The sequence below is a fragment of the Bradyrhizobium sp. USDA 326 genome (assembly GCF_049739485.1).
Lineage (GTDB): Bacteria > Pseudomonadota > Alphaproteobacteria > Rhizobiales > Xanthobacteraceae > Bradyrhizobium.
Window position 1 is genome coordinate 5,926,622 of the sequence record NZ_JBMGQA010000001.1, and the last position, 225,043, is coordinate 6,151,664.

Below are 225,043 nucleotides of genomic sequence, written 5' to 3' on the forward strand. Positions count from 1 at the left end.
GGTCTTGGTCAGCACCGCGTTCTGCTCCATCGCGCATTCGAGCGGCGCATCGCGGCTGGCGCTGGTGCAGCGGACGATCCAGCCGGACTGCCCGGGAGTGCCGTCCGCCTGTGATTGCGTCGGGGCAGGCGCAGGCTGTGTGGCCGGGGCAGGGGGCGCGGTGTTCCTCTTGGCGCCCTGCTGGGCATGCGCAGCGCCAATTGACAACAAGACAGCTGCGGCAAGGGCGACAAGTCTGGATTGCATGAGCATGACGAAACTGCGCTGGCGGGAAACGGGCGCCTCGCTGTAGCGTCGCGGAAGCCGCAGCGCAAGCTTACTCGGCGGCTTCCTTGACGCTGCCGGGCTCGGGGGCCTCGTCGCCTTCGCCGTCGCCCGAACGGCCCCAGGTGGCGAACCAGTTGTTGAGCTTGTCGAGATAGAGATAAACCACCGGCGTGGTGAACAGCGTCAGCGCCTGGCTGACGATCAGGCCGCCGACCATGGCGTAGCCGAGCGGCTGACGGATCTCGGCGCCAGTGCCGTGACCGAGCATCAAGGGCACGCCGCCCAGAAGCGCGGCCATCGTCGTCATCATGATCGGGCGGAAACGCAACAACGCGGCCTGGCGGATCGATTCCTCCGGCGTCTTGTGCTCGTCGCGCTCGGCGGCGATCGCGAAATCGACCATCATGATGCCGTTCTTCTTCACGATGCCGATCAGCAGGATGATGCCGATCAGCGCGATCAGGCTGAAGTCGAAACCCGCCGCCATCAGGATCGCGAGCGCGCCGACGCCGGCCGAGGGCAGCGTCGACAGGATCGTGATCGGGTGGATGTAGCTCTCGTAGAGAATGCCGAGGATCAGGTAGACCACGACGAGGGCGGCGAGGATCAAGAGCGGCACGGTGCCGAGCGACTGCTGGAAGGCCTGCGCGGTGCCCTGGAAGCTGGAGTTCAGCGTCGGCGGCGCCCCGAGCTCGGCCATTGCCCGCTGCACGGCTTCCGTAGCCTGGCCGAGCGCCACGCCTTGCGCCAGGTTGAAGCTGATCGTGATCGATGGGAACTGGCCTTGATGGCTGATCGAGAGCGGGCGGACCGGGTCGGTGGTCCAGGTTGCGAAGGTCGACAGCGGCACCTGGTCGCCGGTCAACGGCGACTTCAGATAGAGCTTGTTCAAGCTGTCGAGATTGCCCTGCATCTCCGGCAGGATTTCGAGAATGACCTTGTAGGTGTTGAGCTGGGTGAAATACTGCGTGACCTGCCGCTGTCCGAAGGCGTCATAGAGCGTGTCGTCGATCAACTGCGGCTGGATTCCGTAGCGGGCGGCGGTGTCGCGGTTGATCTTGAGCTGCACCGTTGTGCCCTGAGTCTGCTGGTCGGTCGCGACGTCGCGCAGCTCCGGCAGGGTCTGCATTTTGGCGAGGATCTTGGGCGCCCATTCGTTGAGCTCGTCAAGATTGGCGTCCTGCAGCGTGAATTCGAACTGCGTGCGCGTCGGCCGGCCGCCGAGCCGCACGTCCTGGGCCGCCTGCATGTAAAGCCGGGCGCCCTCGACCTTGTCGAACTGCGGACGCAGCCGCGCGATGATCTGCTGAGCTGAGGCCTCGCGCTGATCGCGAGGTTTCAGCGTGATGAACAGGTTGCCGTTGTTGCCGGCGCGGCCGCTGCCGCCGATCGACATGGCAACGCTGGCAACGTCGGGATCGGCCATGATGATCTTGCCGAGCTCCTCCTGGCGCCGGGTCATCTCCTTGAACGAAATGTCCTGCGAGGCTTCCGAGGTGGCGGTGATCAGACCGACGTCCTGCTGCGGGAAGAAGCCCTTCGGGATCAGGACGAACAGGTAGATCGACAGTCCGAGCGTGACGAAGAAAATCGTAAGCGTGGTGCGCCGCCAGGCGAGGGCGTGATCGAGCACATATTCGTAGCCGCGCAGCATCGCGTCGAAAGCGCGCTCGCTCCATTGATAGAAGCGGCCGTGCTGCACCTCGCCATGGGCGCGCAGGAAGCGCGAGGCCATCATCGGCGTCAGGGTGAGCGACACGAACATCGAAACGAAGATGGTCATCGCCAGCACCACGGCGAATTCGCGGAACAGGCGCCCGATGATGCCGCCCATCAGGAGCAGCGGGATCAGCACCGCGACCAAAGAGATGCTGATCGAGACGATGGTGAAGCCGATTTCCTTGGAGCCCTTGAAGGCGGCCTCCATCGGCGAGTCGCCTTCCTCGATGTAGCGGGTGATGTTCTCGAGCATCACGATGGCGTCGTCGACCACGAAACCGACCGCGATGGTGAGTGCCATCAGCGACAGATTGTCGAGCGAATAGCCGACCGGCCACATCAGGGCACACGCGCCCAGCAGCGCCAGCGGAACCGTGACGGTGGGAATGACCGTCGCCCAGAAGCTGCGCAGGAAAATGAAGATCACCATGACCACGAGGCCGATGGTCAGCAGCAGCGTGAACTGGACGTCCTCGACCGCGGCGCGGATGGTGGTGGTCCTGTCGCTGATGAGCTCGATCTTGATCGCGGGCGGGATCGCTGCCACGAGGCGCGGCAGGGTCGCCTTGATCCGGTCCACGGTCTCGATGACGTTGGCGCCGGGCTGCTTGAAGATCACCAGGAAGACGCCGCGTTTGCCATTGGCCCAGGCCGCCTGCTTGGCGTCTTCAGCGGCGCTGACCGCTCGGCCGATGTCCCGAATCCGCAACGGACCGCCGTTGCGATAGGCGATGACGACGTCGTTCCAGTCCTTCGACTGGGTGAGTTGGTCGTTGGCGTAGATCGTGTAGGCGCGTTTTTCGCCGTCGATATTGCCCTTGGGGCTGTCGACCGTGGTGATCGCGATCTGGCTGCGCACGTCCTCCAGCGACAGACCCTTGGCGACGAGCTTCGCCGGGTCCACCTGAATGCGGATCGAGGGCTTTTGCTGGCCGCCGATGAAGACCTGGGCGACACCCGACAGCTGGCTGATCTGCTGGGCGAGCTGGGCGTCGACCGCGTCGCTGACGCTGGTCAGCGGCAGCGTCTCTGATGTCGCCGACAATAGCAGGATCGGCGCGTCGGCCGGGTTGACCTTGCGGTAGGTCGGAGGCGAGGGCAGGTTTTTAGGCAACTGGCCGCTGGCAGCGTTGATGGCGCCCTGGACGTCATTCGCGGCGCCATCGATGTTGCGATTGAGGTCGAACTGGATGGTGATCGACGCCGTGCCCAGATAGCTCGTCGAGGTCATCTGCGCGATGCCGGGGATCTGGGCGAACTGCCGCTCCAGCGGCTGCGCCACCGAGGAGGCCATCGTCTCGGGGCTGCCGCCGGGCAGGTTGGCGGTGATCTGGATGGTCGGAAAGTCCACCTGCGGCAGCGGCGCAACTGCAAGCAGCGGATAGGCGACGAGACCGACGAAGAGGATCCCCGCCATCAGCAGCGAGGTGCCGATGGGATAACGGATGAAAGGTGCCGAAATCCCCCCTTCGGTCATTCCTGTCGCACCTTGCTCTGGGCCGGATCGGAGCTTGCCACTGCCGTCGACACGAGGCTTCCGGGCTGGACCTTGAACTGGCCGCCGACGATCACCTGCTGGCCCGGGCTCAAGCCTTCCTCGATGACCGAACGTCCATCGATGCCATAGCTGACCTTGACCTTGTGAACCTCGGCCTTGTTGTCCTGATTGACTGTATAGGCGTAGAGGCCGTTGGTGGAATGCTGGACCGCGTCATCAGGAACAACGGTCGCGTCCTTCAGTGTCCGCACCAGGAGCCGCGTCGAAACCGACTGGCCCGGCCACAGCGCGTGGTCCTTGTTGTCGAACACTGCCTTGAGACGGATCGTCCCGCTGGTCGTGTCGACCTGGTTGTTAATGACCGCGAGCTTGCCCTCGGCCAGCGTCTTCTTGCCGTCGGTCGTGAAGGCGATCACCTTCAGCGCGCCGGCCTTCTGGCCCTCGGTGATATAGGGGAGCTGGTCTTCCGGAGCGGTGAAGATCACGGCGATCGGTTCGACCTGCGAGATCATGACGATGCCCGTCTGGGTCGAGGCGTTGACGATGTTGCCGATGTCGACCTGGCGGAGTCCGGCGACACCGGTGATCGGTGCCTTGATCTGCGTGTAGTCGAGCTGGGTCTGGGCGTTGGCGATCGCAGCTTCGTCGGCGGCGATCTGGGCGGTGAGCTGCGCGACGGTGGAGCGCTGGGTATCCACCCGCTGTGTTGTTGCGAATTCGCCGAGCTTCACGGCGCGCTGGAGCTCTAAATTGGCGTTGGCGAGGTTTGCCTCGTCCTGCGCCTTCTTGGCCTTGGCCTGGTCAAGCGCGGCTTGATAGGGCCGGGGATCGATCGAGACCAGAAGGTCGCCCTGCTGGACGATCTGGCCCTCCTTGAACTCGAGCCTGATGATCTGGCCGTCGACCCGGCTGCGGACCTGGACGGTGTTGAAGCCCTGAACCGTGCCGAGACCGGTCAGGTAGACCGGGAAGTCGGTCTTCTGGACCGGCGCGACGCTGACAGGAACAGCGGACGGGCGCGGCGACGCTTTCTGGGCTGTCCGGGTCTGTCCGGCCGAGCCGAATCTCTGCCATCCATAGTAACCTGCGGAGGCCACGGCCGCGACGATCAAAATCCAGAGGATCGGCCGGGACTTTTTCATATCGTCTCGTATCGGCTTTTGTGCCCTACGCTTACGAATTATGGGGCAATCATACGGTTCCAGCGCGCTTGTATAATACACGCCAAGTTCCAGTGTAAACAGCACTATCGGTCCAGAAACCTAAACAATTGGAAAGCTTTGCACCCCTTGGGCAGTGCTCTGGCGCGGCGCTGTGCAGCGCTGCATTTTTTCGGCCGCGACCGATCGGGCGCGCCCCCTCTTGCGCAGCACCGATAGTGGTGTGTTCAGGCCGAATGGCGCCGCGGAGTCTTGGTTCGTTCAGTCACGAGAACGGTTCTAAATCTCGTGGAGGCCGTTTCGGTTGTCAGGGATTTCGGCATCGTTCATATCGGCGGCGCCATGAATGGAGCGCAGGATGGACGAGCTGAACGGCAAGCTGATCGCGTGTCAGATTCTGATCACGGGATTGATCGCGCGTGTCGCCAACGAGCAGCGCGATCCCTTGCGCTTCCTCACCGACTTTCGCGACGAGATCAAAGCCGTCGTGAAGGGCGTGAACATCGCCGGCATGGACAACACCGATCGCGTGCGCGCCGTCGCGCAGAAGACCGTCGACGAATTGTTCTCCCTGATGAAGCCGCCGAGCAGCGACTGAGAGCGAGCGGTCTATCTGCGTCGTGTTTAGAACGAGTCCAGTATCATCTTAGAACGATTTCAAGCTGCAGTTTAGAATCGTTTTGATCTGGATTGATTCAAGGGTTCTCGCGAGCGGCTCGCATTGACCCGCTATTTTGTGGCCGATACCAACAGCCATCGTTCGTCGAAGTGAATGAGCGAACAGGAAGATGGGGCGTTTGGTAATGGGGCAGGTGGTCGCACCGAAGTCGTTGCGTTCGGTCGCAGCATTCGATCCGTTGGATGAGAGGTCCACGGGCGTATCCGGCAAAAAGGTTTCGGCGGTCGCGAGCTTGATCGCGGTGGCGTCGGTGTCGGGCGGCGCCCAAGCGCAGCAGTCGAACCTGCCGCCGGTGACGGTCGATGCTCCGGTCGAGCGGCCGCGTCCGGCGGCCTCGAAGCCTTCGCCTGAGCAGGTGCGCGCCCGCAATGCGCTGCGCCGCGCCGCGCAACGCCAGCAGGCGCAGCAGACGGCTCCCACCACGCCGTCCGGCGCCCCCGACGGCAATCCCTATGCCGACCCGGCGGCGCCCTACAAGGTCGATCACGTGCAGGCCTCGGGCAAGTTTCCCGAGAAGATGCTGAACACGCCGAAGTCCATCACGGTGCTCAGCAAGGAAGTGCTCGAGGACAAGAACGCCACGACGCTGAAGGAAATCGGACGCTCGACGGCGGGCGTGACGCTCGGCTCGGGCGAGGGCGGCAACGCGTTCGGCGACCGCTTTTTCATCCGCGGCTTCGACGCGCGCAACGACGTCTTCATCGACGGCATCCGTGATCCCGCCGTTTCCATCCGCGAGAACTTCTTCACCGAGCAGATCGAAATTCTGCGCGGCCCGGCATCCTCCTATGCCGGTCGCGGCACCGCCGGCGGCGCCATCAACATCGTCACCAAGCAGGCCGGCGACGTCAATTTCAAGCGGATGGATAGCGAGTTCGGTACCGATATGACCAAGCGCGTCACGCTCGACGTGAACCAGGTCATCGATCCGACCTTCTCGGTGCGCACCGGTGGTCTGTTCCAGGACGCCAACGTCGCCGGACGCAACTACGTCACCGACAATCGCTGGGGCAGCTTCATTTCGACCAAGTATACCCCGACCAACGACATCAAGATCACGACCAACTACGTCCATACCGATCTCAGCGGCTATCCGGATTTCGGCGTGCCCTATTACAAGCAGGGCAACGTGCCGGTGACCTCGGCGGGCATTCCGCGTGGCAATTGGTACGGCTTCCTCAACCGCGATTTCCAGACCGCACGGCAGGATTTCGGCACCGGCATCATCGAGTACAAGGTCAACGAGGCCATTACCCTGACAAGCAAGGTGCGCGGCGAGCATTCGCTGCTCAACTACATCGGCACGCTGCCGCAGAACCCGAACACGACCAGTCCCAATCCGCTGCTCTGGACCACCACGGCGAGCGCGCAGAGCCGCTACCAGAACGTCGACGTATGGGCCAACCAGAACGAAGCCACGTTCAAGCTCGACACGGGCGGGGTCAAGCACACTGCGGTGTTCGGCGTCGAATATTCGAACGAGAACATCTCGATCGACCGCTATGCAGGTCTCGCGTCAGAACTGTCCGGCTCGGCTTTCACGAGCAACGGTGCCGTGACGGGGGTCAATCTCTACTCCCCGCAATACACCAACATTCCCTTCGGCACGCCGTCGCTGCTTGGAAACCCGACACGCTATGGCGTCAACACCAGCAGCGTGTATGTGATGGATACCGCGAACTGGCAGGACACCATCATCGTCAACGGCGGCGTGCGCTACGACGGCTACAGCCAGAGTGCGTCGAACAATAGTCCGAACTACGTGAAGCAGAACTCCGATCTCGTGAACTACAACGTCGGTGTGGTCTACAAACCGATGCCGATCGGCAGCGTCTATGCCGCCTATGCGACGTCGGTCAATCCGTTCGGGTCGGAGCTGGACGCGACCGGCACCGAATACGGCGGCGTTCCCCCGAACTCGACCATCCTGCTCGGGCCTGAGCGCAACAAGGCGATCGAGCTCGGCACCAAATGGGAGCTTGCGGATCGCCACCTGCTGGTGACCGGTGCGCTGTTCCAGACCACCAAGGACAACGCGCGGGAGACCGTCAACAACCTGCTCACATCGGGTGCTGCCTACAGGATCCAGGGCATCGACATCGAAGCGGAAGGCAAGATCACCGACCGCTGGAGCATCTTCGGCGGCCTGGTGCTGATGCAGTCGAAGGTCACGCAGAGCGGCGTCGCCTCGAATATCGGGCTGCAGCTTGCGAACATCGCTCACCAGTCGTTCAGCATGCTGACGAAGTACAAGTTCGATGACGGTTGGGAGCTCGGCGGCCAGGCGGTCTACCGCTCGAAGGTCTATGGCGGCACGTTCGCGGCCAACACCAACGAGCTGCCGAGCTATTGGCGTTTCGACGCGTTCGTCGAGAAGAAGATCGACCAGAACTGGACCATGAAGTTCTACGCGCAGAACCTGACCAACAAGCTCTATTACGACTCGTTCTATCGCAGCAACGTTCCGTTCGTGGCGGTCGCGCCGGGACGGGCATTCTATGTCGTGACAACGGCGAAGTTCTAACCATGTTGACGTGCCTGCCAGGCGTTCTCAGCAAGGATGATGTGGCGGATTTCCGCCGCATCATGGACGTGAGCGACTGGGAGGACGGTCGCTCCACCGCCGGCGCGCAGTCGGCGATGGTCAAGCGCAACGAGCAATTGCCGCCGGACAGCGAGGTCGCGCGCAAGCTCGGTAACCGCATCATCTCGGCGCTGACTTCGAACCCTCGATTTATCGCCGCGGCGATCCCGCTGCAGATCTTTCCGCCGCTGTTCAACCGCTATGCGGCGAGCAGCGGTCATCATTTCGGACTGCACGTCGACAATGCGATCCGCGGCGATCGCCTGACCGGCCTTCGCATCCGCACCGACCTGTCGGTCACGCTGTTCCTCGCCGAACCGGAGGAGTACGACGGTGGCGAACTCGTGATCGAGGACACCTACGGTTCGCACGAGGTCAAGTTGCCAGCCGGGGACTGCGTGCTCTATCCCTCTACCAGCCTCCATCTGGTCACCCCCGTGACCAGGGGAACGCGGGTTGCGTCTTTCTTCTGGCTTCAGAGCATGATACGGGACGATCAAGCTCGGAGCATGATCTTTGACCTCGACACCGCGATACAGGCGCTGGTGGAACGGCTCGGGCGTGACGATCCCGAAACGGTCAAATTGACGGGTATCTATCACAACCTCATTCGCTACTGGGCCGAAGTATGAAGACCATGACCTTCCAAGCAAGCTTTGCCGTTGTCGCCTTGCTGGCGGCCGCCTGGCTCGCGTCTCCTGTTTCCGCCCAGACGCAGAGCGCGCCTGCCCCGGCGCAAGCGGTTCAGCAGGCCCCGCCGGCCGGTCCTGCGCCGGCAGCCACCGTGCCCAGTGGCCCGGCGCCTTCGGCTTGGACGCCAGCCGCTCCCACGGCGTCCCCTGCGGCCACGGCCTCGACGACCGCAAAGCCCGATGCGGCCGCCGTCGCGCCTTCCATGAAGGAATTGTCGCCCTGGGTGATGTTCATGTCGGCGGATGTCATCGTGAAAGCGGTGATGATCGGGCTGGCCTTCGCATCGCTGATGACCTGGACCGTCTTCATCGCCAAGTCGATCGAACTGTCGATTGCTTCCAGCAAGCTTCGTTCGGCCTTGAAGAAGATTGCGGAGGCGCGCTCCCTCGCTGAGGCGCAGATGGCCCTCGGCACCAAGCAGGGCATCCTGCCGTCCTTCCTGGCGGCGGCGCTGCGTGAGGCGCGGATGTCGGCCGGCCTGTCCAGCGATGCCGGCATCAAGGAGCGCGCGGCCTCGAGCTTTTCCGAGATCGTGCGCGCGGAACAGCGGCGCATCCGGATCGGCATGGGCGTGCTCGCGACCATCGGCTCGACCTCGCCCTTCGTCGGCCTGTTCGGCACGGTCTGGGGCATCATGAACAGCTTCATCGGAATCTCGAAGTCGCAGACCACGAACCTCGCCGTGGTCGCGCCCGGCATCGCCGAAGCCCTGCTCGCCACCGCGATCGGCCTCGTCGCCGCCATACCTGCCGTCATCATCTACAACCATTTTTCGCGCGTGACGAAGGGCTATCTCGAGCTCGTCAGCCGCGCCTCGGGCGCGGCGGGGCGGCTGCTCTCACGTGATCTCGACCGCAGCCACGGCAGCGTGCATTCGCGCGCAGCGGAGTGAACCATGGGTGTTTCGCTCGCAGACAACGACGGCGAAGACGACGATTTCTCGGAAACGCATGACATCAACGTCACGCCGTTCATCGACGTCATCCTGGTTCTGCTGATCATCTTCATGGTTGCGGCCCCGCTTTCCACCGTCGATCTGCCGATCGATCTGCCGACGTCGAGCGCGACACCGCAGAAGAAGCCGGACAAGCCGACCTATCTGAGCATCAAGCCCGACCTGACGCTCGCGATCGGAGAGAACCCGGTTCACCGGGCAGAGTTGATCGGGACCCTCGACGGCCTGCCTGACATGAGCAAGGATAAGTATGTGTTCCTGCGCGCCGATCGCTCGGTGCCATATGGAGAGTTGATGGGCGTGATGGAGCTGCTGCGCTCAGGCGGCTATACGCGGGTGAAGCTGGTCGCGCTGGAAGGCGCGCCGGGGGCGCCTGCGCCAGGCGCCGCTCAGCCTTAGAGGCCCGTCATGTCGGACGAACTCAGACCATCCCGGAGGCTCTGGATCTTGGCGGCAGTGGCGGCGCTCGCGCTCCATCTGGGTGGTGCTGCGCTCGCACTGGCCCATTTGCGCACCGACGATGACGGCGACGGCCTGGGTGCCAACGGTGCGGAGTTCGCCGTGGAGATGGCATCACCCAAGGCGCCCGAAACCGATCTGCCGCCCGGGCCCGACAGCGAAGCGATGCAGGAACAGCAGGCGCTTCCGGAGCAGAAGGCCGAGACCAAGGAGACGGAGCTTCCAAAGGATCAGTCGCAGGAGGTCGAGGATCCCGACCGCGTCGTGACCGAGAACAACGCGAAGAAACCAACGGAAGACGATCCGAAGATTCAGGCGGTCGAGACTCCGGCCGCCGAAGCGTCGCCGAAATCGGTTGCGACGGCACGGCAGACGCTCGAGGAGGATGTGCGCGAGGCCGAGAAGGCGCTGGCTCCCGTGATCGGTATCGGCAAGGACATCCTGAAGCTGACGGCCGATTGGAACCGCAAGATCAGCGCGCATCTGGCGCTGCACAAGGTCAATCCGGACGGGAAGGTGCCCAACAACCAGAAGGTCAAAGTGAGCTTCACCATCAACCGGAAGGGCAACGTGCTGTCGGTGGATGTCGTGGAGTCGTCGGGGGATGCAGCCTACGATGCGGCGGCGGTGTCGATCGTCCGCAAGTCCGATCCCATCCCGCAGCCGCCTGCCGGACTGACCGAGGACCGGTTCGAACGTACGGTCGACATCATCTTCACTCCGCCGGACGCGAAGAAGAAAAAGACGGCTCAGCGCCAGTAGAGCCGGATCCCGACATAGACCACGACCAGGCACGCGAAAATCAGCGCCACCGGGAGCGGCCGTTTCTGGCTTCCGGCGAATGCCGCTGCTCCGAAGGAGGCGGCCCTCTTCGGCTTCGGCGCCGGGCGGCGAAAGGCGGTAACATTGTCCGCCGCCGTTTCAGGCGGACGGACGCGGACGTCGGGCGGCGTTCCAGCACCGCCCATCTCGGCATAATAGGACTTGTAGATCGCGCCGATGGTGGCTTCCGTGGCCTCGTTATCGCTCATCTGCGTCAGCAGGTTCCTGTAGCTGGCGAGGAACTCCTGGGCCTCCGGTGGCAGTGCGGACGAGCCATTGAGCTTGGCCATCATGTTCCAGGTGGCAAAATCGGCGCGAGCGCGGGTATCGGCTCGTCGCGCGATCAGCATATCGGCAGCTTTGACCAAGTCGGCCTCTGGCCCTTCGGCGTGGGAGTGCTGTGTTCAACTAAAAGTTGCCGGTCAGGAAGAGAACAGCCTGAATCACATAACCGGTCAACGTTCGCAGTATTGCTGAAATAACATCAAGATTTAGACCGAACTGCGAACCCGCAAGCGGCAGCAGGATCAACAGGCCGATCAGGATCAGCATACCGAACGGCTCGAGCCGGGCCAGCGGAACGGCGAGGGGGCGGGGCAACAGCCCGACGGCGACGCGCCCGCCATCGAGCGGCGGGATCGGCATCATGTTGAACACGGCGAGGATCGCGTTGATCACCAGCGCATTCTTGAGGTTGTCCGCAACCCATTTCGCGGAGCTCGCGGGCACCAGGGACAGGGCATGGAAGGCGAGGGCCGCGGCCAGCGCCAGCAGGATGTTGGTGACGGGCCCGGCCAGCGCCACCCAGACCATGTCGACCCTGGGGTTGTTCAGCTTCCGGAAGTTCACCGGCACCGGCTTGGCATAACCGAACAGGAACGGCGAATGCGCGAATAGCAGCATTGCAGGCAGTATCAGGGTGCCGAACGGGTCGATATGCCTGAGCGGGTTGAAGCTCACGCGGCCGAGCTGCGAGGCCGTGTTGTCCCCGAGCCGGTCCGCGACGAAGGCGTGCGCGGCCTCATGAAAGGTGATCGCCAGCACCAGCGGCAGCACCCAGACGGAAAGATCATAGAAGGAGATATTCACCAGCTGATCCGTTCCGGTTCGGCCCGCGCGCCTTGCAACGCAGGCCGTATAGGGCCACAACCCTTTACGATCTACCGTTATATCGCGCCCACTTCCGAAATTGCCCGGTGCAAATGATCCGCCAGCAGGGCCGCCGGACGCGACAGGTTGCGCGCGCGATGGAGGCGGATGTCCGCCGCCGGCAGCGGCGGCAGGCCGTCGCGCTCGCACAGCACGCGCAGGCGAGGGGGCAGGGTGCCCGCCTTCACAACCGTGATCGCGAGGCCTTGCGCCGCGATCGCTTCCACCGCTGCAAGCGTCCGGCTGACATAAGCGAGCCGCCAGGGACGGCCGGCGGCATCGAGCGCCTCAGTGGCCCACTGCCGGAACAGGCAGCCCGTTGGGTAGAGTGCGACGGGCAGCGTGGGGCGTTGCGGCCCGGCTGAATATGACACGGCCGCGGCCCAGACTGCCTGCTCGCGTCGCAGCAGCTCGCCATTGCCGCTGCCTTCCGGGTGCATGGCGATGACGAGATCATAGTCTTCGCCGAGCCGGGCCGGCATCGTCGCCGTCAGCCCCGTCTCGATCTCGACGCGGATCTCCGGACGGCTCTTGGCAAAGTGCGCCAGCAATGGCGGAATGACGATCGTGCCGTAATCGTCCATCACGCCGAGGCGGACCATGGCATCGTGCTTGCGCGGGCGGAGCGCGTCGACCGCCTCTGCATTGAGGTCGAGAAGCCGCCTCGCATAGACGAGCAGCTCGTCACCGGCCGCGCTGAGCGCCACGCCCGACCTCGTGCGGTGAAACAGGCTGACGTTCAGCCGTTCTTCCAGGCGCCTGATCTGGACGCTCACCGCCGATTGGGTGCGGTTGAGGATCGCGGCCGCGCGCGTGAACGACCGATGATCGGCAACGGCGAGGAAGGCCCTCAGAAGGTCGGGGTCGAGATCGGACGCGGTCATGACGAAAACTTATCCTGGCATGACGGAAATTCCATTCCCCGTTTCGGCGCGTCTCCTATGCTGCCCTAGAGCCGTTGGGAGGAATCGTGGGCGAGATTCTTGGCGTTTTTGCTGCCGTGCTGTCGAGCGCGCTGGGCGGGACATCCATTGGTGCCACGCGTTATCTCGTGGGGAGCATCGATCCGCTCGCGATCGGCTCGTTCCGGTTCGGTATCGGCTTTCTCCTGTTGCTTCCGCTGGCGCTGCTGCGCGGCGATCGCCGGCCGAAGCGAGGCGATTGGGCCGCCGCCGTCGCGCTCGGCGTCCTGTTCTTCGCGCTGTTTCCGATCCTGTTCAACGCGTCGCTGATCTTCACGACCGCCGCGCGCGGCGCGCTGGCTCTGTCGACGCTTCCTTTGCTGTCGCTCGTGATCGGGGCTGCGCTCGGGGCCGAAGCCCTGACCTGGCGCAAATCGGTCGGTGTCGTGATCGCGACGCTTGGCGTTGCTGTGGCGCTTCTGTCCGACCTGACATCAGCCCCGTCGGGCGCCTGGCGCGGCGATCTCCTGATGATGGCGGCTGCGCTGTGCATGGCGCTCTACGGCATCTGGTCGAAGCCGTTGATCCGGCGCTCCAGTCCGATCGCCTTTACGACCATGAGCATGGCGGCCGGCGCGGCCTGCCTCATCCTGCTCTCGTCTATCCGCGGCAGTTTTGCGCTCGTCGCGGGCTTCGGAATGCCACAGTGGCTGGGCGCCCTCTATTTGGGTGCCTTCGGCGCAGCGCTGACCTTCTATCTCTGGGCGTTCGCGCTGGAGCGGACGACGCCGACGCGCGTTGCGATCTCGGTGACGGTCAATCCGATCACGGCATCGCTGGTCGGGGCCTGGCTGCTGAACGAACCGCTGCGCTGGAATCTGGCGGCGGGCATTGTCGCGGTGTTTGCCGGGATCTGGATCGCGACGACGACGCGCCGTCATGCGCAAGAGGCGAGCGCGTCTGCGTCACGTCCGACCTGACGTCAGGTCGGGATCGTTCCCGGATACGGCGTCAGGCGGTCAGCGCGACGCAAGGCAGGCGATGAGCAAGCCTGAGGTCTTCATGAAGCTGATCGCTGAGGCTCCTCGATCGTCCGCAGCGTGACCGACTTGATGCCATAGTGCATGTGACTGTAGCGCTTGACGTACTCCCAAGCGCTCTGCCTCGCACCTATCAGACCCGTGAAGCGGAAATTGAGAGGACGGCCGCCGATCTTCACGAGCCAATACCAGTCCTCCTGCTCGACGGTGATAGGAGCCTGCTCCAGCGCCTCGACGGCGGGACGCAGCAACCACTTGCCGTCTTTGGTTTCCCAATAGAACTCCATCAAGCTCTCCTCATCGCAGTGGCAGATGCGGATGTTGAGCGACTCGTCCTCCGCCTTGAACCGCACGCGCTTCCCGGATCATGGCGCTCCTCAATAAGTCGCGCGTCCGCCGGAGATGTCGAACACCGCGCCGGTCGAGAATGCGCAGTCCTCGGACGCGAGCCAGGCCACCATCGCGGCGAGCTCCTCCACCAGCACGAAGCGTCCCTTCGGGATCTTCGACAGCATGAAGTCGATGTGCTGCTGCGTCATCTGGTCGAAGATCGCGGTCTTCGCCGCCGCCGGCGTCACCGCGTTGACGAGGATGTCATGGGCGGCGAGCTCCTTGCCGAGGGACTTCGTCAGCGCGATCAGGCCGGCCTTGGAGGCGGAATAGTGCGACGCGTTCGGATTGCCTTCCTTGCCGGCGATCGAGGCGATGTTCACGATCCGCCCGTATTTCTGCTTGAGCATTTGGGGCACGATCGCCTTGCAGACGATGAAAGGACCGTCGAGGTTGATGCGCAGCACCTTGCGCCATTCCTCCAGATCTGTCTCCCAGACCGGCTTGTTGACCCCGGCGATGCCGGCATTGTTGACCAGGATGTCGATCCTGCCGAAGGCGGCCAGCGTGGCATCGCGCGCCTGCTCGACGGCCGCGGTGTCGGTGACGTCGACCTTGAACGCCTCTGTTTCGCCGCCGATCTCTTTTGCGGTCTTTTCGGCGAGTGCGACGTCGAAGTCCCAGATGGCGACCTTGGCGCCGGAAGCGACAAAGCGCTCGCTGATGGCGCGGCCAAAGCCCTGTGCGCCGCCCGTGACGATGGCGAGGCGGCCGTTGAGATCGATCTTGTTCATCGAGAAACCCTCCCTATCCCTCATGGTGAGGAGCGCGCACCTGGCGCGCCCTCGAACCATGAAGCCCGTGGCCCATCCCTCGAGACGGCGCAGTCGCGCCCTCCTCGGGATGAGGAGTGATCAGAGCATGTAGCCGCCGTCGACAACCAGGTCGACGCCGGTGGTGAAAGCGCTCTCGTCGCTGCCGAGATAGACCGCCATGGACGCGATCTCCTCGGCGGTGCCGAGCCGGCCCATCTTCTGGCGGGAGATGAACATCTCCTTGCCCTGCGGTCCTTGCGCGGCGGCGCGGTCGAGCATCGAAGGGGTCTCGACGGTACCGGGGCAGATCGAGTTGCAGCGGATGCCCTTGGTGATGAAGTCGAGCGCGACTGCGCGCGTCAGCAGCGACACCGCCGCTTTCGACGCGCTGTAGACGTAGCGGTTGGCCGGCGGCCGTAGCGCCGCGCAGGAGGAGATGTTGACGATGCTGCCGCCGCCGCCCGCGAGCATGTCGGGCAGGAAGGCCTTGATGGTCCGGTGCATCGATTTGACGTTGAGGTCGAACGAAAAGTCGAAATCCTCTTCCGAGCACTCCAGGATGGTGCCGTGGTGCACGAAGCCCGCCGCGTTGAGCAGGATGTCGATCTTGCCGATGCGCTTGGCAAAGGCGTTGACGTCGGCGGTGTTGCGGACGTCGAGCTTGGCGACCTCGGCGATTCCTTCCTTGGTCAGGCTCGCGATGCCGGCTTCGTTGATGTCGGTGGCGATCACGGTCGCACCTTCACGCGCGAATGCGATGGCGCATGCGCGCCCGATGCCTGCCGCAGCAGCCGTGACGACGGCGCGCTTGCCCTTGAGGCGGTCTGCCATTTGCTTGTCTCCCTTATGCGTTCCGATCCGAACCCAGCGTCATTGCGAGGAGCTCTTGCGACGAAGCAGTCCAGACTGTCTCCACGGATATAGCTCTGGATTGCTTCGCTTCACTCGCAATGACGGTGCGGCTCTCAGTGATTATCCCGCGCCACGCCAAACGTGCCGGCGACGTTCTGATAGCGCGTGGCAAGCTCCATGCAGGCGCCCGTCGACTGCTGGCCGACGGTGTTGCGGTAGATCTCCTGCCACGGCGTCTGGTTCGGCGGATGCTTGAAGCCGCCATTGGCCTTGAGCTCGGCATGGCGCTTCTTCAGCTCCTCGTCCGAGATCATGATGTTGGCGCTGCCCTTGTTGAGGTCGATACGCACCTTGTCGCCGGTCTTCAGGATCGCAAGACCGCCATTGGCGGCGGCTTCCGGCGAAGCATTGAGGATCGAGGGCGAGCCCGAGGTGCCGGACTGGCGGCCGTCGCCGATGCAGGGCAGGGACAGGATGCCGCGTTTGATCAAGGCTGCCGGCGGTTGCATGTTCACGACCTCGGCGCCGCCGGGATAACCGATCGGACCGGTGCCGCGGATGAACAGCACGCAGCCCTCGTCGATGTCGAGCGAGGGATCGTCGATCCGCTCGTGATAGTCCTCGGGTCCTTCGAACACGATGGCGCGGCCCTCGAAAGCGTTGAGGTCCTTCGGGTTGCTGAGATAGCGGTCGCGGAATTCCTTGGAGATCACGCTGGTCTTCATGATCGCGGAGTCGAACAGGTTGCCCTTCAGCACCAGGAAGCCGGCGTCCTTCACCAGCGGCTTGTCGTAAGCCCAGATCACGTCGTTGTCGGGCGTCGGCGCATTCTTGCAGTTCTCGCCGATGCCGCGGCCGTTGACCGTGACCGCATCCTCGTGGATGCGCTTGTGCTTCATCAGCTCGCGCACCACGGCCGGGACGCCGCCGGCGCGGTGGAATTCCTCCCCGAGATAGAAGCCGGCCGGCTGCATGTTGACCAAGAGCGGCACGTCGTGGCCGACCTTCTGCCAGTCCTCGATCGAGAGCTCGACGCCGATGTGGCGGGCCAGCGCGTTGATGTGGATCGGCGCGTTGGTCGAGCCGCCGATCGCCGAATTGATCACGATGCAGTTCTCGAACGCCTTGCGGGTCAGGATGTCCGAGGGCTTGAGGTCCTCCCAGACCATCTCGACGATGCGCTTGCCAGTCTCGTAAGCGATCTGGCCGCGTTCGCGATAGGGCGCGGGGATCGCCGCGCAGCCCGGCAGCGAGAAGCCGAGCGCTTCGGCAAGCCCGTTCATGGTCGAGGCGGTGCCCATGGTGTTGCAATGACCGACCGAGGGCGCCGAGGAGGCCACGATCTCCATGAACTCTTCATAGTCGATCTCGCCGGCCGCGAGCCGCTCGCGCGATTTCCAGACAATGGTGCCGGAGCCGGTGCGCTCGCCATTGTGCCAGCCGTTCAGCATCGGGCCGCCCGACAGCACGATCGCAGGCAGGTTCACGGTGGCCGCCGCCATCATGCAGGCCGGTGTGGTCTTGTCGCAGCCGGTGGTCAGCACGACGCCGTCGAGCGGATAGCCGTAGAGTACCTCGACGAGGCCGAGATAGGCGAGGTTGCGATCGAGTGCGGCGGTCGGGCGCTTGCCGGTCTCCTGGATCGGGTGGGTCGGGAATTCCATCGCGATCCCGCCGGCTTCGCGGATGCCCTCGCGAACGCGATGGGCGAGCTCGATGTGATGGCGGTTGCAGGGAGAGAGATCGTTGCCGGTCTGGGCGATGCCGATGATCGGCTTGCCGGACTGCAGCTCGGCACGGGTGAGGCCGTAGTTCAGGTAGCGCTCCATATAGAGCGCGGTCATGCCCGGATTGTGCGGGTTGTTGAACCATTCCTGCGAGCGAAGATGGCGGCGAGAGCCGTTGCTGCCGGCGGCATGCCCATTGGTTGGTTTCTTTGTCATTGGTTTCTCCTGCAATGCAAACGCACCGGCGTGCGTCTCATGGTGTCGGCATGTGCGATGCCCAACGGCGCGAGCGATGATCTGCGTTCCCGCTGGCGGGTCGTTTCCTCACGAGTCCGAATACTAGTCGCGGCTACTTGGTAACGCTATCATTTTGTTCGCTGCGCCCGCGCCGGAAACGGCCGGCCTGCTGTCCGAACGTCGTGCCGACGAGCTTTGCCGTTCGATCACCTTGAAGCCGAGATCGAGCACTGGATGCTCTGGGCGTCGCCCTTCGATCGCGTTGATCAGCATGGTGGCGGCCGTCTTCCCCATCTCGTAGCGGTTAGTGCGGACGCTGGTGAGGGTGGGGACGGCGGAGGCCATGAATTCGAGGTCGTTGAAGCCGACGATCGCGATCTGCCCGGGGACGGCGATCTCCCGGCGCCGGCATTCGAACAGTACGCCGAGCGCGAGGTCGTCATTGGCGCAGAACACCGCATCGATATCGGGCTCCCGCGCCAGGAGATCGGTGAACAGGGCTCCGCCGAGTGTCACCGAGGTCGGTGTGGCCGTCGTGACGACGAGGCGCTGCTCGAACAGTCCAGCGTCCTTCATGGCCGAGACATATCCGTCCAGCCGTCGCTGCACCCGCGGGTCCATGCGCGCACCGACGAAGCCGATCTTGCGGTGACCTTGCTCGAACAGGTGCGCAACCACCGCGCGGGCTGCATCATAGTGCGAAAAGCCGATCATCATGTCGACCGGATCCGGCCCGATCTCCATGATCTGCACGATCGGGCAGTCCGCGGCGTCCAGCATCGCGCGCGATTCCGCGGTCTGGTCGATGCCGGTGACGATCAGCCCGGCCGGCTTCTGCGCCAGAAACAGGCGCAGCAACTTCTCTTCCTGGAGAATGCTGTAGCGCGTGTTGGACAACTGGATCGAGTAACGGCTGCTCTCTGACGCGTCGTAGATGCCGCGCAGCACGTCCGAGAACACGTTATTGGTGAGGGAGGGGATCAATACACCGATGACTTCGGTGCGCTGCGAGGCCAGTGCGCGTGCGGCAAGGTTCGGCACATAGCCGAGCTCCTTGGCGGCGCTCTCGACCCGCGTCCGCTTGGCGACCGACAGGGCCTCCGGATTGCGGAAGAAGCGGGACGCAGTAATCGGGCTGACGCCGGCGAGCTCGGCGACTTCGGCCAGCCGGATTTTGCCTGACTTGGTGCGTTTTCGACCCATTTGCTGCTCTTAACACAGTCGGTCCCGCAAACAAAGGAACGTTGACAGCGCTACCAGCAACGACTAACCAAAGACAAATTGCCAAAACCGCACAAACTGCCGACAATGTCGCCCGCCAAGATCGGGCTTCGTTCGGTGAAGTCTGAAAAAACAAGACGGTCGCGGCGCGAGAGGCGTCGTGGACTTTCGAGGAGGGAGCTAGATGTCGTCTGTGCAAATCCGCGACGTGCGGAAATCGTTCGGCAATTTTGAAGTCCTGCACGGCGTGACGATTCCGATCGAGGATGGCCAGTTCGTCGTCCTGGTCGGCCCTTCCGGCTGCGGCAAGTCGACCCTTCTGCGCATGCTCGCCGGTCTCGAGAACATCACCTCCGGCACGATCTCGATCGGCGACCGCGTCGTCAACAATGTCCAGCCCAAGGAGCGGGACATTGCGATGGTGTTCCAGAACTACGCGCTCTATCCGCACATGACGGTAGCCGAGAATATGGGCTTCTCGCTGAAGCTGCGGAACGCGAGCGCCGACGAGATCAACAAGCGCGTCAAGCGTGCCGCCGAGATCCTCGCGCTGTCGCCGCTGCTCGACCGCTATCCGCGCCAGCTCTCCGGAGGCCAGCGCCAGCGCGTCGCCATGGGCCGAGCCATCGTGCGCGATCCGCAGGTCTTTCTGTTCGACGAGCCCTTGTCGAACCTGGATGCCAAGCTGCGCGTCGCGATGCGTACCGAAATCAAGGAGCTGCACCAGCGGCTGAAGACGACGACCGTCTACGTCACCCACGACCAGATCGAGGCCATGACCATGGCCGACAAGATCGTCGTCATGCATGACGGCATCGTCGAACAGATGGGCACGCCGCTCGAGCTCTACGACAAGCCCGACAACCAGTTCGTCGCGGGCTTCATCGGCTCGCCCGCGATGAACTTCCTCAAGGGCCATGTCCGCGTCAACGGCGTTGCCACGTTCGAGGGGCCGAACGGCGTCAAGCTGCCGCTCAAGACTGCGCCGGCCGGCTCCGATGGCCGTCCTGCCGTGTATGGCGTGCGGCCGGAGCATTTCACCATCGCCGACGATGGCGCCGAGGCCGAGATCATCGTGGTCGAGCCGACCGGCTCGGAGACGCAGGTGTTCGCCAAGGTCGGCGGCGAGCAGGTCGTCGCGGTCTTCCGCGAGCGTCACCAGTTCAACCCGGGCGACAAGGTACGGCTGAAGCCCGACCCGTCACTCGTTCATCTGTTCGACGATGCGACAGGCAAGCGCATGAACGCGTAGCGCATTAGACCACGAAGCATAACACGACAAAAAAGCATCACAGGGAGGACAACATGCAAGACTTTACCCGCCGCACTCTGCTTCAAGGCGGAACGGCACTGGCTGCGACCGGCATGCTGACCGGGCCGGCACTGTTCGACTTCGCCAAGGCCTGGGCGCAGAGCGCGCCCTGGAAGGCCGAGCCCGGCGCCAAGCTCACCGTGATGCGGTGGAAGCGCTTCGTGCCGCAGGAGGACGATGCATTCAACGCGATGGTGGCGGCATTCAAGGCTGCGACCGGCACCGAGATGAACGTGTTCAGCGAATCCTTCGAGGACGTGCAGCCGAAGGCCTCGGTTGCGGCCAATACCGGTTCCGGGCTCGATCTTGCCTGGGGCTTGCACACGCTGCCGCAGTTGTTCCCCACCAAAGTGCTGAAGATGAATGACGTCGCCGATTATCTCGGCAACAAATACGGCGGCTGGACCGATGCGGCCGCCAAGACCTGCAAGCAGGGCAATGACTGGCTCGGCATTCCCGTCGCGACCAATGGCGGTTACATGACGTACCGCAAGTCGGCGCTCGAGAAGGCGGGCTTCAAGGAATTCCCGAAGGATTTCCCCGGCTTCCTCGAGATGTGCAAGCGCCCTGAAGGCCAACAACACGCCGGCCGGCTTCGCGCTCGGGCACGCATCGGGCGACGGCAATTCCTGGCTGCACTGGGTGCTGTGGGGCCACGGGGCCTACACGGTCGACCAGAACGACAAGATCATCATCAACTCGCCGGAGACGGCGAAGGCGCTGGAGTACTGCAAGGGGCTGTACGAGAGCTTCATCCCGGGCACGGCGTCCTGGAACGATTCCTCCAACAACAAGGCGTTCCTCGCGGGCGAGCTCTACTGCACGGCGAACGGCATCTCGATCTACGTCGCTGCCAAGACCGACGCGAGCAAGAAGGAGCTTGCCGCGGACACCTATCACGCGCTCTGGCCGGTCGGACCAGTCGGCAAGCCGACCGAGCTGCAGCTCGCGCTGCCGATCCTCGCCTTCAACTTCACCAAATATCCGAACGCGGCGAAGGCCTTCGTTGCCTTCATGCTGGAGAAGGAGAACTACGAGAAGTGGCTGGATGGCGCGCAGGGCTATCTGACGCAGACCTTGAACGCCTATGAGTCGGCGCCGATCTGGACGGCGGATCCCAAGAATGCCGTGTTCGCGCAGGCGTCCAAGCGCACGCTGCCGGCGTCCGGTATCGGCACGGTCGGCGAAAAGGCGGCGACCGCAATCGCCGACTTCATCGTCGTCGACATGTTCGCTAACTACTGCACCGGCGCCAAGGATGCGAAGAGCGCGATGGCGGAAGCCGAGCGCCAGCTGAAGCGCATCTATCGCTGACGGTCACGGGGCGGGCGGCCGTCCGGCCGCCCGCTCGCCAACACTTTCGATCAGGGATATCGGGCATGGCTGATGTCGCAATTCCCCGGGCCAAGCCTCAGATGAGCGAGGCGAGCGCCTGGACCCAGCTCAAACACAATCGCAACTGGCTCGGCTTCTGGTTCATGGTGCCGGCCATGGCGTTCCTGATCTTTTTCCTGGCCTATCCGCTCGGGCTCGGCATCTGGCTGTCCTTCACCGACACCCGCATCGGCAGGGTCGGGCACTTCGTCGCCACCGAGAACTATGAGTGGCTCTGGGACGACTCCATCTTCTGGTTGTCGGTGTTCAACACGCTGCTCTACACCTTCGTCGCCAGTGCCTTCAAATTCGCCATCGGACTCTATCTCGCGCTGCTGCTCAACGAGCACATGCCCTTCAAGGCGATGCTGCGCGCGATGGTGCTCATCCCCTTCATCGTTCCGACCGTGCTCTCGGCACTCGCCTTCTGGTGGATATTCGACTCGCAATTCTCGATCATCTCCTGGTCGCTGAAACACCTCGGACTGATCAGCCAGAACATCAATTTCCTCGGCGACACCACCTGGGCGCGGATCTGCGTGATCTTCGCCAATGTCTGGCGCGGCGTTCCGTTCGTGGCGATCACGCTGCTCGCCGGCCTGCAGACCGTCTCGCCCTCGCTCTATGAGGCCGCAACGCTCGACGGCGCCACGCGGTGGCAGAATTTCCGCTATATCACCTATCCGCTGTTGACGCCGATCATCGCCGTCGTGATGACGTTTTCAGTGCTCTTCACCTTCACCGACTTCCAGCTGATCTGGGCGATGACGCGTGGCGGCCCGGTCAACGCAACCCACCTGATGGCCACGCTGTCCTATCAGCGGGCGATCATCGCCGGGCAGCTCGGCGAGGGCGCGGCGATCTCCAGCGCCATGATCCCGTTCCTGCTCGCTGCGATCATGGTGTCCTGGTTCGGCCTGCAGCGGCGCAAGTGGCAGCAGGGAGAGAGCAATGACTGACCTGCCCACCAGATCCATCGATCTCAAGAATGTGCTTTCGGGCTCGGCGCCTACGGCCGACCACAGCGAGGGCATGAGCTACCTGCAGTCGGTGCCGCGCAGGCTCGTGACACTCTATCTGCCGCTCACGATCATCGTCGTGGTCCTGCTGTTTCCGTTCTACTGGATGGCGCTGACCTCGGTGAAGCCGGACGAGCAGTTGCTCGATCTCGACAAGTACAACCCGTTCTGGACCTGGAATCCGACTTTCAAGCATTTCCACAAGCTGCTGTTCGAGAGCTATTATCCGCACTGGCTCTGGAACACGATGTACGTGGCGATCTGCGCCACGGTGCTCTCGATCGTCGCATCGGTGTTCGCGGCCTACGCCATCGTGCGGTTGCGCTACAAGGGCGCCAATCTGGTCGGGGGACTGATCTTCCTCGCCTATCTCGTGCCGCCGTCGATCCTGTTCATTCCACTCGCAACCGTCGTGTATCAGTACGGTCTTTTCGACTCGCCGCTGGCGCTGATCCTGACCTATCCGACGATCCTGATTCCGTTCTCGACCTGGCTGTTGATGGGCTATTTCAAGACCATCCCGTTCGAGCTCGAGGAGTGCGCGCTGATCGACGGGGCGAGCCGCTGGCAGATCCTGGTCAAGATCGTGGTGCCGCTCGCGATTCCCGGTCTGATCTCGGCCTTCATCTTCTGCTTCACTCTGTGCTGGAACGAGTTCATCTATGCGTTGACCTTCCTGCAGTCGACCAGCAACAAGACGGTGCCGGTCGCGATCGTCAACGAGTTCGTGGACGGTGACATCTACCGCTGGGGCTCGCTGATGGCCGGAGCCCTGGCCGGCTCGCTGCCGCTCGTGATCCTTTACGCCTTCTTCGTGGAGCATTATGTGTCGGCGATGACCGGCGCCGTGAAGGAATGATCGCGGGGCTTGCCGAGGGCGCATCAGGAGCGGTGCGCTCCAGCCAATAAGAAGGAGTAGGCTCTTGCACATTCTGGTTCTGGGCGCTGCCGGCATGGTCGGCCGCAAGCTCTGCGAACGGCTGTTGCGCGACGGCCGGCTCGGCAAGAGCGACATCACGAGATTGACCATGCATGACGTGGTCGAGCCCAAGAAGCCGGAGAAGGCCGGTTTCCCCGTCGAGACCGTGTCGGGCGATTTCGCCGTGCCGGGCGCGGCCGAGAAGCTGATCGCCGGCCGCCCCGACGTGATCTTCCATCTCGCCGCGATCGTTTCGGGCGAGGCCGAGCTGGATTTCGACAAGGGCTACCGGATCAATCTCGACGGCACGCGGATGCTGCTCGACGCGATCAGGCTCGTTGGCGGCGGCTACAAGCCGCGCGTGGTCTTCACGTCCTCGATCGCGGTGTTCGGTGCCCCGTTTCCGGATGCGATCGGCGACGAGTTCTTCCACACCCCGCTGCTCAGCTACGGCACCCAGAAAGCGATCGGCGAACTCCTGCTCGCCGACTATTCGCGCCGCGGCTTTCTCGACGGCATCGGCATCCGCCTTCCGACCATCTGCATCCGCCCCGGCCTGCCCAACAAGGCCGCATCGGGCTTCTTCTCCAACATCCTGCGCGAGCCGCTCGCCGGCAAGGAGGCGATCCTGCCGGTGTCCGAGGACGTCCGCCACTGGCACGCCACGCCGCGCTCGGCCGTCGGCTTCCTGGTTCACGCCGGCACCATGGACCTCGCCACCGTCGGCCCGCGCCGCAATCTGACGATGCCGGGCCTGTCGGCGACGGTCGGCGAGCAGATCGCCGCCCTGAAGCGGGTTGCCGGCGAAAAGGTCGCCGCCCGCATCAAGCGCGAGCCGGATCCCTTCATCGTCGGCATCGTCGGCGGCTGGCCGCGCAATTTCGATCCAAAGCGTGCGCGCGAGCTCGGCTTCACCACCGCCGAGAAGACTTTCGACGACATCATCCGCATTCACATCGAAGACGAGCTCGGCGGCAATTTCGTCGCCTGACCTCTGACCGAACGAGTTGAGTGATGGCGAGCGTTGCTTGCATCGGCGAATGCATGGTTGAGCTCAGGCAGGCGCAAGGAGGCGCGTCTGCCGGGCAGGGGGGCGGCCTGTACTCACGAGGCTTCGGCGGTGATACCCTCAACACCGCCGTCTATTTGGCGCGGCTCGACGTCAAGGTCGACTATCTCACAGCGCTGGGCGATGACGGTCTCAGCGACGAGATGATCGCGGCTTGGAATGCGGAGAGCGTCGGCACGCGGCGTGTCGTGCGGCTGGCGGGCAAGCTGCCCGGCCTCTACATGATCCAGCTGGATGCGAAGGGCGAGCGCCAGTTCTTCCACTGGCGTGACAGCGCGGCGGCGCGGCAGCTGATGAGCCTGCCGGAGACGGACGAGATTCTCAACTCGCTGATGAGCTACGACATCGTCTATCTCTCCGCGATCACGCTCTCGATCTATGATGCGGTCGGGCGCGATCGCCTGTTCGCGGCGATCAAGCGTGCCCGCCTGCTCGGCACCCGCTTCGTGTTCGACACCAATTTTCGTGCGCGGGGCTGGCCGGATCGCGACGTCGCCCGCGAGGTCTTCGCTGCAGCCTTCGCGACCGCCGACATCGTGCTGACCTCGACCGAGGATCTGCTCGCGCTCTATCCCGGCGAGAGCCAGGACCAGCTGATGGCGCGTATCCCGAGCCCGGAGCTGGTGTTCCGGCTCGCCGAGCCCGTCAGCCTGCTGCGCTTTCCCGGCGGAACCAGCGAGGTTCGCGCCGAACCCATGACGAAGCCGGTCGTCGACACCACCGCTGCCGGCGACAGTTTTGCCGCGGCCTATATCGCGGCGCGGCTCGCCGGTTCCGATCCGGCCGAGGCCGCCCGGGCCGGACATCGCCTCGCCAGCATCGTGATCTGCTATCCCGGCGCCATCATTCCAGGCTATGCCATGCCGCCGAAGAAGCGGCACCGGCCGGCGGCCTCTCGTCAAGCGACCAAATGAATCGAGACCCATGACCACGACTGCCCAACAGAACCACCTCGTCTCGCTGTTCAAGGCGGCAACCGTCATTCCCGTCCTCACCATCGAGCGAATCCAGGATGCCGTGCCGCTGGCGCGCGCGCTGGTTGCCGGCGGCGTCCGCACGCTGGAGGTGACCCTGCGCACCCCCGTTGCGATCGAGGCCGCGAGGGCGATGATGGCCGAAGTACCCGAGGCGATCGTCGGCATCGGCACCATTCTCAATCCGGCCGACTTCACCCGTGTCGAGAAGCTCGGCGTCGCATTTGGGATCAGCCCGGGCCTGACCCCCGATCTCCTCAGGGCCGCAACCGACAGCTCTTTGCCGTTCGCGCCGGGCATCGCCACGGCCTCCGAGCTGATGATGGCGCTGTCCTACGGCTTCGACGTCGCAAAGTTCTTCCCGGCCGAGCAGGCCGGCGGCATCAAGGGCCTGCGCGCCCTTGGCGGGCCATTTCCGAGCGTGCGGTTCTGCCCGACCGGTGGGATCGGCGAGGCCAATGCGGCGACCTGGCTCGCCGAGCCCAACGTGGTTGCGGTCGGCGGCTCCTGGTTGTGCCCGACGGCGGAGATCCGGGCTGGGAACTGGGCCGGCATAACTGCCATCTGCCAGCGGACCCTCCAGGCCCTGAAAGCCGCGTGAAGTCTTGCCATCCCTGCGCTAAGACTTAGTTCAGGTGAGAGACCTCAGGGAGAGAAGACCATGACCGCCAGCATCGTCGGATGGGCACATACGCCGTTCGGCAAGTTCGACACCGAGACTGTGGAAAGCCTCGTCGTGCGGGTCGCCAACGAGGCGCTGGCGGATGCCGGCGTTTCGGCTGGCGACGTCGACGAGATCGTGCTTGGCCATTTCAACGCCGGCTTCTCGCCGCAGGACTTTACCGCCTCGCTGGTGCTCCAGGCCGACCCGCAGCTGCGCTTCAAGCCGGCGACGCGGGTCGAGAACGCCTGTGCCACCGGCTCTGCCGCCGTACACCAGGGCCTGCGCGCGATTGCCGCAGGGGCCGCCAAGATCGTACTGGTCGTCGGCGTCGAGCAGATGACGCGCACCCCTAGCGCCGAGATCGGCAAGAACCTGCTCAAGGCGTCCTACCTGCCCGAGGACGGCGACACCGTCGGTGGCTTCGCGGGCGTGTTCGGCAAGATCGCCAGTTCCTATTTCCAGAAATACGGCGACCAGTCCGATGCGCTGGCGCTGATCGCGGCCAAGAACCACAAGAACGGCGTCGCCAATCCCTTCGCCCAGATGCGCAAGGACTTCGGCTTCGACTTCTGCCGCGCCGAGAGCGAGAAGAACCCTTACGTCGCAGGCCCCTTGAAGCGCACCGATTGTTCGCTGGTCTCCGATGGCGCCGCGGCGCTGGTGCTGGCCGATGCCGAGACCGCCAAGGGCATGAGCAAGTCGATCGGCTTCCGCGCCACCGCGCACGCCCAGGACTTCCTGCCGATGAGCAAGCGCGACATCCTCCAGTTCGAGGGCTGCACGGTCGCCTGGCAGCGCGCCCTGGAGAAAGCGGGCGTGACGCTGTCCGATCTCTCCTTCGTCGAGACCCATGACTGCTTCACGGTCGCCGAGCTGATCGAGTATGAAGCGATGGGCCTGACGCCGAAGGGGCAGGGCGCCCGCGCCATCAAGGAAGGCTGGACCCTCAAGGACGGCAAACTGCCGGTCAATCCCTCCGGCGGCCTGAAAGCCAAGGGCCATCCGATCGGCGCCACCGGCGTCTCGATGCATGTGATGACCGCGATGCAGCTCGCGGGGCAGGCGCCCGAGGGCATGCAGCTCAAGAACGCCAAGCTCGGCGGCATCTTCAACATGGGCGGCGCGGCCGTCGCCAACTACGTTTCCGTATTGGAGCCGCTGAAATAGGTTCTGTAGGGTGGGTTAGCCGGCGGATGCGCGAAGCGCAGTCTGCAGCGTAACCCACCGCTACTGCCTTTGCGCTAGATCATAATGGGCTGATCTGGACCCTTTAATGCTCCTGATTGATTGGCAGGGAATGCATCATGAGCAATGACTACGAAGACTCGCTGTCGATGGACGCGCTGAACGACCGCATCGCGATCCTCGAGGACAATATCCGCCAGCTCATCGAGCAGGCAGCTGCCGCCTCGGGCGAGCAGAACGAGTCGCGCATCGCCGACCGGATCAGCCAGCAGAACGAAGAGCTCGACCGGCTCCTGAAGATCCGGGAATCCCGCCAGAAGAAATAGCGGCCGATATCGCCGCCGCGCTGCGCATGCCGCCATACGCCGCCCGCCCTTGCGCGAGCGGCGGCGCTGCCGTTAGCTGGACCGAATTCGCGGGCCGCGTCTTGAGCCTCGCGCAATCGGGAGCGAACGATGGGGCCTCTGAAGGGCATCAAGGTCATCGACATGACCACCGTGTTGATGGGTCCTTATGCGACCCAGATGCTCGGCGACTACGGAGCTGATGTCATCAAGGTGGAGTCGCTGGACGGCGACGTCACCCGCCTGATCGGCCCGATGCGACACGCCGGCATGGGCCCGGTGTTTCTCAACACCAACCGCAGCAAGCGCTCGATCTGCCTCGACCTGAAAAAGCCCGCCGGCCGCGAGGCCGTGCTGCGGCTGCTGAAGGACGCCGATGTCCTGGTCTACAACGTCCGCCCGCAGGCCATGGCGCGGCTTCAGCTCGGCTACGATGTCGTGTCCGCCATCAACCCGCGCCTGGTCTATGCCGGCGTGTTCGGCTTCGGCCAGGATGGGCCCTATGCCGCAAAGCCCGCCTATGACGATCTGATCCAGGGCGCGACGGCCCTTCCGGCTCTGATGGCGCAGACCGGCGACGGCGTGCCGCGCTACGTGCCGAATGCGCTGGTCGATCGCATCGTCGGCCTCACCGCCGTCGGGGCGATCTGCGCCAGCCTCGTGCACCGCGACCGTACCGGCCGCGGCCAGCGCGTCGACATCCCGATGTTCGAGACCATGGCCGGCTTCGTCATGGGCGATCACATGGGCGGGCTCACCTTCGACCCGCCGCTCGACAAGGGCGGCTATGCCCGCCACCTCTCGCGCGACCGCAGGCCCTACAAGACCTCGGACGGCCATCTTAGCGTCATCGTCTACAACGACAAGCAGTGGGAGAACTTCTTCAAGGCCACCGGGCGCGACGATCTGCGCGCCGATCCCAAATTCGCGACCTTCGCCGGCCGCGCCGCCAACATCGATGTGGTCTACGCCGAGCTTGCGCGCATCTTCGAGACGCGCACCACGGCCGAGTGGATCGACCTGCTCACCAAGGCCGACGTGCCGGTCATGCCGATGCACGACCTCGCCTCGATCCTGCACGATGAACACCTGGAGGCGACGAATTTCTTTCCGGTCGTGTCCCATCCGACCGAGGGCCCGATCCGGAGCATGAAGGTGACGGCGACCTGGTCGGAGTCGGAGGCCGAGCCCGTGCGGCTGGCGCCGCGGCTCAACGAGCACGGCGCCGAGATTTTGCGCGAGATCGGTTATTCCGCCGACGAGATCGCGGCCATGGTGCGCGACGGCGTCACGCGCGCGGCCCCGGAGTAGGGAGGAAGTGATGGCGCGCAATCTCTCATCCGTCATTCCGGGGCGATGCGTCAGCATCGAACCCGGAATCTCGAGATTCTCAGGTGCGCAATTGCGCACCGGAGTTCGGTCCTGCGGACCGCCCCGGAATGACCAGGGGGAGAGAGCATGAGCTTCATCACCGGCGTCGGCCTCACGCCCTTCGGCAAGCACGAAGGCTTGTCTTCGCTCGACCTCATGAGCAAAGCCGCCCAAGCAGCGCTCGACGATGCCGGGCTGAAACGCTCGGACATCGACGGCATCCTCTGCGGCTACTCCACCGTGTCGCCGCACATCATGCTGGCCACTGTCTTCGCCGAGCATTTCGGCATCCGCCCATCTTACGCCCACGCCGTGCAGGTCGGCGGCGCCACGGGTCTCGCGATGACGATGCTCGCGCATCAGCTCGTCGACGCCGGCGTCGCGCGCCACGTGCTCGTCGTCGCTGGCGAGAACCGTCTCACGGGGCAGAGCCGCGATGCCTCGCTCCAGGCACTGGCGCAGGTCGGCCATCCCGATTACGAGGTGCCGCTCGGCCCGACCATTCCCGCCTATTACGGCCTCGTCGCCAACCGCTACATGCACGAATATGGTGTGACCGAACAGGACCTCGCCGAGTTCGCGGTGCTGATGCGCAAGCACGCCTGCACCCATCCCGGCGCGCAATTCCACAATCCCATCACGGTCGCCGATGTCATGGCCTCCAAGCCGGTGGCGATGCCGCTCAAGCTGCTCGACTGCTGCCCGGTCTCCGACGGCGGCGCGGCGTTCGTCATCAGCCGCGAGCGGACAGGGGAAGCGGGCGTGCGCATCCGCGGCTGCGCCCAGGCGCATACCCATCAGCATGTCACGGCCGCGCCTGGTCTCAGTGAGCTCGGTGCCGAGATCTCCATCGCGCGCGCCAGGGAGGCGACGGGCATTGCGATCTCCGACGTGCGTTACGCCGCGATCTACGACAGCTTCACCATCACGCTCGCGATGCTGCTGGAAGATCTCGGGCTTGTCGGCCGCGGCGAGGCGGCCGCGCGCGTCCGCGCCGGCTATTTCGGCCGTGACGGCGCCATGCCCCTCAACACCCATGGCGGCCTGCTCAGCTACGGCCATTGCGGCGTCGGCGGCGCCATGGCGCATCTGGTCGAGGCGCATGTGCAGATGACGGGTCGGGCGGCGAATCGCCAGGTGCGGGATGCGTCCATTGCACTGCTGCACGGCGACGGCGGCGTGCTGTCGTCCCACGTGAGCATGTTCCTGGAGCGGGTGCGATGAGCGAGCGTCTAGCGGACTGGACCAAGGGCGAAGAGGCCATCACCTACCAGGTCTGCACCTCATGCAGTCACGTGCAGTATTTTCATCGTGCCTTCTGCGCGGCCTGCGGTGCATCTGGCCAGCGCGAGCAGCGCGCCAGCGGCAAGGGCAGGGTGTACGCGACCTCGCTGGTCTGCCGTGCCGCAACGCCGGAGACGCGCGCCCACGTGCCCTACAACATTCTGCTGGTCGATTGCGCCGAGGGATTTCGCATGATGGCGCATGGCGAGAATGACCTTGCCATCGGCGATTCGGTCGTCGCGAGCTTCAAGCCCTTTGCCGGCATGCTGGTGCCGTTCTTCACGAAGGGGACGTAGAGGGATTCGTCATTCGGGGGCGGTCATAGGACCGAGCCTGGAACGGGTATTCTGGGCCTGGCCTGTGCGAGGGCCACCCCGGAATGACGAAACTCTGCTCTAGCGCCCGTAGAACAAGATGCTGGCGATGACGAGCATCGCCGTCACCGCCAGCATATGCGCAAGCGCTCCCGAGGCCGCCCCCTTGGTGGCTTCCTTCATGCCGTTTTCTCCCTAGACTTGGGCGTGACTCATCGTTGCGCGGTGAGCGCACCCGACGGCCAATTGTTTTTACTCGGAACACCCCACTCTCGAGTATTCACCGCGATCTGTCCCCACGCGGCGAATATCGACTGTCTCAGGGTCGATCAGCAATGCGGCGGCAATTTGACTCGATGATGTTGCTCCTGCGTCCGCCCGCGAATAGAGTCTTTGGGAACTTATCCCCACAATGACAAAAAGCATCAAAAGCTCAGGGAAAACTTCAGGAAAATCATGGCCCGTATTCAGTACAGCGACCCGTCCAAGGCATCCGACCGCACCCGCGAAATCCTCGACAAGAACCGTCATGCCAACATCTTCCGCATGATGGCGCACTCGCCGAGCTATTTCGAGCAGTACTGCCGCCTAGGGGGCGCCATCAGGCACAAGGGCGAGCTCGATCCCATCGTGCGCGAGCTTGCAATCACCCGTACCGGCATCTTGTGCGAGGCGCCGTACGAGATCGTCGCGCACAAGCGCATCGGCAAGAATGTCGGCGTCACCGACGAGCAGAACGAGGCGCTCGAGAACTGGAAGGCGGCGTCCTGCTTCAATGAGGTGCAGCGCGCTGCGCTCGCCTTCACCGACGAGATCGTGAAGCTGAAGAAGCCGACGGATGCGACCTTCAAGGCGATCGCATCGAAGCTGACACCGGCCGCGCTGGTCGAATTGCAGCTCTCGGTCGGCTTCTACATCATGACCTCGAAATTCCTCGAGACGTTCGAGATCGACCTCCAGCCGGTCACTGAGGTGGTGGGCTGATCAGACAGAAGCGGCGAGGGAAGCTGATGACGATCGATGAATATGCGGCTTGGGCCGCTGGCGTTGCCAAAGTCGACGAGCATCCGTCCAACGAGCGGTTGTCCTACCTCGGTCTTGGCCTTGCCGGTGAATCCGGCGAGGTCGCCGATCACATCAAGAAGCTCCTGCGCGATGATTGGCTCGACAAGGCGGGCCTCGTCGATGAGCTCGGCGATGTCATCTACTACTGGGCCTGCCTGTGCGCCGCGACCGGCCAGAAGCCATCCGAATTGCTCGAGGCCAGCGCTGCCAAAGTCAAGCGGCGGCTGAGCGAAGCGGCGAGCCGCTGAGCCCGGTCTCTGGGTTGGAGTCCGGATCGATCTCTCCCATCGGCAGGGTGGAAGCGATCTCCCTTGTAGCCATCCTTCGAGAAGCCCGCCGTTGGCGGGCCCTCAGGATGAGGACCGTATGCGCGGCTGTTGGTTCAACGTGCGCCGATGCTGCTTAGCCTCATCCGGAGGAGACCGCTACGCGGTTGTCTCGAAGGACGAGGCGCTTGCTCAGCTCGCGAAGAATGCAAGAGCGTCGCCGCTCACGTGGCCGTCAAAATATCGACCTTGGCGTTGGCGACGATCAGGCGGTCGGCCAGAAGCCGGGCGAGGTTGCGCATGATGCATTCGCTGGCGCGTGGGTGCTGCTTGCGGAAGCGCTCGAAATCCTTCAGCGGCACCTCGAATGCGGTTGCCGCCATGTCGGCGAAGACGTCGGCGGAGCGGATCTGCTCCAGCAGTGCCATCTCGCCGAACGCCATGCCGGCGGTGAGCGTCGCCAGCCTGATGCCGTCGGGCAAGGTGACGTGCACAGCGCCGCTGCGCAGGAAGTACAAGGTATCGGCAGGATCGCCGGTCGTGAGAATCTTCGCGCCGGACTGATAGGTTCTGATGGCGCAGAGCGAGGCCAGATCGGTCAGCTCTTCCTCGCTCAGTCCCGCCAGCAATGGCTGCTCGGCGAGCTCGGTGGTCTCGTGAAAATCGATCGAGCCGCCGTAGCGATACACGATCTGGTCTTCGGCCCATTCGATCGCGGTGTCGAGCAGGTAGAAATCGCGGACGTTCTTCAGCTCGGCGGTCCATTCGCGCAACGTATTCCATTCCTTGGAGGCACGCCTGACGCCTGACAGCACGACGGTCACGTTCAGCGCCGCAAGCTCCTCGAACGCTTCGGCGACCAGCCGCGCGCCGGCGCGCGTGGTCGAGGTCACGCGGTGAAGGTCGAAGATCACGAATTGCGGCCGCGGTCGTCCCGCCAGCCGGCGCGAGACGTAGTCGACGGCCGACAGCGACAGCGTGCCGACCAGCTCGATGATCCGCACCTCCTGCTCGTGCGCCGCCAGGATCTCGCGCTCCTGCGGGCGGCGCACGCGGCGCGACGGGCTCTTGCCGATGTCGTAGTCCGCGATGACGGCGTTGCGCGCATCGTCGCTGCGGTTGAGCATGTGCAGGTCGTAGTGCGAGGACAGCGCCTCGCACACCTTGATGCCGCGCACGCTGTTGCCGTGCTTGTCGAGGCGCGGCGAATAGCTGCCGAGCCCGAGGCGGGCGGGGAGTGCCGCCAAAATGCCGCCGCCGACGCCGCTCTTGGCGGGAATGCCGATGCGGTAGATCCACTCGCCCGCATAGTCGTACATGCCCGACGACGTCATCACCGAGAGCGTGCGCGAGATCGCGTAAGCGCTGAGAACCTGCTCGCCCGTGACAGGATTGATGCCGCGATTGGCGAGCGTCGCCGCCATCACCGCGATGTCGCGCGCGGTGACCAGCACGGCGCATTGCCGGAAATAGACGTCGAGGACGCCGGCGACATTGTCCGAGATCACCGCATTGGTCTTGAGCAGATAGCCGATGGCGCGGTTACGGTCGCCGGTCTGGCTTTCGGAAGCATAGACGGCCTCGTCGTGCGCGAGGTCGCGTCCGGCAAAGCGGCTGAGCGCGCTGCGGATCTGCTCGAAAGCGTCCGCGCCCTTGCTGTCGTAGATCAGGCCGGTGCAGGCGATCGCGCCGGCATTGACCATCGGGTTGAACGGATGGTTCTCGGAATTGAGCCGGATCGAGTTGAAGGGATCGCCGGAGGGCTCCACGCCGATCGCGCTCTCGACGCGGCCGGCACCGAGCAGGTCCAGCGCCAGTGCGAACACGAATGGCTTGGACATCGACTGGATTGTGAAAGGCACCCGGCTGTCGCCGACTTCATAGACATGGCCGTCCAGGGTCGCCAGGCTGATGCCAAAATAAGCAGGATCGGCTTTGCCCAGTTCTGGAATGTAGTCGGCGACCTTGCCTGAGGTCTCGGCGGCGAATTCGCTCAGGCAATTGTTCAGAAACCGCAGCAAAGGCGGTTTCGAGCGGGTCCAGGCGGTTTCGAGAGGCGAATGTGGCGTCATCGCCTCTCTTGTGCAACGCAATCAGGGCACGCGCAACCCGTCCGGAACGATCGTCTGCCGCCGCAGCAGCAGGGCAAGCAGAAGCGTTGGCAGCAGAATCGCCAGCCCCAGCATCGTGACTTGCATCTGCGACAGCGGCATGATCCCGCCGCCTGGGGTCGCCACCACGAAGCCGCCGATCACGAGCAGCACGCGAATGGGCCATTCCAGCACGCCGGCCCCGCGCAGATCGCCGACGAAGGGCTGGTAGCCCTGGATGCCGCCACAGATGAACAGCGTGCCGAAGGCGGCGAGCCCCATCAGGCCGAGGCCGGCGAGATAGGGACTCGGCCCTTGCAGCACCAGCGCCGGATTGAGCACGAAGAAGAACGGCAGGAAATAGATGATGCTGCCGACCCACATCGATTCCCAGCCCGTCTTCATCGCCGGCGAACCTGCGATGCCTGCGGCCGCGAAGGAGGCGATCGCGACCGGCGGGGTGATCGACGACAACATGCCCCAGTAGAAGATGAACGTGTGCACGGCCATGCGGTTGAGCCCGAGCTTCTCCAGCGCGGGCGCCACCAGGATGGCGAGGAAGATGTAGCAGGCGGTCGTCGTCAGCCCGAGGCCGAGAATGAGGCTGGTGAGGGCGCACATCGCCAGCAACAGGAAGGGATTGTCGCCGGCGATATGCAAGAGGTCGTTGGCGAGGCTCGAGACCACGCCGGTCATCGAGAAGGCGCCGATCAGCAGGCCGCAGCCGGCGAGGATGCCGACGAGCTCGACGAAGGTACGTCCGTTCACCTCAAGGAATTTTCCGATCGTCGCCAACGTCCAGCGCGTGTCCCTGGAGAAGAGCTGGTTGAGAACCAGGAGCAGTGCGGTCGCATAGAACGGCGCGTGGCTCTCACGCTTGAAGTAGAGCAGCATCACGATCAGGAGCGCGATGACGAAGACGTAGTACCAGCCGTCCTTGATCGTATCGATGATCCGCGGCAGCTCGGCGCGCGGGATGCCCTTCAGCTTGTGGCGGGCTGCATAGGCGTCGACCTGCATGAACAGGCCGATGTAATAGAGCACCGCCGGAATGATCGCGGCGATTGCGACGTCGGCGTAACTGACATTGAGGAACTGTGCGATCACGAAGGCGGTGGCGCCCATCACCGGCGGCGCCAGCACCGCGCCGGTGGAGGCGCAGGCCTCGATCGCGGCAGCATAGGAGGCGCGAAAACCGCTCTTCTTCATGACGGGGATTGTCATGGTGCCGGCGGTCAGCACGTTGGAGATGATCGAGCCCGACATCATGCCGAGCAGGCCGCTGGCAAAGATGCAGACTTTTGCCGCACCGCCGCGGAACGTGCCGCACAGCGCGAAGGCGAGGTTGATGAAGAACTTGCCGGCCCCCGTCATCATCAGCGCGGTGCCGAACACGAGGAAGCCGATCACGGTGTCGGCAAAGGCCTGGATGGGAATGCCGAGCAGGCTTTCGCCCGACAGCACGTGATAGGCAGTCGCCTGCTCCAGCGTCGATTGCGTGCCGCGGAACGGCCCGAGCCAGCCGGCCTCGGCGAACAGCGGATAGACCGTGAAGGGCAACACGCTCAAGAGCAGGCTCCAGCCGCCGGTGCGGCGCAGCGCCTCCATCAGCATCGCCCACATCACGAGGCCGGCGGCGATCACGCTGGTCGGCGCGCCGCCGAATTCCCAGCCGGCCTCCGCCGCCTTGCGCACGTTCAGCATCAGCATGAGCGCTGCCGCGAAGGTCACGACGAACAGGACGAGGTCGTACCAGGGAATGCGATCGAGCGGTGCGCGCGGCGTGCCCGGAAAGATCAGGAAGGTGAACGGCAGCATCAACGCGATCAGGAGGTAGAAATACTCCGTGTTGAGCTGGGTGTAGCCGATGAAGAAGCGTAGCGAGAATTGCTGATTGATACAGAGCAGGATCGTCGCCGCGGTCGCGGCGACCAGCGCCCAGCGCCAGGCACCGCGAAGTGCGCGCACGCGCGTGACCTCCGCCTCCTGCATGTTGCCGGCAGCGCCATGCGGATCGTCGAACACGACCCGCTTGGTCTCGTCTTGCGGGACGGTGGAGGTAGGGGCAGAAGACATCACCGATCCCGCGTCTGGGCTGGTAGGATAATTAGGCGACGGCACGTTGGTTGACTCGATCGGGCCCGCTGGCTCGTTGACCTCTCCCGCTTGCGGGAGAGGTCGCGCCGAAGGCGCGGGTAAGGGCTTTCTCCTCTGGGGGATTGTCCCATTGCGGAGACACCCTCTCCCCAACCCTCTCCCGCAAGCGGGAGAGGGAGCGCACTTCTCGCGGCTCAGCCATCAAGCCCAACAACACCGCCCTCTAGTCCTCGAACCCGTTCGGCATGCCGGCCTTGGCAAGCGCGGCGGCGCGCGCCTTCATCCAGCCGTCGAGGAAAGCCTTGTCATCCGCGGGCGGACTGGACTTGCCGTAATCGGCCCACGCGCCCGCCAGCACCTCTTGTCGCTTGATCAGGTTGGCGTTGTGCGCCTCCTGCGCGTCGCTCCATTGTCCGGCCTCCTTCAGCGCCTTCACCGCGCCGGGATGCACCGGCACCACCCAGTTCTTGGTCTGGCGGTCGGCCGCAAGGCCGCCGGCGCCGGGCGCGGAGTCCTTATAGGCGTCGTAGTTCACGATCATCGCCTTGGTCATCGCATAGACCTGATCGGCCGGTTGCGAAGCATAGGCGACGAAGATCGGATAGGGATAGTTGCCGAGCTCGACCGGTTTCTCCGGCGAGATGCCGGCGCCGCAGGTCGCAAGCTGCGGGAAGAAGAACGAGCCGACCTTCTGCATCCGCGCCCAGCCTTCCTTGTCCTTGGCGGGCAGCGGGGGCCAGATGAGTCCGCGCGGCGAGGTCTCGGCCTCCTTGGCGGGACCGGTGATGGTGGTGCCGAAGGCGGCATCGACATCGTTGTTGATCAGGCCTTTCCACATCGCGCCATAGCTCGCGAACTCGACGGCCTTGACGTCGTTCTTGGTCAGCCCGGCGAAGGCGAGCACCGCGAGCGAGTTCTGGTTCAGCGCGGGAGAGCCGACCACGAAGCCGACGCGCTTGCCCTTGAGGTCCTTCAGCTCCTTCACGCCGGTGTCGGCGGCGACCCCGAGCGAGCCGCAATTGCAGTCGACGGTCGAGAGCAGGATCTGGAGCGCCTGTGGCCCCCATTCCTTCGAGCCGAACTCGAACACACCTTCCTGCGCGAAGTAGGTGCCCGATCCCATCGCCGATGAGGCCGCGCGCTTGGCGCGCAATGGCGCGAGGCGGGCGACGTCGTTGCCTGCAGGGAGCACGCGCACGTCGGTGCCGTACTTGTCCTTCATCATCTTGCCGACGCCGACCGCGATGTTGAAGCCGGCGGTGCCGGTGTCATAGGCCGTGAAGGTCAGTGTCGGCGGCAGCTTGATGTCTTCGGCGAACGAGTAGCGTGTAGACACAAAAGAAATGCCTGCCACCAAGGCAGGCGCGAGCACGAGCAGCCCACGAAGCATGTTTCCCTCCCATGATCCTCGCTTTGTCGCGAGGATTTTCTTTCTTTGTTTGAAACAACGTTTTGTTTGCAACAGATCATGTCACCGCGATCAGGCGATGGCAACGCTGTACCTTGCATGCGGGAATGAGCCTGACAGATTGTCGCGGAAACCGCGGGGAATACAGTCAGTTCGCGACGATCGCGATAGCCTGTCCCTCGGCAACGACGTCGTCGAGCTTCACCAGAAGCGATGTGATTATGCCGCTCGCTGGTGAGGGCACCGGGATCTCCATCTTCATCGCTTCGACAACTACAACGTCATCGCCATCCGCGACGGTTCCTCCAACTTGCACGGGAGTCGCGCAAACGCGTCCCGCGATCTCCGTGACGATCTTAATTTCTGGCATGCCATCGCCTTTTTGTTGTCGTCGCAAAATGCCTGAGGTAGCGTCGTCTGCAAGTGGAATTTAATTCCGCACAGCGGAACAAGTGGTAGGGAACATGGGACGACGATCGGAGCGGTTGAGTAGGCAAGGCGCGCTCGCTGGCGATGCCGGCGAAGGTGATGTCATCCAGGTGGTCTCGCGCGCATTCGACGTGTTGCGATGCTTCGAGGGCCACGATAGCAGGCTCGGCAATCTCGAGATTTCAAACCGCTGCGGTCTGCCGCGTTCGACGGTGTCGCGGCTCACGCACACGCTAACCCGCATGGGCCAGCTGGTCTATCTGCCGCGCGATCAGAAATATCGCATCGGCCCGAGCGCGGTGGCGATGAGCGCCTCGATGATGAAGGGCGCGCAGCTGCGCAGCATGATCCGCCAGCGGCTGCAGGAAGTGGCCGAGCAACTACCGGGCACCGTCGGCTTCGTCGTCCCCGATCGCTTCCATCTCGTCTATCTCCTGTTCGCGCGCTCGGCGAGCGCACTCGGCTTGCACGAGGGCACCGGCAGCCGCATCTCGATGGCGTCGACCGCCGCGGGCGCGGCCTACACCGCGGCCCTGGCGCGGGAAGTCGGCGACGCCTTCGTCGCGGATATGGAGCGGGAAGCCCCTGAAGCCGCGAAGATTCTCAAGCCTCGCATCGAGGCCAACCGGGAGTCGTTGCGCGAGCGCGGCTATGTTGTGGCCTGCGGCCTCTGGAGCCCGCATATCAACGGCCTCGCGGTGCCGATCTGGTCGCCGCAATACCAGACCTTCGTCGTCATCACGATCGGCCTCCTGGCTGCGATGTATGACGAGCAGCGTCTGCATGACGAAGTCGCCCCGTCGATGCTCGAGCTTGGCCGCTCGCTCGGCAGCCTGATGGAAGGCGCAGAAGGCGACGCCTTCAACAACCGAATCTCGCGCAAACCGGTCGCCATGGCCGTGCACAACAATAACAAGCCGATCAATTCGGAGGGAGTGAATGAACTGGAAGTCGGAACTCGACGAGCTCGCCCGGCGCGAAGCCTTCGCGCGGGAGATGGGCGGCGTTGACAAGGTCAAGCGACAGCATGACCAGGGCCGGCTGACTGTTCGGGAGCGTATCGACAAGCTGATCGACAGAGGCAGCTTTCACGAGATCGGTGCCGTCTCCGGCATCGGTGAGTACGATTCCAGCGGCGAGCTGCAGAAATTGACCCCGGCGAACTGCGTGTTCGGCCGCGCGCGCGTCGACGCGCCGCACCGTGGTCGTGGTCGGCGACGATTTCACCGTGCGCGGCGGCTCGGCCGATGCGTCGATCTCCGCAAAGCCGCTGATGGCGGAGGAGATGGCACACGATTTCCGCCTGCCCATCGTCCGCATCATCGAGGGCTCCGGCGGCGGCGGTTCGGTCAAGACTATCGAGACCAAGGGCGCAGCCAATTTGCCAGGCGGCATCGGCGGCACGCGCTGGTATCGCTTCACGACGGAGAACCTGTCGCGCGTGCCCGTGGTCGCGCTCGGCCTCGGCTCGGTGGCGGGCCTGGGTGCGGCGCGTCTTGCCGCCAGCCACTATTCCATCATGACCCGGAAATCCGCGATGTTCGTCGCTGGCCCGCCGGTTGTGAAGGCGCTGGGTCAGGATCTTACGAAGGAGGAGCTCGGCGGCGCCGACATCCAGACCCGCGCCGGCGCGGTCGATCACGCCGTCGACACCGAAGAGGAGGCGTTCGCCTGCGCGCGTCGTTTCCTCTCTTATCTGCCGTCGTCGGTCTACGAGCTGCCGCCGACATTGCCGTGCACCGACAATCCGGAGCGCGGCGACGAAGCGTTGATGAATGCGGTGCCGCGCAACCGCAAGCAGGTCTACAAGATGCGGCCGATCATCGAGTCCGTCGTCGACAAGGGCTCGTTCTTCGAGGTTGCCAAGAATTTCGGCAAGCCGGTCATTGTCGGCCTCGCCCGGCTTGAGGGCAGGGCGGTGCTGCTGCTGGCCAGCGACAGCTTTCACTATGGCGGCTCCTGGACGGCCGATGCCTGCCAGAAGGTGGTGCGCTGGGTCGACTTCGCCGAAACCTTCCATCTGCCGATCGTCTATCTCATGGACTGCCCCGGCTTCATGATCGGCCTCGATGCCGAGAAGGCGGCGACCATCCGCCACGGCGTCCGCGCCATGGCCGCGGTCAACCAGACCACGGTGCCCTGGTGCACCGTGATCCTGCGCAACGCCTTCGGCGTCGCAGGCGTCGTGCATCAGCCCGCCGACCGCTTTTCGATCCGCTATGCCTGGCCGTCGGCCTATTGGGGCTCACTGCCGCTCGAAGGCGGCATCGAAGCGGCCTACCGCGCCGAGATCGACGCCGCAGAGGACAAGACGGCGAAGCTGAAGGAGATCGAGGAGCGGCTCAACAAGCTGCGCTCCCCGTTCCGCTCGGCCGAAAAGTTCTGGGTCGAGGAGATCATCGATCCCAGGAAGACGCGGTCGCTGCTGTGCGAGTTCGCGCGGCTGGCGGAGCCGCTGCGAAAGCCGGGACCGCCGGAGAATTTTTCGATCCGGCCGTAAAGCGATGTTGTCGCAGGTGTCTGCCAAAGACGACCCTCTTGCCCCGGACGAAGCGCAGTGCTTCCCCGGCGATGCGAAGCATCGTCCGGCAGCGGTGCGCCGCAGAGCCGGGGCCCCCATGCAGCACCGTGCTCGCAGCCTGCTGGGTCCCGGCTCAGCGCCGCATCGCTTAGCGTTGCAGCGCGTCCGGGACACGAGGTGCGGCGTCGACAAATCCAAACCCCTTCCAGTCGAAAACAATAACGCGCTAAGCTCCCCCAACAAGAACAAGAGGAAACGTCAATCGTGTACGACTTCATCATCGTGGGCGGCGGCTCGGCGGGGTCCGTGCTTGCCCACCGGCTCTCCGCAAGGAGCGCCAACAAGGTTCTGCTGTGCGAAGCCGGGCAGGACACGCCGCCCGGCAATGAGCCGGCCGAGATCAGGGACAGCTATCCCGGAACCGCTTATTTCGATCCGCGCTTCCATTGGACTGAGCTGAAGGTCACCACGCAGGTCATCAGCCACAACAATCCGAACGAAGCGCGTCCTCCCTTGCGCAAATACGAGCAGGCGCGGGTGCTCGGCGGCGGCTCCTCAATCAACGGTCAGATGGCCAATCGCGGCGCGCCGACCGACTACGACGAATGGCAAGCGCGGGGCGCCGAAGGCTGGAGCTGGAATGACGTGCTGCCCTTCTTCAAGAAGGTCGAGCACGACCTCGATTTCGACGGACCGTACCATGGCAAGGACGGCAGAATCCCGGTGCGCCGCATTCCGCGGGAGCACTGGACGCAGCATTCGGAGGCGTTCGCGCAAGCCTTTCAGCAGGCCGGACACCGGTTTCTGCCGGACCAGAACGGCGAATTCGTCGACGGCTATTTCCCGGTGACGCATTCGAACCAGGCCGAGCAGCGCGTCTCGGCGGCGATGGGGTATCTGGATCGCGACACCCGCAAACGCGCCAACCTCACGATCTCCACCAACACGCAGGTGCGAGAGCTGCTGTTCGAAGGCACGCGCTGCGTCGGCGTGAAGGCGACAGTCGACGGACGCGAGCAGGAATTCCGCGGACGCGAGATCATTCTCTCCAGCGGCGCCATCCATTCGCCGGCGCATCTGCTTCGCGCCGGCATCGGCCCGGTCGGTCACCTCAAGGACATGGGCATTCCCGTGCTGATGGGCTTGCCGGGCGTCGGCCAGCGCCTGATGGATCATCCCTCGATCTCGCTGTCGTCCTTCGTTCGCCGCGGCGCCCGCATGAACGAGCACACCAGGCGCCACATGCAGCTCGGGCTGCGCTATTCCTCCGGTCTTGCCGGCGTGCCGAACGGCGACATGTTCGTTGTCCTGCTCTCGAAGTCGGCCTGGCACGCGGTCGGCGAGCAGATCGGCTCGCTCCTGACCTTCGTCAACAAGACCTATTCCGAGACCGGACAGGTCAAGCTAGCCTCGCGCGATCCTGCCGCGGAGCCGATCGTCGAGTTCAATCTGTTGTCCGACCGGCGCGATCTCGATCGCCTGATGAGCGGCTTCCGCAAGATGGCGGCCATTCAAATGAGCGACATCGTGAAGAAGGTGACGGACAAGCCGTTCCCGGCCGCCTACACCGACAAGGTCCGCAAGATCGGCGTGGTCAATACCAGGAACAGGATCTTGACCAAGATCGCCGCGGCCCTGATGGACGGGCCGGCGGCGCTGCGCCACTACATGATCGACAATTTCGTGGTGGAAGGTTTCACCTTCGATCAGGTGATGAACGACGACGAGGCGCTCGAAGCTTTCGTGCGCAAGGCAACCATCGGCGTATGGCACGCCTCCTGCTCATGCCGCATGGGCCGCGCCGACGATCCGATGGCGGTGGTCGATAATCAGGGCCGGGTCAAGGGCATCCAGGGCCTGCGCGTCGTCGACGCCTCGATCTTCCCGGTGGTGCCATGCGCCAACACCAATTTTCCGGTGCTGATGTCGGCGGAGAAGATCGCAGCCGCGATGATGCAGTGAGTAGCAGTTCTGCCTTGACTTGATTGCATGCCGCAAACTTGACCCGCTGAGCGGGCGTTCGTGCGCTGCGAGTTAATCATCTCAGCCGCTACGCGTAGTCTATGAGACGATTGCAGGTCGTGTCGCGCAATGCAGCCATTTTCAGCCGGCCTTTAGTCCCATTTCAGCCAAACTGTATTTGTTTGTCATCATCCGGGGCAGGGTCTCTCATTTGGAGTCCTGCAATGTTCAAGCGAGTATTTTCTGCGTGCCTCTTCGTTGTTCTGGGTTCTGTCGCTTCGGAAGCACGGCCTTATCGCATTCATCAAGCTCCTGAATGCAATATCACAATGCCCTGTGACTTCTCGTATTCGCAGACACGACGCGAGCGGACTTCGCGATCCTCACTGGCTTCCAGATATTCACCGGTTTCCAGGTCCCCACTGCAAGCCTACCGCTCGACGCAACTGACAGTGACTGATGCTGGGGGCACCGCCACGTCGGCGACCGTCTCCGGTGTCTCCGGCGCTCGCATTGTCGGTGGTCGCCCGGCCGGTTGTCCTTCGTCCTTCTGCGGCTGCGGCGCGGCCCTGCGCGTGTTTGGCCGTATTGTGCCGGAATTGAATCTTGCGTCCAACTGGCTGCGCTTTCCGCGGACATCACCCGCACCAGGAATGGTCGCTGCGCGACGAGGACACGTTTTCGTCCTGGAACAGCACCTCGGGGGCGACGTCTGGATGGCCTATGACGCCAACTCGGGCGGGCGCGCGACGCGAATCCACGCACGTTCATTGCGAGGCTATACGATCGTCAACCCCCGCGGCGGTTCGGTGGCTTGAGCACAGCGAACACTACCTCGACATGACCATGGATGGGTCGCAACATCTTTGCGACCCTGCCACGCTGGACCAATCGCCGGCGTTGGGCCGAGCTTGGGTCACAGCCGCAGCACCTTGCCGGGATTCATGATGTTCTGCGGATCGAGCGCGCGCTTGATGGTGCGCATGATGTCGAGCTCGGTCTTCGACCGGTAGTGGCTGAGCTCATCGAGCTTCTCGATGCCGATGCCGTGCTCCGCCGAGATCGAGCCGTCCATGGAGGTGATGAGATCGTTCACGGCCCGCGTGATGGCGCCCTTGTATTGGATCAGTGTCTGCTGATCCATGCCGACCGGTCCCATGAACGAGAAGTGCAGATTGCCGTCGCCGATGTGTCCGAGCGGGTAGGGCCTGATGCTCGGGAGAATGTCGAGCACCGCCTTGGTCCCCTTGTCGATGAACTCCGGGATACGAGAGATCGCCACCGAGACGTCGTAGCTCAGCCCCGGTCCCTCGGCGCGGGAGGCCTCGGCCACACCCTCCCGGATCCGCCACATGTTGCGCGACTGGCCGACGGTGTGAGCGATCGCGGCATCGAGCACGCGGCCGGCCTCGAGCTGATCGGCGAGAAACTGCTCCAGCTTCTCGGACATGCCCTCGGCCCCATCCCGGCGTGCCCGCGCGGACGACCACTCGAGCAGAAGATACCATGGGGTCTCCGCCTTGAGCGGATCTTGGGTGCCGGGAATATGGCGCAGCACCATGTCGATTGCGCTGCGGCTCATCAGCTCGCAGGAGCCGACATTGTCTTCGGAGGCGCTATGGGCTTCGGACAGGATCTCCAGGGCCGCGCGTGGATCCCGGATCGCCAGCCATGCGGTGCAGACGTCCTTCGGCGCCGGCCATAGCTTGAGCACAGCCTTGGTGATGATGCCCAACGTGCCTTCGGCCCCCATGAAGAGGTGCTTGAGGTCGTAGCCGGTATTATCCTTCTTGAGCGCGCGCAATCCGTCCCAGACCTCGCCGTTGGGCAACACGACTTCGAGCCCCAGCACGAGGTTGCGGGCATTGCCATAGCGCAGCACCTGAACGCCGCCGGCATTGGTCGAGAGATTGCCGCCGATCATGCACGAGCCCTGGGCGCCAAGACTGAGAGGCAGGAACCTGTCGTGCTCGGCGGCTGTCTCCTGAAGGGTCTGCAACACGCAGCCGGCCTCGACCGTCATCGCGTAACCGACGGGATCGACGTCCAGCACGCGGTTCATGCGGCCCAGCGACAGCACGATGCCGGTATGCGCAGGCCAGGGCGTCGCCCCGCCCATCAGACCGGTGTTGCCACCCTGCGGCACGATCGCGACGCCGTGCTGATGGCACAGCCCGACCACTTTCGAGACCTCCTCGGTGTTGCCGGGGCCGAATGACGGCGCCGGCGCCGCCGACCAGCAATCCCCGCCAATCCGTCACGAACGGCTGCTTGCCGTGTTCGTCCTCGATCAGGCCCTTCTCGCCCACGATCGCGCGCAACGCGCCGCGCATCCCGGAGGTCAAAGGAGCGGTCGGGATGATGGGATCGGAGGATAGGAAGGCAGCCGGCATTTTGTTTCCTCTGGCGCATCTTGGTGTGCACTGCGCACGTAACGTGCGGAGGCTATTGTCCACGTTTGGGCTGCGGAGTCTAACGGGAATGTAGCCCGACCTGTGGACGCACACGGGTGCGTCACCAACGTCCCGGGCCGGTCATCGAGGTCGGATCGCGGTGTTTCCTCTTTCGGCGGTGTATCGCCGCCATCGATCTTGCTTCAGTTGTTCCGCAAGATGCGGACGCCGGCCTGCGACCTATCCCGATCCCGGCAACGTTCAGGGAAGCTTTGCAACATTACTAAACATCCTCGCCAACATCCCGTGGCTATTCGAGCGTAGGACGCGCCCGGACTTTGCGGATCAGGATCGGAAGAATGCTATTGAAGTTTTCGGCGGCGCACATGGGCATTGGCGTGGCCTGCCTCGTGCTCGCCGGCATCAGCCCGTTGCGCGCAGAGCCGGTGTTCGACGGTTTGGCCGGCGCTTGGTCGGGTGTCGGCACGATGAAGCCGTCCGATGGACCACGCGAGAAGGTCCGGTGCAAAGTGGCGTACGACGTCACCAGACCGGGACGGTCGTTGACCCTCAATCTGCGCTGCGCAAGCGATGCGTACAAAATGGTCCTGTCCGCGAACATCGAGCAGAGCGGGACGGAGCTTTCCGGCAACTGGTTCGAGAGCGAATACCGACAAGGCGGCAAGGTCTACTGCACGAACAAGGACTCCCTGATCGAGGCACGAATCGAGGGAAACACGGTGGCCGCACTGGTGACGATCCAGACCAGGAGCAATCGTCAATCCTTCCTGATGGAGGCGCCGGGGTCCTGGATGTCGGAGGTCGCGATCGAATTGAACAAGGACTCGAAGTGACGCCAATCCTCGTGGCCGTCATAAACTTCCATATACGGCAATCGCTCTCCGCCCTCGGCGTGCCGGGTGCTCGAGGGGGTCGCCGGCTCGAGCGGATCGGTGACGCCGCCGTGTTCGGCGTCACCAGCACGATCGGAGACTACGCCATCGCGGGCTGCGGTTTGGGCTGCCGCGACAGCGCCAGCACGATCAGCGCGGCGAACACGCACAGCGCGCCTGCAATGAAGAACGCAGGCAGGTAGCTCTCATAGACCGTCCGCGAGAAGCCGGCACCGAACGCTGCAGCGCCCGCGCCGAGCTGATGGCCGGCGAAGATCCAGCCGAACACCAGATTGGCGCGCTCGGGTCCGAATTTTTGCGCGGTGAGGCGTACCGTCGGCGGCACCGTGGCGATCCAGTCGAGACCATAGAACATTGCGAAGACGGAGAGCCCGTAGAACGAGAAATCGCTGAACGGCAGGAAGATCAGGGAGAGCCCGCGCAGGCCGTAGTACCAGAACAGGAGCCAGCGATTGTCGTAGCGGTCCGATAGCCAGCCCGACATGATGGTGCCGAAGAAGTCGAAGATGCCCATCGCAGCCAGCAGGCTCGCCGCCTGCACCTGCGGGATGCCGAAATCGAGGCACATCGGAATCAGGTGCACCTGGACGAGGCCGTTGGTCGAAGCGCCGCAGACGAAGAAGGTCGCGAACAGGATCCAGAACGCCGTCGATTTCGAGGCATCGCGCAGCGTGCCGAGCGCAATGCCCGTGATCGAGCCGTGGCTCACCGGCGGTGCGGGCAGGGGCTCACTACCTTCATCGCCGAACGGGCGCAGGCCGACGTCGCTCGGCCGGTCGCGCATCACCAGCAGCACGGCGATCGCGGACACGCCGAGCGCGACGCAGACGAAGCCGAGTGCGAGCCGCCAGCCGTAATGGTCGGTGAGGCTTGCCAAAAGCGGCAGGAACACGAGCTGGCCGGTGGCGACGCTCGCGGTCATGATGCCGACGACGAGGCCGCGTCTTGCTGCGAACCAGCGCGTGGCAATGGTCGCGCCGAGCACCAGCGCGGTCATGCCGGTGCCGATCCCGATCACCACGCCCCACAGGGCGACGAGCTGCCAGACCTCGGTCATGCCAAGCGAGAGCACCAGTGCCGAGACCACGATCAGCTGGGCGGCGAGCGTGACGTTGCGCAGCCCGTAGCGGTTGAGCAGGGCGGCCGCGAACGGCGCCATGAGCCCGAACAGGATGAAGCGGATCGACAACGCGGAGGAGATTTCCGCCGTGCTCCAGCCGAACTCCTTCTGAAGCGGCACGATGAACACACCTGGCGCGCCGACCGTGCCGGCGCTGATCAGCGCGGCGAGAAAGGTCACACCGACCATCACCCAGCCGTAGTGAATGTTGCGGCGGGAAAGCGTTGCCGCGAGCCAGCTCGAAATCATTGGGCCTCAATCTTGGTTGGCGAGCCCCGGAGGACTCGCGTCATCGTTACACTCTGGCACAGGCGAGGGAAGTCTGAAATGACAGACTTCCCTTAATTTCGGCCATGACGGACGGTTAGTGCGCCGGCCGCTCCACCGCGATCGCAGTGGCTTCGCCGCCGCCGATGCAGAGCGCGGCAATACCGCGTCTGAGGTTCTGCGCCTCGAGCGCATGCAGCAGCGTGACGATCAGCCGCGCGCCCGTGGCACCGATCGGATGGCCGAGCGCGCAGGCGCCGCCGTTGATGTTCAGCTTCTCGCGGGGAATGCCGAGATCGCGCTGCGCCGCCATGGCCACCACGGCGAACGCCTCATTGATCTCGAACAGGTCGACATCGGAGGCAGCCCAGCCGACCTTGTCGAGCAGCTTGCGGATCGCTGGAATCGGCGCCGTGGTGAACCATTGCGGCTCCTGGCTGTGAGTGGCGTGGCCCTTGATCTCGGCGAGAACAGGCAGGCCGCCCCGATCGGCGAGCGAGCGCTTCGTCAGCACGAGCGCAGCGGCGCCGTCGGCGTTGGCGGAGGAGGCCGCCGGCGTGATGGTGCCGTTGGCGCGGAACGCGGGCTTCAACCCGGGAATCTTGGCGGGGTCAACCTTCAGCGGATGCTCGTCATTGGCGATGACGCGCGGGCCGGCCTTTTCGGTCAACGTGACCGGCGCGATCTCGGCCTTGAATGCGCCGTTCTCGACCGCCTTGCGCGCGCGGCTCAGCGTCTCCATGGCATAGGCGTCCTGGTCCTTGCGGGTGAACTGATAGGCTTCCGCGGTCGCCTCGCCGAAATCGCCCATGGAGCGGCCGGTCTCGTAGGCGTCCTCCAGCCCGTCCATCATCATGTGGTCGATGATGCGGTCATGACCGACGCGATAGCCGCCGCGCGCCTTGGCGAGCAGATACGGCGCGTTGCTCATGCTCTCCATGCCGCCGGAGACGACAATCTCCGCCGAGCCCGCGCGGATGATATCGTGCGCCAGCATGGTCGCCTTCATGCCGGAGCCGCAGACCTTGTTCACCGTGGTCGCGCCGGTGGCATCGGGCAGACCGGCGCTGCGAGCCGCCTGGCGCGCCGGCGCCTGGCCTTGTCCGGCCGGCAGCACGCAGCCCATGAAGACCTCGTCGATCTTTTCGGGGGCGAGCTTGGCGCGCTCCAACGCCGCGCCGATCACGTGCGATCCAAGCTTGTGGGCGGGGAGCGGCGACAATTCGCCCATGAAGCGGCCGAGCGGGGTGCGGGCGGCGGAGACGATGACGACGGGATCGGCGGCTTGAGCCATGACGGAACTCCCTGCAGTGACGGGTAAGATTATGGTCATCATATGATGCGACGCAAAAAATGCAACCGCGCCAGGGATGAGAAAATGTCGTGGTTCAGATGAGATTTGGTCGTGGGACGACTTCCTCGTCCGTGTCCCGGACGCGGCGCGACGTGCAACGTTGCGACGCAGAGCCGGGACCCAGATTCGCGCCGACCTCATCGGTGCATGGCCCCGGCTCAGCAGCGCGCCCGCCAAGGGGGCGCTGCGCTGCGTCTGCGGCGCGGAAACCTGCGCCTACCGCTTCCGGTTCACAAACGCGCCCATCAGCCGCGTCGGCTCGTCGGTCAGGAACGATTCGCCGAACACCTTGACGCTCAGATTCACCGACTCCGTCAGCGGAAGTTCCTCCCATTGCCGCAGCAGTGCCTTCTGCGATCGCAGCGCCTCGGGGCCACATTCGAGCAGCGCCTTCACGGTGTGCTCGATCACGGCATCGAGCTCGCCGTCCGGCGCGACCTTGTCGATCAGTCCCCAAGCCAGCGCGGTCGGAGCGTCGATGTTCTCCGCCGTCATCACCAGCCAGCGCGCGCGGGCCCAGCCGATCAGGCGCGGCAAGAGGGCGGCATGAATCACCGAGGGAATGCCGACGCGTACCTCCGGCATGCCGAAATGCGCATCATGCGCGGAAATGCGGAAGTCGCAGGCCGCGGCCACTTCGAGCCCGCCGCCGAGGCACCAGCCGGGCATCCGTGCGATCACCGGGGCAGGGAATTTGCGCACGGCCTCGCAGAGATCGCGCAGGCGGCTGATGAAGGCTTCGGCGGATCTCTGGTCGAGCTTGGCCATCTCCTTGATGTCTGCGCCGCCGATCATGCTCTTCTCGCTCTGGCCGCGCAGCACCACGACCCGAATGCTGCGGTCGGACGCGAGTTTCTGGAGGCCTTCGCGCACGGCATCGGTGACGGGCGAGCCGAGAATGTTGAGCGGGCCGGCGTTGCAGATGGCAACATGAACGATGCCGCGCGCATCGCGCGTCACGCCGCAGTGGTTGTTGAGCATTTCCATCGGGGAATCTCGAAGCTTTCGTGGACGCGTGCGAGGCGCACTGGTCGGGATCACTTCCGGGCCGAAACGCCCGGCTTGTCAAGCGGGCTCGCGCGACCGAGTTGCCAGCGCGAAGTCCGTGGCATAGTATGACACATGTCATTCAATGAGGTGGCCATGACCGACATCGATCAAATTGCCCTGTTTTCGCCGGCGCAGCGGCGGGAGCGCACGGTGGACTGGCAGGTGCCGGCGCCGGTCGCGAAAGCGGCGATGGGCCTGTCGGGCATGGACGCCATGCTGGGCATTCGCGACGGCCGGCTGCCGCCGCCGCCTTTTGCGAAACTGATCGGGTTCATCATGGCCGTTGTCGAGCCGGGCCGGATCGTCATGGAACTGGAGCCGCGCGAAGATCTCGAAAATACCATCGGCCTCCTGCACGGCGCGACCGCAGCGGCGTTGCTCGATACCGCCATGGGATGCGCGATCTCGACCCGGTTGGAAGCGGGGCAGAGTTCGGTGACGCTCGACCTGAAACTGACGTTCCTGCGCCCGCTGTCGGTTCGTTCCGGGCTGATCTCGGCCGAAGGCAAGGTCATCAAGCTGGGACGCCAGACCAGCTACACCGAAGGTTTCGTCCGCGACGGGAAGGGAGCCCTGGCGGTGCATGCAACTGCAACCTTCTCCATGATAGTCAACAACTTAACATGAATTAATGCACCGTAAGGCCGACTTCCGTGCTATGAGATGATCTCCGACATCCAATGAGATCAGCATGCGCTATTCCCCGGAACACAAGCAGGAAACCCACGACCGCATCGTGAAGAAGGCCTCCGTGCGGCTGCGCGAGAAGGGTGCCCACGGCATCGGCGTCGCCGATCTCATGAAGGAGGCGGGCCTGACCCATGGCGGTTTCTACGCGCATTTCGATTCCCGCGAGGCGCTGGTGATCGAGGCCTTTGGCTATGCCATGGACCGCTCGATGGAGCACTGGCGCAAGCTCACCGGCGAGGCCGCTCCTGAAAAGCGGCTGGCGCTGGTCGCGGAAAGCTATCTCTCCACGCTGCATCGCGACAATCCCGGCCATGGCTGCTCGATTCCCGCGCTGGGCGCCGAGATCGCCCGCGAGAGCCCGAAGACCCGCAAGGCCTTTGTCGGCAAGCTCGACCAGATGATCGAGATGATGACCGACTATGTCCCGAACATGCCGCGCAAGGCCGCGCGCAAGCAGGCGATCGCGACGCTGGCGACCATGGTCGGCACCATGCTGCTGGCGCGCATCGCGGGATCGAACGAATTGTCGGACGAGGTGCTGAAGGCAGGCCGCGACAGCGCGCTCGGGGGTGTGAAGCGCGAGCCGAAGTCGCCTGCTGCGAAGAAGGTGAAGCAGAGTTAGGCCGAGCTCGGCAGTGGCGTTCACCGTCCCGCAGCAAACAGCGTCCGCTCGCGCTCGACGATCTCGCTGATGTAGTCCGCCACTGCCCTGATCCGAGCGAGGTCCTTGCTGTCGGCGTGCATCAGCATCCAGAATGTCCGCATGATCGAGATGTCGTCCGGCAACACCGGAACGAGCTGCGGATGATCGCTCGCCATGAAATGCGGCAGTACCGCAATGCCGAAGCCCGAGAGCGTAGCATTGAGCTGCGCGATCAGATTGGCGCTGCGAAAGCGCGCGGAAATCCGCGGCGACACCTGCGGCAGATAGTCGAGCTCCGGCGTGAACAGCAGCTCCTCGATGTAGCCGACGAAGCGGTGCTGCAGCAGGTCTTGCCGTGAGGAGATCTTCGGAAAGCGGTCGAGATAGGCTGGCGCGGCGTAGAGGCCGAGGCGATAATCCAGCAGCTTGCGGCCGACGATGCGGCCTTCCTTCGGCATGGTCAGGCTGATTGCGATGTCGGCCTCGCGCTTGGAGAGACTGAACAGTCGCGCGGTAGCTACAAGTTGCAGATCGAGATCGGGATAGCGGTCGGCGAACGGCGCCAGCCGTGGCGCCAGGAAGGCGGTGCCGAAGCCATCAGGCGCGCCGATCCGCACCGTGCCGGTCAGCCGCGCCACGGAGCCGCCGACCTGCTCCTGGTTGGCGACGATGGTCGATTCCATCGCTTCCGCGCTGTCGGCGACGCGCTGGCCGGCCTCGGTGAGGAGGTAGCCGGTCTTGCGGCGGTCAAACAGCTTGGCCGAAAGGTGCTTTTCCAGCCGATCGACGCGGCGGATCACCGTGGCATGGTCGACGCCGAGCTGTTTTGCCGCAGCCGAGACCGAGCCGCCCCGCACGATGGCCAGCACGAAGCGAAAGTCGTCCCAGTCGATAGCGCCTTGATCCAGCATTTTCGCACATCTATGGTGCATTATCTCAGACTTGAATCCTATAAAATGCAGGTCGATAGGATTTGTCAAAGCGACCACGCTCGGCCTGAAGGAGACCATTCCATGCGTTCAATCGGACATTTCATCGGTGGCAAGGAGGTGAAGGGCACCTCGGGCCGCACTGCCGACGTCTTCGAGCCGATGACCGGTGACGTCCAGGCCAAGGTGGCACTGGCGTCCAAGGCCGAAGTCCGCGCCGCCGTCGAGAACGCGCGCGCGGCACAGCCCGAATGGGCCGCGACCAACCCGCAGCGCCGCGCTCGCGTCATGATGAAGTTCGTCGAGTTGGTGCAGCGCGACTACGACAAGCTCGCCGAGTTGCTCGCGCGCGAGCACGGCAAGACCGTCCCCGACGCCAAGGGCGACATCCAGCGCGGCCTCGAGGTCGCGGAATTCGCCTGCGGCATTCCGCATCTGATGAAGGGCGAGTACACCGAAGGCGCCGGCCCCGGCATCGACATCTATTCGATGCGCCAGCCGCTCGGCGTCGTCGCCGGCATCACGCCGTTCAATTTCCCGGCGATGATCCCGATGTGGAAGTTCGCGCCGGCGATCGCCTGCGGCAACGCCTTCATCCTCAAGCCGTCGGAGCGCGATCCTGGTGTGCCGATGCTGCTCGCTGAACTCATGATGAAAGCGGGCCTGCCGGCCGGCATCCTCAACGTCGTCAACGGCGACAAGGAGGCGGTCGACGCCATCCTCGACGATCCCGATATCAAGGCCATCGGCTTCGTCGGCTCGACCCCGATCGCGCAGTACATCTATGAGCGCGCCGCGCAGACCGGCAAGCGCTGCCAGTGCTTCGGCGGCGCCAAGAACCACGCAATCGTCATGCCCGACGCGGACATGGACCAGGCCGTCGACGCGCTGATCGGCGCCGGCTACGGCTCCGCCGGCGAGCGCTGCATGGCCGTTTCGGTCGCTGTTCCCGTCGGCAAGTCGACCGCCGACCGCCTGATGGAAAAGCTGATCCCGCGCGTCGAATCCTTGAAGATCGGCACCTCGATCGATCCGTCGGCCGACTACGGTCCGCTCGTGACCCGCGAGGCGGTCGAGAAGGTCAAGAGCTACATCGACATCGGCATCAAGGAAGGCGCGACACTCGCCGTCGACGGCCGCGGCTTCAAGATGCAGGGCTATGAGAACGGCTTCTATCTCGGCGGTTCGCTGTTCGACAACGTCACCAAGGACATGCGGATCTACAAGGAAGAGATCTTCGGCCCTGTGCTCTCGGTGGTGCGCGCGCACGACTACAAGGAAGCGCTGGCGCTGCCGTCGGACCATGACTACGGCAACGGCGTTGCCATCTTCACCCGCGATGGCGACGCAGCGCGCGACTTCGCGGCCAAGGTGAACGTCGGCATGGTCGGCATCAACGTGCCGATCCCGGTTCCGATCGCCTATTACACCTTCGGCGGCTGGAAGAAGTCGGGCTTCGGCGATCTCAACCAGCACGGCCCGGATTCGATCCGCTTCTACACCAAGACCAAGACGGTGACCTCGCGCTGGCCGTCCGGTGTCAAGGAGGGTGCGGAGTTCTCGATTCCGCTGATGAAGTAAGGCTGTAGCCCAGCCCGTCATTGCGAGCGCAGCGAAGCAATCCAGACTTTCTCCTCGGATACACTGGATTGCTTCGTCGCTGCGCTCCTCCCAATGACGAGAATAGTGAGCAGCCGGCATGCAGTTCGCTCTGAACGAGGATCAGATCGCGGTTCGCGACGTGGCGTTGGCGTTTGCGGCCGAAAAGATAGCGCCGCATGCGCTGCGCTGGGATGAGGAGAAGCACTTTCCCGTCGACGTCATGCGCGAAGCTGCCAAGCTCGGCATGGGCGGCATCTATATCCGCGACGATGTCGGTGGCTCCGCCATGACGCGGTTCGACGCGGCGCTGATCTTCGAGGCGCTGGCGACGGGTTGCCCGACCACCTCGGCCTTCATCTCCATCCACAACATGGCGAGCTGGATGATCGATGCCTTCGGCAGCGACACCCAGCGCCACATGTGGTTGCCAAAGCTCTGCACCATGGAGCTGATCGCGAGCTACTGCCTGACCGAGCCGGGCGCGGGCTCCGATGCGGCGGCCTTGCGCACCCGCGCGGTGCGCGACGGCGACTATTACGTCCTCAATGGCCAGAAGCAATTCATCTCCGGCGCCGGCGGCACCGATCTCCTGGTCGCGATGGTCAGGACCGGCGGCGACGGCCCCGGCGGCATCTCGACTCTCGTCATCGAGGGCAAGACGCCGGGCCTCGCCTTTGGCGCCAACGAGCGCAAGATGGGCTGGAATGCGCAGCCGACCCGCGCCGTCATGTTCGAAAACGCCCGCGTGCCCGTCGCCAATCGGCTCAACGAGGAGGGCACAGGCTTCAAGATCGCGATGGCCGGTCTCGACGGGGGCCGCCTCAACATCACGGCCTGTTCTCTCGGTGGTGCCCAAACTGCACTCGACAAAGCGCGTGCCTACATGAAGGAGCGCAAGGCGTTCGGAAAGCGGCTGGACGAGTTCCAGGCGCTGCAATTTCGCCTCGCCGACATGGCGATCGAACTCGAGGCCGCCCGCACCTTCCTGTGGCGCGCCGCTGCGGCGCTTGATCGGAAGGACCCCGATGCCACCATGCTCTGCGCGATGGCCAAGCGTTTCGGCACCGATGTCGGCTTCGAGGTCGCCAACCACGCGCTCCAGCTTCACGGCGGCTACGGCTACCTCAGCGAGTACGGCATCGAGAAGATCGTGCGCGATCTGCGCGTGCACCAGATCCTCGAAGGCACCAACGAAATCATGCGGCTCATCGTGGCGCGCAAGCTGATCGAGGGCGCGCGATGACGGCAGTGGAAGAGGGCGATCTGGTCGCCCGCGTCGAGGGGGCGGCCGGCATCATCCGGCTCAACCGTCCCAAGGCGATCAACGCCGTGACGCTGGAGATGTTTCGCGACATCGAGAAGGCGCTCGACCGCTTCGAGGCCGATCCGTCCGTCGCCGTGATCGTGCTGGAAGGCGCCGGCGAGCGCGGCCTGTGCGCCGGCGGGGACATTCGCACGCTCTGGGAAAGCTCGAAGGCTGGTGGCGACCTCGGCAAGATTCTGTGGCGCGAGGAGTACATCCTCAATGCCCGGATCAAGAAGTTTCCGAAGCCCTATGTCGCCTTCATGGACGGTATCGTGATGGGCGGCGGCGTCGGTTTGTCGGCTCATGCCAGCCACCGCGTCGTCACGGATCGCACCAAGCTGGCGATGCCCGAGGTCGGGCTTGGATTCTTCCCCGATGTCGGCGGCACTTATTTGCTGTCGCGCTCGCCGGGCGAGATCGGCACCTATTTCGGCCTGACCGGCCAGACCATGAACGGTCCGGACGCAATCCATGCGAAGTTCGCGGACTGGGTGGTGCCGGCCACGAAACTCCCGGAGCTGCGCGAGGCGCTGACGAGGGTTCGTTCCGGAGCGACCGCGGCCGAGGTCGCCAAGCTGATCGAGGCCTTTGCGACCGACGAGATCGCCGGGCCGGTGGCCGCGAAGCAGGCGATGATCGACGCGCTGTTCGGCTTCGACCGCATGGAGGACATTTTCGCGGCACTGAAACGTGACGGCTCCGAATTCGCACAGGCGACGCTGAAGACGCTCAACGAAAAGTCGCCGCGCGGCATGATGGTGACGCTGAAACTGCTGCGGCTCGCGCGGACCACGTCGACCCTGGAAGAGTGCCTGGTGCGGGAATACCGTGCCGCGCTGGAAGTCTTCCGCAGCGATGATTTCCGCGAGGGCGTGCGCGCCGCCGTGATCGACAAGGACCGCAATCCGACCTGGTCGCCTCCGCGGATCGAGGATGTGACGCCCGAAATGCTTGCGCCGTATCTCGCCGAGATCGGCGCCGACGAGCTGAAGTTCAATTAATCAACACTGCAGCGGAGGAAACGACAATGGCCACGATCGCATTCATTGGTCTGGGCAACATGGGCGGCCCGATGGCCGCCAATCTGGTCAAGGCCGGCCACAAGGTGGTGGCGTTCGACCTCGTCGAGGCCTCCCGCAATCAGGCCAAGGCCGACGGCGCCAGCATCGCCGACAGCGCCGCGGGTGCGGTGAAGGGCGCCGATGTCGTCGTCACCATGCTCCCCGCAGGCAAGCACGTGCTCGGTGTCTGGAACGAGGTCGTGCCCGTCATGACCAGGGGCGCGCTGATCATTGACTCCTCTACCATCGACGTCGAAAGCGCGAGGGCCGCGCACGCGCTGGCTAACAAGAACGGTGTGCTTTCGGTCGACGCGCCGGTCTCCGGCGGGACCGGCGGCGCCAAGGGCGCCACGCTCACCTTCATGTGCGGCGGCGAGGAGAAGGCGTTCGCAGCCGCGAAGCCCGTGCTGGAGAACATGGGCAAGAAGATCGTCCATTGCGGCGGTGCCGGCGCGGGGCAGGCGGCCAAGATCTGCAACAACATGATCCTCGGCATTTCCATGATCGCGGTGAGCGAAGCGTTCGCGCTCGGCGAAAAGCTCGGGCTCTCGCACCAGGCGCTGTTCGACGTCGCCTCGACCTCGTCCGGCCAGTGCTGGTCGCTGACGACCTATTGCCCGGTTCCGGGCCCGGTACCGACCTCGCCCGCGAACAACGACTACAAGCCGGGCTTTGCTTCGGCGCTGATGGTGAAGGATCTGACCCTGGCGCAGGACGCCGCGAAGGCGGCCGGTGCGGCGACGCCGCTCGGCAAACATGCGCAGGAGATTTATCAGTCTTTCGACGCAGCCGGGCAGGGCGGGGTGGATTTTTCCGGAATTATCAAGCACGTTAGGAGTCTAGCCGGGAAAGCTTTATGACGACATTCCAGGAAGCGCGCGGGTTTCTGCTAAAGCACCGCACGGATTACGAGGCAGCAGTCAGAGGTTTCCGCTGGCCCGATCCGGTTGCGTTCAACTGGGCGCTCGACTGGTTCGACGCCGAGCTGGCGGCGAATGCGGACAGCAAGGACCGTCCCGCGCTCTGGATCGTCGATGCCGCCCAGGACAAGCAGACGAAGCTGTCCTTCGCGGCGCTGTCGCGCCGCTCCAACCAGGTCGCGAACTTTCTCCGTGCGCAGGGCTTGAAGCGCGGCGATCATCTCCTGCTGCTGCTGGGCAATGTGGTTCCGTTGTGGGAGACCATGCTGGCGGCGATGAAGCTCGGCGTCGTCGTTATTCCAGCGACGACGCTGCTCACCGCCGACGAGCTGCGCGACCGGCTTGATCGCGGCAGGGCGAGGGCGGTGGTGGCCGCCGAGGATCAGGTGGCGAAGTTTGCAAGCCTCGGCACCGAGAATGTCGTTCGCATCGTGGTCGGCGCGGCTTCCGATAGTTGGCTGGCCTATGATCAGGCGGCGAACGCCTCGGAGAGCTTCGCGCCTGACGGTCCGACCAATGCCGACGACCCGATTCTGCTCTATTTTACCTCGGGCACGACCGCAAAACCGAAGTTGGTGCGGCACAGCCAGCGCAGCTATCCGGTCGGCCATCTCTCGACCATGTACTGGGTCGGTCTGAAACCCGGCGATATTCATCTCAATATATCGTCGCCCGGCTGGGCCAAGCACGCCTGGAGCTGTTTCTTCGCGCCGTGGAATGCCGGCGCGACCGTGTTCGTGGTCAACCAGCCGCGCTTCGATGCCAAGGCGCTGCTCGCCACCATCGGCCGCTGCGGCGTCACCACGCTGTGTGCGCCGCCGACCGTGTGGCGGCTGTTCATCCAGGAGAACCTTGCATCGTTCAACGTGGCCTTGCGCGAGGTCTGCGGCGCCGGCGAACCGTTGAACCCTGAAGTGATCGATCAGGTGCGGGCGGCCTGGGGTCTCACCATCCGTGATGGATACGGCCAGACCGAAACCACGGCGCTCGCCGGCAACTCGCCAGGCCAGAAGATCAAGGTCGGCTCGATGGGCCGGCCGCTGCCGGGCTATCGCGTCCAGATCAGCGATGCCGACGGCAATCCCGCAAAGGAGGGCGAGGTCACGCTGGTGCTCGGGACTGAGCGCCCGGCCGGCCTTATGCAAGGCTATCAGGGCGACAATGGCGAGCTGCTGGGCGCCGAAGGCGAGCTCTATCGCAGCGGCGACGTCGTGTTCGAGGACGACGAGGGCTATCTCACCTTCGTCGGCCGCTCCGACGACGTCTTCAAGTCGTCGGATTACCGCATCAGTCCGTTCGAGCTCGAGAGTGTGCTGATGGAGCATGAGCTGATCGCGGAAGCTGCGGTGGTCCCGAGCCCGGATCCGATCCGGCTCGCCATTCCCAAGGCATTCGTGCTGCTGACGTCGGGCGCGGAACGTTCATCCGAAACGGCACTCTCCATCTTCAGGCATCTGCACACGCGCCTCGCGCCATTCAAACGCATCCGCCGTCTCGAAATCGTCGCCGAGCTGCCGAAGACGATCTCTGGAAAAATCCGCCGGGTCCAGCTACGACGGCTGGAACGCGACAATGATCGCGACGATCCGCTGCGCGGCCGGGAATTCCGCGAGGAGGATTTTCCGGAGCTGGCAAAGACACGGAGCGAGACCTAAGTGAACGAAGTCTGGAAGAAGCCGCCGATTCCGCTTCAGGCCTATCAGGCCATGGTCGGCAAGGAAATCGGCGTGTCCTCATGGCACCTGATCGACCAACCCCGTATCGACACCTATGCCGACGTGATCGAGGATCACCAGTTCATCCATGTCGACCCTGAAAGAGCCAAGAACGAAACCGCTTTCGGCACCACCATCGCGCACGGTTTCCTGACGATGTCACTGCTGTCGATCATGTCCTACGAGGTGATGCCTGTCATCGCCGGCACCACGATGGGCGTGAACTACGGCTTCGACAGACTGCGCTTCATCTCCCCGGTCCGGTCAGGCAAGCGCGTGCGCGGCCGCTTCGTGCTGGCGGAGGCCAAGCTGCGCAAGCCCAACGAGCTACAGTCCCGTACCAACGTCACGGTGGAGATCGAGGGCGAGGACAAGCCGGCGCTGGTCGCCGAATGGCTTGGGTTGATCTATTTCGCGTAAGTCCCAGGCCGTCGTTGCCGGGCTTGACCCGGCAACCCATCGCTGCTCAAAAGCCTGACGATTTTGATGGATGGCCGGGTCAAGCCCGGCCATGACGGGCTAACATCTGGGAAACGCACTCATGGCAATCAGGTTCGACGGACGCGTCGCTATCGTCACCGGCGCGGGCAATGGTCTCGGCAAGGCGCACGCGCTGGGATTGGCCAGCCGCGGCGCCAAGGTCGTGGTCAACGATTTCGGCGGGGCGCGTGACGGCAGCGGCGGCTCGCTATCGCCGGCCGAAGCTGTGGTCGAGGAGATCCGCAAGGCCGGCGGCATCGCGATGGCCGACGGCGCGGACGTGTCGAATTTCGAGCAGGTCACCGCCATGGTCGAGCGCGCCACCAAGGAGTGGGGGAGCGTCGATCTCCTGTGCGCCAATGCTGGCATCCTGCGCGACAAGTCGTTCGGCAAGATGGAGGTGGCCGATTTCCAGAAGGTGCTCGACGTGCACCTCGTCGGCACCTTTTATTGCTGCAAAGCGGCCTGGGCCGGTATGCGCGACCGCAATTACGGCCGTATCGTGCTGACGACGTCGTCGTCCGGCCTCTACGGCAATTTCGGCCAGGCCAATTACGGTGCGGCCAAGTCAGGCATGGTCGGCCTGATGAACGTGCTCGCCGAGGAAGGCCGCAAGAACAACATCCGCGTCAACATCATCTCCCCGACCGCGGCGACGCGCATGACCGAAGAGCTGCTGCCGCCACAGGCGCTGCAACTGATGAAGCCGAACGCGATCACCCCGGCGGTCGAGTATATGCTCAGCGAGGACGCGCCCACCCGCACCATCATGGGCGCCGGCGCCGGGTCCTTCGCCGTGATCAAGATCCTGGAGAGCGAAGGCATCAACCTGCCGGAGTCCGAATGGACGCCCGACGCGGTCGCCGCGCATTTCGAAGAGATCAGCGACATGTCGAAGGCGAAAGCGCTGCAAGGCGCGTTCGAGCAGACGCAGAAATACGTCGCACAGGCCGCCGCACGGGCGGGGATCAAGCTCTGACGGCCGTCGCCGTCATCGGCGCCGGCCCTGCCGGGCTGATGGCGGCGGAGGTGCTGGCGCAGGACGGCGTCCGCGTCACCGTCTATGACGCCATGCCATCGGCGGGCCGTAAATTCCTGATGGCCGGCCGCGGCGGGCTCAATCTCACCCACAGCGAGCCGCTGCCGCAGTTCATCACGCGCTATCGTGAGGCGGCACCGAAGCTGCAAGCGGCGATCGAGGCATTCCCGCCGGCCGCGCTGCGTGCCTGGAGCGAGGCACTGGGCGAGGCGACCTTCGTCGGCACCAGCGGGCGGGTGTTCCCGAAAGCGTTCAAGGCCTCGCCCTTGCTGCGCGTCTGGCTGCGGCGGCTCGATGCCGCCGGCGTGGGCTTTGCTTTTCGTCATCGCTGGATCGGCTGGGACGAGCACGGCCGCTTGCTGTTTCGCACCGGCGACGGCGAACGGTCGATCGAGGCCAGGGCAGTGGTGCTCGCCCTCGGCGGCGCAAGCTGGCCGCGGCTCGGATCGGACGGCGGCTGGGTCGATCTTCTCGCCGCAAAGGGCATTGCCGTCTCGATGCTGCGGCCCGCCAATTCCGCCTTTAAGGTCGCTTGGTCCGATGTGTTTCGCGACCGTTTCGAGGGCCAGCCGCTCAAGGGCGTGGCGCTGACGATCGATGCACACACGGTGCGCGGCGAGGCGATGATTACGCGCAGCGGCATCGAAGGCGGTGCGATCTACGCGCTGTCGGCCGAGCTGCGCGAGGCGGTGCTGGGTCGCGGGCAGGCGACGCTGATGATCGCGCTGCGGCCGGATCTTGCCGTCGCCGATCTGGCGACGCGCCTGTCGGGTACGCGCGGCAAGCAATCGCTGGCCAACTTCCTGCGCAAGGCGGCGCAATTGTCGCCGGTCGGAATCGGCCTGATGCAGGAGGCCGCCATCGCGTCGGGCCGGCCGCTGGCATCGCTCTCGCCGGCCGAGCTCGCGCGCCTGATCAATGCAGTTCCGGTTCGGCTCACTGGCGTTGCCCCGATTGATCGGGCGATCTCGACAGCGGGCGGAATAACTTTTGACGAGCTGGACGATCGCTTCATGCTGCGCAAATTGCCGGGCGTGTTCGCTGCCGGCGAGATGCTGGACTGGGAAGCGCCGACCGGCGGCTATCTGCTGCAGGCCTCGTTCGCGACCGGGGCTGCCGCGGGCAGAGGCATGTTGGACTGGCTAAAGCGATAACCACCGTCATTGCGAGCGCAGCGAAGCAATCCAGAGTTTCTGCATGGAAAGATTCTGGATTGCTTCGTCGCAAGAGCTCCTCGCAATGAAAAGAACGTGCCCGCTACCGCAGCTTCCCCCGCGCCGCGACCGGCAGCGTGCCGATGATCTCCTCGCCGCGCACCATCACCACTTCGTCCATCATGTTGACGACGACGCAGACATGGTTCGGCACGATGCGGACGACGTCGCCGACATTCGGCCGCGTGTTGCTGCGGGAGAGGTCGAGGAAGCCGTGCTCCTCGGCGAACTTCGCGATTTTCGCTTCGGGATGCTCCAGGATCAGGCCGTGGCCGTCGAGGCCGCCGGTATCTGTGGTCAGCGTCTTCGAGCCGGCGTCGAGGATGCCGCGCTCGGGCGCGGCGCGGCTCACGACGGTCGAATAGATGTGCAGCGCGCAATCGTCCCAGGTCGCCGAGCCCGCGGCCACCTGCATGCGGTCGTTGTAGATGTAGGTGCCGAAGCGATGCTCGGTGCCGCCCCTGAGCTTGCCGATATTGACGAGATTCGGCGTGCCGCCGGTCGAAACGATCTTGGCATCGAGCCCGTGCGCTCGGACGCCCGCCAGCGCCTCGTCATAAAATTTCTGCGCCTCGGCCCAGCCGGTCTCAGTAGGGTAGAGCATGAAGCCGGCGAATTCGAGCCCCTTGGACCAGGCGATCTCACGCGCCAGCGCAATCGCCTCGGCCGGCGTCTCGACACCCGCGCGCTTGCGGCCGGTGTCGCATTCGACGACGACCGAAAGCGGGCGGCCTGACGCCGCCGCCGCCTTGGGTAGGCCAGCGACGACGGTCGAATTGTCGGCGGCCACCGTCATGTTGGCCTTTGCCTGCAACGCGCCGAGTCGCGCCATCTTCTCGTCGCCGAGCAGGTTGTAGCTGATCAGGATGTCGTCGATGCCGGCATTGGCCATGATCTCGGCTTCGCCGAGCTTCTGGCAGGTGATGCCCTTCGCTCCGGCCGCGACCTGCATCTTGGCGATCGTCGGATTCTTGTGCGTCTTGATGTGGGGGCGGTTGGCGATGCCGGCGTCGTCGCAGGCCTTCTGGATGCGCGCGATGTTGCGCTCGACCCGGTCCATGTCGATGACGGCGCAGGGCGTGCCGTATTCGCGGGCGATCTTGGCGGCAAGAGTTGTTGTCATAAGTTATGCCTGTTCAATCTCTTCACGGAGCATTTCAAGTTCGAGCCAGCGCTCCTCGGCGGCGGACAATTCTTCATGCGCCTTGGCGATCGCGGCCGACGTATCGTCGAATTTTTTGCGATCTTTCGCATAAAGACTGGGATCGTCGAGCACGCGCTGCAGTTTGGCGATACTCGCCTGCAACGTTTCCATCTTCTTCGGCAGCGTTTCCAGCGCGTGCTTCTCGTTAAAGCTGAGCTTACGTTTGGGCGCGGACGAGGAAGCGGCGGCGCGCTCCTCTTTCTTCTCTGCAGGCGGCTGCGCCTTCGCTGTCTCACGCTTCAGGTCGGCGCCGCGCTGGATCAGCATGTCGCTGTAGCCGCCGGCATATTCGATCCACTTGCCGTTGCCCTCGGGCGCGATCACGGAGGTGACGACGCGATCGAGAAAATCGCGGTCGTGGCTGATCAGGATGACCGTGCCTTCGTAGTCGCCGAGCATCTCCTCGAGCACGTCGAGGGTCTCGAGATCGAGATCGTTGGTCGGCTCGTCCAGCACCAGGAGGTTCGACGGCTTTGCCAGCGCGCGTGCCAGCATCAGGCGGCCGCGCTCGCCGCCGGAGAGCACTTCGAGCGGCGTACCGCGCTGCTCCTGTGCGAACAGAAAGTCCTTCATGTAGCCGACGACATGCTTCGGCTTGCCGCCGACCATGATTTGGTCGCCGCGGCCGCCGGTGAGAGCTTCCGCCAGCGTCGACTTGGGATCGAGGCTTTCGCGGTGCTGGTCGAGCGTTGCCATCTCCAGATTGGCGCCGAGCCGTACCGTGCCGGAGTCAGGCTGCATCCCGCCGGTGAGCAGATTGACCAGCGTGGTCTTGCCGGCGCCGTTCGGCCCGATGATGCCGAGTCGGTCACCGCGCTGGATGCGCGTCGAGAAATTCTCGACGATCTTGCGCTCGCCATAGGCCTTGGTGATGGATTTCGCCTCGATCACCAGCTTGCCGGATTGCTCCGCTTCGGCGGCGGCGAGACTGGCGGTGCCCGCCGTGCCGCGATAATTGCGGCGCTGGTCACGCAGCGCGTGCAGATTGGCGAGCCGCTTGACGTTGCGCTTGCGGCGGCCGGAGACGCCATGGCGCAGCCAGTGCTCCTCGTCGACGATCTTGCGGTCGAGCTTGTGCTGGTCGCGCTCTTCTTCCGCGAGCACTTCGTCGCGCCACGTCTCGAACGAGGCAAAGCCGCGGTCGATCTGCTTGATCCTGCCGCGGTCGAGCCAGGCGGTCGAGCGCGAGAGATTGGTGAGAAAGCGGCGGTCGTGGCTGATGATCACCAGCGCGCTGCGGCGGCTGTCGAGCTCTTGTTCCAGCCACTCGATGGTGGCGAGATCGAGATGGTTGGTCGGCTCGTCCAGCAGCAGGATGTCGGGCGAGGGCGCAAGCACATAAGCCAGCGCCGCGCGGCGGGCCTCGCCGCCGGAGAGATTATGCGGGTCCTCGTTGCCGGTCAGCCCGAGCTGCTCCAGCAAATAGCGCGCCTGGTAAGGATCGTCGCCGGGGGCAAGGCCGGACTCGACATAGGCGAGCGTGGTCTTGTGCTCGCCGAAATCGGGCTCCTGCGGCAGATAGCGAACCGTGGCGCCCGGCTGCACGAAGCGCGTGCCACCGTCCGGCTCGACCAGGCCGGCGGCGATCTTGAGCAGGGTCGATTTGCCGGAGCCGTTGCGGCCGATCAGGCAGACGCGTTCGGACGGCGCGACATTGAGGTCGACGCCGCTCAGGAGCGGCGTGCCGCCGAAGGTCAGCCTGATGTCTTTCAACTGGATCAGCGGGGGCGCCATGATCAGCCCCGACTGGTGGCGGCCGCATCCGTGCGGCGGCGCTGGATCCGGCGCAGCGTCTGGTCGAGCGCCGAGAGGAAGGCTGAACGGTCGCGCGGCGCGAACGATCGCGGTCCGCCGGTGACTTCGCCGGCCGATCGCAGGTCGGTCATCAGATTGCGCACCGCCAGTGTCATTCCGATCGACTCTTCGGTAAACGGCTTGCCGTTCGGCGCGATCACGTCGGCGCCCGCCTTCACGCACCGGCTCGCCAGCGGAATGTCGGATGTCACGACGACGTCGCCGGGCCTGGCGCGCTCCGCGATCCAGTCGTCCGCCGCGTCCATGCCGGCACCCGCGGCGATGCGCTCGATCAAGGGGTCCTGCGGCACGCGAATGAAATTGCCGGCGACGACGCTCACGGGCACGCCGTGCCGGAGCGCGACGCGGTAGATCTCGTCCTTGACCGGACAGGCGTCGGCGTCGACATAGATGCGGGTGGGGGTGTCAGTCATTCGCCGCGTGGTACCCCATTCGGACCGCAAAGGCGAGGGGATTGACCCTGGTTCCTCAGGCCCTACGATCGCCCCTGAACAACAAGAACACAGGGAAGATACCCATGCCGAACCGGCTCGAAACCTACCGCGTCGAGGCCTTCAACACCGCCAAGCAGTCCGAAAACAAGATGCACGACGACAATGTGGCACGCCGCTTCGGCTTTTCCGGCGGACTGGTCCCCGGCGTCGATGTGTTCGCCTACATGATGCACGTGCCGATCGCGCGCTGGGGGCACGATTTCCTGTCGCGCGGACTGATCGAGGCCCGCTTCATCAAGCCGGTCTATGACGGCGAGACCGCCGATGTCGATGCCACCGAGCACAACGGCTTGCTGACGATCGAGGTTTTCAGCCGCACAGAGCTCTGCGCGACCGGGACGGCCTCGCTGCCGGCGGCCGTGCCGGCGGTGTCATTGAGTGACTTTGTCGAAGTCCCCGCCGTCGCCGAGCGCAAGCCGGTCAGCCCGGCGACGTTCGAGATGGGCAAATGGCTCGGCACGACGCCGCGGCGCTGGGCCGGGCGGGACGCCAATGATTATCTCGCCGACATCAGGGAGACCGACCCGATCTTCACGCGCGAGGATCTCGGCCATCCCGGACTGATCCAGCGCGTGATGAACCGCGTCCTCGTCGACAACACCATCCTGGGACCCTGGATTCATGTCGGCAGCCGCATGCAGCTGCTGTCAGCCGCGCGCGCCGGCGACGAGATCACCGCGCGGGCAAAAGTCACCGCGAACTACGAGAAGAAGGGCCACCGCTTCGTCGAACTCGACGCGCTCGTCGTCGCCAACGGCACGACGCCGCTAGCGCATTGCCAGCACACCGCGATCTACCAGCCGCGTGAGCAGGCGGCGGCGTAGGCGCGGGGCCACCATCGTCACATCGTCATGCCCGGGCTTGTCCGGGCATCCACGTTCTTGGTGCGCGAAGGCGTGGATGGCCGGGACAAGCCCGGCCATGACGGCTGAAAGAGGGTGCGCTCCCTTAGGCCGCCTTGGTCTTCGCCTCCTGGATCGCGCGCCACACCCGCTCGGGGGTCAGCGGCATGTCGATGTGCTTGATGCCGTACTCCGACAGAGCATCGATCACCGCATTCACCACCGTCGACAGGCTGCCGGCGCAGCCGGCTTCGCCGCAGCCCTTGCTGCCGAGCGGATTGGTCGTTGCCGGCACCGGATGATCGCCCACCGTCATGTTCGGCACGTCCTCGGCGCGCGGCAGGGCGTAGTCCATCAGCGAGCCGGTGATCGGCTGGCCGCTGTCGTCATAGCGGATGTGCTCCATCAGCGCCTGCCCGATGCCCTGGACCACGCCGCCATGGAGCTGGCCCGCGACCAGCAGCGGATTGATCACCGTGCCGAAGTCGTTGACTGCGCTATAGCGCACGATCTGCACCACGCCGGTCTCGGGATCGATCTCGACCTCGGCGACGTGGCAGCCGTTCGGGAACGCCGATGCCACCGGCTCGCTGGTGTGGTCGACGTCGAGGCTGTCAGGCACACCCTCGGGCACCTTGCCGTCATGCAGCTTCTTGGCGAGCTCCATGATGTCGATGCTGCGGTCGGTGCCGGCGATGGTGAAGTTGCCGTCGGCGAACTCGATATCTGCCTCGGACGCTTCCAGCATATGCGCGGCGGCGCGCTTGCCCTTCTCGATCACGAGCTTGGCGGCCCCTACAATGGCCTGGCCGCTCGCAGTGATCGAGCGCGAGCCGCCGGTACCGTTGCCGGTGTGGACGATGTCGCTGTCGCCCTGCACGAGCTTGACGCTCTCGAAGGGAACGCCCAGCTGCTGGCAAAGCACCTGCGCGAACGGCGTCGCATGACCTTGCCCGTAATCGAGCGTGCCGGTGATGAGCTGCACGGTGCCATCCGGATCGAACACGATCTTGCCGAGCTCGGGGCTCGGCGGGGCCGTGACCTCGAGATAGGAGCCGATCGCGATGCCGCGCAGCTTGCCGGCCTTCTTGCTCTCCTTCTTGCGCTTGGTGAAATTCTCGTGGTCGGAAATTTCGAGCGCCTTGTCGAACACGGCTTGGAAGTCGCCGCTGTCATAGGTGACGCCGGAGGAGGCCGCGAACGGGATCTGGTTCGGCTTGATGAAGTTGCGCTTGCGCAAGGTCAACCGGTTGATGCCCATCTCGTCGGCGGCGCGGTCGATCAGGCGCTCCATGTAGTAGTTCGCCTCGGGCCGGCCGGCGCCGCGATAGGCGCCCATCAGCGTGGTGTTGGTGAGCACCGTTTTGATGTCGACCGCCATCAGCGGCGTGCGATAGACGCTGGAGAAGTTCTTGCCGGTGTTGAGCGAAAGCGGCCCCGGCGCGACGCCGGTGATGTAGGCGCCGAGATTGCCGTAGCCGGACAGTTTTGCGGCGAGGAAGTGCCCCTCGGCATCGAGCGCGAGCTCGGCATGAATCTTCTGCGCGCGGCCGTGGCTGTCGGAGAGGAAGCTGGTGGAGCGCTCGTCCAGCCACTTTACCGGCCGTCCCAGCGCCTTCGCCGCATACAGGATGCACATGTATTCGGGATAGTTGATGTTCTTCATGCCGAAGGAGCCGCCGACATTGGCGGTGAGAATGCGCACCTTCTCATTCGGCACGTTGAGGTTCTTGGCAAGATTGGCGCGGTTGCCGGCGACGCCCTGCGTCGGCACCTGTAGCGTGTAGCGCTCGGTCTTCTTGTCATAGGAGGCAAGGCCAACACGCGGCTCCATCGAGACCACGGCGACGCGGGTGTTCTCGATGTCGAGCTTGGTGACATGGGCGGCGCCGGCAAAGGCCGCGTTGACCTTGTCCATGTCGCCATAATGGTAGTCGAGCGCGACGTTACCAGGGATGTGGTCGTAAAGCTGCGGCGCGCCGGGCTTGGCGGCTTCCTCGGGATCCGTCACCGCGGGCAGCGGCTCGATGTCGAGCTCGACCGCCTCGGCGGCGTCGCGCGCCTGCGCCAGCGTCTCCGCGACCACGAAGGCGACGGGATCGCCGACGAAGCGGACCTTGTCGGTCGCGAGCGGCTGTCGATTGGTCTGGAGCAGGGGCGAGCCGTCGCGGCTCTTCAGAGGCAGGCCACAGGTAAAGGGGCCATAGCCGGCGGCATCGAGATCCTTGCCGTTCCACACGCCCAGCACGCCCGGCATCGCCTTGGCGGCCTCGCTGTCGATGCCGCGGATGAGGCCATGGGCATGGGTGGAGCGGACAATTACGGCATAGGCCTGGCCGGGCAGGTTGAAATCGTCGGTGTAGCGGCCCTTGCCGCGCACCAGCGTATCGTCCTCCTTGCGGCGGACCGGTTGCCCGACGCCATATTTTTGCAGTGCAATAGCATTCTCGAGCGTGGACGATTTGGTGTGTTCTTGCATGGAATCGACCTGAAAAGCCGGTATTTGCGCATTTTTGCGGCAGCGGGGGACCGGAGTCCTTCAAATAACCCACCACCCCGGTTCACGACAACGCACGATTGGACATGGTCCCATGTGATGCGTTGTTGCGCAGGCCTGCCGCGCTGCTAATGTTTCAGGCGAATAATCAATTCCAGACCGGCCCGACCGGCCGCGGAAAGACAGTTTGTATGAATGACCACACGCGGCTCCGCGACGGCCATGTCAGCCAACATGGGCCGCACGGTAAGCTCGAGGGGTCGATGGCGGCGGTGGCGTTGGCCACCAATCCGGCCGTCGGCGCGCAGGCGCCGGGAACCGGCGTCTATGCGGCGCTGGACCTCGGCACCAACAATTGCAGGCTGCTGATCGCCTGTCCGACTCAGGACGGTTTTCGCGTGGTCGATTCCTTCTCGCGGATCATCCGGCTCGGCGAGGGCGTCTCGGCGACGGGGTGCATCAGCGACGCCGCGATCGAGCGCGCCATCGCCGCGCTCAGCATCTGCCGCGACAAGATCAATCTGCGGAAGGCACGGCGGCTGCGGCTGATCGCGACCGAAGCCTGCCGCGCGGCTTCCAACGCGGAAGGTTTCCGCAGCCGCGTTGCGGCCGAGACCGGCATCGAGCTCGAGGTGATCGACCGCGAGACCGAGGCCGCGCTCGCCGTGCTCGGCTGCTCGCCGCTGGTCGACCCCAGGGGGCGGGGCGCGATCCTGTTCGACATCGGCGGCGGCTCGACCGAGCTGGTGCGGATCGAGCGCGATCCCGCCAATCCGGAGCCGCGCATCAAGGCCTGGATGTCGATCCCGTACGGTGTGGTCACGCTCGCCGAGCAGTTCGGCGGCCGTGACGTGACGACCGGGATCTATGCGGCGATGGAGCAGGAGGTTGCGCGCCACGTCGCCCCATTCGCGGAGGAGCACGGCCGCGATCTCACCGGCATGCACCTGCTCGGCACATCAGGCACGGTGACGACGCTCGCCGGCATCCATCTCGACCTTCCGCGCTACGACCGCCGTCGTATCGACAGCATCTGGATGAACGATGCGGACATCACCGCGACCATCAACAAGCTGCTCGGCATGAGCTATGAGGAGCGCGCGAACAACAGCTGCATCAGCGTCGAGCGCGCCGACCTCGTGCTCGCCGGCTGCGCCATCCTCGATGCCATCCGCCGCGCCTTTCCGCTGCCGCGCCTGCGCGTCGCCGACCGGGGCCTGCGCGAAGGCATGCTGGTCGAGATGATGCGCGAGGACGGCGCGCTCAGGAGCTGGTGAGATGGCCAAGGACACCACCGGCCGCTTGCACGTCCAGGTCAAGACTGGCGGCAAGCGCAAATTGTCGTCCAAGCTTTGGCTGGAGCGGCAGCTCAACGATCCCTATGTCGCGAAAGCCAAGGCGGCAGGTTATCGTTCGCGCGCGGCGTTCAAGCTTCTGGAGATCGATGACAAGTATCGGCTGTTGAAGCCCGGCATGGCCGTGGTCGATCTCGGCGCCGCGCCCGGCGGCTGGAGCCAGATCGCCGCCAAGCGCGTCGGCTCCGCGGAAGGCAAGGGCAGAGTCGTCGCGATCGACCTGCTGGAAATGCCGGAGATCCCCGGTGTCGATTTCGCGCAGCTCGACTTCATGGACGACGATGCCCCCGAGAAGCTCACCGCGATGCTGGGCGGCGGCGCCGACGTCGTGATGTCCGACATGGCCGCAAACACCACCGGTCACCGCAAGACCGACCAGCTCCGCATCGTCGGCCTGGTCGAGACCGCCGCAGCCTTTGCCTGCGACGTGCTCAAGCCCGGCGGCACGTTCCTGGCAAAAACGTTCCAGAGCGGTGCCGACGCCGAGTTGCTCGCCCAGCTCAAGCGCGATTTTGCGACGGTGCGCCATGTGAAGCCCGCCGCGAGCCGGCAGGACTCGTCGGAGCGCTACGTGCTGGCGACGGGATTTAGGGCTGGGGCGAAGGCGTAGGCACGACTTCCGTCATTGCGAGGAGCTCTTGCGACGAAGCAATCCAGACTTTCCCCGCAGACGGAGTCTGGATTGCTTCGCTGCGTTCGCAATGACGACGGGAAACTACCCCAACCTCTGATCCCGCACGTCCTGCGTATCCTCGCTTGCCGCCTTGACGGCGGCTTTCGCCGCGCCCTTGCCGGCGCCCTTGCGGCTTGCGATCTCCACCGCCTTGCGCCCCGAAATCTCGTGGCCGGCATCCGCGGGCATCTGCCAGAAGAACCAGCTCGAAGCGGCCGAGGTCACCGCGACCACGACGAAGGCCGGCGCGAACACGGTGGCGTTGAGCTCGCTGACATGACCGAGCCACATCGTGGTCTCGACACAGGCCGCGCCGACGGCGACGCCGGCCGACACCGCGAGCTGCTGGTTGACGCTGACGAGGGTGGTGGCGCGGCTCATTTGCGCGGTCTCGACCTCGGCATAGGCGACCGTGTTGATGGCGGTGAACTCCAGCGAGCGGAAGAAGCCGCCGACCACCAGGATGACCATGATGATCAGCAGCGGCGTCGACACCGTGAACAGCGCGCAGACGCCGAGGAAGAACGCGCTGACGATCGCGTTCAGCGTCATCAGATTGCGGAAGCCGAAGGTGCGGATGATGCGCGCGGCCAGCGTCTTCATGCCCATGGCGCCGAGCGAGGAGGCGAAGGTGACGAGACCGGAATGGAACGGCGACAGGCCGAAGCCGATCTGCATCAAGAGCGGCAGCAGGAAGGGCAGCGCGCCGATGCCGAGGCGGAACAGAAAGCCGCCGAACACGGCCGCGCGCAGCGTCGGCAGCTTCAGGAGCGAGAAATCCAGCACCGGCGATCCCGTCCGCCGGGCATGCATGACGTAGAGCGTCATCGAGATCGCACCGCCCGCGATCAACGCTGCGACGGTGCTCCACGGAAGCAGATTGAGGCCGGCAACCGACAGGCCGAAGGCGATGCCTGCGAGGCCCAGCCCAGCGAGCACCATGCCATAGAGGTCGAACGGCTCGCGTTCCTCACTCTTGATCGGATCGATGAAGCGCAGCGCCATGAAGATGCCGAGCAGCCCGATCGGGATGTTGATCAGGAAGATCCAGTGCCAGGATGCGTAGGTGGTGATGAAGCCGCCGAGCGGCGGGCCGATCACGGGACCTATGAGGGCAGGGACCGTCACCCAGGCCATGGCATTGACCAGTGCGCTCTTGTCGACCGAGCGCAGCAGCACGAGGCGTCCGACCGGCGTCATCATCGCGCCGCCCATGCCTTGCATGATGCGCGCGAACACGAAGTCGGTGACCGATGTCGAGAGCGCGCAGCCGACCGAGCCGACCATGAACACCCCGACCGCGATCGCGAACACCATGCGTGCGCCGAAGCGGTCGGCGGTCCAGCCGCTCGCCGGAATGAACACCGCGAGCGACAGCAGATAGGAGGTGATCGCGAGCTTCAGCGTCAGCGGGCTGGTGCCGATGTCGGCCGCGATCGCCGGCAGCGAGGTGGCGATCACCGTGGAGTCCATGTTCTCCATGAAGAGAGCAGTGGCCACGATCAGCGGAATGACGCGTTGCTTGTCGACCATGACGGATTGGTAATGAAAATCGGAAGGAGGGGCGGGATTTCGGCTTATCACCGCCGCCTGCTCCCGACCATTGCGGATCGACGCATGGCACCTAAATCCTGCATAACAACGGTGTGACCCTCCGCCTCCGGCGTTCCGGGCCCGCGACTTCGTCGCGCCCCCGAATGGCCGCGTAGGGGCTGTCCTCGCGGAATTTGCGTAAAAAGCCTGTGCATGGCTGGCCGGCGGCCTGAATCGCTTTGATTCGTCACGCGGCCGTGCTATCGACCCGCGTCAACCCCACCGATGGGCTTCGATTCTCAAGGCGATGCCGCAAGGTACGCCGAGGGCGGCGCTCATCCATTAGCATTTGCGGCAGGGCCGCAGGAAGGAGTTGGCAGATGGCCACGGTGCAACTTCAGGGCATCCGCGAAGCCTTTACGTTCGACGACGTACTGTTGAAGCCGGGCCTGTCCGACGTCATGCCGGGCGAAGTCGACATCCGCTCCCGCGTCACCCGCGCCATCCCGCTCAACATCCCGATCATGGCCTCCGCCATGGACACCGTCACCGAGGCCCGCATGGCGATCGCCATGGCGCAGGCCGGCGGCCTCGGCGTCATCCACCGCAATTTTGATCCCGAAGGGCAGGCCGCCCAGGTCCGGCAGGTCAAGCGCTACGAGTCCGGCATGGTGGTGAACCCGCTCACCATCAGCCCGGAGGCCACGCTCGACGACGCGCTCAAGCTGATGAGTGACCACGGCATTTCCGGCATTCCCGTCGTCACCGGCGCCGGCAAGTCGACCCCCGGCAAGCTGGTCGGCATTCTCACCAACCGCGACGTGCGGTTTGCGACCAATCGCCAGCAAAAAATCTCCGAGCTGATGACGCACGAAAATCTCGTGACGGTCCGTGAGAATGTCAGCCAGGACGAGGCGCGGCGGATGCTGCACCAGCACCGCATCGAGAAGCTGCTCGTCGTCGACGAGCAATATCGCTGCGTCGGCCTGATCACCGTGAAGGACATGGAGAAGGCGGTCGCCCATCCGCTCGCCTGCAAGGACGCGCAGGGGCGCTTGCGCGTCGCCGCCGCCACCACCGTCGGCGATACCGGCTTCGAGCGCACCGAGCGGCTGATCGATGCCGGCGTCGATCTCGTCGTCGTCGACACCGCGCACGGCCATTCCCGCCACGTGCTGCACGCGGTGAACCGCATCAAGCGTCTGTCCAACTCGGTGCAGGTCGTGGCCGGCAACGTCGCCACCACCGAAGGCGCGCAGGCGCTGATCGACGCAGGCGCGGATTGCATCAAGGTCGGCATCGGCCCGGGCTCGATCTGCACCACCCGCATCGTCGCCGGCGTCGGCGTTCCCCAGCTCACCGCGATCATGGATGCGGTGGAGGCGGCGAAGAAGGCCGACATCCCCGTCATCGCCGACGGCGGCATCAAATACTCTGGCGACCTCGCCAAGGCGCTCGCTGCCGGTGCCGACATCGCCATGGTCGGTTCGCTGCTCGCCGGCACCGACGAGACGCCCGGCGAAGTGTTTTTGTGGCAGGGCCGCTCCTACAAGGCCTATCGCGGCATGGGTTCGGTCGGCGCGATGGCGCGGGGATCGGCCGACCGCTATTTCCAGCAGGACATCAAGGACACGCTCAAGCTCGTGCCTGAAGGCATCGAGGGCCAGGTGCCCTACAAGGGCGCGGTCGGCCACGTCATGCACCAGCTCGCCGGCGGCCTGCGCGCCGCGATGGGCTATGTCGGCGCACGCGACATGAAGGAGCTGCACGAGAAGGCCCAGTTCGTCCGCATCACCGGCGCCGGCCTGCGCGAAAGCCACGTCCACGACGTCACCATCACGCGCGAGAGCCCGAATTATCCGGGCGGGGGTTAGTTCTCGCTTCGCTCTCTCCATCGTCATGGCCGGGCTGGACCCGGCCATCCACGGGGTCTTGCTCCGCGGCTTCGTGGATGCCCGGGTCAAGTCCGGGCATGACGACGGAGAATGAGGCGCCGGCCTTCTTCATATCGTCATTGCAAGCGCGACTGCCCACTTCCATCCTTTTATGTTGACGCGGCTGGATTGCTTCGCTTCGCTCGCAAAGACAAAGAAGTGGAGGAAGCCATGGCCCAAGCCAAACGCATCGTTCTCGCCGCGCGTCCCGTCGGCGAACCCAAGCCGCCTGATTTTCGCCTGGAGGAATTCGCAGTTCCGACGCCCGGGCAGGGTGAAGTCCTGCTGCGCACGATCTGGCTGTCGCTCGATCCCTATATGCGCGGGCGCATGAGCGAGGGGCCGTCCTACGCTGCACCAGTGCCGATCGGCGGGGTGATGGAAGGCGAGGCGGTCAGCGAGGTCGCGGCCTCCAACAATTCCGATTTCGCGGTCGGCGACATTGTGCGCATCCGCTCCGGCTGGCAGACGCATGCGATCTCGAACGGCAAGGGCCTGATCAAGGTCGATCCCAAGCTCGGGCCGATCTCGACCTCGATCGGCGTGCTCGGCATGCCCGGTATGACGGCGTACACGGGCCTACTCGACATCGGCAAGCCGCAACCCGGCGAGACCGTCGTCGTTGCCGGCGCCTCAGGTGCGGTCGGCTCGGCGGTCGGCCAGATCGCCAAAATCAAGGGCGCACGCGCGGTCGGCATCGCCGGCGGCAAGGACAAGTGCGACTACGTGGTGAAGGAGCTCGGCTTCGACGCCTGTATCGATCACCGCGATCCCGATCTCGCCGCCAGGCTCAAGGAGGCCTGCCCGAACGGGATCGACGTCTATTTCGAGAATGTCGGCGGCGCGGTGTTCGAAGCCGTGTTCCCGCTGCTCAATCCGTTCGCGCGCGTGCCGGTCTGCGGCCTGATCGCCCATTACAACGACACCGAGGCCAAGCCGCCGAAATGGGCCGCGTCCCTGATGCGCGCAACGCTCACCAAGCGGCTGACCTTCCGCGGCTTCATCGTCTCCGACTTTGCTGCCCGCCATGGCGACTTCCTGCGCGACATGTCCACCTGGGTCCGCGAGGGCAAGGTCAAGTACAAGGAGTTCGTGACCGAGGGCCTGGAGAGCGCGCCGGCTGCCTTCATGGGCCTCCTGAAGGGCGCCAATTTCGGCAAGCAGCTGGTCCGGGTCGGCCCGGACAAGGCCTGAGCGGCCGCCTCCGGTCCCCGGGAGGGGCCGGAGTTGGTTAAGAAAGAGTCACCGATCGGCCACACCTGCTCGCAAAAGCCGCAGGTGTGAACGCCGATCGATTGACGGGCCGACGAAGGCATTGAATCATCGCGCATATTTCAGGTGTTGCGATGTTAGAGATTGGTATTTTCTGCGTCATTGTGCTGGCCGCCGCCTATTGGGCGACCATGTTCGTCATGGGCCGTCGCGACGACGTCATCCATGGCAAGTTCGTCCACGTCGACGACGAAGGCGATTTCGCGCAAGCCGCGATGCCGGCGCCGCCGCCGCTCCCGAAGCGTCCGGTCAAGGTTGCGCAAGCTCCAGGGCATCCGCCCGCCAGTGATCCGGCGGCCAAGCCAGTGAACAGCGAGGCGCTGCAATCCTTGCTCGCCGCGATCCAGCAGGATCTCAAGAGCGTCGCCTGAGAACCGGTCGCGAGCTAATGCTCGCCGCCCATCTGTGCGAGCAGCTCCTCGATGTCGACGTCCACCTGGCCCGCCGCGCGGACGTGACGAACCTCGAGATTGTCGGGCTGGAAGCGGTACTCGACGAGCCCGACTTCCTTGATCGCGATCCGGTCCTGGCGCCGATCGTTGATGACGAAACCCGCCGACGGCGCCCAGACGTGGCGGGTGTGGCGGAAGGTGAAGTCGCGGCGCTGATGCACGTGACCGCTGGCGATGAGACGCAGGTCGACGTTTCCGAACATCTCGATCAGCCGCGCTCGTGCCGGCTGCGGCACATAGCGGATCGCGGTCTCCGGCGTCTCGGGGTCGTCGGGCAGGTTGAGAAACAGCGGCTTGTGCAGGAACAGCGCGACCGGCCTGCCGTGCGTGCGCGATATCTCGGAGGCGAGCCAGTCGAATTGCTCGGCCTCGAAGCCAAGCCCCGAATTCATCACCAGCGAGTTGAGGCCGATGAAGCGCCAGCCCGCGGCCTCGAACGACCAATGGTCTTCGCCGATGATGTCGCAGAATTGCCGGCGGTGAGCCGGGCTGACCGGCGGCTTCGGCGCCGGCCCGATCGCGGTCGGATTGTCGCCGATGTCGTGATTGCCGGGCAGGTAGCGGCAGGCGACGGGCAGGGCGTCGTGCAGGCCTTTCGCGAATTCGACGTCGTCGCGGCTGGTCGGCCCGTCGAACGAGACGTCGCCGGTGTTGACGACGAGATCCGGCCTGTCGGCGTCGATGTGCTCGCTGATGCGGTGAAAGTTGGCGATCAGGCCGGGAAAGCGCCGGCCGAGATGGGTGTCGGAAATCTGGGTCAGGCGAAATTCGAGCATGCGATCATCCTACCCGTCGTCGCGCGTCGGAACGATGACGGCGCGGGCACGGATCGCAGCGAACAAAGTTTAAAACACGCGGTAGCGGATCGTGTAGCCGTCCTGCGGGGCGAGGGTGCCGGCGAGCGGCGAGGCAATGCGATCGGCGATGTGTCAGGGCCCGAAATCGCTTTGAATGTCGATGCTTGGTCGCCGAAGCGGGAACGCCGGTTCAAGTCGTTCATTGTCAGCGCCAGAAGGCGCGGCTAATGACGGTCGGAGACAGTTCACCCGCCGGGAAAGTTCCGATGTCCGTTCAAATGGTTTTGCTGCCGGTCTTCGTGCAGGTCGCTCTCACCTTCGCGCTTCTGATCGGGATGGTCGTCGCGCGCCGCAAGACGCTGGTCTCCGGCGAAACCAGGATTCGCGACATCGCGCTGGGCGAGCCGAACTGGCCGAAGGGCGCCACCCAAATCGCCAATTGCTACCGCAACCAGTTCGAGCTGCCGGTGCTGTTCTACGTCCTGATCGCGCTGGCATTGCCCTTGCGCCGCGCCGATCTCTTCATCGTGTTGATGTCCTGGGTGTTCGTCGTGACGCGCTTTGCCCATGCCGGGATCTTCGTGTCCTCGAACGATCTGGGCCGGCGCTCCCCCGTCTGGCTTGCCGGTGTGCTGGTGCTGCTGGCGATGTGGTTGTATTTCGCGCTGAAGCTTTTGCTGCTGATCTAGGCGCTTGCGCCGCTTGAAAGAATTCAAATGACCCCCGCTGCCCGGCTGTCCGCAGCCATCGAACTGATCGACACCATCGAGAGGGACCGCGTGCCCGCGGCCAAGGCGCTCAAGGAGTGGGGCACCGCGCACCGCTTCGCCGGCTCGGGCGACCGCGCCGCGATCGCCGGTCTCGTCTGGGACGTGCTGCGCCGCTACGCCTCGAGCGCGTTCCTGATGGATTCCGATACCGCGCGCGCGCGGCTGATCGGCATGCTCCGCCTCGAGCGCAATATGGACACGGCCACCATGGCCGCGCTGTTCGACGGCAGCCGTTTCGCGCCGGCGCCGCTGACCGAGGCCGAGCAGGCCGCGCTCGCCGCGCGCTCCCTCGAGGACGCGCCGGCCGCGGTCGCCGGCGACTATCCCGAATGGCTCGATCCGCATCTGGCAAAAGTGTTCGGTGACGACCGCGCGGCGGAAGCCGCCGCGATGGCGAGCCGGGCGCCGCTCGATTTGCGCGTCAACACGCTAAAGTCCAATCGCGACAAGGTGCTGCACGCGCTTGCTCATCTTCATGCGAAACCGACGCCGTGGTCGGCAACGGGCCTGCGCATCGAGCTTTCGGCCGATGCGCGCAATCCCGGCATCCAGGCGGAAGAGGCTTTCATCAAGGGCGCCATTGAAGTGCAGGATGAAGGATCGCAGCTTGCGGCACAGTTTACCGCGGCAAAACCCGGCGAGCAGGTGATCGATCTCTGCGCCGGCGCCGGCGGCAAGACGCTGGCGCTCGCGGCCATGTTGCAGGGCAAGGGACGGCTGATCGCGACCGACAGCGACAAGCGCCAGCTCGCCCCGATCCACGAGCGGCTGTCGCGCGCCGGCGTCCACAATGCCGACGTTCGCACGCCCAAGGGCGAGGCCGATCCGCTGGCGGACATTCGCGCCTCGGCCGACCTCGTCGTGATCGACGCCCCCTGCACGGGAACCGGCACCTGGCGTCGCAACCCCGATGCCAAATGGCGGATGCGCCCGGGCGCGCTGGAGATCCGCCGGCGCGACCAGGCCGAGGTGCTCGCGCGTGCGGTGCCGCTGGTGAAGCCAGGCGGCCGCATCGCCTACATCACCTGCTCGGTGCTGGCGGAAGAGAACGGCGAGCAGGTGAGGGCGTTCGTCGCGCGTCATCCAGAATTCGCGGTCGTGCCGCCGGAGCAGACCGCCAGCGTGCTCTGGGACAAGGCGGAGGCCTTCGCGGACGCCGCGCTGCAATCGCCCGAGGGCTGGCTGATGACACCGCGACGAACCGGCACGGATGGGTTTTTCGTCTCGGTGCTGCGGAAGACGGCCTGATCAAGGCCGTCATTCCGGAGCAAACAAAAGCCCCGCGGACCGGATCCCGGTCGCGGGGCTTTCTAACTCTGGCGCTTCTGCCGGTACGTCCGTGGTCAGAAGCGCTGTTGCGTGGGCTGTTAGCCGACGCGGAGATTGTCAGCCGACGACTTGCCGCTGCGGCGGTCGGCGACGATGTCGAACGAGACCTTCTGGCCCTCGTTGAGGGTGGAGAGGCCGGCGCGCTCGACCGCGCTGATGTGCACGAACACGTCCTTCTGGCCGTCGTCCGGCTGGATGAAACCATAACCCTTTTGGGTGTTGAACCACTTCACGGTGCCCATAGCCATGGGTATTTCCTTTGTTAGAGATGGTACGCACGCGGACCGGTACGCGTCGCTGCGCCCATGATCCTGTTCAGTCGATTTTTGGAGAAGTCATCTGAAGCGTGCGCGCCCGTCTGTAACGAAGCGAAGCGGCCCAGTCGTTCGGCCAAGTATCGATGATCACAATATAGCGAGAATTTGGGGCCACTTCAAGGCACCACCCGCGGTTCGGGATGTCGCGCCTATTTGCTATTTTGCGGTGCAAATAAACCGTCCGGCGCGTCAGTCCACGATGAATAGCGTGGCGCCGGTGGCCGTCGAGGACCGGTGTGCGGCGTCGCCGAAATCCGAGACCTGGTAGCTCATGCCTGCCGTCAGCTTGAATTTGCGCCCGTCGCGCAGCTCGGAGTCGAGCTCGCCCTTCAGCACGTAGAGCACGTGGCCGCGATCGCACCAATGATCGGCGAGATAGCCCGGCGAATATTCCACCATCCGCACCCGGAGATCGCCGATGTTGAGCGTGCGCCACTTGGCCTCACCGCTCTCGCCGGGATGCGTGGTTGCCTCGATCCGGCTCCAGTCGGTGACGGTAAAGGGGGAGGTGGGGAGTTTCATGGAAGGATTCTGCCTTGATGCGGTGCATCGCTTGGTAGCCTATGCCGATGTCCGGGTCGTGCACTTTACCTGGGCGGCGAGGGCGTCAGCGCACAGCCGGCCGCCTCTTGCAGCCTGCTCGCGTTGATGACCCAGACCAGCAGAGCGGCGGCGCTGATGCCGGAGCCCAGCATGCAAACGCCGCCCCAGCCCATCATCGCATACACCATGGTTGCCGCGATTCCGCCGGCCGCGCTGCCGATCGAGTAGAACACCATGTAGCCCCCGACCAGCCTGCTTGCTGCGTCGGGACGGGCGGCCACAATCAGGCTCTGGCTGGTCACATGCACGGCCTGCAGCCCGAGATCCAGCATGATCACGCCTGCGACGACGAACCAGAGCGAGACATGCAGGCAGGCGATCGCGCCCCATGCGGCGAGCATCAGCATCAGCGACAGTCCGGTGGTGCGTTGGGCCCATCCGAGGTCGGCGAGACGGCCGGCATTGCGCGCACCGAGCGCTCCGGCGAAGCCGGCGACCCCGAGCAGTCCGATCGCCGTGTGCGACAGCGTGAAAGGGGGCGCCGAAAGCGGCAGCACGATCGACGTCCAGAACACGCTGAGATCGGCAAAGATCAGGAACGCGAACAGGGCGCGCTCGCGCAGGATCGGCTCCTCGGCGAACAGCGCCGCCGTCGAGCGCAACAGCGACAGATACGACGAGCCGGCCATGGCCGCGTGCGGACCGCGGGGCAGGACTCGCAACAGCAGGATGGCCATGGCGAGCATGAGGCCGGCCGAAACCAGGTAGACCGTGCGCCAGCCGCCGATATCGGCCAGCGCGCCCGAGGCGAAGCGCGCAAGCAGGATTCCCCCGACGACGCCGCTGGTCACTGTCCCGATGGCGCGGCCCCGGCCGTCCGGCGTCGCGAGCGTCGCGGCAAAGGCGACGAGGATTTGCACGACGACGGCAAGCACGCCGACCAGCGTCAGTCCCGCGAGCAGGACCGCGGTGTGCGATGCGGTGCCGACGACCACGAGGCCGGTCGCTGAGAGTGCAATCTGGCCGGCGATCAGGCGCCGGCGATCCCAGAGGTCGCCGAGCGGCACGATCACGATCAGGCCGAGGGCGTAGCCGATCTGGGTGAAGGTCACGACCATGCCGATCGCTGCGGGAGCGATGCCGAGGTCCTCGGCCATCGCGTCGAGCAGTGGCTGGGCGAAGTAGATGTTGGCGACGCTGAGGCCGCAAGCCAGCGCGAGCAGCAGCGCCATCGCGGAAGAAAGCCCGTGCCCGGCCGGCCCGGCACCAGTCTTCGGGTGGCCTCTGGCGAGGTCATTGTTTGTCATCTTTCATCTCCGGCACGGCCTATCTAGTCTCATCATAGGACCAGTTGCGTGCGGCGCTGTCTAGTCTTATTTTAGAACCAGATTGGAATGGGAGCATGAAGCGGACAGGCTTTTCCGAGGCCGACTGCCCGGTGGCGCGCGCGCTCGATGCAATCGGCGACTGGTGGTCGCTCCTGATCGTGCGCGATGCCTTCGACGGGCTGCGCCGGTTCGGCGATTTCCAGAAGAACCTCGGCATTGCCAAGGGCATGCTCAGCACGCGCCTGCGCAAGCTGGTCGAGCTCGACGTGCTCGAACTGGTTCCGGCTTCCGACGGCAGCGCGTATCAGGAATACGCGCTGACGCGGCGGGGACACGACTTGTTTCCTGTCATCGTCGGTTTGCGCCAATGGGGCGAGGCGCATCTCTATGCGCGCGGCGAGGCGCATTCCGACCTGGTGGACCAGGCAGGCCAGCCGGTTGGGCAACTGGTGCTGCCGTCGCGAACCGGGCGGCCGCTCACGTGGTCCGACACGAAGGTGCGAAAGGTCGGGGCGCGCAAGCGCTGATGGCGCGGCGCAGGCGGATCAATGGGGCAAATGATTCGCCGAGCCCTGCACGATCAGCCCGGCGTCGTTCACCCGCAGATATTCGCAGATCTTCTTCCCCCGCTCGTTCTCGTAGAACACCACCACGCTGTCCGGACTGACGAACACATCGATCAGCGAAAAGTGCAGCTCCGGCAGCAGCCCCAGCGCCTTGCCCCAATAGGCCCGCAAGCTTTCCTTGCCGCGCAACGTTCCGCTGGCGTCGAACCCCAGCGCGGGGATGCGGTCCGAGGTCATCACGGCCGCCTCGTCATAGAGCGCAAGCACGCGCTCGAGATCGCCGGTATTCCAGGCCTCGACCCAGGTCCGGCCGAGCGCGGCCAGCGACGATGGCTGATGATGCTGTGACATGGCATTCTCCCTGATCTGCCCCTGTTTGAGGTGCGGGGCATAATAGGTCAATAATACTGACGTATCTGCGTTTGTCCATGCCCAAAGAAGCATGTGGGCGCGCCGCGTGCGCGGTTGCGGCCCGGGCCGCGCCAGCGTATCTGCTGGCCATGACAGCAGCACAGAACGACCGCTCCGCGTCGACGCCCCCGGTGGCCTCGGCGCACGACAAGATTCTCATCGTCGACTTCGGCAGCCAGGTGACGCAGCTGATCGCGCGTCGCGTGCGCGAGGACGGCGTCTATTGCGAGATCGTCCCGTTCAACAAGGCCGAAGCCGCCTTCGAGGAGATGAAACCGAAAGCGGTGATCCTGTCCGGCGGCCCGGAATCGGTGCACGAGGCCGGCTCGCCCCGCGCGCCGCAATTGATCTTCGATTCCGGCGTGCCCGTGATGGGCATCTGCTACGGCCAGATGACGATGGCAGCCCAGCTGGGCGGCGAGGTCGAGGGCGGTCATCACCGCGAGTTCGGCCGCGCCGACGTCGAGGTGAAGGCCGAGAGCAAGCTGTACGAGGATGTCTGGTCCTCCGGCAGCAAGAACCAGGTCTGGATGAGCCATGGCGATCGCATCACCAGGATGCCGCCGGGCTTCTCCGTCGCCGGCACCTCGCCGAACGCCCCGTTCGCGATCATCCAGGACGAGACGCGCAAATATTACGGCCTGATGTTCCACCCCGAAGTGGTGCACACGCCCGACGGCGCGAAACTCATCCGCAACTTCGTGCGCAAGATCGCCGGCCTCACCGGCGACTGGACCATGCGCGCCTTCCGCGAGGAGGAGATCGCCAAGATCCGCGCGCAGGTCGGCAAGGGCAGGGTGATCTGCGGCCTCTCCGGCGGCGTCGATTCAGCCGTTGCGGCCGTGCTGATCCACGAAGCCATCGGCGACCAGCTCACCTGTGTCTTCGTCGATCACGGATTGATGCGCCTCAACGAGGCCGAGCAGGTCGTCGACCTCTTCCGCCACCACTACAACATCCCGCTCGTCCACGTGGATGCCTCCAAGCAGTTCCTTGGCGAACTCGAAGGCGTAACCGATCCCGAAGCCAAGCGCAAGACCATCGGCCGCCTCTTCATCGAGGTGTTCGAAACTGAGGCCAAGAAGATCGGCGGCGCCGATTTCCTGGCGCAGGGCACGCTCTATCCCGACGTGATCGAGAGCGTCTCCTTCACCGGCGGACCTTCAGTCACCATTAAGTCGCACCACAATGTCGGCGGTTTGCCCGAGCGCATGAACATGAAGCTCGTCGAGCCCCTGCGCGAGCTGTTCAAGGACGAGGTGCGCAAGCTCGGGCGCGAGCTCGGCCTCCCCGAAATCTTCGTCGGCCGCCACCCGTTCCCGGGCCCGGGCCTCGCCATCCGCTGCCCCGGCGACATCACCCGCGACAAGCTCGACATCCTGCGCAAGGCGGACGCCGTCTACATCGACCAGATCAGGAAGCACGGCCTCTACGACGAGATCTGGCAGGCCTTCGCCGTGCTGCTCCCGGTGAAAACCGTCGGCGTCATGGGCGACGGCCGCACCTACGACTACGTCGTGGGCCTCCGCGCCGTCACCTCCACCGACGGCATGACCGCGGACTTCTACCAGTTCGACATGAAGTTCCTAGGCGAGACCGCGACGCGCATCATCAACGAGGTGAAGGGCGTGAACCGGGTGGTGTATGACGTGACCAGCAAGCCACCTGGGACGATCGAGTGGGAGTAGGGCGTCGCCGCCCCAGCGGTCTGATGTCGGCACCATCTACGCCGGCAGCAGACCCGCGGCGCGATAGTTGTCGATCGTCGTGTCGTAGAGCGAAATATCGGAGCGGCTCCTTGCCATCAGCTGCGCGCCGGCGATGGCGGCGAAAATGGCGCGAGCCCGCTGTTCGCTCTTTCTCGAACTGACCACGCCCGCAGCCACCAACAGCTTGCTCAGCCACGCCACGTTGACGTCGGCAAATGTCTGGACCTCCTTCTTCACTGCGCCCGGCAGGTCCTCGATTTCCGCGGACATGAAGCTGCAGAGGCACATGCGATTGTCGTTCTCGAGCGCTTTGCGAAACACATCGGGATATCGACGCAGGCAGCGGACAGGATCGGCGGTTTCTGCCAGCATCGCCTCGAGTTGGGCGGCGGTGTCCTCCCAGTAGCGCCGTGCGACGGCCACGCCGAGATCGGCCTTGCTTGGGAAATGGTGGTAGATGCTGGCGGCCTTGATCCCGACCTCGTCCGCGAGATCGCGGAAATTCAGGCCGCCATAGCCGTGCGCCTGCGCGGTCCGCTTTGCTGCCGCCAAGATGGCTTCCCGAGCGCTTGAACTCACTACGTCGTCTCACTGCTTCGTTATCTACCAAGTGACAGGTAGGACTTGACCCGCCGAATTGGAAGACTTCATATCGGGCCTACCAAGTGACAGGTAGATAACATAGGAGTCGTGATGAAGATTTACGATTGGCCAACTGGACCATATCCGGCCCGCGTTCGCATCGCCTTGGCCGAAAAGAACCTGTCGTCGCACGTGCAGTTCGTGTTGGTCGATCTCTACAAGGGCGAGCACAAGACGCCCGAATTCCTCGCCAAGAACTACTCCGGCACCCTGCCGGTGCTCGAACTCGACGACGGGACCTTCATTGGCGAGTGCACGGCAATTACCGAGTACCTTGATGCGCTCGATGGCGCGCCGACGCTGACCGGCAGGACCCCGCGCGAAAAGGGCGTGATTCACATGATGAGCAAGCGCGCCGAACTGGAGCTGCTCGACGCTATCAGTGTCTATTTCCACCACGCCACGCCGGGCCTTGGGCCTCATGTCGAGATCTATCAGAATCCCGAATGGGGATTCCGCCAGCGCGACAAGGCGCTCAGGGGGATGCACTACTTTGACGGCATTCTGAAAGAACAGCCGTTCGTCGCCGGCGAGGCGTTCACGATGGCCGATATCACCCTCATAGGCGGCTTGATCTTCGCGGGACTCGTGAGCGTGCCGGTGCCGGTGGAGTGCGAGGCTCTCTTGGCATGGTATGCAAGGATGCAGGAGCGTCCGAGCGTCAAAAACCGGATAACAATGTCCGAGCCGACCAAGGCATCTTGATTGAGATCGTCTTGCGCAAGGGCGGATCTTGCCTTCCCAACTCGGCGGAGCCTTCGCAACCTCGCGATGCTCCCCGAACGGGACAGCCAAGAAGTTTGTGCCGGCCTCGAGTGCGCTCGCAGCTCGTCGGCTGCAGACCGCGGGGTAGGACATTCAGGCATATTGAGACCGTATTGTGCCAACGATATCGTCCAGGGACAGTGCCCGCAGAACGCTCAAGCCCTCGACGTCAGATGATCGAGGCAGCTGGAACCACCGCAGGTTGAAAGCGTTAGCTGCGGGCCGCAATTGATGTCGGGGGCGGAGCTATGTCCGACTTACTGCCCAGCGCGTTGAATCTTGCGCGGTTTCAGTTCGCCTTCACGGTGGTCTGGCACTTCCTGTTTCCGGCCTTCACGATCGGGCTAGCGAGCTATCTTGCGGTGCTCGAAGGTCTGTGGTTGTGGACGGGCCGCGGCGCCTATCTCGATACCTATCGCTATTGGCTGAAGATCTTCGCCGTCGCCTTCGCCATGGGCGTCGTGTCCGGTCTGGTCATGTCATACCAGTTCGGGACGAACTGGTCCGTGTTTGCCGACAAGACATCACCGGTTCTGGGGCCGCTCCTTGGCTATGAGGTGCTGACGGCATTCTTTCTGGAGGCCGGCTTTCTCGGGGTCATGCTGTTCGGCCTTGGCCGCGTTGGTCCGCGCCTGCATTTTGTCGCGACCTGCTTCGTCGCGGGCGGCACCTTGCTCTCGGCCTTCTGGATTTTAGCGGCCAATTCCTGGATGCAAACGCCGGTGGGACATGCGACGAGTCAGGACGGACAGTTCATTCCCGAGAGCTGGCTCGCGATCATCTTCAATCCGTCGTTCCCCTACCGTTTCGCCCATACGGTCACGGCGGCTTACCTGACGACTGCGATGATCGTGGGCGCCGTGGGCGCCTGGCATCTCCTGCGGGACAGGATGAACGAACGCGCTCGCATCATGTTTTCGATGGCGATGTGGATGGCCGCGATCGTGGCCCCGCTCCAGCTCCTGATCGGCGATCTGCATGGCGTGAATTCGTACCACCACCAGCCCACCAAGGTCGCCGCCATGGAAGGTCACTTCGAAACCGAGCGCCGCGCGCCTTCCATCCTGTTCGGCATGCCGGATGCCGATGCCGGCGTGACTCGCGGCCAGATTGCCATTCCCGCCTTCGCGAGTCTTTACCTCACGCACAGCCTTGATGGAGAGGTCAAGGGACTCAAAGCTTTCCCGAAAGATACATGGCCGACCAACATCCCACTCGTCTTCTGGGCGTTCCGCATCATGGTCGGTCTGGGGATTTTGATGATCGTGCTGGGCATGGCGTCGCTGTGGCTGCGTCGGCGCAACAGGCTCTATGACGCGCCATGGCTCCACCGCTTTGCCGTGGCCATGGGGCCGTCCGGGCTGATCGCGGTGACCGCCGGATGGACGGTGACAGAGGCCGGACGACAGCCTTTCACCGTTTATGGACTCCTGAGGACCGCCGATAGCATCTCGCCGATCGCCGCGCCGGCGGTCGCCGCATCGCTCGCCGCATTCGTCGTCGTGTACTTCGTCGTGTTCGGCGCAGGTATCGCCTATCTGTTTCATCTCTTCCGCCAGACGCCTGAAGCCGGCGAGCACGGACCGCCACAGGGCCAGCCGGTCCGCACCGCCGGCATTACGCCGGCGCCAGCCTTGATAGACCTGGCGCCGGAGACGCACAGAGCAGAGCCGCGGCAAGCGGGGATCAGGCCATGAGCATCGATCTCACACTGATCTGGGCCCTGCTGATCGCCACGGCCGTGTTGCTCTACGTGGTGATGGACGGCTTCGACCTTGGCGTGGGCATCCTGTTTCCAGCCGAGGCGGCGAGAGCCGACCGCGATGTCATGGTCAATTCCGTGGCGCCAGTCTGGGATGGCAACGAAACCTGGCTCGTCCTGGGGGGCGGCGGATTGTTCGCTGTGTTTCCGTTGGCCTACGCGACGATTTTTCCCGCGCTTTACATGCCTCTCATTCTGATGCTGCTCGCATTGGTGTTTCGCGGGGTGGCCTTCGAAATGCGGTTTCGGGCGCGGACTTCTGCCGGTGAGCTATGGTGGGACCGCGCCTTCTCGTGGGGCAGCTTTGCCGCCGCGTTCCTCCAGGGCGTCTGCCTCGGCGCCATCGTGCAGGGCATTCGCGTGGAAGGGCGTGCCTACGCCGGCGGCTGGTGGGATTGGCTGACGCCTTTCTCGGTTCTGACCGGTGTTGCCCTCGTCGTCGGCTATGGCCTGCTCGGCGCGTGCTGGCTGATCTGGAAGACCGAGGGCGCGCTTCAGGCACGCTGCCGCAGCTATGCACGCGTTCTCGGCTTTGCGACGCTCGGATTCATCGCCCTCATATCGGTGATGATGGTCATCCAAAGCCCGCCGTTCCGCGCGCGATGGCTGACGCTGCCAAACATGCTTTACGCAGCGCCTGTGCCAGTTCTCCTGGCGCTGCTGGCATGGCGCTTTCACCGCGCGCTCGGCAAGGGCGAGGATGTGGTGCCGTTCCTGTGCGCGCTTGGCTTTTTCGTGCTTTCCTATATCGGGCTTGGCATCAGCATGTGGCCGATGATCGTGCCTCCCTCCATCACGATCTGGCAGGCAGCCACGCATCCCAGCAGCCAGTTGTTCCTGCTCGTCGGCGCGGCGGTGCTGGTGCCGGTGATCCTTGTCTATACGGGCTACGTCTACTGGATATTTCGCGGCAAGGTGCGGCACGGTGAGGGGTATCACTGATGCTGCGAGTGTCTCGAACCTGGAGGCAGCTGTTGTGGTTCGTGGCGCTGTGGGCGGCAGGTGTGATCACGCTGCTGGCGATTGCTATGCCGATCCGATGGCTGCTGAAGGCGGGGTAGAAGCTGCCGATCGATTGGCGTGTCGAAGCCGCGGCAAGCAACGCGAGCAGAACGGACTTTGACCTACGTCATTGTGACGATCCTCGAAGCTGGTAGCGTGTTCCGGTCCGTTCAAGCGGCGTTGCGAGGTCGATGACAATGAAGAGTCTGGCCCTATCGCGCATTTTCTCGGCGAGCCTGGCGGCTGTGATCGCCATCGCGCCATCGCTCTCGCTCGCTTGTACGCGGCTGGTTTATCTCGGCGCCAACAATCAGGTCGTCACTGCGCGGTCGATGGACTGGCGCTTTGAGATGCCGACCAATCTCTGGATCTTCCCGAGAGGCATGGCGCGCAGCGGGGAGGTCGGGCCGAACTCGCTGAAATGGACGTCCAAATTCGGCAGCGTTGTTGCCTCCGCTTACGAGGTTTCGACGTCGGACGGCATGAACGAGGCGGGACTGGTCGCCAACGTCCTCTGGCTCACCGAGTCCGAATACCCGAAGTTCGATCCCGGCAAGCCAGGCCTGTCCATCGCCGCCTGGGCCCAATACGTGCTCGACAATTTCGCCACCGTTCAGGATGCGGTTGCGGTACTCGAGACGAATCCTTTCACGATCGTCACCGACAACGTGCCCGGACAGAAATTGCTCGCCACGCTTCACCTGTCTCTTTCGGACGCCACGGGTGACAGCGCGATCGTCGAATACATCAATGGCCGGCCGGTCATCCATCACGATCGCAAGTACCAGGTGATGACCAATTCCCCGACCTTCGAACAGCAGCTGACGCTGAACGAATATTGGAAGGAGATCGGCGGCACGGTGATGCTGCCGGGCACGAATCGCGCCGCAGATCGGTTCGCGCGCGCGTCCTTCTACGTCAATGCGATTCCGAAAGACGAAAATCCCGACCGCGCTTTGGCCAGCGTCTTCAGCGTGATCCGCAACGTGTCCGTGCCGTTCGGCATTTCAACCTCGGATCAACCGAACATTTCCTCGACCCGGTGGCGCACCGTCGCCGACCATCAGCGCAAGCTGTACTTCTTCGAATCCGTGCTGACCCCGAATGTATTCTGGGTGGATCTCAAGGGAATCGATTTCTCACCCGAGAAGGGAAATGTGAAGAAGCTCGATCTCGGGCCCGAACAGTCGCGTACCTTTGCCGGCGATGCGACCGCGAATTTCCAGGAGGCTGAGCCATTCAAGTTCCTGGGTCTGCCGATGTGAGCATCACCCGCCGCGACGGCGTTGCGACGAGGCCAATGGGATTTCTGGCCGTTAGCGCTGTGCCTGGCGGGGCCAGGCCCTTCGCGTTGCCGCCGTCCTGACCGCGCTTAGCCCCCCGGCATAAACGTCGGATGTCCGTCACGCTCTCCCGTGATACGTGATCCGTATGGTCCCCTCCGGAGCTCGCCTTCATGTCCGTCGCCACCGCCGCCAGCCAACTGTCCGCCACTGCCACCTCCACCGATCCCGAGACCCTTGGCTGGATGCGCGGCTTCCCGCCGGCACTCGACCGCACCATCACCTTCCAGAACGGCTCGTTCCGCAGCTTCCCCGAGCTGCGCTGGGCCTGGAGCAACATCCGCCAGCTGGTGCCGACCGTGAACGTCTGGCGCGGAGCAGGGCCGGCGTCGGTGTTGCCGCGCCAGGATCATGACATCGGTGCGGTCGGCTCGACCACGATGGACGGGCGGCCCATGACCTTTGAAAAGATGCTGGAGGAAACGTACACCGACGGCATCGCCGTGCTGCATCGGGGCAGGCTGATCTATGAGCGCTATTTCGGCGCGTTGAAGCCGCACAAGCCGCATATCGCCATGTCGGTGACGAAGTCGTTCACCGGGGTGCTCGCCGGTATTCTGGTTGCCGAGGGCAAGATCGATCCGCAGGCGCCCGTCACGGACTATGTGCCGGAGTTGAAGAGCAGCGCGTTTGGGGACGCGTGCGTGCACGAGGTCATGGATATGACCACGGGGCTCGCCTACACCGAAATCTACACCGACAAGAATTCGGACGTGTGGGGCCTCCGGCGCGCCAACGGCATGGCGCCGATCCCGCCTGATTATGCGGGCCCGACCACCATCTTCGACTTCCTTGTCGCGCAGAAGAAGCAAGGCGAGCACGGCAAGGCGTTTGCCTACAAGACCGTCAACACCGACGTGCTCGCCTGGATCTGCCGCCGCACCAGCGGCATGACGTTATCCGACCTGCTCTCCGAGCGCATCTGGCAGCCGATGGGTGCGGAGGAGGACGCGCACTATCATGTCGACCGCATCGGCACGGAGAGCGGCGGCGGCGGTCTCTCCACGACGTTGCGCGATCTCGCCCGCTTCGGAGAGACCATGCGCAATCACGGCCGCTTCAACGGCCGCCAGATCGTGCCGTCACAGGCGGTCGAGGACATCGCACGTGGCGGCGACCCCGAAAAGTTCAAGCCGGCGGGCTACACCACGCTACCGGGCGCGTCGTATCGCAATCAATGGTGGGTCACGCACAACGAGCACGGCGCCTACATGGCGCGCGGCGTATACGGCCAGGGCATCTATATCGATCCCAAGGCCGAGATGGTCATCGCGCGCTACGCCTCGCATCCCATGGCCGGCAACGCCGCCAACGACCCGGTGACGCTGCCGGCCTACATGGCACTGGCAAAGGCGCTGATGGCGGGCGGGTAGGGCTATCAGCGGCCAGGCGGAGGCGTTACCCCTCCTGCCAATGCGGGTAGGTGACGTAAGCGGTGAGGGCGCCTTGTTCGTGCGAGCGGATGGTGACCCTCTCGCCCTTCGGCATGTAGACGATCTCGCCGGGCCCCGCGGTGACGGTGTTGCCGTTGCTCGTGACCGAGAGCTTCCCCTCCAGCACAATCATGACATCGTCGACTTTCATCGTCTCGTCCAGAGTCTGGTTCGGGGCGTAGCGGCCGTAGCCGATCGTAATCGGTCCGCCGTGACGCTGGTCGACCATATTGCTGACGAAGATGTCGCCGTCCTGTCCCGGCGAGCGTGCGAGTGAAGCATCGGCGATGGCGAATTTGCAAACTTTCATGAATTCCTTTCCGTCTTGACCAAGCCTGCGGGTGGGGAGGGCACCGATAGACGCTCGAGCAGGCATTTGGTTCGCATGACCTCGCGAGGCGGTTTGACGCAGCGGATCATCTAGTATAAGTATTGACTTATATTAGCGCCGATCGATATCCGTCGCTTCCACGCAGCAACGAGGAGGAACGTCATGCAGATCGATGTCGCCAGGGTCTTGGGGCTCGTGACACGCTCGGTGAGGAGCTTCAACAAAAACGGCAAGCCGGCGAGTACGGTGACGCTGACGCGGCTCTACGACACCGGCGTCGACGATCTCTGGGACGCCGTGACCAGCCGGGAGCGCATCCCGCGCTGGTTTGCGCCGGTCGAGGGAGACCTCCAGCTCGGCGGAAGATACCAGGTCAAGGGCAATGCGGGCGGCACCATCACGGCCTGTACGCCGCCGACGCATTTCGCCGCGACCTGGGAATTCGGTGGCGCCACGAGCTGGATCGACGTCAGGCTGAGCGCGGAACGAAGCCAGGCGCGCCTGACGCTTGAGCACACCGCGATCATCGAGGACCATTGGAATCAGTTCGGCCCCGGTGCGGTGGGCATCGGTTGGGACCTCGCTCTTGCGGGACTTGACCGATACCTTGCGACCGGGGCTTCGGTCGACCACGAGACGGCCGAGGCGTGGATGGGCTCGCCGGAGGGCAAGGACTTCATGACGACCAGCGGGGAGTCCTGGCGTGCGGCGCACGTCGCGAGCGGGTTCGATCCAGCCGCGGCGAAAGAGCGCTCGGACCGCACCATCGCATTCTATCGCGGCGAGACGCCGCCCGATATCACGCATCCCGGCACAGGAAGCTGATGCACGCCTTCGAAGTCCTCGCCGATCCCGTGCGCCGCCGCATCCTCGAGCTGCTCGGCCTCAGGGAAATGGCGTCCGGCGAGGTCGTCGAGGTGATCGGGGCCGAGTTCGGCATTACCCAGGCGGCCGTCTCGCAGCACCTCAAGGTGCTGCGAGAGAGCGGCTTTGCCAGCGTTCGGGCGGAGGCGCAAAGGCGGCTCTATTCGGTCGACGTTGCCGGGCTGCAAGCGGTCGACGCGTGGATCGGTCAGTTCAGGAATTTCTGGGAGCCGAAGCTGGACGCACTGGCCACCGAGATCGCGCGTGGCAAACGAGCGCGTCGCAAGGCTCCGCTCGCCAAAACGAGCGGGAAGAGAGCTTGAGGTGATCGCGAATTGGGCGTGAGGAGCGAAGTTAGTCTTGCGATCAGATTGGAGTCCTGAAGATAGCCAACTCGTATCGCGCAATCATATCCTTCTGCGATCAGATCGACGAACCGATCACTGTAGCAGGTTTGGATCTGAAGATGAGGATGGCGCCGGCCCATTCCGCAAGGATGGGAGCGAAGTGGATCGGGTCGAAAGAAAGCGGCACTGCAACTCGCAAGCGGCCGCGCAAGTCTCTGGCTGGTAGAACTGCCTCCCTCGCTGCATCGATCTCGGCGCCGACCCTGGCGGCATGGTCTCGGAAAGTGATGCCGGCTTGCGTGAGCGCAGCCCCGCGGGTCGTTCTTGCAAGCAGTTGGACGCCAAGTGCCGCTTCGAGCCGCAGGAGCCAGCCATTCCCGCTTCAGCCGCGACAGCCGCTGGATCCAGAACATGCCGTCACGGCCTCGCCCTCTGGCGCCAGACGTCGAGGACAGCCGCAACGATTGCTTCGGGAGCGTCCTCCTGCACCAGATGCTTCGCGTCCGGCACGACGATGAACCGGGCGCCAGGAATGCGTCGGACGAGCTCTTCGCCGTCCTTGAGCGGGATGAACTGGTCTTTCTCGCCCCAAAGGATCGTTACGGGGCAGCGTATCTCATCATATCGTCCTTCAACGTCCTTGCTGTACTTGTCATCCATCTGTGCGATCTGCCGCCAGAACGCCTTCTTGCCCCCGTCGTCGAGCCACGGCGCGAGGTAGAGCCGCATTTCCTCCTCCCGCAAGCTGTGCATCACCGCAGCGCCGATATAGGCGCGCAGGATGGCTTCGTGAATGTAGGCAGGCAGCGCGGCAAATACTTCTCGGTGCGCCTTGGCTGCTTGCACCAGCGCGGATCCTTGCGGGCTGATTGCGACCGGATCGATCAATACGAGGCTGCTATACTCGACACGGTCGAGGAGATGAGCGCGCAGTGCAGCGGAACCGCCAAAATCATGCGCGACAACGTCCGGCCGCTCGATGCCCCAATAGTTCACGAGCGTCGCGAATAGTCGATTCTGAATGCCATGCAGGACATCTGCGTCCGGCTTGTCGGATTGGCCAAAGCCGATCAAGTCGTAATAGAACACCCGGCGGTGCCGTGCGAGCCATGGCGCAATCCGTCGCCATACAAGCGAGGAGAATGGCGAGCCATGCGCGAGGATGGCGGGCGGCCCTTCGCCAACCATGCCCCAAGCGATGCGATGCCCCTCGTAAGTGAAACGTTCGGGCAAAGTCCAGTTCGCCGTCATCTCATTCTCCTTACTTCGACCTGTCCTCGAGATCATTCGTCGAGCGTCCGCCGACAGTCGTCCTGATGGAGACTCTGGCGCCCGGCTATTTCGGGATGTCGAGGATAGCCGCGGCGAAACGATCGGGCGCTTCACGCGGCACGAAGTGACCGATGCCGGGAAGAAGGCGTCGTTCGTAGCTGCTGCCGAAATACCGCTCCTTGTGCTCGGACGTGACGGGGAGGTTGTCACCATCCTCGGCACCTTGCAGCATGATCGTCGGAACGTTGATCGTGGGTGGCTCAGCCAGACGGCGCTCGACATCTTCATGGTCCGGCGCCCCTTCCGCGTCGCGCCAGCGCTGGCGGTAGGCATGGAGGCTGATGTCGGCCCAGTCTGGATTGTCGAGGGAGCTCGCAGCTGCCTCGAATTCGACGTCCCGGTCCGGCCATGCCGGCGACCAGCTTTGCCACAGATAGCGGCACAGCCGTTTGCGATCGTCGCGATAGGCGGTCCGCCCGTTGCTCGTGGCGGCGTACCATTCGTACCAGTAGGCGCGAGCCAGGTCATGCGGCATCCGGCTCGCCGGAATGGCCGTGGCATAGCCCGCAGCCGCAGCGACGACGCCGGCCAAGCGGTGAGGGAACAGAGCCGCCACGCCGTAGGCGGCCCGTGCTCCCCAATCATAGCCGCCGAGCACGACATCGTTGAGGTCGAGTACGTCTATGAACTGTGACAGGTCGAGCGTGAGTGCCGCAATAGCGCCGCTGCGCATGGTGCTGCTACGCAGGAATCGCGTCGGGCCCGAGCCGCGCAAATACGGCGCATAGATGCGGAAGTTCCGGCCGCTGAGTCTGTCGATCACCTTGTCCCAACAGCGCACGTCATCAGGCCAGCCGTGGACCAGGACGAGCGGGCGCCCATCCGCGGGCCCACAGACCTCGTAGGCGACCTCGAGTTCGTTCGTGCGACAGGTGGATTGGGACCGTCGTAACCTCGTGGTTTCCTTGCGAGCCTTGGCTGCTGCCCGGCCATAGCGGGTCGCGATGCTGTCGAGACCGGTCTTGATGAAGGTGCGGATGCCTTCAGCGGTCATCGCGTCGTGCATGGTCAGCTCGAACTGCACCGACCACTGGACGGTGCTGGCGCCATCGCGATCGTCAATAATGCGGAACTCGGCGACATAATCGCGAACGGGCATCGCGGTCTCATCGATCCGGTAGCGATAGCCGCGATGGTCGGGAGCGACTTCGAGCAGACGTTCCGTCTGCCGGCTGCCGTCACGCGCTTCGGCGATGCGGCGGCTGCCATTTCGTTCACCCTCGCTGGTGACCTTGGTCAGCATTGGGTGCCATTCGCCGACGGCGCTAAAGGCGCCGATGCCCCGCGCCAGAGTGTCCGCCTGTTCGGCGATTCGTACGCTCTCGACGATTCTGGTCTTCTCGCGTGCCGCCGCCGCTCTCCGCCAGACGATCCTGACCGTTCCCCGTTCAGTCTCCGCGTCGAGCACCAGCAGACCGTTCTCGAACCGGTAGTGGTGTTGCTGGTCATCACGTTCGAGATTGGGATACCAGGAGCCCTCGACGCGATGCGTGATCACGTGCCGATCGGTATCTATCGAGAAAGTCCCGAAATAGCCGAAATAACTCAGGAACGCGTGTGCCGCGTCGTCCTTGTCAGCATCGCGCCAGTCGCCGGACGGAAACGATCGCCGTCCTCTGCGGGCGAGCTGCGCCGAGACATGCCCATCCGCAGTGTAGATGATCTTGCCGATCGCGTGTTCGCCGAGCGGATATGCCTTCGATTTGCCGGGCTGCTGCTCCGACCACTCGACGAGCGTCCAGACGCCGAGGAGGTGTTCCCTGACTTCCGATCGAGTCACATTCATGCGTCGAGCTTTCATATCGTGAACGTTACGTTCCCCGACACTGCCGTCGACGGCAGGTTGGAGGGTGCGCACCGACATCCCCGACCAACGGCGGCGGCGCGATCGGGTTTCTTCCGGATATGATTGTTAGGTCGGTCTCAGCGACCACTTCCCAGACGGTCAGGTTCCTCTTTCAAATCAAGCGATGTGTGCCGCGCGACGGGGCGTCGTCGGTCCTGCCGACGTGGCGGAGTCTTCCAGGAACCGGGATCGACGTGGGGCCGCCGGATTTCACCCTCGCGACAATTTCTCGAATTTCTTCACCAGCCGTTCCCGCTTCAGCCGCGACAGCCGCTGGATCCAGAACAAGCCGTCGAGCTGATCGATCTCGTGCTGGTGGCACACGGCGCGCAAACCTTCCGACTCCTCGCGGTGCATGTCGCCATCGAGATCCTGGTAGCTGATCCGTACCCGCGCATGGCGCTGCACCTCGTCGTTGACCCCGGGCATCGAGACGCTGCCTTCGCGGTGCAGGATCATCTCGGGCGAGGCCCATGTGATCTCCGGATTGACATAGGTCTGCGGGCCGTCCCTGGCATCGAGCTCCAGCACCACGACACGCAAGAGCACGCCGATATGCGGCGCGGTGATGCCGATGCCGGGCGCGGCTCGCATCGTGTCGAGCAAATCCTGCGCGAGGTCGCGCAAGCCGTCGTCGAAAGCGGTGAGGGGACGGGCGACGATCGCCAGCCGACGATCGGGATAGCGGAGCAGGGGACGAACGGTCATGGAGGCTCCTACCACTCACGGATCATTGATGCACCCCGCCTTGAATGTCTACCAACTGGAAGGTAGATGTCCTGCCATGAGCATGCCTTCATCCACGGCCGACGACATTCTTGCCTGCGCCCGCACGTTGATCATCGCGGGCGGCTATAACGGCTTCAGCTACGCCGACATCGCCGATGTCGTGGGCATCCGCAAGCCGAGCATCCACCACCATTTCGCCAGCAAGGTTGACCTGGTCCGCACCCTCGTGGCTCGCTATCGCGAGGAGGCCCAGGCGGGGTTGTCGGCCCTCGAACGCAATGTCGCTGATCCCGCCGAGCAGCTCAGAAATTACGTGGGGTATTGGGAGGCATGCATCAAGGACGCGACAGCCCCGTTCTGCGTATGTGCGCTCCTTGCCAGCGAGCTTCCGGTCCTGCCTGAGGAGGTGGCGCTCGAAGTCCGCGCGCACTTCCGCGTCCTGTCATCCTGGCTGGCATCGGTCATGGAACGCGGCAAGCGGCAGGGGCGGCTCCACCTCTCCAGCACGGCACGGGTCGAGGCGGAGGGATTCATGGCGACCGTTCATGGCGCGATGCTGTCGGCGCGCGCTTATGGCGATCCAAAGATGTTCGGCACCATCATCCGGCCGCTGCTGGACCGGCTTTCCACCAGGCACTGACGAGGATCGACACAGGCCCATGCCGCTCAGGGCGGCTCGGGTATTTCGTGTCGCACACAAACTACCAACTAGTAGGTAAGGAAAAGGCACATGGAAGATCGTGACATGGCTTTGGAGGCGGCCGACCAGGCGCAATGGCTTAAGCAATACTACTTCCTGCGCGCCGCGTTTTCCGTCGCCTGGGTCATTGCGGCCTTCGTGATCGCGCCAACGTCCGCGGTGATCGCAGCGGCGTTGCTCGTCGCCTATCCGGCCTGGGACGCTGCCGCCAACTATCTCGACGGGCTCAGTAGCGGCGGCTTGAACCAGAACCGCACGCAGGTCCTGAATGTCAGTCTGGCGACCACCGTCGCGGTCATCCTCGCCTTGCAGGTGAGCATGAATTGGGTGCTCGGAATCTTCGGGGCCTGGGCGATCCTGTCCGGATTGCTCCAGCTCGGCACGGCCGTGCGGCGCTGGAAGCGTTTCGGCGCGCAATGGGCCATGGTGCTCAGCGGTGGCCAGTCGGCGCTGGCGGGTGGCTTCTTCATCTTTCAGGCCTCGGTGCCTGCGGTGCCATCGATCGCGAACGTCGCGGGCTATGCTGCGGTCGGCGCGCTCTACTTCCTCGTCTCGGCGGTCTGGCTCACCGTCAGCACGTGGCGCCGCAGCGCGGCGATGTGAGGCGTTGCTCCAGACGCTTCACGCGTCCGGATAGGGCGTGCCGTCCTTGTGCAGGAAGCGGCCGTCGGACGCCGGGCTCATCATGTCGATGTCCGAGCAGGTGATGAGGTCGGCTTGCGAGCGCGAGCCGACTTCGAGATAGACAGCCGTCGCGTTCGACCTGTTGATCATGTGATGGCCGTTGCCGCTTGCCTTGGGGAAGGCCGCGCAATCGCCGGCGCGCAGCACCGTTTCACCGTCGTCCTCGATCAGCGTCACCTCGCCTTCGAGGATGTAGACGAATTCGTCCTCGTGCGAATGCCAGTGCCGCTGGCTCGACCAGCCGCCCGGCGGCAGGCGCATCAGGTTGATCCCGAAATCCTTCAGGCCGCCGGCATCGCCGAGACGCTGCCGGATGCGCTCGGCACAGGGAGTGCTGAAGGGCGCAGGGTAGCCGGACCCCTTGCGAAGCGGCACGGCAGCTATGTCGATCTTCGGCATGGATGGGATTTCCTGAATTCAGGGACAGACGATGGGGCGGGTGGTCATGATGTAATTGGCGTGGATACTACGCCCACACCGGCGGCGACCCGATTGAATCCCGCAACGCGGCAGTCAGGATCGTCAGTTTGGCAGACGGCTGGGCCAGAGCTCGCAACAGATAGACGCCGGCCTTTGCCTCATTCCACCGTTCGTCGTCGAGCGGGATTCGTGTCAATGAACCGGCGTGTATGTCCGTCCCGACAACCCAGTCTGCCAGGAATGCGATGCCGATGCCGGCGAGTGCCGCGAGCCGCATCGCTTCGAAGTCGTCGCACCGAAACACGGCTTGCGGCCCGGGCGCTGCGCCCGCCGGGTGACCAAGCACGTCCGTCCAGCCCAGCAGGTCGGCGCCGTGCAATTTGTCGACTAGCCGATGGCCGGCGAGGTGTTTCGTTTCGGTCGGTATGCCGTGACGATCGAGATAAGCAGGAGCGGCGACCAGCATCCTGTTCTGCGATGCCAGCTTGGTCGCGATGAGAGTGCTGTCGGCTAGTTCGCCGATCCGGATCACTGCATCGAGCCGCTCCAGCACGGGATCAGCGAGCCTCTCCGTGAGATCGAGCTCGACCGTGAGGCCGGGATGATCCCGCATGATCGTTTCCAGGGTAGGGATCACGTAGCGCTTGCCAAAGGTGGGAAAGCAGGCAAGGCGAAGAACACCAGCGACCGCACCATCGAAAGCGGCGATCTCGGCGTGCGTGTCGGCAAGGTCGTCGAGCAACCGCTGCGCGCGCTCGAACAGTCGTTCTCCGGCGTCGGTCACCGCGAGCGCGCGTGTCGAGCGCACCAGCAGGGGCACTCCGACGCTGTGCTCGAGCGCGTCGATCTGCCTGACGATGGACGAGGGTGTCACACCGCGATGACGTGCGGCGCTGGAGAAACTCCCGCCACGAACCACGTCAACATAGATGGCCAGATGTTCCGCAAAACGCGGGTCTTTCATCTTTGCGCCTTTCGCAAAAGGGTTTCGAGCTCAACGTTCATTATCACCAATCCTCAAAGGCCGTATCTCCTCTCTCGAAGGTGGGCCTTACTGGTCCAAGCCCTTGAATGAAAGGAGATTATCATGAAGGTTCTCGATCGCATCCTGTCGCAATCGGCCTACACCGCGGTGATTGATATGCCGCTCGACCGGATGGACATCGCCGAATGGCTGTTCACGCTCTCCGAAGCCGAATATCTGCGCTGCTGCCCGCCCGATCACATTGCGGCCGGCGTCAGCACCACGGACGACGGACACCGCATGATGATCAATGTCGAGCAGATCGGCACCGGGCTGGTGATCCAACACTACGTCGCGGAAGAGGCCGGCAAGACGTACTGCCGAATGAATTCAATCTCGGACGTGTTTACGACAAATGGCCGGACCCAGGTCAACGTGATCTGGGAGCTGAAGGCCGAAACCATCGATGACAAGCGCACACGCTATACGAACAGCGTCACGGCACATCCGACCGATGTCTTCATGGCATTCCTGGACAAGCACGGCATTTCCTTCGAAGACGCTGCCAACGCCCGCCAAGCGGCCGGAAGCGACCACAATCGCCGCGAGACGCCGTTATTCGCCGCCAGCATCGCGCGGCGCGCCGAGGCCCATGCGCAGGGGCAGGCAAAGTGAAAGGCATCGTCTATGACGGTTTCGGTCCGGCGGAGGTTCTCCGCCTGGCCGAAGTGCCGAGGCCGGAGGTTCGTCCCCACGACCTGCTGGTGCGTGTGAAGGCGGCAGGCGTCAACCGCGCGGATATTCTCCAGCGAAACGGCGCCTACGGCAACCAGAGCTTTGGCGAGAGCACCCTGCTTGGCCTCGAACTGGCCGGTGAAGTCGTTGGCGTCGGCAGCGAAGTCGACGACGTATCGATCGGGCAGCGTGTGATGGCGATCGTCGGCGGGGGGGCGTATGCCGAATTCGCCCGGGTCGACCGTCGCATGGCGACGAGGATTCCAGGCAATCTCTCGTTCGTCGAAGGCGCGGCGATCATGGAATCATTCGTCACAGCCGTCGAATCGATCTCACATGTTGCCGGCGTCGGGCAAGGTCAAACCGTCCTGGTTCACGGTGCCGCGGGCGGAGTGGGCTCCGCCTGCGTGCAGGTCGCCCATGCGCTGGGCGCCACCATCTACGCAACGGCGAGCGCTTCGCGGTTGGCGGATGTCGGCAGCATCGGCGCAGCCGCCGTGATCGACTATCGTGCCGACGATTTCGAAAGTGTCGTCGCGAGGCTTACCGATCATCGCGGCGTTGAGGCCGTGATCGATTTCATCGGCGGCGACTACCTGCCGCGCAACCTTCGCAGCCTTCGGCCGGGCGGAACCCTGGTTCAGGTCGGCATTTTGAGCGGTCAGCACGCCGCCTCGATTCCGCTCAATCTGCTGCTCCACAACCACCTGCAATTGGTGGGCACAGTCATGAAATCGCGAAGCATGAACGAAAAGCGGGCGATGGTCCGTCGTTTCGCTGAAGGGTTCTTGCCGCTGTTTGCGTCGAGGGGACTGAAAGCGTTGGTCGACCAGGTGTTTCCGCTCGAACGCGCCGCCGACGCCCATCGCAGCGTGGAGCGCGGCGGAGGATTTGGAAAGGTTGTGTTGGTGGTGGATTGAGCGCGGGCCGGGGTATCGTCCCTGTGCACGAACCGGCCGTCCAAATTCACGCTCATCCTGTCGAATCGGGGCACGTCGCGGGGTCTCAGGCGAACGCGAGCCGACCGCGAAATAGACCGCCGTCACGTTCGACCCCGTTGACCCTGTGATGGCCGTTGTCGCTTGCCTTGGGGAAGGTCGCGCAATCCCAGCATGGAGCACGGTTTCACCATGATTCTCGATCTGTTTTGCCCGACGTGTCAAACCGGTCTGTGATGATGTCGGCCACGGGAAAGGGGATCCGCTAAGTTGGCAGTGTTCCTGGATCGGTAAGTCATTGATCTCACAGCGGCCGGCTACTGTGCATGGGGTTGTTTTCGACTTTCTTGTTGGCAGATCACAAGAGCGTGCGGAAAAAATGACGTGACCCGTTGTCGGCCGGCGCCGTTCCCCTTCGTCTTTCACCCGGACAGACCTGACGGGAGACCGCAATGACTTCTTCCAACTATCGCTGGGTGATCGTCGCCGCCGGCGGCTTGCTCGGCTGCGTCGCGATCGGCGGCATGTTTTCGCTGCCGGTGTTCCTGCAGCCGATCGCAAAGGACACCGGCTGGTCGGTGACGGGCATCTCCAGCGCGATGACGATCGGCTTTCTGGCGATGGCTTTCACTAGCATGGCCTGGGGCACGGCGTCGGACAGGTTCGGGCCGCTGCCGGTGGTGCTGACGGGGTCGACCGTGCTTGCGCTCAGCCTGTTCGCGGCGAGCCACGCGACCTCGCTCCTCGTGTTCCAGGTCGTATTCGGCCTTCTCGTCGGCGCCGCCTGTGCTGCGATCTTCGCGCCGATGATGGCGACCGTCACCGGCTGGTTCGACACGAATCGCAGCCTCGCGGTGTCGCTGGTCTCCGCCGGCATGGGAATGGCGCCGATGACGATGTCGCCGCTGGCGGCTTGGCTCGTCTCCGGCCACGACTGGCGGACCTCGATGCAGATCGTCGCGCTCGTGGTCGGCGCCATCATGATCCCGGTCTCGTTCCTGGTGCGCCGTCCGCCCGCGCTGGTGCAGGCAGCGGCCGCACCGGCGGGCGAGGGCACCGCGCAAGGCGAGATGTCGATGGGCGAAGCGTTGCGCTCGCCGCAATTCCTCATTCTGCTTGCCACCAACTTCTTCTGCTGCGCGACCCATTCCGGCCCGATCATCCACACCGTCAGCTACGCCGTGAGCTGCGGCATCCCGCTGGTCGCGGCGGTGACGATCTACAGCATCGAGGGGTTTGCCGGCCTCGGGGGACGCATCGCCTTCGGTCTGATGGGCGACCGCTTCGGTGCCAAACGCGTGCTGGTCTCGGGCCTCCTGCTGCAGGCGTTCGGCGCGCTCGCCTATGTCTTCGCGCATCAGCTCACGACGTTCTATGCGGTCGGCGCCATCTTCGGCTTCATCTATGCCGGCACCATGCCGCTCTACGCCGTTCTCATCCGCGAGAACTTCCCGCTCAAGATGATGGGCACGGTGATCGGCGGCACGGCGATGGCCGGCAGCCTCGGCATGGCGACCGGCCCGCTTGCCGGCGGCCTGATCTATGACGCCTTCTCCAGCTATGCTTGGCTCTACATCGCCTCCTGGGCGATGGGCCTGGGTGCCTTCCTGATGGCGATGACGTTCCGCCCCTTCGCAAAGCCGCAAGGGGAGGTGGCGCCGGCGGCGGCGTGAGCTCCTGCTCGAGACGCGGCGTCAGAGCTGCGCCTCGATCGCGGTCTTGTCGATCGCCGACCAGACCTGCCGGATCTTTTGGTCCTGAAGCTCGTAGAACACGTTCTCGCAAAAGGACACGCGCCTTCCATTGACCGCAAGACCCAGGAATGTCCCGGCCGGGGTGCAATCAAAGTTCAGCCGGGCCGCGATGCGGGGAGGATCGGAGATCAGCATCTCGATGTGGAACTGCAGATCCGGGATCTCCCGAACGTCCCGTTCGAGCATCGCGCGATAACCGGCCAGCCCAAAGGGCCGGGCGTTGTGGATGACTTCCTCATGCACGAACTGTCCGAGGGCCGGCCAGTCCCGCCGGTTCAGGCAGGCGATGTAGTCGCGGTAGATGGCGGCAAGGTCGTCTCTCGTCATATCGAAGCTCCTGGGGCTTCGATCATAACGCGCTGACATCGCGAACCGGTCCGGCTCAGAGGCGCTTCTCGAAGAAGAGGTCCGGATAGGGATCATCGTTGAAGCGGGGGATCTCGCGCCAGCCCGTGCTGCGATAGAGCTGACCGGCTTCGGGCAGCGCGCTGTTGGTGTCGAGCCGCAGCAGCGTGATGCCGAGTTCCCGCGCTGCGCTCTCGGCCGCATGCATCAGGCGCCGCCCGAGCCGCAATCCGCGCGCGGCAGGCGCCACCCACAGCCGCTTGATCTCGGCATAGCCGTGATCGGTTCCCTTCAAGCCGACGCAGCCGATCGGCAGCCTGTCCGATATCGCGACGATGAAGGTGCCGCGCGGGCGGCGCATGTCCTTGGCATCGGGATCGCGCGACAGCGAGACGTCGAAGCCCTGGCTGAAGCGACGGCCGAGCTCGGCATAGTATTCGCCGAGGCAGTAGCGCGCTTCCTCGCATCGCGGATCGATCTCGTCCAGCGTGACGCGCTCGCGCGTCAGTGCAGAGGCGATCAGGTCCATCGCCGCCAGCAGCGCCTCGCGCTGCGAATGTTGCGCGAGAAAGCCTTCAGCCTGCGCGTTCGACAGCGCCTCATAGGCCGCGAATTCGCGACGGCCCGCCCGCGTGAGCTTTGCCATGCGCCGGCGGGCATCGTCTTCACGCGCGGTGGTCTCGATCAGGCCTTCGTCTTCGAGGCTGCGGAGCAGCCGGCTCATCAACCCCGAATCGAGACCGAGATAGTCGCGGATTTCCGCCACGTCCGAGCGCCCGTGCCCGATCGCATTGAGCACCCGCGCCGCCCCAAGCGGCCGGCTGCGCCCGAGGAACGAATTGTCGAGCGCACCGACAGCAGAAGTGACGGCCCGGTTGAAGCGGCGGACGCGGGAGACGGGGTCGAGCATGATATCTGACTTTAGTCAGATATCCGGGGCTGTCAATCGGCCGAGAGTTGGTCGGCCGGCGCGCTCCTCATTGTGAGTTGTTACCTGGCTGCGGGCGACTACCATGCGCAGGCTCTACTGGAACTCAAGAGCCGGCACGGCAAGCGGAGACGACATGAGCGGGCAGGAGCGCAAGGTGAAGGGTTCGGATCTATTCGTCGCCGCCCTGGAGAATGAAGGTGTCGATCGCATCTTCGGCATACCCGGCGAGGAGAATCTTGATCTGGTCGAATCGCTGCGCGCCTCCAGGATCGAGCTGGTCCTGACCCGCCACGAGCAGGCCGCCGCCTTCATGGCGGCCACGCATGGGCGGCTGACCGGCAAGCCCGGCGTTTGTCTGTCGACGCTGGGCCCTGGTGCTCTCAACCTGTCGACCGGCGCCGCCTACGCGCATCTCGGTGCGATGCCGATGATCCTGATCACCGGCCAGAAGCCGATCATGAGCAGCCGGCAGGCGCGCTTCCAGATCGTGGACGTGGTCGCGACCATGAAGCCGCTGACGAAGCTGTCGCGGCAGATCGTCAGTGCCTCCAGCATTCCCACCGTGGTGCGCGATGCGTTCCGCGCCGCGATGGAGGAGCGCCCTGGGCCGGTGCATCTCGAACTGCCCGAGGACATCGCGGGTGACGAAGTATCGCCGGTTCCCGTGATCCCGGTTCATCCGATCGAAATTCCGGTTGCCCATCGCGTCGCGCTCGATCGGGCCGCCGATCTGATTTTGGCCGCAAGGCGTCCGCTGGTGATGATGGGCGCGGCGACCAGCCGGCCGGGCTCGACGCACGGCATCGCGAGTTTCGTGCGTCGCACCGGCATTCCGTTCTTCACGACGCAGATGGGCAAGGGGACCGTGCCCGGCGGCACCAACCTCTACATGGGTACTGCGGCGCTGTCCGAGCGGGATTACGTCCACGATGCGATCGACGCCGCCGACTTGATCGTCGCCATCGGGCACGATCCCGTCGAGAAGCCGCCTTTCATCATGGGGCCTTCGGACCTGAAGGTCATTCACGTCAGCTACACGCCGGCGAGCGTCGAGCAGGTCTATTTCCCCGATGCCGAGGTCGTCGGGGACGTTGGCCCGAGCCTGGAGCTGCTGGCGGATCGGCTCGAAGGCAAGCTGCCGCAGGCCGCGGCGCTGCTCCCGTTGCGCGAAGAGATCCTGGGGCATATTGCCGATCGTGCCACCGAGGCGCGCTGGCCGCCGACGCCGCAGCGCATCGTGCACGACATCCGCCAGGTGATTCCTGAGAACGGCATCGTCGCGCTCGACAACGGCATGTACAAGATCTGGTTCGCGCGCAACTACCGCACTCGCGTCGCCAACACGCTGCTGCTCGACAATGCGCTGGCGACCATGGGCGCCGGCCTGCCGTCGGCGATGATGGCCGCGATGCTCTATCCCGACCGCCGCGTGCTCGCCGTTGCCGGCGACGGCGGCTTCATGATGAACAGCCAGGAGATGGAGACGGCGGTCCGCCTCAAGCTCAATCTGGTCGTGCTCGTGCTGGAGGACAACGCTTACGGCATGATCCGCTGGAAGCAGGCCGTCGATCACTTCGCCGACTACGGCATGACCTTTGGCAATCCCGACTTCGTCCTCTACGCGAAGGCTTACGGGGCGAAAGGGCATCGGATCGAGAGCATCGACCGCTTCGTCCCGACTCTGGAGGCGGCATTCGAGGAGGGCGGCGTGCATCTGGTCTCGATCCCGATCGACTATTCGGAGAACGTGCGGGTGCTCGTCGACGAGTTGCGCGCGCATGAGAAATCGAAGGCGTGAGGACCGCGGACTCGTGCCCCGGACGCAGCGCAGCGCCTCTTCGGCTCTGCGCAGCAACGCAAGAGCATTGCAGTGCATCCGGGACACGAGAGGATGACCGAACTTGTGTCGCGGTCTCACATCGCCGACACTCATAATCATTCAATCACTCAAACAACCACAGGACTATGAAATGACCCGCGTTCGTTGTGTCACCGAGATGGGCATGGGCGTCGACGTTCACGGCAGGGACGCCACCAAGGCAGCCAAGCGTGCCGTGTCGGATGCCATCAGGCATTCGAGCCTCGGCTTCTTCCGCATGATCGGCAAGACCGCGAACGACATGTTCGTCGATGTCACGATCGGGGTGCCCAATCCCGAGGCGGTGGACAAGGAAGCCGTCGCCAAGGAGCTGCCTTACGGCACGGTGACCGTGACTGCGGTCAAGGGCGGGCTGGAGATTCCCTCGGCCACGGAAGTGGCCAACGACCCCATCCTCATCGCCAATGCTGCCGTCATCGTCAGCTTCGACAAGGACTAGGCCGGTGTCCGACAGCGATGAGGCGCTGCTGGATCGTCCGATCTGGAGCGCGTTGACGACGAGCCAGAAGCATTTGGCCGAGGGCGGGCCGCGGGCTCTGCGCTATCCCGTGGACATGACGCCATTTGCCGACATGGCCGACATGTCCGCGGAAAGTTTTGCGGCGCTCGGCGATCTCATGTCGGTCTCGCAAGTCGCGGGGCTGTTCACGCCCGAGCCGGTCGAAATTCCCGCCGGCTTCAAGGTGCTGCTCGCCGAACCCGGCGAACAGATGATCGGCTCGCCCGCCGACACTGCGCTGCGCGATGCCGAGATCATCCGCCTGAGCGCGACTGACGTTCCCGCCATGATGGCGCTGACCGAGCTGACCAAGCCCGGGCCGTTCGCGGCGCGGACGCACGAGCTCGGCACCTTCCTCGGCATCCGCGCGCGCGGCGAGCTGGTCGCCATGGCCGGCGAGCGGATGAAGCCGGGCAATTTCACCGAGATGACGGCGGTCTGCGTACATCCCGATCATCGCGGCCGCGGTTACGCACAGGGGTTGCTCGCCGCCATCGCGCGCCAGATCGAGGCGCGCGGCGAAATCCCGTTCCTGCACGTGTTTTCGAGCAATACGTCCGCGATTGCGCTGTACCAGCGGCAGGGCATGCGAATTCGGCGCCGGCTGCAGGTCACCGTGCTGATGAAGCAGGGATGAGCTGCACTGTGGGCTTCATATCGCGGCAAATCGCGCTATATCGATTCCAACCACAATTGGGGGGAGCACATGGACGCCAGGACGCCTGATTTTTCCGCCGTACGGACGGCGATGCAGCGCTACGTCGATCAGGAGATCATTCCCGGCGTATCCTGGGCGGTGCTGCGCGGCCGCGAGGTGGTCGATCAGCAATGCGTCGCTTTGCCGATCGCGAGGCCAACACTGCGCTGCGGCCCGACCATATCTTCCGCGCGTTTTCCAACACCAAGATCTTCATCACCTGCGCGATCATGCTGCTGGTGGAGAAGGCCGCATCGGGCTCGATGATAGAATCGAGAAATTCCTGCCGCAGCTCGGCAATCGCAAGGTGCTCAAGCAGGGCGCTTCGAGCCTTGCCGATGTCGAGCCGGCGAAGAGCCCGATCACGATCCGCCAGCTTCTGACCCACACCTCCGGCCTCAGCTACGGCATCTTCGATCCCGGCACGGTACTGTTCAGGGGTACAACGATGCACGTGTGCTCAATCCTCTGACCCCGCTCTCGGACCTGATCGACAGGCTGGCTGATCTGCCGCTGTGCTATCATCCCGGCACGGCCTGGGAATATTCGGTGGCGACCGACGTGCTCGGCCGTGTCGTGGAGGTCGTCTCCGGCCAGGCGCTCGATGTCTTTCTCAAAGCGCGCATCTTCGACCCGCTCGGCATGATCAATACCGGATTCCACGTGCCGGAGGCGCAGCAGGGCAGACTGGTCGCGCTCTACAATGGCGCTGACGTGCTTGATCCTATGAAGCCGGGTCTCACGCGTGCCGACAATCTTCCCTTTCCGCAGGCCTATCGGCGGCCGTTCCCGAGGCTCTCGGGCGGCGGCGGTCTGGTCTCGACCTTGCCTGATATGCTCGCACTGGTGCGTGCGCTGCTACCCGGGTCTGATGCGCTACTGAAGCCGGACACGCTGCGGCAGATGATGACGAACCAGTTGCCCGCCGGCCAGACCATCCGTTTCGCAACTCTCGGGCCGATCCCCGGCAAGGGCTTCGGTCTCGGCGGCGCCGTGACCTTTGCGCCCGCGCCGTTCGACCCTCCGAATTCGACCGGCGAATTCCAGTGGGGCGGTCTTGCCGGCACCCATTGGTGGATCTGCCCCGAGGCCAATACTGCGGGTGTGCTGATGGCCCAGCGCTACATGGGCTTCTGGAATCCGTTCTTCTTCGAGTTCAAGCGCCTGGCCTTTCAGGCAGTCGGCGCGGGCTGACGCGAGAGGCGGCTCGTTCGTCTGTCGGGCTGCGACAAGGGCAAAGCGAGCGGGAGGGTTGGGCCTCCCGCTCGTCGTTGTCGTCAGTCCTTCCAGGGATCGAACTCGCCTTCGCCGGCCATGGCGACGGCGAACGGCCGCAACGTGTGCAGCACCTTCACGGTGCCGGCGTGTTGCGCCAGCACGTCCGGTAGGCGGCGATAGGCCATCGGACTCTCGTCGAGGTCGGCACCGATCAAGGTGACGCCGCGCTCGTTCAGCCAACGGTCCATCTCCTCGCGCGAGAAGCGCCGCTTCGCCTCACGTCGTCCGAATAGGCGGCCGGCGCCGTGCACGGTCGAGTAGAGCGAGGCCCTGGCTTCCGGGCTGTCGACGCCTTCGAGAATGACGGCGTCGTCGCCCATCGAGCCGCCGACGAACCCCTTCTGGCCGGGAAACGCCGGCGTCGCGCCCTTGCGCACCACCCACAAATCCTTGCCGTCGTGGGTCTCACGCCAGGCATAATTGTGGTGGTTGTGCACGCTCTCGGTCACGCTGCCGCCGATGATCCGGCGGACGCGCTCGACCACCCACTCGCGGCCCGCATAGGCGTAGCGCCCGGCGAGCTGCATCGCCGCGATGTAGCGGCGGCCGAGCTCGCTGTCCTCGTCGACCACGGCGGGCGGGACGTTCATGCCGTCCTTGCCGCCGGCGGCCTTGAGGTAGCGCGTCGCGGAGGTATGTCCGAGGCCGCGGCTTCCGAAGTGGACGCCGATCCAGACGAAGCCTTCCTCGTCGCGCATGAGATCGACATAGTGGTTGCCCGATCCGACCGTGCCGAGCTGCTTCACCGCCTTCTGACGGTAGTCCTCCATGTCGCTTTCGCGCCAGGCGTCGCCGTCGTCGAACAGGTTGTGCTCGGCCCGTTCGGCGTTGGCTCGTCCGACGCCGAACGAGATCACCTTGGCGACGTCGCGGATGATCGTGGGGGCGATCTCCGCAATGTCGTCGAAGCGGGTGTCGAGCCGAGCCGCCATGTTGCCGCAGCCGATGTCGAAGCCGACCCCGGAGATGCTGATCTGCTTCTCATAGGCGATGACCCCGCCGACCGGCTGGGCGTAACCGAGATGGCCGTCGGCGCAGATCACGCCGGAGACGACGTTGCCGATCGCCATGCAATTGCGCATCTGCGCAATCGTCGCCTCCTCGTGCGGGCCGAACACCTTCAGCGGCGCATTCTGGAAGCGGGCGTCCTGTGTCCGGAACGCGGCGATCGAGCTCGCGGTCGCGTTGGCCTCGCGGGCAAGATGCTCCTTGCGCGCGGCGTCCTTGTACAGGCACCAGGCCGGCTGGCCGCGTCCTTCGCCGACGCGCGAGTCGGGATCGATACCGGCGGCGAGGCAGAGCTCGCGGGCGCGTTCCATGTAGGGATCGGGTCGTCGCATGGTCCTAGGTCCTTGTCATTCCGCGCGCACCATAACGGGGGGGCGGATCGTTTCAGAGATTTCGCTGGCCCCGGGCGCGTCTCGCGTCCGGGGCCGTTGTCGTCGCGCATCAGTTCAACGCCGTCTCGGACGCTGCGATCCACGCGACCACGGCCTCGGAGAAGCCGTTGACGCGGGTCCAGGCGCCGTGACCGACACCATGCTGATACGAGGCCACGTTGACCATGGTGCCGCGCGCCTTGGGCTCGGGCACCTGATCGTGGCTCTGCTCGTCGGTGAAGACGATCAGGCGATCGCCCTTGCCGTCGATCTCCGTCACCGCCTTGCCGAGATACGTGCCGCCATGCGGCTGCGAGTTGATGATCGCATCCCGCAGCGCGAAGCCGCGGCGGGGCGGGACCTTCACGACCTCATTGCTGAAGGTGAAGATCTCGACCTCGTCGCAGATCTCGCGCACGAGGATGGCAAGACCACACGCCGCCTCTGCACGCGTCATTTCCGACTGCGCGGAGAGGGGCGTGAACATCGAGCCGGACACGTCGATCAGGAGCCGCGTCAGGCCCGGAAGCCGCACATGGTCCTTGACCGACTTGAGCATCGCAGCCTCGAGCTCGGGCTCGAAGTCCGGTGCATAGCGCGCCGCCGTGATGAAGCGATAGGGCAGGATACGATCCGTCCGCATCGCCTTGAGCGCGCCTGCGATGGTCTCGCGCGAGACCTGCGCGTTCTGCATCAGCCGCAGATTGCGCAGCAGCGCCAGGCCGCCGAGCTTCCGCTCCGCGATCAGCCGCTCGAAGGTCTCGCGCTTGCTCTTGCCGGCCGAGAGCGAAACCTCCCAGGTGTCGGGAGAAGGCAGTTCACCGTCGATGAGCTGCTTCCACACCTTCTCCTGCTCGGCATCCCTGGGCTTGGCGTGCACCAGGAACAGCACGTCCCTGATCCGCACCGAGCCGTCGCGGTCCCACTTGGCGAGCTGATAGGCGTCGAACTTGGTCAGCGCGCGGGCAAGACCCTTCTTGACCTGCGCGGAGATCGGCTGACGCTTGCGCTGCTGCTGGGGCCCCAGCGCATCCGCCCAGTAGATCGCGAGCAGCTCTGTCATCTCGTCGGGCCGCTGGATCACGCGGGCGAGCGTGTCGGCGACGAGGGTGCGGTGCTTCTCGCTGCGCGCCATCTCGCGGATGACGAGCAGCGGCGCGTGCCGCAGCTTCATCACCTCGCGCGCCTCGATCGCAAGCTGCGCGACGCGCGCGGGCGCGACCTTGGGCACGAGTGCCTTGATGCGGTCGGCGATGGCGACGCCGTCCTCGTAGAACTGGTTCTCCCACAGGAGGCAGTTCATCAGTGCGCGCTTCAGCTCCATCTCGGGCGTGAAGCGGATTGCGCGCGCGCCCTCCCGCGTGAAGGCACGAGCGATCTTGTTGAGCCTGACCATGACGGCCTCCTCTTGGGTTGATGGGCGAATGAAAAGGGGGCCGGGGAACAAGCGAGGCTGTTCGTGCTCTACCCACTGAGCTACGGACTTGCGTCCGGGAGGGTTCGAACCTCCGACACCGAAGTAACAGCGCTCTTCACCACCGGCGGTGGCTAAGGGACACGATCCGGGAACGGGCGATTGCTGTACCCGACGAGCCGAAGCTCGCCGGAAAGCGCTCTATCCTCTGAGCTACCGGTGCATGGGACACCGGGCGGGATTCGAACCCGCGACCTCTCGCGTTGCAGGCGAAGTAACAGGAATCTTCACCACGGATCGTGATGGGGTTGGCGGGGAACGGGCGATGCTGTTGCCGCTCCGAAGAGCAAGAACTGCTACGGCATTTCAGCCGGCGAGATTCGAACCCACGACCTCCGTCCCGGCAAGCCGGGACGGCGCTCTACCGAAGTAACAGACATCTTCACCACCGCCAGGCCGATGCTTTCGCGTCCGCCTTTGATGGGTGCGCTGGGGAACGGGCGATATCGGCTTTCAGTGACGACAACACAGTCGCCCTCCTTGCGGACGGATCCCGTGCCGGGCCGCGTGCGTACCTTTTCCGAGGCCGCATCCCGGTGCGTGTGTCAAAGGCGGGAGGCATACCCGCTTTGCCGGGTGGAGAAGTATCCGACATCTTCACCACCAGCGTCGGTTGAGCCGCGATCTCTCACGGCAAACCGAGTTACAAAAAATTCGATTGCGGCGCTGTCGACGCGCCGCATGATGCGAACCCTTTTGGGTTCGCTCTGCCATCGGTGTCCGGCTCATCGCCTCGTTCCCTCCGGCAGGCCCCGCGCACCTGGGCGCGCGCCTCTCCAGCGCGAGCCCCGAGATCCGGGTCTCTCGTTCCGGCCCTCGCCGGGATGTTCGGTTGGGCCGCGCGGCGGGCAACAAAAAACCCTCCGGAGCGGCAGGCTCGGGAGGGTCCGTGAGAAGCGGACGGTCGATCTTGCGGTCAGGCAAGATCGCTCCCATGAGCCGGGCATGCAAAATCGACTGGCCGTAGGCCATTCGATATGCGGACAATTCTTTCGTAGCGGTATGACATCGCTCGGTTCATGGTGTCTGTCGCAAGCGGAAGTGCTTGCGAGGGCGCGGGACATACGCCCGCAACTTGCGGATGTCAAGCAAGGCGCGTGTGGAAATTGCAGGACATTGACGACAAGACACGGATGCCTGTCGTGCCAACCTATCTCGGTCTCGACGGATTTCGCTTCGGTTGGGTCGCTGCCTGGATCGATGAGCGTGGCGATCATGGCTTCGATTACTCGCCGGGCCTGACGCGCCTGCTCGCGCTGCCGCATGTGCGTGCGATGATCGACATGCCGATCGGCTTGAATCCAGGCGGCTATCGCGCGTGCGATCTGCGTGCGCGCGAGCTGATCGGCCCTGCCGTGTTTCTTGGCGCGCGGAGAGACCTCTGGAGCTTTCGCGATATGTCGGCGGCCAACCGCTTCTACTGGACGCATGAAAGCAAGGGCAGGGGAGTATCGGCGCAGCTCTGGAACATCCGGGACAAGATGAGAGAGGTCGACGAAGCCATGACGCCGACGCGGCAGGTGTCGATCGGCGAAGCGCATCCGGAGCTGATCTTCTGGAATCTCGCAGGGCGAGTGCGTCTCGCAAGGAAGACGTCGGCGCAGGGCCGCGAGCAGCGCATAGCGCTGCTGGCGCAACGCGGTTTCACGCGCCTGCAGAAATGGCTGACGCAACGCCACGGCACGGGTATCGGCCGCGAAGATCTCATCGACGCCTGTGCCTGCGCGGTCGCGGCACGTGACAGCACACAGCGCGTTGGTGGCGAGGAGTTCGATCCGCGCGGCTTGCGAATGGAGATCAATTTTTGAAGTCAGTCCTCCCGATCGCCATTGTCTTCGAAGTGGCCGTGACCATTGCGGCCGGGATTCGAGGAGACGTCCTCGTCGTCCAGTCTTGTTGCTCTCGCTTGGTACTCGTCGGCCATCGCTCGCAGCCGTTGCGCGGCTTCGCTGTGAGCGAGCTCGTTCGCTACGCGGCGACAGCGTTCGGCGTGATCGAGCAGGGCGCGTTTTTCGATGTTCATCCAGCAACAACGCTCGAGGACGCCATTGGTCCCTGTGCGGGATGCCGGAACAGCGCGAAGGCCTCGCAGCAAAATACGGGAAAAAATAGCAACATTTTCGTGTCACTTCGGAACGTGGCGCTTGAGCCGACGTTTTACGCCAAGGGCTGTCGAGGGACAAAATGCCATGTACGACGTGCGCCAATTGGCGACCGCGATGCTGACGATCGCCTTTACGGCCCTGCTGTTGATCACGGGGGAATGGTTCATCGAGTATCGACTCCAGCATGAAGCAACGACCCCGACCGTGGTGGTGGCAACGCTGCCGCCATAGGCACAGGTTAGCCGGGACGAAGTGTGACTTGCGCCGCACGGCGCCTCGCCTAGATTGAGCATGCCTCAGTCCATGCACCAAAGGTCCCGATGTCCGATCTGTCCGCCTTTCCCATCACCAAACGTTGGCCGGCGAAACATCCCGAACTGCTTCAGCTCTATTCCTTGCCCACGCCGAACGGCGTCAAGGTCTCGATCATGCTGGAGGAGATCGGACTCCCCTACGAAGTCCATCTGGTCGATTTCGGCAAGGACGATCAGAAGACACCGGAGTTTCTGTCGCTCAATCCGAACGGCAAGATCCCCGCGATCCTCGATCCCAACGGTCCCGGGGGCAGGCCGCTGCCGCTGTTCGAGTCCGGAGCGATCCTGCAATACCTTGCGGAGAAGACCGGCAAGCTCCTGCCCGAGGATGCTGCGCGGCGCTACCAGACCATCCAGTGGGTGCACTTTCAGATGGGCGGCATCGGGCCGATGTTCGGCCAGGTCGGCTTCTTTCACAAATTCGCCGGCAAGGATTTCGAGGACAAGCGGCCCCTCGAACGTTACGTCAATGAGTCCAAACGCCTGCTCGGCGTGATGGAGATGCACCTTTCCGGCCGGCAGTGGTTCATGGATGACGACTACACCATCGCCGACATCTCCATGCTCGGCTGGGTGCGGAATCTCATTGGATTCTACGGCGCCGGCGATCTCGTGGATTTCGGCCAGTTCAAGGCGGTCGGTAGCTGGCTCGAACGCGGGCTGGCGCGTCCGGCGGTACAGCGCGGGCTGAACATTCCGAAGCGGCCGTGATCTTCCCTAGAACAGGCGTCCGCCGTTTGGCACAGGCTTGCTCGGCTGCACCAGCACGACCTTGCCGTTTGCGTCGGGAAAGCCGAGCGTCAGCACCTCGGAGACGACTGGGCCGATCTGGCGCGGCGGGAAATTGACGACGGCCGCAACCTGTTGCCCCACGAGGGTTTCGAGTGGGTGATTTTCGGTGATCTGGGCCGAGCTCTTGCGCACGCCGATGGCGGGTCCGAAATCGATCCAGAGACGCCAAGCCGGCTTGCGCGCCTCCGGAAACGGCTTGGCGTCGACGATTGTGCCGACACGGACATCGACCGCGAGGAAGCTGTTGAAGTCGATGGTTGGCGAGGCGGCGGCTGCGGGATCGTGGGTAACGTGCATGGGATGTCCGTTCGGAGAGGGTGGCCGCAATATTGTCGCGCGAGCCGGAGTTTCGTACAACACCACGCACAGCACGATACGCCATGCGCGAGGAACGTCTTGCCCAACATCATCTACGGTATCAAGAACTGCGACACCATGAAGAAGGCCCGTGCCTGGCTCGATGCCCATGACGTGCCTTACGAGTTTCACGACTACAAGGCGGCGGGCGTGGAGAAGGACAAGCTCAAGCAGTGGAGCGACAAGGTCGGGTGGGAGACGCTGCTCAATCGCGCCGGGACGACCTTCAAGAAGCTCCCCGACTCCGACAAGGTATGCCTCAGTGAGAAAAAGGCGTTGGCGTTGATGCTAGCGCAACCATCGATGATCAAGCGGCCGGTGCTGGAAATGGGCGGCAAGCTGCTGGTCGGCTTCAAGCCGGATGTCTATGCAAAGGAGGTCGGCGGCAAAGCGCGCTGACCGCTAGTTCAGCTCGATGATCTCGGCGGTGATGTCGGGACCCTGCTGGTCGCAGAACTCGACCGTCTCGGCGGACGCGATGCGGCCCGGGGCGCGATGAAACAGCTCGCGATCGATCACGGCGCGCATCTTTGGACGCGGCAGCGCGTCATTTCCGCGCATCAGATTCTTGATCTCGAAGCCGCCGTCCTCGCAGAACGTCTTGATCGAGGCGATGACGTGACAGACCTTGCCGTCGGTCTGGAAGGGCAGCAGCAGCCGTTCATAGGCGACCATGCGCCCGTAGATGTCCTCGACGTTGGCAACGCTGTAGACGGGCAGCCCACGTGCCACGCATTCATGGTAGATCGGCATCACGAGCGGCGCGAGTTGCGGCCCGATATAGTCGTCCAGCGGAACGCCCTTGCCGGTATGTCCATAGGCGTGCGAGATGCGTGTGCCCTCGCTCTGGATGATGAGGCGGGGCTTCGGCGTCGAAAATTCCACCGTATAGTAGATGAGATCCGAGAGCTCCTCCTCGAGTCGCGCGGGCTGATACTCCCAGATCGCCGGCGCGATCTGCTGGCGTGCATAAAGTCGCAGCCACGTGTTCAGGAGGTCGCGTTGCCGGATCGACTTGACGACGGAGGGAGCGGCGCCTGCAAAATCCAAAGCAATATTCTCCGCACGTGAAGAGGCATGCATGATCCCGCTTGTGGGAAAATTTTTGATGAAGGCTGGCGTACGGAACGAAAGACCGTTAACGACGGCTTGATGACCGGTGCCTTGCGAACCGGGAGGCCGGGCAGGCACGACATCGAGACGTCTCCGACTAAGGGAGCATTTGTATCCCAGCCGGAGGCCTGATCTGCTCAGCTTTCCGCCTTGCCTAACCCCCGTCACCTCCGGCATATTCCGCGCCCGGAGGCGGCGCCCCGGGTGGGCTGCAAGTCCTCCGGACAGCCGAAGCAACAAGGACAGCCACGCGCCTCGCGGGCAGGGGGAAATCTGTTTGGCCGATGAGTTCATTCTCGAAACGGAAGGCTTGACCAAGGAGTTTGCGGGCTTCTTCGCCGTCCGCGACGTTGCGCTCAAGGTTCGCCGTGGGAGCATTCATGCGTTGATCGGCCCGAACGGGGCCGGCAAGACGACCTGCTTCAATCTTTTGACCAAGTTCCTCAAACCGTCGGCCGGAAAGATCCTCTACAAGGGGCAGGACATCACGGCGATGGCGCCGGCCGACGTGGCCCGCTTGGGTCTTGTGCGTTCATTCCAGATTTCGGCGGTATTTCCGCATCTCACCGCGCTGGAAAACGTCCGTGTCGCGCTGCAGCGCCAGCACGGCTCTTCGTTCGATTTCTGGCGTTCCAAGTCCGTGCTCAATCGCTTCAACGATCGCGCGCGCGAGCTGCTGAACGATGTCGGCCTCAGCGAGTTTGCGAACACGCCCGCGGTCGAAATGCCCTACGGGCGCAAACGCGCACTTGAGATTGCAACCACGCTCGCGCTCGACCCAGAGATGATGCTGCTCGACGAGCCGATGGCCGGCATGGGCCACGAGGACATCGACAAGATCGCGGCGCTGATCAAGCGTATCTCGGCGAAATACACCATCCTCATGGTCGAGCATAATTTGAGCGTCGTGGCCAATCTCTCCGACATCATCACCGTGCTGACGCGCGGGCAGGTGCTCGCGCAGGGTCATTACTCCGAGCTCACCAAGGACGAGCGCGTCAAGGAAGCCTATCTGGGAGCCGGTCATGCCTGACACTGCGATCGCCGAGGCTCCGGCCAGGGCTGCGAGCGGCGGAAACATCCTTCAAGTCCGCAACCTCGAAGCCTGGTACGGCGAGTCCCACATCCTGCACGGGATCAACTTCGACGTGAACGCGGGCGAGGTCGTCACCTTGCTCGGGCGCAACGGCGCCGGCAAGACGACCACGCTGAAGTCGATCATGGGCATCATCGGCAAGCGCTCCGGTTCGGTGAAGTTCAACAACCAGGAGATCATTCGCGCGACCTCCGACAGGATCGCACGCATGGGCATCGCGTTCTGCCCGGAAGAGCGGGGCATATTCGCCAGCCTCGACGTGCGGGAGAATTTGATGTTGCCGCCGGTCGTCCGCGAGGGCGGACTGCCGCTCGACCAGATCTTCGATCTGTTTCCGAACCTGAAGGAGCGGCTGAACAGCCAGGGCACCAAGCTGTCGGGCGGCGAGCAGCAGATGCTCGCGATCGCGCGCATCCTGCGCACCGGCGCGAGCTTCCTGATGCTGGACGAGCCGACCGAGGGCCTCGCGCCCGTCATCATCCAGCAGATCGGTCACACCATCGCGCGGCTCAAGAAGGAGGGGTTCACGATCCTCCTGGTCGAGCAGAACTTCCGCTTCGCATCCACCGTCGCCGACCGCTACTACGTGGTCGAGCACGGCAAGATCATTGACGGATTCTCCAACGCGGAGCTTGCCGCCAACATGGACAAGCTCCACAACTATTTGGGCGTCTAGAGCATGATCGGGATGCGGAGGGCCGCGTCAGCGCAAAGTGCGTAGCGGTTTTCCGAACAGATCGTGCTCGAGTTGAAGAACTGCCAACGAGAAAATTCAAAAAGGAAAGTTGCATGAAGACCAGGTCGATTGCGTCATTGCTGCTGACCACCGCGCTCACCTTCGCCGCAACAGGCCTCGCGTCGGCGCAGGACAAGACGGTCAAGATCGGCGCGCTGTCCGATCAGTCCGGGCTCTACGCCGATCTCGGCGGCCCCGGCTCGACGCTTGCCGCGCAGATGGCCGTCGAGGATTCCGGCCTGGCTGCGAAGGGCTGGAAGATCGACATCATCTCCGGCGATCACCAGAACAAGCCGGACATCGGCACCGCGATCGCGCGGCAGTGGTTCGACGTCGACAAGATCGATGTCATCGTCGACGTGCCGAATTCCGGCGTGGCGCTCGCCGTCAACAACGTCATCAAGGAGAAGAACGGCGTCTACATCAATTCGGGTGCGGCGACCTCCGATCTCACCAACGCGCAGTGCTCGCCCAACACCGTGCACTGGACCTACGACACCTACATGCTGGCGCACACGACCGGCCAGGCGCTGGTGAAGGCAGGTGGCGACACCTGGTTCTTCCTGACCGCGGACTATGCCTTCGGTGCTGCTCTCGAGCGCGACACCACGGCGGTGGTCACGGCCAACGGCGGCAAGGTGATCGGCGGCGTCAAGCATCCGCTCAACACGCCGGACTTCTCGTCCTTCCTGCTCCAGGCGCAGGCCTCCAAGGCCAAGATCATCGGCCTTGCCAACGCCGGTGGCGACACCACCAACACGATCAAGCAGGCGGCCGAGTTCGGCATCGTCAAGGGCGGCCAGAAGCTCGCGGCCCTCCTGCTCTTCCTCACCGACGTCAAGGCGATCGGCCTCGAGACGGCGCAGGGACTCAATTTCACCGAGACGTTCTACTGGGACATGAACGACAAGACCCGGGCGTTCTCCAAGCGCTTCGCCGAGAAGATGAAGAACAACGCGCCACCCACGATGGTGCAGGCGGGGGTTTATGCCGGCGTGCGCCACTATCTCAAGGCCCTCGAAGCGCTCGGCGGCAACCCGCATGACGGCGTCAAGGTCGTCGAGAAGATGAAGTCGATGCCGACCGAGGACGATCTGTTCGGCAAGGGCGAGATCCAGCCCAACGGCCGCACCATCCACGACGCCTATCTGTTCGAGGTGAAGAAGCCCTCGGAGTCCAAGGGGCCATGGGACTTCTACAAGCTGGTGGGCACGGTGCCGGGCGACCAGGCTTTCACGCCATTGTCCGCGAGCAAATGCGCGCTGTTGAAGAAGTAAGATAACGGCCCGCAGGCCTTGAGGCCCGCGGGCGACTTTCAAGGAACGCCGAAGGGACCGGGTGCGGGATCGATGCAGGCTCTATACGCTCAGCTACTGGTGGGACTGATCAACGGCTCGTTCTACGCGCTGCTCAGTCTCGGGCTTGCCGTGATCTTCGGCATGCTCAACATCATCAACTTCGCCCATGGCGCGCTCTACATGATGGGCGCCTTCGTCGCCTATTTCCTGCTGAACCTCGGCGGGATCAGCTACTGGTGGGCGTTGCTGCTCGCGCCCATCATCGTCGGCATCTTCGGCATGATCCTGGAACGGACCATGCTGCAATGGCTGACGGGGCTCGATCACCTCTACGGCCTGCTGCTGACATTCGGCATCGCGCTGATCGTCCAGGGCGTGTTCCAGAACTATTTCGGCTCCTCCGGCCTGCCTTATGCCATTCCGGACCAGCTCAAGGGCGGCATGAATCTCGGCTTCATGTTCCTGCCGATCTATCGCGGCTGGGTCGTCGTGTTCTCCCTCGTCGTGTGCCTTGCGACCTGGTTCCTGATCGAGAAGACGCAGCTCGGCGCCTACCTGCGCGCCGCCACCGAGAACCCGACGCTGGTGCGCGCCTTCGGCATCAACGTGCCGCGCATGATCACGCTGACCTACGGTCTCGGCGTCGGCCTTGCGGCACTCGCCGGCGTGCTGTCGGCGCCGATCAACCAGGTGCGGCCGCTGATGGGCGCCGACCTCATCATCGTGGTGTTCGCGGTGGTCGTGATCGGCGGCATGGGTTCGATCATGGGCTCGATCATCACCGGCTTCGCGCTCGGCGTGATCGAGGGCCTGACCAAGTATTTCTACCCCGAGGCCTCCAACACCGTCGTGTTCGTGCTGATGGTGCTGGTGCTCTTGGTGAAGCCAACGGGATTGACGGGAAGGGCCGCCTGAGATGACAACCCTGACGGACGACACTCTGCCGGTGACCCCTCGCGCGATGCGCGACGAGATGATCATGTTCGTGCTGATGGCGCTGCTGCTGGCGGCCGTGCCGTTCACCGGCGTCTATCCCTTCTTCGTGATGCAGGCGCTGTGCTTTGCGCTGCTCGCCTGCGCCTTCAATCTGCTGATCGGCTACGGCGGCCTGCTGTCCTTTGGCCACGCGATGTTCTTAGGGACAGCGGGCTATTGCAGCGCGCATGCGCTGAAGGTGTGGGCGCTGCCGCCGGAGCTCGGCATCCTCGTCGGCATCGCCGCGGCGTTCGTCCTGTCGATCATCACCGGCTACATCTCGATCCGCCGCCAGGGCATCTATTTCTCGATGATCACGCTGGCGCTGTCGCAGCTCCTGTACTTCATCTATCTCCAGGCCCCATTCACCCACGGCGAGGACGGCATCCAGGGCATCCCGCAGGGGCACATGTTCGGCGTCTTCGATCTCTCCAAGCCCACGGTGCTCTATTACGTCGTGCTGGCAGGCTTCCTCGCCGGCTTCCTCCTGATCTTCCGCATCATCAACTCGCCGTTCGGCGAAGTCCTGAAGGCGATCCGCGAGAACGAGCCGCGGGCGATCTCGCTCGGCTACCGCACCGACCAGTACAAGTTCCTGGCCTTCGTCCTGTCGGGCACGCTGGCCGGTTTTGCCGGTGCGCTGAAAGTGTTCGTGGCGCAGAACGCCTCGCTTACCGACGTGCACTGGTCGATGTCGGGCGAAGTCGTGCTGATGACGCTGGTCGGTGGTCTCGGGACCATTTTCGGACCCGTGGTCGGCGCCTTCGTCATCATCGCCATGCAGCAATATCTGGCGGGCTTCGGACAGTGGGTGACGGTGATCCAGGGCGCGATCTTCGTAATCTGCGTGCTCACCTTCCGCCGCGGCGTCATCGGCGAAATCGCGCATTACTTCCGCCGGTCGCTCTAAGCACTTGGAATCGCACAAATTACATTGATGTGTGAAAGCGGTGGATGACCCGGCTCCGTGGGCGTGAGATGACACGCGCGCGGATCGAAAATGGTCTATGACAGTTTCATGACAGCCCTCCGGGCCTGACCATTTCCAACCGGTAGCCTATCCCCATGATGCGTTGGTTTCGAGCGTTCCTGCCCAAGGAAGAACGGTTCTTCGACCTGTTCGACCGGCATGCCCAGACCGTGATCCAGGGCGCGATCGCGCTCCAGGGCATGCTCAATGGGGGCGAGGAGACGCCGGTCTATTGCCAGCGCGTCAACCAGTTCGAGAACGACGCCGACAACATCACCCGTGAGGTGCTGACGGCGGTGCGCCGCACCTTCATCACCCCGTTCGACCGCGGCGACATCAAGAACCTCATCACGTCGCTGGACGATGCCATCGACCAGATGCAGCAGACGGCCAAGGCGGTCATGCTGTTCGAGGTCCGCAGCTTCGAGCCGCCCATGCGCGAGATCGGCGGGCTGCTGATCGAATGCGCCAATCTCGTCGGGCGTGCGCTGCCGCTGATGCAATCGATCGGCCCGAACGTCGCCATGCTGACCGCGATCACCGAAGAGCTCGGCAAGCTGGAGGGCCGGGTCGACGATCTCCACGACATCGGCCTGAAGGAGCTGTTCCTGAAGCATCGCGAGGGCAACGCGATGGACTTCATCGTCGGCGTCGAGATCTACGACCATCTCGAGAAGGTGGCCGATCGCTTCGACGACGTCGCGAACGAGATCAACAGCATCGTCATCGAGCAGGTTTAGCGCATGATCCGGAAAAGTGTGCAGCGGTTTTCCGTTCAGATCATGCGCCAACTTTAGGGCAGGGCCGCCGTGGACGCCGCGTTGGGTCTTCCCATTCTGGTCGGCTTGATCGCCGTCGCGCTGCTGTTCGACTTCCTGAACGGCCTGCACGACGCCGCCAATTCGATCGCGACCATCGTCTCGACCCGCGTGCTGCGGCCGCAATTCGCGGTGTTCTGGGCCGCCTTCTTCAATTTCATCGCCTTCATGGTGTTCGGACTGCACGTCGCCCAGACCATCGGCACCGGCATCATCGACCCCGCGGTCGTCGATGCCCAGGTGATCTTCGCAGCGCTCATCGGCGCGATTGTCTGGAACCTCGTGACCTGGGCGCTCGGCATCCCGTCCTCGTCGTCGCACGCGTTGATCGGCGGCCTCGTCGGCGGCGGCATGGCCAAGGCGGGGATTTCGGCCGCGGTGTGGAGCGGCCTGTCCAAGACGGTGCTGGCGATCGTGCTGTCTCCGCTGGTCGGCTTCCTGCTGGCGATGATGCTGGTGGCGATCGTGTCGTGGGCCTCGGTGCGCTCGACGCCGTTCGCGGTCGATCGTGCCTTCCGGATCCTGCAATTCGCCTCCGCCTCGCTCTATTCGCTCGGCCATGGCGGCAACGACGCGCAGAAGACCATGGGCATCATCGCGGTGCTGCTGTATTCGCAGGGTCATCTCGGCAGCGAGTTCTCGGTGCCGTTCTGGGTGGTGCTGTCCTGCCAGGCGGCAATGGCACTGGGCACGCTGATGGGCGGTTGGCGCATCGTCCGCACCATGGGCCTGCGCATCACGAAATTGACGCCGATGCAGGGCTTTTGCGCCGAGACGGGGGGCGCCGCGACCCTGTTCATGGCGACCTATCTCGGAGTTCCCGTCTCGACCACCCACACCATCACCGGTGCCATCGTCGGCGTCGGCGCCGCCCGCCGCGTCTCGGCCGTCCGCTGGAACGTCGCGAGCTCGATCGTCTATGCCTGGGTGATCACGATTCCGGCCTCCGCCATCGTCGCGGCGCTGACCTGGTGGCTGGTCCAGATCTTCGTCAAGTGACGAGCTTCAGTCCGGCAATCCCGGCGACGATCAGGGCGATGCTGGCAAGGCGCAGGGCCGTTGCCGGCTCGCCGAACAGGACGATGCCGAGCGTCGCAGTGCCCACCGCGCCGATGCCGGTCCAGACCGCATAGGCGGTTCCGACCGGGAGCGATTTGAGCGCAAGTCCAAGCAGGATCACGCTGCCGGCCATGGCCGCCAGGGTGATCACCGACGGCAGAAGCCTGGTGAAACCCTCAGTGTATTTCAGGCCGATCGCCCAGGTGATCTCGAGAAGGCCGGCGACGAACAGGATGCTCCAGGCCATGACGGCCCTCCATTCAAGGCAGGGTCGTCCCCGCGGCTGAGGTGCTGAGAAACGGAAGGCCGTCCTTCCCGAAAGCCGATATGGGGCTGGCCGAATGGCTCCGCAATCACCAAATGAGGCTTGATCAGGCCCGTTTTCCCTGCCACACGCTCCCGCCATGTCCGACATCGCCACCACCACAGCCGAATCGCCGGCCCGTTCCCCGCTTGCCGCTGAGGTGGCGCGGCGGCGGACCTTCGCGATCATCTCCCACCCCGACGCCGGCAAGACCACGCTGACCGAAAAGCTGCTGCTGTTCGGCGGCGCCATCAATCTCGCCGGCCAGGTCAAGGCCAAGGGCGAGCGGCGCAATACGCGTTCCGACTGGATGAAGATCGAGCGCGAACGCGGCATCTCGGTCGTGACCTCGGTGATGACCTTCGAGTTCGAAGGGCTGGTGTTCAACCTGCTGGACACGCCGGGCCACGAGGACTTCTCGGAAGACACCTATCGCACGCTGACGGCGGTCGATTCCGCGGTGATGGTGATCGACGCCGCCAAGGGCATCGAGGCGCGCACCCGGAAGCTGTTCGAGGTGTGCCGCCTGCGCGACATTCCGATCATCACCTTCATCAACAAGATGGACCGCGAGAGCCGCGACGTTTTCGAGCTGCTCGACGAGATCGAGAAGACGCTGGCGCTCGACACCACGCCGATGACCTGGCCGGTCGGTCGCGGCCGCGACTTCCTCGGCACCTATGACGTCGTCAATGGCGGCGTGCGCCTGCTCGAAGGCGGCGGCGCCAAGACCGGTGCGGCGCAGCAGATCGAGATCGAAGAACTGGCCAAGCTCAACGCCAATCTCGACGTCTCCGCCGTGAAGGACGAGCTCGAGCTCGTCACGGAGGCGTCAAAGCCGTTCGAGCTCGAGGCGTTCCGCGAAGGCCATCTGACGCCGGTCTATTTCGGCAGCGCGCTGCGCAATTTCGGCGTCGGCGACCTGCTGGAAGGCCTCGGCAAGTTCGCGCCCGAGCCGCGTGCGCAGGACAGCGACCAGCGCAAGGTCGAGGCCACCGATCCGCGCATGAGCGCCTTCGTGTTCAAGATCCAGGCCAACATGGATCCGAACCACCGCGACCGCATCGCCTTCGCGCGGCTGTGCTCCGGCAAACTCAGCCGCGGCATGAAGGCGAAGCTCGTGCGCACCGGCAAAAGCATGCCGCTGTCGAGCCCGCAATTCTTCTTCGCGCAGGATCGCTCCGTGGCGGACGAAGCCTTCGCCGGCGACGTCGTCGGCATTCCCAACCACGGCACGCTGCGCATCGGCGATACGCTGACGGAAGGGGACGATTTCAACTTCGTCGGCGTGCCGAGCTTCGCTCCGGAAATCGTCCGCCGCGTCCGTCTCACCGACGCGATGAAGGCGAAGAAGCTGAAGGAAGCGCTGCAGCAGATGTCGGAGGAGGGCGTGGTGCAGGTGTTTCGCCCGCGCGACGGCGCGCCGGCGCTGGTCGGTGTGGTCGGTGCGCTCCAGCTCGACGTGCTGAAGGCTCGGCTCGAGGCGGAATATTCGCTGCCGGTCGAGTTCGAGGTCAGCGAATTTCAGCTGGCGCGCTGGGTCTCCTCGGAGGACCGCAAGAAGCTCGATGCCTTCATCGCTGCCAACACCTCCAGCATCGCCGACGACGTCGACGGCGATCCCGTGTATCTCGCCCGGAACGAATTCTATCTCGGCTACACCAGGGAGCGCGCCGAGGGCATCGAGTTCAGCAACGTCAAGGACGTCAAGAAGAAGGGGTAGGGCAGCCACGTCCCTCCGCCGTGCAGCCATACTCTCCGCTGCCATGCCCCGGCCTGACCTCAAGAGCGGATTTGAACGCGTATGTGAACGAGCGCAGGCTTGATACCGGGGCGGCCGGTGCCGATTTCCGTCGGGATGGGTCCTGTGGTTTCGTGGTCATGTGGCGCTTCATCCTTGTGCTCCTCCTTGTGACGATCCTGCCGGCATCGGCCGACGCGTGGCGCCGCCCTCTCGAAGAGGAGCCGTTCTCGTATGAGCCGTGCGGCGGGCCTTTTCAGGGACCTTGCATCACCGAAATTCCATTTCCATTCGGCGAGACTCTCCAGCTCACGGTCGAGAGCGTTCCTGCGCAAGCCGACATTGCGAAGTACCGGCGGCCCGATCATGACCTTGATACGATCGGCGACCTCTTCGCCGAGCTGCGTTCGTGTTGGTCACCTCCTCCCGCTGACCATGCGCGGGCGGGCATGCAGATGTCGGTGCGGTTCAGCCTCAACCGATCGGGCGGTCTGATCGGCCCGCCGCGCATGACATTTGCGACCGCGGGTGTCCCTGCCGACACCCGCGCGACCTATCTCGATGCCATCAACGCATCGTTGAAGGCATGCCTGCCGCTGAAATTCACCAGCAGCTTTGGCGGCGCGCTGGCGGGCAAGCCGATCGCGATCCGCTACGTCGACAATCGCGAGCTTGCGAAGTAGCACCGCTCTGTCTCCTCATCCTGAGGAGCGCGCACCGCGCGCGTCTCGAAGGGATGAAAGGCGACGCTGTCGCACAGCCGGGCCTGCATGGTTCGAGACGGCGCTGAGCGCCTCCTCACCATGAGGAAGAGTTGCGACCGCGAGCCAATCGATGATACCTCAGAGGCTGGGGCGCTGGTCAAAAGGGGAGAATGTCGTGGGTCTGCTGGTCATGATCCTGGGGCTTGCGCTGTTTTTTGCGGCGCATGTGTTCACCACCAAACGCGAGATGCGCGCCGAGGCGATCGCAAGGCTCGGCGAGGGATCCTACAAGATCCTCTATTCGCTCATCTCGCTGGCGGGGCTCGCGATGATCATCTGGGGCTATGCCCACTATCGCGCCACGGGCTGGATCGACGTCTGGTATCCGCCGAAGGCCATGAAGCACATTACGCTCGCATTGATGCTGCCGGCGGTCATCCTGGTGGTGGCCTCTTACTTGCGCGGCCGCATCTATGCGACCTTGAAGCATCCGATGCTGGCGGGCATCAAGCTGTGGGCCGCCGCGCACCTGCTCGCCAACGGCGATCTCGGCTCGATCATCCTGTTCGGCTCGTTCCTGGGCTGGGCGGTGTATGACCGTATTTCGCTCAAGCATCGCACCGACGCCGGCGGCCCGCCGATTCCGGTCGGCGGCATCACCAACGATCTGATCGCAGTTGCGGTCGGCATCGTTGCCTATTTGGCGCTTGCGTTCGCGTTCCATCCGGTCGTGATCGGTGTTCCCGTCATCGGTGTCTAGCCGGTCAGCACAAGACGAGACCCGGATGTCCATGCGCGGAAGCTGGTAAGAGCAACAAGCAGAGGGCCTTCGATGGATTGGTCGCATTCGCAGATCCCGCCGATGCGGTATGAGGCGCGCTTTGGCGATCGGGTCGTGCCCGCCTTCCGGGATCGGCCGGCGAGCCTGTGGGCGATGATCGCGGAAGCCTGCGCCCGCAACGCCAGCGGTGAAGCGCTGATCGCGGGGAATGTCCGCCTGAACTGGCAGCAGGCCGTGGAGCAGGCCGCACGGATTGCAGCGGGATTTCGCAAGCTCGGATTGCAGCGCGGCGATCGTGTCGCGATCCTGCTCGGCAACCGCATCGAATTTCCCCTGCTGCTATTCGCCGCTGCGCATGAGGGCCTGGTGACGGTGCTGCTCAGCACCCGCCAGCAGAAGCCGGAGATCGCCTATGTGCTGGCCGATTGCGGCGCAAAGATCCTGATCCACGAGGCCTCGCTCGCCGAGCGGCTGCCGGATGCGCAGGATGTGCCCGATGTCATCCATCGCATCGCCGTCGACGAGGATCCGGCTCGGTCGCGTTTCGCCGTGCTCGCCGACAACCCGCCGGCGCCGGCGCCGGTCGAGACGGGCGAGGAGGACACCGCGATGATCCTCTACACCTCGGGGACGACAGGCAAGCCGAAGGGCGCGATGCTGGCCCATTGCAACATCGTTCATTCCTCGATGGTGTTCGTGTCCTGTCTGCAGTTGACGGACGTCGACCGTTCGATCGCCGCGGTGCCGCTCGGCCATGTCACCGGCGTCGTCGCCAACATCACGACAATGATCCGCTGCGGCGGCGCGCTGATCATCATGCCAGAATTCAAGGCGGCCGATTACCTCAAGCTCGCCGCACGCGAGCGCGTCACCTACACGGTGATGGTGCCGGCGATGTACAATCTCTGCCTGCTCCAGCCCGATTTCGACAGCTATGATCTGTCGAGCTGGCGCATCGGCGGCTTTGGCGGCGCGCCGATGCCGGTCGCGACCATCGAGAAGCTCAAGGCGAAGATTCCCGGCCTGAAGCTGATGAACTGCTACGGCGCGACCGAGACGACGTCGCCGTCGACGATCATGCCGGGCGAATTGACGGCGAGCCACATCGACAGCGTCGGACTGCCGTGTCCGGGCGCGCGCATCATTGCCATGGGACCGGACGGGCGGGAGCTTCCTCCTGGCGAGATCGGCGAGCTCTGGATCCAGAGCGCCTCCGTCATCAGGGGCTATTGGAATAACCCCAAAGCCACGGCCGAAAGCTTCACCAGCGGGTTCTGGCACTCGGGCGATCTCGGCTCGGTCGACGCGGAGGGGTTTGTCCGCGTGTTCGACCGGCAGAAGGACATGATCAACCGTGGCGGCCTGAAGATCTATTCGGCCGAGGTCGAATCCGTGCTGGCAGGGCATCCCGCCGTGGTCGAGAGCGCGATCATTGCGAAGGCGTGCCCCGTGTTGGGCGAGCGCGTCCACGCCGTGGTGGTGACACGCACGCCGGTGGCCGACACCGACTTGCGGGCTTGGTGCGCGGAGCGGCTGTCCGACTACAAGGTTCCCGAGACCTTGGCGATCACGGCCGAGCCGCTGCCGCGCAACGCCAATGGCAAAGTGCTGAAACGGCAGCTGCGGGAGCTGCTCGGAAGCTGAGCCGGACGGGGTTCTCCGGGCCTGCCCCGGGTGGTTAACGCCTTGATCGGCCTCGCTTTGCCTTGCCACCGCCATATCGTTAGGGTACCCCGCGGGCCACGTGGGGACGGGATTCCTGACGCGAACGCTTTGGCGCGCGCACCCGGACGGGCATGGGATTAACATAAGTGTCTGAATTATTTAACGAAGTCGACGAGGAAGTACGTCGCGAACAGCTCAAGAAGCTGTGGGACAAGTATTCGATCTACTTCATCGCCCTGATGGTGCTGGTCGTGGCCGCCGTCGGTGGCTGGCGCGGCTACCAATATCTGGAGGCCAAGAAGGCCGCTGAGGCCGGCGCCGCCTTCGAGAAGGCCGTCGAGCTGTCCGAGCAGGACAAGCACGCCGACGCCGAGAAGGCCTTCACCGAGCTCGCCGCCAAGGCTCCGTCGGGCTATCGAACCCTGGCGCGGCTGCGCGCTGCCGCCGAGGCCGCGAGCCGCGATCCCAAGGCCGCCGCGAAGATGTATGACGACATTGCCGCCGACCGCAGCATTGGCGGTGAGTGGCAGGATCTGGCGAAGATCCGCGCCGCCGGCCTGCTGCTCGACAGCGCCAGCTACGCCGACATGCAGCAGCGGCTGGAGCCCTCCGCCGCACCGAAATCGACCTTCCGCCACAGCGCCCGCGAGATGCTGGCATTGTCGGCCTGGCGCAACAACGACATGACCGCAGCCCGCAAATGGCTCGACGCGATTGACGGAGACGGCGAAACGCCGCCCGGCCTGCGCTCGCGTGCCGAGGCGCTCCAGGCTCTGCTGCCGCCCGTCGCCAAGAGCTGAGCAAGACCAGCTGACGACGGCCCTCTGACTTGAGACGAGACACAAGATGCGCCGCACGCCACGCTTGATCGCAGCCGCCGTCCTCATCGCCTTCACCGGCGTGCTGGGCGGCTGCTCCAGCTTCGATCCAAGCGACATGCTCGACTTCCTCGACACCAAGAAGAAGCTGCCGGGCGACCGCAAGCCGGTGTTCCCGGAGGGCGTGCCAGGCCTCGAGCAGGGCGTGCCGAAGGAGCTGTACAAGGGCGCGCAGCAGCAGCCCGATCCGAACGCGCCTGCCGTAGCGGCTTTGCCTGCGGAGCCGCCACCGGAGCCGGCCAAGCCGGCGAAGGGTGCCAAGGCCGCGAAATCGCGACAGCCGGTCGCCGCCGCGCCGGCCGAAGCGCCGGCCGGTGAGGTCGACGGCGAAGCCCAGCCCGAGGCCGCGCCGGCGGCGGCCGCTCCGCCGCCCAAGCACAAGATCGTCCGCAGGCGCACCACCGCGCCGCCGCCGGACCAGCCCGTCCAGCAGGCGCAGCCCGCCCAACCCGCGCAGCAGCAAACCCAGAGCGCCTTCCCGGCGCCGCTGCCGAGCGGCAGCTTCTCGCGCTGATATTTCCCATTGCATTGACAGGCGCAGCCCCGGCAGCGCACGAATGACCGATGTCCTTCACGATCGCCATCATCGGCCGGCCCAATGTCGGCAAATCGACGCTGTTCAACCGCCTGGTCGGACAGAAGCTCGCGCTGGTCGATGACCTGCCGGGCGTCACCCGCGACCGCCGCGAAGGCGAGGCCAGGCTCGGCGACCTCCAGTTCACGATCATCGATACGGCCGGCCTCGACGAGGGCGCCAAGGGCTCGCTGACCGCGCGCATGCAGGAGCAGACCGAGACTGCGATCGCGCAGGCCGACGCGCTGTTCTTCGTCATCGATGCCCGCATCGGCCTCACGCCCACCGATCGCGCCTTCGCCGATTTCGCCCGCAAGGCCAACAAGCCGGTGCTGCTGATCGCCAACAAGAGCGAGGGCAAGCATGGCGATGCCGGCGCGATGGAGGCCTTTGCGCTCGGCCTCGGCGATCCCATCCAGATATCCGCCGAGCATGGCGAGGGCATGGGCGAGCTCTATGACGCACTAGCCAAGCTGATGCCGGAGCCCCTCGACGAGGACGAGGACGAGGGCGAGGAGGATGCGCCGATCTCGGAGGAGGAGGCCGCGACGCGTCCGATCCGGGTTGCCATCGTCGGTCGGCCCAACGCCGGCAAATCGACGCTGATCAATCATCTGCTCGGCGAGGAGCGTCTGCTGACCAGCCCGGAAGCCGGCACCACGCGCGATTCCATCGCGGTCGAGATCCACTGGAAGGGCCGCGATTTTCGCGTCTTCGACACGGCAGGCCTGCGTCGGCGCTCGCGGATCGAGGAGAAACTGGAGAAGCTTTCGGTCGCGGACGCGTTGCGCGCGGTGCGCTTTGCCGAGGTCGTCGTGCTGATGATGGACACGCAGAACCGCTTCGAGGAGCAGGACCTGCGCATCGCCGATCTGATCGAGCGCGAGGGAAGGGCGGTCGTGCTCGCCGTCAACAAATGGGACCTGATGGAGACCAAGGGGGGCGGCGCGATCTCGGGCCTGCGCCGCGATGCCGACCATTGGCTGCCGCAACTCAAGGGCGTGCCTATCGTCGCCGTCTCAGGCCTGATGGGCGAGGGCATCGACCGCCTGATGCAGGCGATCCAGGATGCCTACGCGGTCTGGAACAGGCGCGTGCCGACGGCCGCGCTCAATCGCTGGTTCGAGCAGGCGATCCAGGCCAATCCGCCGCCGGCGGTGTCCGGCCGCAGGCTGAAGCTGAACTACATCACCCAGAACAAGGCGCGCCCGCCGAGCTTCGTGCTGTTCTGCTCGCGTGCGGACGCGGTGCCGCAATCCTACTTGCGCTATCTCACCAACTCCATGCGCGAGACCTTCGAGCTGCCGGGCACGCCGGTGCGTATCACTCTTCGCGAGAAGGCCAATCCTTTCGCGCACAAGCGCAAGCGGCCGTCGTGAGCGACGGCTCCGGCGAGGCGACAGCGCAGGGCGCTGCGCCAGTCCGGCGCGATCGCTGGCGGCGACGAAGACAGTCCGAAACGCCAATGCCCGGGACGAGCCCGGGCATGATCTGTGTGACGTCGCGTAACCGCTACGCGGTCACTTCTTCACCAGCGGGCAGTCGCTGTCCTTGAGCGGCTTGGCTGCGTCTTCAGGCGCGATGGTGGCGACCAGCTTGTAATAGTCCCACGGGCCCTTCGACTCCTCGGGCTTCTTCACCTCGAACAGATAGGCCGGGATGAGGCGGCGGCCGTCGGCGCGCAGCGGTCCGTTGCCGAACAGCGGATCGTCAGTCGGCAGCTCCTTCATCTTGGCGACGACCTTGGCGCCGTCATGGGGATTGCCCCCGAGCGCTTCCATCGCCTTGAGATAATGCAGCACCATCGCGTAATTGCCGGCCTGGGTCATCGAGGGCATCGCGTTCTTGCTGGCCAGCGCCGAGAAGCGCTTGGACCATTCGCGGGTCTTGTCGTTCAGGTCCCAGTAGAACGATTCAGTGAAGGTCAGGCCCTGCGCGGTCTTGAGGCCCAGCGAGTGCACGTCGTTGATGAACAGCAGCAGCGCGGCGAGCTTCTGGCCACCCTGGACGATGCCGAACTCGGCGGCCTGCTTGATGGCGTTGGTGGTGTCGCCGCCGGCATTGGCGAGGCCGATGATCTTGGCTTTCGACGATTGCGCCTGAAGCAGGAAGGAGGAGAAGTCCGCGGTGTTGAGCGGGTGCTTGACGCCACCGAGCAGCTTGCCGCCGTTGGCGGTGACCACGGCGCTGGTGTCGCGCTCCAGGGCGTGACCGAACGCGTAGTCGGCGGTCAGGAAGAACCAGCTGTCGCCGCCGGCCTTGGTCAGCGCCTTGCCGGTGCCGTTGGCCAGCATGTAGGTGTCGTAGGTATAGGAGATGGTGTTGGGCGTGCAGGCCTTGCCGGTGAGGTCTGCCGTGGCCGCGCCCGAATTGAGCAGCACCGCGTTCTTCTCCTTGACGAGATTGCTCACCGCGAGCGCTACGCCCGAGCTCGGCGTGTCCGCAATCGCGTCGACCTTCTCGTTGTCGATCCACTGCCTGGCGATATTGACGCCGACGTCAGGCTTGTTCTGGTGATCTCCGCTCAAAACCTCGATCTTCCAGCCCTTCTTGAGCAGGCCGGAATCCTCGACCGCCATCTTGATCGCGACCACGGAGTTCGGGCCGCCGATATCGGCATAAAGGCTCGACATGTCGTTGAGCACGCCAATCTTGACCGTCTTGTCCTGGGCGAAGGCGGATGTGGCAAAGCTGAAGGCGACACAGGCCAGAAGGGCCGCGGAGCGGCGCGCGAACGTCGTCGTCATAAAAGGTTTCCTCCATTGTCAAATATGCGGACGGCTCTCTTGCGGAGCCTTGTTCCGGCTGATGGCTCTAGCCTGTCCCACGGCCGGCGGCAATGCGCCTAAAGCTGGATGACGCTGCGTCGTAGCGTCATCCGTCGGTTAACCTTCGGGCAAAATGCGTTGAGACGCTATTTGAGCGCGCTGATGTCAGTTTGAATTTCCGGATGTGCTTTCCGATATCGGCCTCGGCGGTATAGTCGTTACCCTTGGCATCGATCGCCGTGCCCGATGTGACCGAACTGCCGACGTTGCTGCCGCCTAAGCGCGGGCCATCAATCGTGGGGAGGCAATCGGGTCAATCAGGCCGGCGCGCGGAAGCTCATCACGGTGCGGGTCTTGTAGTCGTAGAACTTGCCGGTCTCGGTCCAGTCAGGCCCACACATCGGCACGATGAATTCGGCGACCTGCTCGGGCGTGTCGAGCGTCGCCGGATCCTCGCCCGGCATCAGCGTCGCGCGCATGCGCGTGCGGACCGGGCCGGGATTGAACAAATTGACTCGCAGCTTCGTATTCGCCGTCTCCTGCGCCCAAGCGCGGGCCAGCGTTTCCAGCGCGGCCTTGGACGCGGCGTAGGGGCCGACATAGGCGGTCGCCTTACTGGCGGCGCCGGAGGTGATGAACACGGCGCGCCCGGCATCCGACTGCCTCAGCAGCGGCTCCATGCAGCGGATCAGCTGGAAGTTCGCGGAGACGTTCACCGCCATCACCTCGTTGAACGTCTCCAGCTCGATATGGCCGAGCGGCGAGGACGGGCCGAGCACGCCGGCATTGCCGACGAGGATATCGAGCTTGCCGTAGCGCTCGTGCAGGCTGGCGCCCAGCCGCGCGATGCCGTCGGAATCGCTGAGGTTGAGCGGCACCAGCGTGGCGCTGCCGCCGTCCTTGCGGATCTCGTCGTCGAGTTCTTCCAGCCCGCCCTGCGTGCGCGCCACCGCAACGACATGCGCACCCGCCTTGGCCAGCGCCCTGGCCGTGGCGAAGCCGATGCCGCGCGAGGCGCCGGTAACGAGAGCGATGCGGTCAGCGAGGGACTTGGTCATGGCGGGGTTTTACAGGCGTGGATGGCCGGGACAAGCCCCATCACGGCACCTGTCATTCCGGGATGGTGCAAAGCACCAGACCCGGGATCCCGGGTTCGGTCCTTACGGACCGCCCCGGTGTGACGCCTTCGGTGTCAGCTCGCCTCGGCCAGCAGCGACAATTGCCGCGGTTGCGGCTCGGTCTGGGTCTGGTCGGTGAGGTGGGTCGGATAGGCGCCGGTGAAGCAATGGTCCGAGAATTTCGGATTGGCGGGGTCGCGGCCGGGCTCGCCCATGGCGCGGTACATGCCGTCGATCGACAGGAAGGCGAGCGAGTCGGCGCCGATGATCTCGCGCATCTCCTCCAGCGAATGCGTCGCCGCCAGCAGGCCACCGCGGTCGGGCAGGTCGATGCCGTAATAGTCGGGATAGAGGATCGGGGGCGAGGCGAGGCGGAAGTGCACTTCCTTGGCGCCGGCATCGCGCATCATGCGCACGATCTTCTTCGAGGTGGTGCCGCGCACCAGGGAATCGTCGATCAGGATGATGCGCTTGCCTTCGATCGCGGCGCGGTTGGCCGAATGCTTCATGCGCACGCCGGATTCGCGGATCGCCTGCGTCGGCTGGATGAAGGTCCGGCCGACATAGTGGTTGCGGATGATGCCGAGCTCGAACGGCACGCCGGAATGCTGGCTGTAGCCGACGGCGGCGGGCACGCCGGAATCCGGCACCGGCACGACGACGTCGATCGGCACGTGGCTCTCGCGCGCGAGCTGCGCACCGAAGGCCTTGCGCACCTCGTAGACCGAACGGCCGTGGACGATCGAATCCGGACGCGAGAAGTAGATGTATTCGAAGATGCAGGGACGCGGCGCCATCGGCGGGAACGGCTTGTGGATGTCCTGGCCGCTCTCGTCGAACACGATGACTTCGCCGGGCTCGATGTCGCGCACGAAGCGCGCGCCGATGATGTCGAGCGCGCAGGTCTCCGAGGTCAGGATCGGACAGCCGTCGAGATCGCCGAGTACGAGCGGGCGGATGCCGCGCGGATCGCGCGCGCCGACCAGCTTCTTGTTGGTCAGCGAGACCAGCGCATAGGCGCCTTCGATCTCGCGCAGCGCGTCGATATAGCGCTCGATGAAGCGGCTCCGCTTGGAGCGCGCGACCAGGTGCAGGATCACCTCGGTGTCGGTGGTCGACTGCATCATCGCGCCATGCCGCACCAGCTCGCGGCGCAGCGTCAGGCCGTTGGTGAGATTGCCGTTATGGGCGACGGCGAGACCGCCGGCATTGAGCTCGGCGAACAGCGGCTGCACGTTGCGCAGGATGGTGGCGCCGGTGGTGGAATAGCGGACATGGCCGACCGCGACATTGCCGGGCAGGCGGTCGATCACCTCGCGGCGGGAAAAGGTGTCGCCGACGAGACCGAGGCGGCGTTCCGAGTGAAAGCGGCTGCCGTCGTAGGAGACGATGCCGGCGGCTTCCTGGCCGCGGTGCTGGAGAGCGTGAAGGCCGAGCGCGGTGATCGCGGCCGCATCAGGGTGACCGTAGATGCCGAACACGCCGCATTCCTCGCGCAGCGTATCCCCCTCCAGATCGTCCTGAAGCTCGAGCGCGGCCGGGCCCGAACTGGCCCTGAGATCAAGATCAAACTGGGCGTCCTGGTCAGGGTGTCGCATCTCGTCCGCGCCTTTCTTTAGGGGCCAATCAACGCGCCGCAGGTTTCTCGATCAGCTTCTTCATGCCGTCACGAGCCGATTTACTGTATCCGTCGGCACTGCCCGAAGGCTGCTGCTCGGATTCAGCTTGATCATCATCTGGTTTGTTTTTCTTGAATCTCTTCAAGATGGTGTTCTCGGGGTCGTCAGGCAAGAGGGCCATCAGCCAGTCCCCGGTTCCCTGGAGCACCACGCGGGACTTGGCCCCCGTGACCCAGTCCGGACGCTGCTTGTCCGGAACCAGCCAGGTGAAGAACAGGAAGGCGACCACGACGATCAAAAGCCCGCGAGCCAGGCCGAACAGGAAGCCGAGGGTGCGGTCCAGTGCGCCGATCCGCGAATCCAGGATCATGTCGGAGATGCGCACCGTGATCACGGAGACCACGACCAGGGTGCCGACGAACACGCCGGCGACCACGACGACGCTCGCGACCGTGTCGTTGTTGAAATAGGTCTTGGCCGTCGGCAGCAGCTTCGAGAACGAGTACAGCGTCACGATCGCCGCCGCGCCCCAGGCCGCAATCGACAGGATTTCGCGCATGAAGCCGCGGACCATGGCGAGCAGGCCCGAGATCAGCATCACACCGAGCAGGATCAGGTCGAGGAGTGTTACTGGCATCGGCTGGTCTGGTCCGCTCGTACTGTCAAAGGCTCAGCGAATCGGTGTTTGGCCGCTGCCCTAAAAGAAGGGCAGACGGCGTTCCCGGCAAGGCCGCAACCACGCAATCCCATGCTGCTTTTGTGACGGCTGTATAGCGGCGAGGGCCTCCGGCGTCACCTCCACCTAACCCTCTCCGCGGCGGAATCTTGCCGGTGTGGCATTTTTCTCTGCCGGGGCGTTCGATTCGCCTCGGCGGGAGCCGCGGGCGGCGATCTCGGCCACCAATGTCGTCAGGCTGTTCACCGCATTCAGCGACAATCCGGCATCGCCGCCGGTCTCGCCGCGTGCCGATTCGGGCAGCACCGCGCGCTGGAAGCCGAGTTTTGCCGCCTCCTTCAGCCGCGCCGGGGTCTGTGCCACGGGGCGGACCACGCCCGAGAGCGAGATCTCGCCGAAATAGACGGCATCGGTGGGTAACTGCGCATTAACCAGCGACGACACCAGCGCCGCGGCGGCGGCGAGGTCGGCCGCGGGCTCGTGGATGCGCAGGCCGCCGGCGACGTTCAGATAGACGTCGTGGCCGGACAGCTTGACCCCGCAATGCGCCTCCAGCACCGCCAGCACCATCGACAGCCGGCTCGGGTCCCAGCCGACCACGGCGCGGCGCGGGGTGCCGAGCGAGGTCGGGGCCACCAACGCCTGCAATTCGACCAGGACGGGCCTTGTGCCCTCGATGCCCGCAAAGACTGCGGTGCCGGGCGTGCCGAGATCGCGCTCGGACAAGAACAGCTCAGAGGGGTTGGTGACCTCGCGCAGGCCGAGGCCGGTCATCTCGAACACGCCGATCTCGTCGGTCGGGCCGAAACGGTTCTTCACGGCCCGCAGGATGCGAAATTGCTGCGAGCCTTCGCCCTCGAACGACATCACCGCGTCGACCATGTGCTCGACCACGCGGGGACCTGCGATCTGGCCGTCCTTGGTGACGTGGCCGACCAGGATGATGGCGGCGCCGGTTTTCTTGGCGAAACGGATCAGCGCCTGCGCCGAGGCGCGTACTTGCGTCACCGTGCCGGGCGCCGATTCCACCGTGTCGGTCCACATGGTCTGGATCGAGTCGATCACGATCAGCCGCGGCACCGCGCCCTCCGACAGCGTCGAGACGATGTCCTCCACGGAGGTCTCGGCGGCGAGCTGGACCGGTGCGTCCGACAGCCCGAGCCGCTCGGCGCGCAGGCGCACCTGGGCGACCGCCTCTTCACCGGAGATGTAGACCACGCGGTGGCCGGCGCGCGCCAGCAGGCTGGTCGCCTGCGTCAGCAGCGTCGACTTGCCAATTCCAGGATCGCCGCCGACCAGCAGCACCGAGCCGCGGACGAAGCCGCCGCCGGTGACGCGGTCGAGCTCGGTCATCCCTGAGGACAGGCGCGGCGCATCCGGACTTTTTCCGGCAAGGCTCTCCAGCGCGAACGTTCGGCCCTTGCGTTTGGAGCGGATCGACACCGGAACGCTGCCGCTCGTGTCTTCTTCCGCGAGTGTATTCCACTCGCCGCAGGACTCGCACTTGCCCTGCCAGCGGTTATAGGCCGCGCCGCAGTTCTGGCAGACGAAGGAGAGGGTGCTCTTGGCCATGGGGAACAGATGAGTCGAGGTTTCAACTTGCTGGATAGCACGGAACGGCGGCCGCGATGGCCTGCGCTTCGATTATCTCAATCCGACACGATAGATATACCGTTCATTAGCTCTGTGCCGCTGTGGCCGGGTTGATTTTGCGAAGTATTAGCGGACGCGGGTCCACCCTAGGACCAATGGGGGCCGGCGAAGAGAAATGACGAGATTCCTGCGAATATTGCTCGCTGCGGGCATCGTCTGCGGCGCTATCGCGTCCGCCGGCGGTAGCCTTGCCAAGCCCCTCGACATCGTCTTCGTCAATCCCGGCAAGACCGGCGAGGTCTACTGGGACATGGTCGCGCAGACCATGCAGGCCGCCGGCCGCAGGCTCGACGCGCATGTCGAGGTGCTGACCAGTGAGCGGAATTACCGCACCATGCAGGAGCTCGGCTTCGGCGTGGTGGCACGTCCCGACAAGCCCGATTTCCTCATCCTGTCGAACGAGGAGTCCGCTGCCGTCCCGATCCTGGAGGCGGCCGAGGCTGCAGGCGTCAAGACGCTGCTGCTCTCGAACACGCTGATCGGCGAGGATGCGGCGCGTTTTGGACCGCCGCGCGAGAAGCTCAAGACCTGGCTCGGCGACATCACGACCGATCTGCAGACCGCGGGTGCACGGATGGCCAATGCGCTGATCGGGGCGGCGCGTGCCGAGAAATGGCAGAGCCCCGACGGCAAGATCCATATTCTCGGAATCGGCGGCGACGAAATCACTCCGGCTTCGATTGCCCGTAACGCCGGCCTCAAGCTGGCCGTGGATGCCGCGCCTGACGTCGTGGTGGACCGGCTGCTGTTCGCCAACTGGACGCAATCGGAGGCAGAGCGGGTCACGGCGAACTACCTGGGTTGGGCTTCTCGCAAGGAGATCCGGCCTGCCGGCATATGGGCCGGAAACGATCCGATGGCGCTCGGCGCGCTCCGCGCTGCGATCGCTGCCGGCCTCGTGCCCGGTCGAAACATCAAGGTCGTTGGACTCAACTGGTCGGAGGACGCGCTGCGCGAGATCAAGGCGGGCCGTCTGCTGCTGACCGACGGCGGGCATTTCCTGCTCGGCGGCTGGTCGATCGTTCTCCTGCGCGACTATGCCGATGGCTGCGATTTCGCGGCCGTTTCGCCCCATGTCGAGGTCAAGACGTCTGCGATCACGCGCGACAACCTCGCTTCGGTTGGCGACCTCATCAGGATGCGTGCGTTCGACCGGATCGATTTTACGCGGTTCCGGGCCAAGGCCGGACGCTGCGGCCAATATGACTTCTCCCTCGATGCGCTGATCTCGTCGCTGCCGCTTCCCGAAGGCGTTGCGGACTGATGCGCAAGGATGAGGCGATGACCGATCCGGATCGCGACCAGCAGCCAGCGCCGCGCCTGCGCTCGGTCGTCCACGCGATGATCTGGGCCACGGTGCCCGTTCTGCTGCTGGTGCAACTTCTGGCCTCTGCCGGTGTCGAGGCATCGAGCTTCTGGTCGCGCGTCAGGCAGCTCGACGCCCGCATGGTCCGGGTCGCCGAGAGCCGGGCCGAGCTGATCGCCGAACCGCTGTGGAAGATGCGCTACGACCAGGTCACGGGCGTGCTCAACGAGATCATGCACGACGAGACCATCGCGGCGGCGGCCGTCTATGACGATACCGGCGCCGCGATTGCCCGCGTGGTCGCCCGGCCCGACGACCAGGTCGTCGAAATCTCGCGCCCGATCCGCTACAGCAATGGCAACATGGCCGTTCAGGCCGGTCGCATCGCCATCGCTTATTCGCGCGCGACGTTGTACGCGGATGCGGGCAGCCGCCTGGTGCTGCTGCTGGTGGTCGGCCTGCTCGCAACCGTTGCGACCCTGATCGCCATGCGGATCTCCGCCAACATCTTCATCGGCCGGCCGCTGGCGGCCATGATGTCGGCGATCCAGCGCAGCAAGCAGGATGGCCGGGCCTATCCGGCGGACGTCACGTCCTCGAACGAATTCGGCCAGCTCGCGCGCGCCTTCAACGCCATGCAGCACACGACGTCAGGCGCGCTGGACCGGCTCGGGCACATGGCGACGCACGATCCGCTCACGGGGCTGCCGAACCGGCGCTCCCTGACCGAGCGCCTGGCCGTGGCAAGCCGGGACGGGGGCTCGCCGGATACGCTGGTCGCGTTCTGCTTCATCGATCTCGACGACTTCAAGGGCATCAACGACACCTTCGGTCACGAGGCCGGCGACAAGTTCCTGGTTCAGATCTCGGAGCGTCTTCGCGGAGCGGTCGAGGTGGAGGACTGGGTTGCACGGCTCGGCGGCGACGAGTTCGTCGTCATTCGTCCCGATGTGAGCCACGAACAGGCCGCGCACGCATTCGCTCAGCAGGTGCTGGACGCCATTTCCGAGCCGATCCGCCTCCACGACAAGCAAGTGGTGCCGCGCGCCAGCATCGGCCTTGCCGTGCGTCGCGCCGACGATCCGGAGCTGTCGCATCTGCCGACGCTCGCCGACATCGCGCTCTATCATGCCAAGAGCAAGGCGCCCGGCACGGTCGCCGTACTGGACGAGGCGCTGCAGCGCGACTATCGCCGCCGGAGGGATCTCGAGCTCGCCATTCCCACCGGGTTCGCCGAGGGACAGTTCGAGGTCTGGTACCAGAGCCAGGTCGATCTCGAAACCCACGAGGTTGTCAGTCTGGAAGCGCTGATCCGCTGGCGGCATCCTGAGCATGGCGTGATCGGCCCCGGCGAATTTCTGCCGCTGATCGAGCGCAGCGGCAACAATGCGCGGCTGACTCGCTACGTGCTGACCGATGCCTGCCGGGCCTTGCAGCGGTTGGCCGCCGCCGGCAGGCCGCAGATCCGGATCGCGATCAACCTGCCGCCGTCCGAACTTGCCGACCATTCGCTCGCCGCCGAGCTGCGTGCGACCTGTGCGCGCTTCGATGTTGCGGCCTCATCTCTCGAGCTCGAGATCACCGAGGGATCGCTGATCAACAACATCGCCAGCGCCTCCGAAACGCTGCATCGCCTGCGGCGCTTGGGTGCCACGATCGCGCTCGACGATTTCGGTACCGGCTACAGCTCGCTGGCTCATCTCAGGCGCTTCCCGCTCGACAAGGTCAAGATCGACAAGGCATTCATCCGGGAGATCCCCGAGAGCGCGGAGGACAAGGCCATCGTCGGCGTGATCGCATCGCTTGCCGGCACGTTGGGGCTGACCCTGGTCGCAGAAGGCATCGAGCGCGCCGAGCAGGCCGAGGCGATGCGTGACATGGGCGTGAGGTTCGGGCAGGGCTTCCTCTATCAGAGGCCGCAGCCGCTCGAGGCCCTGTTGCAATGGCTCCGCCGGCAGCCGGCGGTGCCGGGACGCGGCATCTCCGAGAGCCCATCGATCTCTCCGGAATTCGCCGCCTGAGCGCGGCCGTCTCAGGGCTGAGCCGCGCTCCAGAGCATCGAGAGCCCGGCTGCGATCATGATCGCGTCCATGACCAGGCGGAACACGTCCGGCTTCAGATGCAGCACGAAGCGTTTTGCGATGAAGGCGCCCGACATCAGCGAGGAGCCCGCAATCAGGCCCTTCATGAAGACGTCGCCGGTCAGTGCGCCGAAGCGCTCGAATGTCACCGATTTCGCGAAATAGAGCCCGAGCGACGAGGCCGCTTCGGTGGCGAGGAAGGCGCCCTTGCTGAGGCCGTAGAACAGGAACAGCGGCACGCTGAGCGGGCCGGTCGAGACCACGATGCCTGTGAGATAGCCGATGACTGCGCCGCCGACGGCCAGATGCCAGAGATTGGCCTTGAGGTCATCCCGCGCCAGCCAGTGCCGCACCGGCACCATCGCGATCAGGAAGATACCGATGGCGAGATCGACGACGTGCGAGGGCAGCGCCAGCAACGTCCGCGCGCCGAGCGCTGCGGCCGGAATGCCCGTGACCGAATAGGCCGCGCAGGCCCGCCAATCGACCTCACGCCACCAGGCCAGAATCCGCGAGAAGTTCGCCATCACGGAGGCGACTGCCATGATCGGCACGGCCTCCTTCGGCCCATAGGCATAGACTAGCACCGGCATCAGCATGATCGACGAGCCGGTGCCGACGATGCCGGAGATGGTGCCGGCGACGAGGCCGACGCTGAGGACGAAGAGAAAGGCCAAGGGCGGTCGCTCCCGGAATCGGAGCAGTGTAACCGGAGCCGGCGGCGAGGGCGAATGCCGGCCGCGCTCCAGTGAGACCGCTGGTCGTGACGAGAAGCCAAACGGTTCCTTCGAGACCGCCCCTGTCCCCCCACTCGCTTCAGGGCACGCACTCGGTCCGAGACGTCCCGACCGGCCATCCTGCCGTTCTCCTGGTTTTCATTGGACGCAAAGGAGGTCCAGCCGGCCCGCCACTGCGGGATAGGCGCAGACGCTCAGAAGAACATCGACGAGCCGATCTTGCATCGTTGGCGCGTGCGATATTGCTCGGCGAGCTTCCGGTATTCCTCGGATTTGAGCATTCAGCTCCCGAAACGGAGCTGAACGCCGAGTCGACTTTCTCGTTCCTGAATCCTCCGGGCCGCCCATCAGGTCGACAAATGATCTCCTGTTCCAGCCGGAGATGGCAGCGATCGGGATGGAGTTTGCAGCGCGTTCAGAGTTGCAATCAGCGGTGCAAGTCGCAATCATGATTCAATGTCCTTCACGTCTCTCAGAAGCAACGTCCGTCGCCTCTACGAGGGCGCAACGCCGAGCGGCGTACGCTTCCGCTATGCGCTGCTCGCCTTCGATATCGTGACGGTCCTGTTCATCATCGCAACCTCGTTCCTGCAGCCCAGTGAGATCATTGAAACGCTCGATGTCCTGTTCGGCGTCATGCTGCTTGCTGACTTCTCGGCACGGCTCCTCGTCGATCCGCATCCGTTTCGAAAATTCAGTCAACTCGCGACGTGGGCCGACATGGTTGCGATCGTATCCTTCCTGGCACCGCTTGCCGGCGAGGCAGGCGGCTTTCTCCGGATCCTGCGAACGCTGGGGCTGCTTCGCGACTACCAGATGCTGGTGAGGCTGCGCATCGATTCTCCGTTCTTTCGTCGCAACGAAGAGGTCATCTTCGCCGTCACGAACCTCGCCGTCTTCATCTTCGTCATGACCGGAATCGTTTACGAGACCCAGAAGTTTCGCAACGACGAAATCCGAAACTATGCCGATGCCCTGTATTTCACCGTCACCGCGCTGACGACGACCGGCTTTGGCGACATTACCTTGTCAGGCACGTTCGGCCGCTTGATCACCGTCGTGATCATGATCTTCGGCGTGACGCTGTTCTTCAATCTCGCCCGCGCGCTCCTCAGTCCTCACAAGGTGCGATTTCCATGCCCGACTTGCGGGCTCCAGAGGCACGATGCCGACGCCGTGCATTGCAAGGCCTGCGGCAAGATTCTCAATATCCCCGACGAAGGGGCAACCTGAAGGGCTCTAACTGCCGGCGATGCGGATGGACGTCTTTTGATGGTGACATCATGCCAGTGTTTTGCCCGATGGATCAACGATGTTATTTCGGAATAACCGTAGTTTCATTGAGCGGACAGGGGTCGGCTACTGTGCATGGGGTTGTTTTTCAATTTTTTGTTTTGACCGACCCGCTGTTGAGAGCATGCCGGCGGAAGGGCCGGCTACGATTTCGATCTGGATGCCGTGCCGGTGAACGTGATCGACGGCAGGAATGTGTGATGAGGATCACCGCAGCACCACCCATGCCGGCGCGTGATCGCTTGCGCCATCCTCTGCGCGGATCTTCTTGTCGACGCCGGCTTTTGCCAGGCGCGGGGCGAGGGCAGGGCTGAGCAGGAGATGATCGAGCCGCAGGCCTGCGTCGCGCGGCCAGCGGTTTCGCTTGTAGTCCCAGAACGTGTAGATGCGCTGGCCCGGGTGCAGCTCGCGCACCGCGTCGCACCAACCTTGTTCGACCAGCGACGCGAAGGCCGCGCGACTCTTCGGCTGGATCAGCGCATCCTTGTCCCACGAGCGCGTCGGGTAGATGTCGATCTCGGTTGGCGCGACGTTGTAGTCGCCGGCGAGCACGACGGGCAGGTCCTGCTTGATGAACGTTCTGGCGTGGCGCTTGAGCCGTGCGAACCAGTCGAGCTTGTAGTCGAATTTCGGTCCCGGCTGCGGATTGCCGTTCGGCAGGTAGATGCTGGTGACGATGATGCCGCGCACGGCGGCTTCGATGTAGCGGGCTTCGAGATCTTCAGGCTTTCCCGGCAAGCGCTCGCGGGTGAGAATGGGCTCGGCATCACGGGCCAGGATGGCGACGCCGTTCCACGTCTTTTGTCCACACCAGACCGCGCCGTAGCCGGCCTTTTCGATCGCAGCCGCCGGAAATTCGCCATCACTTGCCTTCAACTCTTGAAGCGCGACGACATCGGGCTTTGCGACACGCATCCATGCCAACAGATTGGGCAGGCGTCGGTTGATGTTGTTGATGTTGAATGTCGCGATCCTCATGTAGAGCTACCGGCTCCCGCCTTCCGTACCCGGAGATACAATGTCCAAATTGAGTTTTGTTGCCATCGCACTCGTCGTCGCGTTCTCCGGAGAGGCGCATCGGCACAATCGTCCGATCCGCGCGGCGCGTGCAAGGCGGACTACGACAAATTCTGCGCCGGCATCGCGCCGGGCGGCGGCCGCGTCGTCGCCTGCCTGAACGGCAAGCGCGACCAGCTCAGCGACACCTGCAAGACGGCGTTGGACAGCAGGAAGAAGAAGTAAGCAATCCCTTCCGTGTCCCGGACGTGCGTAGCGCGAGCCCGGACACGGAGGTCGGCAAGTCCATGCGGAGAGATGGACCCCGGCGCTCAGTTCGGCAGCGGGGCTGCCGGCTACTCGATTGGCGGCGATGAGTGCGGCTGCTCGGCTCCCGTCGCCGGCGTCGGCCGTTCCAGCGGCTCCACCGCATCGCCGCCCTTGTAGATGCGGGCATAACGGCGGCCGAGGCTGGTCAGCACCTCGTAACCGATCGTGCCGAAATGGTGTGCGAGTTCGTCGACGGTGATGCCGTCGCCGAGCAGCGTGACCATGTGGCCGCGCCGTGCCGCGTTCGGCGGCAGGTCGGTGATGTCGATGGCGATGAGGTCCATCGAGATGCGGCCCGCGATCGGGCAGCGCTTGCCGGCCACGATGACTTCGGCGCCGCGGGTGCCGTCATTGGAGCTGGCGGCGCGGAAATAGCCGTCGGCATAGCCGACCGCGATGATCGCAAGTTTCGTCGGCCGCCGCGCGGTCCAGGTACCGCCATAGCCGACGCTCTCGCCGCGCTCGATATTGCGGATTTGCACGATGCGCGCCTTGAGCTCGACGACCGGCTGCATGGGATTATCGGCCTCCGGCGTCGGGTTGACGCCGTAGAGCGCAGCCCCCGGTCGCACCAGGTCGAACTGGAATGGCGCGCCGAGGAAGATGCCGGAGGAATTGGCGAGGGCCGCCGGGACGCCTGAGAATTCACTGGCAATGCTGCGGAAGGTTGCGAGCTGTTTGGCATTCAGCGGGCTGTTGAGCTGCTCGGCCGAGACCAGATGGCTCATCACCAGTGTGATGCCGTGATCGCCGGCATTGATGCGGGGAATGATGGCTTGCGCGTCCGCAAGCGTCAGGCCGAGCCGGTTCATGCCGGTGTCGATGTGAACAGCCGCGCCGCCGGTCCAGCCGCTCCGGCGGCAGAATACGTCCCATTCGGCGAGTTCGTTGAGATCGCCGATCACGGGACGGCAATTGATCCTGGCGTAGTGCTCCCCGGTGTTCTGGAAATAGCCGCCGAGCACGTAGATCGTGGGCTCCGGCACCGCGGCGCGCACCTTGCGCGCCTCCTCGAGGGTGGCGACGAAGAAGGTCCTGCAGCCCGCCTTGCTCAGGGCTCGTGACACTTGTTCGGCGCCGCAACCATAGGCGTCGGCCTTGATCACCGCCGAGCATTCGGCCGGTACCGCCGTCTTCTCGAGCTTGCGCCAATTGGCGATGATCGCGTCGAGATCGACGGTCAGCACGCCGCCATAGGCGGCGAGCGCAGCAGCCTGGTTGGCATCTGCGGAGAGAGGGCCGGATTGCGGGATCGTTTTCGGGTCGGACGCCATTGTCATGGCGCCGTTTTACGCAAGTGGCCGGTCCGGTTCAAGGAACTCAGTAGTCGTTGTCGCTGCGAGCCGGCAGCTGACTGTCAGGCGCAAGGTCGCCGAACCGCGTGACCGAGGCTTCGAACGCCAAATCGACGGTGCCGGTCGGGCCGTGGCGCTGCTTGCCGATGATGACTTCGGCCTTTCCGTGCGCAAGACTCATGTCGAGCTGCCACTTCTCGTGTTCAGGCGTGCCTGGGCGGGGCTCCTTCATCGCGAGGTAATATTCCTCGCGGTAAACGAACAGCACAACGTCGGCGTCCTGCTCGATTGATCCGGATTCACGCAAGTCGGAGAGCTGCGGCCGTTTGTCGTCGCGGGATTCGACCTGGCGTGAAAGCTGGGACAGCGCGATCACGGGAACGTTGAGCTCCTTGGCGAGCGCCTTCAGGCTGGTCGTGATCTCCGTGATTTCCTGCACGCGGCTGTCGCTGGCGCGTTTGCCGGAGCCGGACAGAAGCTGGATGTAGTCGATCACGAGAAGGTCGAGGCCCTTCTGGCGCTTCAGCCGGCGCGCGCGCGCCATGAGCTGCGCGATCGACAGGCCGCCGGTGGCATCGACATAGAACGGCAGCGATTGCAGCTCGATCGAGACCTCCCGGATCTTCTCGAAATCGGCTTCCGAGATGCCGCCGCGGCGGATGTGGGAGGAGGGAACGCCGGTGCGCTCGGCCACGATACGCGTGGCGAGCTGGTCGGCCGACATTTCGCAGGAGAAGAAGCCGATCACGCCACCATTGGCGGCCTTCGTGGTGCCATCGGCCTGGAGTTCCGGAACGTAGGCTCGTGCGACATTGTAGGCGATATTGGTCGCGAGCGAGGTCTTGCCCATGCCGGGACGGCCCGCGACGATGATGAGGTCGGAGTGCTGCAGGCCGCCCATCTTGGTGTCGAGGTCGCGCATGCCTGTCGAGATGCCGGACAGCTTTCCATCGCGCTGGAACGCCTTGGCGGCGAGATCGACCGCGACCGCCAGCGCCTGCGAGAATTTCTGGAAGCCGCCGTCATAGCGGCCGGACTCGGCGAGTTCGTAAAGCTTGCGTTCGGCGTCCTCGATCTGCGCCCGCGGCTGGAAATCGACCGGCGCGTCATAGGCGACGTTGACCATGTCCTCGCCGATGCCGATCAGGTCGCGCCTGAGCGAGAGGTCGTAGATGGTGCGGCCGTAGTCCTGCGCATTGATGATGGTGGTGGCTTCGGCGGCGAGCCGCGCCAGATATTGTCCGATGGTCATGCCGCCGACATCGGTATCGGCGGGCAGGAACGTCTTCAGCGTGACGGGCGTCGCGATCTTGCCCATCCGGATCAGGCTGCCGGCGGTCTCGAAAATCGTCTGGTGCAGCGGCTCGAAGAAATGCTTCGCCTCCAGGAAGTCGGAGACGCGGTAGAAGGCGTCGTTGTTGACCAGGATCGCGCCCAGAAGGCTCTGTTCCGCCTCGATATTGTGCGGCGCGCTCCGATAGGCGGGAGTTCCGGCATCGGGCGCGAGTTTGAGAACGTTCGAATCAGTCAGGGCCATGGTCGGACGTGCTTAGCAATTTTCTTTGGCGGATGCGGGGCCGGGATAAAGCGCCGCCTCAGGCGAAAGCGGAAGCAAAAGCTGACCGCTATCAACCGCTCAGTTAAAATGGTGGATGATTAGCAGTCGCAGCATGCGCCGCGCTTGACGGATTTCCGCGGAACTTACTCGTCCCAGGAGGCCGCGAGCGTGCCATGGAAAAATCCTGAAACCCATGAACCCTATCGACTGACTGAGAGACCTATTTGAGAGCGCGCGAAATGACGCACGCTGGCCGCGTTCGGCTCGGTTCAGACCAGCAGGAGGTAGACCAGCGCGACCAGAGCGGCCCCGACGCCGGTGGCGATCAGGGCATAGTCGGTACGGAGGTCGTCCGGCACGTCCAATGAGGTTCGGGTCTCTTTGCTCATGGCGACGGTCTAAGACAGGCCCGACCAGACTTATGTGAAGCAGATCACATCTCCCCGGATTCTTTCGGGGATAATGCGGAACAGCAAGGCCGGCCCGGGATTGTCCTATTCCCCCGCCAACAGGGACATGAGGCGAGCGATGCAGCCAGAACGGCAGCACCTGAACTGGCAAAGCGAGGCCGGCAGCCGGCTCTGGCTGTCCGGCTTAATCGCGGCCATGGAGCACGCCGAACGGCCCGACGTCCGTCGCCAGCCGCTCGCGCCCGAGATCCTGATCCAGCTGCGCGAGCAACTGGCGCTAACGGCCTCCGTCCGGACCTCCCTGATGTCGACTCTGCGTCACTAGGACCAGGGTCTATTCACCAGCCAGCTTGAGTCTGGGCACGGCGGAGCCTTCACGCGCCCGCAACCGGGCTTCCTCCCGCTGGATGTAGTCGCGGGTCATCGGCACCACGCCCTGGCGACGGGTAAGCTGGATCTGGAAGTTCATCATGGCTTGCTTGCGGAACGTCATCTCGCAGGCGGCCAGGTAGAACTCCCACATCAGGGCGAAGCGCTCGTCGTAGAGCTGCACCGCCTCCTCGCGCCGCGCCATGAAGCGCTCTCGCCAGGCCTTCAGCGTCTCGGCATAGTGCAGGCGCAGAATCTCGATGTCGCAGACCAGGAGGCCCGCTCGCTCGATCGCCGGCAGCACCTCCGACAGGGCGGGGATGTAGCCGCCAGGGAAGATGTATTTGGCGATCCAGGGATTGGTCGAGTCCGGGCCCTGCGAACGGCCGATCGCGTGCAGCAGCATGACGCCGTCCTCGCTCAGCAATTCGGCGCAGCGCTGAAAATAGGCGTCGTAGAACCTTGCCCCGACATGTTCGAACATACCGACCGAGACGATGCGGTCGAACGTACCGTCAACGTCGCGATAATCCTGGAGCTGAAATCTGGCCGAGTCCGTCAGACCCTTTTCGGCAGCGCGCGCATTGGCGACCTGCAACTGCTCGGTCGACAGCGTGATGCCGGTGACATCGGCGCCGGCGATCTCGGCGAGATAGAGCCCGAGGCCGCCCCAGCCGGAGCCGATGTCGAGCACGCGCTGACCGTCCTTGATCAGGAGCTTCGCTGCAATGTGCCGTTTCTTGGCAAGTTGCGCGTCGTCGAGCGGCGTCTCGGGCGTTTCGAAATAGGCGCAGCTATATTGTTTGTCGGCATCGAGAAAGAGCGAATAGAGCCGGCCGTCGAGATCATAGTGATGGGCGACGTTGTGGCGGGAGCGGGTGCGGGGATTGAATTGCTTCAGGTGCCGCGTCAGGTAGCGCAGGTGCCACCACGGTTTCGCCCAGTGCGGCAATAGGTCGGGTTGATCGAGCAGGATCGCGAGGGCATCTGCTATGGTGCCGCGCTCGACCACGAACTCGCCGTCCATATAGGCCTCGCCGAGCCCGAGCTCGGGATTGACGAGGCTCTTCCGCTCCGCGTCCGCGGTGACGAAGCGCACCGCGACCGGCTCGCCGGAGCCGTCGCCGACGGTGAACTTCGATCCGTTTGCGCTGGTCACCGTCATCGACCCGCGCCGGATGAACTGAGACAGGAATCTGCGTAACAAACGGTCCATCGACATGTCCTCTCGAGCGAACCCGAAAGATGCGACTAACCCGGCCTTCACATCTGACGCCCAGGCGCCGCAGCGGTTCCTATGCGTTTGCATCCAAATCTAGCGATGCGGTTCCGGCCGCGCTATTGCGCTGTATTCAAAGCCGATATTCGAAAATAGCTTAATCACATCCTTGCGCGCGGAGCCTGCTTCCATTCGCAGCTCAATCGGTTAAAAGGTTGACCGCGCCGCGCCGGAGGCCGGCTGCATTCGCGTAAATTCAATGGAGATGATGGGAATGTCGAGCCGAGCGCTCAGCCTCGCGACGGTATTGCTTCTGACCGGCTTCGGCGCGGCCGATACCGTTTTTGCGCAGGCGACGAACCTCGAGGCCGGCAAGACCCCGTCCCAGCTTTTCGCGCAGACCTGCAATGCCTGCCACAAGAGCCCGCGCGGACTTTTGAAATCCGTGGCGCCGGGTTCGCTGCCCGGATTCCTGCGCCAGCACTACACCACGAGCTCGGACATGGCGGGCGTCCTTGCCTCCTATCTGATCTCCAACGGTGCCACCGACACCCGCTACCAGGCCAAGGACGGCAAGAAGGACGGAGCCAATACTGCTCCGGGCCAGTCGCCTGAGCATCAGGGCCGCCGCCACCGTTCGCAAGAGGCCGCCAAGCCGGACGGCGAGGGTGCTACTCCGGCGCCCGAGGGCGCGCGCCAGAAACGCGCTGCGCGGCCCGCCGGGGAAAGCGCGACGCCGGAGGAACAGGCAGCGCCCGAGCCGCGCAAAGGCAAGCGGCGCGTTAAGCCGGGCACTGAGGAAGCCCCGAAGGTCGATGCCGCCGCGCCGGCTGCCGAGGACAAGAAGAGCGAGCCAAGGCCTCAGACCGTCAAGCCTGACAGCGCCAAGGCCGAGCCCGACAGCAGCAAGGCAACCGAGACTCCCGTTGAGACCAAGCCGGATAGCTCAAAGGTCGAGCCGCGCGGGAGCGAAGCTCCGGCATTGCGATCCGACCCGGTCCCGCAGGCGACGCCGGCTGCACCTGCCGCGGCAAAGCCCGCCGAGCCGGCGTTGCCCAAGCCGGCGGAAGAGGCTGCTTCCAAGCCGGCCGCGCCTGCGACCAGCCCCGAACCGGCAGCCAAGCCGCAGCAGGAGCCGGCACGGCCCGCGGCCGCTGCAGCTCCGCCCGCGGCTCCAGCCGAGTCATCCGGTCCGCCCGCACCGCCAATCTCACGCTAAGTCCGCGACGTTCTTTAGCTTGATACGGAGGCCGCCTTCATCGCGGCCTTCGTATCATATTGACCGCACTAGAGTACTGCTCTAGAGTAAGACTCCAGGAGATGGCGATGGCGACGAGCGTGCGAGACGACCTGTTGGCGGCCGGGCTGCAGGTGTTCGACCGCGTCGGTTTCGAAGCCGCGACGGTGGCCGCGATCCGCACCCGGGCCCGCGCCTCCAACGGCAGCTTCTTTCACGTCTTCGGCTCGAAGAAGGAGCTCGCCGGCGCGCTGTTTCTGGAGGTCTTGCGGCACTACCATGCCGCGGTGCTGGCCGCGCTCGATCCTGCGCCCGATGCGGAGCAGGGCATCGATCGCTTGATCCGGGCCCATCTCGACTGGGTCGTCACCAGCCGGCGCGAGGCGCGCTACCTCTTCGAGATTTCGCGCAGCGAATGGGGCGAGGACGTGCGCGATGCCCAGCGCGCGCAGAACGCGCGGCTCGCCGAAGGCATCGAGCGCTGGCGCGCGCCGCTGGTTGCAAGCCGCGAGCTTCTGCCGATGACGCCGGTGATGTTCGTCAGCCAGCTGATCGGTCCGGCGCAGATCTTCTGCCGTGCCTTTCTGTCGGGTCGCGACCGCACCGATCCGCGCATCGAGGCGGATACGCTGATCGCCTGCGCCAATCGTGCGCTGAGGCCGTTCGATCGCATCATCAAGAAATAGGGAGAGACTGCATGCGGGCCGAAGCTGATCCGGAATTCGCACCGATTGCCGAGCGCATCCACGCCAATGTCGGCCGGCAGGGCTTTATGAACCTGGTGGGCGCCGAGCTGTGCGAATTGTCGCGCGGCACCTGCACCATCGCGGTGGAGCGCCGGCCCGAGCTGCTTCAGCAGCACGGCTTCTTTCATGGCGGCGTTACCGCCTTCCTGGTCGACAACGCCACGACGATCGCTGCCGCCACCTCCCGCGGCCAGCCGGCGCTGACGGCCGAATACAAGCTGAATTTATTGTCGCCAGCGGTCGGCGAAAAGCTGATCTGCCGGGCAAAGGTGATCAAGCCGGGCCGACAGGTCGCGGTGGTTGCCGCCGATGTGTTCTGCGTCAGCGACGGTGTCGAGAAGCACACGGCAACGGCGCTGGCCTCGATCGCGATGCTGAACGAAGACGTCGCCGGCAAAACGAAAAGCCCGCGCCGCGTGAGGCAGCCGGGCTTCGTTGTCTCTTCGTCATTGCCGGGCTTGACCCGGCAATCCATCAAAAAGATCCTTTGACGATGGATTGCGCGGGGCAAGCCCGCGCATGACGGCTTGTGGCTTACTTCTCTTCCGCAGCAGGGGCCGGCTCGACTTCGTCGTGCTGGGCTTCCGGATCGAAGAACTCGCCGGCGGCGGCGATCGCCTCGGCCGCCGCATCGCGATCCTCGTTGCGGGTCGAGATGTCCTCGCCGCGGTTGATGCGCTCGGCCTCGTCTTGGCTGCGCGCGACTGTGACGGTGATCTCGACCTCGACCTCGGGGTGAACCGCAACCGTGACCGTGTGCTTGCCGATGGTCTTGATCGGCGCGTCGAGCTGCACCTGCGGACGTTCGAGGTGGACGCCGTCGGCTTCGAACGCCATGACGATGTCGCGCACGGTGACCGAGCCGAACAGCTGGCCGGCTTCGGAGGCCTGGCGGATCACGATGATGTTCTTGCCCTGGATCTTCTCGGCGACCTTGGACGCTTCGCCCTTGGCCTGGAGATTGCGGGCTTCGAGCTCGGCCTTCATGCCGTCATACTTGGCACGGTTGTCGGCGGTGGCGCGCAGCGCCTTGCCGCGCTTGAGCAGGAAATTGCGAGCGTAGCCGTCCCGAACCTTCACGACTTCGCCCATCTGGCCGAGCTTGTTGACGCGTTCCAGCAAAATGACTTCCATATTCGTTCTCCTCTTGAAGTGCTCTGTAGGTTTCAGTTTCGGGGGGACTTAAGGGGTTGGCAGCGGGGGCGGCTGCCGGCTGCGCAGGAAGCGCTCGCGAAAACCGAACACGGCATCCGCAAGACCCAGGATCACCATCGCGATCACGGGCCATCCAAACACGACGACGACGGCGTAGGTCGAGCCGAGCCAGAACGTGCGGCTCTTCAGCGCGAGCGTCAGCGTATGCAGCACGGCGAAACCGGTCAGCGCATAGGCCATCATCAGCGCGGCCGTGGCGATCTGCGCGACGATGGCAGGCAGCCCGCCGGTGAAGCACAAGGCGAGCGCGATGCAGAGTGCCACCAGGGTCATTGGCGGCAGCTCTGCCGTCTTCAGATCCGGCCAGGGACGGCGCAGCCGGCCCGACGTCGCGGTCACCTTGGCGCTGAGCCAGAGGTTGAGAGTCAGTGTCATCATCGCGATGATGGTGGCGCCGGCCGGTACGATCCGCACCAGCGCGTCGACGAATTGGCTGGCTTCGCCCGAGGTTTGCGGGTCGGTGGCGCGGAGGAGGCGCATCAGGCCGCGCCGCAGCGTGCCGGTGATGGTCTCGGCGTCGGTGCCGAGCGTGAGCAGGGCGGCCATCGTGGTCAGCGTGGCAAAGCCTGCGATCCAGAGCAGGATGCGGCCGATCGGATACCACTCGATCTCGGGCTTTGCCGGCGGTTCGGCGGCTGCGTCCGGCGCGAGGCTTCCCACCTGCCGGCCGAGCAGGACGAGATGACCAAGCCACCAGGCCGGCAATGCGACGGTGACGGCGAAGGCGATGCAGTAGGGCAGGCCGAACAGGGCGCCGAGGCCGATCGCGGCGACAATGCCGCCGAGGCTTGCGCAAAGTGGTCCCCAGCCGATCGCGGCGACCATCAGCGGCAGAGGTGCGAGGTAAAACAGGACGAGCGAGATCAGCGCGCCCGAGATGATCGAGGCGAACATCAGGGCCGACGCGGCGCCGGCGATCAGGGCTATCAGTCCAAAAGCCATCATCAGCTGTCCCGCTCCCTTCGAGCGGTTAGAGGCGTCGCTTGCCCCAACCATCGGCGACCGGACGACCCGGAAGCCTTATGAGTTCGAAAAGTTGCGACCGGCGGCGCGATGGCCGCCGGTCGAATTGGTCGTGTTAGCGAATGACGTAGGGCAGCAGGCCCAGGAAGCGCGCGCGCTTGATGGCGCGGGCGAGCTCACGCTGCTTCTTCGCGGACACCGCCGTGATGCGGCTCGGCACGATCTTGCCGCGCTCGGAGACGTAACGCATCAGCAGCTTGGAGTCCTTGTAGTCGATCTTCGGCGCATTGGCGCCCGTGAACGGGCAGCTCTTGCGACGACGGAAAAACGGGCGACGTGCACCAGCTTCAGCCATTGTTCTTACTCCCCTTCCGTCGTGGTTTCAGCTTCTTCGCGCGGCCGGCGCGGGCCGCGGTCACCGCGGAAGCCACCACCGTCGCGATCGCCGCCACGGAAGCCGCCTTCACGCTCGCCGCGGAAGCCGCCACCACGGTCGTCACGTTCGCGATCGCGGTCGGCCTTGCGCATCATCGCGGACGGGCCTTCCTCGAGCTCCTCGACGCGGACGCTGAGATAGCGGATCACGTCTTCGCTGATGCGCTCCTGGCGCTCGATCTCGGCGATCGCCGCGGACGGCGCGTCGATGTTGAGCAGCACGAAGTGCGCCTTGCGGTTCTTGTTCATGCGGTAGGTGAGGGAGCGCACGCCCCAATTCTCGGTCTTGGTGACCTTGCCGCCGAGACCTTCGACGATTCCGGTCATCTGCGCAGTCAGCTCTTCGACCTGCTGCGGGCTCGCGTCCTGACGCGCGAGAAAAACATGCTCGTAAAGAGGCATGGACGTCCTTTCCTCATGTTGGCGCATCGCCCGGCGTCAAGCCCTTAAGAGACCTTCGGAAAGGACTCTGGGATGAAGCTCAGAAGGCGGAAACACGGGACGACGGGCCGACTGGCCCTGCCACACCAAAATCACGAATGATTTGCTGAGACCGTCCGTTCAGCTCCCGGCCGGGGTCTGCGGATGCGCGCCTTATACGGATTTTGGCCGGCTTTGCAAGTTTTGGGGCCAAGCTTCGGCCGGATCCCACGCCGGCGAAGCCGGACCACCCTCCCATACCATCATATCCCTTGACCCGTTTGTTTGTATGTCATACAAACAAATCGACGCGGAGGACCTCCATGGTAGAGACCTTGGCCCATGAGCCGCTCGAGGGCGACCCCAAGCACGCCGCGCGTGCGACGCGCTCGGCCGGCCGCAAAATGCGGTCGCTGCTCCTGGATGCTGCGAGCCCGCTGTTTCGGGAGCGCGGGCTGTCCGGCACGGCTATCACCGACATTGCGGCCGCCGCGGACGCGTTCCCGAGCCAGATCACCTATTACTTCCGCACCAAGGAGGCGCTGTTCGTCGAATGCGCCTGCCGCGATCTCTTGTATCTGGCGCGCGCCACCGAGCAGGCGGCGCTGAAGGCGCGCACGCCTGGGGAATACACCCACGCGCTGGCCAAGTCCGTGACGGCGAGCGATTCGGTTGCCTTCTTCGCCGAAGCGCTGACGCTGACGCGTCGTCGCCAGGATCTCGCGCCCCTCGTGGAGCGCACCATCGAGCGTCTGCACAGCGAGGGTACGCGCGCTTATGCGGGGCAGGTCGAGCGGCACGGCTGGCGCTCGCTGCGCGCGCCCGACGAAAGCTCGCGGCGGTTCTGGGCCGTCGCCATCGGCGTCATTCTCGAAGGTAACGCCATGGGCCGCTCGCCCGAGGAGCTCTGTGCCGAGATGCTGCGCGTGCTAGGCGAGCAGGCGAAATCCGCCGACGACACCGGGCGCCTGCGTCTCGTCGAGGAGGCCGGCGCATCCAGCAATTCGAATGGGGAGGGTTAGGCCATGACCGCGCTTCGCATGCGTGCCCGCGATTTCCTGACCGACGATCAATTGGCCGATGTGCGCCAGCGCGTGACGTGGAAAGGTGCTGCGCTGATCGCGCACGCCTGGGCGCTGATATCAGCAGCGATCGCCTTGGTCGCGTGGTGGCCCAATCCGATCACCTACGTCCTCGCCGTCGCCATCATCGGCTCGCGCCAACTCGGCCTTGCGATCCTGATGCATGACGGTGCGCATGGCTGCCTGTCCGCCGACGAGAAGACCAATCTGGCACTGAGCCAGTGGTTCTGCGCCTATCCGCTGTTTGCGGAGACGCGCAGCTACCGGCGCTATCACCTGCAGCATCACGCGCGCACCCAGCAGGAGGACGATCCCGATCTCGTGCTGTCGGCGCCGTTTCCGATCACCAGGCTGAGCTATCGCCGCAAGTTCATTCGCGACATCACTGGACAGACCGGCTATCAGCAGCGCAAGGCGCAACTGCTCAACGCGCTCGGGCCAAAGGACTGGTCATGGCGGCAGCGTGCGGCGCATTTCTGGGAGAAGCTCGGCCCGCAATGTGTGGTCAATGCGATCATGTTTGCCGCGCTCGCCGCGGCTGGTGTGTGGTGGGCCTATCCGCTGCTCTGGCTGGTGCCGCTGCTGACCTGGATGATGGTCATCACCCGCATCCGCAACATCGCCGAGCACGCCGTCGTTCCTGATAGTAATGACCCTTTGCGCAACACCCGAACCACGCATGCCAATTTTCTCGAGCGCCTGTTCATCGCGCCGTACTACGTGAACTATCACCTCGAGCATCATCTCTTGTTCTACGTGCCTTGCTACAATCTGCCCAAGGTGCATCGCCTGCTGAGCGCGAGTCCGTATGCCGGCCGCATGGAAGTGCAGCCGAATTACGCGGCGGTGCTGCGGCTGGCGACGGCAAAGCCGAACCGCGAGGACCGGCCGGGGCAACTTGTCAACAGTGCGCGCCGCGCGCGGGCCGGGGTGGAAGTCGATGCCAACCAGACTGCCGGCGGGTTCTAAGGGGCGTATTCCCCGTTGAATGCTGGTCCAAGTTCCCGTCTCGGCTTGACAGTGCGGCCCCGGACGGTGTCTACGGCCCCCTTTGGAGCATGATCCGGAACCATGGCCCAAGGCCGTGCGTAATCGGCTGCCGGTTCTCGAGAGGGATCATGCCTGACAAGCAGGGAGCGCCGATGACGGCTGCATTCACATTTCCTGGGCAGGGCTCCCAGGCGGTCGGCATGGGTAAGGCCCTGGCTGACGCCTTTCCGGTGGCGCGCGCCGTGTTCGACGAGGTCGATGCCGCGCTTTCTGAGAAGCTGACGGCCATCATCTGGGAAGGTCCGGCTGAAACCCTTCAACTCACCGAGAACGCCCAGCCGGCGCTGATGGCGGTGTCTATCGCCACCCTGCGCGTGCTCGAGGCTGAGGCTGGTTTTTCCGTGGGACGAGACGCGGCCTTCGTTGCCGGCCACTCGCTTGGTGAATATTCGGCGCTGGCCGCGGCCGGCAGCCTGACGGTTTCGGATACCGCCCGCCTGCTTCGCACGCGCGGTCTCGCAATGCAAAAGGCCGTCCCGGTCGGCGCCGGCGCGATGGCCGCGCTGCTCGGTCTCGACTACGAGGCCGCCATGGAGGTCGCGGGCGAGGCGGCGCAGGGGCAGGTCTGTCAGGCCGCCAACGATAATGGCGGTGGGCAGGTGGTGGTCTCAGGCGACAAGGCTGCGGTCGATCGCGCCGTCGAGATTGCCAAGGCCAAGGGCGCCAAGCGCGCGATGCTGCTGCCGGTGTCCGCGCCGTTCCATTGCAAGCTGATGCAGCCGGCCGCGGATGCCATGGCGGAGGCGCTCTCGAAGGTCACGATCAAGGCGCCGGCGGCGCCGCTGGTGTCGAACGTGCTGGCGAGCGCCATCGCCGATCCTGACGAGATCCGCCGCCGCCTGGTCGAGCAGGTCACCGGCACGGTGCGCTGGCGCGAGTCGGTTGCTTATATGGCCGGGCAGGGCGTCACCCGCTTCTTCGAGATCGGCGCCGGCAAGGTGCTGACAGGTCTTGTGAAGCGCATCGCGGACGGTGCCGTCGGCATTGCTGTCGGCGGTCCGAACGATATTGCCGCCGCCAAGGATGCATTGACCGCTGCGAAGCAGGCCTAAAGGAGTCATCAATGTTCGATCTGACTGGCCGAAAGGCGCTCGTCACCGGCGCGACCGGAGGCATCGGCGGCGCGATCGCGCAGGCGCTGCACGCGCAGGGCGCCACCGTCGCGATATCGGGAACGCGGAAGGAGGTGCTGGACGAGCTTGCCGGCAAGCTCGGCGAGCGCGTCCATGTGCTTCCATGCAATCTTTCCAAGGCCGATGAGGTCGAGGCGCTGGTGCCGGCTGCGGAAGCGGCGATGGGTCAGGTCGACATTCTCATCGCCAATGCGGGCATCACGCGCGACAATCTCTTCGTGCAACTCCGTGACGAGGACTGGGACGAGGTCATCAACGTCAATCTGACCGCGACCTTCCGCCTGGCGCGCGCCGCGACCAAGCTGATGATGCGCAAGCGCTTCGGCCGCATCATCGCCATCACCTCCGTGGTCGGGGTCACCGGCAATCCGGGACAGGGCAATTATACTGCGTCGAAGGCAGGCCTGATCGGCATGATCAAGACGCTCGGCGCCGAATACGCCAAGCGTGGCGTCACCGCGAACTGCATCGCACCCGGCTTCATCAAGACGCCGATGACGGATGCCCTCAACGACAAGCAGCGCGAAGCGATTCTGACCAAGGTTCCGGCCGCCCGACTGGGGACGCCCGAGGACATCGCAGCGGCCGCGGTCTACCTGAGTTCGAACGAAGCATCCTATGTCACCGGGCAGACCATCCACGTCAACGGCGGCATGGCCATGATCTGACGCCTCGTGCCGCAGCGCCGTCAAGGCGGTGCCCGATGCGGCAAACGGCCGTTTCCGGAGCGAAATGAGGCTTGTAGTCAAGGCAATTGAAGTATGATAACCGGACCTTCAACGGATGGGCAAAGAACGCCATTGCAGGTTTTTGAAACCCTGTATATTGGCGATGCGGAGCCTTTGGCCGTCGTTCGCCGGGGCCTCATCGGTTAGGATGGGCCAAATCAAGTTCGTAAGCGAAGGCAGTCAAACGACCACGACGGCTCGTATCGTCCCGGGGGGTCGGGTCTACAGGGAACAACACGAGGTTAAGCAATGAGTGACATTGGCGAGCGGGTTAAGAAGATCGTGGTCGAACACCTTGGTGTTGAGCCCGAGAAGGTTGTCGACAACGCGAGCTTCATCGACGACCTCGGCGCCGACAGTCTGGACACCGTCGAGCTGGTGATGGCGTTCGAAGAGGAATTCGGTTGCGAGATTCCGGACGACGCCGCGGAAACGATTCTCACCGTCGGCGATGCCACGAAGTTTCTCGAGAAGAACGCGAAGAGCTAAGCTCTTCTATTTTCGCGGGGACAACATTGAAACCGGACGGGCCGCTTCGCAGCGGTCAGCCGGTTTCTTGTTATTGGCCGTGAATCTTTCGATGCGGAGTTTTCGGATATGAGGCGGGTTGTCGTCACGGGCCTCGGCATGGTCTCGCCACTCGGCTGTGGCGTCGAACCGACCTGGAAGCGCATTCTTAACGGCGAAAGCGGTGCGCGCAGGATCGAGAGCTTCGATGTCTCCGATCTTCAGACCAAGATCGCCTGTACGGTCGTGCGCGGCGACGGGACCAACGACAGCTTCAATCCCGACAAGTGGATGGAGCCGAAGGACCAGCGCAAGGTCGACGACTTCATCATCTTCGGCATGGCCGCGGCCGGCCAGGCGCTCGAGGATGCCAACTGGCATCCCGAGACTGAAGAAGACAAGTGCGCGACCGGCACCATGATCGGGTCCGGCATCGGCGGCCTCAACGGCATCGCCGAAACCGCCATCCTCCTCAAGGAGCGCGGACCGCGCCGGGTGTCGCCGTTCTTCATTCCGGGTCGTCTGATCAATCTCGCCTCCGGCTACGTCTCGATCGCGCACGGGCTGAAGGGGCCGAACCATGCGGTGGTCACGGCCTGCTCGACCGGTGCACACGCGGTCGGCGACGCTGCCCGCCTGATCGCACTCGGCGATGCCGATGTGATGGTCGCAGGCGGCGCCGAGTCGCCGATCAGCCGCATCGGCATTGCAGGCTTCAACGCCGCGCGTGCGCTCTCGACCGGTTTCAACGAGACGCCCGAGAAGGCCTCGCGTCCCTACGACAAGGACCGCGATGGTTTCGTGATGGGCGAGGGCGCCGGCGTCCTCGTGCTGGAAGAGCTCGATCACGCCCGGCGCCGCGGCGCCAGGATCTATGCCGAGGTGATCGGCTATGGCCTGTCGGGGGACGCCTATCACATCACCTCGCCGTCGCCCGACGGCGACGGCGGCTTCCGCAGCATGTCGGCGGCGCTGAAGCGCGCCGGCCTCACGCCGTCCGATCTCGACTACATCAACGCGCACGGCACCTCGACGCCGCTCGGCGACGAGATCGAGCTCGGCGCGGTCGAGCGTCTGCTCGGCAATGCCGCCTCCAAGGTTGCGATGTCCTCGACCAAGTCGTCGACCGGCCATCTCCTCGGCGCGGCCGGTGCGATCGAAGCGATCTTCGCGATCCTCGCGATTCGCGACAACGTCGTGCCGCCAACGATCAATCTCGACAATCCCTCGGTCGAGACTGCGATTGATCTCGTGCCGCACAAGTCTAAGGAGCGTGAGGTCAACGTCACGTTATCGAACTCTTTTGGTTTTGGCGGTACCAATGCGTCGGTGATCTTCCGCCGCTTGGCCAGTTAGTTTGCGTTTGGGACGAAACCACCGTTTTGCCGCATTCGGCGATAGTCATGGACGTGGGCGCGTGCATTTTGGCAGGGCAAGCGATTGTCGGGCCGCGATTGAACCGGCAGGATTCAGGTTGTCTCGATGAGTGAAAGGCCGCCCATTTCACCCCGGAGTCCGCGGGCCGCGCTCGAGCCCGAGCAGCTCCCGCCGCCGCCCAGGCGATCGGACCGCGCGCGCAATCCGCTCGTGATCGTCGGCAACGCCATCATCACTCTTCTGCTGATCACCATGCTCGGCGCCGGCGGCGTCTATTATTACGGCCGCCAGATGCTCGAGGCGCCGGGACCGCTGAAGGACGACAAGATCGTCAACATCCCGCAACGCGCGGGCAAGCGTGACATCGCCGAGACGCTGAACCGGGAAGGCGTGACCGACGTCAATCCCTGGGTGTTCATCGCCAGCGTTGCCGCGTTGAAGGCGAGTTCGGACCTCAAGCCGGGTGAATATTCCTTCCAGAAGAACGCATCGCTGCGCGACGTCATCGCCACCATCGTCGAGGGCAAGGTGGTGCAGCATTCCGTCACGATTCCGGAAGGCCTGACCTCCGAGCAGATCGTGGCGCGGCTGTCCGACAACGACATTTTCACCGGCAGCGTGCGCGAGCTGCCGCGCGAAGGCACGCTGTTGCCGGAGACCTACAAATTCCCGCGCGGCACCCCGCGCGAGCAGGTGGTCCAGCGCATGCAGCAGGCGCACAAGCGCGTGCTGGCCGAGATCTGGGAGCGCCGCAATCCGGACATTCCGGTCAAGACGCCGGAGCAGCTGGTCACGCTGGCGTCCATCATCGAGAAGGAAACCGGCAAGCCCGACGAGCGCAGCCGCGTCGCCGCGGTGTTCGTCAACCGATTGAAGCAGAGGATCAAGCTGCAATCCGACCCGACGATCATCTATGGCCTCGTCGGCGGCAAGGGCACGCTGGGCCGCCCGATCAAGCGCAGCGAGATCACGCAGCCTTCGCCCTACAACACCTATGTGATCGACGGCCTGCCGCCGGGCCCGATTTCCAATCCGGGCCGCGCCTCGCTCGAGGCTGCCGCCAACCCGGCCCGCACCCGCGATCTCTATTTCGTCGCCGACGGCACCGGCGGGCATGCCTTCACCGAAACCTACGACGCGCACCAGAAGAACGTTGCGAAACTGCGCGCGATGGAGAAGCAGATTCAGAATGACACGGTCGAGCCGGCCGAGGAGGCGCAGCCGCCGGCGGCCAGCGCGCCGGCTGCCGCCGACACGCCGACCGCGACCACGCCGGCGCGGCCGAGCCAGCAGAGAAAGCCGCCGGCCACGCGCCCCGCCAATCCCGCGCCGGCCCGACAGGGCGCGGTGCAGTCCTCGCCGCCGGTGGTCCAGCGCTAGGCTTGCGGAGCTTGCCTGCGGACATTGCGGATTCCACTTTCCGGCAAAATAGTCTTAAGATTCGCGTGGCTTGATAGCCTCGCGAATCCCGTGTTCCTGGAGAATCTGAACCGATGGCGCTGTCGTCCATGACCGGCTTTGCCCGAAGCCACGGCGCGAGCGGGCCGTACACGTTCGAATGGGAATTGAAATCCGTCAACGCCAAGGGCTTTGACCTCAGGGTGCGGCTGCCGCAGGGGTTCGAGGAGCTGGAGGCCCATGCCAAGAAGCGCGCCGGTGAGCTTCTGTCGCGCGGAACTGTCTACGCCAATCTCAACGTCAAGCGCACCAATGCGGCCGCCACGGTCCGCATCAACGAGGACGTGCTCAATGCGGTCCTCAAGGCCGCCGCGCTGATTTCCGGGAAGGTCGACGCGGTGGCGCCGAGCATCGACGGCCTGCTCGCCATCAAGGGCGTGGTCGAGATCGCCGAGCCCGAGGGCGACGAGGAGGAGGACAAGGCCGCGCGTGCCGCTGCGGCCGAAGCCTTCGACAAGGCGCTCGCCGACCTCGTCGAGATGCGCAGGCGCGAGGGGATTTCGCTCGGGCAGATCCTGACCCAGCGTGTCGACGAGATCGAGCAGCTTGCGAGCAAGGCGGAAGCTGCGCCGGGCCGCAAGCCGGAGGCGATTAAGGCGAAGCTCGCCGAGCAGATTGCAGCCCTGCTCGACACCTCCGACCGTTTCGATTCCGACCGCCTGATGCAGGAGGCGATCCTGATCGCGACCAAGGCCGATATCCGCGAGGAGCTCGACCGCATCGCCTCGCACATCGCGCAGGCGCGCGAGCTGATCGGCAAGGGCGGCCCGATGGGGCGCAAGCTCGACTTCCTGGCGCAGGAGTTTCACCGCGAGGTCAACACCTGCTGCTCGAAGTCGAACGACATCGAGCTGACCAACACGGGGCTGGCCATGAAGAACGTGGTCGAGCAGTTCCGCGAGCAGGTCCAGAATCTGGAGTGATCGATGACGACGGGCGGTCACGGAACTGACGGTGTCGAGCGGCGCGGATTGATGTTCGTGCTGTCCTCGCCCTCGGGCGCGGGCAAGACGACACTGTCGCGTCTGCTGATCGAGCGGATGCCGGGCTTGAAAATGTCGGTCTCGGCGACCACGCGGCCGATGCGCCCGGGTGAGGTCAACGGCAAGGACTATACCTTCGTCGACAAGGCCACGTTCGATGCCATGGTGAAGGCCGACGAGCTCCTGGAATGGGCGACGGTGTTTGACAACAGCTACGGCACGCCGCGTGGTCCTGTCGAGGCGGCGCTGTCGGCCGGGCAGGACGTGCTGTTCGACATCGACTGGCAGGGCACGCAGCAATTGAAGCACAAGGCCCGCGAGGACGTCGTCAGCGTCTTCATCCTGCCGCCCTCGGCGGCCGATCTCGAGAAGCGGCTGCATTCGCGGGCGCAGGATTCCGACGAGGTGATCCGCAAGCGCATGAGCCGCGCCAGCCACGAGATGAGCCACTGGGCCGAGTACGACTACATCGTGATCAACCACGACGTCGACGAGGCCTTCTCCGAGGTGCAGTCGATCCTGAAGGCCGAACGCCTCAAGCGCGAGCGGCGGATTGGCCTCGTAGGCTTCGTGCGAAGTTTGCAAGGTCAGCTTCAAGGTTAGGCCGCGACAGGCGCGGCCCTTCCTTCGCCAGCTGTTCGAGCATCGTCGTGATGACCTCGATGTCGACGGCATCGGCGTCACGACCTGCCGGCGCGTCATCGCGATTCTCGCCGATCTCGTTGGCGGCGCGCCGGGGAGCTGTGGCCACGGACTCGATTTTCTTGTCGACCGCCTTCGTCTCGACCTTGTCTCTTCTGATCCCGATAGGTTCGGCCGGGGTGGCGGCACGTTGCCTCCGCGCGTCGATCAGCTCCATCTCGCGGCCGATCGCGGCGAGTTTCGTCGTTTGCTTTTTCGGTTGCGGACGTACCGCGTCGAAGTCGATGGGGTGCAGCGGCTGGGTGTCGGCCGGCGCTGAAGGGAGCCAGGGCGCACGGCCTCCGTCCTGGTCCTGCATCTCCCGATCGCCCCAGTGTCCGTGACGGTCGGCGGATTGGCGGCGGACGCGCGCGCCGGCGAAACGGTAGATGACGCTGCCGAGCATTCCGGCGAGCGCCAGTGCGCCGCCGATCACGAGCAGCAGCGTCTGGAGCGAGCCGGTCGGCTTGTCGGCCGTGCCGTCTGCGGCAGCAAGCGCAACCGGGGAGGGAGATTTTGACGGCTTTGCGCCCGGCTGCGCGGGTGCTGCGACGACGGTTGGTGCCGGCGGCGCAGGCGGAGCGGAGGCTGCGGAGACATCGGGCCAGGGCGTAGCGGCAGCGGGTTGCTGCGCGTTGCCGTCAGCGGTCTGCTCCGCGGCTTGTTGTACCGGCGTCGGGGCGGCAGCTTGCGCGGGCGCGTTCGGCGTCTTCTGGGCGGCGGCGCCGCTCCGCGGCGTCAGATATTCGGCGCGCGCGTCCTGCGGCGCGTGCTGCTGCGGCGCCGGCGCATCTGTCGTCGGAGTATCGCTCGTGGTCTGCGCGGTCTGGGCGGTTTTGACGCTGTCCTTGTCGCCGGCGGCACGCAGGTACCAGCATTGCCGCTTGGTCGTGCGTTCGAGGCGGTAGTACCAGTGCTGTCCCTGTGGCGCGGCGCCTTTTGGTGCTGTGAGGCAGTCGGAGGCTGCGCTGACAGCGCTCGATGGGGTCGGCGCGTTCTGCGACACGGCAGCCAGTGGTGTGCCGGCAATGATGCTGCCAACAAGCGCAGATATGAATTTTGCGGTTCGGTTGCCCATCCTGGTCTCCCGGTTACGCATGACGCAACTTTCAACCAGCCCTTTCTCGTCAAAGAGTTGGGTGGCAATGAGCCGCAAATCCGGAGAGGATGTGGCTTGAATCGGGCCTGCGGCGCGCTCGTTCCGCGGCGATGTCAGGCTTTTTCAGTCTTACTGCTTGGCTGACCTCCAGGTTCCGCCGCAGTCGTCGGAGCGATGCCACGTGCCGACGGAAAGCGGCGTGATATATGCCGTGCGATGCGGCCTGTCCATTCGAACCGGCGAGCGGACATACCGTCGCGATCTCGCGGCGTGTGTCGCCGGCGATTGCTGTCGGTCCGGCCCGATGGAGGCCAAAGGGCGCAGCGCCACTGACGCACGACGATAGGCTACGGGTCACCCGGACGCGGGGACGCGCTCGCCTCGGCCGCCGCGTGTGGCCTGGGGCGGACATTCTCTTCGGAGGGCAATCGTGCTTTCTGAAAAAGATCTTCCCCGGTGTTCATTCACAATGAGTGCGCAATCTGTTCTCCTGGTCGCCTGTCGGAATCGTGCAAGAATTCGTAGTTGAGGACGTCTCCGAGACGAGATCCGACAGAGCGAACCGCCATTGCGCGGAGGCAGAAATGTCGTCTAGCAATACCTTTCGCCGGTGCCGCCGCCGGCGTCTATGATCAAGCGGTGCTTGCGTTCATGGAGCAGCATTAGCGGACAACTCGTAGCAACCTGTGTTTCACGTCGGTTGGATCGTGCTCCAATGCGGTCCGCAGCTCAGCCAAACGTGGTGAGGTGATCGAATGAAACGCCGCGAATTCATCACGCTTCTCGGAAGCGCTGCTGCAGCATGGCCACTAACCTCGCGCGCGCAGCGACGCAAACCGAACCCGCGCGTCGGCGTTCTCTGGCATGCCGCCGACGCCAAGCAGGAAGAGGAATATCTGGTCGTCCTGACCAAGGCATTTCAGGAGCTTGGTTACGTCGACGGCAAGAATATCCAACTGGTGCACCGCTTTCCTGCCGAGCAGCCGGAACGATTTCGCACCCTGGCGCAGGAACTTGCCGAAGGCAAAGTCGATGTGATTGTCGCCGTGACGGGACTTGGCGCCAGGGAGGCTAAGCGAGCGACCAGCACTATTCCCATCGTACTTGTCGCGGACCCGGATCCGGTCGGCAGGGGGCTGGTCGAGAGCCTCGCGCGTCCTGGTGGCAATGTGACCGGACTTTCACTGATGACCGTTGATCTCTCCGGCAAGCGGCTTGCGCTGTTCAAGGAAATCGTTCCGAAATTGACCCGCCTGGCCCTCGTGCTCGATCCGCGAGAGCCGTCTTCCAAGCCCACCGCCATCGCTAACGAAAGAGCGGGAGGAGCTGCGGGATGCCTGATAAAAGTGTTCGAAGTGACGACGGCGGATGAGATTGACCCGACCTTTTCGGTCATTGCACGCGAGAGCTTCGATGGCGCATTTGCTGTTGGGCCGCCGATGTACAATGAACGGGTACAGGTGGGTGCCTCAGCCATGGCGCACAAGGTGCCGACAATTGCATCAAACGCTGAACAGGTCCCTTACGGCCTGCTGCTCTCCTATGGACCGGATTTTCCCGATCATTTCCGGCGGGCGGTCGGCTATGTCGACAGGATCCTGAAAGGCGCAAAGCCCGGCGATCTGCCCATAGAGCAGCCGACTCGTCTCAAGCTGGTCATCAATCTGAAGACCGCGAAAGCACTCGGTCTCACCGTTCCGCATTCGCTGCTGGCCACGGCCGACCAGGTCATCGAGTGACGCCTCGGGAGTCCGGCTCTGGCCATCAGCGAACTGGCAACACCCTCCACGATATGCAGCAATGACGCTGATCTGGCTCTACGGCAGGATTCGTTGAAGGAAGGAGATCATATCAGCGATCGATCGAGCGCGAACCGCAGCGTCAAACCCCATCCAATAGCCGGGCGCTGCGGCGAGGCAGGCACCAAAGGCGGCTGGATCGAATGGCTTCGGCTCGCCATCGATTAGCGAGACCGGCCGCTTCGGTCCAAGCAGGATGAACGGACATTTTTTCGTGCTGACGAGGTCCGGGTAGAAGCGGGCAGTAGCGAGATCGGGGACTGTCCAGGCATGGTAGGCGCCTGGATAAATTACAGTCTGGATCGGAGCGGGCGCACCGGCGACGCGGGCGTAGACCAAGTAATTCTCAATCTTTGTCACCGGCAGATTATCGTCCTTTTCGCCCAGCAGCATCAGCACCGGGGAGCCAGTATAGGCGCCCGGTCCCGCAATCGCGCCAAAAGTTCCGCCAGGATAGAATGCGACGTGGGCGGCAAACCGGTTTGGTCCGGGATTGAGCGCCGATCGCAGTGCCTCCATTGCTGCAAGATGGGCTACTTCAGCGCCATACGAGAACCCGATGATCGCAATGTGCCTCGCGTCGATCCGGTTTTCGGCGGAAAGAAAGCGCAGCGCGGCATATGCATCCGCAACGCCAATAGGCAGATAGCCAGGTGATCCCTGCAGTGCTGTGCCCGTGGTTCCGCGCGCAGCAAAACTGTCATAGGTCAATGTGGCGAAGCCTGCCTTGCGCAATCCGGCGGCGACATAACCCTCGTTCGCGTTGCGATAGCCGGCGAGTGTGTGCACGACGATGACGGCGGGGTAGTGATCCTTGGTCTGTTCGGGAAACGCGAGGATAGCCTTGATCGTCACCGGCCCCGTCGTCGCCTCTTGCGCCAAAAGCTGGCGCATGTCGCCATAGGTGGCGGATTGAAACGTGATTGTGGTCGTGCCTGGCTGCGACGTCTGACAATGTCCAGTCGCCGTTCCATATGCGAACGCCGCCATCACTAAGCACAAGATGCGGTACATCGAGGGTGCCTTTGCTTCGCGTTGCTCGGACAAACTACTCAGCCGGTTCTGCGAAAGCCACCTCCGTTCTTGGCATCGAGCTGAATAACTCGAGAGCCGCCGCTATGGCAGCGGGCGGGAGTTGGGACATACCAAGATTGTAGGGTTGACCGCGGCTTGTGGCCCAAGGTCCACCACCCGCCGTCAAAATTGCTGGGCAGACACACTTCTTGATCCTGCTCTACGTGTCCGCGTGCAATGTCCCCTGTTAGCCCTCCCGATCAGGCCCGTTCCACCTCGAAACTTCTCGCCCCCGTCGTCGTTGAATCGCGGCTGAGGAGCAAGCATGCCGGTCAAGGATCAGATCAAGAACTTTGCCAGGAAGCTCGTTGAAGAGCATCCCGATGCGGCGACGCTGCGGGCGCTGGTGCGGGCGCGGAAACCGACAGCCATCCATTTTCGCGACGATGGCATCGTGCCGAACAATCCGAAACTTTCGGCGCTGCTTTATCGCGGGGCGGTAAAGCTGAAGGGCCGGCGTTTTCCGCCCGAGGTCATCATCGACACGCTGTTCGCCTCGAATGGCTGGGGCCGGTCGTGGCGCGACACCGTATACGACTTCGTTCATTATCATTCGCAAATCCACGAAGTGATGGGCGTGGCGCGCGGCACGGCCAGGATCGAGTGCGGCGGCATCAAGGGCCGCATCCTCAATGTGAAAGCCGGTGACGTTCTGGTCCTGCCCGCGGGCACGGGACACCGGTTGATCGAGTCCAGCCGGGACTTTCTTGTAGTCGGAGCGTACCCGCAGGAGGGCACGTACGACGAGTGCACGGATACGCGGGAGCGTCCCGATGCCGTCAAGCGCATCGCCAAGGTTCGCAAGCCGAAGACAGATCCTGTCCTCGGACCCGGCGGGGCGCTGGTCCAACACTGGCGGACGCAGCCGCCGCGATCGTGAAGGATTGGATGCGCGCGTGCCGACGCATCCCGGCTTCTCCGGGAACGCCGGCGCTCCAGGCGAGTTGCCGCACATGTCTCTTCCGAAGTCAAAAGGCTGGCTCACCGAGATCGGCGTCGCCACCTCGCGCCCGGCCGCGTTCGCCGTTTACGTGGTCTATGGCATCGCCTGGATCACGCTGGGCAACGGACTCGAATGGCACTCGTTCGCGACGCTGGCGACATGGGGCATGACGCTGGTGATCCAGCGCGCCGAGCACCGCGACACCCAGGCGATTCACGCCAAGCTCGACGAGCTGCTCAAGGCCGCTGGCCGCGACGAACTGATGAAGGTGGATGACGAGGACGCCGAGGAGGTCGAGACCCAGCGGGAGGAAATTCGACGCACGAGCTAGCGCATCGTATGCCGGCTCGCTCAGCTCAGATAGTCTGGCCTGAAGTCCGCAAGCTTGCGCAGCTCGTCGGGCTGGAGCAGCTCGATCTCGCTGCCTTCCCATGCAATCAGCCCGCGATGCCTCAGCTCCTGGATGGTGCGATTGACGTGGACGATCGAGAGCCCGCAGGCGTCCGCAACGTGCCGCTGCGTCATCGGCATCTGGAAACTGCCGTCCTTGACGAGGCCGACGACCTCCAGCCTTGCTGAGATCTCGCAGATGAGATGCGCGACCTTGGGCAGTGCCGCCTGTGCGCCGAGGCGCGCGATCCATTGCCGCGAGATCGCCGCGTCGATCAGCGTCTCGCGCCAGAAGGCGCGAGTCAGGTGGATCGAACCGTCGAGAAGCTGGCGCAGCTGGTTGTGCGCGACGGTGCCGACGATGGTCGGGCCGAGCCCGACGAGGTCCGCATCCAGCGACGAGACCAGCAGCGTGTGCAGGCACGGCATGTCGCCGGGAACGTGGAAGGCAAGGATCTGGCTGCGATCGCCGACGATACGTGCCTGGTAGAGGAAGCCGCTGACGACGAAGACGCAGCGTGAGGCGGCCTCACCCTGGCGCAGCACGATCTCGCCATCCGCGACCTGGCGCAGCGTGGACGGCAAGCCTGCGATCTGCCGGCGTTCGTCCTCGGACAGGCCTTCGATCGCCTGGAGACGCGCGATGAACTTCGGATGCGGCATGAGACGAGTGGCGTGCTCAGACGTCCCGCCGGGACGCCACGAGCAGGCGCCGCGAGAGTCTTGCGATGGTCCGATCCGAGACCGGCACCGAGCGGAACTCGCGAATGGCGCGGGCCAGCTCCTGATCCGACATCGGGCGGGCCGGCTCCTGCAGCGTTCCCTTGAGGAGGGCGTCGCTGATGCTGTCGAGGTGCCCGCCCGTGTCAGATGCGAACAGCACGCGGATGCGCTCCAGGATGGTCGTAGGGCTCATGAGAAATCCGGCTCGGTCCGAGATTGGGATGTGTGGCTGCGATCCGGTACGTCGCAGGCCGATTAGCAACCTGTGCTTCCAACCAGCGTTCTAGTCCGCTGAATGCAAGCCGGACGTATCAATTGATAGAACCGGCGCGATTTTTGGCGGCCACATGGAAAACGCGCACGACGTACTGATCCGGAACCTTTCCGAGCATACCGCTCTGGCAGAGGAGGACATCGCGGAAATCCGCGCGCTCACCTTCACGCAGCGCGATTTGGAACCTAACGAGGATTTCATCCGCCAGGGCGACGAACCCGAACATTCGGTGCTGGTCGTCTCGGGCATGGTCGCGCGCTACCACCTGCTCGGGAGCGGCCGGCGGCAGTATCTGGCGTTCCATCTCATCGGCGACCTTCCGGATGCGCAGGGATTGTTCATCGACCAGATGGACCACGGATTGAGTGCGCTGGGGGCGGCCACAGTCGCCTTCATCCCGCATCGCGAATTGTTCATCGCCTTCCGGCGGCGGCCAACCTTCGCGCTGGCCGTCTGGCGCGAGACGCTGCTCGATGCCGCGATCTTTCGCGAGGCCATCACCAACAACAGCGCCCGGCCGATGCAGGCGCGCATGGCGCACCTGTTCTGCGAGCTGTTCTACCGCGCCCGCGCGGCGCAGCTGGTCCGCGGCAATCGCTGCCGCGTGCCCATCAGCCTGGCCCAGCTCGGCGAGGCGCTGGGCATGGCGATCGCGACGGTGAACCGGACGCTCGCCGACCTCAGGCGGAGTGGAGCCATGGACCTGCGCGAGGGCGAGCTGATCGTGTCGAAATGGCGTGAATTGCAGCGGCTCGGGGATTTCAGCCCGGTCTATCTGCACCAGAAGCGACAGTCGCCGCCGCGTGCGTGAGACGAAGGGCACTAGCCCTCTGCAGTTGCCGCTGCGCCCCGCACCTCGTCGAAATACTTGTTCACCCAATTTTTGCAACAGCAGGCTCTTGCTTCGAGCGCCGACGCGTCGAGGATCAGGATGGCGCCGCGGCGGGTCGCGAGGATACGCCTCGCCTTGAGCATCTGGATGACGCGGCTGGCATAGCTGCGGGAGACGCCCAGCATGCCGGCGAGCTGCTCGTGGGTGAGAGGGATCTCGGCTCCGCCGATATGTTCCTGCGCCGAGATGATCCACTTGGCTGCGCGCTGCTCGATCGAATGCGCGGCGTTGCAGGCCGCAGCCTGCAGCAGCTGCGCGAACTGGCAGTCGGCATAGCGCGAGAAGACCTCATGGAGCGTGGGCGACCTCTGCTGCGCCTGCTCGAACGCCCGCAGCGGCAGCCGAAGAAGGGTGCCGCCGAGCTTCACGACGATGCGCGAATAGGCGATCGAAACGGTGCGGCCGGGGGCAATGCCCACCGCACCCTCACGCCCCACCAGCAGGCTTTCGACCTCGCGATCGTCCTCGACCGGCACGGCGAACGACACGAGTGCGGGACCACAGGGAAAATGGACCGCCGCGACGCCGTCGCCGGCGTGGTGCAGGATGTGGCTCGCCTCGACCTCGACCGGCTGAAGGTGAGGCGCGAGCAGCTCAAAATCTTGAGGGGGGAGCTGCCGGAGCAGATCGTTCTGGGGCCGACCGGTCACAATGTGTTCTCTTGGGCGGGCCGGAATCGGCGCCAGCGGGAAACCTACGTTTCCGCGGAGGAACCGACGGTTCCAAAGTGCACACAACGGACGTCAGCGCGTTGAAAATTTGGCCTCGGCTTGCCGGGCTTCCGGAGATTGCCGGCATCATCGCGGCTTCAAGCCCGAACACCGCCGGAACGGCGCGTCCGAGGGGCGACGACGATCGTCAGCCGAAGTGCGCTCCGCGGTCTCGCAACGATCGGTCTTGTGCCGCAGCCGCGCGGTAGGCGTCGATCGCCTTGTTGGCAAGCATCAACTGCCGGCGTTCGCCGGTTCGAAGCTGGGCTTCGATGGCATCGAGCAGGAAATTCGCGCTCGCGTCAGGCGGGCCGAGCTCGCCGCTCTTTTCCAGGCAGCTCCAGGCGATGAAGAATGCGCTTTCAACGGTGCAACGGATCGACATGCGCTGCCAACGCAGCGCAGCCGAAGGCGTTCCGTGCGGCGGGCCAGACTTGCGTCGTGCCCGCCGCGCTTCCGTCAGTTTGTCAGCACGATGCGGCCGACGACCTTGCCGGCACGCAATTCGTCGATCCATTTCTGCACGTCGCCCATCGGCTCCTCGCGCATCGGCGTCGGCTTGATCTTGCCGGCGCGTGCCAGCGCCATCAGCTCGTGAGCCTCGCTGAGCGTGCCGACCATGAAACCTTCGATGGTCATGCGCTTGTAGACCCATTGCACCATCGGCAGCGTGAACTGGCCGCCCATCAGGCCGGAGACGACGATCTTGCCGCCGCGCGCAGCGACGGCAACCGCGAACGCCATCGACTTCTCATTTCCGGCGAAATCGACGATTTCGTCGAAGCCGCCCTCGGTCTCCTTGAGGATGCGCTTGATGACATCAGGCTCGGCCGGGTCATAGGCGACAGCCGCGCCGTTCTTCAGCGCGGTGTCGCGCGCGGCCGGTGAGAGGTCGGCGACCGTGATCGGCTGCTTGAACATCGCCTGCGCGAACGACAGGCCCATCATGCCGACGCCGCCGAGGCCGATCAGCAAGAGGTTGCGCTGGCGCGGACGGTCGACCAGTCGTTTGAGCGCGCCGTAGGCGGTGACGCCGGAGCACATCAAGGTCGCGGCCTGGTTGACGGGGAGGGGATCGTAGTCGAGCAGATATTTGGCGTCGGGCACCAGCACGTGGGTGGCGAAGCCGCCGTCGATGGAGACGCCGAGGAAGCGCTGCTTGACGCAGAGGTTCTCGTCGCCGTTCCGGCAATCGCGGCACTGGCCGCAGCCGATCCACGGGAAGACGGCTTTCTTGGCGCCGACGAGGCCGGCGGCTACGTCCGGGCCGACTTCGTCGACGACGCCGGCGATCTCGTGACCGAGCGTGAAGGGCAGCGTCATGCCGCGCGTGGTGTCGAGCTTCTTGCCACCGCCGAGATCGGCATAGCCGTCCTGGATGTGGAGATCGGAGTGGCAGAGGCCGCAGCGCTCGATGCGGACGAGGACCTCGCGGCCTTGCGGTTTGGGCGTTTCCACGATGGTCTCGCACAGCGGCGCATCGAACTTGACCAGGGATTGCCGACGCATCAACGCCATATTCCTTCCTCCGAAATTCTGATTGTCACGTTTCGCTGCGTATATCCGCCAATTCACGCGCCATGGCAACAAAGCCGGCAATCGGGATGGTCTCGGCGCGCCGCGTCGCATCGACGCCGGCGGCGCTCGCCAGCCGCGCGGGATCGACGCCGAGCGACTTCAGGCTTTGCCGCAGCATCTTGCGGCGCTGGCCGAACGCAGCAGCGGCGACCTGCTCGAGCAGCCTGCGATCGCAGGGCAACGGCTCCGGACGCGGCACGAGGCGCACGACGGAGGAGGTGACCTTGGGCGGCGGCACGAAGGCGGACGGCGCAATGTCGAACAGGATCCTGGTCTCGCAGCGCCAGTTGGCGAGCACGCCGAGCCGGCCATAGGCCTCCTCGTCCTCGCGCGCGACGATGCGCTCGCCGACCTCGCGCTGGAACATCAGGACCATCATCTCGTACCAGGGCGGCCAGGGGTCGATGGTGAGCCAGTTGATGAGAAGCTGGGTCGCGATGTTGTAGGGCAGGTTGGCGACGATTTTTGCGCGTTCGCCCGAGAGCAGGGGGCGCGGATCGAACGTCATGGCGTCGCCATGCACGATCTCGAGCCGGCCGGGATAGCGCGCCGAAATATCCTGCAAGGCGGGGATCGCGCGCTCATCATGCTCGATGGCGATGACGCGGCGGGCGCCGAGCGCGAGCAGCGCCCGCGTCAGCCCGCCCGGGCCCGGGCCGATCTCGACGATCGTTGCCTCGTCCAGCGGCGCGGCCGCACGCGCGATGCGTGCGGTCAGATTGAGGTCGAGCAGGAAGTTTTGGCCGAGCGATTTCCTGGCCGATAGCGCATGCTGGCGAATGACCTCGCGCAGCGGCGGGAGGTCATCGATCGCGCCCATCAGCTTTGCGAAGCGGCCATGCGGCTCGCAAGCTTGAGCGCCGCGATCAGGCTCGCCGGATTGGCCTTGCCCGTCCCGGCGATGTCGAAGGCAGTGCCGTGGTCGGGCGAGGTGCGGATGAAGGGCAGGCCGAGGGTGACGTTGACGGCATCGTCGAAGGCGACCGTCTTGATCGGGATCAGCGCCTGGTCGTGATACATGCAGACCGCGCAGTCATAGGTCTGTCGCGCGGCCTCGTGGAACATGGTGTCGGCGGGCAAGGGGCCCCTGGCCTCGATGCCGTCGTTGCGCAGCACCTTCAGCGCCGGGGCGATGACGGTCTGCTCCTCGTGGCCGAGCGATCCGTCTTCGCCGGCATGCGGATTGAGGCCGGAGATCGCGATGCGCGGCTTTGCGATACCGAAGCGGGATTTCAGTTCGGTGGCGACGATGCGTACGGTCGAGACGATCAGCGCGCTCGTGAGCTGGGCCAGCGCATCGCGCATCGCGACGTGGATGGTCACGGGCACCACGGCGAGCTGCGGCGACCACAGCATCATCACCGGCTGCGGCACGCGGCCGTTCTCTGCGGCAAGCTCGGCGAGGAATTCGGTGTGGCCGGGATGGCGGAAGCCGGCGCGGTAGAGCACGCTCTTGGCGATCGGGTTGGTGACCACGGCGCCGGCGCGGCCTGCGCGCACATCGACGATTGCCTGCCGGATCGAGGCGAGCGCTGCCGGCGCGCTGGATGCGTCGGGCTTGCCGGGCTCGGCGGTCGCGCGCTCGCCGGTCGCGACCACGGGCAGGGCATCGGTGAAGGCGGAAGCGGCCTCACTGGGGCTCACCGCGGCGATCCTGATGTCGGCGCCGAGCGCTTTGGTGCGCTGCGCGATCAGCGCCTCGTCGCCGAGCAGGTAGAAGGCGGGCAGGTTCAGCTCACGGCGCCTCAGCCAAGCCGCGATCGTGATATCGGGGCCGATACCGGCGGGCTCGCCCAGGGTCAGGGCAAGAGGCTTGGCTGCGGACCTGGCGGAAGGCTCTGAGGGGGGCTTGGCCATCAGCGGTTGCGATATTCGATCATCGCCGACTTGCGGAGCTCGTCGAGATAGGCCTTCTGGGTCTTCTCGTACTTCTCCTGATACATCTTCTCGCGGACCTCGCGCTTCTTCGGCGTGTCGATCATGGTCGGCTTGCGCGAGCACAGCACCACCATCTCGATGCCAGCCTTGGTCACCTCCGGCGCGGTCAGGTGGCCGATCGGGGTGTCGTCGAGCACCTTGCGCAGCGGCTCGGGCAGCTCCGCGGTGGTCTTGGTGACGGTGTCGCGGATGGTCGCGTTCGGTGTCGAGCGGAACAGCGAATTGGCCTCCTCGCAGCTCCCGACGCGCGCGCGATAGGTCTCGGCTTCCTTCTTCCGTGTTTCCAGGAACGCAGCGGACGAGCCGCGCGGCACTATCAGCACGATCGGCTGCATCTTGTATTCGGTGCCCTCGACCTGGAGCTTCTCGCCGGTCTGGGCCTGTACGGCCTGCGCGACGTCGCGCTCGCCGACCTGGAGGCGCTCCTTGTAGCGGCCGCGCACCAGGCTGGTCCAGACCATCTCGGCCTTCATGCGGCCCTTCAGCGTCTCGGGGCGGACGCCCTTGGATTCGAGAGACTTGGTGAGCTGATCCGGCGTGATGCGCATGCGCTGCGCCATGCCTTCATAGGATTGGTTGATGTCGGAGACGCCGGGGTCGACACCGTACTTCTTGCCTTCCTTGAGCTTCACCTTGTCGTCGATCAGCTCGTTGATGACCTCCTGCCGGCTCGGCGTCTTCTGCGTCGTCAGCTGGTCGAGCTTGGAGCGCTGCTCGATGTCGAAATCGGTGATCGGATCGCCATTGACCATGACGACGATGTTCTGCGCGCGCGACGGCGAGGGCAGGGCGGTCAGCATCAGCCCCGCACCGAGGGCGAGAAGGAGGCGGAAGACAGTCGATGGGATCGTCATGATGTCGCTCGCAGGTCAGCCGCGTCGTGATGAGGCAAACGCGGCCGGCACTTCAAACCGTTCACTGGAGGCCGGTGGGACCGCTGGTTGTCGACGAGTTTGCCAGCGTGCGCAGGCCGATTTGGAACATGAACGCGTGGCTCAGCACGGGCGGTGCGTTGCCCGCCGAATAGCTATACGAAGTTACATAGTTCGCCGCCAGCACGAAGCAATCGTCGACATAGCCGGCCCCGACCACATACTGGTTGATCTTGTTGGCCTCGAGGTCCCAGCGCGCCGAGCCCGACACCACCCAATTGGTCGCGATCTTCAGCGAGCCCGTGGTCAGGATGCCTTCGCGGCGCGTCAGATAGCCGAGCTCCGGCTGCGCTGCGTAATTGCCGTACAGCATGCTGACCGACCAGCGATTGAAGTTGGCGCGGCCTTCCGCCTCGAAGCGCTGCACGTTCCAGGTCTGCTCGTCCATGCGGGAGCGGACGCTGAACGTGTAGGTGCTGTTGGGCGAGTAGCTGGCGCCTGCGACGTAATCGGACCGCGGCTTGTCGAGTCCGGAATCCAGGCCGGTATTGATGGTGTCCTGGACCGCGAAGGAGTTCAGGCCGAACAGCTGGTAGGACTGGCCGAACAGCACCTTGACGGCGCCGCCCTGGTCGAACTGCGTGGTGGACTGTACGCCGACATTGGCGCGGCCACCGCCCTCGACGCGGTCGTAGCCGGAGAACTTGTCGACGCTGAACAGGTTCGAGGTGTCGAACACCATGCTCTGGGCGTCCTCGTTCGGCAGCTTGCCGGCATAGGTCTCGTTCGGGCGGATGATGATCTGCGCGATCGGCTCGACGGTGGTCGAGCCCCAGGGCTGAATGTTGATGAAGGGATAGCGGTACTCCAGGCCGACGGTCGGCATCAGGCGGAACGCCTGGGTGTCGCCGACGGGCAGGTAATTCGCCACGCCGGGCTGGTTGGAGACCGAGGAGTTGATCGCGTCGGCGCGCAGGCTGGCGAACGGCGTCCAGATCTGGCCGAGCGGATCGGTGAAGGATTTGCGCCACTGCGCCTCCGCCGTGAGGCGGGTATAGGTGCCGGGGAAGCCGCGCAGCAGGCACTGCGAGGGCGTACGGGCCAGCGGATCGGCCGACGCCGTGGTGCACAGGCTGCTCGTGTTGGCGACCGTCGTGATCGGATCGAACACCGCCTCGTCACGGGACAGGTTCACGAAATTGGTCTTGTAGCTGAACTCGCCGCCGAACACGGGATAGTTGAGCACGTTGGAGTAGTCGATCACCGGATAGACGATCGGCACCTGGCTCTGGTTACCTGAATAGCTCAGCCAGTACATCGTGCGCGCATCGAAGAAGCTGCGGTTGCCGACGCCGGTCAAATAGAGCTGCGACAGCGCTTCCGTCGGCAGAAGCAGGAACGAGCCGAGCGGATCGCGGTACTGATAGAGCCGGTAGTCCGAGAAGAAATAATAGTCGGACATCAGGACGCCGTCCCAGCCCCAGACCCATTTGTCGTTCAATGCGAACTGACCCTTGGTGTCGATGGCGCCGCGGAAGTCGCGGTCGCCGGGCTGCCCGGCAAACGCTCCGGGATCGAGCTGGTTGATGCCGTACGCGCGGATCTGGTAGGCGCCGTCGATCAGGCGCTGGCGGAATTCGCCCTGCAGCAGCACGCCTTGCCGCGACAGGAAGCGCGGGGTGAAGGTTGCGTCCATGTCGGGCGCGATCGCCCAATAATAGGGAACCTCGACGCCATAGCCCGTATTATCGGTGCCGGCAATATAACCCGGCATCAGGAAGCCGCTCTTCCGCTTCACGGTCGGGTCGGGCGTCGAGAAGTAAGGCATGTAGGCGAGCGGCACGCCGAAGAATTCGAGCTGTGCGGTCTCGAAATACAGCATCTTCTCCTGCTGGTCGTGGATGATGCGCGCGCCCTTGACCTGCCACAGCGGTGGCTTCTTCGGATCGTCCTTACACGGCGCGCAGGCCGTGTAGACGCCGTTCTCGAACACCGTGTAGTTGCCGCTGGATCGGTCGGCGCGGCTCGCGGCCATGCGGGTCTCGTCGGCCGTGTCCACCCGCAGCGAATCGACGAACCCGTCGCGGTAATCGTCGGAGAGATCCAGGATCTCGGCATAGGTGATCTTGCCGTCGGCATCCGTCATGCGAATGTTGCCTTCGGCATGCAGCCGCTTGGTCTTCTGGTCGTAGATGACCCTGTCGGCTTCGACGCTGGTGCCGTTGTAGAACAGCTGGACGTTACCGACCGCGGAGACGCGCGAATTGTTGTAGTCGTAGTCGACCTCGGTCGCTTGAACCAGCATCTGGTTGTCGTTGGCGACCTTCGGCGGCTTCGCACGCGGCGGCCGCGGATTGTAGGTGAAGCTCTGGGCATGGGCCGGTGCCACGGCGGCAACGTCGATCAGCCCGCCGAGCGAGGACGCCGCGACGACAGCAATCAGGAGCCTGCGAATGGACCAGCCGCACTCGTTCGCGCGCACCAACGTGCGTCGCGTCAAACGAGACACGAGCCCTCGGTGGACGGCAGTCACTATCCGTCCTCCTGATAGAGCAAGGCCAAAAAGCCGGTGAGGCCGCCCACCACAACGGGCAACCACGCCGCAGCGATCGGATGCATCAACTCAGCCTTGCTCAAATCCTCAGTTACTTTCGACAGAACGTAGAGCAGAAAGCCTGCGCCCACGCCACTCAAAACCATCTTCTGCACGCCGCCCATCCGGAAGAAGCGCAACGACACGGAGGCCGCGAGCATCACCATGGCAGCAAGCAAAAACGGCTGTGCCAGAAGCTTCTGATACTGGAGTCGGTAACCGGCTGTCGCGAAGCCCGAGCTTTCGGATGAGCGGATGTAGCTCGGTAGTTGCCAAAAAGACACAGTCTCGGGTGTGGAAAAGCTGTTGCGGACCTGCGCCTCGGTCAGCGTGGTCGGAATCTCCAGGCTGGCCTGCTCGATCGGCGGCGCGTCCAGCGAGAAGCGGCGGACGCCCTTGAACAGCCAACGGCCGGCCTCGAGCGTCGCCTCGCGCGCCTCGACTCGTTCCTTGAAGTGCTGGTCCGGGTCAAACCGGAACAGCGTGAGCCCCGTGAGCCGGATGCCCTGCTGCTCGCTCCGCGCCGCATTGATGATCGTCTGGCCATCGCTGGTCACCTGATTGAGCCAGAAGCCTGAGGCGTCCTGGATGCCGCCGCCGGGCGCCGAGCCGAACAGCTCGGCTTCCATGCGCTTGGACGCCTCGCGCAGATTGGCCGACATCGGATTGTAGGCGACGGTGGCGATCACACCGATCAAGAGCGCGCTGCCGAGCGCCGGCGAGATGAACTGCCATGCCGAGATGCCGGCGGCGCGCGCCACCACGAGCTCGAGCCGGCGGGAGAGGGCGAGATAGCAGGTCATGGCGCCGATCAGCATGCAGAACGGCGTCAGCTTCTCCAGCAGCTGCGGCACCCGGAACAGCGAGGTCTCGGCCACCATGATCGCGGAGGCGGATGCGAGGCCCGAGGTCTTGCGCACCATCTCGATGTAGTCGACCAGCACCAGCAGCAGGAAGATGCTGGCGAACACGCCGAGCGCCGCCACCACGAAGCGGCCGGCGAAATAGCGCCCGAGTGTGTTGGTGAGCATGCTCATGCGGCGGCCGGGCGTCCGAACAGCCGCGCGATCCGTGCGTTCGACCTGTTGATGGCCTCCATCAGGCCAGGGGGCGGCTCGACCACGACGCCGCCGACAATCATCCACAACCCGAGGCCGATGGCGCCCATGACCATCGCATATTGGACCAGCACCGCGCCCGAAGATTTCACCGCCATCACCGAGCAGGCGAAGCCGGCCATGCGCAGGCCGAACACCGCGAGGATCGAGGAGCTGATCGAGAAATTGCGGCTCTGGCGGGTGGTGCGAGGCGCCCCCAGGAAGGCGAAGGTCAGTACCGCAAAGGCGAAGGGATAGATCGGCGCCAAGATGCTGTCGTGCAGGGCCGAACGGAACTGGCCGGGAATCTGCTTGTAGACGGGATCGTCCTCGGACGGCGAGAACAGCTCCCAGAGATAGCGTTCGCGGATGCCGAGGGTGACGTCGCGGCCCTGGCCCGAGAACTTCGACATGTCGAAGCCGTAGCGGCCGAAGGCCACAAGCGCTGGATCGCGCTTGCCCGCCTCGAAGCGCTGGAGATTGCCTGTCTCCAGCACCAGGAACGAGCCGGTGTCGTTCTTCACGACCTCGCCATGCTCGGCCACGATCGAGACGCGTTCCTTCGGATCGCGGCGGTCGTCGATGAAGATGCCGGCGAGGATGCCGCCGGGCAGGCGCTCGCGGATCCGGATCGTGAGGTTCTTGTCGAGCTGGGCGAAGCGGCCGGGCTGGAGGATGTTGGTGAGCACGTCCGCGGTGATCTCGGCGTCCCACTGCTTGATCCGCCGCATGCCGTCGGGGGCGAGATAGGCCGCGATGAAGGCAACCAGCAGCGCCACCACGCAGGTGGCATAGAAGAACGGATAGAACAGCCGGAACGGCGAGAAGCCGGCGGCATTCATCACGATGATCTCGGAATCGGTCGCGAGCTTGTTCAGCGTGTGCGAGATCGCGATCATCAGCGCGATCGGCGAGATGATCAGGACGAGGGCGGGAATGACCAGACTGGTGATGCCGAGGAAGGTGAGGATGGTCTGACCCTGGCTCGTCATCAGGTCGATGCCGCGCAACGCCTGCGTAATCCAGATCACGCCGGTGAGGCTGACCAGGACCAGCGCAAACGACGCCAGCGTCGTGCGGAAAATATACCTATCGATCGACCCCATGCGCTACCGCACGAATCCCCATCAGCCCCGATGTCGACCAGAATTCCGGCTGTCCAACCAATCCCCGATCAGGGGATCCCCAAGGTTGGCCATCAGCTCTTCCGGCGGTTCACTTTCTCACTACCATCCCTTTGATCCGTCAACAAAATGGCTGCCCCGTGGCACCTTCACTTTGTGGTTAATATTTCGCAGGTTGTGGCCGGGCGGCCACGGCAGCGCTTGGCATCGGGCAGCCCGCTGGCCCATAGTAGGGCAAGCCTCAGTGAATCGCCGTTCAGCTTCGGCTGGGACCGGCACCGCCGAACGGCGAAAAGTTACATCCATTAAAGGAGTTATCTATGTCCGATGCCATCAAGGTCGGCTTTGTCCCCTTGTCTGCCGCCCCCCGTGGCATCCTGGTGGTGTTCTGCGATGACGGCCTGAAGCTCGGCCCGGGGGCGGCCAAGGCACTGGGTGGCGCTGTCGATCTTGTGAAGCGCGCGGCTGCTGCGGCCGCCTTCAAAGGTAAAACCGGGGCCGCGCTGGACATTCTGGCGCCGGAGGGGGTGAAGGCGACCCGGCTGATCGTGATCGGCGCCGGCAAGGCGACCGGCCTGAAGGCGAATGATTTCCTCAAATTCGGCGGGGTGGCAGCGAGCAAGCTGCCCGCTGGCACCAGCGCCATGACCATCGTGGCGGAGCTGCCCGGCGGCGCCATGACGAGCGAGCAGGCGGTGGCGATCGCCTCGGGCCTGCGCTTACGCACCTACAAGTTCGACCGTTACAAGACGAAGAAGAAGGAGGGCGAGGAGGGCGGCTCGCGCGCCGACGTCTCGCTCGCGGTTGGCGATCCCGGTGCCGCGAAGAAGGCGTTTGCCTCGGCCGCCCACGTCATCGACGGCGTGATCATCGCGCGCGACCTCGTCAACGAGCCGCCGAACGTGCTTTTCCCCGAGGAGTTCGCGCGCCGCGCCGGTCAGCTCCGCAAGCTTGGCGTCAAGGTCGAGGTGCTCGACGTCAAGGCGATGCAGAAGCTCGGCATGGGTGCGCTGCTCGGCGTCGGCCAGGGTTCGGCGCGGCCGAGCCGCACCGTGATCATGCGCTGGGACGGGGCCAGGAAGGGCGAGGCGCCGGTCGCTTTCGTCGGCAAGGGCGTCTGTTTCGACACCGGCGGCATCTCGATCAAGCCGGCCGGCAGCATGGAGGACATGAAGGGCGACATGGGAGGCGCGGCCTGCGTCGTCGGCCTGATGCATGCGCTCGCTGCGCGTAAAGCCAAGGTCAACGTCGTCGGCGCCATCGGTCTCGTCGAGAACATGCCCGACGGCAACGCCCAGCGGCCGGGCGACATCGTGACCTCGATGTCCGGTCAGACCATCGAGATCATCAATACCGACGCGGAAGGCCGCCTCGTGCTGGCCGACGTGCTCTGGTACGTCGCCAAGAAAGTGAAGCCGAAATTTATGGTGGATCTGGCGACGCTGACCGGCGCGATCATGGTTGCGCTCGGCACCGAGCACGCCGGCATGTTCTCCAACAATGATGAGCTCGCCGACCGGCTGCTCGTGGCCGGCGTCGAGAGTGGGGAGAAGGTCTGGCGGATGCCGCTCGGCCCCGAATACGACAAGCTGATCGATTCCCAGTTCGCCGACATGAAGAACACCGGCGGCCGCCATGGCGGCTCGATCACTGCGGCACAGTTCCTCCAGCGCTTCGTCGACGGTGTGCCCTGGGCGCATCTCGACATCGCGGGCACCGCTATGGGCGCGCCGAAGACCGACATCAACCAGAGCTGGGGAAGCGGCTATGGCGTCCGCCTGCTCGATCGGCTGGTCTCCGACCATTACGAGCGCAAATGACCTGAGATGACTGAAGTATTGTTCTACCATCTGCAAGACATGACGGTGGAGAATGTGTTGCCGCCGCTTCTCGAGAAATCGCTCGAGCGCGGCTGGCGCGTCGTGGTGCAGTCGAGCTCGGAGGAACGCGCCGATGCGCTCGACTCGCATTTGTGGACCTACCGCGACGATTCGTTCCTGCCGCACGCGACATGGCGGGTGAACGACGTTGCCGATCAGCCGATCGTGCTGGCGATCGAGGGGGGGAATCCAAATGGTGCCAATGTCCGCTTTCTGATCGACAATGCCGCGCTGCCGGAGGACCCGCATGGCTACGAGCGCATGGTGCTGCTGTTCGACGGCGACGATCCGGATGCGCTTGCGCTCGCCCGCGCGGCCTGGACCGATTGCAAGGCGCGGGGATTTGATGTCACCTACTGGCAGGCCGATGAGCGGGGCCGGTGGCAGAAGCGTGAATTAGCGGCCGTCAGCAATTAATGATAATTTGCAGTTTGTGAACGATGCTGGCTTTTGTCACCTTCGTGCCGCAAAGGGATGTTGGGACAATCGTTTAGGGCTGGTCCTTCAGGCGGGGAATTACTTTATCGTGCGACATCAAAAGCTTCCCGGCTCGCTCATGATTGCGTTGGCCGCCGTAGCACCGCTGGTTGCGGGCTGCTCAGGCGGCACTGATCTGCTGTCGAAGGACGCAGAATGGTTCCAGAAGCCGGGCCGTCTGTTCATCAAGAACATCTCGATCGAATCGCCGCCGCTCACACCTGACAAGCCGGTGGGAGCCGAGGACCTCGTCAGCGCCGACGGCGCCTGTCCCGGCATGGCGCCGCCTCCCGGGCCGGCCGACGCCAATGCGTCGACGACGGCCCCCGCTCCGATGGGCGGCACGGTCGCGCTCGGGCATACCGAATGCGACGTGGTGCGCGGCATCGGCGCGCCTTCGAACGTCAACCTGTCCACCGACGCCATCGGTCGACGCGTCGCCGTCGTCACCTGGACCACCGGCCCGCGCGCCGGCATCTACACGTTCACGGCCGGACGCCTGTCCTCGATCGAGGGCAATCCCGAGCCGCAGCCGGTGCCGAAGGCGACCAAGCCGAAGAAGAAGCACGCGTAGGCGGGCTCGATTGGCTCCCGACTGCGCGGACCGTCCAGGTCATCAAGCCTCTTTGCGCCCCTTCACTGCCGTGGCCGAGGCATGAACGGTGATAACGCCTGTCGCGCTTACCGGCAGTCGCGCCTGGAGCCGACGTTTGAGCTCCGCACCCTCGGCTTCCGATAGCTTTCCCACGATGCCCGTCGGGCTGCTCACGACCATGGAGAGCCAGTAGTCGTCAAAGTCGGAGAACGTCCGCTCGACCACCAGCTCGCGGGTTTCGATGTCACGCAGACCGAGCTCTGCCCAGAGCGCCTTCAGCGCCTCGAAACGCGAGATGTCCGCGCTCGGCGGGCGCGCTGCCGCGATGCCAAGTGCATCCAACTCCTCCCATAATGGTTGGGTGGGCGTGCCGCCGCGCAAAATGTCCCAGGTGTAGGACGCGACCAGGCCGCCTGGCTTGGTGACGCGGACCATTTCCGCGGCGCCTTTGCGCGGGTCGGGAACGAAGAACAACACCAGCGCCATCACCGCGATGTCGAAGCGGTTGGGCTCGTAGGGCAAGGCCATCGCATCGCCGATCGAGAGTTCGACCTGCTTTGCCGACAACTTTTCTCGCGCCGTCGCAATCTGCGCGTCGGAGGGATCGATCGCGCAAACCGACGAAGGGGCGGATCTTGCAACAAGGAGTTCGGTGAACGCGCCGTTGCCTGCACCGACATCCACCCAGGCCAGTCCCGGACGGGGCGCGAGCCAGTCGAGAAACAGATTGCCGGCGGATCGGCTCCAGGGCGCCATGAAGCGTTCGTAAGCCGCGCCGTCGGTGAATTTGATCGGTTCGGGTGACGACATCCGGGATCTCCTTGAAGATTGACGATTCAAAATATCCTTTGGCAAAAAAGTCAGCGCCTACGTCGTACCATGAAGCCGCATGACGTGCGATGTGCCGCAGCAGATGCGCCTCCAGCGTGCACCGCTTTCGTGATGGCCGCGCGTCCCGGAATGCGCTTGTATGGCGTCAACAACAATCCGGAGGAAACTATGCGGTTCATTGCCCTCGTATCAGCGCTGCTTCTGCCGCTCAGTGCGGCTGTCGCGCAGGACTATCCGATCCGGCCGATCACCATACTGGTTCCTTTCGCCGCGGGCGGACCGACCGACACCATCGCACGCCTGACCGCGGCCGGCATGGCGAAATCCCTGGGACAGCAGGTCATCGTCGAGAACGCGACCGGCGCCGGCGGCACGATCGGCTCGACCCGTGCTGCGCGCGCCCAGCCGGACGGTTACACGCTGCTGATCCATCATGTCGGCATCTCGACCGCCGCGACGCTGTACCGCAATTTGAGCTATGACACGAAGACGGCCTTTGCGCCGATCGGGCTCGTGACCAACGCGCCGATGACGATCATCGCGCGTTCCGATTTCCCGCCCAACACGCTCAAGGAACTGGTCGCCTACGCCCAGCAGCAAGGCGACAAGCTGACTTACGCCAACGCCGGGCTCGGCGCCGCATCACATTTGTGCGGCATGCTGTTCATGACCGCGATCCAGAAGCAGCTCACCACGGTGCCCTACAAGGGTAACGGTCCCATCATGAACGATCTGCTCGGCAAGCAGATCGATCTCACCTGCGACCAGGCGACGAACACCACCGGTCCGATCACGGCCAAGCAGGTCAAGGCCTACGCGATCACCACCAAGGAGCGGCTGAAGAGCCTGCCTGACCTGCCGACCGCCGACGAGGCCGGCCTCAAGGGTTTCGAGCTCGGCGTCTGGCACGGCCTCTACGCTCCCAAGGGCACGCCGCCCGCGATCGTTCAGAAGCTGACGGCGGCGCTCCAGACCGCTCTTAAGGATCCCGGCCTTGGTCGCACGGTTCAACGACATCAACACCGAGCCGGTGCCGCAGGACAAGGCGACGCCCGAGGCGCTCGGTGCGATGCTGAACAGCGAGATCGACCGCTGGGCGCCGATTATCAAGGCGGCGGGGCAGTATGCGGACTAAGCCAGCCGTAAGAACATGCAGCTCAGTGACTTGTAGTCGGGTAATTTGCTACCCGTACTGTGCATGGGGTTGTTTTCAAGATTTTGAGTCTACCCCGCCGCCTCGTCGAACTGCGTGCTTGCCTCCAGCCACTGCTCCTCCGCCCGCGCCAGTGCGTCGGCGGCATTCGCGCGCGCTTTCGACAGTTGCGCGGCCTGCTTGGGATCGCGCGTAAAAATGTCGGGCAGGGCGAGCGCAGTGTCAATCTTCGTGATGATCTCGCTGACGCGGGCGATCTCGGCCTCGGCTTCCGCGATGCGCTTCTTCAGCGAGCCGCGATTGTCCGACCTCACGCGCTGCGGCTTCTCGCTCGCGGCGCTGCGCTCGCGCGGGGCTTCCGCGTTGCGCGTGGACAGCACCAGGCGGCGGTATTCGTCGAGGTCGCCGTCGTAATTGGTGACGGTGCGGTCGGCAACGATCCAGAGCCGATCGGCGCAGGCCTCGATCAGATAGCGGTCGTGCGAGACCATGATGACGGCGCCTGGGAATTCATTGATCGCTTCGGCGAGCGCGGCGCGGCTGTCGATGTCGAGATGGTTGGTCGGCTCGTCCAGGATGATCATGTTGGGGCCGAAGAAGGTGGCAAGGCCGAGCAGCAGCCGCGCCTTCTCGCCGCCGGACAATTTGCCGGCCTTGGTGTCGGCGGCCTTGCCGGAGAAGCCGATCGCGCCGGCACGTGCGCGCACTTTGGCTTCGGGCGCGTCGCCCATCAGCTTGCGGACATGGTCGTAGGCGGAGGCGTCCTCGTTCAGCTCGTCGAGCTGATGCTGCGCGAAATAGGCGATCGACAGCTTGTCCGCGCGGGTCACTTTGCCGGAGAACGGCGCGAGACGTCCGGCGAGCAGTTTGACCAGAGTCGATTTGCCGTTGCCGTTGGCGCCCAACAGCGCGATGCGGTCGTCATTGTCGATGCGCAGGGTGATGCGGCTCAGCACCGGCGTTGCCGGATCGTAGCCGACCGAGGCGTTGTCGACCGCGATGATCGGCGGCGACAGGATTTTCTCCGGCGCGGGAAAGCTGATCTCGCGCACGTCCTCGGTGACCAGCGCCGTGATCGGCTTCAGCCGTTCCAGCATCTTCACGCGCGATTGCGCCTGGCGCGCCTTGGAGGCCTTGGCCTTGAAGCGATCGACGAAGGCCTGCAGGCGCGCACGCTCGGCCTCCTGTCGCTTGACCGCCTTCGCATCGAGCAGCTCGCGCGCGGCACGCTGCTCCTCGAACGAGGAGTAGGTGCCCTTGTAGAGCGTGAGCTTGCCGCGCTCCAGATGCAGGATCTGGTCGACCGAGCTTTCCAGGAGGTCGCGGTCGTGGCTGATCACGATGACCGTGCGCGGATAATGCGCGAGGTGATCCTCCAGCCACAGCGTGCCTTCGAGATCGAGATAGTTGGTGGGCTCGTCGAGCAGCAGAAGGTCGGGAGCCGCGAACAGTGTGGCGGCGAGCGCGACGCGCATGCGCCAGCCGCCGGAGAATTCGGCGCAGGGACGCAACTGATCCGCGGCGGAGAAGCCGAGGCCGGAGAGGATCGCGGCCGCACGGCTCGGCGCCGAATGCGCGTCGATATCCACCAGCCGGGTCTGGATCTCGGCGATCCGGTGCGGGTCGGTCGCGCTCTCGGCTTCGGTGAGCAGCGCATCGCGTTCGAGGTCGGCCTTGAGCACGACCGAGATCAGGCTTTCGGGGCCATTCGGCGCTTCCTGCGCCAGGCTGCCGATGCGCCAGCGCGGCGGCAGGGTCACCGAGCCGTGCTCGGCCGCGAGCTCGCCGCGGATCACCTTGAACAGCGTCGACTTGCCGGTGCCGTTGCGCCCGACCAGGCCGACGCGCGATCCGGGCGTGATCTGCACGGAACTCTGGTCGATCAAAAGGCGTCCGGCGAGACGGATGGAGAGATCGGTGAAAGCGAGCATGCGGCCTTGTCACCGCAAGGCGCGTCGAACGCAACTCGTTTTTCCGTCAGTGTGGCTCCCGCTCGCGCCGCTGCAGCTCGCTCAGGAGTTGCTCGAGATGGGTCGGGAGGCGAGGTTCTGGCCGGAGGCTCTGTTGCAGCCGCTCGCCCACGGCATCGCAAATCGAGCGGCTGGTGCGCCGGTCGATCTGTTCGCTGTCATCGGCAAGCAGGCCAGCCATCGCGAGGTTCCGTGCTCTCAAGGTAAGGACACGGTACCAAGTCATTGCCGCCCAAATAGTTTCGCCGGCGGCGGGCCATGCCAGGCATTCTCGCAAAAATTGTATGAACTGCGCCTTTTCCGCTCAAGGAAAAGCCCCGGCGAGGGGGCGCCGGGGCTTCTCCTGGAAGGCACCTGGGGGGCTTAGGTACCTCGGAAAGGTGCTGACGGGCTCAGTAGCAGCGGTTGATCAGCCGCCAGCGAGGTCCCCAGGGGGGCGGGACCAGCCGGCGCACATAGCAGCCGCCATAACCGTAGGAGACCGGGGCATAGAAGCGCGGGCCGCCCCAGCCGTAGCCGTAGCCGTGGTGCCAGCCGCCGCCGTGCCAGCCCCAGCCGCCGCCGCGCCAGTGAGCGGAGGCCGAGGTCGGGGCCAGAGCGGCACCGAGCGCAACCGCAGCGACAGCGGCAAGCGAAAGTTTCCTCAACATGGTGATCTCCTCAAAACTGCCGGCGCGGCGGGGGCCGCGTCGATCGAAAGGCCGCCGAAACGGTCCGCCTGGTGATCAGGCTTCGGTTTCGATGGGCCCGACCTTACGCCGGTGAAGCTGAACCGATCCCTGACGGCGGTTTCAGTTTGGGTTCATCTGGGTGAAATTGTTGTCATCCATGCTGAATTGGGAGCCCGCCCCCGCGCCGAAGCGCCCGCGCGGGCCGTTTCGCCGGTCGCTTGCCGTCCGGCAAAGGCGCCGATATAAGCCCCGCAACTCCGAACCACCGCTTTCTTCCCAAGGGACAAGATTATGGCCATCGAACGCACTTTCTCGATCATCAAGCCCGACGCGACCGAGCGTAACCTGACCGGCGCGGTCAACGCCGTGATCGAGAAGGCGGGCCTGCGCATCGTCGCGCAGAAGCGAATCCGCATGACCAAGGAGCAGGCCGAGACCTTCTACGCCGTCCACAAGGCGCGCCCGTTCTTCGGCGAGCTCGTCGCGTTCATGACCTCCGGCCCGGTCGTGGTTCAGGTTCTGGAAGGTGAGGGCGCTATCGCCAAGTACCGCGAGGTGATGGGCGCGACCGATCCGTCCAAGGCCGCCGAGGGCACCGTCCGCAAGCTCTACGCAAAGTCGATCGGCGAGAACTCGGTGCACGGTTCGGACGCGCCGGAGACCGCCGCAATCGAGATCGCGCAGTTCTTCTCGGGCAACGAGATCGTCGGCTGATCCATCGGCCGACAAGTTAGGGACGACGGGCGAAAGGACTGATTGTGGACTGGCTCTGGCAGATCTTCGATCCCGCTACGATCGGGGCATTCTTCACCCAGTTCCGCAACGAGATGGCCGAACCGACCTTCTGGCTCGCGGTCGGCAAGATCATCTGGATCAACATCCTGCTCTCCGGCGACAACGCGCTGGTGATTGCGCTCGCCTGCCGCGGTCTCTCGCCCCGCCACCGGCTTTGGGGCATGATCTTCGGCGCCGGCGCAGCGGTGATGCTGCGAATCATCTTCACCGGCATCGTCGCCACCCTGATGGGGCTGCCGTATCTCAAGCTCATCGGCGGTTTCGCGCTGATCGTGATCGCGGCCAAACTGCTGGTGCCGGAAAACGAGGACGAGGACGACGTCGAGTCCGCCTCGCATCTGTGGCACGCCATCCAGATCGTCGTGGTCGCCGACATCGTCATGAGTCTCGACAACGTCATTGCGGTCGCTGCCGCGGCCAATGGCAGCGTGCCGCTGTTGATCCTCGGCCTCGCCATCAGCGTGCCGCTGATCGTCGCAGGCGCCGCGCTGATCATGGCGCTGCTCGCAAGACTGCCGGTCCTGGTCTGGGCTGGCGCTGCGCTGCTCGGCTGGATCGCGGGCGAGGTGATCGCGACCGATCCGGGCGTCACGCCGAAGCTGCACATGCTGCTCGACGGCCCGCTGGGCACCTCGCTGGACAGCATGCTTGGCGCGCTGCGCATCCCGCCGCAGTTCGGCCATGGCGGGGCAGGCGGCGAATATCTTTGCGCCGTGCTCGGCGTCGTGGTCGTGCTGGCGGTCGGCTACATCTGGCGCCGACGCAGCCTGACTCAGGCAGCGCTCGAATCCTCCGAGCGCCACGCCAAGGCCTCCGCGGAGTGACGCTGCGGCGCTGATCGGCGCGGCCTTTCTCTCCAGCGATGAGGGGCGACCACATCACCGAGACGCGTGCCGCGTCGGCAGGACGCGAGCGATCACCAGCCGCAGGTTCGGCGCAGGCGTCCGAGTCACTCCATCGTTGCGTTCGTATGACCGGCCTGCACCGCGCTTCGCGGGAACTCGCGTCGTGCACGCGGACGTTGCGTGGAGAGTCGTCCTGCGCAACCCTCACGCGATTTAGATCTTGTCTTATTATAAACCACCGAGATTCAAGGGTACTTTCGTTGACTCGATGATGGTTCCCACGGCACCTCGCCCCGACGTTCATGTTCATGAAATCGGAAGGTGCGATGTCGTCGAAAGTGCTTTGTCGTCCTGTTGCCGTTGTTGCCGCTCGCATCAAGACGCTTCTGACGTGCGCCAGCCCGAGAGCCTTCGCGGTTTCCGTAGTCTCCATTGCCTTTTGCAGCGACGGCGTCCTGCACAGCACCAGCGCGCAGAGCGCCACGCCCGAGGCGGCGAGGGGAAGCACGTTGCCGGCGGTGACCGTCACCGCGGACGCACCGAAGCCGCGCGTGCGTCAACGGGCCAATCCAGTCAGGAGGGCGGGCCGCGTCGCGCCTGCGAATGATCGGGCCAAGTTGCAGGCGGAAGCGACTCCGACGGCTGCGAAGCCCGGTGCACTGCCGCCGACCTACGCAGGCGGGCAGGTGGCACGTGGAGGCCAGGTCGGCCTGCTCGGCAACAAGGATTTCATGGATACGCCGTTCAACATCACGAGCTACACGGCGAAGAAGATTGAAGATCAACAGGCGGTCACGGTCGCCGATGTCGTCACCAACGATCCCTCGGTCCGCTTAGGGAGCCAGCCCGGCGGCATTTTCGATTCCTTCTTCATCCGCGGCTTTCCCATCGGCGAGGGAAATGTCGGAGAGATCGCGTTCAACGGCGTCTACGGCGTTGCACCGAACTACCGCGTGTTCACCGACTATGTCGAGCGCATCGAAATCATCAAGGGCCCGACGGCGCTGCTCTACGGCATGGCGCCGAACAGCAGTGTCGGCGGCACCATCAACATCGTTCCGAAGCGGGCAGGGGACGTCGACCTGACGCGGGTCACGACCGATTACGCGACGAACACCCAGCTCGGCACTCATATCGACGTGAGCCGAAGGTTCGGCGAGAGCCGCGAATTCGGTATTCGCGTCAACGGCAGCTATCACAATGGGGATACGCCGCTGGACAACCAGACCCGGGATGCGCATGTCGGCTCCGCGGCGTTCGACTATCGCGGTGAGAAATTCAGAGCTTCGCTCGACTTCATCGATCAGGAAGAAAAATTCGACGCGCCCACGAGGCCGTTCCTGGTCGCAACCGGCGTGGCCGTCCCGACCGCACCGGTCGGGCGGCGCAACGTCACGCAGTCTTGGGAATGGGCCAAGGTTCACGATAACTCGCTGCTGGCCCGCGCCGAATACGATGTGACGGAGTCTGTGACGGTGTTCGCCGACGCCGGAGGCGGCAGGACCCAGGTCGACCGTCTTTTTGGCACGCCGACGATCCTGAACGCGGCCGGCAATACCACGTCGATACCAGGACGCTTCAAGTTCGACATCGACAGGAACGTGGCCGACGCCGGCCTGCGCGCCCGGTTCGACACCGCAGCGATCAGTCACGCCGTGACCTTTCAGGGCAGCTACTACATGGACGAGGTTTCGCGCGGCACGGTGAACGGCACGCCGGTGCTGTCCAACATCTACGCGCCGATCGCTCGTCCCCAGCAGCTCGTTCCGGCTCCCGCGACCGTGCCGAAACTGTCGGACACCGAGCTGACCGGTCTTGCGCTGGCCGACACCATGTCGGTTTTCCAGGAACGCCTTCAGCTGACCCTCGGCGTCAGGCAACAGGGCGTCAAGTCGAACAACTACAACACCACCACGGGAGCCGTGACCTCCGCCTACGATCAGACGGCGTACACGCCGATGGTCGGCGTGGTGGTCAAGCCCTGGAGTAACGTTTCGCTCTACGCCAACTACATCGAAGGGCTCAGCAAGGGTGATACCGCACCGACGACGGCGGCCAATCAAGGCGAGGTTCTTGCGCCGTATTTCAGCAAGCAGAAGGAAGCGGGCGTCAAGGTCGATTTCGGCACGCTCGCAACGACGGTCAGCCTGTTCGAGATCATCAAGCCGTCCGGACAAACGGGTGCAGGCAATGTGTTCCGGGCCGACGCAGAGCAGCGCAATCGCGGCGTGGAGTTCACCGTGTTCGGAGAAGTGCAGCCGGGCATTCGGGTTCTCGGCGGCGTGACGTTGATCGACGCGGAGCTGACGAAGACGAGCACGTTGTCCGAGCTCGGGAGGACTCCGATCGGAGTGCCGGAGGTGCAGGCCAATCTGTCCGCCGAATGGGACACCCCGTTTGCTCCTGGGCTGACGCTGGTCGCAAACACCATCTATACCGGGCAGCAATATCTCAATCGGGCAAACACCCAGGTTGTTCCGGCCTGGACGAGGCTCGACCTGGGCGCGCGCTACAACACGCGTATCAATGACCGGCCCGTGACGGTTCGGGCTCTGGTCCAGAATGTGTTCGACACCAATTACTGGGCAGGCGTCGCAAGCTTCTCCGCACTGGCGCAAGGCTCGCCGCGAACCCTGCTCTTGTCGATGTCGACCGATTTCTGAGGTGGTTTCAATTGATCGTGCCGAATTCAGTCACGGGCATCGTCCAATAGACGAGCTTGGTTCCGGCAAATGAGACCCGCAGCCGATCGAGCAAGCTGCCGGCATCTCTTTCGGCCAGGATCATCTGCACGGTAGTCTGATCGGCGTGGCCCTTCACGCGTTCGGCGGCCGTCTGCAATCGAACTTCGGCGCGGTGACCGGCTCCGTGCGACGCAGTGAATCCCGAAACGAGGTCGGTCTGTTCGGCGAGATAGTCGAGCACCTCCTCGCGGAGCTGACGCGGTACGATCAGGGTGAGACAGACCGGCTGGTCGGTCATTTCGCCGCCTTCGACGTTCCGCCATAGCGGCGATACAGGATCGGCAGGAGAATCAGGGTGAGCAGGGTGGAGGACATCAGCCCTCCGATCACGACGACCGCGAGCGGTCGCTGTACTTCGGACCCTGGCCCGGACGCGAACAGCAGCGGGATCAAACCCAGCGCCGTGATGCTCGCGGTCATCAGCACCGGCCGGAGCCTGCGCATGGCCCCTTCGACGACGATGCGATCCTCGCCCAGGCCATGGGCCCGGAGTTGGTTGAAGTAGGACACCAGAACGACTCCATTGAGGACGGCGATACCGAGTAGCGCGATGAACCCGACCGAGGCCGGCACCGACAGATACTCGCCCGTCAGGACCAGTGCGAAGACGCCCCCGATCAGGGCAAAGGGAATGTTGACCAGCACCAGCAAAGCCTGCCGGATGGCGCCGAATGTGGTGAAGAGCAGCAGGAAGATGAGACCGATCGCCACGGGGACCACGATGGACAGGCGTGCGGCTGCGCGTTGCTGGTTCTCGAACTGCCCGCCCCATGTCAGCCGGTAGCCGTTCGGGAGCGGAAGTTCGGTCGCAACCTTCTGGCGGGCCGCTTCGACGAAGCCGACCATGTCGCGGCCGCGGACGTTGGCGCGAACCACGCTCATGCGCGCGCCGTCTTCGCGGTCGATCTTTACCGGCCCGTCCACGCGCTGGATTCGCGCGACCTGCGACAGCGCGACATGCTGTCCGGATGCGAGCGTCAGCGCCAGGCTCGCCAGCAGCGTCGGCGCCTCCCTGGTCGTCTCGCTGCCGCGGACGAGAATGGGCGTGCGGCGGCCCTCCTCGAGCGCCGTCCCGATCGTTCGACCCTCGATCTGCGTACGGAGCGAGTTGACGATGGAATCCACGGTCAGGCCGAGGCGGCCGGCCTCCATGCGGTTGACCGCAACCGTGTAATATTGAGCGCCTTCGTTCAGCGTGGTGTAGACGTCCTCGGCGCCGTCAATGCTGGACAGGATGGCGGACAGCTTGGCCGCAGCTTCGTTCAGCCTGGCGATATCGGGGCCGAAGATCTTCACGGCGACGTCGCCACGTACGCCGCTGATCATCTCCTGCACGCGCATGTCGATGGGTTGGGTGAAACTGAGCGAGATTCCCGGAAAGCCGGAAAGGACCTCGCGGAGCTTCTGCAGCAGGGCCTCGCGATTATCGGTCTGTCTCTCGGCAGCGGGCTTGAGCACGAGGAACGTGTCGGTCTGGTTGGGGCCCATGGGATCGAGGCCGAGTTCGTCCGACCCGGTCCGCGCGACGATGCCGGCAATATCAGGCACGGCCAGAAGTGCCTTCTGGAGTCTCGTATTCATGGCGAGCGACTCGTCGAGATTGACGGAAGGCAACGTCTCCACGCTGACGATGACGTCGCCTTCGTCCATCGTCGGCATGAAGGTCTTGCCGAGCTTGGTATAGGCGAATCCCGCGGCGACGAGGCCGATCAGCGCCGCAGTCATCACTTTACGCTCGTTCTTCAGGGCCCAGTCCAACGCAGGCGCGTAGATTCGTTGCGCCGCACGGACCAGCATGGGATCGCGATGCGACCCGGACTTGAGCACATAGGAGGTCATGACCGGGATCACGGTGAGCGCCAGCAGCAGTGAACCGGTGAGCGCGAAGATGATGGCGAGCGCGACCGGGATGAATAGCTTCCCCTCCAATCCCTGCAGCGTCAGCAGGGGTATGAACACGATGATGATGATGAGGACGCCCGAGGCTACCGGTTCCAGGACTTCGCAGACCGACCGGTACACCAGGTGGATCACCGGAGCAGCTTTTCCCGGTTCGTGCTTGCCGAGATTGCCGACGATGTTCTCGACCACGACGACCAGCGCGTCGATCAACATGCCGATCGCGATCGCAAGTCCGCCGAGGCTCATCAGGTTGGCCGACATCCCGGCCACGCGCATGACGATCAATGCGATGACGATGGCCAGCGGCAGGCTGAGAGCGATCACCAGCGAGGCCCGCCAGTTGCCGAGGAAAAGCAGCAGGAGAACGATGACGAGGGCGGTCGCCTCGCCGAGCGCCCGCACCACGGTGCCGACCGCGCGGTTGACCAGGTGGCTGCGGTCATAGAACACGTTGATGGAGACGCTTTTCGGCAGCGAGGGTTGCAGCTCGGCGAGCCGGGCGCGCACGTCGCGGACGAGCTGACCGGCGTTGGCGCCGCGCAAGCCGAGGACGAGTCCCTCGACCGTCTCGCCGTTGCCGTCCGACGTGACTGCCCCATAGCGCGTCAGCGTCCCGAGTTTGACGCTCGCCACGTCGTTGACCAGGATCGGCACGCTCTCGCGGGTGTCGACGACGATGGCCTTGATGTCTTCGATCGATCGGATGCTGCCTTCGATCCGGACCAGGGCGCTGTCCTCGCCCTGGTTCACCCGTCCGGCGCCGTCGTTGCGACTATTGGCTTCGATGGCGCGGCGAAACACGTCGGAGGAAATGCCGCGCACGGCGAGCGCATCGTTACGCGGCACGATCTCGAAGGCGCGGACATAACCGCCGAGCGCGTTGATGTCCGCAACGCCGGGGACCGTCCGCAGCGCAGGACGGATCACCCAATCGAGCAGGGTCCGGCGCTCGGCGAGCGAAAGCTCGGGACTATCGATCGTGAACATGAACATCTCGCCTAGGGGGCTCGTGATCGGTGCAAGTCCTCCGCTCACCCCCTCGGGGAAATCACGCGCGATATTCGACAACCGCTCCGATACCTGGTTGCGCGCCCAGTAGATGTCGGTGCCGTCCTCGAAATCGACGGTGATGTCGGCCAGTGCATATTTCGTGGTCGAACGAAGGACCTTCTTGTGCGGCAATCCGAGCAGTTCGAGCTCGACGGGGACCGTGATGCGCTGCTCGACCTCTTCGGGCGTCAGGCCCGGCGCCTTCATGATGATCTTCACCTGAACCGGAGAGACATCGGGAAACGCGTCGATCGGCAGGCCGGGCAGGAGGACGGCGCCGGCGCCCACCAGCAGCAGCACGCTCAGCAGAACGAACAATCGCTGCGAAAGCGCGAACGCAACCAGGCGCCGGAGCATCTATTGCCCCAGGCCCGAGAGAATGCCGCGAAGCGCCGAGATGCCGCCGATCGCGATCTCGTCCTGCTCCGTGATGGGACCGGACACCACGACATGGTCCTGGTCGTCCGCAACAAGCTTGACCGGGACCAGCCGGAAGCCACCGGCTATGGCAACGAACACCGAGGTCCGTTCGCTCCGCCGCACCAGCCCACTATAGGGAATCTCCCACGCGCTTTCGCCGGCGGAGAGAAAGCCGATGCGGGCAGCGGTGGTCTGACCGGGATGCAGTTCTCCGTCGTTGGGGATTTCCGCGCGAACCAGGATGGTCTGGGTGGCAGGGTCGATGGTTTCGGAGACCAGCACGACCTTGCCGGGGGTGGAATAGCCCTCGATCTCGACGTTCGCGCCGAGGCGGATCGCGCGGATGTTGGCCGCAGGAACCGCGATTTCCGCCCATAGCGGTGAGAGCCGCGCCAGCTTGACGAGCGGCGCTGATTGCTCGAGCCGTTGCCCCGGCGACACCGTGACCGCGACGACGGATGCGGTTTGCGGCGCATTGACCGTGAGCGTCGCACTGATCGCCGCTTCCTGGCCGAGCCGAAGAATTGCCTCGTCGGACATCCCGCTCAGATGCAACATCTGGCGTCGCTCGGCGACCACGAGAGCAGCCTGGCGTGCTTCAGCCTGGCTGGCCTCCAGCACGCGTTGCGGCACGGCCTTGCCCTCGAACAGATCGACGTTCCGCTTCAGTTGCTGGCTGGCGAGATGCTCCTGTGCGATCGCGTGCAGGTAGTCGCGCTGCTGGGAGACGAAACTTGGACTTTCCAGGGTGACAAGCGGCTGGCCGGCCGAGACCCGGTCACCGCGCCCGACGAGGAGAGTGGCGACCATGCCGGCCACTGGCGCGCTGACGACCCACATTTGCTGCGTGGGGATCACGATCTGGACGGGATAGGGCAGCGTCAGATCGGTCCGGATCGCGATCGGATGGGTAACACGCACTCCGAGATTGCGCGCCTGCGCATCGCTCAGCTTCAGCTCATCCTCAGCCATCGCCATGGAAGGAAACAAGCTCAATGCAATTGCAACGAGCATGCGAGCGAGCGCGCCCCGAGAAGAGGCGGGAAGGAAAATTTCGTAGCGGACTCGCATGAGGAATGTCCCACGCTCACCGGCGAGCGAAGTGCTGTTCGATTGCACGTTTGGCTTACTCCAGCACCGCGTTGGTGAGTTGATCTGCCTCAAGCGGCTCAAGCGAGCTACCCAATTGCGTGCGGTGGCCCGATCGCTGCCGCCCGACGCTTTGCTCTCTATCTGACCGTGCCGAGAGCTCAATTTCTGGCTTTTCATTTCGACGATTTCCATTGTCGCAACAGGGCGGTTCATTGCAGGTCCGCAGGTTGCCTGCACGAGTTGTATGTCTTGAAAAGCGGAGCTATGGGCGTGTGCTGGCCGTCCACGCACACGACGTTCGGCTTCTTCCCGCGATCAGGCCTTCCTTGAAGTTCTGGACGGGAGCGGCAAGGGCCGAACGCTGCGTGGAACGGGAGCCGATTCGTCGAGAGATAGCGAGAACCTTTCGTATCGGCTCCCCGACATCGGTTACGATGGATGCTTCCTTCCCGTGATCATCGCCTTCACCAGATTCTCGCTGTGCTCGAAGCTCGCCAACAGGACGCCAAGCACATGGACGACGACGAGGCCGATCATGAGGTTGGCGAACGCTTCATGGACCTCCTCGACCCATTTTGCTCCCCAGAAGCTGCTGGTGGTCATCATGTAACCGGTGGTGCAGGTGCCGATTAGCGTCACGATCAGCGCCACCACCATGATGCCACCCGCTGGATTGTGGCCGAGATAGCGTGGCGCCCTAAGCAGCGCCACGTCGCGCATATAGGCGAGCACGGCGCGCGGCGAACGCAAGAAGTCGCTGAAGCGCGCATGGCGCGGCCCGACGAAGCCCCACACGATCCGTAGCGCAAGCAACCCGGCAACCGTGTAGCCGGCGGCGATATGGACATTCTCTATCTCGTCGCCGGTCGCATAAGCGAGCAGGAACAGTGCGGCCAGCGACCAATGGAACAGGCGCACGAAAGGGTCCCAGACCTTGATCGTGGCCGGCGGCTTCCCGTCGGCCACGATTGCGTCGCGGATGGCGCTCATGGTGCTTCCCCTCACAGCTGACCGACAATCTGGCCGCTAGTCGGATCGACGAACAGTTCGACCCGGCCGCCGGACTTGTCGATGGTGTAGAGTTCGCCACAGGCATTCTTGAGCTTGGTCTTTTGAACCTTGTAGCCTTGGGCTTCGATCTTGGCCTGCAGTTGTTCGAGCGACAGCCAACTTGACTGCGGGGCTGCAGTGCAGGGCCGCCCGAGGCTGCCGGCATGAGCGGTCGCGGCGGCTGCGAGCAAGGCTGCGGTAGCGGTGAAGATGGCGATCTTGCGCATGGTTCTCTCCGGCTTGTGGCGCCCGGCCGCGTCATGCGGCGAGGCGATGTGCGGACATTGGCAGAAGAGCCCTGACCGCCACCTGTTGGGTCATGTCAGTGAATTGTCAGCCAATCGACCGGTCAGGAGACAATCGGCCAGTTCCCAATAGCGCGGGCAGCAGCGAGCGGGCCGCCGGACTACGTTGATCCACGTCAGCGATTTGTCAGGTCGGTTGCGGTAGTCTTCGCTAATGCAACCAGCTCGCTTTCTGGGATTCCTCGCAGCGCCATTGTTGGCGGGCATCCTGCTCGCCTCTGTGCCTGCGGCAGCAAGCGACCGCGACAAAGGCGCGCCCGACGCGGTTCGCCGCGCGGTCGAGGCGGGTGAAATCAAGTCACTCGCCGACATTCTCGCTTCTGTCCGTGGCAAGCTGCCGGGCGAGGTCGCCGGCGTCGAAATAGAACGTGAGCGCGGCCGCTGGATCTATGAGTTTCGCCTCATCGACGACAAGGGCCGCCTCTACGAAGCGTACGTGGACGCGCGCAGCGGCGAGATTGAACGCATCAAGGAGAAGTGATGCGCCTGCTGCTCGTGGAGGACGACCGACGGATCGCGGCCGATGTGGAGAGGGCGCTGCGCGCAGCCGGCTACGTGGTCGAGACCGTCCGCAATGGCGAGGAAGCCTGGTTCCGCGGTGACACCGAGGACTACGGCGCCGTCGTCCTCGATCTCGGCTTGCCCGGAATGGACGGTCTGGCGGTACTCAAGCGCTGGCGCGCGAACGGACGGTCCATGCCGGTGCTGATCCTGACGGCGCGCGGCAGCTGGGCCGAGCGCGTCGATGGTATCGACGCGGGCGCCGACGACTACCTGCCAAAGCCGTTTCGCATGGAGGAATTGCTGGCGCGGCTGCGCTCGATCGTGCGCCGCTCGGCGGGGCATGCCTCCCCACGGATTGTCGCCGGCGACGTCGACCTTGACGAGCGTCAGATGAAGGTGACGCTGCGCGGCGTGCCCGTCGCGTTGTCGCCGTTGGAATACCGCCTGATCGCCTTTCTCTTGCACCACCGCGGCCGCGTGGTGTCGCAGCAAGAGCTCGACGAAAACGTTTACGGCCACGGCGAGGACCACGAGTCGAACGCGCTCGAAGTGCTGGTCGGCCGAGTGCGCAAGAAGCTCGGTGCCGACCTGATCGAGACCAGGCGCGGCTTCGGCTATCTGGTACCGGAGACGACGCCATGAGCTGGGGCTCGCTGCGGCTGCGACTGGTCGCTGGCGGACTCCTAGCTATCCTGATCGCGCTGACGATTGCCGGCGCCGGGCTGACGTTGCTGTTCGAACGCCACGTCACGCGTACCATCGGTGACGACCTCGACGTCTATCTGAAGCAGCTCGTCTCGGGCATCGATGTCGATGCGCAGGGCAAGCTGGTGGTGGGCCGGCCGCCGACCGATCCTCGCTTTTCCGATCCTCTTTCGGGCTTGTACTGGCAGGTATCAGACGACGGCGGTCAGGTGCTGCGTTCACGTTCGCTGTGGGACACGGCGTTGGACCTGCCGCAGGACGAGCCGTCGCCTCGCGAGTTGCACCATCATGTCATCGTTGGGCCCGCGAACGCACGGCTCCTGGTCAGCGAACGCCGCGTGCTGCTCACCATGGGGGACCGCCGCGCGCCGGTGCGTGTCGCTGTGGCGGCCGACCTCGCCCGCGTGACGGCCGCCACCTCGCAATTCGCCAAGGATCTGGCGCTGGCGCTCGGCGTGCTGGGGGTGGTGCTGGCGGCGGCCACCTCGATCCAGGTCGGATTGGGCTTACGTCCGCTCGACGCACTTCGCCGTGGCGTCGCGGACGTCCGCTCCGGGCAACGCAAGCATCTTCCCGTTGATGTCCCTGCCGAGGTCAGGCCTCTGGTGGAAGAGGTGAACAGCCTGATCGACGCCCAGGAACGCGAGATCGAGCGTTCGCGCAGCCGCGCCGCCGACTTGGCGCATGGGCTGAAGACGCCGCTCGCCGCACTCGCGGCCGATGTCGCGCTTTTGCGTCAGCGAGGTGAGCAGGACGTCGCCCAGGCAATCGAAGCCGTCGGCGATACGATGAGCCGTCGCGTCGACCGCGAGCTGGCGCGCGCCCGGGCGCGGGGGACGGCACGACAGCGCGGTATTTCCACGCCCCTCAGACCGCTTGTTCAGTCCCTGATGCTAACGCTGGCGCGCACGCCCGCTGCGCAGCGGCTGGAATTCAAGACCTGTATAAAGGGCGAGCCGAGCCTGCCGCTCGATCGCACTGATCTGGCCGAAGTGCTGGGCAATCTTCTGGAAAATGCCGCCCGTCATGCCAAAAGCCAGGTACGCATTGCCGCCGATGCTACCGCGAATCCGGCGATCTCTATCGAGGACGACGGCCCGGGAATCGCGTCCGCTGAACGTGCCCGCGTGCTCGAACGCGGTGTAAGGCTGGATGAGCGCGGTGAAGGTGCCGGACTCGGCCTCGCTATCGTTCAGGACGTGCTCAGTGCCTACGGGTGGCAGCTTGTTCTCACCGATTCCGAACTCGGCGGACTGAAAGCCATCGTCGCGCCGGTGGACAGCCGCCGCCTCTGACCAGCCTGCTCGTTGCGCGCCCCGATGGCCAGGCAGCGTTGCATTGTCTGTGTTTGTCAGCGCCTCACGATCGAGCCGGCGCGGCCAACCAGGCGGGCGAGCTGACGGAAGCGGCTGCCGACCCGGTCGGCGACGAGGTCGCCGAGCCGGTGCTCGAACACCAGCATCAATTTGCGGCCCACGCTGCGGAAATGCGTGGCCGGCAGGACGCCCGGACGGGCCGCCGAGATCAGATGCGCGACGCGGAATGCAGCGCCGAGCAGGCGGGCGCGTTCGAGCTGGGCCGGCGTCAGCAGTTCCTGCATGTTGGTCGGCGGCTGGTTTTCCTCGCTGAGGCCGGCATAGCGATAGAACACGGACAGGCCGACGAAGGCGCGCTCGGTGTGGGTGATCGCGCCGAAATTGCCGTTGACGACGAGGCTGAGCGTCTGCTCGCCGCGATGGTCGGGATGCACGCGCCAGCCGATGTCGGACAGCAGGCACGCTGTATGGCGCAGGCGGCGGTCCTCTTCCGTCTCGCGCAGCTTCACGACGCGCACGAGGCGGTCGGTCCAGGCGATCAGCTCGCGGGCGTGTTTCGCCGAGCGTGACAGCAACTGGTTCAGCTCCTCGGCCGCGCAGATCAGCCCGTCCTCGTTGCGTGCGGCCTCCGGCAACTTCTCGTGCAGGAGGCCCTCGCGCACACCAAAGGTCGAGAACACGATGTTCCTGGGTTTTGCAACGCGGATGACGTGCTCGAGCACCAGCGCCGCATAGGTGAGGAGCGGGCGCCGCGCATCGGCGACGATCTCGATGTCCGCGAGCATGTCGGCGGCAGCGAGGCGCCGCAGACGGCGGGAGAAGTCGAGCGCCTCGGCGGCCGAAATCGAATAGCCGTGCATCACCTGGAGCGGATAGCCGCTCTGGATGATATGGATGCGCGCGAGCGCGCGCCAGGTGCCGCCGACGGCATAAAAGGTGCGGCCGCGGCCCGCGGTGAGCTGCGGCACCTCGTCGAGCTCCTCGCGCACAATGCGATCGGCGCGCTTGAGCGATTTGTGCGCGAGGTCCTGCAGCGCGAGCCCGCCGAGCGGCAGCGTCACGCCGCTGCGCACGGTGTTCTTGCGCACATCGATCAGCTCGAGCGAGCCGCCGCCGAGGTCACCGACGATGCCGTCGGGCAGATGGATGCCGGAGATCACGCCGAGCGCCGACAGCCGCGCCTCGCGCGGACCTGACAGGATCTCGATCTTCACCGCGCAGATGCGCTCGGCCTTGGCGATGAAGTCGGGGCCGTTGGAGGCGTCGCGGCAGGCAGCGGTCGCAATCGCGAACACGCGCCCGACCTGCATCACGCGGCACAATGCGCGGAAACGCTTGAGCGAGGTCAGCGCCTTGTCGACGGCGTCGGGCGCGAGCAGGCCCGTGCTCTGCACCTCGCGCCCGAGGCCGCACAGCGTCTTCTCGTTGAAGATCGGGATGAGGCTCCGCGACAGTCTCTCGTAGACGACGAGACGGACCGAGTTGGAGCCGATGTCGATAACCGCGACGCTCGAGCCGCGCTTGCGCGGCCGCTTCACGTCGCAAATCCCCGATCAGGATTGATGGCGTTCGTTCCGGCGCGTGAGACGACGCGGCGAGGATTCCTTGAGCGACTTTCCACGGCCAGACAGACTCGGATTTGTCATGAAGTAGTTGTGGACGTTGAAAGGCTCCTCGCCCTTCGCGGTCTTCATACGCGTTGACGACCCATCCGGCAACAATTGCCAGCTCTGCTCATTGTCCTTCAGATTCGCGACCATGATCTGTTCGAGAACCTGCTGATGCACCGTGGGATTTTGCAGCGGGCACAGCACCTCGACGCGGCGGTCGAGGTTGCGCGGCATCATGTCGGCCGACGAGATATACACAGCCGCTTTCGCGCTCGGCAGGCCCTGGCCCATGCCGAAGCAGTAGATTCGGCCGTGCTCGAGAAAGCGCCCGATGATCGACTTGACCCGGATGTTCTCCGACAGGCCGGGGATGCCGGGCCTCAGGCAACAGATGCCGCGCACCACGAGCTCGACCTGGACGCCGGCCTGGGAGGCCTCGTAGAGCGCGTCGATGATGTCGGGGTCGACCAGCGCGTTCATCTTCATCCAGACCGCGCCGGTCCGGCCGTGCCGCGCATGCGCGGTTTCGCCTTGAATGTGCTCGATGATGCGCTTGCGTAGCGTCAGCGGCGACACCGCCATCTTCTCGAGGTCGCTGGGCGCGGCATAGCCGGTGATGAAATTGAACACGCGCGCGGCATCGCGGCCGATGGTCGGATCGGAGGTGAAATAAGAGAGATCGGTGTAGATGCGCGCGGTGACCGGGTGATAGTTGCCGGTGCCGGTATGGACGTAAGTCGTGAGGCTGCCACCCTCGCGGCGCACCACCATCGAAAGTTTTGCGTGAGTCTTCAATTCGAGGAAGCCGTAGACGACCTGCACGCCGGCGCGTTCGAGATCGCGCGCCCAGCGGATGTTGGCTTCTTCGTCGAAGCGCGCCTTCAGCTCGATCAACGCCGTGACGGATTTGCCGGCTTCCGCCGCTTCCGCGAGCGCGCGCACGATCGGCGAGTTGTTGGAGGTGCGGTAGAGCGTCTGCTTGATCGCGACGACATCAGGGTCGCGCGCGGCCTGCTGGAGGAACTGCACCACCACGTCGAAGGATTCATAGGGGTGATGGACGATGAGGTCCTTCTGCCGGATCGCGGCGAAGATGTCGCCGCCATGCTCGCGCACGCGCTCGGGGTGGCGCGGAACGTAAGGGGTGAATTCGAGGTCAGGGCGGTCGAGCCGCGTGAGCTGCGAGAGTTCGTTCATGGCGAGCACGCCGTCGACTAGGAACACCTCGTCGTCGGCCGCCGATAGCGCATGCTGCACGAAACTGCGCAGCTCCTCCGGCATCTTGGCGTCGATCTCAAGCCGGATCACGGATCCGCGCCGGCGGCGCTTCAGCGCTGTCTCGAACAGGCGGACGAGGTCCTCCGCCTCTTCCTCGATTTCGAGCTCGGAGTCGCGGATGATCCGGAAGGAGCCCTGACCGTGCAGATTGTAGCCGGGGAACAGGCGGTTGATGAACAGGGCGGTCGCCTGCTCCAGCGAGATCAGGCGCACCGTGCCTTCGGCGGGCAGGCGGATGAAGCGGTCGATCTTGCCGGGCATGCGGATCAGCGCGTTCATCTGCTTGCCGTCGGCGGCGCGCGTGAGCTGGAGCGCGACGGTGAAGCCGAGACTCGGAATGAACGGGAAGGGGTGGGCCGGATCGATCGCCAGCGGCGTCAGCAGCGGGAAGACGTTGTTGAGGAAATAGTCCTCGATCCAGGTCCGTTCCGCCTTGGTGACGTCCTTGCCGTCGACCAGCACGATGCCGACCTCGGCCAGCGTGCTGCGCAGGTCGCGCCAGATCGCCTGCTGGTCCGAGGCGAGCTGGGAGACGGTGCGGTTGATCAGTGCGAGCTGTTCCGACGGCGTCAGGCCATCGGGGCTGCGCTCGGCAATGCCCTCGCGCACCTGGGCCTTGATGCCGGCGACGCGGACCATGAAGAACTCGTCGAGGTTATTCGCCGAAATCGACAGGAACCGCACCCGCTCCAGCACAGGGTGGCTGGGATTGACCGATTCCTCCAGGACGCGGCGGTTGAAATGCAGCCAGGACAGCTCGCGGTTGATGAACCGTTCGGGGCTGGATGCGATCGCCGGCAGGCCCTCGGCTTCCGGGGCTTTTTCTTTGGTTTCAATGGCTTGCGCAGAGTCCATCAGAAGTCGGTCCATCCTGTCTCGCCTCACTTTGCGACTTATGCGCAAAACCCCGGGGAGCATGTGTTACACCGATGACGTTTCGATGACATTGATGTTCCGGCGCTCCGCCGGGTCAAGCGGGCTTCAGGCGCGGGCCGATCAGGCGTCCCGGAGCAGCTCGGCGGCCAGCGCCCGGGTGACGGGACGGCCGAGCCGCAGGGCTTCGCTGTCGAGTAGCTCCACGGCATGCCGGGCGGCGGCCGAAGAGCGCTCCAGGCGGGTGGCGAGGTAGCCGACCACGCTCTCGTCCACGGTGAGCTGGCGGTCGGCGCAGAATTTGACGATGAGGCCGCGGAAGAGCTGGTCGTCGGGCGGCAGCAGCGCGACCACCGGAACAGCCCGCAGCCGCGAGCGCAGGTCGCGAAGCTCGACCTCCAGCGAAGCCGGCGTCTCGCGTCCGGTGAGGAGGACGTAGGCGCCGTCCTCGCGGGCGAGGTTCATCAGGTGAAAGAGGGCGCGCTCGTCAAAATCCCTGGCCTTGAGATCTTCGACCACCAGCGCGCCGGTAGCGAGCGCACCCGGAACGGCTGCCGCGGTCAGTGAATTGGCCGTGGTCGAGCGGGCGCCGGCTTCCTCGGCCCAGATCGCGGCGAGATGGCTCTTGCCGCTTCCTTCGGGGCCGGCCAGCCACATGATCCGGTTCGGCCATTCCGGCCAGCTGTCGATCAGGCCGAGACCGGCCGCATTGGCGGGGCCTTCGAGGAAGTTGTCCCGGCTGAGGCTCTCCGCATGCGGCAGTGAGAACGCCAATTGTCGGGGGTGGACGCGGCCTGCCACGCTTGCTTTGCTCCATGCCGGCGCGCCGGCCCGTTTGAAGAGGTTCGACTTGATCTTGCGAGACTTGATCTTGCGAGACTTGGCCTTTTGCGGGGCCGCATCCCGGCTCATTTGGCCTCGATCGTGCTCATGTGCCGCAGCCACTCGACGAGATAGAGCGACACGGAGGAGAGCGTGAAGATCGTGACGAGGCCCATCAGGATGATATCATAAGGTCCCGGCTTGAAGCCGAAGGCAAGCGCCGCCAGCACCAGCGCCGCGAACGCCACCTGTGCCACGGTATTGAGCTTGGACACCTTCGACGGCTTCATCTCGACGGGCCGGTCGAACAGCCAGGATACGATCACGGCGGCGACGATCATGATGTCGCGCGAGACCACCAGGATCACGATCCAGCGCGGGATCGCACCCCAGATGCCGAGCGCCATGTAGATCGAGACCAGCAGCGCCTTGTCCGCGAGAGGATCGAGCAGGGCGCCGAGCTCGCTGGTCATATTGAAGCGCTTGGCCAAGAAGCCGTCCACGGCATCGCTGACGCCGGCAATCAAGAAGACGGCGAATGCCACCTCCATCTGGCTCGACACGATGGCCCAGACGATGATCGGGACCAGCATGATGCGGCCCAGGGTAATGATGTTCGGAATACTCACGAAAGCGCTTCCCGGCACCCGGCCTGACCTCGAATCCGACCCCCTCGGGAGGCTGAACCGGTTGATATCTACATAGTATAGGGCGGGGCGCCATGCGAGCCATTGCGTGTCCCCGGAATTCGACGTAACCAGCCGCAAACCCACTGGAAATCGGGCATGACCGACCGCAAAAACGGCCTCACCTACGCCGATTCAGGCGTCGATATCGACGCGGGCAACCGCCTCGTCGACCTGATCAAGCCGATGGTGCGCGCCACCGCACGGCCGGGCGCCGACGCCGAGATCGGCGGCTTCGGCGGCCTGTTCGACCTCAAGGCGGCCGGTTTCAAGGACCCCGTCCTCGTGGCCGCGACCGACGGTGTCGGCACCAAGGTCAAGATCGCGATCGAGACCGGGCTGCATGGCGGCATCGGCATCGACCTCGTTGCCATGAGCGTCAACGACCTCGTGGTGCAGGGCGCCGAGCCGCTGTTTTTCCTGGATTATTTCGCCTGCGGCAAGCTCGATCCCGAGGCCGCCGCCGCGATCGTCGCGGGCGTTGCGGAGGGATGCCGCGAATCCGGCTGCGCCCTGATCGGCGGCGAGACCGCCGAGATGCCCGGCCTCTACAAGGACGGCGATTATGACCTGGGCGGCTTTGCCGTCGGCGCCGCCGAGCGCGGTACGCTGCTGCCGCGCAAGGACATCGCCGCTGGCGACGCCGTGATCGGTCTTGCTTCATCAGGCGTGCATTCCAACGGCTTCTCGCTGGTGCGCAAGATCGTGGAACAATCCGGCCTCGGCTTCGGGGCACAGGCGCCGTTCGCGCCCGTGATGACGCTCGGCGGCGCGCTGCTGACGCCGACGCGGCTCTACGTCAAATCCTGCCTGCGTGCGATCCGCGAAACCGGCGCGGTGAAGGGGCTCGCCCACATCACCGGCGGCGGTTTCACCGACAACATCCCGCGCGTGCTGCCGAAGCATCTCGGCGTCGGCATTGACCTCGCGCGCCTGCCGGTCCTGCCGGTGTTCAAATGGCTGGCCGCGCAGGCCAGCATCGCCGAGCTGGAAATGCTGCGCACCTTCAATTGCGGCATCGGCATGATCGCGATCGTCGAGCCCGACAAGGTCGATGAGGTCGTCGAGGTCTTCACCGACGCCGGCGAGACCGTGGCGCAGCTCGGCACCGTGATCCCGGCCGAGGGCGAGCATCGCGTCGTCTATAACGGCCACCTCGATCTGGCGCTGTGATGAAGCGCCGCGTTGCCATCCTGATCTCCGGGCGCGGCTCCAACATGGCCGCGCTGATCAGGGCAGCCAGCACGCCGGATTTCCCGGCGGAGATCTCGCTCGTCGTCTCGAACAAGCCCGATGCGCTCGGACTCGAAAGGGCGAGGGCGAGCGGCGTGAAGACCGAGGTGATCGAGAGCAAGCCGTTCGGCAAGGACCGCGCCGGCTTCGAGAAGGTGCTGCAGGCAGCGCTCGACCGGCACAGCATCGAGCTGATCTGTCTCGGCGGCTTCATGCGCCTGTTCACGGCGGAATTCACCAGGGCCTGGTACGGGCGGATGCTCAACATCCATCCCTCGCTGCTGCCGTCCTTCCCCGGCCTCGATCCGCACGGCCAGGCCCTGCGCGCCGGCGTCAAGCTGTCGGGCGCCACCGTGCATTTCGTGATCCCCGAGACCGATGCCGGCCCGATCGTGATGCAGGGCGCGGTGCCCGTCAGCGACCACGACACCGCGGATACGCTGTCGGAACGCATCCTCGAGATCGAGCACCGCATCTATCCCGAAGCGCTGCGGCTGCTCGCGACCGGCAAGGTCCGGATCGAAGGTGATGTCTGCAGGACGGACGGAAGCGCGGCGTCGGAGAATTTTCTGATTGCGCCGGTGGTGAGCTGAGCCGGGCTCCCCAGGCTTACTCGATGTAACCTGCTGTCTCGCCATTGCGCACATATCCGTAGACGCGGAAACCCGCGGCCGTTTCCTCTCCCGCAAAGCGGATGCGTTTCAGGATTGCGCGGACAAGTTCGCGTTGCTGCGTAGTCTCGGTGGATAGTTCAGCGCATTCCATCCAAGCCGATCCGCTGCTCGTCCAGTGATAGAACCACTCGCCGTCCCACTGGCTCGGGCCTCCGGTTTCCAGGTTTTTGCAGCGAAATCGAGGTTGATCGGACGAGGCAAGATCGAGCACGGCCTCGCGCAGCTCGCGCCATTTAGTGTTATTGGCGACCAAGCAATATCCGGATTGCTGAGCCATGCGCTCGCTCCAAACAAAATCCCCCGGCAGAGCCGGGGGCAACGTCATGATCTCTCGCTTGTCAGGCTCGAGAGACATCAGGAGACCTTGAGGTTCTCCGCAGATGTTTTGCCGCGGTTCTCCACGAGGTCGAATTCAACCACCTGGTTTTCGTTGAGGGTGGAGAGTCCGGCACGCTCGACGGCGGAGATATGGACGAACACGTCCTTGTCGCTGCCATTCGGCTTGATGAACCCATAGCCCTTGGTCGGGTTGAACCATTTGACGGTGCCCTTTTGCGGCATCGTTAGTCTCCTCCACTAGATACAAAAAAGACGCGGCCGCTTTTCGCGTGCCACGCCACAAACGGGCTTCCGGAAGTCTGTTCGAGTCTTGAGTCTCAATGTCGCGAAACGCACAGCAGAGCGGCCAATTCCGATTGTGTCCGATATTGCAACATGAAAAGCGCGCGTTAGCAAGCAAAGCGCGAATTTCAAGACCGCGATCGGTGCCATCATCTGCTATTTGCGACCTGTGGCCGCGGAACCACAATCGAGGGCAATAGCCTTAGCGGCAGCGGGCCAACCGGTTGACCCTTCGTTGCAGTTCGGCACAAATCGCCACATAGCGCGAGCCGCTCGTGTTGCATTTTTGCTGGCCGCCACATTTGCTTCGGGATTAGTCGCCATGCGCTGCACCTCGCAGCCGTCCGGGACACGGCAGACGATCGGGCTGGACCGCGTCCGCCGGATCGCTGCGGTCGCCAACACCTTTGCAGCCAAGGCCTTGGCAGATATGGCGCTTGCGCTGGTCGTAACGATGTCGGCCGCGACATCCGTCCTCGCGCAAAGCCCGACACCCACTCCGACCCCGACGCCCACACCGTCGCCGACGCCGATCCCGCTGCCGACGGCGATCAATTACGATCAGTCGGCCGGCAACAGCATGCTCAATTTCGGCTCGGGATTTCTGGAGCGGCTGGGCAACCAGGCCGCCAATGGTCTCAACCGATTGTTCCGGACCAATCCCGGAGGCAGCGGTGCCTCCGCGAGCGTGGAAGATCCGCGCTACCGTACCTGGTTCGAAGGCTACGGCATCTCAGTCCGGACCGACGCGCAGGGTGACTTCGTCGGCGACAAGCGCAGGACGTTTGGCGGCGTCGCCGGTCTCGGCGCGCGGCTCGCGCCCGGTGTCAATATCGGCTTCTCCATCGACCAGAGCCACACCGACATCGACATGCCGCTCGCGCTGCAGTCCGCAACGCTCGATCTCACTCAGCTCGGCTTCAACGGCTCGGTGGACAAGGGCCCTTGGACCTGGGCCTTTGCGTTGGTGCACGGTTTCGGCAAGGTCCATTCCAGCCGCGACACCGGTCTTGGCCTTGCGACCTCCGGCTATCACGCCGCGGTCGACGGTGCGCTGACCGAGATCAGCTACTACTGGACCAAGGACCAGATGCGCATCGTGCCCAAGGGCGCGCTGGAATATGTGCGCGCCACCAGTGCCGCGTTCCAGGAATCCGGCGGGCTCGACCCGCTCAACGTCGGTTCGACGGCGCTCTCCCGCGCACGCGTGATGATCGGCGCCGAGATCGGCCGCTACTTCATCTTCGACCAGAAGATTCTGGACCTCTCCGCCTACGGCAAGTTCGTCGACAATGTCCACCAGGACCTGGGATCCATTCAGGTCAGCCTGGGCACCCACAGCATCGTGGTGCCCGGCATCGGCGAGAGCCGTTACGGCGCGGATGCCGGTGCCTCGGCTTCGCTCAGCCTGACCAACGTGGCACGGCTTTACGTCAATTACGACGGCAAGTTCCGCAAGGAGCTCACGTTGCACCAGGGTACGGTCGGCTTCGAATACAAATGGTGAGCGCGAGCATGATCCGGAAAAGTGCGTAGCGGTTTTCCGACAAGATCATGCTCACGTCGGCGTTGCCGCGACATAGCCCGCCAATCCAAACCCCTCGCGCACGGCCGTCATCATCGGCACCAGCGCATTCGGATGGATGAACTCGTCGCGGAAGCAGGGATAGGTCCTGGCATCGAAGATCTTCTTCAGCCAGTCGACCACGATCTTGTGACGCTCGGAGGTGCGAAACTCCCTGTGATAGGTGAGCCAGAGATCGGCGTGGTGGCTGACGCCGAGATCAACCGCAACGAGCGGCGCACCGAGCGCGATCGACACCGTCGGCAGGAAGCCGATGCCGGCGCCGCGTTCGACGGCATAGAGCACGCCGACCGACGAGTTGGTCTTGATGCCGACGATGCCCTCGAGTGAGTTCAGTCCGAGCACGCGGGCATAGGCGCCGTCATCGACCTGCGGCGCGCTCTGCTTGATGATGCGGTGGTTCTTCAATTCGGCGAGCGTTGCCGGTACGCCGTAGAGGTTCTCGTATTCCTTGGAGACGAAGGGATAGATGTGCAGGCGACCGAGCTTGGTGACGATCAGATCGGGATTGGTCGGCGGCTCGAGCTGGATCGCGATATCGGATTCGAGCCGCGCGACATCGGCCTGCTCCATCGCGCAACGCAGCTCGACGGTAATCTTGCGGTAGGTCTTCTGGAAGTCGATCAGTCGCGGCAGAATCCAGAAATTGCCGGGGCCTTCCGTCACCGCGACGCGCACGGTGCCCGAGGTATCGTTCGACGATCGCGAGGCGCGGCGGAAGACGTTGAAGGCATGACGCTCCATATGTGCAACGTCGGCGATCATTGCGGTGCCTTCATCGCTGAGCGTGAGCCCGCTCTGGTCGCGCAGGAACAGCTTGCATCCGATGCTCTCTTCGAGCCGGTCGACGCGGCGCATCAAGGTCGTGGAGGTGAGCCCGAGCTCCTCGGCGGCATTGCGAAAACTTTTATATTTTGCGCACGCTAAAAACAGCTTCAAATCGTCCCAGGACGCATCCAGGGCTTCTTCACGGTGCTGCATCATCGCAGCACCCCGGTGCAATAACTGCTGCATACTCCTGATCCCCAACCGCTAAGCTCATTGTCATAGCGGGGCACGAAAGCCTCGAACGATAGAGGCGTGATATGAGTATGGAAAGGGGCCCGTTTGCCGCAAGGCATGAATTCGACGCCTTGCCGCTGAGCCCGGATGTCGAGGTCCGTTGCGCGCAATTCTCCGAAATTGCGGCGCTTTCGGATATGGCACACCGGCTCGTGCCGGGCGTGCAGATCGGCGCAGCGGAGCTTGCGAGGTACTTCACGTTCGACCCGCAGAGTATCCTGACGTTCAGCCGGAAAGGCAACCTCGTCGGCGGTATGGCCTTCCTGTTTCTCAATGATCGCGGGCACGATGCGCTGCTGCTCGACGAGATCTGTCTCACCGCGCCGGAGACGTGTTATCTCGCGTCGGCGAACGAGGACGTCGCAGCCATCTACATCTGGGCGATCGCGGCGACGGGTCGCGGCATCGCCGGTCTCGGCAAGGCCGCGGCTCATCTCCGGCAGATAAGGTTTCGCGGCGCGGATTGCTATGCGCAGCCGTCAACGGTGGCCGGACGGGACATCATGAAGTCGACGGGCTTTGTGCCTGTCCCGAGCTTCCAACCCGACCTTTGGTGCTACGAGCGTCCCTGGCATCGACAGCCGGTGAGCATGCCAGGCGCGATCATCCAATCAAGGAGCATTGCAGATGCACGGTACTAGGATTCCTCTCGCCAAGCCCTGTTCCCGCGCCATCACCATCCGCCTCGCGCGCGATCCGAACGATCTCATGCTGGTGACGGCCATCCGCTCGGCGGTCTATCTCGCCGAGCAGGATTGTCCGTTCGAGGAGGAGTTCGACGGCAACGACATGGTCGCCGCGCACTTCATCGGCTTCGTCGGCAATGAGCCTGCGGGCTGCCTGCGGGTGCGCTTCTTCGGCGATTTCGCCAAGGTGGAGCGGCTTGCGGTGCGTCACCAGTATCGGCGCTCGCGCGTCTCATTCAAGCTGGTCCAGGCCAGTGTCGATTATGTGAAGCGCAAGGGTTTTCGCAAGATCTACGGCCAGGCGCAGGACCGGTTGGTCGATTTCTGGGCCCATTTCGGCGCCAAGCCGCTCGGTCATAACCGCAAGATCACGTTCTCAGATTTCTCCTACACAGAAATGCTGCTGGAGATCGAGCCGGGTCCGGACGCCATCACGCTGGACAGCGATCCCTATGTGATTATCCGTCCCGAGGGCGATTGGGACCGGCCGGGCGTGCTTGATGCCTCGGCGGGGCGGGCGGTGACCTCACCGCTGCGGGACCTCGCATTTGCCGACCGTTGAAACTGGTGCAGCTGCGCGCAACAAAATGCTGGCTTCCATGCATGATGATCCGCCGATCCTGGTCTGTGCGGATCTTCAGGTCGAATATCTGACCCCGGGCCGTCGTCATGTCGTCCTCGACGGCGATGCGGTGACGGCGCGTTGCCTGGAACTCCTCACGCTGTGGCGCAGCAATCTGTGGCCGGTCATGCATCTGAAGCGCATCGCGCAGGCGGCCTGGTTCAATCCGGCATCGGGGCTGACCGATTGGATCGCGGAAACCAGGCCGCGGCCGGGGGAGATGACGTTCGAGCACCCGCTGCCGTCCGCCTATAGCTCGTCGCGGTTCGTAGACTACATGTCCAGCATCCGCACCACGCGCTGCATTGTGATCGGCTTTTCCCTGGACGAGACGATCCTGGCCACCGCCGTCGACGGGTTTCATCGCAGCCATCGCTACCAGGTGGTCACTGACGCCGCGGCTTGCCGTCAGCCGGGCACGGACGATGCCGCCGCCTACAGGTATGCGGTAGTGAATGTCATTGGAAATTTTGCTACAATGCAGTCCAGCGCCGAACTGATCAGAACCAGCGGCGCCGTTGCGGTGTAGGCGTCCGCAACTGGCGGATGGGGTGAGAGATTGTCACGGGGAGAGGAGCTCAAGGAGCTGGCGAGCGACCTGTCGCGTGCCGCCGAGAGGGCGCGCAGGCTTGGTCTGCCCACGACACTCTACTTGCTCTCGATGGCGCTGGTGGAGGTGAGGGAAGCCGGTGCCGCCGCCGACGATGGTGGCGATGACGGCGCGGCGTGAGAGCTGCCCCCGCGCGGTTCTGTCGTTTGAGGTTCTGCCCATGAGCGGTTCTGTCATGTGCGGATTTGTGACATGCGGCTTTGTGCATCGCTGCTGAGCGTTTGCTGCCGATGAATTGGCGTTGCATGTTTTGCGCTGTCGCAATAGCCAAGGTACCTGCCATCAAGTGATGACGCCGGCTCTGCCTGCGACGTGACGCTTTCGAGGATCTTCGCAAATGTCCATGCTGCCCAATTCGCAAGAGGCCCGGGATGTGGCCTATCAGCTCCATCCCTACACCAACGCGCGCACGCATCAGCAGGCGGGCCCCCTCGTGATCGAGCGCGGCGAGGGGCCTTATGTCTTCGACGCGACCGGCAAGCGCTATTTCGAAGCGATGGCCGGCCTATGGAGCGTCGGGCTCGGCTTCAACGAGAAGCGGCTGGTCGAGGCGGCGCACAGGCAGATGCAGGCACTGCCGTTCTACCACACGTTCTCCGCCAAATCGCATGGGCCCTCGATCGACCTCGCCGAGAAGCTGGTCGCGCTCGCGCCGGTGCCGATGAGCAAGGTATTCTTCACCAATTCCGGCTCGGAGGCGAACGACACGGTCTTGAAGCTGATCGCCTATCGCTCCAATGCGCTCGGCCAGCCCCAGCGCAAGAAGGTGATCAGCCGCCTGCGCGCCTATCACGGCGTCACCATCGCCTCAGCGAGCCTCACGGGCCTTCCGAACAACCACCGCTCATTCGACCTGCCGCTGCCGAATATCCTGCATACGGGCTCGCCGCATTTCTACAAGGACGGCGCGCCCGGCGAGAGCGAGGAAGCCTTCGCGACGCGCCGCGCCGAGGAGCTCGATGCGCTGATCCAGAAGGAGGGGCCCGATACGATCGCCGCCTTCTTCGGTGAGCCGGTGATGGGGGCTGGCGGTGTCATCGTGCCGCCGGCGACCTATTGGGACAAGATCCAGAAGGTCCTGAAGAAGTACGACATCCTGCTTGTCGCCGACGAGGTGATCTGCGGCTTCGGACGCACCGGCAAGATGTTCGGCTGCGAGACCTATGGCATCAAGCCCGACGCGATCGTGGTCTCCAAGCAAATTACCTCGAGCTATTTCCCGCTGTCGGCGATCATCCTGAACGATCGCATGTTTGAGCCGATCGCGGACGAGAGCAATAAGATCGGCGTGCTCGGCCACGGTTTCACCGCGGGCGGCCATCCCGTCGGCTCTGCGATTGCGCTTGAGAACCTCAAGATCATCGAGGAGCGCGGCCTGGTCGCGCATGCCGCCGAGCTCGGCGGCTACATGCAGGGCCGCTTACGCGAGCTCGCGAGCCATCCGCTGGTCGGTGAGGTCCGCGGCGTCGGCATGATCGCAGCCCTCGAGCTCGTGCTCGACAAGGGCCGCAAGACCGCAGCGGCGACGCCGGGCGCTGTCGGTGGCATCGCCAGCCGCATGCTCCAGGAGCGCGGCGTGATCTCGCGCAACATGCTGGATGCCATCGCCATCTGCCCACCGCTGATCACGACCAAGGCCCAGATCGACGATCTGGTCGCGTCGATCTCTGGTGTGCTGAACGACATGAAGGGCGAAGTGGCCAAGCTGACGCCGGCGTAGGGCACGCTGTCGCATCAAATTCCGTCATTGCGAGCCAACGGGTCCGCGCAGAGCGCGGCCCGATGACAGGCTCCGCGAAGCAATCCAGAATTCCTCCTCGGAAACAGTCTGGATTGCTTCGTGGCAAGAGCTCCTCGCAATGATGGGGTGGAAGCAATAAGCCCAAATCCTAAAGCCGTCACCCTGAGGTGCTCGCCTCTTCGGCGAGCCTCGAAGGGCGACGTCCCGGCTCCAGCAGCGGGGGCGTGCATCCTTCGAGGCTCCCCGTCCGGTGCTTCGCACCTTTCGCGTTGGCAGTTGGCAACGAGGCCCTACGCCCGCTGCACCCCGATCACGCGGCCTTTCTCGATCGCGAGGGCCAGCTCGCCGCGCTTGAGCTTCAAGGCGGCATCGCCGAACAGCTCGCGGCGCCAGCCGCGCAAGGCCGGTACATCCGCCTCGTCGTCCGCCGCGATCTCTTCGAGATCGTCGACGGTCGCGATGACCTTGCTTGCGACGGCGTGGCGCTCGGCGGTCATCCGCAGCAGCACCTTCAGCAGCTCGACGATGGCCGCGCCGTTGGAGTTGTTGCGCGGCTTCTCCAGCTTGGGCAGCTTCGAGAAGTCCCGCGCCAGTCCGCGCTCGACAGCGGCGATGATATCCGCGCCCCATTTGGATTTCTCGAACCCCTTCGGCACCGAGCGCAGATGTGCGAGCTTTTCCAGCGTGGTCGGCGCGTGGGTCGCGATGTCGGTGATCGCCTCGTCGCGCAGCACGCGGCCGCGCGGTACGTCGCGGCTCTGCGCCTCCTGCTCGCGCCAGGCCGCGACCTCCATGAGCACCGCGAGATCCTTGGGCTTGCGGACCCGCGTCTTCAGCCGCTCCCAGGCGCGCTCCGGGTGGAAGTCGTAGGTCCTCGGCGAGGTCAGGACTTCCATCTCGATGGAGACCCATTCGCTGCGGCGGCGCTTCTTCAGGTCGGCGTCGAGCGCTGCGAACACATCGCGCAGATGGGTGACGTCGGACACCGCGTAATGCATCTGCTCCTTGGTCAGCGGCCGGCGCGACCAGTCGGTGAAGCGGTGGGTCTTGTCCGGGCGGTGGCCGGTAACCTTCTCGACCAGCGCGTCATAGGCGATGCTGTCGCCGTAGCCGAGCACCATTGCGGCAACCTGGGTGTCGAACACCGGATGCGGGATGATATTGGCCTGGTGCCAGATGATCTCGATGTCCTGGCGGGCGGCGTGAAACACCTTCAGCACGCCCTCATTGGCCATCAGTTCGAAGAACGGCTTGAGGTCGATCCCCTCGGCCAGGGTGTCGATGACCACGGCCTCCTCGGCGCTTGCCATCTGCACCACGCACAGCAGCGGGTAATAGGTGGTTTCGCGCAGAAACTCGGTATCGACGGTGATGACGGGGTGCTTGGCCAGCCGGCTGCAGGCAGCCGCGAGGTCAGCGGTGGTGGTAATCAAATCCATGAACGGCCCATGACACTTGGTATCAGCCGTTCTGCCGAAAGTGCTGTGATGTCAAGGGGCTCTAAGCGAATTCGAGCCTTGCATCGGGCCGGAATCGGGACTTTCTGACCAAAATCCTATTCGTAGCGGACCCGCTGCGAGGGTTTTCGCGCGCAGGGCAGTGCCACCACGATCACGCACATGGCGACCAGCGCCAGCCCCAGGAACTCGATAACCAACAGATCCACGGCGAAATCTCCAGAAACATTGATAGATTTGTCGGGAGTGCGTTGAGGGTCTGTTAATTCTCGTGGTTACCGGCCGCGTGGGCAGCCGGATGGTGGACGGGGAGTTAATGGCGGCAAGGCCACTGTCACGTCATCAGCTTCGGCAGGGCGGCGGCCAACGTGTCCACGGCGCTGCGGACCTTTGGCGGCAGCCGGGGCGAACGGGGCCACAGCGCGTGGCAGTCGTAGAGGAATTCACGCTGTCCGCCGAAGAGGCGGACCAGCGCACCGGTGTCGAGGCGTTCGCGAACCAGCCAGTAAGGCAGCCATGCGAGCCCCATGCCTTGCGCGGCGGCATCGGCGATCGCCTCCAAATCGTCGAGCCTGAGCCTGCCTGTGGGCATGATCTCGCGCGGAGACTCGCCTTGCTGCGGGAACAGCCACGGCCTGACGCGCCCTGAGCGGCGATAGATGATCGCCTGATGTGCAGCGAGATCGTCGAGCGATTTTGGCTTGCCGTTGGTCCGCAAATACGAGCGCGCTCCGCACACCACCATGCGCTGGCTTGCGATCCGTCGCGCGATCAGACCGGACTGGTCGTCGAGATCGCCGGTCCGGATCGCAAGATCGTAGCCGGCCTCGATGATGTCAGCGATCGGATCGCCGAACGAGAGGTCGAGCTCGAGATGCGGGTACTTCCGCGCGAGCTTCATCAGCAAGGGAGCGATGCAGTGCCGTCCCAGCAGGGCCGGCATGGTCACACGCAGCCTGCCGCGCGGCGCGGAGGACTCGTCGGTGACAACGGCGTCGGCGGCTTCCGCCTCGGCGAGTACCGCGCGGCAGCGCTCGTAATAGGCCTGGCCGGCCTCGGTCAGGCTTTGGCGCCGCGTGGTGCGGTTGAGCAAACGGACGCCGAGGCGCTCTTCGAGGAAGTGCACATGCTTGCCGACCATCGGCCCCGACATCTCCAGCGCGTCCGCCGCGGCCGCGAACGAGCCTAGGTCGACAGCCCTGACGAAGGCGGCCATGCTGGTCAGGCGGTCCATGATTGAAAACTCCTGGTTTCGACTGTTCGCTTGGCCAGGCGATTTATCCGCTTCTGCCTGATCGGCATAGCTCCGTTCAGTTCAACTGTTTTGGAGTGTATCCATGGCCCGCGTCGTTCGCTTTCATCAACATGGTGGTCCCGAAGTGCTGCGCATCGAGACCGTCGATGTTCCACCGCCAGCAAGCGGCGAGGTGCAGATCGGCGTCAGGGCACTCGGTCTCAACCGTGCCGAGGCCCTGTTGCGGAAGGGGACTTATATCGAGACCGCGACATTTCCGTCGGGGCTGGGTCTGGAGGCGGCAGGCGTCGTCGAAGCGGTCGGGGATGATGTGACCAGCTTCGTGCCAGGCGATGCCGTGAGCATCGTCCCGCCGCTGTCGATGGTGCGATGGCCGGCCTATGCCGAGCTAGCGACGTTTCCGGCCGAGCTCGTCGTGAAGCATCCGCCGGAGCTTGGCTTCGAGGCAGCCGCTGCGATGTGGATGCAGTATTTGACCGCTTACGGCGCGCTGGTCGACATTGCCGGACTCGTGCGAGGAGACGTCGTCGCCATCACGGCGGCATCGAGCAGTGTCGGGCTCGCGGCGATCCAGATTGCGAACCGGATCGGCGCTGTCCCGGTCGCCCTGACGCGGACCTCGATCAAGCGGCGGCCCTTGCTCGATGCCGGCGCCGCTCACGTGGTCGTCTCGGACGAGGAGCCTATCGGAGCGCAACTGCTGGAGATCGCCGGTTCAAAGGGCGTCCGCGTGATATTCGACGCCGTCGGTGGCCCCGCATTCGAGCCATTGACCGCGGCGATGTCGTCGGGCGGAATCCTGATCGAATATGGCGGCTTGAGCTCCGAACCGACGCCGTTCCCGCATTTCAACGTGCTCGGCAAGAGCCTGACGCTGCGCGGCTACCTCGTGCACGAGATCATCCGCGATCCTGCGCGACTTGCGAAGGCAAAGGCGTTCATTCTCGATGGGCTGTCGGACCGAACGTTGATGCCGGTCATTGCCAGGACGTTCCGGTTCGATGAGATCGTCGAGGCGCACCGCTTTCTGGAGTCCAACACGCAGTTCGGCAAGATCGTGGTGACGATCTGAGATCGCCTCGCCCAGCGACGGATTCGGCGCTCCACGCTGTGGAGCGCCGAGGTCGTATGCGCGTTGTCGCCGGCCCTACGGCAGCTTCAGCGACGTCTCCGCGTTGTACGGCTTGAGCGTCTCGTCGGCGGCCTTCTGGGCGGCGGCGAGGGCTTCCTTCGGCTGCTTCTTGCCGTTCAGGACCAGCATCACCTCGTCCTCGAGGTTCTTGCGGACCGGGACGGTCTTGTAGGTCGCAAACCACGGCTTGGCGACGTCGAGCTGCTCGACGGCGGTCTTGGCGTCGGGGTTCTTGCCCAGGAATTCAACCATGTCGGGCGTCTTGTAGGCAGCCATGTTGGGCGCGAAATAGCCGGTGGCGCGGCTCCACCAGGCGCTCTTCTCGGGCGAGGTCATCCACTTGATCAGCGTCCAGGCGGCCTTCTGCCTGTCTGCCTCGAGCCCTGCCGGCATGATCAGCGAGGCGCCGCCGATCGGCACGGCGTTGCGGACGTTGCGCGGGATGAAGGTGACCTTGTAGGCGAACTTGGCGTTGTCGCGCACGTAGGTGAGCGAGCCCGTCGACAGCATCATCATCGCGGCATTGCCGGAGACGAAGGAGGTGCTCACGGCCGGACCCGGCGTGGCGCCGGGCGCATGCACCTTGTGCTTATGGATGAGATCGTTCCACCAGGTGAGCGCGCCGAGCATCGAGGGCGTGTCGTAGTAGACCTCGCCGCCGAACTCCTCGTTGTAGTAGCGCCCGCCATTGCTCATGGTGAGCGTTTCCATCATCCAGCCGCAATAATCGTAGGCGCAGGGGATCGCGATGCCCCATTGGGTCACCTTGTCACCCTCGCGCTTGGTCAGCTTCTTGGCCCAGTCGGTGAGCTCGGCCCAGGTCTGCGGCGGCTTGTTCGGATCGAGGCCGGCTTCCTTGGCCTTGTCGGCGTTGATGTAGAGCAGCGGCGTCGAATTGTGGAAGGGTACGCCGTAGACCGAGCGGTTGATCACCGCATTGCCCTGCAGCGCCGGGAAGAACTGGCCCAGGAACTTCTCCTTGGTGGTGCCGTCGGCGGCGATCAGGCCGTCGAGATTGGTGAGCTCGTTCTCGATCTGCATGTCGAGCAGGAAGTTGGCCGACATGATCACGACGGCCGGCGGCTTGCCGGCCTTGATCGCGGCGCGCGTCTTGATCAGCGTATCGTCATAGGACCCGGTGTAGACCGCGGTCGCCTTGACGTCGGGATGGGTCTCGTTGAACTCCTTGATCAGGGCGCCCATGTCGCCGGCGAGCTTGCCGTCGACGGGAACGGGGAAGAACAGGTCGATCTCGGTGGGACCTTCGGCCAGCGCCGGAAAGGCGAGGGCGCCTGCCATGGTGCCTATCATGGCAAGGCCGAGCATGAGCCTGCGGGAGAACAGCATCGGAAAATCTCCTATTTGATGCCTGAGGTGACGAAAGAACTGATGAAGCGTTTCTGAAAGATCAGGAAAGTGACGAGCAGCGGCGCGATCACCATCAGCGTGCCCGCGGCGATGGTGCCCCAGGCCTGCGTGCCTTCGGCGGTCTTGGTGAACACCGAGAGGCCGACCGTGAGCGGACGCTTGTCGGGCGAATTGATCACCATCAGCGGCCACAGGAAGTCGTTCCAGTGGCTGGTCACCGAAATGATGGCGAACGCGGAGAAGCTCGGCATCGACAGCGGCACGTAGATGTGGCGGATGCGCTGGAGCAGGCTGGCACCGTCGATCAGGGCGGCGTCTTCCAGCTCGGTCGGGATCGCCTCGAACGCCTGGCGCATCAGGAACGTGCCGAAAGCCGAGGCGAAGAACGGCATCATCACGCCGGCCAGCGTGTCGTAGAGGCCGAGCTGCGCCACGAGCCTCAGGTTCGGCACGATCAGCAGCACCGGCACCAGCATCAGCTGCATCAGGAACAGGTAGAAGATCAGCGTCTTGCCGGCGAAGTCGAGGCGGGCGAAGGCAAAGCCCGCCAGCGTGATGGTGACGAACTGCACCAGCAGGATGCCGGCGCAGATGATCGTGGTGTTGAGCGTGTAGCGCGGGAAATCGCCGATCTCCCAGGCATCCCTGACATTGTCGAGCGTCGGCTTCAGGCTCGGCATCAGCTCGGCCATGGCGTTGATGCCGTCGGAGGCCGGGCGCAGCGTCGCCACGACCATCCACAGGAACGGGATCAGCCAGACGATCGCAAGCAGCACCGTCAGCGCGAAGCCGAGCTTGGGCGTGATCTCGCCCCGGGTGGCGAGCGGGGCGTCCCTGAACAGGCGGTCGATCAGCTTCATGGCCCGCCCTCGCGGTTCGCCATGGTCCGGAAGGAGAGCGCGGTGAGGCCCATCAGCGCTGCCAGCGTCAGCAGCGTCGCCGCCGAGGCCTTGCCGATGTCGTAATGCTCCACCGCCTGCTGGTAGATGTAGAACAGCACGAGATTGGTCGAATTGGACGGCCCGCCCTGGGTCATGACGAAGACGTGGTCGACCTGCGTCACCGCATTGAGGATGGCGATGACGGTGACGAACAGGAAGGTGGGCTTGAGCTCCGGCAGGATGATGTGGCGCAGGCGCTGATATGGGCCCGCGCCGTCGAGATGCGCGGCTTCCATCACGTCCTCGGGCACGGCCTGGAGCCCGGCGAGGAAGAACAGCATGTAATAGCCGGCGTTCTTCCAGACCGTGATGATCATGATCGCATAGAGCGCGATGTCGGGGTCGCCAAGCCAGTTCGGCAGCACCGGAAGCAGCCGGCCGATGTAGTAGTCGAGCAGGCCGACATTGGGCAGGAAGATGAACAGGAACAGCGCGGACGCCGCGACCATCGGGATCAACACCGGCAGGAACAGCGCGGCGCGAAGCGCGCTGTTCACGGCATGGGTGCGCGCCAGCGCCAGCGCGAACAACAGCGCGAGCGCGATGCTCGGCACCGCCGTGCCAACGGCGTAGATCAGGTTGTTGACGACGGCCCCGGTGAAGGCAGCATCGGCCAGCACCGCTGCGATGTTGTCGAGACCGACGAAGCGCAGCGGCGCCTTCGGTGTGGCGCGCTGGTAGAGCGCGTCGACGAGCACGCGGCCCATCGCGCCATAAGTGAACAGCGCGAGGAAGACCAGCGAGGGCAGCAGCAGCAGATAGGCCGGCAGCGAGGCTTTGAGACGTTTCGTGACGCGCCTGAGGATGTGCAGGCGCGGCGCTGCCGGGGTCGCGACGGAGAGAGTCGCGGGTTCGGCGAGGCTCATCTCACCGCGCCGGGAAACTGAGCGCGTAGTCGCGGCCATCCATTCCCGCGGGCGGGGCGAACGGGAAGCGCAGGCTCTGGTCGAGGAAGTCATGGCTGTGCACGACGAGGTTCTCGTCGTCGATCAGCACGACGCCGTAGGCCGGCGGCTCGTGGCTGGCAAGGTGCGGCGCGCTCTGGTCGAGCTCGAACCAGACCTGATGGTTGGTGCCGCGCAGCGTCGAGAACGGGATCTTACCGTAGCTGCCGAAGATCGGCCGGTGCACATGGCCGAAGAAGAGATGGCGGATGCGCGCGCGATAGGGCGCGATCACCTCGGCAAATTCCGCGCTCTGCTTCAGCCCGATCTCGTCCATCGCATGCACGCCGACCGGGAAGGGCGGATGGTGCATGAATACGACGAGCGGCATGTCCGCGGGCGCAGCCGCCAGCGTGCTCGCCAGCCAGCCGAGGCGCCTAGCGCACATCTCGCCGGCATGGCTGGTCTCGTCCAGCGTGTCGAGGAAGACGAACAGGCCGTGCTCGGTGGTGCGCGTGCCCTGCACGAAGCCGTTCGAATCGCGCGGCGCGGCCTTCAGCGCATCGAGGCAGGTGACGCGCTTGTCGTGATTACCGACCATCGCGATGTAGGGAATTTTCAGCGCCGCCATCGCCTCGGCGAAATTGGCGTAGGAATCAGCCTCGCCCCAATGCGTGAGATCGCCTGTCACCACCGCGAAGGCGGCGTCGGACTGATGCTGGTTGATGTCGGCAATCGCAGCGTCCAGCCGGGCCCGCGGGTCGAGGCCATAAAGCGTCGAACCGGGGTTCGCGAGATGCGTGTCGGTGATGTGGATGAATTTGAAGGGCATGGCGCGCTATGTCGGGACCGTTAGAGGATGGACGCCTCCGGCAAGACGACCCTGCCAGCCCGTTAGAGTGCGTATGTTTCAGTTTGATGACAGCGGTTCCCCATTCCACAAGCGGCCGACGTCGTAGGGTGGATTAGCCGAAGGCGTAATCCACCTCTGTGTGCCAACGTCAAGTTGTGCTATTGAGTGCTCATGTCCAACTATCGCCGCGCATTTGTTCCGGGGGGATGCTGGTTCTTCACGGTGAATTTGCTCAACCGACGCCAAGCGCTCTTGACGGACAAGATCGAAATCCTACGCGGAGCGGTGGCCGCAACGCGCCAAAGCCATCCATTCGAGATCGATGCTTTTGTAATCTTGCCGGATCATCTGCACGCGATCTGGAAACTTCCAAAGGGTGACGCCAATTTTTCAGCCCGTTGGCGGTTGATCAAGACACGTCTTGCAAAAGCACTGCCGGCGAACGAGCGGCTGAGCGCAGTCCGTGCCGCACGCAACGAACGCGGCATCTGGCAGCGCCGATTTTGGGAGCATCTCATCCGCGATGAGGCCGATTACGCACGCGACGTCGAGTATTGTTACTACAATCCCGTCAAGCACGGTCACGTCTTGAAGGTTTGTGACTGGCCTTACTCGTCCTTTCATCGCGATGTCCGCGCGGGATTGTTTCCCCAGGATTGGGGCGGAGACAACAAGGTCGTCGGTGAGTTTGGTGAGCGGGTGTGATGGCTGGGTTGGCCTGTAGGATGGATTAGCGAAGCGTAATCTACCTCTTTACCTTCGGTCGTTGAGAGAGGTGGTGGATTACGCCTTCGGCTAATCCACCCTACGCACCACGGTTGTGCCTACGTCCCGCAGAACGTCTGCAGGACCCGCTGGTCCGGCAGCGGCGGATCGGCATAGGCGGCGTAGTCCGGCTGGTCATCGAACGGCTTCGCCAGCACCGTCACCAATTCCTCGAACGGCGCGTAATTGTCGTCGTTCACCGCGGCCCGGATCACGGCTTCGACGCGGTGGTTGCGCGGGATGAACATCGGATTGACGGCGTGCATGGCGGCTTGCCGTTCGACGGCGCTTTGCGGCTCCAGCGCGAGGCGCGCGCGCCAGCGGCCGGCCCATTCGTCGAACGCGGCGGGCTCCATGAATTGCGCGCGCACGTCCGCGCCGTCATCGGCCGCGGCGTCACCCAGCTTGCGGAAGGTGAGGGTGAAGTCGGCCTGGTTCTTCGCCATCGCATCCAGCAGATCCTGGATCAGCGCATCGTCGCCGTCGCGCTCCGTGAACAGGCCGACCTTGCTGCGCAGGCCGACCTGATAGGCCGCGCTGAACTGGTCGGAGAAGGCGCCGAGAATGTCCTGGGCCTCCGCGACCGCCTTCTCCTGCTCGTCGGAGAACAGCGGCAGCAGGCATTCGGCGAGGCGCGTCAGATTCCACAAGCCGATGCGAGGCTGGTTGGCATAGGCGTAGCGGCCCATCTCGTCGATCGAGGAGAAGACCTGCGCGGGGTTGTAGGCGTCCATGAAGGCGCAGGGGCCGTAATCGATGGTCTCGCCTGATATCGACGTGTTGTCGGTGTTCATCACGCCGTGGATGAAGCCGACCAGGAGCCAGCGCGCCACGAGCTCGGCCTGGCGCGCGACGACGCTCGCGAGCAAGTCGTGATAGGGCCGCTTTGATTGAAGCAGGTCCGGATAGTGGCGGGTGATGACATGGTCGGCGAGCCGGCGAATGGCCTCCGTGTCGCGGCGGACGGCGAAGAACTGGAAGGTGCCGACGCGGATATGGCTGGAGGCGACACGGGTCAGCACCGCGCCGGGCAGCGCCGTCTCGCGGATGACGTGCTCGCCGGTGACGACCGCGGCGAGCGAGCGCGTGGTCGGGATGCCGAGCGCGTACATCGCCTCGCTGACGATGTATTCGCGCAGGACCGGCCCGAGCGCGGCACGGCCGTCGCCGCGGCGGGAAAACGGGGTGGGGCCCGAGCCCTTGAGCTGGATGTCGCGACGGACACCGCCGCTGTCGATCACCTCGCCGAGCAGGATGGCGCGGCCGTCGCCGAGCTGGGGTACGAACTGCCCGAACTGGTGGCCGGCATAGGCCATGGCAATGGGGTCGGCTCCGGCGGGAACCGTCTTGCCGGCCAGGATCTCGGCACCCTCAGGGGTCTCCAGGAGGTCTGGATCGAGCCCGAGCTGGACCGCCAACGGCCGGTTCAGCTTGATCAGCCGGGGCGCAGCCACGGGGGTCGGCGCGACGCGGGCGAAGAAGCTGTCCGGCAGCGCCGAATAGGAGTTCTGGAAGGGGAAATGCACCGTCATAGGCTCAAGATAGGGCTGGAACGCCTGATGGCAAAGGCTCGGCCCCTGAAAATGGGCACTTCCGGCCCAAAACAGGGCGTTCCCTTGGTTGCCGCCTTGGTCCTCCCGGGGTAAACCCTGCCGCAATCTCGGACCGGCCGTGACAGGCCGTTCGATTCGCATCCTCCGACATTGATTTTGGGACGACCATGCATCGCTACCGGTCACATACATGCGGCGCGCTCCGCGAGAGCAACATCGGCGAGACGGTCCGCCTGTCAGGCTGGGTCCATCGCGTTCGCGATCATGGCGGCGTGCTGTTCATCGACCTGCGCGACCATTACGGTCTGACCCAGTGCGTGGTCGACCCGGACTCGCCGGCGTTCTCGCTGGCCGAGAAGCTGCGCTCGGAATTCGTGGTGCGGATGGACGGCAAGGCCCGCCGTCGTCCCGAAGGCACCGACAACGACGATCTGCCGACCGGCAAGGTCGAGGTCTATATCAGCGAGATCGAGGTGCTGGGCCCGGCCGGCGATCTGCCGCTGCCGGTGTTCGGCGACCAGGAATATCCCGAAGACATCCGCTTGAAGTACCGCTTCCTCGACCTGCGTCGCGAGAAGCTGCACCAGAACATCATGACGCGCGTCGAGATCATCAAGTCGATGCGCCGGCGCATGGAGGGGCAGGGCTTCTTCGAGTTCAACACGCCGATCCTGACCGCATCCTCGCCGGAAGGCGCGCGCGACTTCCTGGTGCCCTCGCGCATCCATCCGGGAAAATTCTACGCGCTGCCGCAGGCGCCGCAGCAGTACAAGCAGCTGCTCATGATGAGCGGCTTCGACCGCTACTTCCAGATCGCGCCCTGTTTCCGCGACGAGGACCCGCGCGCCGACCGCCTGCCGGGCGAGTTCTACCAGCTCGACGTCGAGATGAGTTTTGTCACCCAGGAAGACGTGTTCGCGGCGATGGAACCTGTCATCACCGGCGTGTTCGAAGAGTTCGCGAAGGGCAAGCCGGTCACGAAGGGCTGGCGGCGGATTCCGTTCGCGGAAGCCTTGCGCAAATACGGCAGCGACAAGCCGGACCTGCGCAACCCCATCGAGATGCAGGACGTCTCCGAGCATTTCCGCGGCTCCGGCTTCAAGGTCTTTGCGCGCATGCTCGAAGACCGCAAGAACCAGGTCTGGGCGATCCCGGCACCGGGCGGCGGCAGCCGCGCGTTCTGCGACCGCATGAATTCGTGGGCGCAGGGC

209 protein-coding genes and 9 pseudogenes (2 of these 218 cut by a window edge) are annotated in these 225,043 nt (G+C 64.5%); 121 read left to right on the forward strand and 97 right to left on the reverse strand.

Features of this window, described 5'->3' with window-relative positions:
* The 3 genes from ABIG06_RS27735 to ABIG06_RS27745 form a co-directional block, all read right to left on the reverse strand.
* Nucleotides 1-252: the beginning of an invasion associated locus B family protein gene (locus ABIG06_RS27735; protein ID WP_370139350.1), read on the reverse strand. Its footprint begins 318 nt before the window's first position; the window shows 252 of its 570 coding nt (coding positions 1-252); it begins with the start codon at nt 250-252; the stop codon falls past the left edge of the window.
* Nucleotides 253-316: 64 nt separating this feature from the next.
* The gene (locus tag ABIG06_RS27740) at nt 317-3,463 is read right to left on the reverse strand and encodes a multidrug efflux RND transporter permease subunit (protein WP_370139351.1); all 3,147 of its coding nucleotides are present in this window, start codon (nt 3,461-3,463) and stop codon (nt 317-319) included.
* A complete protein-coding gene (locus ABIG06_RS27745) occupies nt 3,460-4,626 on the reverse strand; it encodes an efflux RND transporter periplasmic adaptor subunit (RefSeq protein ID WP_370139352.1) in 1,167 nt (388 codons plus the stop codon). Before ABIG06_RS27745 ends, ABIG06_RS27740 begins: the two co-directional genes overlap by 4 nt.
* Nucleotides 4,627-5,002: 376 nt before the next feature.
* On the opposite strand from ABIG06_RS27745, the gene ABIG06_RS27750 reads away from it, so the two are divergent.
* From ABIG06_RS27750 to ABIG06_RS27775, 6 genes are all read left to right on the forward strand, one after another.
* Nucleotides 5,003-5,242, forward strand: a complete 240-nt coding sequence (locus ABIG06_RS27750; protein WP_028170951.1) for a hypothetical protein — start codon at nt 5,003-5,005, stop codon at nt 5,240-5,242.
* Nucleotides 5,243-5,447: 205 nt separating this feature from the next.
* Nucleotides 5,448-7,847 carry a TonB-dependent receptor gene (locus ABIG06_RS27755; RefSeq protein WP_370140919.1) on the forward strand — a complete coding sequence of 800 codons (2,400 nt, stop codon included), beginning with the start codon at nt 5,448-5,450 and terminating at the stop codon, nt 7,845-7,847.
* A gap of 2 nt (nt 7,848-7,849) precedes the next feature.
* Nucleotides 7,850-8,539 carry a Fe2+-dependent dioxygenase gene (locus ABIG06_RS27760; RefSeq protein ID WP_124158752.1) on the forward strand — a complete coding sequence of 230 codons (690 nt, stop codon included), beginning with the start codon at nt 7,850-7,852 and terminating at the stop codon, nt 8,537-8,539.
* Nucleotides 8,536-9,492, forward strand: coding sequence for a tonB-system energizer ExbB (gene exbB / locus ABIG06_RS27765; RefSeq protein WP_370139353.1), 957 nt, complete (start codon nt 8,536-8,538; stop codon nt 9,490-9,492). The genes ABIG06_RS27760 and exbB overlap by 4 nt, the downstream gene beginning before the upstream one ends.
* Before the next feature lie 3 nt (nt 9,493-9,495).
* Entirely contained in the window at nt 9,496-9,954 is a 459-nt protein-coding gene (gene exbD, locus ABIG06_RS27770; protein ID WP_370139354.1) for a TonB system transport protein ExbD, read from the forward strand.
* Nucleotides 9,955-9,963: 9 nt separating this feature from the next.
* Nucleotides 9,964-10,776, forward strand: a complete 813-nt coding sequence (locus tag ABIG06_RS27775; protein WP_124158755.1) for an energy transducer TonB family protein — start codon at nt 9,964-9,966, stop codon at nt 10,774-10,776.
* Here ABIG06_RS27775 and ABIG06_RS27780 read toward each other — a convergent pair.
* The 3 genes from ABIG06_RS27780 to ABIG06_RS27790 all read right to left on the reverse strand — a co-directional run bounded on the left by ABIG06_RS27780 (nt 10,764) and on the right by ABIG06_RS27790 (nt 12,869).
* Nucleotides 10,764-11,186 carry a hypothetical protein gene (locus ABIG06_RS27780; protein ID WP_124159069.1) on the reverse strand — a complete coding sequence of 141 codons (423 nt, stop codon included), beginning with the start codon at nt 11,184-11,186 and terminating at the stop codon, nt 10,764-10,766. The genes ABIG06_RS27775 and ABIG06_RS27780 overlap by 13 nt on opposite strands.
* Nucleotides 11,187-11,244: 58 nt before the next feature.
* Nucleotides 11,245-11,925: a site-2 protease family protein gene (locus tag ABIG06_RS27785; protein ID WP_370139355.1), complete on the reverse strand. Its 681-nt coding sequence runs from the start codon at nt 11,923-11,925 to the stop codon at nt 11,245-11,247.
* A 77-nt stretch (nt 11,926-12,002) separates the two neighbouring features.
* Nucleotides 12,003-12,869, reverse strand: a complete 867-nt coding sequence (locus tag ABIG06_RS27790) for a LysR family transcriptional regulator (protein WP_370139356.1) — start codon at nt 12,867-12,869, stop codon at nt 12,003-12,005.
* Nucleotides 12,870-12,955: 86 nt separating this feature from the next.
* Between ABIG06_RS27790 and ABIG06_RS27795 the strand changes: the two genes are divergently transcribed.
* Nucleotides 12,956-13,867, forward strand: a complete 912-nt coding sequence (locus ABIG06_RS27795; protein WP_370139357.1) for a DMT family transporter — start codon at nt 12,956-12,958, stop codon at nt 13,865-13,867.
* Nucleotides 13,868-13,947: 80 nt separating this feature from the next.
* Here ABIG06_RS27795 and ABIG06_RS27800 read toward each other — a convergent pair whose 3' ends face one another.
* The 5 genes from ABIG06_RS27800 to ABIG06_RS27820 all read right to left on the reverse strand — a co-directional run bounded on the left by ABIG06_RS27800 (nt 13,948) and on the right by ABIG06_RS27820 (nt 19,091).
* Complete coding sequence (locus ABIG06_RS27800; RefSeq protein WP_124158759.1) at nt 13,948-14,280, reverse strand: hypothetical protein; 333 nt, start codon at nt 14,278-14,280, stop codon at nt 13,948-13,950.
* A gap of 24 nt (nt 14,281-14,304) precedes the next feature.
* Entirely contained in the window at nt 14,305-15,051 is a 747-nt protein-coding gene (locus ABIG06_RS27805; RefSeq protein WP_370139358.1) for an SDR family NAD(P)-dependent oxidoreductase, read from the reverse strand.
* 120 nt (nt 15,052-15,171) lie between these two features.
* Nucleotides 15,172-15,903 (reverse strand): SDR family oxidoreductase, encoded by a 732-nt coding sequence (locus ABIG06_RS27810; RefSeq protein WP_370139359.1) that lies wholly within the window; start codon nt 15,901-15,903, stop codon nt 15,172-15,174.
* A 134-nt stretch (nt 15,904-16,037) separates the two neighbouring features.
* Nucleotides 16,038-17,867, reverse strand: coding sequence for an IlvD/Edd family dehydratase (locus ABIG06_RS27815; protein WP_370139360.1), 1,830 nt, complete (start codon nt 17,865-17,867; stop codon nt 16,038-16,040).
* Between the two features lie 123 nt (nt 17,868-17,990).
* Nucleotides 17,991-19,091: a LacI family DNA-binding transcriptional regulator gene (locus ABIG06_RS27820; RefSeq protein WP_370139361.1), complete on the reverse strand. Its 1,101-nt coding sequence runs from the start codon at nt 19,089-19,091 to the stop codon at nt 17,991-17,993.
* A gap of 202 nt (nt 19,092-19,293) precedes the next feature.
* Here ABIG06_RS27820 and ABIG06_RS27825 point away from each other — a divergent pair, with 202 nt between their 5' ends.
* From ABIG06_RS27825 to ABIG06_RS27890, 14 genes and pseudogenes are all read left to right on the forward strand, one after another.
* Nucleotides 19,294-20,361, forward strand: coding sequence for an ABC transporter ATP-binding protein (locus tag ABIG06_RS27825; RefSeq protein WP_124158764.1), 1,068 nt, complete (start codon nt 19,294-19,296; stop codon nt 20,359-20,361).
* A 53-nt stretch (nt 20,362-20,414) separates the two neighbouring features.
* Nucleotides 20,415-21,735 (forward strand): annotated as a pseudogene (locus ABIG06_RS27830) (ABC transporter substrate-binding protein).
* 101 nt (nt 21,736-21,836) lie between these two features.
* Entirely contained in the window at nt 21,837-22,754 is a 918-nt protein-coding gene (locus ABIG06_RS27835) for a carbohydrate ABC transporter permease (RefSeq protein WP_370140920.1), read from the forward strand.
* Nucleotides 22,747-23,673 carry a carbohydrate ABC transporter permease gene (locus ABIG06_RS27840; protein WP_370139362.1) on the forward strand — a complete coding sequence of 309 codons (927 nt, stop codon included), beginning with the start codon at nt 22,747-22,749 and terminating at the stop codon, nt 23,671-23,673. The genes ABIG06_RS27835 and ABIG06_RS27840 overlap by 8 nt, the downstream gene beginning before the upstream one ends.
* Nucleotides 23,674-23,737: 64 nt before the next feature.
* The gene (gene denD / locus ABIG06_RS27845) at nt 23,738-24,724 is read left to right on the forward strand and encodes a D-erythronate dehydrogenase (RefSeq protein WP_124158768.1); all 987 of its coding nucleotides are present in this window, start codon (nt 23,738-23,740) and stop codon (nt 24,722-24,724) included.
* 23 nt (nt 24,725-24,747) lie between these two features.
* Nucleotides 24,748-25,716 (forward strand): sugar kinase, encoded by a 969-nt coding sequence (locus tag ABIG06_RS27850; RefSeq protein WP_124158769.1) that lies wholly within the window; start codon nt 24,748-24,750, stop codon nt 25,714-25,716.
* 10 nt (nt 25,717-25,726) lie between these two features.
* Nucleotides 25,727-26,377, forward strand: coding sequence for a bifunctional 4-hydroxy-2-oxoglutarate aldolase/2-dehydro-3-deoxy-phosphogluconate aldolase (gene eda, locus ABIG06_RS27855; protein ID WP_199751333.1), 651 nt, complete (start codon nt 25,727-25,729; stop codon nt 26,375-26,377).
* 60 nt (nt 26,378-26,437) lie between these two features.
* Nucleotides 26,438-27,607, forward strand: coding sequence for an acetyl-CoA acetyltransferase (locus ABIG06_RS27860; RefSeq protein ID WP_370139363.1), 1,170 nt, complete (start codon nt 26,438-26,440; stop codon nt 27,605-27,607).
* Nucleotides 27,608-27,744: 137 nt separating this feature from the next.
* Nucleotides 27,745-27,951 carry a hypothetical protein gene (locus tag ABIG06_RS27865; RefSeq protein WP_124158772.1) on the forward strand — a complete coding sequence of 69 codons (207 nt, stop codon included), beginning with the start codon at nt 27,745-27,747 and terminating at the stop codon, nt 27,949-27,951.
* 129 nt (nt 27,952-28,080) lie between these two features.
* A complete protein-coding gene (locus ABIG06_RS27870; RefSeq protein ID WP_124158773.1) occupies nt 28,081-29,280 on the forward strand; it encodes a CaiB/BaiF CoA transferase family protein in 1,200 nt (399 codons plus the stop codon).
* A 147-nt stretch (nt 29,281-29,427) separates the two neighbouring features.
* Nucleotides 29,428-30,564 (forward strand): thiolase family protein, encoded by a 1,137-nt coding sequence (locus ABIG06_RS27875; RefSeq protein ID WP_370139364.1) that lies wholly within the window; start codon nt 29,428-29,430, stop codon nt 30,562-30,564.
* On the forward strand, nt 30,561-30,920 hold the full coding sequence (locus ABIG06_RS27880; RefSeq protein ID WP_370139365.1) for a Zn-ribbon domain-containing OB-fold protein: 360 nt from the start codon (nt 30,561-30,563) through the stop codon (nt 30,918-30,920). Before ABIG06_RS27875 ends, ABIG06_RS27880 begins: the two co-directional genes overlap by 4 nt.
* 474 nt (nt 30,921-31,394) lie before the next feature.
* Nucleotides 31,395-31,922, forward strand: a complete 528-nt coding sequence (locus tag ABIG06_RS27885; protein ID WP_124158776.1) for a carboxymuconolactone decarboxylase family protein — start codon at nt 31,395-31,397, stop codon at nt 31,920-31,922.
* Between the two features lie 26 nt (nt 31,923-31,948).
* Nucleotides 31,949-32,251: a nucleoside triphosphate pyrophosphohydrolase family protein gene (locus tag ABIG06_RS27890; RefSeq protein ID WP_124158777.1), complete on the forward strand. Its 303-nt coding sequence runs from the start codon at nt 31,949-31,951 to the stop codon at nt 32,249-32,251.
* Between the two features lie 242 nt (nt 32,252-32,493).
* Here ABIG06_RS27890 and glsA read toward each other — a convergent pair whose 3' ends face one another.
* The 4 genes from glsA to ABIG06_RS27910 form a co-directional block, all read right to left on the reverse strand.
* On the reverse strand, nt 32,494-34,341 hold the full coding sequence (gene glsA, locus ABIG06_RS27895; RefSeq protein WP_424578445.1) for a glutaminase A: 1,848 nt from the start codon (nt 34,339-34,341) through the stop codon (nt 32,494-32,496).
* A 21-nt stretch (nt 34,342-34,362) separates the two neighbouring features.
* A complete protein-coding gene (locus ABIG06_RS27900; RefSeq protein WP_370139366.1) occupies nt 34,363-36,435 on the reverse strand; it encodes a TRAP transporter permease in 2,073 nt (690 codons plus the stop codon).
* Nucleotides 36,436-36,679: 244 nt separating this feature from the next.
* Entirely contained in the window at nt 36,680-37,846 is a 1,167-nt protein-coding gene (locus tag ABIG06_RS27905) for a TAXI family TRAP transporter solute-binding subunit (protein ID WP_370139367.1), read from the reverse strand.
* A gap of 166 nt (nt 37,847-38,012) precedes the next feature.
* Nucleotides 38,013-38,234 carry a biotin/lipoyl-containing protein gene (locus ABIG06_RS27910; RefSeq protein WP_370139368.1) on the reverse strand — a complete coding sequence of 74 codons (222 nt, stop codon included), beginning with the start codon at nt 38,232-38,234 and terminating at the stop codon, nt 38,013-38,015.
* Nucleotides 38,235-38,328: 94 nt separating this feature from the next.
* Here ABIG06_RS27910 and ABIG06_RS27915 point away from each other — a divergent pair, with 94 nt between their 5' ends.
* From ABIG06_RS27915 to ABIG06_RS27925, 3 genes and pseudogenes are all read left to right on the forward strand, one after another.
* Entirely contained in the window at nt 38,329-39,303 is a 975-nt protein-coding gene (locus ABIG06_RS27915) for an IclR family transcriptional regulator (protein WP_370139369.1), read from the forward strand.
* Nucleotides 39,233-40,793, forward strand: a pseudogene (locus tag ABIG06_RS27920) (acyl-CoA carboxylase subunit beta). The gene ABIG06_RS27915 and the pseudogene ABIG06_RS27920 overlap by 71 nt, the downstream one beginning before the upstream one ends.
* A gap of 285 nt (nt 40,794-41,078) precedes the next feature.
* Nucleotides 41,079-42,776 (forward strand): GMC family oxidoreductase, encoded by a 1,698-nt coding sequence (locus ABIG06_RS27925; protein ID WP_370139371.1) that lies wholly within the window; start codon nt 41,079-41,081, stop codon nt 42,774-42,776.
* Between the two features lie 916 nt (nt 42,777-43,692).
* Here ABIG06_RS27925 and ABIG06_RS27930 read toward each other — a convergent pair.
* Nucleotides 43,693-45,169 (reverse strand): annotated as a pseudogene (locus tag ABIG06_RS27930) (FAD-binding oxidoreductase).
* Nucleotides 45,170-45,528: 359 nt separating this feature from the next.
* On the opposite strand from ABIG06_RS27930, the gene ABIG06_RS27935 reads away from it, so the two are divergent.
* Entirely contained in the window at nt 45,529-46,023 is a 495-nt protein-coding gene (locus ABIG06_RS27935; RefSeq protein ID WP_370139373.1) for a hypothetical protein, read from the forward strand.
* 139 nt (nt 46,024-46,162) lie between these two features.
* Here the strand turns inward: ABIG06_RS27935 and ABIG06_RS27940 are convergent, their stop codons facing one another.
* The 3 genes from ABIG06_RS27940 to ABIG06_RS27950 all read right to left on the reverse strand — a co-directional run bounded on the left by ABIG06_RS27940 (nt 46,163) and on the right by ABIG06_RS27950 (nt 49,811).
* Nucleotides 46,163-47,452 carry an MFS transporter gene (locus tag ABIG06_RS27940; protein ID WP_424578446.1) on the reverse strand — a complete coding sequence of 430 codons (1,290 nt, stop codon included), beginning with the start codon at nt 47,450-47,452 and terminating at the stop codon, nt 46,163-46,165.
* Between the two features lie 115 nt (nt 47,453-47,567).
* On the reverse strand, nt 47,568-48,764 hold the full coding sequence (locus tag ABIG06_RS27945; RefSeq protein WP_370139374.1) for an acetyl-CoA C-acyltransferase: 1,197 nt from the start codon (nt 48,762-48,764) through the stop codon (nt 47,568-47,570).
* Between the two features lie 276 nt (nt 48,765-49,040).
* Nucleotides 49,041-49,811 (reverse strand): enoyl-CoA hydratase, encoded by a 771-nt coding sequence (locus ABIG06_RS27950; protein WP_424578447.1) that lies wholly within the window; start codon nt 49,809-49,811, stop codon nt 49,041-49,043.
* Between the two features lie 156 nt (nt 49,812-49,967).
* On the opposite strand from ABIG06_RS27950, the gene ABIG06_RS27955 reads away from it, so the two are divergent.
* Nucleotides 49,968-50,501 carry a PaaI family thioesterase gene (locus tag ABIG06_RS27955; RefSeq protein ID WP_370139375.1) on the forward strand — a complete coding sequence of 178 codons (534 nt, stop codon included), beginning with the start codon at nt 49,968-49,970 and terminating at the stop codon, nt 50,499-50,501.
* A gap of 64 nt (nt 50,502-50,565) precedes the next feature.
* Nucleotides 50,566-51,186 carry a TetR/AcrR family transcriptional regulator gene (locus ABIG06_RS27960; protein ID WP_370139376.1) on the forward strand — a complete coding sequence of 207 codons (621 nt, stop codon included), beginning with the start codon at nt 50,566-50,568 and terminating at the stop codon, nt 51,184-51,186.
* A 20-nt stretch (nt 51,187-51,206) separates the two neighbouring features.
* Here the strand turns inward: ABIG06_RS27960 and ABIG06_RS27965 are convergent, their stop codons facing one another.
* Nucleotides 51,207-52,118, reverse strand: a complete 912-nt coding sequence (locus ABIG06_RS27965; protein WP_124158792.1) for a LysR family transcriptional regulator — start codon at nt 52,116-52,118, stop codon at nt 51,207-51,209.
* Between the two features lie 102 nt (nt 52,119-52,220).
* Here ABIG06_RS27965 and ABIG06_RS27970 point away from each other — a divergent pair, with 102 nt between their 5' ends.
* From ABIG06_RS27970 to ABIG06_RS28005, 8 genes are all read left to right on the forward strand, one after another.
* Complete coding sequence (locus tag ABIG06_RS27970; protein ID WP_370139377.1) at nt 52,221-53,717, forward strand: CoA-acylating methylmalonate-semialdehyde dehydrogenase; 1,497 nt, start codon at nt 52,221-52,223, stop codon at nt 53,715-53,717.
* 118 nt (nt 53,718-53,835) lie between these two features.
* Nucleotides 53,836-54,981 carry an isobutyryl-CoA dehydrogenase gene (locus ABIG06_RS27975; protein ID WP_370139378.1) on the forward strand — a complete coding sequence of 382 codons (1,146 nt, stop codon included), beginning with the start codon at nt 53,836-53,838 and terminating at the stop codon, nt 54,979-54,981.
* On the forward strand, nt 54,978-56,045 hold the full coding sequence (locus ABIG06_RS27980) for an enoyl-CoA hydratase/isomerase family protein (protein WP_370139379.1): 1,068 nt from the start codon (nt 54,978-54,980) through the stop codon (nt 56,043-56,045). Before ABIG06_RS27975 ends, ABIG06_RS27980 begins: the two co-directional genes overlap by 4 nt.
* 26 nt (nt 56,046-56,071) lie before the next feature.
* Nucleotides 56,072-56,965 (forward strand): 3-hydroxyisobutyrate dehydrogenase, encoded by an 894-nt coding sequence (mmsB, locus tag ABIG06_RS27985; protein ID WP_370139380.1) that lies wholly within the window; start codon nt 56,072-56,074, stop codon nt 56,963-56,965.
* A complete protein-coding gene (locus tag ABIG06_RS27990; protein ID WP_370139381.1) occupies nt 56,962-58,680 on the forward strand; it encodes an AMP-binding protein in 1,719 nt (572 codons plus the stop codon). The genes mmsB and ABIG06_RS27990 overlap by 4 nt, the downstream gene beginning before the upstream one ends.
* On the forward strand, nt 58,681-59,160 hold the full coding sequence (locus tag ABIG06_RS27995; RefSeq protein WP_370139382.1) for a MaoC family dehydratase: 480 nt from the start codon (nt 58,681-58,683) through the stop codon (nt 59,158-59,160).
* A 121-nt stretch (nt 59,161-59,281) separates the two neighbouring features.
* Entirely contained in the window at nt 59,282-60,199 is a 918-nt protein-coding gene (locus ABIG06_RS28000; protein ID WP_124158799.1) for an SDR family NAD(P)-dependent oxidoreductase, read from the forward strand.
* Nucleotides 60,196-61,413 carry an NAD(P)/FAD-dependent oxidoreductase gene (locus tag ABIG06_RS28005; RefSeq protein WP_370140921.1) on the forward strand — a complete coding sequence of 406 codons (1,218 nt, stop codon included), beginning with the start codon at nt 60,196-60,198 and terminating at the stop codon, nt 61,411-61,413. The genes ABIG06_RS28000 and ABIG06_RS28005 overlap by 4 nt, the downstream gene beginning before the upstream one ends.
* Nucleotides 61,414-61,516: 103 nt before the next feature.
* Here the strand turns inward: ABIG06_RS28005 and ABIG06_RS28010 are convergent, their stop codons facing one another.
* From ABIG06_RS28010 to ABIG06_RS28020, 3 genes are read right to left on the reverse strand one after another with little or no spacing between them, the layout of a single operon-like run.
* Nucleotides 61,517-62,596 (reverse strand): D-TA family PLP-dependent enzyme, encoded by a 1,080-nt coding sequence (locus tag ABIG06_RS28010; RefSeq protein WP_370139383.1) that lies wholly within the window; start codon nt 62,594-62,596, stop codon nt 61,517-61,519.
* 3 nt (nt 62,597-62,599) lie between these two features.
* Nucleotides 62,600-64,411, reverse strand: a complete 1,812-nt coding sequence (locus ABIG06_RS28015) for an ABC-F family ATP-binding cassette domain-containing protein (protein WP_124158802.1) — start codon at nt 64,409-64,411, stop codon at nt 62,600-62,602.
* Nucleotides 64,412-64,413: 2 nt separating this feature from the next.
* On the reverse strand, nt 64,414-64,905 hold the full coding sequence (locus ABIG06_RS28020) for a YaiI/YqxD family protein (protein WP_124158803.1): 492 nt from the start codon (nt 64,903-64,905) through the stop codon (nt 64,414-64,416).
* Between the two features lie 104 nt (nt 64,906-65,009).
* Between ABIG06_RS28020 and ABIG06_RS28025 the strand changes: the two genes are divergently transcribed.
* Nucleotides 65,010-65,810, forward strand: a complete 801-nt coding sequence (locus ABIG06_RS28025) for a hypothetical protein (RefSeq protein ID WP_124158804.1) — start codon at nt 65,010-65,012, stop codon at nt 65,808-65,810.
* A gap of 124 nt (nt 65,811-65,934) precedes the next feature.
* Here the strand turns inward: ABIG06_RS28025 and ABIG06_RS28030 are convergent, their stop codons facing one another.
* Nucleotides 65,935-68,307 carry a xanthine dehydrogenase family protein molybdopterin-binding subunit gene (locus ABIG06_RS28030; protein WP_370139384.1) on the reverse strand — a complete coding sequence of 791 codons (2,373 nt, stop codon included), beginning with the start codon at nt 68,305-68,307 and terminating at the stop codon, nt 65,935-65,937.
* A gap of 209 nt (nt 68,308-68,516) precedes the next feature.
* On the opposite strand from ABIG06_RS28030, the gene ABIG06_RS28035 reads away from it, so the two are divergent.
* On the forward strand, nt 68,517-69,602 hold the full coding sequence (locus ABIG06_RS28035) for a Ppx/GppA phosphatase family protein (RefSeq protein WP_124158806.1): 1,086 nt from the start codon (nt 68,517-68,519) through the stop codon (nt 69,600-69,602).
* Nucleotide 69,603: 1 nt separating this feature from the next.
* Complete coding sequence (locus tag ABIG06_RS28040; RefSeq protein ID WP_124158807.1) at nt 69,604-70,290, forward strand: RlmE family RNA methyltransferase; 687 nt, start codon at nt 69,604-69,606, stop codon at nt 70,288-70,290.
* A gap of 105 nt (nt 70,291-70,395) precedes the next feature.
* On the opposite strand, the gene ABIG06_RS28045 is transcribed toward ABIG06_RS28040, so the two are convergent.
* Entirely contained in the window at nt 70,396-71,886 is a 1,491-nt protein-coding gene (locus ABIG06_RS28045) for an MFS transporter (RefSeq protein ID WP_370139385.1), read from the reverse strand.
* A 380-nt stretch (nt 71,887-72,266) separates the two neighbouring features.
* On the opposite strand from ABIG06_RS28045, the gene guaB reads away from it, so the two are divergent.
* From guaB to ABIG06_RS28060, 3 genes are all read left to right on the forward strand, one after another.
* Nucleotides 72,267-73,760: an IMP dehydrogenase gene (guaB, locus tag ABIG06_RS28050; RefSeq protein WP_124158809.1), complete on the forward strand. Its 1,494-nt coding sequence runs from the start codon at nt 72,267-72,269 to the stop codon at nt 73,758-73,760.
* Between the two features lie 231 nt (nt 73,761-73,991).
* Nucleotides 73,992-75,014 (forward strand): NADP-dependent oxidoreductase, encoded by a 1,023-nt coding sequence (locus ABIG06_RS28055; protein ID WP_370139386.1) that lies wholly within the window; start codon nt 73,992-73,994, stop codon nt 75,012-75,014.
* Nucleotides 75,015-75,166: 152 nt separating this feature from the next.
* Nucleotides 75,167-75,463, forward strand: coding sequence for a hypothetical protein (locus ABIG06_RS28060; RefSeq protein ID WP_370139387.1), 297 nt, complete (start codon nt 75,167-75,169; stop codon nt 75,461-75,463).
* A 14-nt stretch (nt 75,464-75,477) separates the two neighbouring features.
* On the opposite strand, the gene ABIG06_RS28065 is transcribed toward ABIG06_RS28060, so the two are convergent.
* Complete coding sequence (locus ABIG06_RS28065; protein ID WP_370139388.1) at nt 75,478-76,320, reverse strand: metallophosphoesterase family protein; 843 nt, start codon at nt 76,318-76,320, stop codon at nt 75,478-75,480.
* A 287-nt stretch (nt 76,321-76,607) separates the two neighbouring features.
* On the opposite strand from ABIG06_RS28065, the gene ABIG06_RS28070 reads away from it, so the two are divergent.
* Both ABIG06_RS28070 and ABIG06_RS28075 read left to right on the forward strand, forming a co-directional pair.
* Complete coding sequence (locus ABIG06_RS28070) at nt 76,608-77,030, forward strand: MAPEG family protein (protein WP_424578448.1); 423 nt, start codon at nt 76,608-76,610, stop codon at nt 77,028-77,030.
* Between the two features lie 27 nt (nt 77,031-77,057).
* Nucleotides 77,058-78,359: an RsmB/NOP family class I SAM-dependent RNA methyltransferase gene (locus ABIG06_RS28075; protein WP_370139389.1), complete on the forward strand. Its 1,302-nt coding sequence runs from the start codon at nt 77,058-77,060 to the stop codon at nt 78,357-78,359.
* 119 nt (nt 78,360-78,478) lie between these two features.
* Here the strand turns inward: ABIG06_RS28075 and ABIG06_RS28080 are convergent, their stop codons facing one another.
* The 3 genes from ABIG06_RS28080 to ABIG06_RS28090 all read right to left on the reverse strand — a co-directional run bounded on the left by ABIG06_RS28080 (nt 78,479) and on the right by ABIG06_RS28090 (nt 80,607).
* Nucleotides 78,479-78,688 (reverse strand): cold-shock protein, encoded by a 210-nt coding sequence (locus ABIG06_RS28080; RefSeq protein ID WP_015686739.1) that lies wholly within the window; start codon nt 78,686-78,688, stop codon nt 78,479-78,481.
* Between the two features lie 258 nt (nt 78,689-78,946).
* On the reverse strand, nt 78,947-79,279 hold the full coding sequence (locus ABIG06_RS28085) for a DHCW motif cupin fold protein (RefSeq protein ID WP_194387789.1): 333 nt from the start codon (nt 79,277-79,279) through the stop codon (nt 78,947-78,949).
* A gap of 65 nt (nt 79,280-79,344) precedes the next feature.
* Nucleotides 79,345-80,607, reverse strand: a complete 1,263-nt coding sequence (locus tag ABIG06_RS28090; protein ID WP_370139390.1) for an MFS transporter — start codon at nt 80,605-80,607, stop codon at nt 79,345-79,347.
* A gap of 95 nt (nt 80,608-80,702) precedes the next feature.
* Here ABIG06_RS28090 and ABIG06_RS28095 point away from each other — a divergent pair, with 95 nt between their 5' ends.
* Nucleotides 80,703-81,155, forward strand: coding sequence for a winged helix-turn-helix transcriptional regulator (locus tag ABIG06_RS28095; protein WP_370139391.1), 453 nt, complete (start codon nt 80,703-80,705; stop codon nt 81,153-81,155).
* A gap of 18 nt (nt 81,156-81,173) precedes the next feature.
* Here the strand turns inward: ABIG06_RS28095 and ABIG06_RS28100 are convergent, their stop codons facing one another.
* The gene (locus ABIG06_RS28100; protein WP_370139392.1) at nt 81,174-81,545 is read right to left on the reverse strand and encodes a nuclear transport factor 2 family protein; all 372 of its coding nucleotides are present in this window, start codon (nt 81,543-81,545) and stop codon (nt 81,174-81,176) included.
* A gap of 149 nt (nt 81,546-81,694) precedes the next feature.
* Between ABIG06_RS28100 and guaA the strand changes: the two genes are divergently transcribed.
* Complete coding sequence (gene guaA, locus ABIG06_RS28105) at nt 81,695-83,293, forward strand: glutamine-hydrolyzing GMP synthase (protein ID WP_370139393.1); 1,599 nt, start codon at nt 81,695-81,697, stop codon at nt 83,291-83,293.
* Nucleotides 83,294-83,329: 36 nt separating this feature from the next.
* On the opposite strand, the gene ABIG06_RS28110 is transcribed toward guaA, so the two are convergent.
* On the reverse strand, nt 83,330-83,893 hold the full coding sequence (locus tag ABIG06_RS28110) for a TetR/AcrR family transcriptional regulator (protein ID WP_370139394.1): 564 nt from the start codon (nt 83,891-83,893) through the stop codon (nt 83,330-83,332).
* A gap of 114 nt (nt 83,894-84,007) precedes the next feature.
* On the opposite strand from ABIG06_RS28110, the gene ABIG06_RS28115 reads away from it, so the two are divergent.
* A complete protein-coding gene (locus tag ABIG06_RS28115) occupies nt 84,008-84,661 on the forward strand; it encodes a glutathione S-transferase (RefSeq protein WP_124159072.1) in 654 nt (217 codons plus the stop codon).
* A gap of 27 nt (nt 84,662-84,688) precedes the next feature.
* Here ABIG06_RS28115 and ABIG06_RS28120 read toward each other — a convergent pair.
* Nucleotides 84,689-84,781 (reverse strand): annotated as a pseudogene (locus ABIG06_RS28120) (NADP oxidoreductase coenzyme); the annotation flags it as partial.
* 188 nt (nt 84,782-84,969) lie between these two features.
* Here ABIG06_RS28120 and ABIG06_RS28125 point away from each other — a divergent pair.
* From ABIG06_RS28125 to ABIG06_RS28140, 4 genes are all read left to right on the forward strand, one after another.
* Nucleotides 84,970-86,418, forward strand: coding sequence for a cytochrome ubiquinol oxidase subunit I (locus ABIG06_RS28125; protein ID WP_370139395.1), 1,449 nt, complete (start codon nt 84,970-84,972; stop codon nt 86,416-86,418).
* Nucleotides 86,415-87,425 carry a cytochrome d ubiquinol oxidase subunit II gene (cydB, locus tag ABIG06_RS28130; protein ID WP_370139396.1) on the forward strand — a complete coding sequence of 337 codons (1,011 nt, stop codon included), beginning with the start codon at nt 86,415-86,417 and terminating at the stop codon, nt 87,423-87,425. Before ABIG06_RS28125 ends, cydB begins: the two co-directional genes overlap by 4 nt.
* A gap of 257 nt (nt 87,426-87,682) precedes the next feature.
* On the forward strand, nt 87,683-88,750 hold the full coding sequence (locus ABIG06_RS28135) for a linear amide C-N hydrolase (RefSeq protein ID WP_370139397.1): 1,068 nt from the start codon (nt 87,683-87,685) through the stop codon (nt 88,748-88,750).
* Between the two features lie 191 nt (nt 88,751-88,941).
* Entirely contained in the window at nt 88,942-90,201 is a 1,260-nt protein-coding gene (locus ABIG06_RS28140) for a serine hydrolase domain-containing protein (protein WP_124158824.1), read from the forward strand.
* A 25-nt stretch (nt 90,202-90,226) separates the two neighbouring features.
* Here ABIG06_RS28140 and ABIG06_RS28145 read toward each other — a convergent pair whose 3' ends face one another.
* Nucleotides 90,227-90,571 (reverse strand): cupin domain-containing protein, encoded by a 345-nt coding sequence (locus ABIG06_RS28145; protein ID WP_124158825.1) that lies wholly within the window; start codon nt 90,569-90,571, stop codon nt 90,227-90,229.
* A 183-nt stretch (nt 90,572-90,754) separates the two neighbouring features.
* Between ABIG06_RS28145 and ABIG06_RS28150 the strand changes: the two genes are divergently transcribed.
* Nucleotides 90,755-91,417 (forward strand): SRPBCC family protein, encoded by a 663-nt coding sequence (locus tag ABIG06_RS28150; protein ID WP_370139398.1) that lies wholly within the window; start codon nt 90,755-90,757, stop codon nt 91,415-91,417.
* Nucleotides 91,417-91,779 (forward strand): ArsR/SmtB family transcription factor, encoded by a 363-nt coding sequence (locus ABIG06_RS28155; protein ID WP_124158827.1) that lies wholly within the window; start codon nt 91,417-91,419, stop codon nt 91,777-91,779. Before ABIG06_RS28150 ends, ABIG06_RS28155 begins: the two co-directional genes overlap by 1 nt.
* Before the next feature lie 35 nt (nt 91,780-91,814).
* Here the strand turns inward: ABIG06_RS28155 and ABIG06_RS28160 are convergent.
* From ABIG06_RS28160 to ABIG06_RS28175, 4 genes and pseudogenes are all read right to left on the reverse strand, one after another.
* A pseudogene (locus ABIG06_RS28160) lies at nt 91,815-92,170 on the reverse strand (LysR family transcriptional regulator); the annotation flags it as partial.
* 50 nt (nt 92,171-92,220) lie between these two features.
* The gene (locus tag ABIG06_RS28165) at nt 92,221-93,054 is read right to left on the reverse strand and encodes an alpha/beta fold hydrolase (RefSeq protein ID WP_370139399.1); all 834 of its coding nucleotides are present in this window, start codon (nt 93,052-93,054) and stop codon (nt 92,221-92,223) included.
* Between the two features lie 85 nt (nt 93,055-93,139).
* Nucleotides 93,140-94,999, reverse strand: coding sequence for an alpha/beta fold hydrolase (locus ABIG06_RS28170; protein ID WP_370139400.1), 1,860 nt, complete (start codon nt 94,997-94,999; stop codon nt 93,140-93,142).
* 192 nt (nt 95,000-95,191) lie between these two features.
* Nucleotides 95,192-95,689 carry a peptide deformylase gene (locus tag ABIG06_RS28175; RefSeq protein ID WP_370139401.1) on the reverse strand — a complete coding sequence of 166 codons (498 nt, stop codon included), beginning with the start codon at nt 95,687-95,689 and terminating at the stop codon, nt 95,192-95,194.
* Nucleotides 95,690-95,765: 76 nt separating this feature from the next.
* Here ABIG06_RS28175 and ABIG06_RS28180 point away from each other — a divergent pair, with 76 nt between their 5' ends.
* Together ABIG06_RS28180 and ABIG06_RS28185 are read left to right on the forward strand one after the other, a co-directional pair.
* Nucleotides 95,766-96,350 (forward strand): TetR/AcrR family transcriptional regulator, encoded by a 585-nt coding sequence (locus tag ABIG06_RS28180; RefSeq protein ID WP_370140922.1) that lies wholly within the window; start codon nt 95,766-95,768, stop codon nt 96,348-96,350.
* Between the two features lie 90 nt (nt 96,351-96,440).
* Nucleotides 96,441-97,013: a DUF308 domain-containing protein gene (locus tag ABIG06_RS28185; protein WP_245454430.1), complete on the forward strand. Its 573-nt coding sequence runs from the start codon at nt 96,441-96,443 to the stop codon at nt 97,011-97,013.
* Between the two features lie 18 nt (nt 97,014-97,031).
* On the opposite strand, the gene ABIG06_RS28190 is transcribed toward ABIG06_RS28185, so the two are convergent.
* Nucleotides 97,032-97,493, reverse strand: a complete 462-nt coding sequence (locus ABIG06_RS28190; RefSeq protein WP_124158831.1) for a cupin domain-containing protein — start codon at nt 97,491-97,493, stop codon at nt 97,032-97,034.
* A gap of 67 nt (nt 97,494-97,560) precedes the next feature.
* Nucleotides 97,561-98,478: a LysR family transcriptional regulator gene (locus tag ABIG06_RS28195; RefSeq protein WP_124158832.1), complete on the reverse strand. Its 918-nt coding sequence runs from the start codon at nt 98,476-98,478 to the stop codon at nt 97,561-97,563.
* Nucleotides 98,479-98,601: 123 nt separating this feature from the next.
* Between ABIG06_RS28195 and ABIG06_RS28200 the strand changes: the two genes are divergently transcribed.
* From ABIG06_RS28200 to ABIG06_RS28210, 3 genes are all read left to right on the forward strand, one after another.
* Complete coding sequence (locus ABIG06_RS28200; protein ID WP_370139402.1) at nt 98,602-99,153, forward strand: hypothetical protein; 552 nt, start codon at nt 98,602-98,604, stop codon at nt 99,151-99,153.
* Entirely contained in the window at nt 99,150-100,133 is a 984-nt protein-coding gene (locus ABIG06_RS28205; RefSeq protein WP_124158834.1) for an NAD(P)H-quinone oxidoreductase, read from the forward strand. The genes ABIG06_RS28200 and ABIG06_RS28205 overlap by 4 nt, the downstream gene beginning before the upstream one ends.
* 470 nt (nt 100,134-100,603) lie before the next feature.
* Nucleotides 100,604-101,824 (forward strand): MFS transporter, encoded by a 1,221-nt coding sequence (locus ABIG06_RS28210; protein WP_370139403.1) that lies wholly within the window; start codon nt 100,604-100,606, stop codon nt 101,822-101,824.
* Between the two features lie 21 nt (nt 101,825-101,845).
* On the opposite strand, the gene ABIG06_RS28215 is transcribed toward ABIG06_RS28210, so the two are convergent.
* Both ABIG06_RS28215 and ABIG06_RS28220 read right to left on the reverse strand, forming a co-directional pair.
* On the reverse strand, nt 101,846-102,232 hold the full coding sequence (locus ABIG06_RS28215; RefSeq protein WP_370139404.1) for an ester cyclase: 387 nt from the start codon (nt 102,230-102,232) through the stop codon (nt 101,846-101,848).
* 55 nt (nt 102,233-102,287) lie between these two features.
* Nucleotides 102,288-103,160, reverse strand: a complete 873-nt coding sequence (locus ABIG06_RS28220) for a GNAT family N-acetyltransferase (RefSeq protein WP_370139405.1) — start codon at nt 103,158-103,160, stop codon at nt 102,288-102,290.
* A gap of 154 nt (nt 103,161-103,314) precedes the next feature.
* On the opposite strand from ABIG06_RS28220, the gene ABIG06_RS28225 reads away from it, so the two are divergent.
* The 4 genes and pseudogenes from ABIG06_RS28225 to ABIG06_RS28240 all read left to right on the forward strand — a co-directional run bounded on the left by ABIG06_RS28225 (nt 103,315) and on the right by ABIG06_RS28240 (nt 107,450).
* Nucleotides 103,315-104,979 carry an acetolactate synthase large subunit gene (locus ABIG06_RS28225; RefSeq protein ID WP_370139406.1) on the forward strand — a complete coding sequence of 555 codons (1,665 nt, stop codon included), beginning with the start codon at nt 103,315-103,317 and terminating at the stop codon, nt 104,977-104,979.
* A 172-nt stretch (nt 104,980-105,151) separates the two neighbouring features.
* A complete protein-coding gene (locus ABIG06_RS28230) occupies nt 105,152-105,499 on the forward strand; it encodes a Lin0512 family protein (protein ID WP_018646107.1) in 348 nt (115 codons plus the stop codon).
* Between the two features lie 4 nt (nt 105,500-105,503).
* Entirely contained in the window at nt 105,504-106,196 is a 693-nt protein-coding gene (locus ABIG06_RS28235; protein WP_370139407.1) for a GNAT family N-acetyltransferase, read from the forward strand.
* Between the two features lie 69 nt (nt 106,197-106,265).
* Nucleotides 106,266-107,450, forward strand: a pseudogene (locus ABIG06_RS28240) (serine hydrolase domain-containing protein).
* Nucleotides 107,451-107,533: 83 nt separating this feature from the next.
* Here ABIG06_RS28240 and ABIG06_RS28245 read toward each other — a convergent pair.
* Complete coding sequence (locus ABIG06_RS28245; RefSeq protein ID WP_370139408.1) at nt 107,534-108,874, reverse strand: RtcB family protein; 1,341 nt, start codon at nt 108,872-108,874, stop codon at nt 107,534-107,536.
* A gap of 109 nt (nt 108,875-108,983) precedes the next feature.
* Nucleotides 108,984-110,309, reverse strand: a complete 1,326-nt coding sequence (locus ABIG06_RS28250) for a TROVE domain-containing protein (protein ID WP_370139409.1) — start codon at nt 110,307-110,309, stop codon at nt 108,984-108,986.
* Between the two features lie 1,220 nt (nt 110,310-111,529).
* Here ABIG06_RS28250 and ABIG06_RS28255 point away from each other — a divergent pair.
* Entirely contained in the window at nt 111,530-112,195 is a 666-nt protein-coding gene (locus ABIG06_RS28255) for a DUF429 domain-containing protein (protein ID WP_370140923.1), read from the forward strand.
* 2 nt (nt 112,196-112,197) lie between these two features.
* On the opposite strand, the gene ABIG06_RS28260 is transcribed toward ABIG06_RS28255, so the two are convergent.
* On the reverse strand, nt 112,198-112,410 hold the full coding sequence (locus ABIG06_RS28260; protein WP_124158844.1) for a hypothetical protein: 213 nt from the start codon (nt 112,408-112,410) through the stop codon (nt 112,198-112,200).
* A 166-nt stretch (nt 112,411-112,576) separates the two neighbouring features.
* Between ABIG06_RS28260 and ABIG06_RS28265 the strand changes: the two genes are divergently transcribed.
* Together ABIG06_RS28265 and ABIG06_RS28270 are read left to right on the forward strand one after the other, a co-directional pair.
* Entirely contained in the window at nt 112,577-112,723 is a 147-nt protein-coding gene (locus tag ABIG06_RS28265) for a hypothetical protein (protein ID WP_370139410.1), read from the forward strand.
* Between the two features lie 89 nt (nt 112,724-112,812).
* Nucleotides 112,813-113,517 carry a glutathione S-transferase family protein gene (locus ABIG06_RS28270; protein ID WP_370139411.1) on the forward strand — a complete coding sequence of 235 codons (705 nt, stop codon included), beginning with the start codon at nt 112,813-112,815 and terminating at the stop codon, nt 113,515-113,517.
* Nucleotides 113,518-113,523: 6 nt separating this feature from the next.
* Here ABIG06_RS28270 and ABIG06_RS28275 read toward each other — a convergent pair whose 3' ends face one another.
* On the reverse strand, nt 113,524-113,895 hold the full coding sequence (locus ABIG06_RS28275) for a tRNA-binding protein (protein ID WP_124158846.1): 372 nt from the start codon (nt 113,893-113,895) through the stop codon (nt 113,524-113,526).
* 99 nt (nt 113,896-113,994) lie between these two features.
* Here ABIG06_RS28275 and ABIG06_RS28280 point away from each other — a divergent pair, with 99 nt between their 5' ends.
* Nucleotides 113,995-114,354 (forward strand): ArsC family reductase, encoded by a 360-nt coding sequence (locus ABIG06_RS28280; RefSeq protein ID WP_370139412.1) that lies wholly within the window; start codon nt 113,995-113,997, stop codon nt 114,352-114,354.
* Nucleotides 114,355-114,357: 3 nt separating this feature from the next.
* Here the strand turns inward: ABIG06_RS28280 and ABIG06_RS28285 are convergent, their stop codons facing one another.
* Nucleotides 114,358-115,038, reverse strand: a complete 681-nt coding sequence (locus ABIG06_RS28285) for a hypothetical protein (RefSeq protein WP_370139413.1) — start codon at nt 115,036-115,038, stop codon at nt 114,358-114,360.
* Nucleotides 115,039-115,345: 307 nt separating this feature from the next.
* Between ABIG06_RS28285 and ABIG06_RS28290 the strand changes: the two genes are divergently transcribed.
* From ABIG06_RS28290 to ABIG06_RS28320, 7 genes are all read left to right on the forward strand, one after another.
* Nucleotides 115,346-116,101 (forward strand): ABC transporter ATP-binding protein, encoded by a 756-nt coding sequence (locus ABIG06_RS28290; protein ID WP_014495850.1) that lies wholly within the window; start codon nt 115,346-115,348, stop codon nt 116,099-116,101.
* Complete coding sequence (locus ABIG06_RS28295; protein WP_370139414.1) at nt 116,094-116,840, forward strand: ABC transporter ATP-binding protein; 747 nt, start codon at nt 116,094-116,096, stop codon at nt 116,838-116,840. Before ABIG06_RS28290 ends, ABIG06_RS28295 begins: the two co-directional genes overlap by 8 nt.
* A 113-nt stretch (nt 116,841-116,953) precedes the next feature.
* Nucleotides 116,954-118,177 (forward strand): ABC transporter substrate-binding protein, encoded by a 1,224-nt coding sequence (locus ABIG06_RS28300; RefSeq protein ID WP_370139415.1) that lies wholly within the window; start codon nt 116,954-116,956, stop codon nt 118,175-118,177.
* 72 nt (nt 118,178-118,249) lie between these two features.
* Nucleotides 118,250-119,113, forward strand: coding sequence for a branched-chain amino acid ABC transporter permease (locus ABIG06_RS28305; RefSeq protein ID WP_124158850.1), 864 nt, complete (start codon nt 118,250-118,252; stop codon nt 119,111-119,113).
* A 1-nt stretch (nt 119,114) separates the two neighbouring features.
* Nucleotides 119,115-120,083: a branched-chain amino acid ABC transporter permease gene (locus ABIG06_RS28310; RefSeq protein ID WP_424578449.1), complete on the forward strand. Its 969-nt coding sequence runs from the start codon at nt 119,115-119,117 to the stop codon at nt 120,081-120,083.
* A 155-nt stretch (nt 120,084-120,238) separates the two neighbouring features.
* Entirely contained in the window at nt 120,239-120,883 is a 645-nt protein-coding gene (locus ABIG06_RS28315) for a DUF47 domain-containing protein (RefSeq protein WP_124158852.1), read from the forward strand.
* A 69-nt stretch (nt 120,884-120,952) separates the two neighbouring features.
* Nucleotides 120,953-121,960 (forward strand): inorganic phosphate transporter, encoded by a 1,008-nt coding sequence (locus ABIG06_RS28320; protein ID WP_370139417.1) that lies wholly within the window; start codon nt 120,953-120,955, stop codon nt 121,958-121,960.
* On the opposite strand, the gene sugE is transcribed toward ABIG06_RS28320, so the two are convergent.
* Nucleotides 121,953-122,267 (reverse strand): quaternary ammonium compound efflux SMR transporter SugE, encoded by a 315-nt coding sequence (gene sugE / locus ABIG06_RS28325; RefSeq protein WP_124158854.1) that lies wholly within the window; start codon nt 122,265-122,267, stop codon nt 121,953-121,955. The two genes, ABIG06_RS28320 and sugE, sit on opposite strands and share 8 nt — an antisense overlap.
* 157 nt (nt 122,268-122,424) lie before the next feature.
* Here sugE and ABIG06_RS28330 point away from each other — a divergent pair, with 157 nt between their 5' ends.
* The 7 genes from ABIG06_RS28330 (at nt 122,425) to der (ending at nt 130,046) form a co-directional block, all read left to right on the forward strand.
* Nucleotides 122,425-124,047, forward strand: coding sequence for a peptide chain release factor 3 (locus ABIG06_RS28330; protein ID WP_370139418.1), 1,623 nt, complete (start codon nt 122,425-122,427; stop codon nt 124,045-124,047).
* Between the two features lie 158 nt (nt 124,048-124,205).
* Nucleotides 124,206-124,748 (forward strand): hypothetical protein, encoded by a 543-nt coding sequence (locus ABIG06_RS28335; RefSeq protein ID WP_124158856.1) that lies wholly within the window; start codon nt 124,206-124,208, stop codon nt 124,746-124,748.
* Between the two features lie 196 nt (nt 124,749-124,944).
* The gene (locus ABIG06_RS28340) at nt 124,945-125,529 is read left to right on the forward strand and encodes an NnrU family protein (RefSeq protein WP_124158857.1); all 585 of its coding nucleotides are present in this window, start codon (nt 124,945-124,947) and stop codon (nt 125,527-125,529) included.
* Between the two features lie 72 nt (nt 125,530-125,601).
* On the forward strand, nt 125,602-127,194 hold the full coding sequence (locus ABIG06_RS28345; protein ID WP_370139419.1) for a class I adenylate-forming enzyme family protein: 1,593 nt from the start codon (nt 125,602-125,604) through the stop codon (nt 127,192-127,194).
* A 167-nt stretch (nt 127,195-127,361) separates the two neighbouring features.
* Complete coding sequence (locus ABIG06_RS28350; RefSeq protein ID WP_370139420.1) at nt 127,362-128,015, forward strand: tetratricopeptide repeat protein; 654 nt, start codon at nt 127,362-127,364, stop codon at nt 128,013-128,015.
* A 46-nt stretch (nt 128,016-128,061) separates the two neighbouring features.
* A complete protein-coding gene (locus tag ABIG06_RS28355; RefSeq protein WP_370139421.1) occupies nt 128,062-128,607 on the forward strand; it encodes a hypothetical protein in 546 nt (181 codons plus the stop codon).
* Between the two features lie 50 nt (nt 128,608-128,657).
* Nucleotides 128,658-130,046, forward strand: coding sequence for a ribosome biogenesis GTPase Der (gene der, locus ABIG06_RS28360; RefSeq protein WP_370139422.1), 1,389 nt, complete (start codon nt 128,658-128,660; stop codon nt 130,044-130,046).
* A 141-nt stretch (nt 130,047-130,187) separates the two neighbouring features.
* On the opposite strand, the gene ABIG06_RS28365 is transcribed toward der, so the two are convergent.
* From ABIG06_RS28365 to radA, 5 genes are all read right to left on the reverse strand, one after another.
* Nucleotides 130,188-131,414 (reverse strand): ABC transporter substrate-binding protein, encoded by a 1,227-nt coding sequence (locus tag ABIG06_RS28365; RefSeq protein WP_124158862.1) that lies wholly within the window; start codon nt 131,412-131,414, stop codon nt 130,188-130,190.
* Between the two features lie 338 nt (nt 131,415-131,752).
* Nucleotides 131,753-132,493: an SDR family NAD(P)-dependent oxidoreductase gene (locus tag ABIG06_RS28370; protein WP_370139423.1), complete on the reverse strand. Its 741-nt coding sequence runs from the start codon at nt 132,491-132,493 to the stop codon at nt 131,753-131,755.
* Nucleotides 132,494-132,627: 134 nt separating this feature from the next.
* The gene (purF, locus tag ABIG06_RS28375; protein ID WP_124158864.1) at nt 132,628-134,151 is read right to left on the reverse strand and encodes an amidophosphoribosyltransferase; all 1,524 of its coding nucleotides are present in this window, start codon (nt 134,149-134,151) and stop codon (nt 132,628-132,630) included.
* A 28-nt stretch (nt 134,152-134,179) separates the two neighbouring features.
* Complete coding sequence (locus ABIG06_RS28380; protein WP_124159076.1) at nt 134,180-134,809, reverse strand: CvpA family protein; 630 nt, start codon at nt 134,807-134,809, stop codon at nt 134,180-134,182.
* 165 nt (nt 134,810-134,974) lie between these two features.
* On the reverse strand, nt 134,975-136,420 hold the full coding sequence (gene radA, locus ABIG06_RS28385; RefSeq protein WP_028178043.1) for a DNA repair protein RadA: 1,446 nt from the start codon (nt 136,418-136,420) through the stop codon (nt 134,975-134,977).
* Between the two features lie 196 nt (nt 136,421-136,616).
* Here radA and ABIG06_RS28390 point away from each other — a divergent pair, with 196 nt between their 5' ends.
* Complete coding sequence (locus ABIG06_RS28390; RefSeq protein WP_370139424.1) at nt 136,617-137,765, forward strand: ABC transporter substrate-binding protein; 1,149 nt, start codon at nt 136,617-136,619, stop codon at nt 137,763-137,765.
* Complete coding sequence (locus ABIG06_RS28395; protein WP_370139425.1) at nt 137,765-139,828, forward strand: putative bifunctional diguanylate cyclase/phosphodiesterase; 2,064 nt, start codon at nt 137,765-137,767, stop codon at nt 139,826-139,828. The genes ABIG06_RS28390 and ABIG06_RS28395 overlap by 1 nt, the downstream gene beginning before the upstream one ends.
* 11 nt (nt 139,829-139,839) lie before the next feature.
* Here ABIG06_RS28395 and ABIG06_RS28400 read toward each other — a convergent pair whose 3' ends face one another.
* Entirely contained in the window at nt 139,840-140,565 is a 726-nt protein-coding gene (locus tag ABIG06_RS28400) for a sulfite exporter TauE/SafE family protein (RefSeq protein ID WP_370139426.1), read from the reverse strand.
* Nucleotides 140,566-141,081: 516 nt separating this feature from the next.
* Between ABIG06_RS28400 and ABIG06_RS28405 the strand changes: the two genes are divergently transcribed.
* A complete protein-coding gene (locus tag ABIG06_RS28405; protein ID WP_370139427.1) occupies nt 141,082-141,858 on the forward strand; it encodes a potassium channel family protein in 777 nt (258 codons plus the stop codon).
* A gap of 267 nt (nt 141,859-142,125) precedes the next feature.
* On the opposite strand, the gene ABIG06_RS28410 is transcribed toward ABIG06_RS28405, so the two are convergent.
* Nucleotides 142,126-142,896, reverse strand: coding sequence for an exodeoxyribonuclease III (locus ABIG06_RS28410; protein WP_370139428.1), 771 nt, complete (start codon nt 142,894-142,896; stop codon nt 142,126-142,128).
* Between the two features lie 40 nt (nt 142,897-142,936).
* Between ABIG06_RS28410 and ABIG06_RS28415 the strand changes: the two are divergent.
* Nucleotides 142,937-143,160, forward strand: a pseudogene (locus tag ABIG06_RS28415) (cysteine rich repeat-containing protein).
* Between the two features lie 110 nt (nt 143,161-143,270).
* Here ABIG06_RS28415 and alr read toward each other — a convergent pair.
* Together alr and ABIG06_RS28425 are read right to left on the reverse strand one after the other, a co-directional pair.
* Nucleotides 143,271-144,518 (reverse strand): alanine racemase, encoded by a 1,248-nt coding sequence (gene alr, locus ABIG06_RS28420; protein WP_370140924.1) that lies wholly within the window; start codon nt 144,516-144,518, stop codon nt 143,271-143,273.
* Between the two features lie 46 nt (nt 144,519-144,564).
* Complete coding sequence (locus ABIG06_RS28425) at nt 144,565-146,076, reverse strand: replicative DNA helicase (RefSeq protein WP_124158872.1); 1,512 nt, start codon at nt 146,074-146,076, stop codon at nt 144,565-144,567.
* A 549-nt stretch (nt 146,077-146,625) separates the two neighbouring features.
* Here ABIG06_RS28425 and ABIG06_RS28430 point away from each other — a divergent pair.
* A complete protein-coding gene (locus ABIG06_RS28430) occupies nt 146,626-146,832 on the forward strand; it encodes a transcriptional regulator (protein WP_370139429.1) in 207 nt (68 codons plus the stop codon).
* A gap of 9 nt (nt 146,833-146,841) precedes the next feature.
* Here ABIG06_RS28430 and ABIG06_RS28435 read toward each other — a convergent pair whose 3' ends face one another.
* Nucleotides 146,842-148,092 carry an SAM-dependent methyltransferase gene (locus tag ABIG06_RS28435; protein ID WP_199751338.1) on the reverse strand — a complete coding sequence of 417 codons (1,251 nt, stop codon included), beginning with the start codon at nt 148,090-148,092 and terminating at the stop codon, nt 146,842-146,844.
* Nucleotides 148,093-148,369: 277 nt separating this feature from the next.
* Between ABIG06_RS28435 and ABIG06_RS28440 the strand changes: the two genes are divergently transcribed.
* The 3 genes and pseudogenes from ABIG06_RS28440 to ABIG06_RS28450 form a co-directional block, all read left to right on the forward strand.
* Nucleotides 148,370-149,314, forward strand: coding sequence for a hypothetical protein (locus tag ABIG06_RS28440; protein ID WP_370139430.1), 945 nt, complete (start codon nt 148,370-148,372; stop codon nt 149,312-149,314).
* 107 nt (nt 149,315-149,421) lie between these two features.
* Complete coding sequence (locus ABIG06_RS28445; protein WP_370139431.1) at nt 149,422-150,018, forward strand: TetR/AcrR family transcriptional regulator; 597 nt, start codon at nt 149,422-149,424, stop codon at nt 150,016-150,018.
* 11 nt (nt 150,019-150,029) lie between these two features.
* Nucleotides 150,030-150,488, forward strand: a pseudogene (locus ABIG06_RS28450) (PaaI family thioesterase); the annotation flags it as partial.
* 124 nt (nt 150,489-150,612) lie between these two features.
* Here the strand turns inward: ABIG06_RS28450 and rplI are convergent.
* From rplI to rpsF, 4 genes are all read right to left on the reverse strand, one after another.
* Nucleotides 150,613-151,212: a 50S ribosomal protein L9 gene (gene rplI / locus ABIG06_RS28455; RefSeq protein WP_124158877.1), complete on the reverse strand. Its 600-nt coding sequence runs from the start codon at nt 151,210-151,212 to the stop codon at nt 150,613-150,615.
* A gap of 48 nt (nt 151,213-151,260) precedes the next feature.
* On the reverse strand, nt 151,261-152,238 hold the full coding sequence (locus tag ABIG06_RS28460) for a DUF2232 domain-containing protein (protein ID WP_370139432.1): 978 nt from the start codon (nt 152,236-152,238) through the stop codon (nt 151,261-151,263).
* 133 nt (nt 152,239-152,371) lie between these two features.
* The gene (rpsR, locus tag ABIG06_RS28465; RefSeq protein WP_007592020.1) at nt 152,372-152,611 is read right to left on the reverse strand and encodes a 30S ribosomal protein S18; all 240 of its coding nucleotides are present in this window, start codon (nt 152,609-152,611) and stop codon (nt 152,372-152,374) included.
* Between the two features lie 5 nt (nt 152,612-152,616).
* Nucleotides 152,617-153,093, reverse strand: a complete 477-nt coding sequence (gene rpsF, locus ABIG06_RS28470; protein ID WP_124158879.1) for a 30S ribosomal protein S6 — start codon at nt 153,091-153,093, stop codon at nt 152,617-152,619.
* 341 nt (nt 153,094-153,434) lie between these two features.
* On the opposite strand from rpsF, the gene ABIG06_RS28475 reads away from it, so the two are divergent.
* The 9 genes from ABIG06_RS28475 (at nt 153,435) to gmk (ending at nt 162,032) form a co-directional block, all read left to right on the forward strand.
* On the forward strand, nt 153,435-154,133 hold the full coding sequence (locus ABIG06_RS28475; protein WP_124158880.1) for a TetR/AcrR family transcriptional regulator C-terminal domain-containing protein: 699 nt from the start codon (nt 153,435-153,437) through the stop codon (nt 154,131-154,133).
* Nucleotides 154,134-154,136: 3 nt separating this feature from the next.
* Nucleotides 154,137-155,162 carry a fatty acid desaturase family protein gene (locus ABIG06_RS28480; protein WP_370139433.1) on the forward strand — a complete coding sequence of 342 codons (1,026 nt, stop codon included), beginning with the start codon at nt 154,137-154,139 and terminating at the stop codon, nt 155,160-155,162.
* A 173-nt stretch (nt 155,163-155,335) separates the two neighbouring features.
* The gene (gene fabD / locus ABIG06_RS28485) at nt 155,336-156,295 is read left to right on the forward strand and encodes an ACP S-malonyltransferase (protein WP_370140925.1); all 960 of its coding nucleotides are present in this window, start codon (nt 155,336-155,338) and stop codon (nt 156,293-156,295) included.
* A gap of 11 nt (nt 156,296-156,306) precedes the next feature.
* Nucleotides 156,307-157,044, forward strand: coding sequence for a 3-oxoacyl-[acyl-carrier-protein] reductase (gene fabG / locus ABIG06_RS28490; protein WP_124158882.1), 738 nt, complete (start codon nt 156,307-156,309; stop codon nt 157,042-157,044).
* Between the two features lie 309 nt (nt 157,045-157,353).
* Nucleotides 157,354-157,593: an acyl carrier protein gene (locus tag ABIG06_RS28495; protein ID WP_008551805.1), complete on the forward strand. Its 240-nt coding sequence runs from the start codon at nt 157,354-157,356 to the stop codon at nt 157,591-157,593.
* 108 nt (nt 157,594-157,701) lie between these two features.
* Nucleotides 157,702-158,967 (forward strand): beta-ketoacyl-ACP synthase II, encoded by a 1,266-nt coding sequence (gene fabF, locus ABIG06_RS28500; protein ID WP_124158883.1) that lies wholly within the window; start codon nt 157,702-157,704, stop codon nt 158,965-158,967.
* Between the two features lie 126 nt (nt 158,968-159,093).
* Entirely contained in the window at nt 159,094-160,368 is a 1,275-nt protein-coding gene (mltG, locus tag ABIG06_RS28505) for an endolytic transglycosylase MltG (RefSeq protein WP_124158884.1), read from the forward strand.
* Nucleotides 160,369-160,481: 113 nt separating this feature from the next.
* Complete coding sequence (locus tag ABIG06_RS28510; RefSeq protein WP_370139434.1) at nt 160,482-161,369, forward strand: YicC/YloC family endoribonuclease; 888 nt, start codon at nt 160,482-160,484, stop codon at nt 161,367-161,369.
* A 3-nt stretch (nt 161,370-161,372) separates the two neighbouring features.
* Nucleotides 161,373-162,032, forward strand: coding sequence for a guanylate kinase (gene gmk, locus ABIG06_RS28515; protein WP_124158886.1), 660 nt, complete (start codon nt 161,373-161,375; stop codon nt 162,030-162,032).
* On the opposite strand, the gene ABIG06_RS28520 is transcribed toward gmk, so the two are convergent.
* Nucleotides 161,965-163,188: a hypothetical protein gene (locus tag ABIG06_RS28520; RefSeq protein WP_370139435.1), complete on the reverse strand. Its 1,224-nt coding sequence runs from the start codon at nt 163,186-163,188 to the stop codon at nt 161,965-161,967. The two genes, gmk and ABIG06_RS28520, sit on opposite strands and share 68 nt — an antisense overlap.
* Nucleotides 163,189-163,964: 776 nt before the next feature.
* Between ABIG06_RS28520 and ABIG06_RS28525 the strand changes: the two genes are divergently transcribed.
* Entirely contained in the window at nt 163,965-164,948 is a 984-nt protein-coding gene (locus ABIG06_RS28525; protein ID WP_124158888.1) for an ABC transporter substrate-binding protein, read from the forward strand.
* 78 nt (nt 164,949-165,026) lie between these two features.
* Here the strand turns inward: ABIG06_RS28525 and ABIG06_RS28530 are convergent, their stop codons facing one another.
* Nucleotides 165,027-166,022: a dienelactone hydrolase family protein gene (locus ABIG06_RS28530; protein ID WP_370139436.1), complete on the reverse strand. Its 996-nt coding sequence runs from the start codon at nt 166,020-166,022 to the stop codon at nt 165,027-165,029.
* Nucleotides 166,023-166,347: 325 nt separating this feature from the next.
* Here ABIG06_RS28530 and ABIG06_RS28535 point away from each other — a divergent pair, with 325 nt between their 5' ends.
* On the forward strand, nt 166,348-166,962 hold the full coding sequence (locus ABIG06_RS28535; protein WP_370139437.1) for a cupin: 615 nt from the start codon (nt 166,348-166,350) through the stop codon (nt 166,960-166,962).
* A 73-nt stretch (nt 166,963-167,035) separates the two neighbouring features.
* Nucleotides 167,036-167,356 (forward strand): low affinity iron permease family protein, encoded by a 321-nt coding sequence (locus ABIG06_RS28540; RefSeq protein WP_124159079.1) that lies wholly within the window; start codon nt 167,036-167,038, stop codon nt 167,354-167,356.
* Nucleotides 167,357-167,376: 20 nt separating this feature from the next.
* Here the strand turns inward: ABIG06_RS28540 and ABIG06_RS28545 are convergent, their stop codons facing one another.
* Both ABIG06_RS28545 and ABIG06_RS28550 read right to left on the reverse strand, forming a co-directional pair.
* Nucleotides 167,377-168,078, reverse strand: coding sequence for a Crp/Fnr family transcriptional regulator (locus tag ABIG06_RS28545; protein ID WP_124158891.1), 702 nt, complete (start codon nt 168,076-168,078; stop codon nt 167,377-167,379).
* 16 nt (nt 168,079-168,094) lie between these two features.
* Nucleotides 168,095-168,331, reverse strand: coding sequence for a hypothetical protein (locus tag ABIG06_RS28550; RefSeq protein ID WP_124158892.1), 237 nt, complete (start codon nt 168,329-168,331; stop codon nt 168,095-168,097).
* A gap of 154 nt (nt 168,332-168,485) precedes the next feature.
* Between ABIG06_RS28550 and ABIG06_RS28555 the strand changes: the two genes are divergently transcribed.
* Nucleotides 168,486-169,223 carry a Crp/Fnr family transcriptional regulator gene (locus ABIG06_RS28555; protein WP_124158893.1) on the forward strand — a complete coding sequence of 246 codons (738 nt, stop codon included), beginning with the start codon at nt 168,486-168,488 and terminating at the stop codon, nt 169,221-169,223.
* An 11-nt stretch (nt 169,224-169,234) separates the two neighbouring features.
* On the opposite strand, the gene ABIG06_RS28560 is transcribed toward ABIG06_RS28555, so the two are convergent.
* From ABIG06_RS28560 to lptF, 9 genes are all read right to left on the reverse strand, one after another.
* Nucleotides 169,235-169,954, reverse strand: coding sequence for a Crp/Fnr family transcriptional regulator (locus ABIG06_RS28560; protein ID WP_124158894.1), 720 nt, complete (start codon nt 169,952-169,954; stop codon nt 169,235-169,237).
* 208 nt (nt 169,955-170,162) lie between these two features.
* Nucleotides 170,163-170,399, reverse strand: coding sequence for a hypothetical protein (locus tag ABIG06_RS28565; protein WP_370140926.1), 237 nt, complete (start codon nt 170,397-170,399; stop codon nt 170,163-170,165).
* Nucleotides 170,400-170,473: 74 nt separating this feature from the next.
* A complete protein-coding gene (locus ABIG06_RS28570) occupies nt 170,474-171,532 on the reverse strand; it encodes an alcohol dehydrogenase (protein ID WP_370139438.1) in 1,059 nt (352 codons plus the stop codon).
* Between the two features lie 25 nt (nt 171,533-171,557).
* Nucleotides 171,558-172,412 carry a 16S rRNA (adenine(1518)-N(6)/adenine(1519)-N(6))-dimethyltransferase RsmA gene (gene rsmA / locus ABIG06_RS28575; protein ID WP_370139439.1) on the reverse strand — a complete coding sequence of 285 codons (855 nt, stop codon included), beginning with the start codon at nt 172,410-172,412 and terminating at the stop codon, nt 171,558-171,560.
* Entirely contained in the window at nt 172,412-173,449 is a 1,038-nt protein-coding gene (gene pdxA, locus ABIG06_RS28580; protein WP_370139440.1) for a 4-hydroxythreonine-4-phosphate dehydrogenase PdxA, read from the reverse strand. Before pdxA ends, rsmA begins: the two co-directional genes overlap by 1 nt.
* Nucleotides 173,449-174,384 (reverse strand): peptidylprolyl isomerase, encoded by a 936-nt coding sequence (locus ABIG06_RS28585; protein WP_370139441.1) that lies wholly within the window; start codon nt 174,382-174,384, stop codon nt 173,449-173,451. The genes pdxA and ABIG06_RS28585 overlap by 1 nt, the downstream gene beginning before the upstream one ends.
* 61 nt (nt 174,385-174,445) lie before the next feature.
* Complete coding sequence (locus ABIG06_RS28590) at nt 174,446-176,935, reverse strand: LPS-assembly protein LptD (protein ID WP_199751341.1); 2,490 nt, start codon at nt 176,933-176,935, stop codon at nt 174,446-174,448.
* Nucleotides 176,935-178,032, reverse strand: a complete 1,098-nt coding sequence (gene lptG, locus ABIG06_RS28595) for an LPS export ABC transporter permease LptG (protein WP_028178692.1) — start codon at nt 178,030-178,032, stop codon at nt 176,935-176,937. The genes ABIG06_RS28590 and lptG overlap by 1 nt, the downstream gene beginning before the upstream one ends.
* On the reverse strand, nt 178,029-179,198 hold the full coding sequence (gene lptF / locus ABIG06_RS28600) for an LPS export ABC transporter permease LptF (RefSeq protein WP_370139442.1): 1,170 nt from the start codon (nt 179,196-179,198) through the stop codon (nt 178,029-178,031). Before lptF ends, lptG begins: the two co-directional genes overlap by 4 nt.
* Before the next feature lie 338 nt (nt 179,199-179,536).
* Here lptF and ABIG06_RS28605 point away from each other — a divergent pair, with 338 nt between their 5' ends.
* The 3 genes from ABIG06_RS28605 (at nt 179,537) to ABIG06_RS28615 (ending at nt 182,147) form a co-directional block, all read left to right on the forward strand.
* Nucleotides 179,537-181,036, forward strand: coding sequence for a leucyl aminopeptidase (locus ABIG06_RS28605; RefSeq protein ID WP_370139443.1), 1,500 nt, complete (start codon nt 179,537-179,539; stop codon nt 181,034-181,036).
* A 6-nt stretch (nt 181,037-181,042) separates the two neighbouring features.
* Complete coding sequence (locus tag ABIG06_RS28610; protein ID WP_424578450.1) at nt 181,043-181,513, forward strand: DNA polymerase III subunit chi; 471 nt, start codon at nt 181,043-181,045, stop codon at nt 181,511-181,513.
* A 148-nt stretch (nt 181,514-181,661) separates the two neighbouring features.
* Entirely contained in the window at nt 181,662-182,147 is a 486-nt protein-coding gene (locus ABIG06_RS28615; protein WP_370140927.1) for a hypothetical protein, read from the forward strand.
* A gap of 42 nt (nt 182,148-182,189) precedes the next feature.
* On the opposite strand, the gene ABIG06_RS28620 is transcribed toward ABIG06_RS28615, so the two are convergent.
* Nucleotides 182,190-182,978 carry a class I SAM-dependent methyltransferase gene (locus tag ABIG06_RS28620; protein ID WP_124158904.1) on the reverse strand — a complete coding sequence of 263 codons (789 nt, stop codon included), beginning with the start codon at nt 182,976-182,978 and terminating at the stop codon, nt 182,190-182,192.
* A 189-nt stretch (nt 182,979-183,167) separates the two neighbouring features.
* Here ABIG06_RS28620 and ABIG06_RS28625 point away from each other — a divergent pair.
* Nucleotides 183,168-184,134: pseudogene (locus tag ABIG06_RS28625) on the forward strand (tripartite tricarboxylate transporter substrate binding protein BugD).
* Nucleotides 184,135-184,223: 89 nt separating this feature from the next.
* On the opposite strand, the gene ABIG06_RS28630 reads toward ABIG06_RS28625, so the two are convergent.
* The 3 genes from ABIG06_RS28630 to ABIG06_RS28640 all read right to left on the reverse strand — a co-directional run bounded on the left by ABIG06_RS28630 (nt 184,224) and on the right by ABIG06_RS28640 (nt 186,772).
* On the reverse strand, nt 184,224-186,083 hold the full coding sequence (locus tag ABIG06_RS28630; protein ID WP_370139446.1) for an ABC-F family ATP-binding cassette domain-containing protein: 1,860 nt from the start codon (nt 186,081-186,083) through the stop codon (nt 184,224-184,226).
* A gap of 46 nt (nt 186,084-186,129) precedes the next feature.
* A complete protein-coding gene (locus tag ABIG06_RS28635) occupies nt 186,130-186,303 on the reverse strand; it encodes a hypothetical protein (protein WP_370139447.1) in 174 nt (57 codons plus the stop codon).
* A gap of 211 nt (nt 186,304-186,514) precedes the next feature.
* Nucleotides 186,515-186,772 (reverse strand): sulfur globule protein precursor, encoded by a 258-nt coding sequence (locus tag ABIG06_RS28640; protein WP_424578451.1) that lies wholly within the window; start codon nt 186,770-186,772, stop codon nt 186,515-186,517.
* 312 nt (nt 186,773-187,084) lie between these two features.
* On the opposite strand from ABIG06_RS28640, the gene ndk reads away from it, so the two are divergent.
* From ndk to ABIG06_RS28655, 3 genes are all read left to right on the forward strand, one after another.
* Entirely contained in the window at nt 187,085-187,507 is a 423-nt protein-coding gene (gene ndk, locus ABIG06_RS28645; RefSeq protein ID WP_025035862.1) for a nucleoside-diphosphate kinase, read from the forward strand.
* A 44-nt stretch (nt 187,508-187,551) separates the two neighbouring features.
* Nucleotides 187,552-188,412 carry a TerC family protein gene (locus ABIG06_RS28650; protein WP_370139448.1) on the forward strand — a complete coding sequence of 287 codons (861 nt, stop codon included), beginning with the start codon at nt 187,552-187,554 and terminating at the stop codon, nt 188,410-188,412.
* A 347-nt stretch (nt 188,413-188,759) separates the two neighbouring features.
* Nucleotides 188,760-191,096 (forward strand): TonB-dependent receptor, encoded by a 2,337-nt coding sequence (locus ABIG06_RS28655; RefSeq protein ID WP_370139449.1) that lies wholly within the window; start codon nt 188,760-188,762, stop codon nt 191,094-191,096.
* Nucleotides 191,097-191,103: 7 nt separating this feature from the next.
* Here ABIG06_RS28655 and ABIG06_RS28660 read toward each other — a convergent pair whose 3' ends face one another.
* The 5 genes from ABIG06_RS28660 to ABIG06_RS28680 all read right to left on the reverse strand — a co-directional run bounded on the left by ABIG06_RS28660 (nt 191,104) and on the right by ABIG06_RS28680 (nt 196,918).
* Nucleotides 191,104-191,415 (reverse strand): DUF3240 family protein, encoded by a 312-nt coding sequence (locus ABIG06_RS28660; RefSeq protein WP_370139450.1) that lies wholly within the window; start codon nt 191,413-191,415, stop codon nt 191,104-191,106.
* Complete coding sequence (locus tag ABIG06_RS28665) at nt 191,412-194,486, reverse strand: efflux RND transporter permease subunit (protein ID WP_370139451.1); 3,075 nt, start codon at nt 194,484-194,486, stop codon at nt 191,412-191,414. The genes ABIG06_RS28660 and ABIG06_RS28665 overlap by 4 nt, the downstream gene beginning before the upstream one ends.
* Complete coding sequence (locus ABIG06_RS28670) at nt 194,487-195,563, reverse strand: efflux RND transporter periplasmic adaptor subunit (protein WP_370140928.1); 1,077 nt, start codon at nt 195,561-195,563, stop codon at nt 194,487-194,489.
* Between the two features lie 507 nt (nt 195,564-196,070).
* On the reverse strand, nt 196,071-196,631 hold the full coding sequence (locus tag ABIG06_RS28675) for a cytochrome b/b6 domain-containing protein (RefSeq protein WP_124158911.1): 561 nt from the start codon (nt 196,629-196,631) through the stop codon (nt 196,071-196,073).
* Between the two features lie 11 nt (nt 196,632-196,642).
* Complete coding sequence (locus ABIG06_RS28680) at nt 196,643-196,918, reverse strand: PepSY domain-containing protein (protein ID WP_124158912.1); 276 nt, start codon at nt 196,916-196,918, stop codon at nt 196,643-196,645.
* A gap of 232 nt (nt 196,919-197,150) precedes the next feature.
* On the opposite strand from ABIG06_RS28680, the gene ABIG06_RS28685 reads away from it, so the two are divergent.
* From ABIG06_RS28685 to ABIG06_RS28695, 3 genes are read left to right on the forward strand one after another with little or no spacing between them, the layout of a single operon-like run.
* The gene (locus ABIG06_RS28685) at nt 197,151-197,477 is read left to right on the forward strand and encodes a PepSY domain-containing protein (protein ID WP_124158913.1); all 327 of its coding nucleotides are present in this window, start codon (nt 197,151-197,153) and stop codon (nt 197,475-197,477) included.
* Entirely contained in the window at nt 197,477-198,142 is a 666-nt protein-coding gene (locus ABIG06_RS28690) for a response regulator transcription factor (RefSeq protein WP_370139452.1), read from the forward strand. Before ABIG06_RS28685 ends, ABIG06_RS28690 begins: the two co-directional genes overlap by 1 nt.
* Nucleotides 198,139-199,500, forward strand: coding sequence for a sensor histidine kinase (locus tag ABIG06_RS28695; protein ID WP_370139453.1), 1,362 nt, complete (start codon nt 198,139-198,141; stop codon nt 199,498-199,500). The genes ABIG06_RS28690 and ABIG06_RS28695 overlap by 4 nt, the downstream gene beginning before the upstream one ends.
* Nucleotides 199,501-199,556: 56 nt before the next feature.
* Here ABIG06_RS28695 and ppx read toward each other — a convergent pair whose 3' ends face one another.
* The 4 genes from ppx to ABIG06_RS28715 form a co-directional block, all read right to left on the reverse strand.
* The gene (gene ppx / locus ABIG06_RS28700; RefSeq protein WP_124158916.1) at nt 199,557-201,059 is read right to left on the reverse strand and encodes an exopolyphosphatase; all 1,503 of its coding nucleotides are present in this window, start codon (nt 201,057-201,059) and stop codon (nt 199,557-199,559) included.
* Between the two features lie 15 nt (nt 201,060-201,074).
* Nucleotides 201,075-203,264 (reverse strand): RNA degradosome polyphosphate kinase, encoded by a 2,190-nt coding sequence (locus ABIG06_RS28705; protein ID WP_370140929.1) that lies wholly within the window; start codon nt 203,262-203,264, stop codon nt 201,075-201,077.
* Nucleotides 203,265-203,405: 141 nt separating this feature from the next.
* The gene (locus ABIG06_RS28710; RefSeq protein ID WP_370140930.1) at nt 203,406-204,083 is read right to left on the reverse strand and encodes a DnaA ATPase domain-containing protein; all 678 of its coding nucleotides are present in this window, start codon (nt 204,081-204,083) and stop codon (nt 203,406-203,408) included.
* 107 nt (nt 204,084-204,190) lie between these two features.
* On the reverse strand, nt 204,191-204,733 hold the full coding sequence (locus ABIG06_RS28715; protein WP_370139454.1) for a CDP-alcohol phosphatidyltransferase family protein: 543 nt from the start codon (nt 204,731-204,733) through the stop codon (nt 204,191-204,193).
* 156 nt (nt 204,734-204,889) lie between these two features.
* Between ABIG06_RS28715 and purM the strand changes: the two genes are divergently transcribed.
* Both purM and purN read left to right on the forward strand, forming a co-directional pair.
* Nucleotides 204,890-205,963, forward strand: coding sequence for a phosphoribosylformylglycinamidine cyclo-ligase (gene purM, locus ABIG06_RS28720; protein ID WP_124158919.1), 1,074 nt, complete (start codon nt 204,890-204,892; stop codon nt 205,961-205,963).
* Entirely contained in the window at nt 205,963-206,616 is a 654-nt protein-coding gene (purN, locus tag ABIG06_RS28725) for a phosphoribosylglycinamide formyltransferase (protein ID WP_370139455.1), read from the forward strand. Before purM ends, purN begins: the two co-directional genes overlap by 1 nt.
* A gap of 16 nt (nt 206,617-206,632) precedes the next feature.
* Here purN and ABIG06_RS28730 read toward each other — a convergent pair whose 3' ends face one another.
* Both ABIG06_RS28730 and ABIG06_RS28735 read right to left on the reverse strand, forming a co-directional pair.
* The gene (locus tag ABIG06_RS28730) at nt 206,633-206,974 is read right to left on the reverse strand and encodes a DUF6678 family protein (protein ID WP_370139456.1); all 342 of its coding nucleotides are present in this window, start codon (nt 206,972-206,974) and stop codon (nt 206,633-206,635) included.
* 77 nt (nt 206,975-207,051) lie between these two features.
* The gene (locus ABIG06_RS28735; protein WP_124158922.1) at nt 207,052-207,258 is read right to left on the reverse strand and encodes a cold-shock protein; all 207 of its coding nucleotides are present in this window, start codon (nt 207,256-207,258) and stop codon (nt 207,052-207,054) included.
* A gap of 382 nt (nt 207,259-207,640) precedes the next feature.
* Here ABIG06_RS28735 and ABIG06_RS28740 point away from each other — a divergent pair, with 382 nt between their 5' ends.
* The gene (locus tag ABIG06_RS28740; RefSeq protein ID WP_370139458.1) at nt 207,641-208,825 is read left to right on the forward strand and encodes an autotransporter outer membrane beta-barrel domain-containing protein; all 1,185 of its coding nucleotides are present in this window, start codon (nt 207,641-207,643) and stop codon (nt 208,823-208,825) included.
* Between the two features lie 51 nt (nt 208,826-208,876).
* On the opposite strand, the gene ABIG06_RS28745 is transcribed toward ABIG06_RS28740, so the two are convergent.
* Complete coding sequence (locus ABIG06_RS28745; RefSeq protein ID WP_124158924.1) at nt 208,877-209,917, reverse strand: LysR family transcriptional regulator; 1,041 nt, start codon at nt 209,915-209,917, stop codon at nt 208,877-208,879.
* Between the two features lie 71 nt (nt 209,918-209,988).
* On the opposite strand from ABIG06_RS28745, the gene ABIG06_RS28750 reads away from it, so the two are divergent.
* The 5 genes from ABIG06_RS28750 to ABIG06_RS28770 all read left to right on the forward strand — a co-directional run bounded on the left by ABIG06_RS28750 (nt 209,989) and on the right by ABIG06_RS28770 (nt 213,603).
* A complete protein-coding gene (locus ABIG06_RS28750) occupies nt 209,989-210,606 on the forward strand; it encodes a hypothetical protein (protein WP_370139459.1) in 618 nt (205 codons plus the stop codon).
* Complete coding sequence (locus ABIG06_RS28755; protein ID WP_124158925.1) at nt 210,593-211,213, forward strand: GNAT family N-acetyltransferase; 621 nt, start codon at nt 210,593-210,595, stop codon at nt 211,211-211,213. Before ABIG06_RS28750 ends, ABIG06_RS28755 begins: the two co-directional genes overlap by 14 nt.
* 25 nt (nt 211,214-211,238) lie before the next feature.
* A complete protein-coding gene (locus ABIG06_RS28760; RefSeq protein ID WP_124159084.1) occupies nt 211,239-211,802 on the forward strand; it encodes an isochorismatase family protein in 564 nt (187 codons plus the stop codon).
* Nucleotides 211,803-211,832: 30 nt separating this feature from the next.
* Nucleotides 211,833-212,003 carry a hypothetical protein gene (locus tag ABIG06_RS28765; protein ID WP_162832002.1) on the forward strand — a complete coding sequence of 57 codons (171 nt, stop codon included), beginning with the start codon at nt 211,833-211,835 and terminating at the stop codon, nt 212,001-212,003.
* Between the two features lie 217 nt (nt 212,004-212,220).
* Entirely contained in the window at nt 212,221-213,603 is a 1,383-nt protein-coding gene (locus ABIG06_RS28770) for an aspartate aminotransferase family protein (RefSeq protein ID WP_370139460.1), read from the forward strand.
* Between the two features lie 311 nt (nt 213,604-213,914).
* Here ABIG06_RS28770 and rnd read toward each other — a convergent pair whose 3' ends face one another.
* Together rnd and ABIG06_RS28780 are read right to left on the reverse strand one after the other, a co-directional pair.
* The gene (gene rnd / locus ABIG06_RS28775; protein ID WP_124158928.1) at nt 213,915-215,063 is read right to left on the reverse strand and encodes a ribonuclease D; all 1,149 of its coding nucleotides are present in this window, start codon (nt 215,061-215,063) and stop codon (nt 213,915-213,917) included.
* A gap of 352 nt (nt 215,064-215,415) precedes the next feature.
* A complete protein-coding gene (locus tag ABIG06_RS28780) occupies nt 215,416-216,315 on the reverse strand; it encodes a LysR substrate-binding domain-containing protein (protein WP_424578452.1) in 900 nt (299 codons plus the stop codon).
* A 103-nt stretch (nt 216,316-216,418) separates the two neighbouring features.
* On the opposite strand from ABIG06_RS28780, the gene ABIG06_RS28785 reads away from it, so the two are divergent.
* Entirely contained in the window at nt 216,419-217,408 is a 990-nt protein-coding gene (locus ABIG06_RS28785) for a zinc-dependent alcohol dehydrogenase family protein (protein ID WP_370139461.1), read from the forward strand.
* A 75-nt stretch (nt 217,409-217,483) separates the two neighbouring features.
* Here the strand turns inward: ABIG06_RS28785 and ABIG06_RS28790 are convergent, their stop codons facing one another.
* Genes ABIG06_RS28790 through ABIG06_RS28805 form a run of 4 tightly spaced genes read right to left on the reverse strand, consistent with a single transcriptional unit; the run spans nt 217,484 to nt 221,493 of the window.
* On the reverse strand, nt 217,484-218,815 hold the full coding sequence (locus tag ABIG06_RS28790) for an ABC transporter substrate-binding protein (RefSeq protein ID WP_370139462.1): 1,332 nt from the start codon (nt 218,813-218,815) through the stop codon (nt 217,484-217,486).
* Nucleotides 218,816-218,826: 11 nt separating this feature from the next.
* Nucleotides 218,827-219,696, reverse strand: coding sequence for a carbohydrate ABC transporter permease (locus ABIG06_RS28795; RefSeq protein WP_124158932.1), 870 nt, complete (start codon nt 219,694-219,696; stop codon nt 218,827-218,829).
* Complete coding sequence (locus tag ABIG06_RS28800) at nt 219,693-220,643, reverse strand: carbohydrate ABC transporter permease (RefSeq protein WP_370139463.1); 951 nt, start codon at nt 220,641-220,643, stop codon at nt 219,693-219,695. The genes ABIG06_RS28795 and ABIG06_RS28800 overlap by 4 nt, the downstream gene beginning before the upstream one ends.
* A gap of 1 nt (nt 220,644) precedes the next feature.
* A complete protein-coding gene (locus ABIG06_RS28805) occupies nt 220,645-221,493 on the reverse strand; it encodes a phosphodiesterase (protein ID WP_370139464.1) in 849 nt (282 codons plus the stop codon).
* A 192-nt stretch (nt 221,494-221,685) separates the two neighbouring features.
* Here ABIG06_RS28805 and ABIG06_RS28810 point away from each other — a divergent pair, with 192 nt between their 5' ends.
* Nucleotides 221,686-222,219, forward strand: a complete 534-nt coding sequence (locus ABIG06_RS28810; RefSeq protein ID WP_370139465.1) for an REP-associated tyrosine transposase — start codon at nt 221,686-221,688, stop codon at nt 222,217-222,219.
* A gap of 119 nt (nt 222,220-222,338) precedes the next feature.
* On the opposite strand, the gene ABIG06_RS28815 is transcribed toward ABIG06_RS28810, so the two are convergent.
* The gene (locus tag ABIG06_RS28815; RefSeq protein WP_370139466.1) at nt 222,339-223,811 is read right to left on the reverse strand and encodes a protein adenylyltransferase SelO; all 1,473 of its coding nucleotides are present in this window, start codon (nt 223,809-223,811) and stop codon (nt 222,339-222,341) included.
* 188 nt (nt 223,812-223,999) lie between these two features.
* Between ABIG06_RS28815 and aspS the strand changes: the two genes are divergently transcribed.
* Nucleotides 224,000-225,043 carry the 5' portion of an aspartate--tRNA ligase gene (aspS, locus tag ABIG06_RS28820; protein ID WP_370139467.1) on the forward strand. 729 nt of this gene lie beyond the right edge of the window, so the window shows 1,044 of its 1,773 coding nt (coding positions 1-1,044); its start codon is at nt 224,000-224,002; the stop codon falls past the right edge of the window.

Excerpts from the sequence above, each read along its gene's own strand:
- ABIG06_RS27740 (WP_370139351.1), bottom strand. The coding sequence starts at position 3,463 with ATGACCGAAGGGGGGATTTCGGCACCTTTCATCCGTTATCCCATCGGC.
- ABIG06_RS27745 (WP_370139352.1), bottom strand. The coding sequence starts at position 4,626 with ATGAAAAAGTCCCGGCCGATCCTCTGGATTTTGATCGTCGCGGCCGTG.
- ABIG06_RS27750 (WP_028170951.1), top strand. The coding sequence starts at position 5,003 with ATGGACGAGCTGAACGGCAAGCTGATCGCGTGTCAGATTCTGATCACG.
- ABIG06_RS27755 (WP_370140919.1), top strand. The coding sequence starts at position 5,448 with ATGGGGCAGGTGGTCGCACCGAAGTCGTTGCGTTCGGTCGCAGCATTC.
- ABIG06_RS27760 (WP_124158752.1), top strand. The coding sequence starts at position 7,850 with ATGTTGACGTGCCTGCCAGGCGTTCTCAGCAAGGATGATGTGGCGGAT.
- exbB (WP_370139353.1), top strand. The coding sequence starts at position 8,536 with ATGAAGACCATGACCTTCCAAGCAAGCTTTGCCGTTGTCGCCTTGCTG.
- exbD (WP_370139354.1), top strand. The coding sequence starts at position 9,496 with ATGGGTGTTTCGCTCGCAGACAACGACGGCGAAGACGACGATTTCTCG.
- ABIG06_RS27775 (WP_124158755.1), top strand. The coding sequence starts at position 9,964 with ATGTCGGACGAACTCAGACCATCCCGGAGGCTCTGGATCTTGGCGGCA.
- ABIG06_RS27780 (WP_124159069.1), bottom strand. The coding sequence starts at position 11,186 with ATGCTGATCGCGCGACGAGCCGATACCCGCGCTCGCGCCGATTTTGCC.
- ABIG06_RS27790 (WP_370139356.1), bottom strand. The coding sequence starts at position 12,869 with ATGACCGCGTCCGATCTCGACCCCGACCTTCTGAGGGCCTTCCTCGCC.
- ABIG06_RS27805 (WP_370139358.1), bottom strand. The coding sequence starts at position 15,051 with ATGAACAAGATCGATCTCAACGGCCGCCTCGCCATCGTCACGGGCGGC.
- ABIG06_RS27810 (WP_370139359.1), bottom strand. The coding sequence starts at position 15,903 with ATGGCAGACCGCCTCAAGGGCAAGCGCGCCGTCGTCACGGCTGCTGCG.
- ABIG06_RS27815 (WP_370139360.1), bottom strand. The coding sequence starts at position 17,867 with ATGACAAAGAAACCAACCAATGGGCATGCCGCCGGCAGCAACGGCTCT.
- ABIG06_RS27820 (WP_370139361.1), bottom strand. The coding sequence starts at position 19,091 with ATGGGTCGAAAACGCACCAAGTCAGGCAAAATCCGGCTGGCCGAAGTC.
- ABIG06_RS27825 (WP_124158764.1), top strand. The coding sequence starts at position 19,294 with ATGTCGTCTGTGCAAATCCGCGACGTGCGGAAATCGTTCGGCAATTTT.
- ABIG06_RS27835 (WP_370140920.1), top strand. The coding sequence starts at position 21,837 with ATGAGCGAGGCGAGCGCCTGGACCCAGCTCAAACACAATCGCAACTGG.
- ABIG06_RS27840 (WP_370139362.1), top strand. The coding sequence starts at position 22,747 with ATGACTGACCTGCCCACCAGATCCATCGATCTCAAGAATGTGCTTTCG.
- ABIG06_RS27850 (WP_124158769.1), top strand. The coding sequence starts at position 24,748 with ATGGCGAGCGTTGCTTGCATCGGCGAATGCATGGTTGAGCTCAGGCAG.
- eda (WP_199751333.1), top strand. The coding sequence starts at position 25,727 with ATGACCACGACTGCCCAACAGAACCACCTCGTCTCGCTGTTCAAGGCG.
- ABIG06_RS27860 (WP_370139363.1), top strand. The coding sequence starts at position 26,438 with ATGACCGCCAGCATCGTCGGATGGGCACATACGCCGTTCGGCAAGTTC.
- ABIG06_RS27865 (WP_124158772.1), top strand. The coding sequence starts at position 27,745 with ATGAGCAATGACTACGAAGACTCGCTGTCGATGGACGCGCTGAACGAC.
- ABIG06_RS27870 (WP_124158773.1), top strand. The coding sequence starts at position 28,081 with ATGGGGCCTCTGAAGGGCATCAAGGTCATCGACATGACCACCGTGTTG.
- ABIG06_RS27875 (WP_370139364.1), top strand. The coding sequence starts at position 29,428 with ATGAGCTTCATCACCGGCGTCGGCCTCACGCCCTTCGGCAAGCACGAA.
- ABIG06_RS27880 (WP_370139365.1), top strand. The coding sequence starts at position 30,561 with ATGAGCGAGCGTCTAGCGGACTGGACCAAGGGCGAAGAGGCCATCACC.
- ABIG06_RS27885 (WP_124158776.1), top strand. The coding sequence starts at position 31,395 with ATGGCCCGTATTCAGTACAGCGACCCGTCCAAGGCATCCGACCGCACC.
- ABIG06_RS27890 (WP_124158777.1), top strand. The coding sequence starts at position 31,949 with ATGACGATCGATGAATATGCGGCTTGGGCCGCTGGCGTTGCCAAAGTC.
- glsA (WP_424578445.1), bottom strand. The coding sequence starts at position 34,341 with ATGACGCCACATTCGCCTCTCGAAACCGCCTGGACCCGCTCGAAACCG.
- ABIG06_RS27900 (WP_370139366.1), bottom strand. The coding sequence starts at position 36,435 with ATGTCTTCTGCCCCTACCTCCACCGTCCCGCAAGACGAGACCAAGCGG.
- ABIG06_RS27905 (WP_370139367.1), bottom strand. The coding sequence starts at position 37,846 with ATGCTTCGTGGGCTGCTCGTGCTCGCGCCTGCCTTGGTGGCAGGCATT.
- ABIG06_RS27910 (WP_370139368.1), bottom strand. The coding sequence starts at position 38,234 with ATGCCAGAAATTAAGATCGTCACGGAGATCGCGGGACGCGTTTGCGCG.
- ABIG06_RS27915 (WP_370139369.1), top strand. The coding sequence starts at position 38,329 with ATGGGACGACGATCGGAGCGGTTGAGTAGGCAAGGCGCGCTCGCTGGC.
- ABIG06_RS27935 (WP_370139373.1), top strand. The coding sequence starts at position 45,529 with ATGCTATTGAAGTTTTCGGCGGCGCACATGGGCATTGGCGTGGCCTGC.
- ABIG06_RS27940 (WP_424578446.1), bottom strand. The coding sequence starts at position 47,452 with ATGATTTCGAGCTGGCTCGCGGCAACGCTTTCCCGCCGCAACATTCAC.
- ABIG06_RS27945 (WP_370139374.1), bottom strand. The coding sequence starts at position 48,764 with ATGGCTCAAGCCGCCGATCCCGTCGTCATCGTCTCCGCCGCCCGCACC.
- ABIG06_RS27950 (WP_424578447.1), bottom strand. The coding sequence starts at position 49,811 with ATGGAAATGCTCAACAACCACTGCGGCGTGACGCGCGATGCGCGCGGC.
- ABIG06_RS27955 (WP_370139375.1), top strand. The coding sequence starts at position 49,968 with ATGACCGACATCGATCAAATTGCCCTGTTTTCGCCGGCGCAGCGGCGG.
- ABIG06_RS27960 (WP_370139376.1), top strand. The coding sequence starts at position 50,566 with ATGCGCTATTCCCCGGAACACAAGCAGGAAACCCACGACCGCATCGTG.
- ABIG06_RS27965 (WP_124158792.1), bottom strand. The coding sequence starts at position 52,118 with ATGCTGGATCAAGGCGCTATCGACTGGGACGACTTTCGCTTCGTGCTG.
- ABIG06_RS27970 (WP_370139377.1), top strand. The coding sequence starts at position 52,221 with ATGCGTTCAATCGGACATTTCATCGGTGGCAAGGAGGTGAAGGGCACC.
- ABIG06_RS27975 (WP_370139378.1), top strand. The coding sequence starts at position 53,836 with ATGCAGTTCGCTCTGAACGAGGATCAGATCGCGGTTCGCGACGTGGCG.
- ABIG06_RS27980 (WP_370139379.1), top strand. The coding sequence starts at position 54,978 with ATGACGGCAGTGGAAGAGGGCGATCTGGTCGCCCGCGTCGAGGGGGCG.
- mmsB (WP_370139380.1), top strand. The coding sequence starts at position 56,072 with ATGGCCACGATCGCATTCATTGGTCTGGGCAACATGGGCGGCCCGATG.
- ABIG06_RS27990 (WP_370139381.1), top strand. The coding sequence starts at position 56,962 with ATGACGACATTCCAGGAAGCGCGCGGGTTTCTGCTAAAGCACCGCACG.
- ABIG06_RS28000 (WP_124158799.1), top strand. The coding sequence starts at position 59,282 with ATGGCAATCAGGTTCGACGGACGCGTCGCTATCGTCACCGGCGCGGGC.
- ABIG06_RS28010 (WP_370139383.1), bottom strand. The coding sequence starts at position 62,596 with ATGACAACAACTCTTGCCGCCAAGATCGCCCGCGAATACGGCACGCCC.
- ABIG06_RS28015 (WP_124158802.1), bottom strand. The coding sequence starts at position 64,411 with ATGGCGCCCCCGCTGATCCAGTTGAAAGACATCAGGCTGACCTTCGGC.
- ABIG06_RS28020 (WP_124158803.1), bottom strand. The coding sequence starts at position 64,905 with ATGACTGACACCCCCACCCGCATCTATGTCGACGCCGACGCCTGTCCG.
- ABIG06_RS28025 (WP_124158804.1), top strand. The coding sequence starts at position 65,010 with ATGCCGAACCGGCTCGAAACCTACCGCGTCGAGGCCTTCAACACCGCC.
- ABIG06_RS28030 (WP_370139384.1), bottom strand. The coding sequence starts at position 68,307 with ATGCAAGAACACACCAAATCGTCCACGCTCGAGAATGCTATTGCACTG.
- ABIG06_RS28035 (WP_124158806.1), top strand. The coding sequence starts at position 68,517 with ATGAATGACCACACGCGGCTCCGCGACGGCCATGTCAGCCAACATGGG.
- ABIG06_RS28040 (WP_124158807.1), top strand. The coding sequence starts at position 69,604 with ATGGCCAAGGACACCACCGGCCGCTTGCACGTCCAGGTCAAGACTGGC.
- ABIG06_RS28045 (WP_370139385.1), bottom strand. The coding sequence starts at position 71,886 with ATGGTCGACAAGCAACGCGTCATTCCGCTGATCGTGGCCACTGCTCTC.
- guaB (WP_124158809.1), top strand. The coding sequence starts at position 72,267 with ATGGCCACGGTGCAACTTCAGGGCATCCGCGAAGCCTTTACGTTCGAC.
- ABIG06_RS28055 (WP_370139386.1), top strand. The coding sequence starts at position 73,992 with ATGGCCCAAGCCAAACGCATCGTTCTCGCCGCGCGTCCCGTCGGCGAA.
- ABIG06_RS28060 (WP_370139387.1), top strand. The coding sequence starts at position 75,167 with ATGTTAGAGATTGGTATTTTCTGCGTCATTGTGCTGGCCGCCGCCTAT.
- ABIG06_RS28065 (WP_370139388.1), bottom strand. The coding sequence starts at position 76,320 with ATGCTCGAATTTCGCCTGACCCAGATTTCCGACACCCATCTCGGCCGG.
- ABIG06_RS28070 (WP_424578448.1), top strand. The coding sequence starts at position 76,608 with ATGTCCGTTCAAATGGTTTTGCTGCCGGTCTTCGTGCAGGTCGCTCTC.
- ABIG06_RS28075 (WP_370139389.1), top strand. The coding sequence starts at position 77,058 with ATGACCCCCGCTGCCCGGCTGTCCGCAGCCATCGAACTGATCGACACC.
- ABIG06_RS28080 (WP_015686739.1), bottom strand. The coding sequence starts at position 78,688 with ATGGCTATGGGCACCGTGAAGTGGTTCAACACCCAAAAGGGTTATGGT.
- ABIG06_RS28085 (WP_194387789.1), bottom strand. The coding sequence starts at position 79,279 with ATGAAACTCCCCACCTCCCCCTTTACCGTCACCGACTGGAGCCGGATC.
- ABIG06_RS28090 (WP_370139390.1), bottom strand. The coding sequence starts at position 80,607 with ATGACAAACAATGACCTCGCCAGAGGCCACCCGAAGACTGGTGCCGGG.
- ABIG06_RS28095 (WP_370139391.1), top strand. The coding sequence starts at position 80,703 with ATGAAGCGGACAGGCTTTTCCGAGGCCGACTGCCCGGTGGCGCGCGCG.
- ABIG06_RS28100 (WP_370139392.1), bottom strand. The coding sequence starts at position 81,545 with ATGTCACAGCATCATCAGCCATCGTCGCTGGCCGCGCTCGGCCGGACC.
- guaA (WP_370139393.1), top strand. The coding sequence starts at position 81,695 with ATGACAGCAGCACAGAACGACCGCTCCGCGTCGACGCCCCCGGTGGCC.
- ABIG06_RS28115 (WP_124159072.1), top strand. The coding sequence starts at position 84,008 with ATGAAGATTTACGATTGGCCAACTGGACCATATCCGGCCCGCGTTCGC.
- ABIG06_RS28125 (WP_370139395.1), top strand. The coding sequence starts at position 84,970 with ATGTCCGACTTACTGCCCAGCGCGTTGAATCTTGCGCGGTTTCAGTTC.
- cydB (WP_370139396.1), top strand. The coding sequence starts at position 86,415 with ATGAGCATCGATCTCACACTGATCTGGGCCCTGCTGATCGCCACGGCC.
- ABIG06_RS28135 (WP_370139397.1), top strand. The coding sequence starts at position 87,683 with ATGAAGAGTCTGGCCCTATCGCGCATTTTCTCGGCGAGCCTGGCGGCT.
- ABIG06_RS28140 (WP_124158824.1), top strand. The coding sequence starts at position 88,942 with ATGTCCGTCGCCACCGCCGCCAGCCAACTGTCCGCCACTGCCACCTCC.
- ABIG06_RS28145 (WP_124158825.1), bottom strand. The coding sequence starts at position 90,571 with ATGAAAGTTTGCAAATTCGCCATCGCCGATGCTTCACTCGCACGCTCG.
- ABIG06_RS28150 (WP_370139398.1), top strand. The coding sequence starts at position 90,755 with ATGCAGATCGATGTCGCCAGGGTCTTGGGGCTCGTGACACGCTCGGTG.
- ABIG06_RS28155 (WP_124158827.1), top strand. The coding sequence starts at position 91,417 with ATGCACGCCTTCGAAGTCCTCGCCGATCCCGTGCGCCGCCGCATCCTC.
- ABIG06_RS28165 (WP_370139399.1), bottom strand. The coding sequence starts at position 93,054 with ATGACGGCGAACTGGACTTTGCCCGAACGTTTCACTTACGAGGGGCAT.
- ABIG06_RS28170 (WP_370139400.1), bottom strand. The coding sequence starts at position 94,999 with ATGTCGGTGCGCACCCTCCAACCTGCCGTCGACGGCAGTGTCGGGGAA.
- ABIG06_RS28175 (WP_370139401.1), bottom strand. The coding sequence starts at position 95,689 with ATGACCGTTCGTCCCCTGCTCCGCTATCCCGATCGTCGGCTGGCGATC.
- ABIG06_RS28180 (WP_370140922.1), top strand. The coding sequence starts at position 95,766 with ATGAGCATGCCTTCATCCACGGCCGACGACATTCTTGCCTGCGCCCGC.
- ABIG06_RS28185 (WP_245454430.1), top strand. The coding sequence starts at position 96,441 with ATGGAAGATCGTGACATGGCTTTGGAGGCGGCCGACCAGGCGCAATGG.
- ABIG06_RS28190 (WP_124158831.1), bottom strand. The coding sequence starts at position 97,493 with ATGCCGAAGATCGACATAGCTGCCGTGCCGCTTCGCAAGGGGTCCGGC.
- ABIG06_RS28195 (WP_124158832.1), bottom strand. The coding sequence starts at position 98,478 with ATGAAAGACCCGCGTTTTGCGGAACATCTGGCCATCTATGTTGACGTG.
- ABIG06_RS28200 (WP_370139402.1), top strand. The coding sequence starts at position 98,602 with ATGAAGGTTCTCGATCGCATCCTGTCGCAATCGGCCTACACCGCGGTG.
- ABIG06_RS28210 (WP_370139403.1), top strand. The coding sequence starts at position 100,604 with ATGACTTCTTCCAACTATCGCTGGGTGATCGTCGCCGCCGGCGGCTTG.
- ABIG06_RS28215 (WP_370139404.1), bottom strand. The coding sequence starts at position 102,232 with ATGACGAGAGACGACCTTGCCGCCATCTACCGCGACTACATCGCCTGC.
- ABIG06_RS28220 (WP_370139405.1), bottom strand. The coding sequence starts at position 103,160 with ATGCTCGACCCCGTCTCCCGCGTCCGCCGCTTCAACCGGGCCGTCACT.
- ABIG06_RS28225 (WP_370139406.1), top strand. The coding sequence starts at position 103,315 with ATGAGCGGGCAGGAGCGCAAGGTGAAGGGTTCGGATCTATTCGTCGCC.
- ABIG06_RS28230 (WP_018646107.1), top strand. The coding sequence starts at position 105,152 with ATGACCCGCGTTCGTTGTGTCACCGAGATGGGCATGGGCGTCGACGTT.
- ABIG06_RS28245 (WP_370139408.1), bottom strand. The coding sequence starts at position 108,874 with ATGCGACGACCCGATCCCTACATGGAACGCGCCCGCGAGCTCTGCCTC.
- ABIG06_RS28250 (WP_370139409.1), bottom strand. The coding sequence starts at position 110,309 with ATGGTCAGGCTCAACAAGATCGCTCGTGCCTTCACGCGGGAGGGCGCG.
- ABIG06_RS28260 (WP_124158844.1), bottom strand. The coding sequence starts at position 112,410 with ATGAACATCGAAAAACGCGCCCTGCTCGATCACGCCGAACGCTGTCGC.
- ABIG06_RS28265 (WP_370139410.1), top strand. The coding sequence starts at position 112,577 with ATGTACGACGTGCGCCAATTGGCGACCGCGATGCTGACGATCGCCTTT.
- ABIG06_RS28270 (WP_370139411.1), top strand. The coding sequence starts at position 112,813 with ATGTCCGATCTGTCCGCCTTTCCCATCACCAAACGTTGGCCGGCGAAA.
- ABIG06_RS28275 (WP_124158846.1), bottom strand. The coding sequence starts at position 113,895 with ATGCACGTTACCCACGATCCCGCAGCCGCCGCCTCGCCAACCATCGAC.
- ABIG06_RS28285 (WP_370139413.1), bottom strand. The coding sequence starts at position 115,038 with ATGCATGCCTCTTCACGTGCGGAGAATATTGCTTTGGATTTTGCAGGC.
- ABIG06_RS28295 (WP_370139414.1), top strand. The coding sequence starts at position 116,094 with ATGCCTGACACTGCGATCGCCGAGGCTCCGGCCAGGGCTGCGAGCGGC.
- ABIG06_RS28300 (WP_370139415.1), top strand. The coding sequence starts at position 116,954 with ATGAAGACCAGGTCGATTGCGTCATTGCTGCTGACCACCGCGCTCACC.
- ABIG06_RS28305 (WP_124158850.1), top strand. The coding sequence starts at position 118,250 with ATGCAGGCTCTATACGCTCAGCTACTGGTGGGACTGATCAACGGCTCG.
- ABIG06_RS28310 (WP_424578449.1), top strand. The coding sequence starts at position 119,115 with ATGACAACCCTGACGGACGACACTCTGCCGGTGACCCCTCGCGCGATG.
- ABIG06_RS28315 (WP_124158852.1), top strand. The coding sequence starts at position 120,239 with ATGATGCGTTGGTTTCGAGCGTTCCTGCCCAAGGAAGAACGGTTCTTC.
- sugE (WP_124158854.1), bottom strand. The coding sequence starts at position 122,267 with ATGGCCTGGAGCATCCTGTTCGTCGCCGGCCTTCTCGAGATCACCTGG.
- ABIG06_RS28330 (WP_370139418.1), top strand. The coding sequence starts at position 122,425 with ATGTCCGACATCGCCACCACCACAGCCGAATCGCCGGCCCGTTCCCCG.
- ABIG06_RS28335 (WP_124158856.1), top strand. The coding sequence starts at position 124,206 with ATGTGGCGCTTCATCCTTGTGCTCCTCCTTGTGACGATCCTGCCGGCA.
- ABIG06_RS28345 (WP_370139419.1), top strand. The coding sequence starts at position 125,602 with ATGGATTGGTCGCATTCGCAGATCCCGCCGATGCGGTATGAGGCGCGC.
- ABIG06_RS28355 (WP_370139421.1), top strand. The coding sequence starts at position 128,062 with ATGCGCCGCACGCCACGCTTGATCGCAGCCGCCGTCCTCATCGCCTTC.
- der (WP_370139422.1), top strand. The coding sequence starts at position 128,658 with ATGTCCTTCACGATCGCCATCATCGGCCGGCCCAATGTCGGCAAATCG.
- ABIG06_RS28365 (WP_124158862.1), bottom strand. The coding sequence starts at position 131,414 with ATGACGACGACGTTCGCGCGCCGCTCCGCGGCCCTTCTGGCCTGTGTC.
- ABIG06_RS28370 (WP_370139423.1), bottom strand. The coding sequence starts at position 132,493 with ATGACCAAGTCCCTCGCTGACCGCATCGCTCTCGTTACCGGCGCCTCG.
- purF (WP_124158864.1), bottom strand. The coding sequence starts at position 134,151 with ATGCGACACCCTGACCAGGACGCCCAGTTTGATCTTGATCTCAGGGCC.
- ABIG06_RS28380 (WP_124159076.1), bottom strand. The coding sequence starts at position 134,809 with ATGCCAGTAACACTCCTCGACCTGATCCTGCTCGGTGTGATGCTGATC.
- radA (WP_028178043.1), bottom strand. The coding sequence starts at position 136,420 with ATGGCCAAGAGCACCCTCTCCTTCGTCTGCCAGAACTGCGGCGCGGCC.
- ABIG06_RS28390 (WP_370139424.1), top strand. The coding sequence starts at position 136,617 with ATGACGAGATTCCTGCGAATATTGCTCGCTGCGGGCATCGTCTGCGGC.
- ABIG06_RS28395 (WP_370139425.1), top strand. The coding sequence starts at position 137,765 with ATGCGCAAGGATGAGGCGATGACCGATCCGGATCGCGACCAGCAGCCA.
- ABIG06_RS28405 (WP_370139427.1), top strand. The coding sequence starts at position 141,082 with ATGTCCTTCACGTCTCTCAGAAGCAACGTCCGTCGCCTCTACGAGGGC.
- ABIG06_RS28410 (WP_370139428.1), bottom strand. The coding sequence starts at position 142,896 with ATGAGGATCGCGACATTCAACATCAACAACATCAACCGACGCCTGCCC.
- alr (WP_370140924.1), bottom strand. The coding sequence starts at position 144,518 with ATGGCGTCCGACCCGAAAACGATCCCGCAATCCGGCCCTCTCTCCGCA.
- ABIG06_RS28425 (WP_124158872.1), bottom strand. The coding sequence starts at position 146,076 with ATGGCCCTGACTGATTCGAACGTTCTCAAACTCGCGCCCGATGCCGGA.
- ABIG06_RS28430 (WP_370139429.1), top strand. The coding sequence starts at position 146,626 with ATGCAGCCAGAACGGCAGCACCTGAACTGGCAAAGCGAGGCCGGCAGC.
- ABIG06_RS28435 (WP_199751338.1), bottom strand. The coding sequence starts at position 148,092 with ATGGACCGTTTGTTACGCAGATTCCTGTCTCAGTTCATCCGGCGCGGG.
- ABIG06_RS28440 (WP_370139430.1), top strand. The coding sequence starts at position 148,370 with ATGTCGAGCCGAGCGCTCAGCCTCGCGACGGTATTGCTTCTGACCGGC.
- ABIG06_RS28445 (WP_370139431.1), top strand. The coding sequence starts at position 149,422 with ATGGCGACGAGCGTGCGAGACGACCTGTTGGCGGCCGGGCTGCAGGTG.
- rplI (WP_124158877.1), bottom strand. The coding sequence starts at position 151,212 with ATGGAAGTCATTTTGCTGGAACGCGTCAACAAGCTCGGCCAGATGGGC.
- ABIG06_RS28460 (WP_370139432.1), bottom strand. The coding sequence starts at position 152,238 with ATGATGGCTTTTGGACTGATAGCCCTGATCGCCGGCGCCGCGTCGGCC.
- rpsR (WP_007592020.1), bottom strand. The coding sequence starts at position 152,611 with ATGGCTGAAGCTGGTGCACGTCGCCCGTTTTTCCGTCGTCGCAAGAGC.
- rpsF (WP_124158879.1), bottom strand. The coding sequence starts at position 153,093 with ATGCCTCTTTACGAGCATGTTTTTCTCGCGCGTCAGGACGCGAGCCCG.
- ABIG06_RS28475 (WP_124158880.1), top strand. The coding sequence starts at position 153,435 with ATGGTAGAGACCTTGGCCCATGAGCCGCTCGAGGGCGACCCCAAGCAC.
- ABIG06_RS28480 (WP_370139433.1), top strand. The coding sequence starts at position 154,137 with ATGACCGCGCTTCGCATGCGTGCCCGCGATTTCCTGACCGACGATCAA.
- fabD (WP_370140925.1), top strand. The coding sequence starts at position 155,336 with ATGACGGCTGCATTCACATTTCCTGGGCAGGGCTCCCAGGCGGTCGGC.
- fabG (WP_124158882.1), top strand. The coding sequence starts at position 156,307 with ATGTTCGATCTGACTGGCCGAAAGGCGCTCGTCACCGGCGCGACCGGA.
- ABIG06_RS28495 (WP_008551805.1), top strand. The coding sequence starts at position 157,354 with ATGAGTGACATTGGCGAGCGGGTTAAGAAGATCGTGGTCGAACACCTT.
- fabF (WP_124158883.1), top strand. The coding sequence starts at position 157,702 with ATGAGGCGGGTTGTCGTCACGGGCCTCGGCATGGTCTCGCCACTCGGC.
- mltG (WP_124158884.1), top strand. The coding sequence starts at position 159,094 with ATGAGTGAAAGGCCGCCCATTTCACCCCGGAGTCCGCGGGCCGCGCTC.
- ABIG06_RS28510 (WP_370139434.1), top strand. The coding sequence starts at position 160,482 with ATGGCGCTGTCGTCCATGACCGGCTTTGCCCGAAGCCACGGCGCGAGC.
- gmk (WP_124158886.1), top strand. The coding sequence starts at position 161,373 with ATGACGACGGGCGGTCACGGAACTGACGGTGTCGAGCGGCGCGGATTG.
- ABIG06_RS28520 (WP_370139435.1), bottom strand. The coding sequence starts at position 163,188 with ATGGGCAACCGAACCGCAAAATTCATATCTGCGCTTGTTGGCAGCATC.
- ABIG06_RS28525 (WP_124158888.1), top strand. The coding sequence starts at position 163,965 with ATGAAACGCCGCGAATTCATCACGCTTCTCGGAAGCGCTGCTGCAGCA.
- ABIG06_RS28530 (WP_370139436.1), bottom strand. The coding sequence starts at position 166,022 with ATGTACCGCATCTTGTGCTTAGTGATGGCGGCGTTCGCATATGGAACG.
- ABIG06_RS28535 (WP_370139437.1), top strand. The coding sequence starts at position 166,348 with ATGCCGGTCAAGGATCAGATCAAGAACTTTGCCAGGAAGCTCGTTGAA.
- ABIG06_RS28540 (WP_124159079.1), top strand. The coding sequence starts at position 167,036 with ATGTCTCTTCCGAAGTCAAAAGGCTGGCTCACCGAGATCGGCGTCGCC.
- ABIG06_RS28545 (WP_124158891.1), bottom strand. The coding sequence starts at position 168,078 with ATGCCGCATCCGAAGTTCATCGCGCGTCTCCAGGCGATCGAAGGCCTG.
- ABIG06_RS28550 (WP_124158892.1), bottom strand. The coding sequence starts at position 168,331 with ATGAGCCCTACGACCATCCTGGAGCGCATCCGCGTGCTGTTCGCATCT.
- ABIG06_RS28555 (WP_124158893.1), top strand. The coding sequence starts at position 168,486 with ATGGAAAACGCGCACGACGTACTGATCCGGAACCTTTCCGAGCATACC.
- ABIG06_RS28565 (WP_370140926.1), bottom strand. The coding sequence starts at position 170,399 with ATGTCGATCCGTTGCACCGTTGAAAGCGCATTCTTCATCGCCTGGAGC.
- ABIG06_RS28570 (WP_370139438.1), bottom strand. The coding sequence starts at position 171,532 with ATGGCGTTGATGCGTCGGCAATCCCTGGTCAAGTTCGATGCGCCGCTG.
- rsmA (WP_370139439.1), bottom strand. The coding sequence starts at position 172,412 with ATGGGCGCGATCGATGACCTCCCGCCGCTGCGCGAGGTCATTCGCCAG.
- pdxA (WP_370139440.1), bottom strand. The coding sequence starts at position 173,449 with ATGGCCAAGCCCCCCTCAGAGCCTTCCGCCAGGTCCGCAGCCAAGCCT.
- ABIG06_RS28585 (WP_370139441.1), bottom strand. The coding sequence starts at position 174,384 with ATGACGATCCCATCGACTGTCTTCCGCCTCCTTCTCGCCCTCGGTGCG.
- lptG (WP_028178692.1), bottom strand. The coding sequence starts at position 178,032 with ATGAGCATGCTCACCAACACACTCGGGCGCTATTTCGCCGGCCGCTTC.
- lptF (WP_370139442.1), bottom strand. The coding sequence starts at position 179,198 with ATGGGGTCGATCGATAGGTATATTTTCCGCACGACGCTGGCGTCGTTT.
- ABIG06_RS28605 (WP_370139443.1), top strand. The coding sequence starts at position 179,537 with ATGTCCGATGCCATCAAGGTCGGCTTTGTCCCCTTGTCTGCCGCCCCC.
- ABIG06_RS28610 (WP_424578450.1), top strand. The coding sequence starts at position 181,043 with ATGACTGAAGTATTGTTCTACCATCTGCAAGACATGACGGTGGAGAAT.
- ABIG06_RS28620 (WP_124158904.1), bottom strand. The coding sequence starts at position 182,978 with ATGTCGTCACCCGAACCGATCAAATTCACCGACGGCGCGGCTTACGAA.
- ABIG06_RS28630 (WP_370139446.1), bottom strand. The coding sequence starts at position 186,083 with ATGCTCGCTTTCACCGATCTCTCCATCCGTCTCGCCGGACGCCTTTTG.
- ABIG06_RS28635 (WP_370139447.1), bottom strand. The coding sequence starts at position 186,303 with ATGGCTGGCCTGCTTGCCGATGACAGCGAACAGATCGACCGGCGCACC.
- ABIG06_RS28640 (WP_424578451.1), bottom strand. The coding sequence starts at position 186,772 with ATGTTGAGGAAACTTTCGCTTGCCGCTGTCGCTGCGGTTGCGCTCGGT.
- ndk (WP_025035862.1), top strand. The coding sequence starts at position 187,085 with ATGGCCATCGAACGCACTTTCTCGATCATCAAGCCCGACGCGACCGAG.
- ABIG06_RS28655 (WP_370139449.1), top strand. The coding sequence starts at position 188,760 with ATGTCGTCGAAAGTGCTTTGTCGTCCTGTTGCCGTTGTTGCCGCTCGC.
- ABIG06_RS28660 (WP_370139450.1), bottom strand. The coding sequence starts at position 191,415 with ATGACCGACCAGCCGGTCTGTCTCACCCTGATCGTACCGCGTCAGCTC.
- ABIG06_RS28665 (WP_370139451.1), bottom strand. The coding sequence starts at position 194,486 with ATGCTCCGGCGCCTGGTTGCGTTCGCGCTTTCGCAGCGATTGTTCGTT.
- ABIG06_RS28670 (WP_370140928.1), bottom strand. The coding sequence starts at position 195,563 with ATGCTCGTTGCAATTGCATTGAGCTTGTTTCCTTCCATGGCGATGGCT.
- ABIG06_RS28675 (WP_124158911.1), bottom strand. The coding sequence starts at position 196,631 with ATGAGCGCCATCCGCGACGCAATCGTGGCCGACGGGAAGCCGCCGGCC.
- ABIG06_RS28680 (WP_124158912.1), bottom strand. The coding sequence starts at position 196,918 with ATGCGCAAGATCGCCATCTTCACCGCTACCGCAGCCTTGCTCGCAGCC.
- ABIG06_RS28685 (WP_124158913.1), top strand. The coding sequence starts at position 197,151 with ATGCAACCAGCTCGCTTTCTGGGATTCCTCGCAGCGCCATTGTTGGCG.
- ABIG06_RS28690 (WP_370139452.1), top strand. The coding sequence starts at position 197,477 with ATGCGCCTGCTGCTCGTGGAGGACGACCGACGGATCGCGGCCGATGTG.
- ABIG06_RS28695 (WP_370139453.1), top strand. The coding sequence starts at position 198,139 with ATGAGCTGGGGCTCGCTGCGGCTGCGACTGGTCGCTGGCGGACTCCTA.
- ABIG06_RS28705 (WP_370140929.1), bottom strand. The coding sequence starts at position 203,264 with ATGGACTCTGCGCAAGCCATTGAAACCAAAGAAAAAGCCCCGGAAGCC.
- purM (WP_124158919.1), top strand. The coding sequence starts at position 204,890 with ATGACCGACCGCAAAAACGGCCTCACCTACGCCGATTCAGGCGTCGAT.
- purN (WP_370139455.1), top strand. The coding sequence starts at position 205,963 with ATGAAGCGCCGCGTTGCCATCCTGATCTCCGGGCGCGGCTCCAACATG.
- ABIG06_RS28730 (WP_370139456.1), bottom strand. The coding sequence starts at position 206,974 with ATGGCTCAGCAATCCGGATATTGCTTGGTCGCCAATAACACTAAATGG.
- ABIG06_RS28735 (WP_124158922.1), bottom strand. The coding sequence starts at position 207,258 with ATGCCGCAAAAGGGCACCGTCAAATGGTTCAACCCGACCAAGGGCTAT.
- ABIG06_RS28740 (WP_370139458.1), top strand. The coding sequence starts at position 207,641 with ATGCGCTGCACCTCGCAGCCGTCCGGGACACGGCAGACGATCGGGCTG.
- ABIG06_RS28745 (WP_124158924.1), bottom strand. The coding sequence starts at position 209,917 with ATGCAGCAGTTATTGCACCGGGGTGCTGCGATGATGCAGCACCGTGAA.
- ABIG06_RS28750 (WP_370139459.1), top strand. The coding sequence starts at position 209,989 with ATGAGTATGGAAAGGGGCCCGTTTGCCGCAAGGCATGAATTCGACGCC.
- ABIG06_RS28755 (WP_124158925.1), top strand. The coding sequence starts at position 210,593 with ATGCACGGTACTAGGATTCCTCTCGCCAAGCCCTGTTCCCGCGCCATC.
- ABIG06_RS28760 (WP_124159084.1), top strand. The coding sequence starts at position 211,239 with ATGCTGGCTTCCATGCATGATGATCCGCCGATCCTGGTCTGTGCGGAT.
- ABIG06_RS28770 (WP_370139460.1), top strand. The coding sequence starts at position 212,221 with ATGTCCATGCTGCCCAATTCGCAAGAGGCCCGGGATGTGGCCTATCAG.
- rnd (WP_124158928.1), bottom strand. The coding sequence starts at position 215,063 with ATGGATTTGATTACCACCACCGCTGACCTCGCGGCTGCCTGCAGCCGG.
- ABIG06_RS28780 (WP_424578452.1), bottom strand. The coding sequence starts at position 216,315 with ATGGACCGCCTGACCAGCATGGCCGCCTTCGTCAGGGCTGTCGACCTA.
- ABIG06_RS28785 (WP_370139461.1), top strand. The coding sequence starts at position 216,419 with ATGGCCCGCGTCGTTCGCTTTCATCAACATGGTGGTCCCGAAGTGCTG.
- ABIG06_RS28790 (WP_370139462.1), bottom strand. The coding sequence starts at position 218,815 with ATGCTGTTCTCCCGCAGGCTCATGCTCGGCCTTGCCATGATAGGCACC.
- ABIG06_RS28795 (WP_124158932.1), bottom strand. The coding sequence starts at position 219,696 with ATGAAGCTGATCGACCGCCTGTTCAGGGACGCCCCGCTCGCCACCCGG.
- ABIG06_RS28800 (WP_370139463.1), bottom strand. The coding sequence starts at position 220,643 with ATGAGCCTCGCCGAACCCGCGACTCTCTCCGTCGCGACCCCGGCAGCG.
- ABIG06_RS28805 (WP_370139464.1), bottom strand. The coding sequence starts at position 221,493 with ATGCCCTTCAAATTCATCCACATCACCGACACGCATCTCGCGAACCCC.
- ABIG06_RS28810 (WP_370139465.1), top strand. The coding sequence starts at position 221,686 with ATGTCCAACTATCGCCGCGCATTTGTTCCGGGGGGATGCTGGTTCTTC.
- ABIG06_RS28815 (WP_370139466.1), bottom strand. The coding sequence starts at position 223,811 with ATGACGGTGCATTTCCCCTTCCAGAACTCCTATTCGGCGCTGCCGGAC.